Origin of the sequence: Bacillus sp. KICET-1 (genome assembly GCF_027721405.1) — a bacterium.
Taxonomy (GTDB): domain Bacteria; phylum Bacillota; class Bacilli; order Bacillales; family Bacillaceae; genus Bacillus; species Bacillus velezensis.
The window spans coordinates 1,158,358-1,386,529 of the sequence record NZ_CP113515.1 but is presented as its reverse complement, the minus strand read 5'-3'; the positions used below and the strand labels follow the sequence as shown (position 1 = coordinate 1,386,529).

The 228,172-nt window shown below is 47.4% G+C and carries 245 protein-coding genes and 2 pseudogenes (2 of these 247 running past the window's edge); 69 read left to right on the top strand and 178 right to left on the bottom strand.

Annotated features, from left to right (window positions below):
* The 3 genes from OVA33_RS07145 to OVA33_RS07135 form a co-directional block, all read left to right on the top strand.
* On the top strand, positions 1-874 hold the 3' portion of the coding sequence (locus OVA33_RS07145; protein ID WP_014419036.1) for an LCP family protein. 113 nt of this gene lie to the left of the window's left edge; the window shows 874 of its 987 coding nt (coding positions 114-987); its start codon lies beyond the left edge, outside the window; the stop codon is at positions 872-874.
* A gap of 154 nt (positions 875-1,028) precedes the next feature.
* Positions 1,029-1,886 carry a Cof-type HAD-IIB family hydrolase gene (locus OVA33_RS07140; protein WP_053285360.1) on the top strand — a complete coding sequence of 286 codons (858 nt, stop codon included), beginning with the start codon at positions 1,029-1,031 and terminating at the stop codon, positions 1,884-1,886.
* A gap of 105 nt (positions 1,887-1,991) precedes the next feature.
* The gene (locus OVA33_RS07135) at positions 1,992-2,717 is read left to right on the top strand and encodes a sunset domain-containing protein (protein ID WP_063636506.1); all 726 of its coding nucleotides are present in this window, start codon (positions 1,992-1,994) and stop codon (positions 2,715-2,717) included.
* 39 nt (positions 2,718-2,756) lie between these two features.
* Here the strand turns inward: OVA33_RS07135 and OVA33_RS07130 are convergent, their stop codons facing one another.
* From OVA33_RS07130 to pgsB, 5 genes are all read right to left on the bottom strand, one after another.
* The gene (locus OVA33_RS07130) at positions 2,757-3,992 is read right to left on the bottom strand and encodes a C40 family peptidase (protein WP_063636507.1); all 1,236 of its coding nucleotides are present in this window, start codon (positions 3,990-3,992) and stop codon (positions 2,757-2,759) included.
* A gap of 149 nt (positions 3,993-4,141) precedes the next feature.
* A complete protein-coding gene (locus tag OVA33_RS07125) occupies positions 4,142-4,303 on the bottom strand; it encodes an extrachromosomal elements maintenance protein EdmS (RefSeq protein ID WP_003151344.1) in 162 nt (53 codons plus the stop codon).
* A gap of 7 nt (positions 4,304-4,310) precedes the next feature.
* Positions 4,311-5,459: a CapA family protein gene (locus tag OVA33_RS07120; protein WP_017418784.1), complete on the bottom strand. Its 1,149-nt coding sequence runs from the start codon at positions 5,457-5,459 to the stop codon at positions 4,311-4,313.
* An 18-nt stretch (positions 5,460-5,477) separates the two neighbouring features.
* Positions 5,478-5,927 (bottom strand): poly-gamma-glutamate biosynthesis protein PgsC, encoded by a 450-nt coding sequence (pgsC, locus tag OVA33_RS07115; protein WP_003151340.1) that lies wholly within the window; start codon positions 5,925-5,927, stop codon positions 5,478-5,480.
* A gap of 14 nt (positions 5,928-5,941) precedes the next feature.
* Positions 5,942-7,123, bottom strand: coding sequence for a poly-gamma-glutamate synthase PgsB (gene pgsB, locus OVA33_RS07110; RefSeq protein ID WP_003151337.1), 1,182 nt, complete (start codon positions 7,121-7,123; stop codon positions 5,942-5,944).
* A gap of 732 nt (positions 7,124-7,855) precedes the next feature.
* Here pgsB and OVA33_RS07105 point away from each other — a divergent pair.
* The 10 genes from OVA33_RS07105 to OVA33_RS07060 all read left to right on the top strand — a co-directional run bounded on the left by OVA33_RS07105 (position 7,856) and on the right by OVA33_RS07060 (position 17,874).
* Complete coding sequence (locus OVA33_RS07105; RefSeq protein ID WP_017418782.1) at positions 7,856-9,325, top strand: spore germination protein; 1,470 nt, start codon at positions 7,856-7,858, stop codon at positions 9,323-9,325.
* Positions 9,315-10,406: a GerAB/ArcD/ProY family transporter gene (locus tag OVA33_RS07100; protein ID WP_012118599.1), complete on the top strand. Its 1,092-nt coding sequence runs from the start codon at positions 9,315-9,317 to the stop codon at positions 10,404-10,406. The genes OVA33_RS07105 and OVA33_RS07100 overlap by 11 nt, the downstream gene beginning before the upstream one ends.
* Positions 10,396-11,529, top strand: a complete 1,134-nt coding sequence (locus OVA33_RS07095) for a Ger(x)C family spore germination protein (protein WP_017418781.1) — start codon at positions 10,396-10,398, stop codon at positions 11,527-11,529. Before OVA33_RS07100 ends, OVA33_RS07095 begins: the two co-directional genes overlap by 11 nt.
* Positions 11,530-11,622: 93 nt before the next feature.
* Complete coding sequence (locus OVA33_RS07090; protein WP_025649355.1) at positions 11,623-12,612, top strand: LacI family DNA-binding transcriptional regulator; 990 nt, start codon at positions 11,623-11,625, stop codon at positions 12,610-12,612.
* A complete protein-coding gene (rbsK, locus tag OVA33_RS07085; protein ID WP_022553886.1) occupies positions 12,605-13,486 on the top strand; it encodes a ribokinase in 882 nt (293 codons plus the stop codon). Before OVA33_RS07090 ends, rbsK begins: the two co-directional genes overlap by 8 nt.
* Positions 13,483-13,878, top strand: a complete 396-nt coding sequence (rbsD, locus tag OVA33_RS07080) for a D-ribose pyranase (RefSeq protein WP_007407521.1) — start codon at positions 13,483-13,485, stop codon at positions 13,876-13,878. Before rbsK ends, rbsD begins: the two co-directional genes overlap by 4 nt.
* Positions 13,879-13,894: 16 nt before the next feature.
* Positions 13,895-15,388 (top strand): sugar ABC transporter ATP-binding protein, encoded by a 1,494-nt coding sequence (locus OVA33_RS07075; protein WP_063636509.1) that lies wholly within the window; start codon positions 13,895-13,897, stop codon positions 15,386-15,388.
* Positions 15,378-16,349: a ribose ABC transporter permease RbsC gene (gene rbsC / locus OVA33_RS07070; protein WP_012118605.1), complete on the top strand. Its 972-nt coding sequence runs from the start codon at positions 15,378-15,380 to the stop codon at positions 16,347-16,349. Before OVA33_RS07075 ends, rbsC begins: the two co-directional genes overlap by 11 nt.
* Positions 16,350-16,362: 13 nt before the next feature.
* The gene (rbsB, locus tag OVA33_RS07065; RefSeq protein ID WP_021494847.1) at positions 16,363-17,280 is read left to right on the top strand and encodes a ribose ABC transporter substrate-binding protein RbsB; all 918 of its coding nucleotides are present in this window, start codon (positions 16,363-16,365) and stop codon (positions 17,278-17,280) included.
* Between the two features lie 60 nt (positions 17,281-17,340).
* Positions 17,341-17,874 carry an SH3 domain-containing protein gene (locus tag OVA33_RS07060; RefSeq protein ID WP_063636510.1) on the top strand — a complete coding sequence of 178 codons (534 nt, stop codon included), beginning with the start codon at positions 17,341-17,343 and terminating at the stop codon, positions 17,872-17,874.
* Between the two features lie 124 nt (positions 17,875-17,998).
* Here OVA33_RS07060 and OVA33_RS07055 read toward each other — a convergent pair whose 3' ends face one another.
* The 3 genes from OVA33_RS07055 to alsS all read right to left on the bottom strand — a co-directional run bounded on the left by OVA33_RS07055 (position 17,999) and on the right by alsS (position 21,166).
* Positions 17,999-18,523 (bottom strand): NAD(P)H-dependent oxidoreductase, encoded by a 525-nt coding sequence (locus OVA33_RS07055; RefSeq protein WP_017418778.1) that lies wholly within the window; start codon positions 18,521-18,523, stop codon positions 17,999-18,001.
* A 102-nt stretch (positions 18,524-18,625) separates the two neighbouring features.
* On the bottom strand, positions 18,626-19,393 hold the full coding sequence (gene budA / locus OVA33_RS07050; RefSeq protein WP_003151318.1) for an acetolactate decarboxylase: 768 nt from the start codon (positions 19,391-19,393) through the stop codon (positions 18,626-18,628).
* A 60-nt stretch (positions 19,394-19,453) separates the two neighbouring features.
* Positions 19,454-21,166, bottom strand: coding sequence for an acetolactate synthase AlsS (gene alsS, locus OVA33_RS07045; protein WP_063636511.1), 1,713 nt, complete (start codon positions 21,164-21,166; stop codon positions 19,454-19,456).
* Between the two features lie 156 nt (positions 21,167-21,322).
* On the opposite strand from alsS, the gene alsR reads away from it, so the two are divergent.
* A complete protein-coding gene (gene alsR, locus OVA33_RS07040; RefSeq protein ID WP_007407528.1) occupies positions 21,323-22,231 on the top strand; it encodes an acetoin biosynthesis transcriptional regulator AlsR in 909 nt (302 codons plus the stop codon).
* Positions 22,232-22,426: 195 nt separating this feature from the next.
* Positions 22,427-23,758, top strand: a complete 1,332-nt coding sequence (locus OVA33_RS07035) for an arsenic transporter (protein WP_012118610.1) — start codon at positions 22,427-22,429, stop codon at positions 23,756-23,758.
* A 47-nt stretch (positions 23,759-23,805) separates the two neighbouring features.
* Here OVA33_RS07035 and OVA33_RS07030 read toward each other — a convergent pair whose 3' ends face one another.
* The 3 genes from OVA33_RS07030 to OVA33_RS07020 form a co-directional block, all read right to left on the bottom strand.
* Positions 23,806-24,480, bottom strand: a complete 675-nt coding sequence (locus tag OVA33_RS07030) for a hypothetical protein (protein WP_007407530.1) — start codon at positions 24,478-24,480, stop codon at positions 23,806-23,808.
* A gap of 41 nt (positions 24,481-24,521) precedes the next feature.
* Positions 24,522-25,415 carry a hypothetical protein gene (locus tag OVA33_RS07025; protein ID WP_014419049.1) on the bottom strand — a complete coding sequence of 298 codons (894 nt, stop codon included), beginning with the start codon at positions 25,413-25,415 and terminating at the stop codon, positions 24,522-24,524.
* Positions 25,416-25,537: 122 nt separating this feature from the next.
* Positions 25,538-26,632 (bottom strand): CotH kinase family protein, encoded by a 1,095-nt coding sequence (locus OVA33_RS07020; protein ID WP_025285385.1) that lies wholly within the window; start codon positions 26,630-26,632, stop codon positions 25,538-25,540.
* A 140-nt stretch (positions 26,633-26,772) separates the two neighbouring features.
* Between OVA33_RS07020 and cotG the strand changes: the two genes are divergently transcribed.
* The 3 genes from cotG (at position 26,773) to OVA33_RS07005 (ending at position 28,628) form a co-directional block, all read left to right on the top strand.
* On the top strand, positions 26,773-27,342 hold the full coding sequence (gene cotG / locus OVA33_RS07015) for a CotG/ExsB N-terminal domain-containing protein (RefSeq protein WP_117363998.1): 570 nt from the start codon (positions 26,773-26,775) through the stop codon (positions 27,340-27,342).
* A gap of 156 nt (positions 27,343-27,498) precedes the next feature.
* The gene (locus OVA33_RS07010) at positions 27,499-28,119 is read left to right on the top strand and encodes a flavin reductase family protein (RefSeq protein ID WP_014419051.1); all 621 of its coding nucleotides are present in this window, start codon (positions 27,499-27,501) and stop codon (positions 28,117-28,119) included.
* Between the two features lie 164 nt (positions 28,120-28,283).
* On the top strand, positions 28,284-28,628 hold the full coding sequence (locus OVA33_RS07005) for a DUF4181 domain-containing protein (protein WP_071182030.1): 345 nt from the start codon (positions 28,284-28,286) through the stop codon (positions 28,626-28,628).
* Positions 28,629-28,635: 7 nt separating this feature from the next.
* Here the strand turns inward: OVA33_RS07005 and ggt are convergent, their stop codons facing one another.
* A complete protein-coding gene (gene ggt / locus OVA33_RS07000; RefSeq protein ID WP_025649360.1) occupies positions 28,636-30,213 on the bottom strand; it encodes a gamma-glutamyltransferase in 1,578 nt (525 codons plus the stop codon).
* A gap of 207 nt (positions 30,214-30,420) precedes the next feature.
* Here ggt and OVA33_RS06995 point away from each other — a divergent pair, with 207 nt between their 5' ends.
* From OVA33_RS06995 to chrA, 3 genes are read left to right on the top strand one after another with little or no spacing between them, the layout of a single operon-like run.
* Positions 30,421-30,897 (top strand): chromate efflux transcriptional regulator ChrS, encoded by a 477-nt coding sequence (locus OVA33_RS06995; protein WP_007407537.1) that lies wholly within the window; start codon positions 30,421-30,423, stop codon positions 30,895-30,897.
* A 13-nt stretch (positions 30,898-30,910) separates the two neighbouring features.
* The gene (chrB, locus tag OVA33_RS06990) at positions 30,911-31,501 is read left to right on the top strand and encodes a chromate efflux transporter subunit ChrB (RefSeq protein WP_017418772.1); all 591 of its coding nucleotides are present in this window, start codon (positions 30,911-30,913) and stop codon (positions 31,499-31,501) included.
* Positions 31,498-32,034 (top strand): chromate resistance efflux protein ChrA, encoded by a 537-nt coding sequence (chrA, locus tag OVA33_RS06985; protein WP_021494837.1) that lies wholly within the window; start codon positions 31,498-31,500, stop codon positions 32,032-32,034. The genes chrB and chrA overlap by 4 nt, the downstream gene beginning before the upstream one ends.
* A gap of 26 nt (positions 32,035-32,060) precedes the next feature.
* Here the strand turns inward: chrA and OVA33_RS06980 are convergent, their stop codons facing one another.
* The gene (locus OVA33_RS06980) at positions 32,061-32,279 is read right to left on the bottom strand and encodes a hypothetical protein (RefSeq protein WP_017418770.1); all 219 of its coding nucleotides are present in this window, start codon (positions 32,277-32,279) and stop codon (positions 32,061-32,063) included.
* The gene (locus OVA33_RS06975; protein WP_007614245.1) at positions 32,276-32,821 is read right to left on the bottom strand and encodes a flavodoxin family protein; all 546 of its coding nucleotides are present in this window, start codon (positions 32,819-32,821) and stop codon (positions 32,276-32,278) included. Before OVA33_RS06975 ends, OVA33_RS06980 begins: the two co-directional genes overlap by 4 nt.
* Before the next feature lie 122 nt (positions 32,822-32,943).
* Here OVA33_RS06975 and OVA33_RS06970 point away from each other — a divergent pair, with 122 nt between their 5' ends.
* Positions 32,944-33,825, top strand: coding sequence for a LysR family transcriptional regulator (locus tag OVA33_RS06970; RefSeq protein WP_025649361.1), 882 nt, complete (start codon positions 32,944-32,946; stop codon positions 33,823-33,825).
* An 86-nt stretch (positions 33,826-33,911) separates the two neighbouring features.
* Here OVA33_RS06970 and OVA33_RS06965 read toward each other — a convergent pair whose 3' ends face one another.
* The 13 genes from OVA33_RS06965 to OVA33_RS06905 all read right to left on the bottom strand — a co-directional run bounded on the left by OVA33_RS06965 (position 33,912) and on the right by OVA33_RS06905 (position 44,526).
* Positions 33,912-34,628: an endonuclease V gene (locus tag OVA33_RS06965; RefSeq protein WP_025649362.1), complete on the bottom strand. Its 717-nt coding sequence runs from the start codon at positions 34,626-34,628 to the stop codon at positions 33,912-33,914.
* Between the two features lie 40 nt (positions 34,629-34,668).
* Complete coding sequence (locus OVA33_RS06960) at positions 34,669-35,169, bottom strand: hypothetical protein (RefSeq protein WP_025649363.1); 501 nt, start codon at positions 35,167-35,169, stop codon at positions 34,669-34,671.
* 191 nt (positions 35,170-35,360) lie between these two features.
* The gene (locus OVA33_RS06955) at positions 35,361-35,801 is read right to left on the bottom strand and encodes an SMI1/KNR4 family protein (RefSeq protein ID WP_025649364.1); all 441 of its coding nucleotides are present in this window, start codon (positions 35,799-35,801) and stop codon (positions 35,361-35,363) included.
* 170 nt (positions 35,802-35,971) lie between these two features.
* The gene (locus OVA33_RS06950; RefSeq protein WP_025649365.1) at positions 35,972-36,409 is read right to left on the bottom strand and encodes an SMI1/KNR4 family protein; all 438 of its coding nucleotides are present in this window, start codon (positions 36,407-36,409) and stop codon (positions 35,972-35,974) included.
* A gap of 9 nt (positions 36,410-36,418) precedes the next feature.
* A complete protein-coding gene (locus OVA33_RS06945; RefSeq protein WP_079979766.1) occupies positions 36,419-38,566 on the bottom strand; it encodes a ribonuclease YeeF family protein in 2,148 nt (715 codons plus the stop codon).
* A gap of 19 nt (positions 38,567-38,585) precedes the next feature.
* Positions 38,586-38,846, bottom strand: coding sequence for a YwqI/YxiC family protein (locus OVA33_RS06940; RefSeq protein WP_007614257.1), 261 nt, complete (start codon positions 38,844-38,846; stop codon positions 38,586-38,588).
* On the bottom strand, positions 38,846-39,280 hold the full coding sequence (locus tag OVA33_RS06935) for a coiled-coil domain-containing protein (RefSeq protein WP_007407544.1): 435 nt from the start codon (positions 39,278-39,280) through the stop codon (positions 38,846-38,848). The genes OVA33_RS06940 and OVA33_RS06935 overlap by 1 nt, the downstream gene beginning before the upstream one ends.
* Positions 39,281-39,557: 277 nt before the next feature.
* On the bottom strand, positions 39,558-40,346 hold the full coding sequence (locus OVA33_RS06930) for a YwqG family protein (RefSeq protein WP_079979767.1): 789 nt from the start codon (positions 40,344-40,346) through the stop codon (positions 39,558-39,560).
* Positions 40,347-40,409: 63 nt separating this feature from the next.
* Positions 40,410-41,735 (bottom strand): UDP-glucose dehydrogenase family protein, encoded by a 1,326-nt coding sequence (locus OVA33_RS06925; RefSeq protein ID WP_071182032.1) that lies wholly within the window; start codon positions 41,733-41,735, stop codon positions 40,410-40,412.
* 199 nt (positions 41,736-41,934) lie between these two features.
* Positions 41,935-42,699 carry a tyrosine-protein phosphatase gene (locus tag OVA33_RS06920; RefSeq protein ID WP_025649368.1) on the bottom strand — a complete coding sequence of 255 codons (765 nt, stop codon included), beginning with the start codon at positions 42,697-42,699 and terminating at the stop codon, positions 41,935-41,937.
* Between the two features lie 45 nt (positions 42,700-42,744).
* The gene (locus tag OVA33_RS06915; protein ID WP_014305982.1) at positions 42,745-43,434 is read right to left on the bottom strand and encodes a CpsD/CapB family tyrosine-protein kinase; all 690 of its coding nucleotides are present in this window, start codon (positions 43,432-43,434) and stop codon (positions 42,745-42,747) included.
* The gene (locus OVA33_RS06910) at positions 43,421-44,167 is read right to left on the bottom strand and encodes a protein-tyrosine kinase activator TkmA (protein ID WP_017418762.1); all 747 of its coding nucleotides are present in this window, start codon (positions 44,165-44,167) and stop codon (positions 43,421-43,423) included. Before OVA33_RS06910 ends, OVA33_RS06915 begins: the two co-directional genes overlap by 14 nt.
* A 215-nt stretch (positions 44,168-44,382) precedes the next feature.
* Positions 44,383-44,526, bottom strand: a complete 144-nt coding sequence (locus tag OVA33_RS06905) for a YwzD family small protein (RefSeq protein ID WP_003151259.1) — start codon at positions 44,524-44,526, stop codon at positions 44,383-44,385.
* A gap of 203 nt (positions 44,527-44,729) precedes the next feature.
* On the opposite strand from OVA33_RS06905, the gene OVA33_RS06900 reads away from it, so the two are divergent.
* Together OVA33_RS06900 and OVA33_RS06895 are read left to right on the top strand one after the other, a co-directional pair.
* Positions 44,730-46,340: an SWIM zinc finger family protein gene (locus tag OVA33_RS06900; protein WP_015418391.1), complete on the top strand. Its 1,611-nt coding sequence runs from the start codon at positions 44,730-44,732 to the stop codon at positions 46,338-46,340.
* Positions 46,327-49,101, top strand: a complete 2,775-nt coding sequence (locus tag OVA33_RS06895; protein ID WP_025649369.1) for a DEAD/DEAH box helicase — start codon at positions 46,327-46,329, stop codon at positions 49,099-49,101. Before OVA33_RS06900 ends, OVA33_RS06895 begins: the two co-directional genes overlap by 14 nt.
* A gap of 113 nt (positions 49,102-49,214) precedes the next feature.
* Here the strand turns inward: OVA33_RS06895 and OVA33_RS06890 are convergent, their stop codons facing one another.
* From OVA33_RS06890 to OVA33_RS06875, 4 genes are all read right to left on the bottom strand, one after another.
* Positions 49,215-50,072, bottom strand: coding sequence for a Cof-type HAD-IIB family hydrolase (locus OVA33_RS06890; RefSeq protein WP_025649370.1), 858 nt, complete (start codon positions 50,070-50,072; stop codon positions 49,215-49,217).
* Entirely contained in the window at positions 50,069-50,851 is a 783-nt protein-coding gene (locus tag OVA33_RS06885; RefSeq protein ID WP_003151250.1) for a transcriptional regulator GlcR, read from the bottom strand. The genes OVA33_RS06890 and OVA33_RS06885 overlap by 4 nt, the downstream gene beginning before the upstream one ends.
* A gap of 209 nt (positions 50,852-51,060) precedes the next feature.
* Complete coding sequence (locus OVA33_RS06880) at positions 51,061-51,402, bottom strand: single-stranded DNA-binding protein (protein ID WP_003151249.1); 342 nt, start codon at positions 51,400-51,402, stop codon at positions 51,061-51,063.
* Positions 51,403-51,499: 97 nt separating this feature from the next.
* A complete protein-coding gene (locus OVA33_RS06875; RefSeq protein WP_003151247.1) occupies positions 51,500-51,853 on the bottom strand; it encodes a hypothetical protein in 354 nt (117 codons plus the stop codon).
* Positions 51,854-52,025: 172 nt separating this feature from the next.
* Between OVA33_RS06875 and OVA33_RS06870 the strand changes: the two genes are divergently transcribed.
* Positions 52,026-52,436 (top strand): YwpF-like family protein, encoded by a 411-nt coding sequence (locus OVA33_RS06870; RefSeq protein WP_007407558.1) that lies wholly within the window; start codon positions 52,026-52,028, stop codon positions 52,434-52,436.
* A 45-nt stretch (positions 52,437-52,481) separates the two neighbouring features.
* Here the strand turns inward: OVA33_RS06870 and mscL are convergent, their stop codons facing one another.
* Together mscL and fabZ are read right to left on the bottom strand one after the other, a co-directional pair.
* Positions 52,482-52,877: a large conductance mechanosensitive channel protein MscL gene (gene mscL / locus OVA33_RS06865; protein WP_014419073.1), complete on the bottom strand. Its 396-nt coding sequence runs from the start codon at positions 52,875-52,877 to the stop codon at positions 52,482-52,484.
* Between the two features lie 56 nt (positions 52,878-52,933).
* On the bottom strand, positions 52,934-53,359 hold the full coding sequence (gene fabZ, locus OVA33_RS06860; RefSeq protein ID WP_003151242.1) for a 3-hydroxyacyl-ACP dehydratase FabZ: 426 nt from the start codon (positions 53,357-53,359) through the stop codon (positions 52,934-52,936).
* Positions 53,360-53,554: 195 nt separating this feature from the next.
* Here fabZ and OVA33_RS06855 point away from each other — a divergent pair, with 195 nt between their 5' ends.
* Positions 53,555-54,619 (top strand): tetratricopeptide repeat protein, encoded by a 1,065-nt coding sequence (locus tag OVA33_RS06855; protein WP_017418759.1) that lies wholly within the window; start codon positions 53,555-53,557, stop codon positions 54,617-54,619.
* A 17-nt stretch (positions 54,620-54,636) separates the two neighbouring features.
* On the opposite strand, the gene OVA33_RS06850 is transcribed toward OVA33_RS06855, so the two are convergent.
* The 4 genes from OVA33_RS06850 to spoIIID all read right to left on the bottom strand — a co-directional run bounded on the left by OVA33_RS06850 (position 54,637) and on the right by spoIIID (position 57,903).
* Positions 54,637-55,458, bottom strand: coding sequence for a flagellar hook-basal body protein (locus OVA33_RS06850; RefSeq protein ID WP_014419076.1), 822 nt, complete (start codon positions 55,456-55,458; stop codon positions 54,637-54,639).
* Positions 55,459-55,482: 24 nt separating this feature from the next.
* Entirely contained in the window at positions 55,483-56,280 is a 798-nt protein-coding gene (locus OVA33_RS06845; RefSeq protein WP_007614310.1) for a flagellar hook-basal body complex protein FlhO, read from the bottom strand.
* Positions 56,281-56,439: 159 nt separating this feature from the next.
* Positions 56,440-57,441 carry a cell shape-determining protein Mbl gene (mbl, locus tag OVA33_RS06840; RefSeq protein WP_003151237.1) on the bottom strand — a complete coding sequence of 334 codons (1,002 nt, stop codon included), beginning with the start codon at positions 57,439-57,441 and terminating at the stop codon, positions 56,440-56,442.
* A gap of 180 nt (positions 57,442-57,621) precedes the next feature.
* Positions 57,622-57,903: a sporulation transcriptional regulator SpoIIID gene (gene spoIIID / locus OVA33_RS06835; protein ID WP_003151236.1), complete on the bottom strand. Its 282-nt coding sequence runs from the start codon at positions 57,901-57,903 to the stop codon at positions 57,622-57,624.
* A gap of 331 nt (positions 57,904-58,234) precedes the next feature.
* Here spoIIID and OVA33_RS06830 point away from each other — a divergent pair, with 331 nt between their 5' ends.
* Positions 58,235-58,648: a MarR family winged helix-turn-helix transcriptional regulator gene (locus tag OVA33_RS06830; protein ID WP_007407562.1), complete on the top strand. Its 414-nt coding sequence runs from the start codon at positions 58,235-58,237 to the stop codon at positions 58,646-58,648.
* Between the two features lie 24 nt (positions 58,649-58,672).
* Positions 58,673-59,869 carry an MFS transporter gene (locus OVA33_RS06825; RefSeq protein ID WP_014419077.1) on the top strand — a complete coding sequence of 399 codons (1,197 nt, stop codon included), beginning with the start codon at positions 58,673-58,675 and terminating at the stop codon, positions 59,867-59,869.
* A 35-nt stretch (positions 59,870-59,904) separates the two neighbouring features.
* Here OVA33_RS06825 and OVA33_RS06820 read toward each other — a convergent pair whose 3' ends face one another.
* The 3 genes from OVA33_RS06820 to OVA33_RS06810 all read right to left on the bottom strand — a co-directional run bounded on the left by OVA33_RS06820 (position 59,905) and on the right by OVA33_RS06810 (position 63,451).
* Entirely contained in the window at positions 59,905-61,359 is a 1,455-nt protein-coding gene (locus OVA33_RS06820; RefSeq protein WP_021494824.1) for an NCS1 family nucleobase:cation symporter-1, read from the bottom strand.
* A gap of 164 nt (positions 61,360-61,523) precedes the next feature.
* The gene (locus OVA33_RS06815; RefSeq protein ID WP_017418757.1) at positions 61,524-62,888 is read right to left on the bottom strand and encodes an MFS transporter; all 1,365 of its coding nucleotides are present in this window, start codon (positions 62,886-62,888) and stop codon (positions 61,524-61,526) included.
* Positions 62,885-63,451, bottom strand: coding sequence for an isochorismatase family protein (locus OVA33_RS06810; protein WP_017418756.1), 567 nt, complete (start codon positions 63,449-63,451; stop codon positions 62,885-62,887). The genes OVA33_RS06815 and OVA33_RS06810 overlap by 4 nt, the downstream gene beginning before the upstream one ends.
* Before the next feature lie 252 nt (positions 63,452-63,703).
* Between OVA33_RS06810 and OVA33_RS06805 the strand changes: the two genes are divergently transcribed.
* Both OVA33_RS06805 and OVA33_RS06800 read left to right on the top strand, forming a co-directional pair.
* The gene (locus tag OVA33_RS06805) at positions 63,704-64,915 is read left to right on the top strand and encodes an ammonium transporter (protein ID WP_003151223.1); all 1,212 of its coding nucleotides are present in this window, start codon (positions 63,704-63,706) and stop codon (positions 64,913-64,915) included.
* 17 nt (positions 64,916-64,932) lie between these two features.
* Positions 64,933-65,283 (top strand): P-II family nitrogen regulator, encoded by a 351-nt coding sequence (locus OVA33_RS06800; protein ID WP_014419080.1) that lies wholly within the window; start codon positions 64,933-64,935, stop codon positions 65,281-65,283.
* Between the two features lie 55 nt (positions 65,284-65,338).
* Here OVA33_RS06800 and ftsW read toward each other — a convergent pair whose 3' ends face one another.
* On the bottom strand, positions 65,339-66,493 hold the full coding sequence (ftsW, locus tag OVA33_RS06795) for a putative lipid II flippase FtsW (protein WP_017418755.1): 1,155 nt from the start codon (positions 66,491-66,493) through the stop codon (positions 65,339-65,341).
* A 164-nt stretch (positions 66,494-66,657) separates the two neighbouring features.
* On the opposite strand from ftsW, the gene OVA33_RS06790 reads away from it, so the two are divergent.
* Entirely contained in the window at positions 66,658-67,233 is a 576-nt protein-coding gene (locus OVA33_RS06790) for an undecaprenyl-diphosphatase (RefSeq protein WP_017418754.1), read from the top strand.
* 16 nt (positions 67,234-67,249) lie between these two features.
* On the opposite strand, the gene OVA33_RS06785 is transcribed toward OVA33_RS06790, so the two are convergent.
* Complete coding sequence (locus tag OVA33_RS06785) at positions 67,250-67,672, bottom strand: VanZ family protein (protein ID WP_017418753.1); 423 nt, start codon at positions 67,670-67,672, stop codon at positions 67,250-67,252.
* 91 nt (positions 67,673-67,763) lie between these two features.
* Positions 67,764-68,633: a stage II sporulation protein SpoIIQ gene (locus OVA33_RS06780; RefSeq protein WP_017418752.1), complete on the bottom strand. Its 870-nt coding sequence runs from the start codon at positions 68,631-68,633 to the stop codon at positions 67,764-67,766.
* Positions 68,634-68,771: 138 nt separating this feature from the next.
* Here OVA33_RS06780 and OVA33_RS06775 point away from each other — a divergent pair, with 138 nt between their 5' ends.
* Complete coding sequence (locus OVA33_RS06775) at positions 68,772-69,263, top strand: GNAT family N-acetyltransferase (RefSeq protein ID WP_087920810.1); 492 nt, start codon at positions 68,772-68,774, stop codon at positions 69,261-69,263.
* The gene (locus OVA33_RS06770) at positions 69,260-69,709 is read left to right on the top strand and encodes a DUF5362 family protein (RefSeq protein ID WP_003151216.1); all 450 of its coding nucleotides are present in this window, start codon (positions 69,260-69,262) and stop codon (positions 69,707-69,709) included. Before OVA33_RS06775 ends, OVA33_RS06770 begins: the two co-directional genes overlap by 4 nt.
* 31 nt (positions 69,710-69,740) lie before the next feature.
* On the opposite strand, the gene OVA33_RS06765 is transcribed toward OVA33_RS06770, so the two are convergent.
* Positions 69,741-70,178, bottom strand: coding sequence for a DUF5392 family protein (locus OVA33_RS06765; RefSeq protein WP_007614328.1), 438 nt, complete (start codon positions 70,176-70,178; stop codon positions 69,741-69,743).
* A 220-nt stretch (positions 70,179-70,398) separates the two neighbouring features.
* Between OVA33_RS06765 and cls (OVA33_RS06760) the strand changes: the two genes are divergently transcribed.
* From cls (OVA33_RS06760) to xynA, 3 genes are all read left to right on the top strand, one after another.
* Complete coding sequence (gene cls / locus OVA33_RS06760; protein WP_017418751.1) at positions 70,399-71,847, top strand: cardiolipin synthase; 1,449 nt, start codon at positions 70,399-70,401, stop codon at positions 71,845-71,847.
* A gap of 135 nt (positions 71,848-71,982) precedes the next feature.
* On the top strand, positions 71,983-72,369 hold the full coding sequence (locus OVA33_RS06755; RefSeq protein WP_017418750.1) for a DUF5362 family protein: 387 nt from the start codon (positions 71,983-71,985) through the stop codon (positions 72,367-72,369).
* Positions 72,370-72,840: 471 nt separating this feature from the next.
* Positions 72,841-73,482, top strand: coding sequence for an endo-1,4-beta-xylanase XynA (gene xynA, locus OVA33_RS06750; RefSeq protein WP_007407578.1), 642 nt, complete (start codon positions 72,841-72,843; stop codon positions 73,480-73,482).
* A gap of 330 nt (positions 73,483-73,812) precedes the next feature.
* On the opposite strand, the gene OVA33_RS06745 is transcribed toward xynA, so the two are convergent.
* The 16 genes from OVA33_RS06745 to OVA33_RS06670 form a co-directional block, all read right to left on the bottom strand.
* Complete coding sequence (locus tag OVA33_RS06745) at positions 73,813-74,217, bottom strand: Rrf2 family transcriptional regulator (protein WP_014419089.1); 405 nt, start codon at positions 74,215-74,217, stop codon at positions 73,813-73,815.
* A 141-nt stretch (positions 74,218-74,358) separates the two neighbouring features.
* On the bottom strand, positions 74,359-76,068 hold the full coding sequence (gene ureC / locus OVA33_RS06740) for an urease subunit alpha (RefSeq protein ID WP_025649372.1): 1,710 nt from the start codon (positions 76,066-76,068) through the stop codon (positions 74,359-74,361).
* The gene (ureB, locus tag OVA33_RS06735) at positions 76,065-76,439 is read right to left on the bottom strand and encodes an urease subunit beta (protein WP_017418746.1); all 375 of its coding nucleotides are present in this window, start codon (positions 76,437-76,439) and stop codon (positions 76,065-76,067) included. Before ureB ends, ureC begins: the two co-directional genes overlap by 4 nt.
* Entirely contained in the window at positions 76,436-76,753 is a 318-nt protein-coding gene (gene ureA / locus OVA33_RS06730; protein WP_007407581.1) for an urease subunit gamma, read from the bottom strand. The genes ureB and ureA overlap by 4 nt, the downstream gene beginning before the upstream one ends.
* A gap of 352 nt (positions 76,754-77,105) precedes the next feature.
* Entirely contained in the window at positions 77,106-77,294 is a 189-nt protein-coding gene (locus OVA33_RS06725) for a CsbD family protein (protein WP_003151197.1), read from the bottom strand.
* A gap of 74 nt (positions 77,295-77,368) precedes the next feature.
* Entirely contained in the window at positions 77,369-77,848 is a 480-nt protein-coding gene (locus OVA33_RS06720) for a hypothetical protein (RefSeq protein ID WP_007407583.1), read from the bottom strand.
* Positions 77,849-77,968: 120 nt separating this feature from the next.
* Positions 77,969-79,099, bottom strand: a complete 1,131-nt coding sequence (locus tag OVA33_RS06715) for a response regulator aspartate phosphatase (RefSeq protein ID WP_007407584.1) — start codon at positions 79,097-79,099, stop codon at positions 77,969-77,971.
* Positions 79,100-79,289: 190 nt separating this feature from the next.
* Positions 79,290-80,315 (bottom strand): GTP 3',8-cyclase MoaA, encoded by a 1,026-nt coding sequence (gene moaA / locus OVA33_RS06710; protein ID WP_012118655.1) that lies wholly within the window; start codon positions 80,313-80,315, stop codon positions 79,290-79,292.
* Positions 80,316-80,332: 17 nt separating this feature from the next.
* Positions 80,333-81,121: a formate dehydrogenase accessory sulfurtransferase FdhD gene (gene fdhD / locus OVA33_RS06705; RefSeq protein WP_015240754.1), complete on the bottom strand. Its 789-nt coding sequence runs from the start codon at positions 81,119-81,121 to the stop codon at positions 80,333-80,335.
* Between the two features lie 94 nt (positions 81,122-81,215).
* Positions 81,216-81,380 carry a hypothetical protein gene (locus OVA33_RS06700; protein WP_007407587.1) on the bottom strand — a complete coding sequence of 55 codons (165 nt, stop codon included), beginning with the start codon at positions 81,378-81,380 and terminating at the stop codon, positions 81,216-81,218.
* Between the two features lie 86 nt (positions 81,381-81,466).
* On the bottom strand, positions 81,467-82,147 hold the full coding sequence (locus tag OVA33_RS06695) for a VWA domain-containing protein (protein ID WP_012118657.1): 681 nt from the start codon (positions 82,145-82,147) through the stop codon (positions 81,467-81,469).
* Between the two features lie 309 nt (positions 82,148-82,456).
* Positions 82,457-83,143: a VWA domain-containing protein gene (locus OVA33_RS06690; RefSeq protein ID WP_007407590.1), complete on the bottom strand. Its 687-nt coding sequence runs from the start codon at positions 83,141-83,143 to the stop codon at positions 82,457-82,459.
* Between the two features lie 265 nt (positions 83,144-83,408).
* A complete protein-coding gene (gene spoIID / locus OVA33_RS06685) occupies positions 83,409-84,440 on the bottom strand; it encodes a stage II sporulation protein D (protein WP_017418739.1) in 1,032 nt (343 codons plus the stop codon).
* Between the two features lie 199 nt (positions 84,441-84,639).
* Positions 84,640-85,950, bottom strand: coding sequence for a UDP-N-acetylglucosamine 1-carboxyvinyltransferase (gene murA / locus OVA33_RS06680; protein WP_007614362.1), 1,311 nt, complete (start codon positions 85,948-85,950; stop codon positions 84,640-84,642).
* A gap of 33 nt (positions 85,951-85,983) precedes the next feature.
* Positions 85,984-86,724, bottom strand: coding sequence for a YwmB family TATA-box binding protein (locus OVA33_RS06675; RefSeq protein WP_025649373.1), 741 nt, complete (start codon positions 86,722-86,724; stop codon positions 85,984-85,986).
* 141 nt (positions 86,725-86,865) lie between these two features.
* Positions 86,866-87,096, bottom strand: coding sequence for a DUF1146 family protein (locus tag OVA33_RS06670; protein WP_007614366.1), 231 nt, complete (start codon positions 87,094-87,096; stop codon positions 86,866-86,868).
* A 172-nt stretch (positions 87,097-87,268) separates the two neighbouring features.
* Here OVA33_RS06670 and OVA33_RS06665 point away from each other — a divergent pair, with 172 nt between their 5' ends.
* Positions 87,269-87,739 (top strand): hypothetical protein, encoded by a 471-nt coding sequence (locus OVA33_RS06665; protein WP_014419098.1) that lies wholly within the window; start codon positions 87,269-87,271, stop codon positions 87,737-87,739.
* A gap of 44 nt (positions 87,740-87,783) precedes the next feature.
* On the opposite strand, the gene OVA33_RS06660 is transcribed toward OVA33_RS06665, so the two are convergent.
* The 18 genes from OVA33_RS06660 to spoIIR form a co-directional block, all read right to left on the bottom strand.
* A complete protein-coding gene (locus OVA33_RS06660) occupies positions 87,784-88,182 on the bottom strand; it encodes a F0F1 ATP synthase subunit epsilon (RefSeq protein WP_003151176.1) in 399 nt (132 codons plus the stop codon).
* Positions 88,183-88,205: 23 nt separating this feature from the next.
* Positions 88,206-89,627: a F0F1 ATP synthase subunit beta gene (gene atpD / locus OVA33_RS06655; protein ID WP_003151173.1), complete on the bottom strand. Its 1,422-nt coding sequence runs from the start codon at positions 89,625-89,627 to the stop codon at positions 88,206-88,208.
* Between the two features lie 25 nt (positions 89,628-89,652).
* Positions 89,653-90,516 (bottom strand): ATP synthase F1 subunit gamma, encoded by an 864-nt coding sequence (atpG, locus tag OVA33_RS06650; protein WP_003151172.1) that lies wholly within the window; start codon positions 90,514-90,516, stop codon positions 89,653-89,655.
* A gap of 75 nt (positions 90,517-90,591) precedes the next feature.
* Positions 90,592-92,100 carry a F0F1 ATP synthase subunit alpha gene (atpA, locus tag OVA33_RS06645; protein ID WP_017418736.1) on the bottom strand — a complete coding sequence of 503 codons (1,509 nt, stop codon included), beginning with the start codon at positions 92,098-92,100 and terminating at the stop codon, positions 90,592-90,594.
* A 16-nt stretch (positions 92,101-92,116) separates the two neighbouring features.
* Positions 92,117-92,662, bottom strand: a complete 546-nt coding sequence (locus OVA33_RS06640) for a F0F1 ATP synthase subunit delta (RefSeq protein WP_003151169.1) — start codon at positions 92,660-92,662, stop codon at positions 92,117-92,119.
* Positions 92,659-93,171, bottom strand: coding sequence for a F0F1 ATP synthase subunit B (gene atpF, locus OVA33_RS06635; protein ID WP_003151168.1), 513 nt, complete (start codon positions 93,169-93,171; stop codon positions 92,659-92,661). Before atpF ends, OVA33_RS06640 begins: the two co-directional genes overlap by 4 nt.
* Positions 93,172-93,313: 142 nt before the next feature.
* Positions 93,314-93,526 carry a F0F1 ATP synthase subunit C gene (gene atpE, locus OVA33_RS06630; RefSeq protein ID WP_003151167.1) on the bottom strand — a complete coding sequence of 71 codons (213 nt, stop codon included), beginning with the start codon at positions 93,524-93,526 and terminating at the stop codon, positions 93,314-93,316.
* A 45-nt stretch (positions 93,527-93,571) separates the two neighbouring features.
* On the bottom strand, positions 93,572-94,306 hold the full coding sequence (gene atpB / locus OVA33_RS06625; RefSeq protein WP_014419099.1) for a F0F1 ATP synthase subunit A: 735 nt from the start codon (positions 94,304-94,306) through the stop codon (positions 93,572-93,574).
* A 7-nt stretch (positions 94,307-94,313) separates the two neighbouring features.
* Positions 94,314-94,697: an ATP synthase subunit I gene (gene atpI / locus OVA33_RS06620; RefSeq protein ID WP_003151155.1), complete on the bottom strand. Its 384-nt coding sequence runs from the start codon at positions 94,695-94,697 to the stop codon at positions 94,314-94,316.
* 417 nt (positions 94,698-95,114) lie between these two features.
* Positions 95,115-95,744, bottom strand: a complete 630-nt coding sequence (gene upp / locus OVA33_RS06615; protein WP_014419100.1) for a uracil phosphoribosyltransferase — start codon at positions 95,742-95,744, stop codon at positions 95,115-95,117.
* A gap of 134 nt (positions 95,745-95,878) precedes the next feature.
* Entirely contained in the window at positions 95,879-97,126 is a 1,248-nt protein-coding gene (glyA, locus tag OVA33_RS06610; RefSeq protein ID WP_007614376.1) for a serine hydroxymethyltransferase, read from the bottom strand.
* A 147-nt stretch (positions 97,127-97,273) separates the two neighbouring features.
* Positions 97,274-97,816 carry a TIGR01440 family protein gene (locus OVA33_RS06605; protein WP_007407598.1) on the bottom strand — a complete coding sequence of 181 codons (543 nt, stop codon included), beginning with the start codon at positions 97,814-97,816 and terminating at the stop codon, positions 97,274-97,276.
* Between the two features lie 13 nt (positions 97,817-97,829).
* On the bottom strand, positions 97,830-98,279 hold the full coding sequence (gene rpiB / locus OVA33_RS06600) for a ribose 5-phosphate isomerase B (protein ID WP_003151149.1): 450 nt from the start codon (positions 98,277-98,279) through the stop codon (positions 97,830-97,832).
* A gap of 133 nt (positions 98,280-98,412) precedes the next feature.
* Positions 98,413-98,868, bottom strand: coding sequence for a low molecular weight protein arginine phosphatase (locus OVA33_RS06595; RefSeq protein WP_017418735.1), 456 nt, complete (start codon positions 98,866-98,868; stop codon positions 98,413-98,415).
* Between the two features lie 73 nt (positions 98,869-98,941).
* A complete protein-coding gene (locus OVA33_RS06590) occupies positions 98,942-99,499 on the bottom strand; it encodes a manganese efflux pump MntP (protein ID WP_017418734.1) in 558 nt (185 codons plus the stop codon).
* A 68-nt stretch (positions 99,500-99,567) separates the two neighbouring features.
* Positions 99,568-100,608: an L-threonylcarbamoyladenylate synthase gene (locus tag OVA33_RS06585; RefSeq protein WP_017418733.1), complete on the bottom strand. Its 1,041-nt coding sequence runs from the start codon at positions 100,606-100,608 to the stop codon at positions 99,568-99,570.
* Between the two features lie 156 nt (positions 100,609-100,764).
* On the bottom strand, positions 100,765-101,208 hold the full coding sequence (locus OVA33_RS06580) for a GNAT family N-acetyltransferase (RefSeq protein ID WP_014419105.1): 444 nt from the start codon (positions 101,206-101,208) through the stop codon (positions 100,765-100,767).
* A gap of 70 nt (positions 101,209-101,278) precedes the next feature.
* A complete protein-coding gene (gene spoIIR / locus OVA33_RS06575; protein WP_014419106.1) occupies positions 101,279-101,959 on the bottom strand; it encodes a stage II sporulation protein R in 681 nt (226 codons plus the stop codon).
* A 160-nt stretch (positions 101,960-102,119) separates the two neighbouring features.
* On the opposite strand from spoIIR, the gene OVA33_RS06570 reads away from it, so the two are divergent.
* On the top strand, positions 102,120-102,494 hold the full coding sequence (locus OVA33_RS06570; RefSeq protein ID WP_003151143.1) for a UPF0715 family protein: 375 nt from the start codon (positions 102,120-102,122) through the stop codon (positions 102,492-102,494).
* Here the strand turns inward: OVA33_RS06570 and OVA33_RS06565 are convergent.
* The 3 genes from OVA33_RS06565 to prfA form a co-directional block, all read right to left on the bottom strand.
* The gene (locus OVA33_RS06565; protein ID WP_025649375.1) at positions 102,481-102,759 is read right to left on the bottom strand and encodes a DUF5316 family protein; all 279 of its coding nucleotides are present in this window, start codon (positions 102,757-102,759) and stop codon (positions 102,481-102,483) included. The two genes, OVA33_RS06570 and OVA33_RS06565, sit on opposite strands and share 14 nt — an antisense overlap.
* Positions 102,760-102,829: 70 nt before the next feature.
* The gene (prmC, locus tag OVA33_RS06560) at positions 102,830-103,690 is read right to left on the bottom strand and encodes a peptide chain release factor N(5)-glutamine methyltransferase (protein ID WP_025649376.1); all 861 of its coding nucleotides are present in this window, start codon (positions 103,688-103,690) and stop codon (positions 102,830-102,832) included.
* A 1-nt stretch (position 103,691) separates the two neighbouring features.
* Entirely contained in the window at positions 103,692-104,762 is a 1,071-nt protein-coding gene (prfA, locus tag OVA33_RS06555) for a peptide chain release factor 1 (protein ID WP_003151139.1), read from the bottom strand.
* Between the two features lie 111 nt (positions 104,763-104,873).
* On the opposite strand from prfA, the gene gloA2 reads away from it, so the two are divergent.
* On the top strand, positions 104,874-105,257 hold the full coding sequence (gene gloA2, locus OVA33_RS06550) for an SMU1112c/YaeR family gloxylase I-like metalloprotein (protein WP_007614387.1): 384 nt from the start codon (positions 104,874-104,876) through the stop codon (positions 105,255-105,257).
* A gap of 110 nt (positions 105,258-105,367) precedes the next feature.
* The gene (gene racA / locus OVA33_RS06545) at positions 105,368-105,931 is read left to right on the top strand and encodes a chromosome-anchoring protein RacA (protein WP_025649378.1); all 564 of its coding nucleotides are present in this window, start codon (positions 105,368-105,370) and stop codon (positions 105,929-105,931) included.
* A 33-nt stretch (positions 105,932-105,964) separates the two neighbouring features.
* Here the strand turns inward: racA and OVA33_RS06540 are convergent, their stop codons facing one another.
* From OVA33_RS06540 to spo0F, 11 genes and pseudogenes are all read right to left on the bottom strand, one after another.
* Entirely contained in the window at positions 105,965-106,921 is a 957-nt protein-coding gene (locus OVA33_RS06540; RefSeq protein WP_065180298.1) for an AEC family transporter, read from the bottom strand.
* 86 nt (positions 106,922-107,007) lie between these two features.
* Positions 107,008-108,705 (bottom strand): oxaloacetate-decarboxylating malate dehydrogenase, encoded by a 1,698-nt coding sequence (malS, locus tag OVA33_RS06535; protein WP_048367753.1) that lies wholly within the window; start codon positions 108,703-108,705, stop codon positions 107,008-107,010.
* 276 nt (positions 108,706-108,981) lie between these two features.
* Positions 108,982-109,572, bottom strand: a complete 591-nt coding sequence (locus OVA33_RS06530; RefSeq protein ID WP_128974136.1) for a thymidine kinase — start codon at positions 109,570-109,572, stop codon at positions 108,982-108,984.
* A gap of 84 nt (positions 109,573-109,656) precedes the next feature.
* Positions 109,657-109,857 (bottom strand): 50S ribosomal protein L31, encoded by a 201-nt coding sequence (gene rpmE / locus OVA33_RS06525; RefSeq protein ID WP_003151132.1) that lies wholly within the window; start codon positions 109,855-109,857, stop codon positions 109,657-109,659.
* 122 nt (positions 109,858-109,979) lie between these two features.
* Positions 109,980-111,266 carry a transcription termination factor Rho gene (gene rho, locus OVA33_RS06520; protein ID WP_003151107.1) on the bottom strand — a complete coding sequence of 429 codons (1,287 nt, stop codon included), beginning with the start codon at positions 111,264-111,266 and terminating at the stop codon, positions 109,980-109,982.
* Positions 111,263-111,471, bottom strand: a pseudogene (locus OVA33_RS20665) (hypothetical protein). The gene rho and the pseudogene OVA33_RS20665 overlap by 4 nt, the downstream one beginning before the upstream one ends.
* 201 nt (positions 111,472-111,672) lie before the next feature.
* Positions 111,673-112,638: a class II fructose-bisphosphatase gene (glpX, locus tag OVA33_RS06510; protein WP_003151105.1), complete on the bottom strand. Its 966-nt coding sequence runs from the start codon at positions 112,636-112,638 to the stop codon at positions 111,673-111,675.
* Positions 112,639-112,671: 33 nt separating this feature from the next.
* Positions 112,672-113,961 carry a UDP-N-acetylglucosamine 1-carboxyvinyltransferase gene (locus tag OVA33_RS06505; protein ID WP_017418728.1) on the bottom strand — a complete coding sequence of 430 codons (1,290 nt, stop codon included), beginning with the start codon at positions 113,959-113,961 and terminating at the stop codon, positions 112,672-112,674.
* Between the two features lie 311 nt (positions 113,962-114,272).
* On the bottom strand, positions 114,273-114,911 hold the full coding sequence (gene fsa, locus OVA33_RS06500; protein ID WP_007407613.1) for a fructose-6-phosphate aldolase: 639 nt from the start codon (positions 114,909-114,911) through the stop codon (positions 114,273-114,275).
* 118 nt (positions 114,912-115,029) lie between these two features.
* Positions 115,030-115,887 (bottom strand): class II fructose-bisphosphate aldolase, encoded by an 858-nt coding sequence (locus OVA33_RS06495; protein ID WP_003151102.1) that lies wholly within the window; start codon positions 115,885-115,887, stop codon positions 115,030-115,032.
* A gap of 175 nt (positions 115,888-116,062) precedes the next feature.
* Entirely contained in the window at positions 116,063-116,437 is a 375-nt protein-coding gene (gene spo0F, locus OVA33_RS06490) for a sporulation initiation phosphotransferase Spo0F (protein WP_012118670.1), read from the bottom strand.
* A 164-nt stretch (positions 116,438-116,601) separates the two neighbouring features.
* On the opposite strand from spo0F, the gene OVA33_RS06485 reads away from it, so the two are divergent.
* Positions 116,602-117,123 (top strand): DUF2529 domain-containing protein, encoded by a 522-nt coding sequence (locus tag OVA33_RS06485; protein WP_017418727.1) that lies wholly within the window; start codon positions 116,602-116,604, stop codon positions 117,121-117,123.
* A gap of 47 nt (positions 117,124-117,170) precedes the next feature.
* Here the strand turns inward: OVA33_RS06485 and pyrG are convergent, their stop codons facing one another.
* The 3 genes from pyrG to OVA33_RS06470 all read right to left on the bottom strand — a co-directional run bounded on the left by pyrG (position 117,171) and on the right by OVA33_RS06470 (position 121,882).
* A complete protein-coding gene (gene pyrG / locus OVA33_RS06480) occupies positions 117,171-118,778 on the bottom strand; it encodes a glutamine hydrolyzing CTP synthase (RefSeq protein ID WP_014419113.1) in 1,608 nt (535 codons plus the stop codon).
* A gap of 240 nt (positions 118,779-119,018) precedes the next feature.
* The gene (rpoE, locus tag OVA33_RS06475) at positions 119,019-119,546 is read right to left on the bottom strand and encodes a DNA-directed RNA polymerase subunit delta (RefSeq protein WP_017418726.1); all 528 of its coding nucleotides are present in this window, start codon (positions 119,544-119,546) and stop codon (positions 119,019-119,021) included.
* A 227-nt stretch (positions 119,547-119,773) separates the two neighbouring features.
* Positions 119,774-121,882: a (Fe-S)-binding protein gene (locus OVA33_RS06470; protein ID WP_063636516.1), complete on the bottom strand. Its 2,109-nt coding sequence runs from the start codon at positions 121,880-121,882 to the stop codon at positions 119,774-119,776.
* A gap of 138 nt (positions 121,883-122,020) precedes the next feature.
* Here OVA33_RS06470 and cls (OVA33_RS06465) point away from each other — a divergent pair, with 138 nt between their 5' ends.
* From cls (OVA33_RS06465) to OVA33_RS06455, 3 genes are all read left to right on the top strand, one after another.
* A complete protein-coding gene (cls, locus tag OVA33_RS06465) occupies positions 122,021-123,220 on the top strand; it encodes a cardiolipin synthase (protein ID WP_025649381.1) in 1,200 nt (399 codons plus the stop codon).
* A gap of 12 nt (positions 123,221-123,232) precedes the next feature.
* Positions 123,233-124,195, top strand: a complete 963-nt coding sequence (uvsE, locus tag OVA33_RS06460) for a UV DNA damage repair endonuclease UvsE (protein ID WP_017418723.1) — start codon at positions 123,233-123,235, stop codon at positions 124,193-124,195.
* Positions 124,196-124,263: 68 nt separating this feature from the next.
* Entirely contained in the window at positions 124,264-124,536 is a 273-nt protein-coding gene (locus OVA33_RS06455) for a hypothetical protein (RefSeq protein ID WP_003151087.1), read from the top strand.
* Positions 124,537-124,602: 66 nt separating this feature from the next.
* Here OVA33_RS06455 and OVA33_RS06450 read toward each other — a convergent pair whose 3' ends face one another.
* From OVA33_RS06450 to OVA33_RS06415, 8 genes are all read right to left on the bottom strand, one after another.
* A complete protein-coding gene (locus OVA33_RS06450) occupies positions 124,603-126,330 on the bottom strand; it encodes an ABC transporter ATP-binding protein (RefSeq protein ID WP_017418722.1) in 1,728 nt (575 codons plus the stop codon).
* A gap of 80 nt (positions 126,331-126,410) precedes the next feature.
* Complete coding sequence (cls, locus tag OVA33_RS06445) at positions 126,411-127,913, bottom strand: cardiolipin synthase (protein WP_017418721.1); 1,503 nt, start codon at positions 127,911-127,913, stop codon at positions 126,411-126,413.
* Positions 127,914-128,009: 96 nt separating this feature from the next.
* Positions 128,010-128,639: a YitT family protein gene (locus OVA33_RS06440; protein WP_017418720.1), complete on the bottom strand. Its 630-nt coding sequence runs from the start codon at positions 128,637-128,639 to the stop codon at positions 128,010-128,012.
* A gap of 138 nt (positions 128,640-128,777) precedes the next feature.
* Positions 128,778-129,449, bottom strand: a complete 672-nt coding sequence (gene narI, locus OVA33_RS06435) for a respiratory nitrate reductase subunit gamma (protein ID WP_017418719.1) — start codon at positions 129,447-129,449, stop codon at positions 128,778-128,780.
* Positions 129,446-130,003: a nitrate reductase molybdenum cofactor assembly chaperone gene (gene narJ / locus OVA33_RS06430; RefSeq protein WP_017418718.1), complete on the bottom strand. Its 558-nt coding sequence runs from the start codon at positions 130,001-130,003 to the stop codon at positions 129,446-129,448. Before narJ ends, narI begins: the two co-directional genes overlap by 4 nt.
* A gap of 25 nt (positions 130,004-130,028) precedes the next feature.
* The gene (narH, locus tag OVA33_RS06425) at positions 130,029-131,492 is read right to left on the bottom strand and encodes a nitrate reductase subunit beta (RefSeq protein WP_025649383.1); all 1,464 of its coding nucleotides are present in this window, start codon (positions 131,490-131,492) and stop codon (positions 130,029-130,031) included.
* A complete protein-coding gene (locus OVA33_RS06420; RefSeq protein ID WP_025649384.1) occupies positions 131,482-135,168 on the bottom strand; it encodes a nitrate reductase subunit alpha in 3,687 nt (1,228 codons plus the stop codon). Before OVA33_RS06420 ends, narH begins: the two co-directional genes overlap by 11 nt.
* Positions 135,169-135,344: 176 nt before the next feature.
* On the bottom strand, positions 135,345-135,821 hold the full coding sequence (locus OVA33_RS06415) for a cyclic nucleotide-binding domain-containing protein (RefSeq protein ID WP_017418715.1): 477 nt from the start codon (positions 135,819-135,821) through the stop codon (positions 135,345-135,347).
* A gap of 142 nt (positions 135,822-135,963) precedes the next feature.
* Between OVA33_RS06415 and OVA33_RS06410 the strand changes: the two genes are divergently transcribed.
* Positions 135,964-136,683 (top strand): YwiC-like family protein, encoded by a 720-nt coding sequence (locus OVA33_RS06410; protein WP_017418714.1) that lies wholly within the window; start codon positions 135,964-135,966, stop codon positions 136,681-136,683.
* A gap of 30 nt (positions 136,684-136,713) precedes the next feature.
* On the opposite strand, the gene fnr is transcribed toward OVA33_RS06410, so the two are convergent.
* From fnr to OVA33_RS06390, 4 genes are all read right to left on the bottom strand, one after another.
* Entirely contained in the window at positions 136,714-137,430 is a 717-nt protein-coding gene (gene fnr, locus OVA33_RS06405) for a fumarate/nitrate reduction transcriptional regulator Fnr (protein ID WP_017418713.1), read from the bottom strand.
* 97 nt (positions 137,431-137,527) lie between these two features.
* Positions 137,528-138,718, bottom strand: a complete 1,191-nt coding sequence (gene narK, locus OVA33_RS06400; RefSeq protein ID WP_017418712.1) for a nitrate transporter NarK — start codon at positions 138,716-138,718, stop codon at positions 137,528-137,530.
* A gap of 134 nt (positions 138,719-138,852) precedes the next feature.
* Positions 138,853-140,523 (bottom strand): arginine--tRNA ligase, encoded by a 1,671-nt coding sequence (gene argS, locus OVA33_RS06395; RefSeq protein WP_025649385.1) that lies wholly within the window; start codon positions 140,521-140,523, stop codon positions 138,853-138,855.
* Positions 140,520-140,948 (bottom strand): YwiB family protein, encoded by a 429-nt coding sequence (locus OVA33_RS06390; RefSeq protein WP_014419128.1) that lies wholly within the window; start codon positions 140,946-140,948, stop codon positions 140,520-140,522. The genes argS and OVA33_RS06390 overlap by 4 nt, the downstream gene beginning before the upstream one ends.
* A 291-nt stretch (positions 140,949-141,239) precedes the next feature.
* On the opposite strand from OVA33_RS06390, the gene OVA33_RS06385 reads away from it, so the two are divergent.
* Entirely contained in the window at positions 141,240-142,385 is a 1,146-nt protein-coding gene (locus OVA33_RS06385; RefSeq protein WP_017418708.1) for a response regulator aspartate phosphatase, read from the top strand.
* On the top strand, positions 142,369-142,488 hold the full coding sequence (locus OVA33_RS06380) for a PhrC/PhrF family phosphatase-inhibitory pheromone (RefSeq protein ID WP_017418707.1): 120 nt from the start codon (positions 142,369-142,371) through the stop codon (positions 142,486-142,488). The genes OVA33_RS06385 and OVA33_RS06380 overlap by 17 nt, the downstream gene beginning before the upstream one ends.
* 122 nt (positions 142,489-142,610) lie before the next feature.
* On the opposite strand, the gene speB is transcribed toward OVA33_RS06380, so the two are convergent.
* Together speB and speE are read right to left on the bottom strand one after the other, a co-directional pair.
* Entirely contained in the window at positions 142,611-143,483 is an 873-nt protein-coding gene (speB, locus tag OVA33_RS06375; protein WP_003151054.1) for an agmatinase, read from the bottom strand.
* Between the two features lie 59 nt (positions 143,484-143,542).
* Positions 143,543-144,373, bottom strand: coding sequence for a spermidine synthase (gene speE, locus OVA33_RS06370; RefSeq protein WP_003151052.1), 831 nt, complete (start codon positions 144,371-144,373; stop codon positions 143,543-143,545).
* 199 nt (positions 144,374-144,572) lie between these two features.
* Between speE and OVA33_RS06365 the strand changes: the two genes are divergently transcribed.
* The gene (locus OVA33_RS06365; RefSeq protein WP_106067806.1) at positions 144,573-146,645 is read left to right on the top strand and encodes a transglycosylase domain-containing protein; all 2,073 of its coding nucleotides are present in this window, start codon (positions 144,573-144,575) and stop codon (positions 146,643-146,645) included.
* Between the two features lie 24 nt (positions 146,646-146,669).
* On the opposite strand, the gene OVA33_RS06360 is transcribed toward OVA33_RS06365, so the two are convergent.
* The 3 genes from OVA33_RS06360 to OVA33_RS06350 all read right to left on the bottom strand — a co-directional run bounded on the left by OVA33_RS06360 (position 146,670) and on the right by OVA33_RS06350 (position 148,435).
* Positions 146,670-147,101 (bottom strand): hypothetical protein, encoded by a 432-nt coding sequence (locus OVA33_RS06360; RefSeq protein WP_017418704.1) that lies wholly within the window; start codon positions 147,099-147,101, stop codon positions 146,670-146,672.
* 143 nt (positions 147,102-147,244) lie between these two features.
* Complete coding sequence (locus tag OVA33_RS06355) at positions 147,245-147,763, bottom strand: YwhD family protein (protein ID WP_015387555.1); 519 nt, start codon at positions 147,761-147,763, stop codon at positions 147,245-147,247.
* Positions 147,764-147,775: 12 nt separating this feature from the next.
* Positions 147,776-148,435, bottom strand: a complete 660-nt coding sequence (locus OVA33_RS06350; RefSeq protein WP_060562415.1) for a site-2 protease family protein — start codon at positions 148,433-148,435, stop codon at positions 147,776-147,778.
* A 105-nt stretch (positions 148,436-148,540) separates the two neighbouring features.
* Between OVA33_RS06350 and OVA33_RS06345 the strand changes: the two genes are divergently transcribed.
* Complete coding sequence (locus OVA33_RS06345; RefSeq protein ID WP_003151042.1) at positions 148,541-148,729, top strand: 2-hydroxymuconate tautomerase; 189 nt, start codon at positions 148,541-148,543, stop codon at positions 148,727-148,729.
* 37 nt (positions 148,730-148,766) lie between these two features.
* On the opposite strand, the gene OVA33_RS06340 is transcribed toward OVA33_RS06345, so the two are convergent.
* Complete coding sequence (locus OVA33_RS06340; RefSeq protein WP_007407650.1) at positions 148,767-149,186, bottom strand: MarR family winged helix-turn-helix transcriptional regulator; 420 nt, start codon at positions 149,184-149,186, stop codon at positions 148,767-148,769.
* Positions 149,187-149,554: 368 nt separating this feature from the next.
* Here OVA33_RS06340 and OVA33_RS06335 point away from each other — a divergent pair, with 368 nt between their 5' ends.
* On the top strand, positions 149,555-150,949 hold the full coding sequence (locus tag OVA33_RS06335) for an amino acid permease (protein WP_050496158.1): 1,395 nt from the start codon (positions 149,555-149,557) through the stop codon (positions 150,947-150,949).
* Positions 150,950-151,013: 64 nt separating this feature from the next.
* Here the strand turns inward: OVA33_RS06335 and OVA33_RS06330 are convergent, their stop codons facing one another.
* The 3 genes from OVA33_RS06330 to OVA33_RS06320 all read right to left on the bottom strand — a co-directional run bounded on the left by OVA33_RS06330 (position 151,014) and on the right by OVA33_RS06320 (position 153,240).
* Entirely contained in the window at positions 151,014-151,514 is a 501-nt protein-coding gene (locus OVA33_RS06330) for a YwgA family protein (protein WP_007407653.1), read from the bottom strand.
* A 39-nt stretch (positions 151,515-151,553) separates the two neighbouring features.
* Entirely contained in the window at positions 151,554-152,855 is a 1,302-nt protein-coding gene (locus OVA33_RS06325; RefSeq protein ID WP_003151035.1) for an HD domain-containing protein, read from the bottom strand.
* A gap of 160 nt (positions 152,856-153,015) precedes the next feature.
* Entirely contained in the window at positions 153,016-153,240 is a 225-nt protein-coding gene (locus OVA33_RS06320) for a YuzB family protein (RefSeq protein WP_003151034.1), read from the bottom strand.
* 202 nt (positions 153,241-153,442) lie between these two features.
* Between OVA33_RS06320 and OVA33_RS06315 the strand changes: the two genes are divergently transcribed.
* The 5 genes from OVA33_RS06315 (at position 153,443) to OVA33_RS06295 (ending at position 157,314) form a co-directional block, all read left to right on the top strand.
* Positions 153,443-154,216, top strand: coding sequence for an RsfA family transcriptional regulator (locus OVA33_RS06315; protein WP_012118695.1), 774 nt, complete (start codon positions 153,443-153,445; stop codon positions 154,214-154,216).
* Between the two features lie 260 nt (positions 154,217-154,476).
* Positions 154,477-154,791 carry a PadR family transcriptional regulator gene (locus OVA33_RS06310; RefSeq protein WP_026092292.1) on the top strand — a complete coding sequence of 105 codons (315 nt, stop codon included), beginning with the start codon at positions 154,477-154,479 and terminating at the stop codon, positions 154,789-154,791.
* Entirely contained in the window at positions 154,792-155,346 is a 555-nt protein-coding gene (locus OVA33_RS06305) for an HAAS signaling domain-containing protein (protein WP_017418702.1), read from the top strand. It abuts the gene before it with no gap.
* Positions 155,347-155,443: 97 nt separating this feature from the next.
* Complete coding sequence (locus OVA33_RS06300; protein ID WP_017418700.1) at positions 155,444-156,364, top strand: ATP-binding cassette domain-containing protein; 921 nt, start codon at positions 155,444-155,446, stop codon at positions 156,362-156,364.
* A complete protein-coding gene (locus OVA33_RS06295) occupies positions 156,361-157,314 on the top strand; it encodes an ABC transporter permease (protein ID WP_025649389.1) in 954 nt (317 codons plus the stop codon). The genes OVA33_RS06300 and OVA33_RS06295 overlap by 4 nt, the downstream gene beginning before the upstream one ends.
* Here the strand turns inward: OVA33_RS06295 and OVA33_RS06290 are convergent.
* The 6 genes from OVA33_RS06290 to OVA33_RS06265 form a co-directional block, all read right to left on the bottom strand.
* Positions 157,304-158,140: a hypothetical protein gene (locus OVA33_RS06290; protein WP_025649390.1), complete on the bottom strand. Its 837-nt coding sequence runs from the start codon at positions 158,138-158,140 to the stop codon at positions 157,304-157,306. The two genes, OVA33_RS06295 and OVA33_RS06290, sit on opposite strands and share 11 nt — an antisense overlap.
* Complete coding sequence (locus OVA33_RS06285; protein WP_025649391.1) at positions 158,131-158,928, bottom strand: hypothetical protein; 798 nt, start codon at positions 158,926-158,928, stop codon at positions 158,131-158,133. Before OVA33_RS06285 ends, OVA33_RS06290 begins: the two co-directional genes overlap by 10 nt.
* On the bottom strand, positions 158,897-159,820 hold the full coding sequence (locus OVA33_RS06280; protein ID WP_017418697.1) for a DUF6895 family protein: 924 nt from the start codon (positions 159,818-159,820) through the stop codon (positions 158,897-158,899). Before OVA33_RS06280 ends, OVA33_RS06285 begins: the two co-directional genes overlap by 32 nt.
* 48 nt (positions 159,821-159,868) lie before the next feature.
* Complete coding sequence (locus OVA33_RS06275) at positions 159,869-160,048, bottom strand: hypothetical protein (RefSeq protein WP_003151018.1); 180 nt, start codon at positions 160,046-160,048, stop codon at positions 159,869-159,871.
* A 152-nt stretch (positions 160,049-160,200) separates the two neighbouring features.
* Positions 160,201-161,064: an octanoyl-[GcvH]:protein N-octanoyltransferase gene (locus tag OVA33_RS06270; protein WP_063636520.1), complete on the bottom strand. Its 864-nt coding sequence runs from the start codon at positions 161,062-161,064 to the stop codon at positions 160,201-160,203.
* Positions 161,065-161,110: 46 nt separating this feature from the next.
* A complete protein-coding gene (locus tag OVA33_RS06265) occupies positions 161,111-162,010 on the bottom strand; it encodes a cysJI operon transcriptional regulator CysL (RefSeq protein ID WP_007407666.1) in 900 nt (299 codons plus the stop codon).
* 115 nt (positions 162,011-162,125) lie between these two features.
* Here OVA33_RS06265 and OVA33_RS06260 point away from each other — a divergent pair, with 115 nt between their 5' ends.
* Positions 162,126-163,103, top strand: coding sequence for a YeiH family protein (locus OVA33_RS06260; RefSeq protein ID WP_063636521.1), 978 nt, complete (start codon positions 162,126-162,128; stop codon positions 163,101-163,103).
* 36 nt (positions 163,104-163,139) lie between these two features.
* Here the strand turns inward: OVA33_RS06260 and pta are convergent, their stop codons facing one another.
* Positions 163,140-164,111: a phosphate acetyltransferase gene (pta, locus tag OVA33_RS06255; protein WP_003151012.1), complete on the bottom strand. Its 972-nt coding sequence runs from the start codon at positions 164,109-164,111 to the stop codon at positions 163,140-163,142.
* Between the two features lie 262 nt (positions 164,112-164,373).
* Between pta and hemQ the strand changes: the two genes are divergently transcribed.
* Together hemQ and OVA33_RS06245 are read left to right on the top strand one after the other, a co-directional pair.
* Complete coding sequence (gene hemQ, locus OVA33_RS06250; RefSeq protein WP_017418694.1) at positions 164,374-165,138, top strand: hydrogen peroxide-dependent heme synthase; 765 nt, start codon at positions 164,374-164,376, stop codon at positions 165,136-165,138.
* Positions 165,139-165,257: 119 nt separating this feature from the next.
* Positions 165,258-166,037 (top strand): NADPH-dependent reductase BacG, encoded by a 780-nt coding sequence (locus OVA33_RS06245; protein ID WP_025649393.1) that lies wholly within the window; start codon positions 165,258-165,260, stop codon positions 166,035-166,037.
* Between the two features lie 16 nt (positions 166,038-166,053).
* On the opposite strand, the gene OVA33_RS06240 is transcribed toward OVA33_RS06245, so the two are convergent.
* From OVA33_RS06240 to OVA33_RS06210, 7 genes are all read right to left on the bottom strand, one after another.
* On the bottom strand, positions 166,054-167,253 hold the full coding sequence (locus OVA33_RS06240; RefSeq protein WP_053104075.1) for a transaminase BacF: 1,200 nt from the start codon (positions 167,251-167,253) through the stop codon (positions 166,054-166,056).
* Positions 167,254-167,265: 12 nt separating this feature from the next.
* Positions 167,266-168,447: a bacilysin exporter BacE gene (locus tag OVA33_RS06235; protein ID WP_007407671.1), complete on the bottom strand. Its 1,182-nt coding sequence runs from the start codon at positions 168,445-168,447 to the stop codon at positions 167,266-167,268.
* Positions 168,444-169,862, bottom strand: a complete 1,419-nt coding sequence (locus OVA33_RS06230; RefSeq protein WP_063636522.1) for an alanine--anticapsin ligase — start codon at positions 169,860-169,862, stop codon at positions 168,444-168,446. The genes OVA33_RS06235 and OVA33_RS06230 overlap by 4 nt, the downstream gene beginning before the upstream one ends.
* Positions 169,863-169,879: 17 nt before the next feature.
* Positions 169,880-170,641, bottom strand: a complete 762-nt coding sequence (gene bacC, locus OVA33_RS06225) for a dihydroanticapsin 7-dehydrogenase (RefSeq protein ID WP_128974137.1) — start codon at positions 170,639-170,641, stop codon at positions 169,880-169,882.
* On the bottom strand, positions 170,638-171,348 hold the full coding sequence (locus OVA33_RS06220) for a 3-((4R)-4-hydroxycyclohexa-1,5-dien-1-yl)-2-oxopropanoate isomerase (RefSeq protein ID WP_003151000.1): 711 nt from the start codon (positions 171,346-171,348) through the stop codon (positions 170,638-170,640). Before OVA33_RS06220 ends, bacC begins: the two co-directional genes overlap by 4 nt.
* On the bottom strand, positions 171,338-171,952 hold the full coding sequence (locus OVA33_RS06215) for a bacilysin biosynthesis protein BacA (RefSeq protein WP_017418682.1): 615 nt from the start codon (positions 171,950-171,952) through the stop codon (positions 171,338-171,340). Before OVA33_RS06215 ends, OVA33_RS06220 begins: the two co-directional genes overlap by 11 nt.
* A gap of 161 nt (positions 171,953-172,113) precedes the next feature.
* Positions 172,114-173,352 (bottom strand): MFS transporter, encoded by a 1,239-nt coding sequence (locus OVA33_RS06210; RefSeq protein WP_063636524.1) that lies wholly within the window; start codon positions 173,350-173,352, stop codon positions 172,114-172,116.
* A 222-nt stretch (positions 173,353-173,574) separates the two neighbouring features.
* On the opposite strand from OVA33_RS06210, the gene OVA33_RS06205 reads away from it, so the two are divergent.
* Positions 173,575-174,777, top strand: a complete 1,203-nt coding sequence (locus OVA33_RS06205) for a multidrug effflux MFS transporter (protein WP_017418680.1) — start codon at positions 173,575-173,577, stop codon at positions 174,775-174,777.
* Between the two features lie 32 nt (positions 174,778-174,809).
* Here OVA33_RS06205 and OVA33_RS06200 read toward each other — a convergent pair whose 3' ends face one another.
* From OVA33_RS06200 to OVA33_RS06125, 16 genes are all read right to left on the bottom strand, one after another.
* Positions 174,810-176,228, bottom strand: a complete 1,419-nt coding sequence (locus tag OVA33_RS06200; protein WP_017418679.1) for an amino acid permease — start codon at positions 176,226-176,228, stop codon at positions 174,810-174,812.
* Between the two features lie 24 nt (positions 176,229-176,252).
* Positions 176,253-177,935, bottom strand: a complete 1,683-nt coding sequence (locus OVA33_RS06195; protein WP_025649397.1) for a M20 family metallopeptidase — start codon at positions 177,933-177,935, stop codon at positions 176,253-176,255.
* A gap of 71 nt (positions 177,936-178,006) precedes the next feature.
* Entirely contained in the window at positions 178,007-179,554 is a 1,548-nt protein-coding gene (gene pruA / locus OVA33_RS06190; RefSeq protein WP_017418678.1) for an L-glutamate gamma-semialdehyde dehydrogenase, read from the bottom strand.
* A gap of 207 nt (positions 179,555-179,761) precedes the next feature.
* A complete protein-coding gene (locus OVA33_RS06185; protein ID WP_014419156.1) occupies positions 179,762-181,048 on the bottom strand; it encodes a Glu/Leu/Phe/Val family dehydrogenase in 1,287 nt (428 codons plus the stop codon).
* A gap of 185 nt (positions 181,049-181,233) precedes the next feature.
* Positions 181,234-181,695 carry a biofilm surface layer hydrophobin BslB gene (gene bslB / locus OVA33_RS06180; RefSeq protein ID WP_003150988.1) on the bottom strand — a complete coding sequence of 154 codons (462 nt, stop codon included), beginning with the start codon at positions 181,693-181,695 and terminating at the stop codon, positions 181,234-181,236.
* Positions 181,696-181,911: 216 nt separating this feature from the next.
* A complete protein-coding gene (locus OVA33_RS06175; protein ID WP_003150986.1) occupies positions 181,912-182,367 on the bottom strand; it encodes a dTDP-4-dehydrorhamnose 3,5-epimerase family protein in 456 nt (151 codons plus the stop codon).
* The gene (gene rfbD / locus OVA33_RS06170) at positions 182,364-183,212 is read right to left on the bottom strand and encodes a dTDP-4-dehydrorhamnose reductase (protein ID WP_104842926.1); all 849 of its coding nucleotides are present in this window, start codon (positions 183,210-183,212) and stop codon (positions 182,364-182,366) included. The genes OVA33_RS06175 and rfbD overlap by 4 nt, the downstream gene beginning before the upstream one ends.
* A 20-nt stretch (positions 183,213-183,232) precedes the next feature.
* Positions 183,233-184,180, bottom strand: a complete 948-nt coding sequence (rfbB, locus tag OVA33_RS06165; protein WP_025649401.1) for a dTDP-glucose 4,6-dehydratase — start codon at positions 184,178-184,180, stop codon at positions 183,233-183,235.
* A 2-nt stretch (positions 184,181-184,182) separates the two neighbouring features.
* The gene (locus tag OVA33_RS06160) at positions 184,183-184,920 is read right to left on the bottom strand and encodes a sugar phosphate nucleotidyltransferase (protein WP_025649402.1); all 738 of its coding nucleotides are present in this window, start codon (positions 184,918-184,920) and stop codon (positions 184,183-184,185) included.
* A gap of 27 nt (positions 184,921-184,947) precedes the next feature.
* A complete protein-coding gene (locus OVA33_RS06155) occupies positions 184,948-185,952 on the bottom strand; it encodes a PseG/SpsG family protein (RefSeq protein ID WP_025649403.1) in 1,005 nt (334 codons plus the stop codon).
* A gap of 1 nt (position 185,953) precedes the next feature.
* A complete protein-coding gene (locus OVA33_RS06150; protein WP_164967574.1) occupies positions 185,954-186,694 on the bottom strand; it encodes a cytidylyltransferase domain-containing protein in 741 nt (246 codons plus the stop codon).
* The gene (locus tag OVA33_RS06145; RefSeq protein WP_061861643.1) at positions 186,687-187,808 is read right to left on the bottom strand and encodes an N-acetylneuraminate synthase family protein; all 1,122 of its coding nucleotides are present in this window, start codon (positions 187,806-187,808) and stop codon (positions 186,687-186,689) included. Before OVA33_RS06145 ends, OVA33_RS06150 begins: the two co-directional genes overlap by 8 nt.
* Positions 187,808-188,671 carry a GNAT family N-acetyltransferase gene (locus OVA33_RS06140; protein ID WP_017418668.1) on the bottom strand — a complete coding sequence of 288 codons (864 nt, stop codon included), beginning with the start codon at positions 188,669-188,671 and terminating at the stop codon, positions 187,808-187,810. Before OVA33_RS06140 ends, OVA33_RS06145 begins: the two co-directional genes overlap by 1 nt.
* Complete coding sequence (locus tag OVA33_RS06135) at positions 188,672-189,841, bottom strand: DegT/DnrJ/EryC1/StrS family aminotransferase (RefSeq protein WP_063636525.1); 1,170 nt, start codon at positions 189,839-189,841, stop codon at positions 188,672-188,674.
* 22 nt (positions 189,842-189,863) lie between these two features.
* Positions 189,864-191,288 (bottom strand): capsular polysaccharide export protein, LipB/KpsS family, encoded by a 1,425-nt coding sequence (locus tag OVA33_RS06130; RefSeq protein ID WP_128974139.1) that lies wholly within the window; start codon positions 191,286-191,288, stop codon positions 189,864-189,866.
* A gap of 4 nt (positions 191,289-191,292) precedes the next feature.
* Positions 191,293-192,063, bottom strand: coding sequence for a glycosyltransferase family 2 protein (locus tag OVA33_RS06125; protein WP_003150972.1), 771 nt, complete (start codon positions 192,061-192,063; stop codon positions 191,293-191,295).
* A gap of 280 nt (positions 192,064-192,343) precedes the next feature.
* Here OVA33_RS06125 and gerQ point away from each other — a divergent pair, with 280 nt between their 5' ends.
* Positions 192,344-192,940: a spore coat protein GerQ gene (gene gerQ / locus OVA33_RS06120; protein ID WP_014419171.1), complete on the top strand. Its 597-nt coding sequence runs from the start codon at positions 192,344-192,346 to the stop codon at positions 192,938-192,940.
* Between the two features lie 46 nt (positions 192,941-192,986).
* Here gerQ and OVA33_RS06115 read toward each other — a convergent pair whose 3' ends face one another.
* From OVA33_RS06115 to OVA33_RS06080, 8 genes are all read right to left on the bottom strand, one after another.
* Positions 192,987-193,358 carry a DUF423 domain-containing protein gene (locus OVA33_RS06115; protein ID WP_003150969.1) on the bottom strand — a complete coding sequence of 124 codons (372 nt, stop codon included), beginning with the start codon at positions 193,356-193,358 and terminating at the stop codon, positions 192,987-192,989.
* Between the two features lie 63 nt (positions 193,359-193,421).
* Entirely contained in the window at positions 193,422-194,741 is a 1,320-nt protein-coding gene (locus OVA33_RS06110) for a purine/pyrimidine permease (RefSeq protein ID WP_029972904.1), read from the bottom strand.
* A gap of 18 nt (positions 194,742-194,759) precedes the next feature.
* Positions 194,760-195,182 carry a YwdI family protein gene (locus OVA33_RS06105; protein ID WP_025649406.1) on the bottom strand — a complete coding sequence of 141 codons (423 nt, stop codon included), beginning with the start codon at positions 195,180-195,182 and terminating at the stop codon, positions 194,760-194,762.
* A gap of 59 nt (positions 195,183-195,241) precedes the next feature.
* Entirely contained in the window at positions 195,242-195,925 is a 684-nt protein-coding gene (locus OVA33_RS06100; protein ID WP_012118732.1) for a uracil-DNA glycosylase, read from the bottom strand.
* A 15-nt stretch (positions 195,926-195,940) separates the two neighbouring features.
* Complete coding sequence (locus tag OVA33_RS06095; protein ID WP_007407698.1) at positions 195,941-196,747, bottom strand: glycosyltransferase family 2 protein; 807 nt, start codon at positions 196,745-196,747, stop codon at positions 195,941-195,943.
* 85 nt (positions 196,748-196,832) lie between these two features.
* The gene (locus OVA33_RS06090; protein WP_017418661.1) at positions 196,833-197,360 is read right to left on the bottom strand and encodes a hypothetical protein; all 528 of its coding nucleotides are present in this window, start codon (positions 197,358-197,360) and stop codon (positions 196,833-196,835) included.
* Positions 197,361-197,404: 44 nt separating this feature from the next.
* On the bottom strand, positions 197,405-198,040 hold the full coding sequence (locus tag OVA33_RS06085) for a permease prefix domain 1-containing protein (protein ID WP_017418660.1): 636 nt from the start codon (positions 198,038-198,040) through the stop codon (positions 197,405-197,407).
* Positions 198,033-198,371, bottom strand: a complete 339-nt coding sequence (locus OVA33_RS06080; RefSeq protein ID WP_003150960.1) for a PadR family transcriptional regulator — start codon at positions 198,369-198,371, stop codon at positions 198,033-198,035. Before OVA33_RS06080 ends, OVA33_RS06085 begins: the two co-directional genes overlap by 8 nt.
* Positions 198,372-198,520: 149 nt before the next feature.
* Here OVA33_RS06080 and OVA33_RS06075 point away from each other — a divergent pair, with 149 nt between their 5' ends.
* Complete coding sequence (locus OVA33_RS06075) at positions 198,521-199,333, top strand: bifunctional hydroxymethylpyrimidine kinase/phosphomethylpyrimidine kinase (RefSeq protein ID WP_003150959.1); 813 nt, start codon at positions 198,521-198,523, stop codon at positions 199,331-199,333.
* A 30-nt stretch (positions 199,334-199,363) separates the two neighbouring features.
* Here OVA33_RS06075 and OVA33_RS06070 read toward each other — a convergent pair whose 3' ends face one another.
* The 5 genes from OVA33_RS06070 to OVA33_RS06050 all read right to left on the bottom strand — a co-directional run bounded on the left by OVA33_RS06070 (position 199,364) and on the right by OVA33_RS06050 (position 203,909).
* Positions 199,364-199,639, bottom strand: coding sequence for a hypothetical protein (locus OVA33_RS06070; RefSeq protein ID WP_042635591.1), 276 nt, complete (start codon positions 199,637-199,639; stop codon positions 199,364-199,366).
* Between the two features lie 63 nt (positions 199,640-199,702).
* On the bottom strand, positions 199,703-201,142 hold the full coding sequence (locus tag OVA33_RS06065; RefSeq protein ID WP_063636527.1) for a sucrose-6-phosphate hydrolase: 1,440 nt from the start codon (positions 201,140-201,142) through the stop codon (positions 199,703-199,705).
* The gene (locus tag OVA33_RS06060) at positions 201,139-202,521 is read right to left on the bottom strand and encodes a sucrose-specific PTS transporter subunit IIBC (RefSeq protein WP_014419178.1); all 1,383 of its coding nucleotides are present in this window, start codon (positions 202,519-202,521) and stop codon (positions 201,139-201,141) included. The genes OVA33_RS06065 and OVA33_RS06060 overlap by 4 nt, the downstream gene beginning before the upstream one ends.
* A gap of 219 nt (positions 202,522-202,740) precedes the next feature.
* Positions 202,741-203,571: a PRD domain-containing protein gene (locus tag OVA33_RS06055; protein ID WP_014419179.1), complete on the bottom strand. Its 831-nt coding sequence runs from the start codon at positions 203,569-203,571 to the stop codon at positions 202,741-202,743.
* A 23-nt stretch (positions 203,572-203,594) separates the two neighbouring features.
* Positions 203,595-203,909 (bottom strand): hypothetical protein, encoded by a 315-nt coding sequence (locus OVA33_RS06050; protein ID WP_017418658.1) that lies wholly within the window; start codon positions 203,907-203,909, stop codon positions 203,595-203,597.
* A gap of 525 nt (positions 203,910-204,434) precedes the next feature.
* Here OVA33_RS06050 and OVA33_RS06045 point away from each other — a divergent pair.
* Positions 204,435-206,846, top strand: coding sequence for a S8 family peptidase (locus tag OVA33_RS06045; protein WP_025649409.1), 2,412 nt, complete (start codon positions 204,435-204,437; stop codon positions 206,844-206,846).
* A 41-nt stretch (positions 206,847-206,887) separates the two neighbouring features.
* Here the strand turns inward: OVA33_RS06045 and OVA33_RS06040 are convergent, their stop codons facing one another.
* The 4 genes from OVA33_RS06040 to OVA33_RS06025 all read right to left on the bottom strand — a co-directional run bounded on the left by OVA33_RS06040 (position 206,888) and on the right by OVA33_RS06025 (position 210,755).
* Complete coding sequence (locus OVA33_RS06040; RefSeq protein ID WP_017418656.1) at positions 206,888-207,889, bottom strand: LLM class flavin-dependent oxidoreductase; 1,002 nt, start codon at positions 207,887-207,889, stop codon at positions 206,888-206,890.
* Between the two features lie 163 nt (positions 207,890-208,052).
* A complete protein-coding gene (gene nfsA / locus OVA33_RS06035; protein WP_025649410.1) occupies positions 208,053-208,802 on the bottom strand; it encodes an oxygen-insensitive NADPH nitroreductase in 750 nt (249 codons plus the stop codon).
* 102 nt (positions 208,803-208,904) lie between these two features.
* Positions 208,905-210,092, bottom strand: coding sequence for an FtsW/RodA/SpoVE family cell cycle protein (locus OVA33_RS06030; protein ID WP_014419183.1), 1,188 nt, complete (start codon positions 210,090-210,092; stop codon positions 208,905-208,907).
* Between the two features lie 201 nt (positions 210,093-210,293).
* Positions 210,294-210,755 carry a GNAT family N-acetyltransferase gene (locus OVA33_RS06025; RefSeq protein ID WP_128974140.1) on the bottom strand — a complete coding sequence of 154 codons (462 nt, stop codon included), beginning with the start codon at positions 210,753-210,755 and terminating at the stop codon, positions 210,294-210,296.
* A gap of 291 nt (positions 210,756-211,046) precedes the next feature.
* On the opposite strand from OVA33_RS06025, the gene ywcE reads away from it, so the two are divergent.
* Positions 211,047-211,307, top strand: coding sequence for a spore morphogenesis/germination protein YwcE (gene ywcE / locus OVA33_RS06020; protein ID WP_007614574.1), 261 nt, complete (start codon positions 211,047-211,049; stop codon positions 211,305-211,307).
* A 43-nt stretch (positions 211,308-211,350) separates the two neighbouring features.
* Here the strand turns inward: ywcE and qoxD are convergent, their stop codons facing one another.
* Genes qoxD through qoxA form a run of 4 tightly spaced genes read right to left on the bottom strand, consistent with a single transcriptional unit; the run spans position 211,351 to position 215,292 of the window.
* On the bottom strand, positions 211,351-211,719 hold the full coding sequence (gene qoxD, locus OVA33_RS06015; protein WP_014419185.1) for a cytochrome aa3 quinol oxidase subunit IV: 369 nt from the start codon (positions 211,717-211,719) through the stop codon (positions 211,351-211,353).
* Position 211,720: 1 nt separating this feature from the next.
* A complete protein-coding gene (qoxC, locus tag OVA33_RS06010) occupies positions 211,721-212,335 on the bottom strand; it encodes a cytochrome aa3 quinol oxidase subunit III (RefSeq protein ID WP_003150930.1) in 615 nt (204 codons plus the stop codon).
* A 14-nt stretch (positions 212,336-212,349) separates the two neighbouring features.
* Complete coding sequence (gene qoxB / locus OVA33_RS06005; RefSeq protein WP_007614578.1) at positions 212,350-214,299, bottom strand: cytochrome aa3 quinol oxidase subunit I; 1,950 nt, start codon at positions 214,297-214,299, stop codon at positions 212,350-212,352.
* A gap of 27 nt (positions 214,300-214,326) precedes the next feature.
* Entirely contained in the window at positions 214,327-215,292 is a 966-nt protein-coding gene (gene qoxA / locus OVA33_RS06000; RefSeq protein ID WP_012118744.1) for a cytochrome aa3 quinol oxidase subunit II, read from the bottom strand.
* Positions 215,293-215,794: 502 nt separating this feature from the next.
* Between qoxA and OVA33_RS05995 the strand changes: the two genes are divergently transcribed.
* On the top strand, positions 215,795-216,040 hold the full coding sequence (locus OVA33_RS05995; protein WP_003150926.1) for a GlsB/YeaQ/YmgE family stress response membrane protein: 246 nt from the start codon (positions 215,795-215,797) through the stop codon (positions 216,038-216,040).
* 16 nt (positions 216,041-216,056) lie between these two features.
* Here OVA33_RS05995 and galT read toward each other — a convergent pair whose 3' ends face one another.
* From galT to OVA33_RS05975, 4 genes are all read right to left on the bottom strand, one after another.
* Positions 216,057-217,598 (bottom strand): UDP-glucose--hexose-1-phosphate uridylyltransferase, encoded by a 1,542-nt coding sequence (gene galT / locus OVA33_RS05990; RefSeq protein ID WP_065180322.1) that lies wholly within the window; start codon positions 217,596-217,598, stop codon positions 216,057-216,059.
* Complete coding sequence (locus OVA33_RS05985) at positions 217,588-218,772, bottom strand: galactokinase (protein WP_128974141.1); 1,185 nt, start codon at positions 218,770-218,772, stop codon at positions 217,588-217,590. Before OVA33_RS05985 ends, galT begins: the two co-directional genes overlap by 11 nt.
* 51 nt (positions 218,773-218,823) lie before the next feature.
* The gene (locus tag OVA33_RS05980; protein WP_042635745.1) at positions 218,824-219,210 is read right to left on the bottom strand and encodes a GtrA family protein; all 387 of its coding nucleotides are present in this window, start codon (positions 219,208-219,210) and stop codon (positions 218,824-218,826) included.
* 79 nt (positions 219,211-219,289) lie between these two features.
* On the bottom strand, positions 219,290-219,913 hold the full coding sequence (locus tag OVA33_RS05975; RefSeq protein WP_014419191.1) for a TetR/AcrR family transcriptional regulator: 624 nt from the start codon (positions 219,911-219,913) through the stop codon (positions 219,290-219,292).
* 335 nt (positions 219,914-220,248) lie between these two features.
* Between OVA33_RS05975 and OVA33_RS05970 the strand changes: the two genes are divergently transcribed.
* The 3 genes from OVA33_RS05970 to OVA33_RS05960 all read left to right on the top strand — a co-directional run bounded on the left by OVA33_RS05970 (position 220,249) and on the right by OVA33_RS05960 (position 221,982).
* Positions 220,249-220,410, top strand: coding sequence for an anti-repressor SinI family protein (locus OVA33_RS05970; protein WP_003150917.1), 162 nt, complete (start codon positions 220,249-220,251; stop codon positions 220,408-220,410).
* A gap of 217 nt (positions 220,411-220,627) precedes the next feature.
* Positions 220,628-221,308: a class I SAM-dependent methyltransferase gene (locus tag OVA33_RS05965; protein ID WP_014306063.1), complete on the top strand. Its 681-nt coding sequence runs from the start codon at positions 220,628-220,630 to the stop codon at positions 221,306-221,308.
* Entirely contained in the window at positions 221,308-221,982 is a 675-nt protein-coding gene (locus OVA33_RS05960) for a glycosyltransferase family protein (protein ID WP_025649415.1), read from the top strand. Before OVA33_RS05965 ends, OVA33_RS05960 begins: the two co-directional genes overlap by 1 nt.
* Positions 221,983-222,002: 20 nt before the next feature.
* Here OVA33_RS05960 and OVA33_RS05955 read toward each other — a convergent pair whose 3' ends face one another.
* From OVA33_RS05955 to cidR, 6 genes and pseudogenes are all read right to left on the bottom strand, one after another.
* Positions 222,003-222,605 carry a DsbA family oxidoreductase gene (locus OVA33_RS05955; protein WP_128974142.1) on the bottom strand — a complete coding sequence of 201 codons (603 nt, stop codon included), beginning with the start codon at positions 222,603-222,605 and terminating at the stop codon, positions 222,003-222,005.
* 87 nt (positions 222,606-222,692) lie between these two features.
* Positions 222,693-223,949 carry an iron uptake transporter deferrochelatase/peroxidase subunit gene (gene efeB, locus OVA33_RS05950; protein ID WP_128974143.1) on the bottom strand — a complete coding sequence of 419 codons (1,257 nt, stop codon included), beginning with the start codon at positions 223,947-223,949 and terminating at the stop codon, positions 222,693-222,695.
* Between the two features lie 18 nt (positions 223,950-223,967).
* Positions 223,968-224,277 (bottom strand): annotated as a pseudogene (locus tag OVA33_RS20625) (Efem/EfeO family lipoprotein); the annotation flags it as partial.
* A 72-nt stretch (positions 224,278-224,349) separates the two neighbouring features.
* A complete protein-coding gene (gene thiE, locus OVA33_RS05940) occupies positions 224,350-225,024 on the bottom strand; it encodes a thiamine phosphate synthase (protein WP_104842941.1) in 675 nt (224 codons plus the stop codon).
* Positions 225,021-225,839, bottom strand: coding sequence for a hydroxyethylthiazole kinase (gene thiM, locus OVA33_RS05935; RefSeq protein ID WP_063636530.1), 819 nt, complete (start codon positions 225,837-225,839; stop codon positions 225,021-225,023). The genes thiE and thiM overlap by 4 nt, the downstream gene beginning before the upstream one ends.
* 2 nt (positions 225,840-225,841) lie before the next feature.
* The gene (gene cidR / locus OVA33_RS05930) at positions 225,842-226,750 is read right to left on the bottom strand and encodes a cidABC operon transcriptional activator CidR (protein WP_003150908.1); all 909 of its coding nucleotides are present in this window, start codon (positions 226,748-226,750) and stop codon (positions 225,842-225,844) included.
* Between the two features lie 106 nt (positions 226,751-226,856).
* Between cidR and OVA33_RS05925 the strand changes: the two genes are divergently transcribed.
* Both OVA33_RS05925 and OVA33_RS05920 read left to right on the top strand, forming a co-directional pair.
* Positions 226,857-227,243 (top strand): CidA/LrgA family holin-like protein, encoded by a 387-nt coding sequence (locus OVA33_RS05925; protein WP_007407725.1) that lies wholly within the window; start codon positions 226,857-226,859, stop codon positions 227,241-227,243.
* Positions 227,225-227,902, top strand: a complete 678-nt coding sequence (locus OVA33_RS05920) for a CidB/LrgB family autolysis modulator (RefSeq protein WP_017418642.1) — start codon at positions 227,225-227,227, stop codon at positions 227,900-227,902. The genes OVA33_RS05925 and OVA33_RS05920 overlap by 19 nt, the downstream gene beginning before the upstream one ends.
* 85 nt (positions 227,903-227,987) lie before the next feature.
* Here OVA33_RS05920 and OVA33_RS05915 read toward each other — a convergent pair whose 3' ends face one another.
* Positions 227,988-228,172 carry the 3' end of an ATP-binding cassette domain-containing protein gene (locus OVA33_RS05915; RefSeq protein ID WP_017418641.1) on the bottom strand. The gene runs 457 nt beyond the window's last position, so the window shows 185 of its 642 coding nt (coding positions 458-642); its start codon lies off the right edge, out of view — the gene reads right to left on this strand; the stop codon is at positions 227,988-227,990.

The window sequence follows — 228,172 nt, the reverse complement described above, 5'->3', positions numbered from 1 at the left end:
CGCATTTGTGAAATTGAATAATGCGACCAAAGAAGCGCACGTCAGCCTTGACCGCGGCGACCAGTCCGTAAAACGGATCAAAGAATTTGACCCGAAGAAGGATTCTTTCACCGTATTGCTTTTAGGAATAGACGCCCGTGACAGTAAGGGTGAATCAGTAGATGACGCAAGAAGTGACGCCAACGTGCTCGTCACCTTCAACCGGAAAAAGAAAACAGCGACGATGCTCAGCATTCCGCGGGATTCCTATGTCAACATCCCGGGACACGGCTATGACAAATTCGCACACGCACATGCTTACGGCGGTTATAATTTAACTTATAAAACAGTAGAAAACATGCTTGATATTCCGGTAGATTATGTGGTTGAGAGCAACTTCGACGCGTTCCGCGATGTCGTCAATGAGTTGAACGGCGTTACGGTAAATGTGAAAAGCCAGAAAATTGCCGATCGTATTAAGGTCGATACAAAAGGAAAAGTCGTGCTGAAGCCGGGCGTCCAGACGCTTGACGGTGAGCAGGCACTGGCTTATGTAAGAACACGCAAAGCCGACACCGATCTGATGCGCGGACAAAGACAGATGGAAGTGCTGAGCGCCATTATTAAAAAATCTAAATCGTTAAGCTCGATCCCATCTTATGACGATATCGTCGACAGCTTAGGGAAAAACTTAAAAATGAACTTATCTCTTAATGACGCCATCGGTCTGTTCCCGTTTATCACATCGCTGAAATCGGTGGATTCTTTGCAGCTGACAGGTTCAGACAGCTATATTTACACTCCTCAGTACGGCAAAAATATTTATTACTTCAAGCTGAATGAGGAAAACCTTCAAGAAGTGAAAACGAAATTAAAAAATGATTTAAACGCGTAAGATGTCACGGCGGGGTTAGCAAATCCCGCCGTTTTTCTGTTGAAAAAAAGGACATGAAGGTATAGCCTTTTAACTGACGGCTTTCTGCTGATTTCGCACAAAGCTGAACATACTACATGAAGCAGCTTTATTTTTAAGGAGGGCATCCATACATATGAAATTGATAGCCATTGACTTAGACGGCACATTACTGAACTCGGACAGTGTGATTTCTCCGGAAAACAGAGCGGCTTTACAAAGAGCGGATGAAGCGGGCATTCTCGTGGCCATCTGCACGGGCAGAGCCACATTTGATGTAAAAGCGCTCTTAAAGGATTTGGATATTCCGATCATTGCGGCAAACGGCGGGACAGTCCATGACAAAGGATACCGCCTCGTCAGCCGGCTCTTAATGGATCAGCAGGCCGGGAAGGATATCGCCGCTTATTTAACGGACAACAACATTTACTTTGAGGTCTATACAGATGATCATCTGCTGTCCCCGTTTGACGGCGAGTCCAAACTGCAGGCAGAACTGGACATTCTGAAAAGCGCCAATCCCAAGGAAGATATTCGGACATTATGGGAGGGCGCAAAGACGCAGTTCAAACAATTCGGCATTAAACCCGTGCAGGATATACAGGCGATTTTTAACGGAGACGAACATGTTTACAAGCTTCTTTGTTTCTCTTTTGATATGGAAAAACTGAGAAACGCCAAAGAAGAAATTACACATCATCCGAAATTATCCCAGACATCTTCCGGAAAACACATTATCGAAATCCTCCCTGCCGGTTCCGGAAAGGGACGTGCTCTGACGGAGCTTGCCTCACTGTACGGAATTGAAAAACAGGATATTTACGCCATCGGCGACAGCCCGAATGATTTCTCCATGTTTGAAGCGGCGGGAAACCGCATCGCCATGGGCAATGCGATTGATGAACTGAAGGAAAAAAGCACGTATATTACAAAAAGCAACGATGAAAACGGCGTCGCATATTTCATCAACCGGCTTCTCGACAACGAGCAATAAAAGGCAAAAGCCAGGTCTTTCACGGCCTGGTTTTTCATGTTTCCCAAAAAAGGAATTCCCAAAAATGAAAATAAATTGTAAGATAAAGAAAAAAGGAGTTTCATGATGTCGAATGCAATCGCTATTATAGGATGTTTAGCTTTTCTCTGCGCAGTCGGATACGGAATATTCCATCTCATATGCAAAGCGGCAAAAAAAGACAAACATTTTTCAAAAAAGCTGTTTTGGCCCCTTCTCATCGGCGGATTTATCCTGCTTCTGACCGGCGCCTCCCTCGCAGAGCCGGACGCCTCGGCCGTGAAGGCAGAGGAGAAATACAGCACCCTTGATACCGCTTATCAAAAATTGACGAAGGAACACCAGGCGCTTGAGAAAAAATATGAAAACATCAGTGCCGCGGCCGAAAAGGAGAAATCCGAAGCCGAAGCCGGCAATGAAGAAAAACTCAGCAAACTCAGCCAAGAGATAAGCAAGCTGAAAAAAACAAACAAATCACTCAAACAAGACAATGAGAAATTAAAAAATTCACAAAAGAAGCTCGAAAAGACCGCTGAAACGCTTCAGTCAGAAAATAAAACTTTAAAGCGGCAGAAAGCAGAAACAAAAATATCCGAAAATGCGGAAACGGCGCAAAACAACGCCCCTTCCTCCGGCGGACATGCCGAAACGAAAGCAGCCGGCACCTCACAGGGATGCGACATTAAAGGCAGCCGGAACGGCATTTATCACACACCGGGAAGTACATACTACGACCGGACGACAGATCCCGCGGAAATGTTCTGTTCCGTAGAGGATGCGGTAGCGGCCGGATACAGAGCGCCGAAACGGTAAAAGAAAAAGACGTCAGAGACACTCTCTGACGTCTTTTTTTTACGGGAGCCGGATGCTGCCCGCATATTTGTCCTTCCAATAAGCGCTTGTGTTCATATTTGTTATGGTAACGCCTGCGGACACGGTGACATGAATCACTTGTCCGTTCCCGATATAAATGGCCGGATTCAGGCTTTCCGCTTTAAAGAAGACCAGATCGCCGGGCTTCAGATCTTGTTTATCGACCGGAACGCCCGCCTGCATCTGCTTGTCCGCATAACGCGGCAGGCTGATTCCTTTCACTTTTTGATAGATGTATTGAACAAATCCCGCCGTATCAAAGCCGGTTTCCGGTGAAACGCCGCCTTTCAGATAAGAAATTCCGATATGATCGGCCGCTGTGGACACAACGGGATTTTCTTTAGAAATGGCTAAATTGCTGAATCGGCGCACCCCCGTAAAATGTTTTTTCCAATAATCTTCCGACAAGTAAGAAATGGTGACTTTTGCGGAGCGGCTTGCTTGGATGAACCTTCCCTCTCCCGCATAAATGCCCGCATGGGAAATTCCTTTTTTATACGTGTCGCTGAAATAAATCACGTCCCCGGGCTTTATGCCGCTCAGTTTGATTTTCTCACCGACCAGCCACTGCTGTTCCGCAGATCTCGGCAGGTAAATGTGAAGCTTGTTTTCAAAAACATATTGAACCAGCCCCGAACAGTCGAATCCCTCCTCGGGCGTGCTTCCGCCGAATACATACGGAATGTCGAGGTAAAGGGCTGCCTCCTGAACGATCGGATCATCAGCCAGTTCCGGATCTTTTGTAATCCGCTTTGCGCCAAGATATAAATTCATCCAATAACTGCTTTTTTGAAAGCGTGTGACGGTTACGCCTTCAGACGGAGAACTGTGTATCATCTCTCCGTTTCCGATATAAAGACCGTCATGGACGGGCGCGTTTTGTGTTGAATCCGACTTTTTGAAAAACACAAGATCTCCCGGTAAAAGGTCATTTTCTTTGACGGCGGTTCCAATCTTCCATTGATCACTGACCGTTCTCGGCAGATGGATGTTCTGTCTGCTGAAAAGATAATGCATCAATCCGGACGGATCAAAACCGTCCTCAGGCTCTTCGCCTCCGTAAACATATTTATTTCCGACAAGTTTTTGCGCGTCTGAAACCATCAGGACAGAAACTTGAGAATCCGCTTCAGCAATTTCCGTTCTCGTCACTGCGGGTGCCACAAGACAAATCATAAGGCCGGCAAGGATGTACTTCCTCCAGCTTGTGAGCATGTTTTCTATTCACTCTCCTTATTTTTGGTAGTTTTTACATCGGTAACTTTTAACAAATGTTTAGGAGAGTACACAAAAAAGAATGCCCGATATGGGCATTCTTTACTGGATTCGGAACAAACAATATGCCGGCAAGCGGAATCATGCGCTTATTTTGCGCCCGCTGTGTCCTCTTGCTGAATTTTTTGCATTTCCGTGTCAATTTTTTGTTTTTCCTGATCTGTGAGCTGATCATTGTATTTAAACGCTGACATAAACATAAAGACCATAATGATCGCGGCAAACGGCCATCCTGCTTTAATGATTTTCATTTGTTTTTCACTCCGCTTTCTTTTTTAAGATATCGCTGTGATCCACATCAAACGTTAATTTTCCATCCTTGACGCTCCACTTGAAATTCGATTCTTTCGTCAGTTCACGTACGATCGTTTTATGATTGATGCTGCCTTTTTTAACCGGTGCAGGCGTTGCTTCATGAATATTCATCGGCGTGACTTCAAAGCGTCCCGTGCCGTTTTTCTGCAGATGATATTGAACAAGCGCCGTGTCTCTCGTTCTTGTCCACCCCTGGTCGAATACGAAGTTGCCCAGGCTGTAGAAAATAACGGTGCCGTGGTACATTTCGATCGGTTCCAGCACGTGCGGATGGTGTCCGACGATAATATCCGCTCCGGCATCTGACATTGCTCTTGCCAATTGGCGCTGTCTGTCATTCGGATCATTATCGTATTCCTGTCCCCAGTGTGTTTGAACAATGACAAGATCGGCTTTCTTTTTGGCTTTAGAAATCATCGGAATAAACAGCTCTGGATCGGCCGGAAGCACACCCGGCGCATTTCGTTTCGCTGCAAAGCCTTTTCCGGAAACATCGGTGAAACCCAGTGTTGCGATTTTGATTCCGTTTACATCTTGATACGAAATGTTCTGCTCGGCTTCCTTCAGCGTGAGGCCCGCGCCGACAAGTTCAAGATTTTGCTTTGAAAACTCTTCAACCGTATCCCGCATTCCTTGAGGGCCGTAATCCATCGCATGGTTGTTGGCTGCCGTGAGAACGGTGAAATTCATGTCCTTCAATACTTTTACGGCATCTTTGTTTGACTGAAGGTGGATATTTTTTTCTGCTTCTTTGTAGTTCTTTTTATATGTAACCGGGTTTTCAAAGTTCCCCGACACATAGTCGGATGCTTCGAAGAATGGCTTTGCGTAACGGAAGACACTCTCCGTGCCTTTATGCTTTGTCACTTTCTCGACATTCCGGCCCATCATAATATCTCCGACGAATGAGGCTGATACAAGGTCATCGGCATTTCTTTTCACACTCGGCGTTTCCGCCTTCCCTGTCAGGATGCAGACGAACATCAGGCAAAAGACGATCGGCAGCGCGATAAAAACGTGAAGATTGGTCTTCTTTTTCTGCTGTTTGGTCAGCTTCAGCAGTTTTTCTTGAAAGCTTAATTGTTTTTTCATCGTTTGACACACCTTACATTAGATTAAGTAGTAAGCAAACATAATGGCAAAAGTTGCGCCGCTTAAGAACAGCGTGCTGGCAAATGTAATCGTTAATCCCTGTTTCTGAATGGTATTGGCGATCAGACCCGGTACGATGATACCGATTCCGCGGAATTCTGATATCTCAAACGGTACGATCGGGTAAAGGAAATCAAGGGCGATTTTTAAGCAGATTCCCGTTATCAGCATAGCTGCGAACTTTCTGCGTCCGTACAAAATCATAAATCTGGATAAACCGTATTTGACGATCACGTATGTAAGAAGACTCACTAACAATACGAGTAAAATAAAGACCGGCTGGTTAAAAACGAGCCCTAAATAACCCGGCACGACTAAACCGGCAGGTACGATACCTGTTTTTTCCGCGAAAATTAAACTGATTAACACGCCTAAAATAAGTGAGATGTATAAATCTGATCCGAACATTTATCCTTTTCCTCCTAGCTAACGAGCTGTTTCACCTTATACTCTTGAATTTTTTCAATTAATGGTTCCGCTGAACCGTGGATATTGCCGACGCCATATATGACACGGTTTTGCATTCTTGTTTTCAGCACGTCCATGATTTCGTCTGTTGATTTATATTCCAGATCGTGCAATGTATCGGCAGGAATCTTGCCTTCTTCATAAGCTCTGACGATCGGTTCCGTCGTCTCGCCGATGAGTATGAGTTCCTTCGTTTTAATGTACGGAAGCACGTCGTTTGCGAACTGAATCGTTCTGTCCACACGGTCGGCGCGGCAGTTCATGATGACGATCGGTTCATCTGTCGGGTAGCCGATTTCCTTTACACGTTTCCATATATTCAAAGTAGAAGATGCATCATTTGCGGCAAAGCCGTTTACGAAATGACCGGGCTCCTTCGTGCTGAGCAGCGGCAGGATTCTCATGGCGCCAGGATCAGGCGGCGCGTTCAGCATTCCTTTAAACGCCGTTTCTTCATCTATCCCAAGAGCCTGGGCAACGCCGAGCGCAAGGGAAGCGTTATCAGGAAAGACCATATATTCAAATTTACGAAGGTATTCATCTGTAATTTTAGAGTTATCCGCAATAATGACCTCGGTATTCCGCTCTGCGGCTTTTTCTTTAAAGAAGTCTGTGTATTCACTGTCTGTAATGACAAGGTGACCGTTATACGGTATCGTCGCGGTAAAAGCTTCAGCGATTTCATCAAGCGTCGGCCCCATGACGTCCATATGGTCTTCAAGCACATTCACGATGACGCCGATGTTGGCTTGAAGGAGTTCTTCCTGAAAGATAATCTGATAATCCGGGTTTACCGCCATACATTCACTGACAATGGCATTGGCGCCCCGTTCTACGGTTTCCTTCATTACTTCTTTTTGCTCGCCGATATTCGGGCCCTGCGGTTTCCGTTTGATCGGTTTCTCCTCAGGTGTATCCCAATAGATCATCCTTGCATCTGTTCCCGTCGTTTTTCCGACTGTTTTGTAGCCCGCCTCCATCAGTATTCCGGTCGTCAGCCTCGTTACGGTTGACTTTCCGCGGATACCATTAATATTGACGCGTACTGGCAGAGCATCGATATTCTTCTGATGCCGCCTTTTTTCAATGATTCCGATGATTAGTACGGCAGCACAGGCTATAATGAGTAACCACATTGATTTTTGACATCTCCTTCTGTATTGATAAATTCATTCATCAGTATATAGCTTCACTATGAATTCTCAATCGGCATTATGTAACATAATCTTCCCGCTTTCACTGAGCCAAACTTCTCTATTAGTGACGCTATTCTTCCTATTATTGAATTGCTTTTTTTGGGAATAGGCAGGACTTCAACCTTACTTCAATTTTTCAAAAGAAAAATGAATGCGTTTACATTTCCGCACAGAAATTCATTTGGACCAATGGAACTATTCGCGTTCCGGAAGAAAAAGATGTAATGATAATCCATCTTTTCCAGCCCGTTTGTATCAGCGTTTTTCGCACTGCGCATACGTTTCGGGACTCTCTGTCCGCTGTGTGCAGACTGCCTGTTTTGTTAAGGATAAGGTCTTAAAGTCATTCATTTTTCCCCCGTATCCTGCTTTCAGTCCCATTCCAAAATAACTAGCGGAATGACTGGTACATGACAGAAAAAGACGGGTCCGGAGTGTTTACAAGAAATACACATTTTATATGCGGAAAGCCTTTCTCCTTTTAAACCATTTACAGGACGTTTATCACTCTTTTGAAATATTTTTAATAAATCTTTATATTCGTTCAAGAAATATTCATCCATAATTGTGAAGTTCTTGGTAAAACCATCGAGGAACTCCTCTATTTTATAAAATGCATAAAAAAGGAATACCCGCTGAAAACTACAGATAACCGGGAAAGGAGGCGGTCTGATGTCTGCGGATAAACAAAACAAACGGATTCCCGGCGATTTTGAATCGGCTGTACGGGAAATGCAGGAGCTGATGTGTGTTTGCGGTGATTTTAAAATACGAAGGATCAAACTGCAGAACCGTCATACCGCTTTCTTTTATATTGAACAGATGATAGAAGAACAGAAGCTGAATGAGTTTCTGTTAAGCGACACCCTGCAGAACGGCCCGCTTGAGGAAACGATGAATGCCGTCAGCAGTGCGGAAACGGATGAAACCAGAAAACTCATTGACGGGATTTTGGCAGGCCAGGTTGTTTTTCTCAGCGATGCATCGAGGAAAGCGAAGCTGTTTTCCGTCGGCCAGAATCCGCTGCGTTCCATTATGGAACCAGAATCTGAAAGTATCGTCCGCGGCGCCCATGACGGGTTTGTGGAAAGTTTGGAAACGAACATTCATCAGCTGCGGTTTCACATACAGGACCGCCATCTCTCCGTTCATTATATGGATATCGGGGAAAGAGCCAAATCAAAGGTTGCGGTTATCTTTGTTGAGAATATCGCCAATCCGGAGATTGTGGAGGAAGTGAAGCGGCGCCTGTCATACTTGCGTATAGACAGCGTGCTTGCGCCCGGGATTATCGAGGAATCAATAGAAGATAATTCGTTTTCCATTTTTCCGCAGATCATTCATACGGAACGGCCGGATAAAGCAAAAGCATGCGTGATGGAAGGCTGTGTGCTGATCATGATGGATGGGAGCCCGTCGGCTTTGATTGCGCCGATCACATTCTTTTCTTTTTTTCAATCGCCGGATGACTACAGCACGAGATGGATTTCCGCCAGTTTTTTAAGAGTGCTGAGATTTTTCGCCTTTATGATCGCGATTACGCTGCCCGCTTTTTATATCGCGCTGATTGCATTTCATTTTGAAGTCATTCCCAACGATCTGATTATCACCATGAAAAATTCGATTGTTGATATTCCCTTCCCTCCGCTGATAGAAGCCATGATTATGGAGATTACGATTGAACTGATCCGCGAAGCCGGTATCAGGCTGCCGAAACCGATCAGTCAGACGATCGGCATTGTCGGCGGTCTCGTGATCGGTGACGCAGTCGTTCAGGCGGGACTCATTTCTAATATGATGATCATCGTCGTAGCCGTTACGGCCGTTTCTTCTTTTGTGCTTCCTTCATATGAAATGAGCACGTCCATCCGAACGCTCAGATTTCCGCTTATGTTTCTGGCATCTTCGTTCGGTTTTTTCGGCATCGCACTCGGCTTCGGGCTTATTCTGATGAACCTGTGCAAGCTTGAATCACTCGGCGTCCCTTACTTATCATCTCTGACGCCGTTTCATTTCAGCGACTTGAAGGATGCATTTATCCGGCTGCCGGCTTGGTTTATTAAAAGAAGGCCTTTTTATTTGAGACCGCAAGACTCAAAGCAGATAAAACATGTTCGGGGGTGGAGAAAAGATGAAGCCTAAAAAAATCAGCCCGCTTCAAGGCGTGTTTTTCATCAATCAGACGCAGATCAGCATCGGCATTTTGGCGCTGCCCCATTTACTGATGATGAAATCGGGAAGCAGCGGATGGATTTCCATTCTGCTTACCGGATTGCTCGTCCAGCTTACATTCAGCCTGTATATGATATTATTTCACCGGTTTCCGAAGCTGAACCTGTACGAAATGCTGGAGGAGGTATTCGGAACACTTGCCGGCAAAGGGGTGCAGGTGCTGTATATTTTATATTTCGCGTTTCTCTGCACGCTCATTCTTTCTGTATTTACACGGATATTGGATATCTGGGTGCTCCCGCAGACTCCGAATTGGGTGGTCAGCTTAATGCTGATCCTCGGTTCTGTCTATATCGCCCAAGCCCCGCTGAATGCGATCGCCAGGTTCAGCTTTATCTTAACGCCGTTTTTGCTGCTGATCTCTCTGCCGATTTTATACACGCTGGGAAAAGCCGATATCACATACATTATGCCGATTTTTCACGGAACCGCAAAAGACATGCTTACCGGGGTGCAGCAAACACTTGTCAGCATTACCGGCTTTCAGGCGGCGCTCGTGATCGGGCCCCTTATCAACTGCACCGTCAGCCAGCGCTACAAAATACTGACGATTTCAAACATCTTGATTATCCTTTATTACCTGTATATCACCCTTACTTGCTTTGTCACAATCAGCCCCGAAGAAATAAAAATGATCCCGGAGCCTGTGCTGTACCTGTTAAAAACCGTTTCATTCAGAATTATCGAACGGACGGATCTGCTCTTTTTGACGTTTTGGTTCGTGACCGTCTTTTCAACACTGGCCAACGTGTTTTACTTGGCAAGCACCGGCATCGCCAAGCTGTTCAATCAAAAAGACCACAGCCGGTTTGTTTATCCGCTGGCCCTGCTCGTCTTCCTTCTGTCTATTTGGGCCACAAGCACGGATAAAACGATACAGCAGCTTGATCAGTTTTTCCGCATTTCCGATATAGTGTTTGTGTATTTGTTTCCGTTGTTTATGGTATTGATTGTCCTTGTACGCAAAAAGGGTGTCCGCCATGCGCATTAAAAAAGCGGTTCTTATCAGTCTCATGTGCGCAAGCCTGACACTTGCGGGATGCTGGGATCAAAATTTGCTGAAAGATATTTCTCTCGTGCTGACCGCAAGCCTTGATGTTGATCATGACGGTAAAAATAAAATCGGCATCACCTATCGGAAGGTTCAGTCGTCCCAGGCGGAACAGGAAACGGGCGGCTCATTCATTACGACGGTGCTCAGCGCTTCCGGGCACACCATCCGTGAAGCGCGGTTTCAATTGGATAAGCTTGTCGATCAGCGCATTGACACGTCCAAGCAAAGAGTCTTATTAATCGGTGAGAAAATGGCGGAAAAACCGCTTTTTCCTTATCTCGATGTCTTTTACAGAGATCCGAAAAGCCCGCTTCTCGCTCATCCGGCGGTTGTAAAAGACGGCGAGGCGATTGAAGTGCTGAAGCTGCTCGTCCGGCAGAAATTGATCGTCAGCAAGTACTTAACGAATTTATTAACAAGCGCTAATGCGGAATCAAATATCAGCATGGAAAATTTGCAATCCATCCGTTCAAGCATGCTGACGGCTGATAAGGATTTCGCCCTTCCTTATTTATCGATTAACGGACAGACGATAAAGGTAGAGGGTTCTGCCCTGTTCAGCGGCCAGCGGAAAGTGACTGAGGTGCTCGGTCAGGATTCGACCCTCCTGACCCTTTTAAGCGGGCAATTTAATAAATCGGCTAATATTAATCTGAAGCTGTGGGACAAATACAAAATGGATATTGAAAATTATCTTTCTCTCGGCATCACGGATGCCACGCGAAAGATTGTATTTATAGATACAGATCCGCAGCATATAAAAGTGAAAATCCGTTTGAAACTGAATGCACGCGTCTTGGAATATCCGAAGGACAAGCTGAATTCTTATACGGCAATCGACCAAATGAACAAACAAGCCTCAGCAAATCTGAACGGGCAGGCCAGATCGGTGATCAGCCATATTCAGGAGCACAACTCGGATATCCTCGGCATCGGCCGGAACTATCAAACCCATTATTATGAGCGGGGCAAGCGGCTCAATTGGCGTGAGGTCTATCCTTCCATCGAGATCGTCCCTGATATCAAAGTGAATATCTCGCAAATCGGCATCGTGAACTAAAAGAGACCCCGGTCTCTTTTTTTGTTGCCAACCGAAATTATTCGTGTTACTCTTTTTATGTAAACGGTTACATAAATGAAGGAGGAGTGTTTGTTGGCAACGATTAAAGATGTCGCAGGCGCTGCCGGCGTCTCTGTTGCCACGGTTTCGCGTGTCCTCAATGACAACGGCTACGTGCATGAAGATACACGAACGAAGGTCATGCTTGCCATGGAGAAGCTGAATTATTATCCGAATGAAGTTGCCCGCTCTCTTTATAAAAGAGAATCCAGACTGGTCGGGCTTTTGCTTCCGGATATTACGAATCCCTTTTTCCCTCAGCTTGCCCGCGGGGCTGAAGACAAGTTGCAGCGGGAAGGATACCGGCTGATCATCGGCAACAGCGATGAAGAGTTGGAAAAAGAACTCGACTACCTGCAAACATTTAAACAAAATCAAGTTGCCGGTATTTTGGCGGCCACCCATTACCCCGACCTTCCCGAATACAACGGCAGCCTTTACCCGGTCGTATTTCTGGACCGGACAAAAGAAGGCGCCCCATCCGTATTCAGTGACGGGCGGGCAGGCGGAAAACGGGCGGCTGAGGAAATGCTTCGCGGCAAAAGCACAAGCATCACGCTTGTCAAAGGCCCAGCCCACCTTCCGACCGCTCAGGAACGTTTTAACGGCGCACTTGATGTGCTGCAAAAAGCGGGCGCGCAGTTCAATGTCATCTCCGCCGCTTCATTTTCCATCAAGGATGCCGCCATTTTAGCAGAAGAATTGTTTGCAGCATACCCGGAAACCGACGGAGTCATTGCCAGCAACGACATTGCGGCGGCTGCCGTCCTCCATGAGGCGCTGCGGCTCGGCAAAAAAGTTCCGGAGGAGATTCAGATCATCGGATACGACGATATTCCGCAGAGCAGGCTTTTGTTTCCGCCTCTTTCAACCATCCGCCAGCCTGCATATGAGATGGGAAAACAAGCGGCAAACCTGCTGCTGCAATTGATAAAGAAAGAGCCGCCGAAAGAGACGGCCATTCAAATGCCCGTGACTTACATAAGAAGACAAACGACGAGAAAGGATGATCACCATGAGTGAAATTTGTGTTATCGGAAGCTGTTCTATGGATCTGGTCGTCACATCCGATCGGCGCCCGAAAGCCGGAGAAACCGTACTGGGCACAGACTTTCAAACTGTGCCCGGGGGAAAAGGCGCAAATCAGGCCGTAGCCGCTTCCCGCCTGGGCGCAAACGTATATATGGTAGGAAAAGCAGGCAATGACGGCTACGGAAAAGCGATTATTGAAAACCTGAAGGCAAACGGTGTCAATACGGACTACATGGAAACGGTTACACATAAAAAAAGCGGAACGGCTCATATTGTGCTCGCAGAAGGAGACAACAGCATCGTCGTCGTAAAAGGCGCAAACGATGACATCTCCCCCGATTATGCCAAAAGTGCGCTAGCAAAACTTCCCGGCATTGATATCGTGCTGATCCAGCAGGAGATTCCTGAAGAAACCGTTGAAGAAGTGTGTAGCTACTGCCGCGCGCAGCAGATTCCGGTTATCCTGAATCCCGCGCCGGCCCGGCCGCTGAAACAATCGACGATTGAGGATGCCGCATATCTTACGCCGAACGAACATGAAGCATCCATTTTATTTCCTGACCGGACGAAAGAAGAAGCGCTTGCCGGCTATCCCGGCAAGCTGTTCATTACCGAAGGAAAACAAGGCGTACGCTACTCAGACGGCACCAAGGAACGGCTTGTTCCCGCTTTCCCTGCAGAAGCGGTCGACACGACGGGAGCCGGCGATACCTTTAATGCGGCACTTGCCGTCGCACTCGCGGAAGGACGGGACATCGAGCAAGCGCTCCTGTTTGCCAACCGCGCCGCCTCCCTGTCCGTGCAGCACTTCGGCGCCCAAGGCGGGATGCCGGCCAGAAAAGAAGTTGAGGAGCTGCTGTCATGAAAAAACACGGAATGTTAAACAGCCACATTGCCAAAGTATTAGCCGATCTCGGGCATACAGACCTCATCGCGATCGCCGATGCGGGTCTCCCCGTCCCTGACGGCGTCCCTAAAATTGATTTGTCCTTAACGGCGGGCGTTCCCGCCTTTCGGGACGTGACCAGCCTGGTAGCCGGGGAGATGGCAGTCGAAAAGGTGATAGCCGCTTCCGAGATCAAAGACGCAAATCCTGAGAATGCAAGTTTCATAGAAAGCCATTTCTCAGCGCAGACGATCGAGTACATGTCCCACGAGGAATTCAAACGGCTCACTCAGAAAGCAAAAGCCGTCATCCGAACGGGTGAAATGACACCATACGCCAACTGCATCCTGCAGGCGGGTGTGATTTTCTAGAAAGAAGGGATCCAGCATGCACATCGGCATGACAGACATTCATAAAGCATTCGGCAAAAACCAAGTGCTCTCCGGCGTCTCATTTGAGCTTCTGCCGGGAGAAATCCACGCTTTAATGGGAGAAAACGGAGCGGGAAAATCGACGTTAATGAATCTGCTCACCGGGCTCCACCGGCTCGATAAGGGAAACATTACGATAAACGGAACAAATATGAGCTTCTCCAATCCAAAGGAGGCCGAAAAGCACGGAATCGCCTTTATCCATCAGGAACTGAATATATGGCCGGACATGACGGTGCTTGAAAACCTTTTTATCGGCAAAGAGCTGACGACGGCGTTCGGCGTTTTGGAAACGAAGAAAATGAAAGCGCTAGCAAAATCACAGCTTGAAAAACTGGGAGTCTCTCTTCCTCTCAACCGGGAAGCCGGACAATGTTCCGTCGGCCAGCAGCAGATGATTGAGATTGCCAAAGCGCTGATGACAAACGCCGAAGTCATTATTATGGACGAACCGACCGCGGCGCTGACCGAACGGGAAATCAGCAAACTGTTTGACGTAATGACGGCGTTAAAGCGGGACGGCGTATCCATTGTCTATATTTCGCACCGAATGGAAGAGATATTTTCGATTTGCGACCGGATCACCATTATGCGGGACGGCCTCACTGTCGATACGGCGCATATTAAAGACACTAATTTTGATGAAGTGGTCAAAAAAATGGTCGGGCGGGAGCTGACCGATCGGTATCCGACTCGCACGCCGTCACTCGGCGATAAGGTGCTCGAAGTGAAAAACGCCTCAAAAAAAGGAAGCTTTTCACAGATCAGTTTCCATGTGAGCGCCGGAGAAATCCTCGGCGTTTCCGGCTTAATGGGTGCCGGACGGACAGAAATCATGAGAGCGCTGTTCGGAATTGACAGGCTCGATTCCGGAGAGATCTGGATTTCCGGCCGAAAAACCGGCATTCGGGGTCCGTACGATGCCATCCGCAAGGGCCTCGGCCTGATTACGGAGAACCGCAAAGATGAAGGGCTGCTGCTGGATACGTCCATTCGTGAAAATATTTCATTGCCGAACCTGACCAGCTTCTCTCCGAAAGGCATCATTGACCGAAAACGCGAGGCGGAGTTCGTTGAGCTGCTCATCAAGCGTCTGACCATTAAGACCGCATCTCCGGAAACCGCCGCCCGGCATTTATCAGGAGGAAATCAGCAAAAAGTCGTCATCGCCAAATGGATCGGAATCGGCCCGAAAGTTCTCATCCTTGATGAACCGACAAGAGGCGTCGACGTAGGCGCGAAAAGGGAAATCTATTCATTAATGAATGAACTGACCGATCGCGGAGTCGCCATCATCATGGTGTCTTCCGAGCTGCCGGAAATTCTCGGCATGAGTGACAGAATCATCGTCGTCCACGAAGGGCGCATCAGCGGAGAAATCAATGCGGCCGGCGCAACACAAGAACACATCATGACACTTGCCACGGGAGGGCAGCAGAATGAAAACTGAACCAATGACATCAACTGAACAAAAGCGATTTTCCATTCATACCTTCACGCAAAAACTCGGTCCGTTTCTCGGCTTACTGATTCTTGTGCTGATCGTTTCCGTTTTAAACCCGAGTTTTCTTGAACCCCTCAATATTCTCAACCTTCTTCGGCAGGTTGCGATTAACGCTCTGATTGCATTCGGAATGACGTTTGTCATTTTAACGGGAGGCATTGATCTCTCTGTCGGAGCCATCCTCGCCTTATCGAGCGCATTGGTCGCGGGTATGATGGTCTCAGGCATCGATCCGATCTTAGCCGTCATCATCGGCTGCGTGATCGGCGCCGTACTCGGCATGATAAACGGATTATTAATCACAAAAGGAAAAATGGCGCCGTTCATCGCCACTTTGGCGACAATGACCGTCTTTCGCGGACTGACCCTCGTCTATACGGACGGAAATCCGATTACGGGGCTCGGTTCAAATTACGCATTTCAATTATTCGGGCGCGGTTATTTTCTCGGCATTCCCGTACCTGCCATTACGATGCTGATTGCATTTGCGGCCCTGTGGGTTCTTCTGCACAAAACACCGTTCGGCCGCCGGACATACGCCATCGGCGGCAATGAGAAAGCGGCGCTGATATCGGGAATCAAAGTGCCCCGCATCAAGATCATGATCTATTCTCTGACAGGTTTATTATCGGCGCTGGCAGGAGCGATTCTGACATCACGCTTAAATTCCGCACAGCCGACGGCCGGGGAATCATACGAGCTGGACGCCATCGCAGCGGTCGTTCTCGGCGGAACGAGCCTGTCCGGCGGTCGAGGGCGCATCATCGGTACGCTGATCGGGGTTTTGATTATCGGAACGCTGAACAACGGCTTGAACCTTCTCGGCGTATCATCTTTTTATCAGCTCGTCGTCAAAGGAATCGTCATTTTAATCGCGGTGCTGCTGGACCGCAAAAAATCGGCATAGTAGGAGGACCATTATGAAGAAAGCCATCATCACGATCGCGGCATTATCACTGTTTTTGCTGTCCGCCTGTTCACTTGAACCGCCTCAATGGGCAAAACCGTCAAACACAAAACATAAAAAAGAATTCACTATCGGGCTCTCCGTCTCTACATTGAACAATCCGTTCTTCGTTTCATTAAAAGAAGGCGTTGTAAAGGAAGCCAAAAAACGGGGGATGAAGGTCATTATTGTCGATGCCCAAAATGATTCATCTAAACAGTCAAATGACGTAGAAGATTTGATCCAGCAGGGAGTCGATGCGCTGCTGGTCAATCCGACCGATTCATCAGCGATTTCAACAGCCGTCGAATCGGCAAATTCCCTCGGCATTCCCGTCATTGCGCTTGATCGTTCAGCCGAACACGGCAAAGTCGAAACGCTTGTCGCCTCTGACAATGTCAAAGGAGGAGAAATGGCGGCTGACTACCTCGCCGATCAGCTCGGAAAAGGCGCCAAAGTGGCTGAACTGCAAGGGGTGCCGGGCGCATCCGCGACACGGGAACGCGGAACGGGCTTTCATCATATTGCCGACAAAAAGCTGGATGTCGTAACAAAGCAAGCGGCGGATTTTGACCGTACAAAAGGATTGACCGTTATGGAAAACCTTCTACAGGGACATCCGGATATCAAAGCCGTGTTCGCCCATAATGATGAAATGGCACTCGGCGCGCTCGAAGCGATTAACAGCTCGGGCAAACACATTTTGGTCGTCGGTTTCGACGGAAATAAAGATGCGATTTCTTCCATTAAAAACGGGAAGCTGACAGCCACGGTCGCCCAGCAGCCGGAGCTGATCGGAAAACTGGCGGCCGAAGCGGCGGAGCAGGTGCTCAAAGGAGAAAAAGTCAAAAAAACCATTTCCGCTCCATTGAAACTTCAAACGCAAAAATAACCGGCCGATGTTTAGACTTCCGGTAAAACGTGAAAGGATGAAGTAAAAGGAGAGATACAGATGAAGAAAACAGCCAAAGCGGCATCCATTCTGACCCTTGCAACGGGAATATCAGCGGCTTCAGCTGCCGGAATAACGCCTCTTCCCGAGACACACGCGCAAGAAGCGGTCAAAATTGACGATCTGTACAGCTACCCGCTTGACTCTTATCTCGTTTCCGTGGAAGCATTGAACGTCAGAACAAAAGCATCAGCAGCCAGTCCGAGAGCTGATACCCTTCATTTAGGCGACAGCTTAAAGATCGTTTCATTCCAGAACGCTGACTGGGCAAAAGTACATTATAAAAACGGAAAAACAGGATTTGTATCTACTCATTATATTGTTAAAGAAGCAACAACCGTAAAAACGACGGCAAAAACAAAAGTATATACAGACAAACAAGCGGTCAAAGCTTCCCTTGCCAAAAACACGAGCGTTTCTTTCCTCGGATGGAAAAAGACAGCCGGCGGCGGCATTGATTTCGGCTGGGCGCTTGTCGATTACGGGGGCGCAACGGGATATATCAGCACAAAAGATCTGCAAAAACTGACATAATATCAAAACGGATTTCGCAAATTCAGCGCGAAATCCGTTTTTTCTTTCTTGAGCAGTCAGAAACGTCTAAGGTTCGAAATATTTCTCAGGAAATATTGTCGGATGAAGATGAATGCATACAACTCTAAAATGGCTTCTTTATGTAATCCGCCAGGCGTTTGGCATTATCACGGATAGCCGCAGCATCGGCGCTGCTAACCCCGTACATCGCGAAAGCCGGCAAATAGGTCATTCCCGTAAAATTAGCCATTGCCTGAAACGGCCTTAAGAGCTCGCTCAGTGAAAAATGGTTGGACCCGCCTGCCTGATATGCATCCTCTCCGGCACCTACAGAAACAGCCAGCAGCAATTCTTTGCCGTGCAGCGCCTTTCCTTTGGAACCGTAAGCCCAGCCATACGCCAGCACATGATCCATCCATGTTTTTAAAAGCGGAGGCGCACTGTACCAGTACAGCGGGAATTGAAATACGATCCGGTCATACTGTTCACACAGCTGCCGTTCCTTTTCCCCATCTATTTTCCCGTCCGGATATTCTTTATAAAGCTCACGGACCGTGATGTCATCATGATTTTTTAATTCTTCTGCCCACGCCTTATTGACCGCTGAGTTGTCCATGTCAGGATGAACCGCTAATACCAATACTTTCACAGCTACCACACCTTTCCCTTTTGACTGTATTTTACCTAATCTTTGCCGGTTCAGCCAAATAAAAAGAAAGCCCCCGAGAAAAATGAGGCTTTCTTTTTTATTTTATTCCGGGCTTCCTTCGGTTGTTTCGATATCCTTCGCAAAATTCGGATTATCTAAATTTGCGTTGAAAAAGTCCGCCGTATTCGGAAGCTTGAGGTTCATATTCATTTTTTGAGAAATGGTCACTTTACAATCTTTAATGACATAGTCAAACACGTGTCCCCCGGAATTGCGTCCTTCATCAATGAAGTGCAGGTGATATCCGGAAACAGCGATGCCGTTTGCGTAACCCGGCGTCCAGAAGCCGGCGATTGTACCCTGAATGTCGTCAAAGTTGAACACAGGCTGTGTTTTCACCGCTTCGATCATCGGAACGTACGGTTTCTCCTGGCGTTCTACCGTTCTTGTCTGCACCTTTTTAAATACGCCGTCTAAACGGATCGCATAAAATAAGTTTTTACTAGGCAGAAGGCTGGCGATTTCCTGCTCGAATTCTTCACGGGTCATTTCGCCGTCGATCGTATGCGTCATGTCCGGCGTGAAAAATGTGAATGAGCAGAATGGTGACAGGTCTCCGCCTTTAACAGGCGTAGCCGTTCCGTCGCCGCGCAGACGGTAAAATTCGCCGTCAAATCCGATTAATTCGCCGTCCAGTTTGTTGAACGTGCCGATTCCGAAATCACCGAACTTCGGAATGTCAGCCATATCAAAATCTCCGTCATATACTCCGTCCAGCAGAGATGTCATGGTGGATACTTGATAGATCTGATCCTCAGGTGAGCCTTTTTCTCCGCGGCTCATCATATGGATGTCGCTTGCGTTTTTCATATTCCCTTCACTCCTTTTAAATTGGGCTGTTTTAGAAAACAGGTCATGGTGCGCAGAGTGCTAGAGAGCTTTTGCTTTCATTTTTTCTTTGAATTGCTTCGGAAGCATGTCGCTTGATAAATGGACATTGTCACTGTAATCGACAGGAATGTCAATGATGACAGGGCCTTCTGTGTTCAAGCCTTTTTGCAGCACGTCTGCCAGCTGTTCCGGTGACTCAACGCGCAAGCCGGTGGCGCCGAAGCTTTCTGCATATTTTACGATGTCAATGTTTCCGAAATCTACGCATGATGTACGGTTATATTTTTTCATCTGCTGGAATGCGACCATATCATATGTGCTGTCATTCCATACAAGGTGAACGATCGGCGCTTTTAAGCGGACTGCCGTTTCCAATTCCATTGCAGAGAACAGGAATCCTCCGTCTCCTGAAACGGATACGACTTTTTCACCCGGATTCACCAATGTGGCGGCAATCGCCCAAGGAAGCGCTACGCCCAATGTCTGCATGCCGTTGCTGATCAACAGTTTCAGCGGCTCATAAGCGCGGAAGTAGCGGGACATCCAGATCGCGTGAGAACCGATATCGCAAGTGACGGTTACGTCGTCATCAATTGCATTGCGCAGTTCTTGGACGATTTGCAGAGGATGCACTCTGTCGGATTTATGGTCGCTTGGCGCCTTCTCGCTGTCTGAGAGCATCTGTTTTAATTCGCTCAGCACTTCTTTTTCACGGCTGCCCATATCAAATGTCACAGCGTCGTGTTCAATTTGTTTAACCGTAGCGGGGATATCGCCTAATAATTCTAATTCCGGCTGATAGGCATGATCGATATCGGCCTGAATTTCGTCAAGATGGATAATAGCACGGTCACCGTTTACGTTCCAGAACTTCGGATCGTATTCAATCGGATCATAACCGATCGTTAATACGACATCCGCCTGTTCAAGCAGAAGATCGCCCGGCTGGTTGCGGAACAGTCCGATCCGGCCGAAATATTGGTCTTCCAGCTCTCTGGACAATGTGCCGGCCCCTTGGTACGTTTCTACGAAAGGCAGTTTTGTTTTGGCAAGCAGTTTGCGGATTTGTTTTACCGCTTCCGGTCTTCCGCCTTTCATGCCGACTAACAGAACGGGAAGTTTCGCCGTCTGGATTTTCGCGATAGCCGCGCTGACCGCTTCTTCCGGTGCAGGGCCTTGTTTCGGCGCCGGCACGCTGCGTACGTTTTTCACATTTGTGATTTCATTCACAACATCCTGCGGAAAGCTCACAAAAGCCGCGCCTGCCTGACCTGCTGACGCTGCCCTGAAGGCGTTTGTTACCGCTTCTGGTATATTCCCTGTTTCCTGTACTTCTACACTGTATTTTGTAATCGGCTGAAATAGCGCCGCATTGTCCAATGATTGGTGTGTCCGTTTTAACCGGTCTGCGCGAATTACGTTACCCGCCAGCGCCACTACCGGATCACCTTCTGTATTAGCCGTTAACAAGCCGGTCGCCAAGTTGGATGCCCCCGGGCCTGAAGTAACGAGACAAACGCCTGGTTTTCCAGTCAGTCTTCCGACAGCCGCAGCCATAAATGCAGCGTTCTGTTCGTGACGGCATAAAACCAGTTCAGGTCCTTTATCTTTTAACGCATCAAATACTGCATCAATTTTTGCACCCGGAATGCCAAAAACATGTGTGACACCTTGCTCCACTAAGCAATCAACAACAAGCTCCGCCCCCCGATTTTTTCCAGAGGTTTTTAGTTCATTTGTTGCTTTTGCCAACACCCTCACTCCTTATTATGCATATTAAATATAAAATTTTAAGTAATTTGTGATATTATTCACTATACACTCTTTGGAAATTGACCTCCAATATCAATTCGCCGTATGATTAATATGTTTCACGAATAATTAACAAAGAGAAAGGAATGGATAAGGATGGAGCTTCGCCATCTTCAATACTTTATTGCCGTTGCCGAAGAACTTCATTTCGGCAAAGCTGCGCTTCGGTTAAATATGACACAGCCGCCTCTCAGCCAGCAGATCAAACAGCTTGAGAAGGAAGTCGGCGTGACCTTATTAAAGCGCACGAAACGGGTTGTAGAGCTTTCAGCTGCCGGAGAAAGTTTTTTAAAACACAGCAGAAACGCGATCGAAGAAATAGACAAAGCGATTGAAATGGCGCAGAGAACGGCGCGGGGAGAGCTCGGCCGCCTTGTCGTCGGTTTTGTCGGCTCGGCCACATATGAATTTCTGCCGCCGATCATTCGGGAATTCCGCGAAAAATTCCCCTCCGTCAAGCTTGATCTGCGTGAAATTTCTTCTTTCAGACAGCAGGAAGAACTTCTGAAGGGGAACATTGATATCGGCATCCTTCATCCGCCTTTACAGCATTCCGCGTTACATATGGAAAAGGTGCAGAGCAGTCCGTGCATTCTGGCTTTGCCGAAGCAGCACCCGCTTACCGCTAAACAGACAATCGACATTCAGGATTTAAAAAATGAACCGATTATCACACTGTCGAAAGAAACATGGCCGACTTTATACCTAGAGTTTGTAAACTACTGCGAGCAGGCGGGCTTCAAACCGAAAATCGTTCAGGAAGCGACGGAGTATCAAATGGTGATCGGATTGGTTAGTGCCGGCATCGGCGTAACCTTCGTGCCTTCTTCTGCTAAAAAGCTGTTTAATCTCGAAGTCGCCTACCGCGGCATTAATCAGGTGCAGCTCACTGCCGAATGGGTCATTGCCTACCGCAAGGATAATCAAAACCCGATTCTGAAACATTTTCTGGATATTATGAATAAGCGCCAGGCTTTATTGCAGGCGGACAAGGAAAATGCATAAAAAAGAGGGCCGCCGAAAGCAGCCTCTTTTTTTTGTGCTTTTATGGAATTTTACTAAATTGGTAGAAACGCTCAGTACACCTTACGACCTGTACCCGTATACATACAGTACAACTGATCAGGAGGGATAAAAATAACGGGGCGGCAATGACCCATCTAAAAGGAGGCAGAACACATTACACATATTACCGTCATTTTGACCCTGATTTCTTTCTTTGTGACCATTATTTTTATATTTTGGAGACCCGGGGGATTAAATGAAGCCGTTCCGGCGTCGCTGGGCGCCATTCTCGTTTTGTTATGCGGAACCGTTTCCTTTCATGATTTGGGGGATATAGGGTCAAAAGTCACCGGAGCATCAATCACCATTATCTCCACAATGATTATGGCGATCGCGCTGGAAAGCTTCGGTTTTTTTAACTGGGCGGCGGCCAAACTGCTTCACCGCGCCAAGGGATCGGGCATCCGGCTTTTTTGGCTGACCAACCTGCTCTGTTTTTCAATGACGCTCTTTCTGAATAATGACGGCAGCGTCTTAATCACCACTCCTATTTTACTATTGGTCTTACAATATCTCGGACTTAAAAGACATCAGAAAACACCGTATTTAATAAGCGGCGTATTAATTGCGACGGCGGCAAGCACCCCGATCGGCGTCAGTAATATCGTCAATTTAATTTCTCTCAAAATGATAGGCATGGACCTTTATTTGTACACCAATATGATGTTTATCCCCGGCACGCTGGGACTGGTGTTTATGGCCTTTCTGCTGTTTGCCGTTTTTTACCGCCGTTTGCCGAAACAGCTCCCCGATATTCCGGTTCATTTTGATTCGCTGGAACACAAACGATATCACCCGCTTCAGCCTCCGCCAGACCCGACCCAAAACAGCCGTACGAACATCATGTTTTGTGTTTTGGCATTTGTATTGTTCGTCCGGATCAGTCTGTTTGCAGCTTCTTACAACGGCATATCCGTTTCGCTCGTGGCTGTCATCAGTTCAGTCATCCTGCTTGGCTGGAGATGGTTTTATTTAAAAATCGGACCGGCAGACTTATTAAGGAAAGCGCCTTGGCATATCTTTATTTTTGCCTTCACGATGTACATTATCATCTACGGACTGCATAATATCGGACTGACGGCGCTGCTTGTTCAGTCTATTGAACCTTATGTCTCACAAAGCATTGCCCACGCTGCATCTATTATGGGCATTGCTACATCCGTCCTCTCTAATTTGTTCAATAACCATCCCGCCTTAATGATCAGCACTTTGACATTAACTGAAATGTCCATCGACCCATTAACCGTAAAAATCATTTATCTGGCTAATATTATCGGCAGTGATATCGGATCATTGCTTCTGCCGATCGGGACATTAGCCACGCTGATCTGGATGCATATCATCAGACAGCACGGCGAAAAAGTTTCTTGGTCAGAATATATCAAAACGACCATTATCGTTGTCCCTCTCACCGTCGTGTTTACCATTACCGTTTTATATGTTTGGATCAGTTGGATTTACCTTTAGCTCCCATAAAAAAACTGCCTGCTGTATAAGAGAGGCAGTTTTATCATTTATGGCAGGTGCATGGTCTTTAAATGATTCAATTTCCAAAAAACAGTATCGCCGTCTGCATTGGTCAATTCAAGAATATTATCTGAGACATCCTGCAACAGCCCCACTTTATTCGGTATATCTCCTAAATCCAGAATAATCAGCTTCCCGATATATCTTTTTAATTGCTCCTCAAAATTCCGGACAAGGGGCACATTAGCGGGAACAACCGGCAGCTCTGAACTGTTTAATGTATACGGCGTCTGCTCATCGGAATAGGGTGTCAGCCATTTCAAATGATGCATCGAGATGAAAAGAGTCTTATAAACCGGAGAGAAGAAAACAAAATAATCATTTAAAACACTTGTCACATACCCATGAATGGAACGGTCTCCCGTAACAAATATTTCTGTAAATCTGCCTTTTATATGCTGGAGGGTATTCCGGTAAGAAAATGAATGTTCCTGTTTTTCGGGATGCGGACTTTTTTTTCTTGCGTACGGTTCTTTATTCTCTTCGTCCGGGAGCGTCAATGTCATCCGCTGAAGATGCAGCAGCGGAATATAAAGAAACGTCCGGCCGTCATGAATCACAATGATATCCTGACCGATATCCAAAAGAGTTCCTGAAAATGTCGTATTCCCCGATATCTCAATATCGACTTGTTTATCCAGAAATCTGCTTAATCCAGCCATTTCATTCCCCCCTCTCCCGCGTTTACGGACAATCTTTCCAATCATTTACGGCCGCGTTTCCACCGATAATCTATTGTCCTTAATACAGTGGCGTAGCTATAAGAGACCTCTTTCTCCCGTTTTGAGGATCGAACGGATCTTGATGATCTTTTCGACTTTTTAGAGGAAGTACGCTTCTCTTCGCGTGATTCTTCTTCATGCGGCTTTTCTTCTTCGGCGCTCTCTTTCTCACCTTTATTCTCGTCGTCTTTATTCTCCTCTTTTTTAGCTGCGCCTTTTGCCCCTTCGCTGATGCTCTTGATATGAAAAGGATAGATCCGCAGCACTTCTTTATCTTTCACAAGAGTGTAGTGGCCGTCGGAATTATCCACAAGTATACCTTCAACGGCTTCAGGACCTCCGCGGTTGATGGATACCCATTTGTGGATCAGGCGTTTAAATATGCCGTGAAAATCATCAGCCATTTCAAATTCCGGGCGCTCCTCCTCTTGGCCGTCCTCTTCTTGTTCCGCGCTGATGCTTTTGACATGGTCGGCGTTAAAATATACAATTCCGTCATCTTCTGTTTCCAGCACGAGAAAATCATCCCCTGTTTCGTGAAGCTTTCCTCTTTTCGATTCCGGACCTCCCTGATTCAATTGCACCGTGCGATTGGTCATCCGGCTGATCAGGTCTTGAAAATCATCAGCTTTTTCACATTCTGCCGCTTCGGCCGGCGATACGGTTTCACTCGTATTTTCCGTCACACTTTTCACGTGTTTCCATTGATAATAAACGATTTTATTATCAACCTGAAGAGCGATATAATCCGATTGAATGTCTGCTAATCTCCCTGTCTTGGACTCCGGGCCTCCCCGGTAGACAGTAATCACTTTTCCTTCCATTGCATGCAAAAAGTTGTCATCAGACCGCTGCCGCTTCGTATTGCGTTTCATCTATTGTCCTCCTAGTCATTTTTCTCATAATGTAAAAAGCATAATGCATATATACGTATCACGATTATTTTCGGGAACTGATTCACCAGCCTATTTGTAAAAAATCTTTCTTCATTTCCAAATCAGATATTCCACCGCTCTAACTCACTGCTGATGAAGGCTGACCGCTCCTTAATGTATTCGCAAATCACTTCAGGCTCCCGGTCAAAGCAATCCATCTCTTCTTTCTTATATGGATCCTTCGCGACATGCGGCCTGATCTGCTCATACAGTGACATGACCTTCGGCTTCATATGTTCAATGGTAAACCGGGTCTGAAGCGTCTCTTCCAAAAGCCGTTTGTACGCTTTGCGGAAATACGGTTCATCCAGAAGCCTTGCAGTCAAGGTATTAAACCCTTGTATTCTGACATAATCGGCCTCCATCCGATCACCATGAATGTCTCTTCCCCACGTCGCATCGTAATCCCACGGAATGACTTCAAAAAGTCCCGTTTCATGATTCCGGTACAAAGCGTAATTATGGACAAATCCATCGTAGTTTGAGGTAAACACGATGCCCGCAAGCCACCTCAAATACTTATCGGCGTCCAAGTGTTTGACGATCTCCCCCTTGAACTCTGACTTCGGAACGGTATTAATTTTATAGATCATGTCCTGCAAGTATAAATCGTCTTCTTTCGTTCCCGTTTTCTTTTCATAACCAAGTTCGAGCGATGTTTTCGTATCCCGCTCCAGATCACTGACAAGGGAGAAATTGGCGTCGTCATCAACCGCGTAAAAAACAGCCCCGTCCGCCAAATTCCGTTTCGCCAGAAAATATTCATCCACTGACTCCAGCTCAAGATACACCCCCTCATGTCTGCCATTGATTTGCAAGGTTACGAAATTCGCCTTTGGTGACAGCGTCCCAAGCTCCGCGAAGAAATCGAGAGACAGCTTATTCCGCATCATCGACGGATCTTTGTATTCAGCGTTTAAATGTATCTCTTTCGCCCTGCGAAATGTTTTCGGCGAATAAAAAGCGATGTGATACGATTTTTTCTTAAAATCTCTTATATGAGAGCCGCGGTACGCCAGATCAATGTCAAGCCGTTTTTGATTCACTCTCAGCACCGCGGGCACCGGATCATCATCCCAAATGTCTTTTTTCAGCTCCATTAAGTCTTTCGGGTGAATAAACAGCTGGTATAGAGGCAATGTTGATTGGTCTTTCATCAGTAAACCTCCCTGTATTAATTTAGGCTGTGCTTTTTATATAAAACTCAGCGAATCACACATACACTTTTTTCATTCATGCGTACTATGTGGTAGTAAGGATCGCATCCTTAAAACATATATCATGAGGAGGTTTCAAAATGGGCCACTATTCCCATTCTGATATCGAAGAAGCAGTAAAGTCCGCAAGCACCGAGGGATTGGAAGATTATTTGTACCAAGAACCAAAAAGCAGTAAGAAGAGAAAATCTCGCAAGCATAAAAAATCCCGTTCTCACAAAAAATCTCGCAGCCATAAAAAATCGTGCCGCTCTCACAAAAAATCTCGCAGCCATAAAAAATCGTGCCGCTCTCACAAAAAATCTCGCAGCCATAAAAAATCCCGTTCTCACAAAAAATCTCGCAGCCATAAAAAATCCCGTTCTCACAAAAAATCTCGCAGCCATAAAAAATCCCGTTCTCACAAAAAATCTCGCAGCCATAAAAAATCGCGCCGCTCTCACAAAAAATCTCGCAGCCGTAAAAAATCATGCCGGTCTCACAAAAAATCTCGCAGCCACAAGAAATCATGCCGCCGCAAGAAAAAACGCACGCAGAAAAAACCTTATCGTCCTCAGAAAAAAGACCCTTGCAAAAAAGACGATTACTGCAGCAAAACAGAGTACTGGAAAGACGGGAACATCTGGGTTGTAAAGAAAAACTACAAGTAACACCATTCGTAAATAGGCTGCCGGCTAAACGGAAGCCTTTTTCCTCAATCAGATATATGCCACGTGATAAGATATGCAGCCGGTTTTCTTTTGTTGTGTTTCCGAATTTTCTTTCTGTATAATCAGGTCATACGATAAAGAAAGGCGGCCGAAATCATGCATATCTTACGAGCAGACGAACTGAACGCAAAAGACACTTACAAATTGCTTTCGGGCACAGTTGTTCCCCGGCCGATCGCATTTGTCACTACGCGGTCATCCATCAACGGCGCCGTAAACGCGGCGCCCTTCAGTTTCTATAACGTTGTCTCCGCAGAACCGCCGCTTCTGGCCATCTCAGTCAGCCGCGCGGACGGTCGGCAGAAAGACACCGCGAGAAACGCAATCGCTCATCGGGAATTCGTGGTGCACGTCAGTGATGAGTCCATTATTGAAGACATTAACAAAACGGCGGCAAGGCTTGATCCTGATGTCAGCGAACTTGGCATGACAGACCTTTCTGTGACAGACAGCGCTTGCATCAGCGTTCCCGGTATAAAAGAAGCAAAAGTGAGGTTTGAATGTATACTCGAACGCCATCTTCCGTTCCAAAATGACAGCGGAGAAACGACGACAGACCTCATCATCGGCAGAGTCGTTTGTTTTCATTTGAATGACCAAGTATATGACGCCGATAAAGGCTACATACGGACAGATGAGCTGAAGCCTGCGGCAAGGCTCGCGGGGAATGAATACGCCAGACTCGGGAAGACATATACGCTTGTCCGCCCGACCTGAAGCAGGAACCATTATAATAGAAGAAACTAGTCAAAAAGACCCCTTTCAAAAGGGGTCTTTTTGAGTCTTTTACCATGTAACTCAGCCTAATGTCTTGTAGAATGCCGAAACTTACAAGGTCCTCACCCGTATGAAACGAGTGGCACATTTTTAGGAGGCAGACGATGGATTTCACTCAGTTACTGATTTTTTCAGCCGTATTTATTTTGCTCAGCCTTATGTTTCAAGTATTTGCCGTCAAAGTTCTCAATTTGCCAAAGCCTGTTAAAAAGCAGAAGCCGATAAACGGCACACATCGATTAATCGAAATCACACTGCTTATTACGGGCATCGCAGCGGTGAATTTTTTCAATGAAATGTACGTATTTGCGGGAGTTGTTTTCATGCTATTTTGCTGCAGCGGCTTAATGGAATGGCGGTACCGGCTGGAGGAAAAGCAATATGTGTACGATTCGTTTTACGCAGGTCTTTCTGCCGCGCTTGGCGTGCTTATTTTTTTCATCAGTTAGCGCAGCTCTATACTCCTGCGGCCGCTCCGTCGCCGCGCGGGTCGGCCCCGCCTTGGAGAAAGCCTTCTTCATCAATGACGATCGCTGCCGCATGGCCCATAAGCCCGTCAAAATCACCAACGGTCTCGACGCGGTGGCCGCTCTGCCTTAGGGCTTCTCTCGTTTCAGGGCTGATTCTGCTTTCAACCCTCAGCCCTTCATACTCCTCTCCCCATGTCCGTCCCCAGACCCAGCGCGGCTCATTGATCGCCTGCTGGGGGTCCATTTTGTAATCAATGATGCGCGTAATCATCGCTGTCTGAGTTTGCGGCTGGCCTTCTCCTCCCTGGGTTCCGTACAGGATGTGCGGCCTTCCTTCTTTACAGGCCATCGCCGGCATGAGGGTGTGGAACGTCCGCTTGCCGGGTTCAAGTGTATTGATATGGGATTCGTCCAGCGAAAAAAATGACCCGCGGTTTTGCAGCAGAATGCCCGTCTCCCCCGCTGTAACGGCAGATCCGAACTCAAAATAGAGGCTCTGAATAAAGGAAACGGCATTTCCTTCCGCATCGGCGACGGCGGCATAAGCAGTGTCGCTTCCGACCGGCCGGCTTACCGCCGGCGCAGCCACGTTACCGATTTCTTCCGCAAGCTGCTTTGCATACCGTTTATCAAGCAGCCGATCCAGCGGAATATGAGAAAATGCCGGATCAGTCAGCACTTTATTCCGGTGCTGAAAACTCTTCTTCAGCGCCTCGATCAGCAGATGATAATAGTCAAAGGAACCGTGTTCGATCTGAGAAAAATCATAGTTTTCCAATATATTGAGCGTCATTAAGCCTGTAAAGCCCTGTGAATTCGGCGGAGCCTGATAGATTTTGCACCCGCGGTAATCGGAGGATACCGGGTTCGTCCACTCGCCGCGGTGGGCTTTAAAGTCATCAAGTGTCAGACGGCCGCCGTTGTTTTGCAGAAAGGATGTGATGCGTTGAGCGAGGTCTCCTTCATAAAAAGCGCTTCTGCCTTTCTCGGCAAGCTGCTCCAAGCTGGCCGCCAGATCCTTCTGGACAAACCGTTCACCGGGCATGGGCGCTTTTTTGTTTCTCGTAAAAATGGCCGAGGTGTAAGGCATCGAGGCTAAAAGATCGAGATTGCGTTCTGTGTGGGCGCACTGGTCGGCGGACACCGGAAATCCGTTTGCCGCATAATCAAGAGCTGGCTTCAGCACCTCAGCGAGCGAAAGACGCCCGTATGCCGAAAGCACGGCATCCCAGCTGTCCGCCATTCCCGGAACGGTAATGGCGCTTTCTGTCCCGCGCAGAGGGATCGCTTCTCTGCCCCGATACAAGTCTCTCGTCACATGCTTCCCTGAACGGCCGCTCCCGTTATAAGCTTTGATTCGTCCCGTTTCTTTATGGTAAGTGAGCCAAAATGAATCCCCGCCAAGACCCGTCATATGCGGATACACAACTGCCAGACAGGCGCTGACCGCCACTGCCGCGTCAAACGCGTTTCCGCCCTTTTCCAGAATGCCGGCCCCCGCCTGAGAAGCGAGATAATGCGGACTGACGACCATTTGTTTCGTTCCGATGGTTGAAGTATTCATGGCAAGCCCCTTTACAAATTTTCTCAAGTATAAAAAGCGGCTTCGCGGCCATCCACATTCCTGAAAGAAAATCTCACACACTATTTACTTTTCGATAAGAAATAATTCTAAGTTATTACGCATCGAAAACAATAAAAAAATTCTTCCTTCATAACGTAATGTTTCATGATACAATAATGTCTACCAAATGAAGGAAGGTGAAGCGGGTTGGAACATGAATACAGCATTCCGAATCTTGTCCTTGATGAAACGGATAAACAGATTCTTTCGATTTTGCACGAGGAAGGGAGGATTTCCTATACAGACGTAGGAAAGCGGGTTAACCTGTCGCGAGTGGCGGTTCAGCACCGCATTCAGCATTTACTGGATGCCGGTGTGATTGAAAAATTCACCGCTGTCATCAACCCGGCGAAAATCGGCCGTCACGTGTCCGTGTTTTTTAATGTGGAGGTGGAGCCGCAGTATTTGGAGGAAACCGCATTAAAGCTTGAAAAGGAGCCGGCCGTGACAAGCCTTTATCACATGACCGGACCGAGCAAGCTGCATATGCACGGCATTTTCGCAAATGATCAGGAGATGGAAGAGTTTTTGACAAAACGGCTCTATACGCAAAAAGGCGTCGTCAGCGTCGACTGCCAAATGCTGATTAAACGGTATAAAAGCAGAACGGGCATGAAGCTGTAAGGAGGACATAGCCATGAAACATCCCTATTGGGACATTACGGCGGCGATGGTCCGAACGGGCATTCTCGGATTCGGGGGCGGCCCGTCGGTGATCCCGCTCATCCGCCATGAAGCCGTCAATAAATACAAATGGATAGATGATGATGAATTCGGAGAAATATTAGCGATTGCTAATGCGCTTCCCGGACCGATTGCCACAAAAATGGCTGCGTATCTGGGCTTTAAGCTGAAAGGCACATTAGGTGCAATCGCGGCGACCCTCGCCCACATTCTGCCTACATGTCTTGCGATGGCGGGCTTGTTTGCGGCTGTCAATGTCTTAAGCCACTCAGCAATTGTTGCCGGCATGATTGGCGCTGTAACACCGGTGATTGCGGTAATGCTCGGCATCATGGCGTACGAGTTTGGCCAAAAAGCGCTTAAAGGATTCGGCTGGGTCACGGGCATCCTGTTTTTTATCATCGCTTTTATCGGCCTGCAAACGTTACAGATCAATCCCGGCTTTGTCATTATCATTTTCTTGGCGTACGGCGCGTTTCATTTTAAATTAAAGGACAAAATCACAAATAAACGTTCAAAAGATAAAGGAATGTCGGCCTCATGATCATGATTTATATATTTATGGCGTTTTTTGTCGCAAACGTACTCGGATATGGAGGCGGACCGGCGTCGATCCCGCTGATGTTTGAAGAAGTCGTCAACAGATACAGCTGGCTCTCAAACGATCAATTTTCAAATATGCTCGCACTTGCGAACGCATTGCCGGGCCCGATCGCAACCAAAATCGCGGCGTATGTCGGTTACAGCGCAGGCGGGTGGCCCGGGTTCCTGATTGCGCTGATCGCCACTGTCGTACCGTCGGCGCTCGCATTGATCGTCCTCTTGCGCATCATTCAGCGCTTCCGCCAATCCCCCGTCATCAAAGGTATGACGCTGTCCGTCCAGCCTGTCATCGCCGTCATGATGCTCATTCTTACCTGGCAAATCGGCGCAGACGGCATCAAAGCGATCGGCTGGGTTCAAGCGATAGTGATTGCGGGGATTTCCCTCCTTGCCTTGACAAAATTCAAGATGCATCCGGCCTTCCTGATTATCGCGGCGTTTTTGTATGGAGGTCTTGTGGTTCCTCATTTATAAAGAAAAGCACCTGGACAGGTGCTTTTTTATTTTGGCCCAGAAATACCATTTGATATGACAACTGTTTCTTCGCCTGCATCACTCTTGATGATTTGCTTGACTTGCAGCGTTGCGCCTGCCATTCTCACAAATTGCTGAACCTGAGGCGAATTGGTTTCAGCCTGTATCCAAACAGAAGTCGGCGCTTTCCAAGCTAAAAAGAGTGCGAGAATCAACATACCAGAGATAACCAGCAGCAGTTTCATAGAGCATCACTTCTTTTCAATAAGCTGCTCGCCGCGCTCAGCGCCTGATGATCATGAAGAATATCACCGGGACGATTGCCTTCTCCCAGCACATAGCCTTTAAAGGACATCCCCATAAAATGAAAAATATGTTCAAATTGCTGAATCAGCGGCAGCCCTTTTAGTTTAGGATTGTCTCCTCCCACTGCTGTTACATATGCCTGCTTCGCTGACATTTGCTGTTTAAAATCAGGAAATCTCGGATCTCTCAGCGTCTGTGACCAGCGATCAATAAACAGCTTTAATGTCCCTGACATGCCAAACCAATAAATTGGGGTGGCGAATACAAGAATATCGCACGGCAATATCCGCTCAATGATAGAATCGCAGTCATCTTGAACAGGACGAAAGCCGCCTTGAGCGTGACGCAGATCTTCAATTGGCTGGAGCCGATATTTCCGCAAATGAATGTGCTCCGCATCGAATCCTTGAACAGCCTTCTCCGCAAGAATATCCGTATTTCCGCCAGACCTCGTTCCGCCATGAATAACCGCAATTTTCATGATGCATCTGCTCCTTTGTTTACGAATGATTTTCTTCATCATATAATGGATTCATCAATCAATACAGATGATTATTTCGATTATTCCAATCGGTAAAACCGATTTAGAAAGGGCGAGAACATATGGAATTGAAGCAGCTGATCACCTTTATTACCGCAGCAGAACATGTAAACTTCACCCTAACCGCCAAGATGCTTAACTATGCACAATCAAGCGTTACCTCTCAGATCAAATCACTTGAAGAAGAAATCGGGACTCCTTTATTTGAACGGCTCGGCAAGCGGCTCATCCTGACAGAAGCCGGCAAAACATTCAAATCCTATGCGGAGAAGATCATTGCGTTAACAGAAGAAGCAAAAATGGCCGCAAATCAAGTAAGAGAAACAACCGGAACCTTGAAAATCGGCGCGACGGAAAGCCAGTGCACATACCGTCTTCCGCCTATCATAAAAGAATTCAAACAGGCTTTTCCTCAAGTAAAGCTCATATTCAAACCGTATGTTTCCAACGAACAAGCGAAAGAACAGCTCTTACAGGGCCAGCTTGATATCACCTTCATTTTGGATGTGAATCGGACGGAAGACGCACTGCACGTTGAATCTTTGATTCAGGATGAGATCAAAATGGTAGCCGCCAATGACCATCCTTTTCCTGCGGATTTACCAGCAACATTGAAAGACCTTCAAAACGAAACCCTTCTGCTGACAGAGGACGGCTGTTCATACCGCACGCTCTTTGAGAACACTTTACATGACGCCGGAGTCTACCCTAACAAATTAGAATTCGTCAGCATAGAAGCCATCAAACAATGCGTGATGGCCGGACTTGGAATTGGACTATTGCCTGAAATGACAGTAAAAGACGATATTGCCGAAGGACGGATGAAAGAACTCAGCTGGCAGAATGAATGCCCTGTTTTTACTCAATTAGCATGGCATAAGGACAAGTGGATGTCTGCGCCATTAAAGGCTTTTATCGATTTGACGCGAAAAACATTCAAATAAAAACCTATCTGCAAGGACGACAAAGTTTTTAATAAAGCAGACACCAGGCATACAAAAAAACACTTGGTGGCTTAGAGCCCCAAGTGTTACACGTGATTTTTCCGATAAAACGTTCGCAAAACATGCGTTTCAAGGTCAGCCAGACGGACAGGGATCGGCAGCCTGCTTTCTTGATTGATCAAGCTCATCGTGATCTGATAGCTGCTTTCTAAATCAATGTCATGTCCGCAAGACAAAAAGATAGGCTTCACGTCCCGCCGCGTTCGCAGCGCCCGTCCATATACCTCGCCGTCAATGATAATATCGGTGTATGCGCCGACTTCATTTTCAGGCGTCACGAAATCGCAGCCTTTGATTTTGAGATAGGTTTTCGCAATCCCTATCGTCGGCTTACCCAGAAAAAAAGCCGCATGGGTGGCAACGCCCATATGATTGTAATGCAGATACCCGTTGCCATCAAACAAAAACACATCCGGCTCCGCCTCCAGCTTTTCTGCCGCTTCAATGATCAGCGGCAGCTCGCGAAACGCAAGAAAACCGGAAACATACGGCACGCCGATTTTCCCCATGCTGTGCACTTTTTCAATCACTTCTTTTGTATCAGCGTCAATCACGATGATACTGCATACGCCGTACGGTTCCCCGTCCTGCTCCCAATAAGCGAGGTCGACGCCTGCGCATGTGTTGACGGAGTCTGGGGTGATGGAATGAGATAGGTTAATTTTATGTTTAAGGGATTGTTGTGTTCGAACAAAATCCGATTCATCTTTTTGTTCAAAATCGTGAATTTGATGTATTTTCATTTCACTTGTTTTCCTCGTTTTCATTTCTAAAATCGTCTTTTCAATTCAAGTTCTTCATTTCGATATACAACGCAATAAAACTTCCATAAGGATAATCTCCATCCCAGCCCCATGGAAAATTGCCCGCTTTATAAATTTTGAAAAGTTTTTCAAAAAAATTGTCTGTTTTCCCGTTTACTGCTCTATTTATTGCACAATTATTTAGATCTGCTACGATCTCTTCAAGAAAAGTATTAAATTCAGTCGTAGCACTTCTGACATTTTCCGAAAAAATTTTCAGAAGCATGTCTAGGTTTTGTGGTTTTTGATCATCGTTTAGTTCATAAAATTTTCCCCATACCTCACTCATCTCGTTTTCTTTTATATCTTTCCACGCATATTCATCTTCACCAATTACATCTTCGTAAACATAGTACTTAGCTTTTTCTTCATCATTAATAATTTTAGTAAAATAAGAGATTTCATGTGATGCAACTGCTTTAAAGGTTTTGGAAAAATCAATAACTTCTTTTACCTGATTATGATAATGTCCGTATTTCATTACTTTATACACCTTTCCTAAGTACAACCGTAGGGTTACCAACTCTCCGGTAACCGGAACGCAGCCTAAAGCCAAATAAATTATTCGGAATTCACAAAACAGAAAACAACAATTCACCTATGAAAAAACCTTGAAAGGCTTCAGCAGCCATCAAGTTTAATTAATTCTTCTAGCCATTCCCTCTTATAAGTCTAATCCTCAATTAAATCAAGATAATATTTATCATTTTTCATAAGCTCTATTAAAAACTCTTCTAGTGAATCTGCAATTTTTATATCATCGTAATATATTGAATTGTTTTGTTCATTGCCTAATGCAATTAACAATAAAGCACTTTCATTTGCTTCAAAAAAAATCAATTTATCTTCTTCAAGTTCCTCATAAACTTCTATATCTGGATAAAACTCAAAGTCATTAACTTTTAATCTTGCATCTCTAATTGAAGCAGGTCCAAGAATGCGATTAATATTATATTCTGATTTTTTCAGAAAGCCGTAACCAACCTCTAGAAGAAACTGTCTCAAATCATAAGGTAACCTTAAACCTAACTTATTTTCTACTTCTAAGATTTCATTCTCACTTACTTGATAAAATGTATTTTCTTTGTAAGTTTTAATAAAATCATATTTCACAATTATTTACCTCCTTTGAGTGGAGAGTTTTTCTCCTGTGACGGGTTCATAGCCCAACAGACATTTAAGTCATCTTAAACAGAAAATAACAATTCATTTGTAAAAAACCTTGAAAGGCTTCACTAGCCAATCAAGGTCAATTAATTCTTCTAACTATCCCATTTTTAAGTCTAATCCTCAATTAAATCAATATAATATTCATTATCATTGAGGAACTTTTTAAAAAAATCCTCTAAAGATTCAGCTATTTGAGTGTCAAAATAAAATATTGGATTATTTGCCAATCGTAAATCTATAGAAATATAAACACCCTCGTTTACTTCAAAAAAAATAAGTTTATTTTCATCATCATAAAGTTCATCTAAATCTGGGTCAGACTCAAAAATTCCTTCTCTTAGTCTAATGTCGGCTACTGCCCCTGGCCCCAATATCCTATTAATTGCATTATCACTTTCACCTTTAATAAAACCATAACCGACTTCTAAATATAATTGTTTTAAATCATTTGGAATATCTACGTTCATTCTTTGTTCAGCTTTTAATATATCCTCTTCAGGTACCTTATATGTTTTATTTTCTAAATGATTTATAAATTCAAATTCAGCCATGAACTATTTTTACCTCCTTGGAAATAGTTTTCCTGATGGTGCTCCCTTTCCATGTATACCCGCTTGGTGTTCATCCGGATATTTTGCCGGATGAATATTCCACCATTCGTGAGGGCCACCAAAGTTGTTCTCTATGATATGATGGGCATCGTACGGTTGACCAATACTTCGGGCAACTTCTCCATGCTTATCAAAAACCTCTTCTGTATATCTAGGCCACTTTTGATTGGTTTTTTCTTCCCATTCTGCAATCAATCTATCTTTCAAACTTGATGTGAATTTGCTCCTATGCTTAGCTGTTTCTTTTGGTGTTAATTTCTCATAGTTATTATTTCTTAAAGCTTCTTTTATATGGTCGATCTGCTCTTTACAAACCTTTCGTCCAGTTTTGGCTTCTATATCTCTGAGATATGCTTTCGCTAAGTCTTTATTTAGTTCACCAGTAGCTTTAGTGCCTTCACTATGAACGTCTGTTTTTTGCCTCTCAACTTTCAGCACCTTAGGCTCTTCTACATGATCTGCTTTCGGTTTTTTCGCAAATTTTCCATCGCTTGTGCGAAACACTTTCGACGAGGCATCATAGAATACCTTCCCTGTTTGTGTAATATAGTGAATATGGTCTTTAGCAACTTGTTTTAGGTAATTAACTGGATACTGTGCGACTTTCTTGACAGCTTCTTTATTAATCAAACTCTCAGTATAGTGGCTGCTTTTAGCATATGCGTATGCTGGCTGATTTCGGAATGTTCCCATCAGCTGTTTCGCAAAAAGTACGGTTTCACCAGCTGATTCTATCACCGATAAAGATCGTTTTTTAACTGATTGATAGGTTTGATGAGCTACTTTTTTCACATGGGTCGGATTCACGACATGTCGTATATCTGATAGTTTCACTTTAACTGTCGAACCTTTATCCACATTTCGATACATTGATACACTATGATCAACCGATTTGGCCAGACTGCCCGCTCCAACCAAACTCAGCGCAGCTTCCAGCGCCCCTTGCTTCCGCTTCTCCTCAGACACTTTGTTTCCGAACATATCTCTGCCTGTGACGGCTTCTGAGAATCCGTTTGAGGCGACGAGGCCGTATGCGCCCATTTCTGTCATTTTGAGAATGTCTAAGGATTTTCCGGTTTTATAGGCATCTAAAGCATGTTCTGCGGCAATGACGGTTTTTCCGGTTTTGTAAATGGCTTTTCCGCCTTTGAAAGCGCGGCCCGCCCAGCCGACGACCGGTATGAATCCGGCGGCGGCCATCGCTCCTGCTGTGACGCGTTCTGCGGTGGAGAGTTTTTCGCCGGTCACCGGATCAACGCCTTCGGCTGCTCTTTTATAATCATAATAGCCGGTGACTTCGCCGGTAAAGTTGCAGATGCCGTCCCATGTTTTTTCGTACCATGGTTTATTGGCTTCTTCTTCAGCCTTTTCCTGAAGCCGTCTTGCTTCGGCCTGCTGGGCTTTTGCGTCAATATAGTCCGTGCCCTGTTTTTCTGTCGCCATGACGCTTTTGTAGATTTCATTGCTGTGGAAGGCTTTTTTGTCATAGTACATAGGGGAGGCGCTTTTCCCGTTGCTGGTGGCCTGCATGAGAACGGAATATTTGCTGAGCACTGCGTTGTCCAGAGATTCTAAGTTTTGATATTCAGCGGTCAGGGATTCATCAAGCGTATCGACTGCCGTGATCGTGTCACGTCTGGTTTTCTGGGCATCACCCATTTTATCTGCGTAATCATCCAGCGTATATGTATCGAGATGAATAATATCGCTGATGCCAGACAAAATCGAATCGATTTCTGCTTTATGAGCGGAGACAATCTCTGAAGCTTTCAAATCCGCGTTGGGCAGCTCATGCTCCAAAAATGAAGTCTCCACATATGTATCGCTGAGTTCTTGATCTTTAATGTCACCTGAAATGCCATTTAAAAACGCAATTTGAGCAGAGACAAGCGTCAGCCAGCTGTCGGCGATTTCCGCTTGTCCCTGAAAAAAATCTTTTATATTGTCTGCGCCTTTCCCTTTCAAAGCATCACCCAGATCGGCCACGCCTTGAAAGGCTTGTTTGAGCGCACGCAGCTGTTCTTCAAGGGCTTCGTATTGTTTCCTTCTCTTATCTGCTTCGTCCGTTAACGATTGTGATTCAAACACTTTGCTCATCGGCAAGTCCTTTCTTTCGTTATTTTACGGCGATCGCCTCGTCCTGTTCTTTCAAAGAATCTACGTTGTCTTTAACGTCCGCGATATTCTTATGAACGGCCTGCTTGTATTCGCTGATCATCGATACAAGCTTTGCCTCGCGGGATTGGTACTTGGAGGTATAGTCGAGCTTGTTTTTTCCGTTTGAACCGGCGTTCCCGATCGAAACAGCCTCCAAAGCGCTGCTGACGGATTCAAGCTGCTTCATGACGGCTCCGTATTTGAGTTTTATTTCTGCCATTAAAACCAACTCCAGCTTCTTTTGATTGATTGTATTTTTTCTCCGACCGTGTCAAGGGCTTCTTCTCCCAGCGTCAGCAGGTGCTCTGCCTCTCTCGCGATGCTTCTGGCGGCAAGGAGCCCTCCTTTTTCAATTTCAAGCTGTGTCATCTTTAAGCCGATTCGGTAAATATAACCGTCGTATTTGTCTGTAACGATTCTGTATGCTTCTGTATGGGCCTGATCGCGCCGGTCATCAAATTCTTCAGCAAAAGTGCCGGTCCAATGATGGTCCAGGTGCGGCCTGAGGATGTCCCTGATTTCAGACACGCCCTCTTCCTGCAGAGATTCTATCTCTCTTTTCGCTTCTTTTAATTTATCAATTTGGTGTTCAACCTCGCCCAGTTTATGGCTGATTGTGCTGTTAATATGGCTTAATGTGCTTGAATGGCTCATCTTTTTCACCTCGTCTTACGCAAAAAGTCGTACAAAAAGCACAGACTTTTCCATACTATATTTCCATATATTATATTTTAAAATAGACAGAAAGCAGCTTAAATAGGTTAAATGACTTATTTTCAGCAGCCGAGATGCTCATCATTAACGCCAAAAGACTCACATAAACGGCATATCCATTCATTGATCTCCTCTATGTATCCATGATAAATTCCCTAAAAAAGGAGACAGTGATGAACCGTCTCCTTTGCCTTGTATCATGATCATCATACTGTCGTTAACTGCAGTCCCAGTTGTACAAAACGTTTGAGAAATCTTTTTTCTTCAAATCTTCCGGTCTGATAAAGAAATTGGCGATTCCCACATCTCCCCACATCGAATCAATGTCATCATCTGAATCAATTTGCAAAAGCAGAATCGTATGGTTTTGATGGGAGTAAGACCGCGGATCTTCCTGGGTAAAGGACGCATAGCCGCCGATTTTATGGCCGAATGCGTTCGCCGTATATTCGTCATACACCTCATCGTCAAACTGCTCGAAATAGTCAAAGGCATCCATCCCGGCATACCGCCCGAATTGAAAATCAGACGGGAGCACCCATTCAGCAGACAGCTCAGGGGTGATCAGCGCTTCGGATTGAATCGGAAAATCGTACTCCTCTTCAACCTGAACGAAAGAAAAATCATCCATGAGCTCCGCTTCTTCTGCTGTCACATGTTCAAAATATTTGACGCAGAAACCCGTTTGCGCGCACCCGTCGTCAAAATTCAAACCGTATACGTCATCACTGACCGATATGTAAAACTGAAGAATGCCGGTGTCCGGAAAATCAGGAAGTCCGGGCATATCCGCAAAATTGATTTGAGCGAGAAGCTTCATCGGCCTGCTGCTTTCATCTTCAGGATATGGTTCATGTTTCGGAAAATAGGGGTCTCCGGCCATTTTACTGTCATACCGACCCGTTTCAGCTTTTTTGACGTGCAGTTTGATAAAGGGCCGTGCTGACGTTTCCAGCAGACCGCGGGATGATTCCATTTGCTTCGGCAATTTCCATGTGTTTTCCACGATTAATGTCCCCTTCGTCTCTAATGATTGTATGATAAAAGGCCGGCGCGGACCGCCGGCCTTTTAAGTGACAGAATCAGTCTGAGGCACGACGGCTCTTCTTCCGATTGAGATATATTCCACGCCCGCCTGTTCCGCTTCCTCAAGCGAGTGGCAGTTTCTCCCGTCGAAAATAACCGGGGTTTCCATCAGCTCTTTGTACGCTTCAAGCGGGAAGTGTTTAATTTGTTCCCAATCTGTCAGAATCAGGACGGCATCCGCTCCCCTGACGGCTTCTTCTATGGACTCCCGATAGGAAACCGCAGCCGGAAGCAGCTCGGAGGCCCGAAATGAAGCGATCGGATCGTACGCTGTCATCCGGGCGTCAAGAGCCGCCAGACGATCCGCAATGACAATGGACGGGGCATCCCGCATATCATCTGTATTCGGCTTAAAAGACAGTCCTAATAACGCGATGGTTTTCCCCGTCACACCGCCCAGCCTGTTCAGCACTTTATCAACCAGCATGGACTGCTGGTTATTGTTGACTTTAATGACGGACTTCAGCAATTCAAAATCATGCTCCACATGTCCCGCGATCTGCACGAGGGCGTTTGTATCCTTCGGAAAACAGGAACCGCCGTAACCGATGCCGGCTCTTAAGAATTGATTGCCGATCCGTTTATCCAATCCCATTCCGTGTGCGACTGATTCCACATCCGCACCGACTTTTTCACATATATGAGAAATTTCATTAATAAAACTGATTTTTGCCGCTAAAAATGCGTTTGACGCATATTTGATCATCTCAGCGCTTCTGATGTCCGTATGATATACCGGAATTGCAAGCGGCGCGAAAACCCGGTCAAGCGTTTCCCGCGTCTGCCGGTCTTCAGCCCCGATCACGATGCGGTCTCCGTGAAAGGTATCGTGAATCGCCGAACCTTCACGGAGAAATTCCGGATTCGAAGCGATTGAAATGTTCACGTCCGCTCTCAGCCGTGAATGAATAACTTCGCTGATTCTGTCATTCGTTCCCACGGGAACCGTGCTTTTTGTCACGACGATCGCATCTTTAGAAATATGTTCGGCAATCCGTTCGGCGACATTTTCAATATAAGTAAGGTTTGCGTGCCCGTCTTCTTTTTGCGGCGTTCCGACCGCTATAAAAATAACGTCCGCTTCCGCAAGCCCTTTTTCGTAGCTCGTTTCAAATGCCAGCCGATGCCGGCCGATATTTCGTTTCATCATATCTTCAAGGCCCGGTTCAAAGATAGGGGACAATCCCTTTCTCATCTGCTCAACCTTACGTTCGTCAATATCTATGCATGTTACGTCATGGCCGATTTCTGAAAGAGACACTCCTGTCACAAGACCGACGTAGCCTGTTCCGATCACTGTTATTTTCATCGTGTTCCCCCAACCGTTTAGAAATTGCTGCTGGGCAGCTTACCGTTATTATCATATGATCCCGGCGCCGGCGGAATGCCGGAAGCCTGAGGCCATGATAGGAAAAAACGGCGCCGGCCGCTGATAATAGCATAAGCATAAACGAATCATCTTGCAAAACAGCCGCTTACGCTTCATTTAAACGGGATGGAGACGACGATTAAAAAAGACCCCAGCGCTTACGGCGGGCCACAGGCAGCGGAGGTTCCTTATAAATGGCTTTGTTTTCAGCGAGAAGCGCCGCATTTTCCGCGAGCATGTAAATCAGCTCCGCCCCTGCTTCTTTTTTCAGAACGCCGAGCGCCTCCTGATAATAAAAATTCCTCGGTCCGAGATTATGGGCGTCAGATGCGAGAAAGTGGATCAAATTCGCTTCCATCAGCTGCAGCGAAAAGGATTTCGCTTTCCGCCCGAATGCTCCGGCAATGCAGCCGGCCGTCACTTGGGCGGCCGCCCCTTTCTTCACAAGACTGTAAAGGACGGAAGGGTTTTCGCGAATTTCCCTGTTCCGCTCCGGATGGGCGATGACGGGGACATATCCGTTCAGCTGCAGTTCATAAAACAGCCTTTCAGCGTAGGCCGGGACATGATCCGCCGGAAATTCCGCCAGCACATACTTTGTATTATGGAGCGGGACAAGCGAGCCGCTTTGAAGACCTGCCAGCAGATCTCCGTCTATTCTGATTTCCTGGCCGGGCAGGACAGTCAGCGGAATGCCTTCCTTATTCAAACGTTTGTTTAACAGGCTGACCGCTTCGTTGACCGTATGCCGATCCGTGTCATAGCGGTATTTCACATGATGCGGCGTCGCGATGATCGTATCAATCCCCTGTCTGACCGCTTCTCTCGCCATCTTCAGGCTTTCTGTATCATCCGCCGCGCCGTCGTCTATGGAAGGAAGGATGTGACAATGGATATCTATCATATTTCAATCCCTCCTTAAAAAGAATGGACCGCGCCCATTGTGACATTATTGTCCGTAATAGGCGTAGTCCGAATGTTTCGTTTGTTTCTTCCCGTTCATAACGGCCCCAAGGAGCTTGCACGGGCAGTAATCGAGCGCTTCTTTCGCCTTGGCTGCTTTTTCCTTGTCCGTTTTCCCGCTTGAGATCACCATAATGGCCCCGTCAGTGTAGCTGCCTAATATTTTCGTATCGGCTACGGCCAAAACGGGAGGCGTGTCCAAAATCACCTTATCATAAACTGCGGCTGCTTCTGATAGAAGATCTTTCATGGCGCCCGTCGATAAAAGCTCCGCCGGATTGGGCGGGATCGGCCCGCTCGTTAAAATATCCAGGTTTGCTTCATCAGCCGGCAGGACGGCTTTCTGAAACGGCAGCTGTTTTAACAGCAGCGACGTTAATCCGGTTCCGTTATCCAATTTGAAGGTGAAATGAACCGTCGGTTTGCGCAAATCCGCATCAATTAAAAGCACTTTTTTCCCCTGCTGTGCAAATACGACGGCAAGGTTGGCCGCGGTTGTCGATTTTCCTTCTTCCGGACCGGCGGATGTGATCAAAAGGGACTTCACCTCCGTATCAACGGAAGAAAATTCAATGTTTGTGCGGATCGTGCGATATTGTTCTGAGTTGATGGATTTCGGCTCAGACATCGCAATCACGCTTCGTTTTCCGGGTTTGTCTTTTTTACGCGTCAACATGTCCGCCTCCCGCTTGTTTGGTTTCCGCCATCCTCACATTTTTGGCAACGCTGTCTTTTGTACTGATTGAAGTAACCGTTCCCAGGATCGGGATGCCGAGCAGCGCTTCCAGCTGTTCTTCCGATTTGATCGTATTATCCAGATGTTCCAGCAAAAAGGCGAGACCGATTCCGCCCAAAAGTCCGGCGGCAAACGCAATCGCGATGTTCAGCTTACGGTTAGGCTCTGCCGGTGACTGGCTGTCCGACGCTTCGGCCTTTGAAAGGATGCTGACATTATCAACGTTCATGATGGCGGTGATCTTGTCCTGAAAAACGGATGCAACCGCATTTGCCATAACGGCCGCCCGCTTAGCATCCGTATCCCGAACGGCAATCGTCACGACTTGTGAATCCTGCTCGCTGGATACCGTGATTTTCGATTCCAGCTCTTTCGAAGTCATGGACAGATGCAGCTGTTTAATCACTTCGTCGAGGATGACCGGGCTTTTGATGATGACATTATACGTGTTGATTAATTGGAGGTTGGTTTGAACGTCATTGAATTGGACTTCTTTTTGATTGTTTTTGGATTGGCTGACCAAAATTTGAGTTGAGTTTTCATAGACCGGCGTAAGAGCGAAGAAACTGATGAGTCCGCCTGCGGCAGATGCCGCCGCGGTAATAATAAGTATAAACAGCAGACGCTTTCTCAGTATTGCGAATATTTCCTTTATGCTTGTAGATTCTCCCATATAACCTCCATATCACTTTCCGCGTATTCCCATTCCCTCCAATGATCTTTTCCAATTACGATTATACAGCTTTAAACTGTCATTTCTAACCTTTTCAAATGACAAAATTCGACAAAAATAGACAATCACTTCAATCTGTTTTATTTTTGTAAGCGCTTTAAATACTGGTGTTACAGGAAGATTAAAAAATCCCGCGGCCAAGAGCCTGCGGGATTTTATGTTGCATATCCATTTTTAATATAAGAAATCAAATTCTCAAGCATTTCTTTTGTGGTCATCTCAGAGGACTGCTCACCAATGTCGTGCGCATGCATTAAAATCTTCAGAAACTCCTCTTGATCTAACTTCGTTTTCTTCATCATTCGTTTCCTTTCGGCTTCCATTAAATTGAAAACAAGATTATTATATGCTGTCGGGTGCTGTTTTGCAATCTCTAATACATCATTCGACACATTCGGGTTTTTATGTCCTTTTTTAGGAAAAACTTTTTCCGGGCCATGTGTTGCGATATAATAGAGGAATTGGAATCTTTTTATTTTGTGACTCGTTAGGAGCGATAATCATGCTTCAGGATATGATTGCTAAAGAAGATGTGCTCGCAGCGGCTGAACAGCTTAAAGAACTTCTTCCTTACAATGAAGACAATGTTCAGCTGATGAAGAAAGCACTCATTTTATATCGGCAGGATTCCGTCTATCGTATACAGGTTCAAACCCCGACAGAGATTTCCGCATATGTGCAGGATGTTGTGCCTGTAAGGGTCACGCTGAACTTATTTTTCATGGTGAAAAGCGGCTGCGCATGCCCGTCTGAGGCGATCTGCCGCCACGTACTGGCCGTTTTTCTTTACGTATATGCCCAATTCGAGCGGGTCGGTACCTTTACCGAACATTGGCTGGAAAGAGAAAAGCTTGAGGAAAGCAGGGAGCTTGTCCGCCGGCAGTTTCAGGAAAAAGTGCTGCCGAATGAAGAGTCGCTGTCAAGCTGGCTCGCTTTTTTTGATTCGGAATTCTCGCTGTGGGAGGCGCGGACGCCGGCCGGAAGCCAGACGATGCAGGGCCTTTATTACGGCTATCTGTCAGCGCTCAAAAAACACGCCCCGAAAAAACCCGAGCTTAAAAGCTTATATCAGATTCATTCGGCGCTTGCCGTCTGGCTTCACATGTTCACTTTGATTGAGTCAGGCAGATTGGATGCCGAAAAAGATTATTACAGCATCAATCCATACGTGGAACAGCTGATGGATACGATTTATTCCTCCATTGACAGACTGAAAACGTACGCCTTGTCTTTTTCACTCGATCCTTTTTTAGACCGGACGCCCCCGGTGCTGCGCAGACTGCTTGTGAAAGAAGAGCTTTTTCAATACGAACGCCTCCGGGTATTCGGTGAAATGTGGAGCGCCCTTTTGAACCGGCCGAAATGGGTCGCGCGCGAACAGGAGATTCTCGCACAGGAAAGCGGGCGCCGTTTTTCACCGGAAGTGCGGTTCGGACGGCTTCATCTGGCCTTTTTGCAAAAAGATGATGAAGCGGTCTTCCAAGATATGTCCCGCTTCCCTCCTGAAGCGCTGCCGTATACCTTTCAATGGCTCGGTGAACTCACCGCGAAAAAAGACTGGAAACGGCTGAAAGCATGGTATGGCCGGATCGAACCGCTTGCCGTCAACTATACGAAGCTTGATAAGCCGTTTAAAGAAATGCGCGACATCATCGGAGAGCTGTTTGCGCTATTGGCGGATTATGCGCGGCACTCACGGGATGATCAGCTGTTTGAACGGTTTGCTTCCGGCTGCCTTCCCTATACCTTTACCGAATACAGCCAGTACCTGTACGAAAAACGGCGGTACGCGGAGTGGGTGGAGATTCACAGCCTCGTCGGTTTTTCCGTCTGGGAAATCGAAAAGGACATCCTGAAGGAAATTGCCGCCAGTGATCCGGAAGCGCTCATCCCCTCCTATCACCGGGCGGCGGCCTTTTTTATCGATCAAAAAAACCGCAGCGCCTATAAAGAGGCTGCGCGCCATCTGAAAAAACTGCGGACGCTTTATAAAAAGGCAAAAAAACAGCAGGTATGGGAACGGTATATCAGCCGGCTGAGCGCAAGTTACAAGAGGCTGCGCGCCCTTCAAGAAGAATTGCAGAAAGGAAAGTTGATTGATGGCGAGTCTTAAGGAAATTTTCATTCATGTAGAACAAATGGAAGATTGGACATTTACGCTGTCAAGCCATGATGAGAAGGAGCAGCCGCTTACTCTCAGTCAGATGAAGACTCATTTGTTCCAATGGCATGAGTCCACCTTTTACGGAACGTTTCTTGAAGACGTCAGCTTCATAGGCACTCCGGCCGTTCTGCTCAGCCCGTGGATGACCGTCGAGCTGCTCGGAAAAAACTCGTTCAATTCATTCAGCACCGTGCAGCTGACAAAGGAAACGGAACCATTAATCGAAGCGGCTTCGACGATATACGAATTTATTGCCGACGGCGATTTTCTTCCGGACTATGAGGCTTGGCAAAATGGCGTCCTGCGCTTCAAAGACCGTGAGCTTTTGCTGGAAGGCTTTACGGCAGACTGGTTCTCAGCCGCGGTCCAGGACTACATTCAGTACAATGATGACCTGCTGGAAAAATGGCGGCGGATCGAAACCCGCTCGCCGGCCGTTCATACGTTTAAAGGCTCCTTTTTGGATGAAGATGATTTTCTCGAGGGAATCGGCTGGCATGACGATCTGACGCCGTTTACCGTCGGGCTCCGATTAAACGAGCCTGATTTCGACGGTGACGACTGGAAAATCGAAATGTTTTTACGTGAGAAAAAAACCGGCTCCATCACCTTTTTTGACGGACTGAAGGGACTGAAAAAAGCGTGGCAGGCATACAGCGGAAAAATCGCGCGCGAACAGGACCGCTTCCGCAGAACGGTTCCCTGGCTTTCGTTTGATTCAGGAACGACGCTGATTTCTGAAGAAGAGGCTTGGATCTTCTTATCGGAAGCGAGTGAGACGCTTGTCGATATGGGTGTGGAGATTCTTCTCCCATCATGGTGGCAGATTGTCCGGGACAGCAATATGATGCTCAAGGCGAAAGTGTCATCCTCCCCGCGGGGCGAGTCCTTCGTCGGCATGAACGCTCTGCTTGATTTCAACTGGAGATTCGCCACTAACGGAATTGAGCTGACAGAGGATGAATTCAATGAGCTTGTCGCAAACAACAGACGACTCGTCAACATCCGCGGCCAATGGGTGAAAATTGATCCTCAATTCATTAAACAAATGAAAAAACTGATGGAAAAAGCGGAATCTGAGGGCCTCCACATGTCCGACGTGCTGGCGCGCGAACTGATGGATCACGGGGAAAACGGAGCCGAGGACACGGACATCATTGACTCATCGGCATTTGCCGGGATCAAGATCGAATTATCAAAGCATCTCAGAAGCCTGATCCGCAAACTGACGGAAGCCCGGGATCTGCCGGAACATGAAGTCAGCGCCGCGTTTCAGGGCCAGCTCCGCCCTTATCAGATGTACGGCATGAACTGGCTTCTGTTTTTACGGGAAAACGGCTTCGGCGCCTGTCTCGCAGATGACATGGGACTTGGAAAGACGATTCAGATGATCGCTTATTTTCTCCATGTGAAGGAAAGCGACCGGCAAAAAGCGCCTGCCTTAATCATTGCGCCGACATCGGTGCTCGGCAACTGGCAGCGTGAGCTCCGGACCTTCGCGCCGCAGCTGAAGGCCGTGCTTCATTACGGCCCCCGCCGGCCGAAGGGGGAAGCATTTGTCCCGTCCTATCAGGACGCGGACGTCGTTCTTACTTCTTACGGCCTGTCGCACGCCGATCAGGAAGAGCTTTCTTCCGTGACATGGAGCACCATCTGCCTTGATGAAGCGCAAAATATTAAAAACGCGCATACGAAGCAGTCCCGCGCGATCAGAAAGCTGAAAGGCGTCCATCATATCGCGCTGAGCGGAACACCGATGGAAAACCGCCTGACAGAGCTTTGGTCGATCTTTGATTTTATGAACAAAGGCTATCTCGGCAGTCTGACCGGCTTTCATAAACGCTATGTGCTGCCGATTGAGAAAGACCGTGACGAAAAAAGAATCAACCAGCTTCAGCAGTTAATCCGGCCGTTTTTACTGCGCCGGACAAAACGGGATGAAGAAGTGGCGCTTAATCTTCCTGACAAGCTGGAACAAAAAGAGTTTATCCCGCTCTCAGCCGAACAGGCATCCCTTTATGAACAGCTTGTCAAAGATACATTTGAACATATGGCTTCTCTGACCGGGATGCAGCGGAAAGCGCTGATTCTGAGCATGCTCGGCCGCTTGAAGCAAATATGCGACCATCCTGCGCTCTATTTGAAGGAAGAACAGACAGAGCTGTTAAACGGGAGATCCGTCAAACTGGAAAAGCTGCTTGATTTAATGGCGGCGATCCGCGGACAGGGGGAAAGCTGCCTCATTTTCACCCAATACATTCAGATGGGCAACATGATGAAGCGCCTCCTGGAAAAAGCATTCGGAGAACCGGTTCAGTTTTTAAACGGAAGCCTGTCCAAGCAGGAACGCGATTCTCTCGTCGAACGGTTCCAGAAGAAAGAATACCCGACGCTGATTTTGTCACTGAAAGCGGGCGGAACCGGCCTGAATCTGACGGCTGCCAATCATGTCATTCACTATGACAGGTGGTGGAATCCGGCGGTGGAAAACCAGGCGACCGACCGCGCCTACCGAATCGGCCAGGAACGGTTCGTCCACGTTCACAAACTCATTACGACGGGAACGATTGAAGAAAAAATTGATGCCATGCTCGAAACGAAACAAACGCTGAACGATCAGATTATCCAAAGTGAAAATTGGATTACCGAGCTGTCATCCGATGAGCTTGAAGAATTATTCACCCTCAGCGCATCGGCGCAATCACATTAAACGCAAAAAGACCGGCTCTCTCGGGAAGAGCCGGTCTTTTATGTCGTCCTTACTGTTACGCCGCATTTGCCATGAATGCGTCACGCCAGTCATGAACAGTATCGCCATACCTTTCACAGTAAATTCCTGATCATATACGCAACGCCGTTTTGATCATTTGTCAATGTAACGGCATCAGCGATCTCTTTAATATCTTCTCTCGCATTCCCCATCGCTATGCCTTTTCCGGCCGCCTGAAGCATTGAATAGTCATTTAAGCTGTCACCGACCGCGGCGGTTTCAGCCATCGGAATGCCGAGCTTTTGCGCCAGCCGTTTGAGCGCCTGCCCTTTAGAGGCGTTTCGAGACGCCAGTTCGAAGTTGTGATCGGCAGAGCTGACAAGGGTGAGATCTTTCTGACCGCTGAATCGGTCCCAGCCCGCTTTCAGCTTCCGCTCATCAAACGAAAATCCGAGAATATTATAAAAATCCAGATGCTCTTCTTTCTCAAAGAGCTCACGGTATGAATGAATGTAAGCAAAGCCGGACTGGCTGTATTGCACTGAAGCCGCCTGTTCCAAAACAGAAAGATCGGTTTCCGGATTGGCGCTTTTCACCCGGTCCATTTCGATATCGAGCAGCTGCCTGCCGGTTTCAGGCGTATAGATGGCTTTGTTTGTAAACACCTCATAATAATATTGATTCTCTTCAAGCCATGACAAAATGCCGCGGGCTCTTGATTCTTCAATCGCTTCACAATGGTACAGGCTGCCGTCAGGAGCATGAATGGCGGCTCCGTTTGCGCTGATAATCCATGTTTTTATGCCGAGCGGTTCGAATATGGAGTGCACATCAAAATGCGCGCGTCCAGTGGAAACCACGATTTCAATTCCCGCTTGCCGGGCTTCCCTTAAAGCCCGCTTGTTTTCATCGCTTACTTGATGACTGCTGTTCAGCAGTGTGCCGTCCAGATCTATGGCAATCAGTTTCACATGTCCTCATCCTCTTCTTCAGATTCAGTTACAAGCAATTCTACGCCGTGCCGGTCGAGCAGATCGCAAAAATCCTGATCAGGCAGCCGATCGGTAATCAGCAGGTCAACCTCGTGCAGGTCTGCATACTGATAAAAACTCGTACGGCCAAGCTTCGAGTGATCACTCAGCGCAATCACCTGTTCAGCCTGTCGGATCATTTTACGCTTTACCATGCCGTCTTCTTCATGCGGAATCGTCAGGCCGTTTTCCGAGATGCCGACAACGCCGATCAGCACCTTATCAGCGTGATAATCCCCCAGTTTTTCTACAACGGAAGCCCCGTATAAAAACCGGTGTTCCTTCTGGAGCTTTCCGCCGAGCAGGTGAATATCAATTCCCTCTTTTGCGGAAAGGATATCGGCCTGATTGATCGAATTTGTAATAACAGTGCAGCCGGTGACATTTAAATGCTCCGCGCAGGCCTGCACGGTTGTCGAGGTGTCCAGGATGATCCGGTCCCCTTTATGGATCAGGGATGCGGCCAGCTTGCCGATTTTGTTTTTCTCTTCAGAAACGGTTTTCAGCCGGCCCGAATAGCCTGGAACTTCCTGATTCACTGACGGCAGAATCGCGCCGCCCCGTGTTCTGATAATGGCCCCTCGCTCTTTCAGCTTTACAAGGTCCCTTCTTGCGGTATCTCTTGAAATATGAAGCAGCGAACATATCTGTTCTGCGGTGATCCGCCGGTGCTGTTTCAAATATTCCATTATCGCAATCAGTCTTTCTTCTTGATACACGTCCTCATTCCCTTTTTTCGTCACTTATCTGTAAGTAATTATAAGTTTTTATCCCAATATATTCAATGTTTTTAAGTATTTATAAGCAAAATCACTTCTTTTTAACCATTTTTCAGCTTCCGCACAAAAAAACCAGTCTTTCGACTGGCGAGTGGGAAGGAGGTATTGCGGGGCCCGCTGAAAGGCGGGAAATCGAGGAAAAAAGCATGCTATTCAGCCAGCGGCTCTTTCCGTTTCTGATCCATAAACCGAACGGTATCAGCCATGACCTCGGTCACATAAACTTTTACGCCGTCTGTCTTTTCATAGCTTCTCGTCTGGATTCTGCCGCTTACACCGACCATTGACCCTTTTTGGCAGTACAATGCCGTGTTTTCAGCGTTTTTTCTCCAGATGGTGCAGTTGACGAAGTCGGTTCCGGTTTCACCCGACGCGCTTTTAAAATTGCGGTTTACCGCCAACGTAATATGCGCGACGGGAATGCCCGCTGATGTAAAACGGAGCTCCGGATCTTTCGTCAGCCGGCCGACAAGCATAACGTGGTTAAACAAGCCGTATCCTCCTCTCTTTTTCGAGGCTGGCTTCATTGTAGTACAAGGGCTCGTGAAAGCAAAAAGCGGAAAAAGCCGTTATCCGTTTAGGCTGCTCTTATGTTTTCGTTTTTCTTTCTGATAAAAAAAACTTTTGTTTTTGACCGCTTATGTAATATGTATTTTTGAGCAGCCGCGAGAAAAGTTTCGTTTTGAGCCAGTCTTTCTCAAACATGCGGACAAACTTTCCGCCGTCCCATGCGAACCAGTAAAAACTCAGCTTTTTATCAGTCAGTGAAAGCTGAATTTTATACTGTTCCATGCGGTCTTTTGTTTCATATAAAAAGACGACATTTCCCCTTCTGTTAAGATGCACCTCACAATCTTCCTTTTTGCATACCAAGTAGGAATGATCGTCTTTTCGCCTTGAACCGTCTTCTATATAGATTTCCTTCAGGCGCAATTGATTCATAAGCATCTCTCCATGACCATATTCTTTTACATTATAATGAAAAAATAGAAATGATTAAATGTTGACCGCCTACAAAAATGATGAAGCATGCCTTACAGCATTTTCCCGGGAAAAATGATATGTGTTATAATAAATGAACGAAAAACATGGACAACAGGGGTGAAAATAAGAGATGAAAACCTTTAAACTGGTTGATCTGAATGTGGAACGTTTAGATAAAGACGATCAGCCGATTGAGCAGTTTCCCCTTTTAGACGGATTGATTATTAACAAAGAGGACGGAGAAAATCACTGGTTAATTGAAGCACTGGTCCCGGCCGAACACTTTTCTTTTTTTGACATGCTGATGAAAAGCCAGAAAGAAGCGAAGGTGTTTGTAACGATTACGAAAAAAAGCAACCGTCCCGCCCAGCTGACGGGAAGCATCAAAAATATCGTCGAGCTGGAAAGAAGTATACAAGTTTTAATTTACGGTCAAATGGTGTCAAGAAACCACCCCGGATCAGAAAGCATTCTGGAGTCGCTCGTGAAAGAAGGCTACTCGGGCAGCCGGCTGATTGAAGCGTTTAAACAAAAATTATAATCATGAAAAAGGCCGGACGTTAATCATCCAGCCTTTTTTTGTGCCTTAGTCATTGTGAGGAGCCCGCTGTTTCAGCAGATCTCTGATTTCAGTCAGCAGTTCTGTCTGCTGATCTGTTTCCTCGGCTTCTTCAGCCTCTTCTTCTGCTTCTTTTTTACGTCTCAGCTTGCCTATTGTGCGGATCACGATAAAAATAGAAAATGAAATAATGAAGAAGTTCACAATCGTTTGAATGAAGCTTCCGTACTTGATATGAGCCTCGCCGAATGTCACGGCCAGCCCTGAAAAGTCAAGACCGCCAAGAAGCAGGCCGACAAGCGGCATGATGATGTCTTCAACGAGCGACGTCACGATTTTGCCGAAAGCGCCGCCGATGACGACACCGATTGCCAGATCCATGATATTGCCCCGCATCGCAAAGCTTTTAAATTCTGACCACATTAGATTCACCCCTTTCTATACAAAATGGGCTTTTTTATAAGCCCATTTGTTTGTTTTTATTCTCCGAGCGCAAAAGTTAATTCAGCTTCACACACGAGCTCGCCGTCAACTTTGGCAACGCCTTTGCCGCGTCCGATCGTACCGCGCGCGCGGGTAATATCAACCTCAAGCTCCAGCTTGTCACCCGGTTTTACCTGCTTTTTGAAACGGCAGTTATCAATCCCCGCAAAAAATGCAAGTCTGCCCCGGTTTTCTTCTTTAATCAGCATCGCAACCGCTCCGACCTGCGCCAAAGCCTCTACGATTAATACGCCCGGCATAACAGGGTATTCAGGAAAATGGCCGTTGAAAAAATCTTCATTCGCCGTCACATTTTTATATCCCGCCGCCCGTTTTCCTTCTTCGACTTCCGTAATTCTGTCTACCAGAAGAAACGGATAGCGATGGGGAATAATTTCTTTAATTTGCTGAGTATCAAGCATTCTCTTGACATCTCCTTCATCGACAATAGTATGTATAGAAGGTATATGTGGCAACCAATCTGTACATTTGGAAGTATATTATGAATCAATTTCTTTTTCAACCGCGCTGTAAACTGTAACCAGCTGGCAATGAGCCTCGTCCATTAATGTGTTATGATAAATAAAGATTTTTACCCTATGCAAAGAGGTTGGAAGATGATTGCTAAGTTTACTGAAAAACGTACGCGGGTGATGCTGAATGAGTGGTATGACGCCATGGGAAAACGCCAATTCGATCTAGCCCGTTCCCTTCACGAACAAATCAATCAGCATCTCCCCAAATTACAAAAGAATGCAAAGCTCAAACTCAGATATCAGCTGTTTTTCGCACGGTTTCAGCTGCTGTTTGAGAAAAAAGACGGTCTGAATAAACTGTTCTGCGAGCTGAAGCGGCGCAAAGATGAGATGGATCATGAATTAACTTATTATTTCTATTTTTTCAAAGGGTTATTCCATATGGTGAATGGCGCTCCGAACCGTGCTGTCTGCCGCTTTAAAGAAGCTGAACAGTACCTGCCGGCCATACAGGACCGTTTCGAAGCCGCTGAATTTTATTATAAAACAGCGGGTGCATATTACATGATGAAGTCGCCTGCGCTCTCCATTCAATATGTCAATAAAGCGCTGGAAATCTATCAAGATGAAGCCGGCTACATCAAAAAAACGCTCAGCTGCCGGCTGCTTCTCGCCGTGAATTATATAGACGAGGCACGCTATGAAGACGCGGAACAGCTCTTTAATGAATCCATAAAGATAACGGACCGGATCAATGACAATAACCTGCTGTGCCACGCCTATTATAATTTTGGTTTTTTAAAGACCGCCCAGAAAAAAGATAAAGAGGCCCTCCCTTTTTACAAAAAGGTATTGGGCAATCAGCGTTTCGAGAAAGAGTCTCCCGTTTCCTACCTTCATTGTGTATACGAAGCGGTCAGAGCACTTTTTAAAACCGGTTCTGCCGCCGAAGGACAAACCGTGCTGCAGAAAGGTTTATACATATCTGAAAAAGTGCAGAACAAGATTATGAAATTGAAGCTGACCGCGCTCAACATACTGTACACCGCTCAGGAGGACCCGTACGACCGATTGCAGAAGCTTGTGCTGGAGCTGCAGAAAATTGAAGCGTGGGTGGATTTGGAAGTGCTGCTTCAGGATATTACTGATTACTACAAAAAAAAGGGCGATTTTGAGAAAGCCGCATTTTTTATCATGCGCGGCTGATCAAAACGCCCCTTCTTTTATCTGACTGAGTTGATTAAGCCCAGCATTTGGTCTCCCAATGTAATCGTGCGGCTGTTCAGCTGATAGGAACGCTGAGACACGATTAAGTCGGTCATTTCTTTTGACATATCGACATTTGAACTTTCAAGCGCGCCCTGCTCCATGCCGATTGCCTGCCGGTTTGCGCCGGTAAGCTCTTCAATCGCTGAAGCTCCCGCGCCGTTTACGGAAAACAGATTATCCCCTTCCGCATGAAGCGCCTGCGGATTATTGACATTGACGATGCCGAGATTAAACGTCTGCGAACGGGTTCCCGCCTGGTCTGAAGCAGTCAGCGTTCCGGTTTTGCTGATTTTCAGCTGAGTCAGCGAACTGTCAATTTGTATGGGCTGACCGTTCTCATCGAGAATGGGATTGCCTCCCGCTGTCATCAGCTGAAGCAGCCGGTCATTTCCGCCTGCCGGCTTGAGGGAAAGTGAGCCGTCCCTTGTATACACCCGCCGTCCGTCCGCTTCTGCCTGAAGATATTGATAAGGTGATGTGAACGCGATATCAAGGTCACGGTCGGTTTTTTTGATGCTTCCCTGCCCTGAGTCCAGCTGCGGAGTCATGACCGTTCCGGCGCCGAGACGCAGGCCGGGCGGCGTTTTCCGCATGTCCGGCGAATTTTCCTTTTTGTCATCTATATGGTCATACTGCTGTCTGATCAGCTCGGAAAAGCGGGAGTCCCTCGCTTTATAGCCTGTCGTATCACTGTTTGAAAGGTTGCTGCTGACTGTATCCATCTGCTGCTGAAGCTGATTTAAGGCTGTTGAAGCCGTCAGCATTGATCTGAGCATCATAATTGAACGTCCCCCATTTTGTTACACTTTGCCGATTTCATTTGCGGCTTTATCCATGCTTTTATCGTAAGCCTGAATGACTTTCTGATTGGCTTCAAATGATCTGTATGCTTCCGTCATTTCTGTATACGTGCTCGTCACGTCCACGTTCGAAAGCTCCGAGACGCCTTGCTTTAATGAATACGAGACTTGGGGATTCGCCGCCGCGCTCGGCAGTTCAGAGCCGTCGGCCGTGCTGTATAGGTCATTGCCGTCCCGTTTCAGATTGCGCACGTCTTCTTCCATTCTGATATCAATCTGCCCCGCCGGCCGGCCGTTTGTCGTGACCGTTCCGTTTTCTGATACGGTGAATTTTTCATTGTCGACTGTAATCGGCTGTCCGTTTGTTGATAACACAAGGTTTCCGTTTATCGTAAGCTGATTGTTTTCATTTAATGAGAAAGTGCTGCTTTTTGAATAGCGGACGCCTCCCGCGGTCTGCACGGGATAAAACAGCTCGGCGTTTTCATTCGTTTCGGCATTCTTGGGAACCTGATTCTCCATCAGCGCGATATCCGTCGGCTGATCGGTCGTTTTCAGGCTTCCCTGCGTAAACAACGGTTTCAGCTCCTGCATGTATACGCCTGTGTTGACGGAGCCGATTTTCGTTTTTTTATCGCCTTCTATTCGGCTCAGAAGCATCTCGGGAAAGGCGCGGATTGAACCTTGATCCTCTTTGTACCCTGATGTATTCGCGTTTGCGATGTTATTTGACAGCATTTCCGTTCTTCTCTGCTGTGTAATCATTGCGGACGTTGCGGTATATAATCCTTTTAACAAGTCTTCCACCTCTGAAATAGCATTATTTCCAGTTGCCTCACCGGAACATTTGTTCTATAATGAAAATCAGCATTTTTTCTTATTATCGGATTTACATTCCCGTTCGTGAAGGGTTTGACAGAAAAAAACCCCATTCTTTTTCAGAATGAGGTTTTATCATCAGCTCAGTTTGCGTTTTGGAAGCTTGTCCATGTTATCCAGCATGACGCCGGTTCCGACCGCAACACAATCCATCGGGTTCTCAGCGACAAGAACAGGCACCCTCAGCTCTTCGGCAAGAAGCTGGTCAAGCCCGTTTAACAGCGCTCCCCCGCCGGTAATGATAACGCCGCGGTCGATGATGTCAGCGGACAATTCAGGCGGTGTTCTTTCAAGAACCTGCTTGGCGGCCTGCACAATGACGGCAACTGATTCACGAAGGGCTTCTTCTACTTCTTTGCTGTTTACTGTAATCGTTCTCGGCAGACCGGAAACCATGTCACGGCCGCGGATGGTGATTTCTTCATGACGTGCGTCTGGGAAAACCGTTGCGACCTTCACCTTAATATCTTCAGCGGTACGTTCACCGATCAGCAGCTTATACTCGCGTTTGATATAATTTAAGATTTCCATGTCAAACTTGTCCCCAGCCATCTTAATAGAAGAGGAGGTGACAATATCGCCCATAGAAATAACTGCGATATCTGTCGTACCGCCTCCGATGTCAACAACCATGTTACCGCTCGGCTGGAAGATTTCCATACCCGCGCCGATAGCGGCAACTTTCGGTTCTTCTTCAAGGTACACATGCTTTCCGCCGCTTTTTTCAGCTGCTTCTTTAATCGCTTTTTGCTCAACGGATGTAATATTCGTCGGGCAGCAGATCAGCATGCGCGGTTTTGAGAAAAGTCCTTTTACATTCAGCTTATTAATGAAATGTTTCAGCATGGCTTCTGTTACTTCGAAGTCTGCGATTACGCCGTCTTTCAGCGGACGGATCGCAACAATATTCCCAGGTGTACGTCCAACCATTCGTCTGGCTTCTTCACCGACAGCCAGCACTTTGCCGCTGTTTTTATCAAGTGCCACAACGGAAGGCTCATTCAGAACAATTCCTTTTCCTTTTACATGGATCAGTACATTTGCAGTACCGAGGTCAATTCCAATATCCCTTGCAAACATCTATTTATATCCTCCTTGATATCTGTTTCACAGTAAAATATCCACATTGTGCCCTAATTATATATATTATCATAATTTATCAAAAAAAAGCTGCTGAACGATATAAGTTCTTGACAAAATTTTGCGGATATTCGCGAAACCGCCCGGGAGGAGAAAAAAGGGCCCGGCAGACGTCAGGCGCTACGGCTGCTGAACGGGCTCCCCTTCAAGAATTTCATCCTTCTTGTACTTTAATTTCGTCGCCTCTCCCCCTCTTAAATGTCTGATGGATTTATGATAATCGAGTATTTCTTTTACTTCATTCGCCAAGTCAGGATTAATTTCAGGCAGGCGCTCCGTCAGATCTTTGTGTACGGTACTTTTGGAAACACCAAACTCTTTCGCAATGACACGAACGGTTTTTTTCGTCTCCACGATATACTTACCAATCTTGATTGTTCGCTCTTTGATGTAATCGTGCACACCACTCGACCTCCCCAGTTGGATGTGAGAAGTGTGAAATGAGATCCGTATTCTGTAACAAATTCACTGATGATGCAGCTTCTTCGTTGTCCGATTATATAAGAAGGTTTTAGAAATATGCCCACGATCCCTCACCTCAAACACTCTCTTTGATAGGTTTGTAACAGTGTATTAGCAATGAATTGGGAATATGCTAAAAACTCAATAAGGACAAGGGGCGGGTCATAATTTTCTGCTTTTTGAACGGGGGGTTTACATCCGCGCGATCCTGCTGTAGAATGAAACAGCACAATTAGTTACTTAGGTAAGTTTTTTGAAAAGGAGAACGGAAATGATCCACGTCAACAGACGCCTCATTCATCAAATCAATCAATGCGCCCGCCTGATTACGAAGAAAGCCAATGAACGGCTGGAACCATTCGGCCTGTACTCCTCTCAATGGTCAATCCTATATTGCTTAAAAACGATCGGACCGATGACCCAAAAAGAAATCTGGTCCTATCTGAACGTAGAGGCGCCGACCGTTACCAGAACGATCAAACGCCTTGAAGAAAACGGCTGGATTCAGCGGGAACAGGGAGAAGACAAGCGGGAAAAGCTCGTCGTCCTGACGAAGGAAGCTGAATTGAAATACGACAGCATCAATCAAGAGATGCTGAAGTTCGAGGAAGACATGCTTGCGGATTTCCAGGATGGAGATAAGGAAGCTTTTTCTGAGTTTCTGAATGTGTTTTTAACGAAATAATAAAGAAAGGGAAGTGCTGTACTTTTGAGTAAATCTGACTCGATCTGGACCAAAGATTTTATTATGGTCGTACTCGTGAATTTATTTGTCTTTGTGTTCTTTTATACATTTTTGGCCGTGCTGCCTATCTATATGATTCAGGAGCTTGGCGGCAGTGAATCGCAAGGAGGGCTTTTGATCAGCCTGTTCCTGTTATCTGCTATTATCACCCGTCCTTTTTCAGGGGCGATTATTGAACGGTTCGGCAAGAAAAGAATGACGATTGTATCTCTGGCGCTGTTCGCCCTGTCTTCTTATCTGTATTTGCCGATACACAATTTCTATCTGCTGCTCGGACTGCGTTTTTTCCAAGGCATCTGGTTCAGCATTTTAACGACGGTCACGGGCGCAATTGCCGCTGACATTATTCCCGCCAAGCGGCGCGGCGAAGGGCTCGGTTATTTCGCGATGTCTATGAACCTTGCCATGGCGATCGGTCCTTTTCTCGGGCTGAGCCTTGTGAAAGTCATATCGTTCCCGGTTTTCTTTACGATTTTTGCCGTATTTGTTTCTTTAGGCTTGCTGATTGCTTTTATGATTCGTGTGCCGGATCAAAACAACAGCGGAACGACTGTCTTCCGTTTTTCTTTCTCCGACATGTTTGAAAAAGGCGCGCTTAAAATCGCGATTGTCGGGTTGTCCATTTCTTTCTGTTATTCAAGTGTGACTTCATATTTATCCGTTTATGCAAAGACGATCCACCTGTTGGATGTCAGCGGCTATTTCTTCGTCTGTTTCGCAGTGACGATGATGGCCGCCCGTCCTTTCACAGGAAAGCTGTTTGACAGAGTGGGGCCGGGAATCGTCATCTATCCGTCGATTATCGTGTTCTCCGCGGGGCTTTGCATGCTGGCGATGACAAACAGCGCCCTCATGCTTCTCTTGTCCGGTGCCGTAATCGGTCTCGGATACGGCTCGATCGTACCGTGTATGCAGACGCTGGCGATTCAGAACTCGCCCGGACACCGTTCAGGCTTTGCGACGGCTACCTTCTTCACTTTCTTTGACAGCGGGATTGCCGGCGGGTCATATGTATTCGGCCTCTTCGTCGCTTCGGCCGGATTCCATTCGATTTATCTGGCCGCGGGGCTGTTCGTCCTGATTGCATTGCTCCTGTATGGCTGGAGCCAGAAAAAAAGAACGCCGCTTGAAGCGGACGGAAACGTTTCAATCGCAGACTGATATGACAAAAAGCCGGGGACAGCCCCCGGCTTTTTTTATTCGGCCGCTCTTTCCCGCACGATTCGTCCCTCCGCTTTTGCATAAGGAGGATGAATGTACATAAGCGCCGTATAACCGAGACATGACAAAATGACACCCGCAAACCAGGAAATATCATAGATGCCGGCGAACGCCGGGACGTACATCCCGATTAAAGAAATAAACGCGCCGAGAAAGGTTGCGGCAAAGGCCCGGTAATTATAGCCTTTGTAATAAGTGTACTGTCCGGTTTCCGAATAAAGGTCTTCAACTGAGAGCTGCCTTTTTCTGATGATAAAATAATCAGCCATCATCACCCCGGCCACCGGTCCGAGCATCCCGCCGATGAGTCCGAGAAACGCATAAACATTCGTGGCGCTCTCCATCAGCTTCCACGGTATTGTGAACAGAGCCAAAACGGCGGTCAAATACCCTCCCCTCCTGAATGTAATATACTTCGGCAGGACATTCGCCAAGTCATAGGCCGGTGACACGATGTTTGCCGCCACGTTAACCGAGACGGCGGCGATGCAAAGTGTGATGACCGAAAGAGCAATAACGAAAGGATTATCAAACCGGGCCAAAATCTCCACCACATCCCAAATCGGTTCTCCGAATGCTACCTGTGATCCGGATGTCACTGTAATGCTCGCAAACGCAAACAGCGCAAACGTTCCCGGCAGGCCGTAAAACTGGCCGCGAATCTGTTCTTTTTGCGACGCGGCGAACCGGGTGAAGTCAGGGATATTCAGAATCAGCGTCGCCCATATTCCGATAATGCCCGTCACTCCGGCGGCAAACGGCCAAAACGTTTCAGAAAATGTATGGAACTTTCCCGGCTGTGAGTAAATCGGTCCGAGCCCGCCGGCAATATCTATCGCCCACCAGACCATGCCGCCGAAGACGAGATAAACAAGCGGGCCCGCCCACACTTCAAATTTTTTGATTGATTCCATGCCGTGCCGCAGCACAAGCAGATGAATGCCCCAAAAGAAAATGAACGACAGAAAGCCCGGCAGATGAAGCCCGAATATATTCCAATCTCCGCCGAGACTCCCCCAGCCAGGCCATATGTTCAAAAGCAGAATGTGTAAAGCCGTACTCCCGGCAAATGTTTGAATTCCGAGCCACATGATGGCTGTAAACGCCCTGAGAAGCGCCGGAATGTTAGCGCCGTATATTCCGTAAGAAGCCCTGATAATGACCGGAAAAGGCAGGCCGTATTTCGTTCCGGCATGGCCGTTCAAGGCCAAAGCGGCGAACAAAATCAGTGACGCCGTCACGATAATGGCGAGCACCTGCCACGGAGAAAGGCCGATCGCAATGAGCCCGCCCACAGTCGCGTAGGTCGGGATATTATGAATACACCCCATCCAGATGGATGCAAAATTCACTGCTTTCCATGTCCGTTCGCCGTCTTCTAAAGGCAGTAAATCTTTGTTGCTTAGCCGATCACTCGTTGTTTTTGTCATTTTCTCCCTCCCGCATGTACGTTTTCCTTACATCACATGTGAAAAAATATAACTGGAAATTCCGTAAATAACATTGGTCGCTGTCGACAATAATCGTTTTGATTTTTGAGCACATTACACAACAAAAAGAGACGGGGAGAGCCCGTCTCTTTTTGTTGCGCCTGTTAAGAGGCTTTTTTGAGGAGAACCGAAAACCGGAATGCCATCAAAAGGCTTACAGCGCCGACAACGATAAGAATCGTGCCGAGCATATGAAAATGGCCGGCGGTAATTTCTTTTCCGAAAAGAATGCCCAAAATGACAGAAGACAAAATCGAACCGAGATACCGGCAGGTCTGAAACAGGCCGGACGTTGTTCCGACCATGTCGGCGGGGCTCGTTTTCAGCATGGCCGCCTGAAACGTGACATTTCCGAAGCCGTAGCCGACACCCAGCACGGACAGGATCAGCCCTTTTCCTATCATAGGCGCCTGAAGAAAGAAAAACGTTAACAGCACCGCCCCGATCGCTGTCAGGCAGGTTCCGGCAACAATCGGCTGAAGAAGCCCTTTCTTATCTATCCATTTTCCGGTCAGAGGCGACACCAGAATACTCATGCCCGACATAAACAGCATAATCAATCCGCTTGTCTGAACGGACAAATGCATTTCATCCTGAAAATAGCTCGGAAGCCCGAAAAAGATGCAGTAAAAGAATATATTCAGCAAAATAAATTGAATATACACCGACGATAGTTTCCGATGCGTTTTAAACAGCCTGACATCAATAAACGGCTTCTCTGTTTTCAGCTCGCGCCAGATAAACAGCCCGACAAACAAAAGCCCGAATACACCTTCTGTATAATGAGGCTTCGTACTGAAGGACAATAAAAACGACAGGAGAAGGATAATCGCCCCGGCAAACAGGAGTATCCCGATCGTATCAAGCTGGCGGAGCACGCCTTTCAAGCGGCCGATCTCGCGTTTTTCATCTTTCGGAAACATATACATTCCGAGAAAAAAGCTGAGAATGATAAACGGCAGATTGACGAAAAAGATCGCCGGCCACCCTCCCCAAACGATCAGAAAACCGCCGAGAGTCGGACCGAGCGCCGTCATGGCAGATGCAAAGATTGACAGGACGGCCAGCGCCGAAGCCTGCTTCTCCCGTATATTTGAACGGATCAATCCGACGCCGGACGGATATATCGCACTGCTACCGATCGATTGAAAAAGCCGCATGATCAGCAAAGTCATGAAAGTCGGCGCAAACGGCGCGCCGACCGCCGAGACGGCAACAAGCAGAAGCCCGATCAAAAACAGCTTCTTCCTGCCGAGCATATCACCGAGCTTCCCGGTAACAGGCTGCGCCACCGCACTGGCAAGATAAAAGGACGATATCAGCCAGGACACCGTTGTAAACGACAGGTGAAATTCATGCTGAATACTGTGAAGCGCAAGAGAAATCATCGACGAGTTCAATGGGTTCAGCATCGTCCCCGAAGCCACGGCCGTCAAGAACAGGACGCGGCTTTTTTTGGAGATTGTCATTTTGTCTGTGCGATAAATTCTTCCGTCGTCCGGCTTCTGCCGATTTTCGGGAAGATAAACTTGAGTGTCGCTTCATGCTGTTCATCACTGAATGTCGCCATCGCGTCAGTTACGAAAACTTGCTGATATCCGAGCTGAAAAGCTTCCCGCGCCGTGCTTTCCACACCGATGTTTGTCGCAATCCCGCATAACACAATCGTGTCGATTCCCCGTCTTCTGAGCTGAAGGTCCAGGTCCGTGCCGAAAAACGCGCCCCACTGCCGTTTTGTTACCTTATAATCGTTTTCTTTCACTCCGATTTCAGGCACAAATTCAGCCCAATCCGCCGGCGGAGCCGAATGGCCCGCCGCCTCTTCATCCGTCAGCGGCTTCAGCGCATCCGCTCCGTCATGAAAATCCACGTTCACAAAGCTGATAAATCCGCCTTTTTCCCGGAACACATCAATTAATTTTTTCGCGTTCGGCACAACGGTACCGCTTTTATCCATCGGCACAATACCTTTTTGTAAATCAATAATGACCAAAGCCGTTTTTTCAAATTGCAGATTCAATGATGTTGTCATAATGATTCCTCCTGATGCAGTTAGTGTTTCTCACCCCGTTTATTTTACTCTTTCCCGGACAGGATTTCTTCCGCCATGCTCCGGCGCTCTTTTTATGGATATAAAGTCGCATGACACCCCTTTGAAAAAGCGACATTATGAACGCAAAAAACCATGTTAGATAACCTTACACGAAAATGTTTTATCGTTCTTTTTTCTCTATAATAATGAATTAATCACGATTACATTTTGAATGAGACGGAGGAATACAACATGCAGATGGGCGATACAGTATTTATGTTCTTTTGCGCTTTACTCGTGTGGCTGATGACCCCCGGGCTGGCTTTGTTTTACGGCGGAATGGTAAAAAGCAAAAACGTGCTCAGCACGGCGATGCACAGTTTTTCTTCCCTCGCCATCGTATCCGTCGTTTGGGTTTTGTACGGATATTCACTTGCTTTTGCCCCCGGGAATACATGGCTTGGCGGGATTGAATGGGCCGGGCTGAAGGGGGTCGGCTTTGAACCCGGAAGTTACAGTGATACGATCCCGCATTCATTATTCATGATGTTCCAAATGACGTTTGCCGTACTGACGACGGCCATTATTTCCGGAGCATTTGCTGAACGCATGAGATTCAGTGCTTTTCTTGTATTTTCCTTTTTGTGGGCTTCCCTCGTATATACGCCCGTTGCGCATTGGGTATGGGGCGGCGGCTGGATCGGCCAAATGGGCGCTCTTGACTTCGCAGGCGGAAACGTCGTCCACATTTCTTCCGGGGTCGCCGGGCTCGTGCTGGCGATTGTGCTCGGGAAACGCAAGGACGGCACGGCGGCTTCGCCTCACAACTTAATTTACACGTTCTTGGGCGGGGCGCTCATTTGGTTCGGATGGTTCGGCTTCAATGTCGGCAGCGCCCTCACGCTTGACAGTATCGCGATGTTTGCCTTCATTAACACAAACACCGCGGCTGCGGCCGGAATTATCGGCTGGATTTTAATCGAATGGATGCTGAACAAAAAACCGACCATGCTGGGCGCTGTATCAGGCGCTATTGCCGGGCTTGTCGCCATTACGCCGGCTGCCGGGTTCGTTACGCCGTTCTCTTCCATCGTAATCGGCTTCATCGGCGGGCTTGTCTGCTTCTGGGGCGTTTATTGGCTCAAAAAGACTTTCGGTTATGATGATGCGCTTGACGCTTTCGGCCTGCATGGAATCGGGGGGACATGGGGCGGCATCGCGACCGGTTTATTCGCCACCACTTCCGTCAATGACGGCGGGGCAAACGGGCTGTTTTACGGCGATCCGGGACTGCTCTGGAAGCAGATTGCGGCCATTGCGGCGACCTATGTATTTGTATTTATTGTCACTTTCGTTATCATTAAAATTGTAGGTCTGTTCATTCCCCTGCGCGCCAGTGAAGAAGAAGAGTCACTCGGGCTTGATTTAACGATGCACGGGGAAAAAGCATATCAGGACTTATAAAGTGAGGAGTGGCTTAGATGAGCGGTCAAATGTTCAAGGTAGAAATCGTTACGCGTCCGGCTAAGTTTGAAACATTAAAACAGGAACTCGGTAAAATCGGAGTCACATCGCTGACCTTCTCCAACGTACACGGCTGCGGCCTTCAAAAAGCCCACACCGAACTATACCGCGGAGTCAAAATTGAAAGCAATGTATATGAACGGCTGAAAGTGGAAATCGTTGTCAGCAAGGTCCCCGTTGATCAAGTGGTGGAAACGGCGAAAAAAGTGCTGAAAACGGGAGAGCCCGGAGACGGAAAAATATTCGTCTATGAAATCGGAAACACGATTAATATCCGCACCGGAGAAGAAGGACCAGAAGCTTTATAAACAGACAGAACGCCCGGAGACAGCATATCCCGGGCGTTTTTTTTTTCGGACTCCATTAAAAAGAAGAAACCTTTTTTTCATGCGGGACAGGCCGCTTATGCCGTACGGGTTGTTTTTTCGCATATGTACTGATATTGACCAGTATGCCGCACAAAAACAGCGTCATAATCAATGAAGAACCGCCGTAGCTGATAAACGGAAGCGGCACACCGGTAACCGGGAGGAGTCCACTCATCGCTCCCAAATTCAATACAACCTGAAACATTAATTGAAACGTAATTCCGATGGCAAGAAGCTTCCCGAACGGGTCATCAGCCCGCACGGCCGTTTTTACGCCGAGAAGCATTAACGCAAAATATAATCCCAAAACGATCAGAACACCGAATATCCCCAGCTCTTCGCTGATCACGGCCATAATGAAATCAGTATGCGCCTCAGGCAGATAGTTCATTTTTTCAACACTGTTTCCAAGCCCTCTTCCGAAAAACCCGCCTCCGGAAATAGCAAAATAGGATTGAATCAGCTGATAGCCGTCCCCGTTCGTGTCACCAAACGGATTGGTAAAGGAAACGAGGCGCTTCACACGATAGGAAGCGGAAAATGCGAGATAAACAACCCCGGACACCGCCGTCGCGCCGAGCACGAACAGATGGCGCTTTTTCAAGCCGGCACATAATAAAATCGACCCGCACGCCGCCAGGATTAAGGAAGCCGTCCCTAAATCAGGCTCCGCCAATGTCAGCAGAAAAGCGGTCCCCAAAATCACTAAAGGCGGCAGAACCCCTTTCACAAATTGATGAATGTACGGCTGCTTTTTCGTATAAATCGAAGCGAAATACAAAATCATCGCGATCTTCGCCAATTCAGACGGCTGTACGACAACCGGGCCCGCTCCCAGCCACCTGCGGGAAAAATTCCGCTCCAGCCCGATTCCCGGTATCAATACGAGCAGCAGCAATACCAGCGAACCGACCACAAACAGCGGTACAAGCCGCGCATACCGCTTATACGGCAGACAGGCGGCAAATAGAAATAAGCATAATCCGATCAGTAAAGAGGTACTTTGTTTATGGAAGAAATAGGATGGATCTCCGTACCGCTGAGACCCCATCACATCACTGGCGCTGTACACCATTAACAAGCCGAATCCGCAAAGCAGCATAATGACAAACACAAGCGGCAGATCGGCATTTTTCAAACGTTTCAGCAACGGACAAAACTCCTTCGGCTATTCTTTTCCCGCATACTTGACGCACAGTAATACAGTCACGTTTCATTCTGTTTACTTTTTTATGATTATTTTTAATACCAATTGTGTCTCATAGAAAAAAGCATTACACTGTTCATATAAAATAAAGATAAAAGGTGATATTTGTGAATTACGAACTGTTTAAAGCGATCAATGGTTTGTCGCACCATAGCGCCATTCTCGACTCTATCATGGTATTTATAACGGAATACGCCATTTACGCCTACGCCCTTTTCCTGCTTGCCATGTGGCTGTTCGGAAGCACAAAAGGCAGACAAAACGCCCTGTACGCGGGCTTCACGGGTGTTGCGGCGCTTATCGTCAACTACCTCATCACGAAGATCTATATCGAGCCGCGCCCCTTTGTCGAGCATACGGTTCATACACTGATCCCTCATGCCGCGGATGCTTCATTTCCGAGTGACCATACGACAGGCGCTTTGGCGATTTCAATTGCGATTCTGTTCCGCAACAAAAAACTCGGCTGGCCGCTTGTGATTTTCGGCCTTTTGACCGGCTTCTCAAGAATTTGGGTCGGCCACCACTATCCGATCGATGTGCTCGGAAGCATTATCGTTTCCCTCATTGTCGGATTCCTGCTGTTCAGATTTTCAAATGTGCTTCGTCCGATTGTCGATCTGATCGTGCGAATCTATGAAAGTATCGTTCATAAAAACAAATCGACAAACCATAATATATAAAAAAAGCCGGCGTCTGTCACAGACTGCCGGTTTTTGTATGTTTGGCTGTATGCTTTTTCCTTTGTAAAGCACAGAATGCGGCAATGCCGAGACTGTCAATCAGCACATCGCGGAGGCATCCGTTTCTGCCGAAAAAGAGCTGGACGATTTCTGTCAGGAAAGCGGCGGCCAATGCATACAGCACCGCCCTCTTCATGCGCCTGCGCTCCCTGAAAAACAAATAGGCGAGCACAAAAAATGAAAACGCGTGCCCAAGCTTTTGAATCGCCGCTTCCGGTATGGCGAGCTCCGCCATATTGAACACAAAGAAACCGGACACATCCGGATGGGACGTGAAACGGAAGGACACCGTCTGCGACACAATCATATCGTGAAAGCTTTCAGTCAAAGCAGAAACGAAAACAAAGACGAGCCACCCGGCCGCCAGACATTTATTCATTCAGCATCTCCTTCGTTTTCTACTAGTATAAAGGCACATGCGGCAATATGAAAAGCGCCTATCAGAGCTGATAGACGCTTTGGGATCAAGATTACTTGCCCGAATCTTTCATTGAGCCGTCATCTTTACCATCTGTCTTGTCTTTTGTGCCGTCTTCTTTGTCACCTGGTTTTTCTTCGGTTTCTTTTTTAGGCGTCACATCTTTTTTCTCGGAAGACTGCTGAATTGACCCTTCCGTTTCTTCTGTTACAGCGTTTTTCTCTTCAGCCGCCGCTTTTTCAATTGATGTTACCGGCTTGTCCATAAAATTGAGCGGGTTCATCGCTACGCCGTCCTTGCGGATTTCAAAGTGCACGTGATTTCCGCTTTCTTCACTGTAAAGATTTTTTCCGGATTTACCGATGACCTGGTTCTGCTTTACTTTGTCGCCCTGGTCCACGCTGACTTCAGATAAAGACTGATAGACAGTAGACAGGCCGTCTGAGTGTTCAATTTCAACCACATACCCCAGTACAGGGTCTTTAGCAGCTTTAACAACCGTACCGCTCAGAGAAGCAGAAACATCAAATGATTTTCCGTCTTTCTCAGCTAAGTCAATTCCTTTACTGAGGCTGTACGTGTTATTATAGTTAACAAGTGCTGCTTCTTTCTCTTTTTTTGCGGCATCAGATTCGTAAAACTTTTTCACAACAGAAACATTTTCAGAATGAGCAGCCGGCATTGCGACGTTTTCCATTGACTTGCCTACTTCGACGGCATCGTCTTTGCCGCTGTCATACGCGGAGTTTCCGCCGTTGTTCGTCAGATTGTCCTTCACATCATTCGAAACGGATTGATACCAAAGGACAGCTGTTAAAATGACGGCCGCACTGACTAAGTAGATTGCAGGGAATATCCAGCGTTTGCGAAAAAACCGCTGAAGTTTTTTGACTTGAGAAGTTTTCTTTTCTTCCTCTCTCATTTGTTCATCACCTCAGCAACATTCTGAACACTTTTCTGAAAATATATACACATCCATAAAAAACTTTTTTGGAAATAGTATGTGCAGATTGCACTTATTTATGTAATGAAATGTGAAGGGAGATCCCGGAATATGAATTTGACCCTGCGCAAAGCCGTATTGGAGGATTTAGATGCGGTGGTGGCCATTTACAACTCGACGATTGCCTCACGAATGGTAACGGCTGATACGGAAGAAGTAACGCCCGCAGACCGGATGGATTGGTTTCTGCGGCACACGGACCGGCGCCCGCTGATGGTCGCGGAAGATGAAACCGGCAAAGTGGCGGCCTGGATCAGCTTTGAAACGTTTTACGGCCGTCCGGCCTATGACAAAACGGCGGAGATCAGCATCTATCTGCATCAGGATTGCCGCGGCAAAGGAGCAGGAAGCTTTCTGCTGAAAGAAGCCCTGGCACTCGCTCCGGCAATCGGCATCCGCAGCCTGATGGCTTTTATCTTCGGACATAATGTGCCGAGCATTAAGCTGTTTGAAAAATTCGGTTTTACCGAATGGGGCGTATTCCCGGGTATCGCCGAAATGGACGGAAAACGATATGACTTGAACATTTTAGGGAGAGAACTGTCATGATCACCATCGATAAAGACAAAGACGAAAACCAGCCGCTCAATAAAAAAGCCCGTTCCCTTGCCGACATCGCCAAATGGGGAAAGATCACCGCCGTGTTTCTGATCATCACGGGCTCTCTTTCCGCTCTGTCAGCCATTGTGACGCTGCTCGGAGCCATTCCAGGTGTTCTGCTCATCATTTCCGGCGTCATGCTGATGCGCTCGGCAAAAGCGGCTGCCGCCCTTCAGGAAGGACTAGAAGAAAACGCGGAAGAAAATATGCTTGCACATTACGCGTCATTTATCAAAATGCAGTTTTTTTACGCGGCATCCAGTGTGGTACTGGGCATTCTCGCTTTTATTTTAGTCGTCATCTTCGCTGTCATCGGAATTATGGCTTATTACAGCACTGATACGTATGACACGCCTGATTCATATTACTATGAGAACGACCCTGTGTTTGAATGACAAAAAGAGCTGATCGCGCGTCAGCTCTTTTTTAATAAAGCATTTCTTTTTTCCGGTCTTCTTCCGTTAAAAATTCAATAAAGCTCTTCATCGCAGACGGCTCCTCGGCAATCAGCCGGGTATAGGCGCTTTTCCGTTCCTCAGACAGAATATCGCTTTTTCTGATCCTGTTCAGCATATAAAGGCGGATCGTTTTTTGCACCTGTTTCCGCTGATAGCCGGCTTCCTTAAAAAACGCAAGACCCAGAGCCGCAAGGAGGGCAAAAATGCCGGCCGATACGAGAGCTCCTCTCCCGGAAGGGGCCTGAATTAAAAGCGATGCCAGATGAAACAGACTAAAAGCGGCGAGCGGGAAAGCAAGAAAACGGTAAATGATGCTTTTTTTCATCAGCGGCGCGATGGCGATTTGTATTTTCTGAATTTCTTTTTTTATGAATCCCGGCAATTGTTCCGCATGCTCCAGCTTCATGCCCTCTCCCCTTTGCTGTCATTTTTGTCTTCTTTTTCATATATGCATATTTTACCGCACCCGGAACTTTCTTTGAAAGAAAACTGCATTCATCTTTGATTCCGGCTCTTTATTCTTTCAAAATGTCAATGTTATAATTTGAAATGGGAATCAGATTGCTGCACTTGTCGGAATACTAATGGGCACAGTCTTGATAAATATGATATAGCGGGGTTGCAAAGTGAGCATTTCATTTATTTTATTCGGATTTTTTTTCGTTTTAAATATACTTTTGGCCGTCATCATGATTTTCAAAGAAAGACGCGATGCCAGCGCTTCATGGGCTTGGCTCTTGGTTCTTTTTTTTATTCCCATTTTAGGGTTTATTTTATACCTGTTATTCGGCCATAACCTGAGACGCAAGCATCTGTTTCAATGGGAAGACCGTAAAAAAATCGGGATAGAAAAGCTGCTGAAGTCTCAGCTGAAAGACCTGAAGTCGAGGCAATTCCAATTTAACAACAGGGCGACTGTGGATAATAAAGACCTCATCTATATGCTTGTCATGAACAACCACGCAGTCTTTACAGAGGATAATTCGGTGGAGATTTTAACGGACGGGCGCGATAAGTTCAAACGCTTAATGAAGGACATTTCCAACGCAAAAGATCACATTCACCTTCAATACTATATTTATAAAGGTGATGAACTGGGAAAAAAATTGCGCAATGCCTTAGTGAAAAAAGCACGGGAAGGCGTAAAGGTCAGAGTGTTATATGATGAACTCGGTTCAAGATCACTCAGAAAAAAATTCTTCAAACCGCTGCGGGACGCCGGCGGCCATGTGGAAGTCTTTTTTCCTTCCAGGCTTCGTCCGATTAATTTGCGGCTCAATTATCGGAATCACCGCAAGCTCGTCATCATTGACGGCGAAACCGGCTATGTCGGCGGCTTTAACGTCGGAGATGAATATCTCGGCCTGAATCCGAAATTCGGCTACTGGCGCGATACGCACCTCAGGCTTCAAGGCACGGCGGTACACGCCATTCAGACACGGTTTATCCTCGATTGGAACCAAGCCTCCCATCATCATACGCTCACATACGTTCCGAATCATTTTCCGGAATGCGAGCCGAAGGGCAATGTCGGGATGCAGATTGTCACGAGCGGACCGGACTCAGAATGGGAACAAATTAAAAACGGCTATATCAAGATGATCTCAACGGCCAAACGGTCGATCCTGATTCAGACGCCTTACTTTATTCCTGACTCAAGTCTTTTAGATGCCCTCAGGATCGCCTGTCTGTCAGGCATCGACGTCAAAATCATGATTCCGAACAAGCCGGATCACGCTTTCGTTTACTGGGCGACTTTATCTTACATCGGCGATCTTTTGAAAGCCGGAGCCTCAGTCTACATTTACGATAACGGCTTTATTCATGCAAAAACGATTGTCGTTGATGATGAGACGGCTTCCGTCGGTACGGCGAATATCGACGTCAGAAGCTTCAGACTTAATTTTGAAGTCAACGCCTTTATTTATGACGTCACCATCGCGAAAAAACTCATTTCCTCATTTAAAGAAGATCTGCTCGTCTCCAGAAAATATACGTATGAAGAATATCAGGAGCGTTCGCTGCAGATCCGCATTAAAGAATCGATTTCAAGACTTCTTTCGCCGATTTTGTAATTCCCGGGGTGTTTCTCGGGAATTTTCTGATACAAAAACGGACACGGCATGAAAAAACACATTTTATATTCAAAAGAATGACCGAATAGTGTATAAATGAAAAGTGAGTATTTTTTTGTAAAGGAGTGCCATAGTTTGAAACCTGAATCAGTGAATCGTTCGCTTATTTCTATTTCGAAGTGGGGAAAAGCGACAGGTATTTTATTTATTATTATAGGCGCGTTTGCGGCGCTTTCGGGCGCGTTTTTCTTTTTAATCGGAGCCATTCCCGGCGTTTTGCAGATCATTGCCGGCATTTTTCTGATGCGCTCGGCAAATGAAGCGGGACAGATGGCGGAGCAGTTCAATGAACTGACAGAGGAACATATGCTGGAGAATTATGCAAAGTTCGTGAAAATGCAGGGGATCTACCTGATTGTGACGGTCGGCTTGTCCGTTCTCGGTATCGTTCTCTTCATTGTCCTCATGACGCTCGGCATCGTGGACGACGCGTTTAATAATATTGATGCCAATACATATTAAAAAGAAAATCCCGGCGCATCCGCCCGGGATTTTTTCTTATTCCGCTTCTTCGGTAACGGTAAAGTTTTTCTGCTTTGGATTTGCCAATACGGCGAACAGCATTGACGCTGTATGCTCCAGCGCGCTTTCCGTTCGGGTCATGGACTCCGTGCTCTCAAGGTCTTGTAAATTCTCGCCTGCTGAAGCGCTGTATGCAGATATTCTTTCGGCAAAAAAGTTTTTTCAAATAAAACTTTTCCTCAGAGTTTCAACTGAAATCACTCAGTTCTGCGAAATAAGGCTATGGCGGTACAAGACCACTCATCATACAGTTTTTTGGGTCTTTGTAATTAAATAACAATTGTTCTTAATATTCACTCATGTATTCATGCTATTATATTGAAAGGAACGATCAAAAGCGTTGGCGTTTGTTAAATATTTACGAGTGCTGCCTCATGTCAAAGTCAGAAAAAATAGTATAGGAGGTAACATATGTTTAAGTTTAAAAAGAAATTCTTAGTGGGATTAACGGCAGCTTTCATGAGTATCAGCATGTTTTCGGCAACCGCCTCTGCAGCTGGCACAGATTACTGGCAAAATTGGACTGACGGGGGCGGAACAGTAAACGCAGTCAATGGCTCTGGCGGGAATTACAGTGTTAATTGGTCTAATACCGGGAATTTCGTTGTTGGTAAAGGCTGGACTACAGGCTCGCCATTTAGAACAATAAACTATAATGCCGGTGTTTGGGCGCCGAATGGCAATGGATATTTGACTTTATATGGCTGGACGAGAGCACCTCTCATCGAATATTATGTGGTGGATTCATGGGGTACTTACAGACCTACCGGAACGTATAAAGGTACTGTAAAGAGTGATGGAGGTACATATGACATATATACAACGACACGTTATAATGCACCTTCCATTGATGGCGATAACACTACTTTTACGCAGTACTGGAGTGTCCGCCAGTCGAAGAGACCGACAGGAAGCAACGCTGCAATCACTTTCAGCAATCATGTTAACGCATGGAAGAGCCATGGAATGAATCTGGGCAGTAATTGGGCTTATCAAGTCTTAGCGACAGAAGGATATAAAAGCAGCGGAAGTTCTAATGTAACAGTGTGGTAACAGCTCATCTTTAATTAGGGGCAGCTAACGGGCTGCTGATCGTTCCTTGAGACATTTTATAATGATTATTAAGAGGCGAACGGTTTTGGCATTGCTGGAAGCAGGATATCATTTTTTGTTTAACTTGCTCACAGCTGACACCTTCACATAAGCCTTAAGCAAAATAAAAATATCCCGGTAACCGCCTCCTTTAGTTTCGGAGGATTTTTTCATTAAACAGATCGCAATCCCGCATCCAGGCTTGTCTGAATATGGAGCCAATACCGTGATTTCCTCATTACCTCTTGTAACCATTTTTGTTACACCGATAGCGGGATGAACCATCTCTTTTTAACAAAAGAGATGATTCATTACATCATAAAGGGACTTGCTCGCAAGTTCATTCTCCATTGCCCGCTGTACGCTTCCGAACGTCTCATCAAGCGCACGCTGCATATTTTTGCCGACCGGACAGTCGGGGTTCGGATTGTCGTGAACCGCAAAAAGCTCTTCCTTATTCTGCACAGCCCTGTAAACCTCTAAGAGGGTGATCTCCGACGGATCTTTTTTCAGGCTGGCTCCCGGAACACCCGCCCGGGATGTCAGAATACCCGCTTTTTTCAGCTGGCTGATCGTTCTCCGCACGACGACGGGATTGGTGTTTACGCTGCCCGCAATCATGTCCGATGACGCCCGTTCATCCGTTGAGATCAGCGATAGAATGTGAATGGCCACAGCAAGACGGCTGTTAATCATGTTTTTCACCACCGTTGTAACCGTAATAGTTACATTTCATTTGTTTGTCAACTACTAATATACACTAAAACGGGCGGCAGGATGAAATCAAGTTGGCAATAGAGGTGTAAACAGGCCGGCGGGAAACCGGCCGGAGAGGGATTAAAATAAGAAATAACGCTGTCCGAGCGGAACATAGCTGACAGGCTGGCATGCCAGCTCTTCTCCGTCGGCGAACACCTGATAGGTTTTCGGATCGACTTGTATATTCGGCATCGCGTCATTCAGCTTCATGTCGAGCTTACTCAGCTTACGGATATTCCGTACGGGAGAAATCATTTTTTCAAGGCCGAGCTTTTCCGGCACACCGTTTGCGATACCGGCCTGGGACATAAATGTAATAGAGGTATTTCGGTTTGCTTTACCGTATGATGCGTACATCTGCCGCATAAACACGGGCTTAGGCGTCGGAATGGAAGCATTCGGATCTCCCATCTGGGCGCGGGCGATCATGCCGCCTTTGAGCACAAGTTCAGGTTTGACGCCGAAGAAAACCGGGTCCCATAGTACGAGGTCGGCGAGCTTCCCTTTTTCAACGGAACCGACTTCATGGCTCAGGCCGTGAGTGACGGCCGGGTTGATCGTGTATTTGGCGATATAGCGTTTGGCGCGCACATTGTCATTGCCGTTTTCTCCTGATAGAGCGCCGCGCTGCTTTTTCATTTTATCGGCAACCTGCCATGTCCGGATAATCACTTCTCCCACCCTGCCCATCGCCTGCGAGTCAGATGACGTCATGCTGATCGCGCCGATATCGTGCAGAATATCCTCCGCCGCAATGGTGGCCGCTCTGATGCGTGAATGACTGAACGCCACGTCTTCAGGCACTTTTGAATCTAAATGATGGCAGACCATCATCATATCAAGATGCTCGTCCATTGTGTTGACGGTATACGGAATCGTCGGCGTCGTAGAGGACGGCAGGATATTGGCGTAAGATGCGAGTTTCATAATATCCGGTGCGTGGCCTCCGCCGGCTCCCTCTATGTGATATGTATGGATAACCCGGTCGCCGATCGCATCAAGCGTATTTTCTAAAAAGCCCGCTTCATTTATCGTGTCTGTATGGATCGCCACCTGAATGTCCGCCTCATCCGCTGCTTCCATGCAAGCTTTAATGGCGCTTGGCGTTGATCCCCAATCTTCATGCAGCTTCAGGCCGATCGCGCCTGCTTCCACCTGCTCGATCAGCGGCGCTTTATCGGATGCATTCCCTTTTCCTAAGAAACCGACGTTGATCGGAAACTCCTCGGCCGCTTCCAGCATTCTCGACATGTACCATGCACCGGATGTACAAGTCGTCGCTTTACTTCCCGTCGCAGGACCCGTTCCGCCGCCGAGAAGCGTGGTCACGCCTGAAGAAAGCGCGACTTCCATCTGCTGCGGGCAGATAAAGTGGATATGCGTATCCACCCCGCCGGCCGTTACGATTTTCCCTTCGCCGGAAATGACTTCTGTTCCGGCACCGATAATCATGTACGGGTCCACCCCATCCATGATATCAGGATTGCCGCTTTTTCCGACGCCGACAATCCGGCCGTCCTTCACCCCGATATCCGCCTTGACGATTCCGGTATAATCCAGGATAACGGCGTTTGTAATGACCAGATCAAGCGCTCCGTCTTTCCCGGTGATACGCCCGTTCTGCCCCATGCCGTCCCGGATTGTTTTCCCTCCGCCGAAAATCATTTCTTCACCGTAATTCGTGAAATCTTTTTCGACTTCAATCCATAAATCCGTATCTCCGAGTCTGACTTTGTCTCCCGTTGTCGGTCCGAACAGTTCTGCGTATTGCTCACGTGACATTTTCATCGGATCGCCTCCTCCATCCATCCGGCTTTTTTAAGATTTGACAGAGTCTTCTCTTTTCCCCGCTCATCCATATACGTATCGGCCATGCCGTTCAGACCTCTGACCGTTTTTCGCCCTCCGATTTCCACGAGCGTGACGGTTTTCTCTTCTCCCGGTTCAAAACGGACAGATGTGCCTGACGGGATATCAAGGCGCATGCCGATTGCTTTGTCCCGATTGAAGGAAAGGGCGCCGTTGGCTTCGGCAAAATGAAAATGCGATCCTATCTGCACTGACCGTGTTCCGTTATTGGTGACTGACACCTCCAGCGTCTTCCGGCCTTCATTAATGGTGATGGTCCCCTTTGCGACTTGAATCGCTCCCGGCTTCATGACTTCACCTCCGCTTTGATCGGCTGATGAACGGTGACAAGCTTAACCCCGTCCGGGAACGTCGCTTCCACCTGAATGCTGTCCAGCATTTCCGGAACGCCTTCCATAACGTCTTTTTCCGTCAATACATTGCGGCCGGATTCCATCAGCTCAGCAACGCTTTTTCCGTCTCTCGCGCCTTCCATCAGATAACAGGTCAAATATGCGGCGGCTTCGGGATAATTCAGCAGAACGCCGCGCGCCTTCCGCTGCTTAGCGAGCTCTCCCGCCGTAAAAATAAGCAATTTTTCTTGTTCAACCGGTGTCAGTTTCATCTGTATTCCCCCTTAGTGATAGTCAAACACAATCCGCATGTCATACCGAAACGATGCAGGCGGCCGTCACCCCCTTCACCTCATGAAATGTTAAGTGATAAAAGTTATTCGACGGTGAACGGCCCGATTCCTTTTGCAGAAATTACCGATTTCTCATTTTTTTCTTCAACAAACGTTTAATCAAATGTGAAGAAAGGTTACATTCTATGTGAATATTATAAAGAAATTGCCGGGGAATTTATAGAATATTTCAAAATTTAGTGAATATTAACCAAATGAACTGGAATTTTTGTCATTTCTCATAACAAAAAGCCCAAAATATTTTGGGCTTTTGCTGTGTTTCACTATCAAATTAATCATCACTGAGTTTATCTTTCGTTTTGCCGACACCCTTTTGCAGGCTGCCTTTCGCTTTGTCTTTTTTACCTTCCGCTTTTAAGTCGGACTTGTTTGCCATGTCGCCTGCTTTGTCCTTTGCTTCCCCTTTCATTTTGTTCATGCCGCCTTTTACTTTGTCTTTTAAACCGTTATCTTCACTCATGATCTCTTCAGCTCCTTTTTTGTTCTGTGTACTTGTTTTCTTCCCTTTCAGCCCGAACACAAACATGTAAACTCTCAATTATTGATTTCACAGCGTTCCCCGTAGCGGAGCACTTTGTAAACAGCCAATCCGTCTGACAGCTTATTATCCCCGTATTGCACCGGCAGAAGAGCAAAGAAAACATAATAAGTTGAAAAATAGACAAATTGGTAAAAAAATAAGTTTGGCTCGAGGACATCTTTTATGATCAGCAGATTTATTAAAAAGATAGAAGCGAGATTAAACAGACAGCCTCCGGAATAGACGAGCGCGCTCGTCAGGCGGTTATCTATCCGCAATTCGCCGAACTTGCAGAAAGAATCTATGAAGTAGATACGCCGAACCTGAATCGGCCCTACTTTTAGAAGACGTTTCCCCATTCCGATATCCAATGACGCCTTGCCTCCGAACAGCATGGCCATAAAGCTGTGCCCCGACACATGGATGACAGACACCATCGGCAGAATGATGAGAAAAGAAACGAAAAACTTTATCATATCATTGAATCCGAACAACAAATCCCCCCCTCGCATATGCTTTTTTCTCTCTTTTGCGATTTTTCCGTTTTTTTCTATGATCAAACGTTATAATGTGCATAAAAAAATAACCATCTGCTGATCAGATGGTTAAGAAAATTATATATCGTATAAACACTGTTCTTTTTGAATGTTTTCTCTCATGCGAATCGCTTTTTCATAAAAATACGCCGCTTCTTTATATTGCTCATGTGCGCTTGTGTAAACGGCGGCCTCCAAGGCGAAATCTTCAATATACACATACAGCGATTTTTCATTCATATAGTCAAACACTTCATGGATTAAATCCATATTGAGTGACTCCAAATAAAGCGCTTGTAAAAACTTATACTTCTCTAAACTGAATCGATCGCCCCGTTCTTTCGCGATCATGACCCCTCTTTCATAATAGGTAAGGGCCGCTTGGTCATCATGCAGCCTGAAAAGGGTGTGCGTTAAGCTGAACAGCGCCTTCGGAAGCTGTTCAAGCTGATGCTCTTCAAAAACGGGAACCGCTTTTCTAAAGTACCGGGCCGCTTCATCCAGATCTCGCTTTTCAGAATAACAATTCCCCAGATTGTAAAGCGAAGACCCGATCAGGCGGGGCTGTCCTTCAAGCAAAGAAAGGCGGAGGGCTTCGTCTAAATGCTCAAGCGCTTTGTCGTAGTTTTTGCAGTCGATGTAGTTTCCTGAGATGACGAAATGGCATTGAATTCTCCGCACTCTGTAGAAATCGTGTTTCATATACGTATCCAGCGCCTGAATCCCGTGATTCATGGAAAAATGAGTCTGCTTCATGACATAAAACACTTCAGACATCTTGAAATGGAATTCCGCCCTCTCTATATCATCCTCGACAAATGAAAGGAGTTTTTCCGCTTTCCGGTAAAAAGAAATAGCCGCAACATAGTTATTGTGATCGAATTCATACATCCCTCTGAACAAATGGAAATAATACTCAGACAGTCCCGATATGCTGTCCGTGCTTTCGATCGTCTTTTGCAGCTCGCTGTACTGAATCTGTGATTGTTCGGTGCATTCCGGCTTGACGTAATCAAGCATAATATGATGGCGGTAGCTGATCAGCTGATAATATAACAGCAGCAGCTGGTCTTCCTCCATACGTTGTATATCCTCATCAATTTCCTCTTTCAGCTTTATGGCATCAGCCGCTTGAAACGCTAAAATGTGCTTGTACCATTTGTTGATCTTGACTCCAACTTGAGATGACGGAATCTCGTATGCGGTCATGCCCCTTTCACAACCTTTTCTAATTTCTATTGGTTATATTTTAACATATTGTATGGCTTTGGAATTGCATAACTTGATTGTCCTGCATCAAAATTCCTATCATATATTTCGGCTGTCACCGGTATTTTTTGAACAGACCGCTCTCATATTGTGAATAAAAAAGCCTGCCCTTGTCCGGGCAAGCTTTTCTTCATCCGCCTATATAAGACATTTCCACTTTCTTTTTCCCATCCGTTTTAGAAAGCGCGCGGTCAATTGAATACTGATCCGTGCGATTTCTCCAGACAGAAGCGATGGATTCCGTCAATTCATCATCGGTCAGACCGCCGCGCACGAGTTTCCGAACATCATAGCCGCTTGACGCAAACAGGCACGTAAACAGCTCGCCTCTCGCCGACAGGCGCGCTCTGTTGCAGGAGGCGCAGAATGCATCCGAGACGGAGGAAATCACGCCGATTTCGCCGGAACCGTCAAGATAGCGGAACCTGGAAGCGACCTCTCCTTTATAATTCGCTTCTATCGGCTCCGTCGGCATGTGCTGGTTGATCAGATCAATAATCTCTGCCTTCGTGATCACGTCTTTTTTATTCCATTGATTCGTATTGCCTACATCCATAAATTCAATAAACCGGAGAATATGACCCTTTTCTTTAAAATAGCGGGCCATCGGCAGGATATCTTTTTCATTGACGCCCTTTTGAACAACCATATTGATTTTCACACCGAGTCCGGCCGCTTTTGCCGCCTCAATGCCCTCAAGCACCTTGTTCACCGAAACCCCGCGGCCGTTAATGGCCTTAAACCGCTCATCCTCTAAAGAATCGAGGCTGACTGTCACGCGATGCAGCCCCGCCTGCTTCAGTTTTTCCGCATACACGGGAAGCAGAGAGCCGTTTGTCGTCATCGCGATATCTTTAAGTCCGGGGATGCGCGCAAGTTTTTTGATCAATTCAGGCATATCTTTTCTCATGAGCGGCTCTCCGCCCGTCAGCCTGATTTTTTCAACGCCGAAGCGGCCGACAAACAGCTTCGCAAGCCGCTCAAGCTCCTCGAAGGAGAGCAATTCCGTCTTTTGTAAAAATGGATAATCCGGTCCGAATAATTCGGCTGGCATACAGTACGTGCATCTGAAGTTGCAGCGGTCGGTTACAGAGATACGAAGATCCCTGAGCGGCCTTTCCCTTTTGTCTGTCACCCGGCGCGTTTCTGTATTCATAAGCCCAAGACCCCTTTCTATTGTTCAACCCGTTCAGGATGTGTGTATACGTTAAATGATCCGTTTCTGACAAAACCTATCGCGGTTATGTTCAGCTCTTCCGCCATTTGCAGCGCGAGCTCCGTCGGCGCCGATTTTGAAATGACAATCGACACGCCGATTTTTGCGGCTTTTAATAAAACCTCCGAGGAAATCCGGCCGCTGAAGACGATCAGCTTGTCACGGACCGGCATTCCGTTTTTCAAACAGCAGCCGTACAGCTTATCCAGCGCGTTGTGGCGCCCGATATCCGTCCTCATAAAGAGCAGCTTTTCCGTATCGCACAGCGCCGCATTATGGACGCCGCCCGTTTCCTGAAAGGTGCCGCTCCCGCTTTGCATCTCCTTCATCAGGCGAAGGCACGTCTCAGGAGTTATAGTGATACGGCTGACGGCGGTTTTGGCCGTTTTCACATCCTGCTGAAAGTAAAAATGGCGGCCTTTCCCGCAGCATGAACCGATGACCCTCTTCGTATAGTCTTTTTGCTCAAGCACTCCGGGATTCGTCAGTTCAACATATGCAAACCCGAGACTTTCATCTATAGTAAAGCTTTTGATTTCTTTTTCAAAACGAATGACGCCTTCTGATGCGAGAAATCCGATGACGAGTTCCTCTAAATGGTCAGGCGTGCAGACGAGCGTAACAAATTCCTGCCCGTTCACCATGACGGTCAGCGGATACTCTGAAACCATCCGATCTGCCGTCTTTGTTAATACCCCTTTTTCATAGCGGTATATGTCTCTTACCGCTGTTGTTTTTTCATCCACTGTTTTCCCCTCCGCAGTATCCTTCTCTTTTATTCTTCCACAATCCCTGTATTTTGTCGAATTTGCGGTTTAAAAAAAGAGCCCTCTTAGGACTCTAAGTTTCATTGCGATGATGTCTGCTCAGAATGGTGAATAAAATAACTGCGGCGATAATGGCCAATATACTGACGAATATGAAGGCGGCAAGCTTCAGAAAAATTCCCATCAGAACAAAAACGACTGCCGCCAGCACTAATATAATGCCTGCTCCTTTTAACAACAGCGTTCATCTCCTTTTATCCGTATCATTCCCGCGGTTTTTGTTTTCTAAACAAAAAAGACGCCGCGCGGGCGTCCTTTTTTAACCTATTCTTTTGCTAAATCCTTTGCAGCGTCTTCCCAAGCCTGTTTGAACTCGTCCGCGCTGTCAGCTGAGACATATGTGCCGCCTCCCGCTTCCGCCGCTTTTTCAAGGCTTTCGCTTCCTTTCATGCCGAAGTTGAAGCCGATGATATTGACGATCGTGTTGACGTTCGCTTTACGGAGCTTTTGAATTTCGGCCTGAGGATTACCGCCGCATGTTTCTTCACCGTCTGTGATCAGATATACGACGTTTTTCCCTGTGGCGCCGGCCCGCTCAAATTCTTCACGCGTATCAGAAAGCGCTTTCGCAATCGGTGTCCAGCCGGTCGGTTTAATCTTGCTGAGTGATTGCTCAAATGGAGTCACGGCGTACGGCTGAAGGCCGTATAACGTTTCTGTCGCATTACATGATACGGCTTTGCCTGAGTTTTTATTATTGCCCTTATGCCCGAATACCCGAAGCATCAGATTCGTGTCTTCAGGAAGAACTTCCGCAAAAGAAGTGACAGACTCTTTCGCAACATCTATTTTACGCTCTCCCCCTGTTTTTTGTATCATGCTTCCGCTTGCGTCAAACAGCACGGCAACGTTTGTTTCTTCGTGCTTTTTCTCAGCTGCAAAAACAGGTGATCCGAGTGAAAGCGTCAAAAGTCCGACAATCCCCGCAGTGAACATTTTTTTCATTTCCTTCATTCCTCTCCGTTTGTTTTTGGCCGATGGGCCCCCGGCTCTTCTCTATGCTAGATGACGAGTATGCAAAAAGATATAGGGCGGGATTCCTTTTGTATAAGCGGCTGTACGCCGTTAAAAATGAACAGAATTATGCGCATCATCCTAAAAAGATTGCATAAATGATGACAGATTTAATGCCTTTTTCGCCCTTTTTGTAATATAAGTCCGGAATCTGATTCTTTTTACAGTTTTCTCTTCATCTTTTCTTGAAATTTTTGTTAAATAAAAATAAAAAAAAGGGCCGATAAACGGCACCTTTTCTTATTCCGCTAATGAACTCGCTGCCATTGTAAAGATGCGGTTCATATCCTTTTGGCTGTGAGCTTCGTAATATTTTCCTCCGCCCGCTTTGGCAATCTCGTGAAGCTGGCCGTTGAAGCCTTCCTTAAAGTCAAAGCCGATCACGTTGACTTTAATATGCTGTTTGCGAAGTTCTTTCGCTGTCTTAACAGGATCTCCTCCGCATGTCTCCTCGCCGTCCGTCAACAGGAAAACGGATTTACTGCCAAGTTTGTGCAAACCGGTAAAGGAAGCCTTCGCATCCTCTAATGCTTTTGCAATCGGTGTCCAGCCCGTAGGCCCGATTCCGTTAAGAGAGTTAAGGAAGCTCTGTCTGTCAAACCTTTGGAATCCGTACACACCGCGAATGGATTCACAAGATTGAACCTTTCCGGAGTTTTTATTATTGCCTTCCGAACCGAAAACCGTCATTCTGACCTGTGATTTAGATTTAATTTGATCCGCAAAACGGACAATTTCTTCTTTTGCCATGTTGTATTTAGAAACACCGTCAATCCGTTTTGCCATACTGCCGCTCGCATCAAGTAAAATGGCGGTATTGTTTTTAAATGAAAGAGTCTTCTCGTTTGCATTCTCGGCAGCAAAAGCAGGAGATGCAGCAGTCAGCATCAATCCGAGCATGAGTATGAGTGAAAATGTTTTTTTCATTGCTTTTTCCCCTTTTCAATAGATTTACGTTCAACGCCGAACAATATTTATCGTAAATGAGATGAAAAGGGAAATAAATAGGACGGCGTTCCTCATTATTTTTGCGCATATTCACATAGAAGCGGCATTTTTATCAGTGATTTACACCCGGCGCTCAGCCTTCAATCGGCATTTGTCAGCCTTTAGGCTTTCGTTATATGAGTCTGTTGGTTGCTTTACCGTTTATGGAATAGTTTTCAAAAAAAACAGACGCTCATGAAAGCGTCTATTTTTTCGCCATATATTTGTTTAAAAATGAATCTGCTTCGGAAATGTCCACTCCCTGATAATAATGCTTGACGATGTCCGCCACGGATTTCCCCTGCTGCGCCATGTAATTGGCCCCGTACTGGCTCATGCCGACGCCGTGGCCGAATCCTTTTGTCGTAATGGTGATGCTGCCGCCGTTCCGTTTCCATTCAAAGTCGGCAGAACGGAGTCCGAGTTTTTCCCGGATGTCTCTTCCTTTCAGCTTTTTACCGTTTATGACGGCCGTCGCCACTTGATGGCCCGGCGTTCTGGCTGTAATCTGTCCCACCGTGTTTTGTCCCGAGAGCTGTACGCCGAGCTTTTGCTGAAACTCCGGCACACTGAAGGTCTGGGTGGCGAGATATTTCGGCGATTGTTTATCCCACGGACTTTTCACGCTCTTTAAATAAGGAATGGCGCTTGTCCAATAGGCTTCCGCATTTTCCGTATACCCGTTGCTCGTAGAGAAGAAAGATGCCTCAATCGGCTTGTTGTCGTACGTTAAAATCTTTCCTTGCGTGCCGGCGACCGCGTTTGTGATTTTCTTGAGGTTGTGTGCGTACTTAGAACCCCATTCTTTTTTCAGCTGGCTTTTGCTTTGATAGACTTGGAACATTTGCGTATCATCCACCAGTGATCCTTTCGGCGCCTGAACGGCTGAGTCAGCGACCATCAGTCTGACGATGAATGTCCGGGCGGCGAGCGCCTGGGCTTTTAAGGCCTCCGGTTTAAAGTTTGCGGGCATTTCGGAAGCCACGACACCGACCACGTACTCTTCAAGCGGAATGTTTTCTACAGAATGATTGGATGTCCGATAAACCGGAATGGATACAGGTGATTCTTTCAATGTTTCTGCTCCTTTTGTTTCTCGTGTGGTGTGTGCTGTTTTGTGTCCGGGCTCTCTGTTTACGGCTGCGCCTTTTTCTGCCTGAAACGGAAGGACGAGAATGGTGGGGACTAGAAGAATAAGTATACACAGCCCGGATAGTAGAAATACAATCGGTTTCATATATCAGCTGCCTCCTGCTTGGGATTCGACTCTACTTCATCTTATGGGCAGGGACAAGCTAATATGACTTCCTTTTGGACAGAATCTTTATTCCATTTTTCACGCGAAAAACGTATTCTTTTTTGGAAATCAGAGCATAATAATGATGATAAACCATAAAAAAACAGTATGCCAGATTGACATACTGTTTTTACAGCCATTATGCGTTTAGGTCAGTTACGACTTCTTTGCTTTCTTGTTCAGCGGCCGTTTCATCAACGACACGCTCGATGTCAGCGCCGAGAGCCGCAAGTTTTTGATGGAAATTCACATAACCGCGATCCAAGTGCTTCAGTTCCGTGACCCGTGTATGACCTTCAGCCACTAATCCCGCAAGAATCAGCGCCGCGCCCGCACGCAGGTCCGTAGCGGCAACTTCTGCGCCTTGCAGCTGTACAGGACCGTTAATGATCACAGAACGTCCTTCAATTTTAATGTCGCCATTCATCCGGCGGAATTCTTCAGCATGCATAAAACGGTTTTCAAACACAGTTTCAGTAATCATGCTTGTTCCGCTCGCACGGAGAAGCAGCGCCATCATTTGCGACTGCATATCAGTCGGGAATCCTGGGTGAGGCATCGTTTTAATGTCGATCGGCTTCAGCTGGGCAGGACCGATGACACGAAGGCCTTCTCCTTCATCCGTAATTTTGACTCCCATTTCTTCCATCTTCGCAATTAAAGACGTAAGATGCTCAGGAACCGCACCTTTGACTAATACATTTCCTTCCGTGATAGCCGCAGCCACCATGAAAGTACCCGCTTCAATACGGTCAGGAATGATGTTGTGTCTTACGCCGTGAAGCTTCTCGACACCTTCAATTTTAATGGTGCCTGTGCCGGCTCCGCGGATTTTTCCGCCCATCGCATTGATATAGTTCGCTAAGTCAACGATTTCAGGCTCTTTTGCCACGTTTTCAAGCGTTGTTGTTCCTTCAGCTAAAGCAGCTGCCATAATCAAGTTTTCTGTCGCACCCACACTTGGGAAATCTAAATAGATTTTTGCGCCCTGCAGACGGCCTTCCACTTCTGCTTCAATAAAGCCGTTGCCTACTTTGATTTTTGCACCCATTGCTTCAAAGCCTTTTAAATGCTGATCAATCGGTCTTGAGCCGATTGCGCAGCCGCCCGGAAGCGCTACTCTTGAATGACCCGTACGGGCTAACAGAGGGCCCATAACAAGCACTGACGCGCGCATTTTACGCACATATTCAAAAGGTGCTTCTGTTTCTAAAGCGTAAGAAGCGTTTACGGTAACTTCATTATTCTCAAAATGCACATCTGCTCCTAAATGACGCAACACTTCGTTGATTGTATATACATCGGAGAGCGTAGGTACATCACATATTACGCTTTTTTCTTCACTTGCTAATAAAGATGCAGCGATAACTGGTAAAACGGCATTTTTTGCTCCTTCAACTTTCACTGTGCCGTTTAACTTCTGACCGCCGCGGACGATGATTTTTTCCAAGGTATTCCCCTCCGCGTCCCTATATTCTCTATATTAATATTCAGTCGTCACGATTGGTGTGCCAACCGTAACGGTATGTTTTTCGCCCATTCCCGCACTTCTAAGCGCAACTTGCACATTCATCTTATGTTTCGATGTCATGATGTAATCTGTCCACTTATATGTAAATGCAGAAACAGAAACGAAATGAGGCTCAACTACATGTTCAACTGGACTTGCTTCAAATTCTTTCATGAGCTGTTCTGCTTTTTTTTGCAAAACAATACTCATATTATCATTTAAATGACCCTTTAGACAAGTAAAAATAAATACTTTATTTTGAAATATGTCATGTGCCTGCCGTTCAAACTGTTCATATGTATCATTCCAGTTTTCCGGTTGCTCCGGGCTCATTTGCTCATATAATAAATACGAAGTTGGGTTCTGGTTTTTGAGGGGAGTGACGAGCTGCAGTTTAAAAGTTGTGTGATTTTTTTTGTCAGAATACGTGCCGACGGCCTTTACGATTTTATCTTCCCGCGCAGATTCCCAATGATATTGCGGATACTGTGTCTTCAGTTCTTTTACCTTGTCATCAAATTCACTCAGTGACAGGTTCAGATTTTCTTTCGCATGAAGCGTCCATTCATCTACAGTGACCTGCTGCCGCTCCATTCCTTCGGCAATCTGGGCAAGCGGAGACAGCTCACTTGCATGAATGGAATGAAATACCGCTATTAAGGCGCTTAAAAAAACAAAAAATAAGATGATGCGGCCTGCTCTTTTTTTCTTCATATCGATCTCTCCCCCTTACTCCCATTTTTGCCGGAGCCGGGGAAAGCAATACATGGAAAACTTCGTCAAAACTCGCCAAGCGGGTGAAGAAAAATTGGTTTCTCACCCAGCGATTCCCTTCATTTTAACAAACGAAACATCTTAAAATAAGTATGGAAGCTGTTTCGAATAGGTAAGATAATCTAAAAAGAAGTCAGCGACTGCCGTACCGATCGCAATGGTAAGAAGAATGATCAGCAGCCTCGCCTGCACTATTTTTCCTTTTCGGATCAGCGGATCAAAGTTGACGGCCTGAAGCGCCCACCATGTCACCGCAATGCATACCAGGTGAACCAGGATGCTGATTGCGGCCTGCTGCCCCAATACATTCACAAATCCCATCTCCTTTCATTTTTTCCGCCCCTCATATCCTCTCTTATTATATAAGAAGAAGAGAGAAAGATGATCATTTTTACATCAGAATTTTTATCCAAAATTAGGGGCAATCCCCGCTTAAATGTCCGTTCTCCGGCATGATATACTTTTTTGGAAAGGAGATGGGAATATGAATCATTCCTTTTTTCATCCGGAAAAGCAGTATGGAGAAACTCTTCCCGTATTTGACCACGAGTGGGAAGCGATAGCATTCTACTATGATTATAGACAGTCTCAAACAGAGGAACTGAAAGAATTATGTCAGTTTTTCAATATTTCTCTTGATTATTCACGCGGCAGCCTGCTGGAAGTGGAAGCTCTTTACTTCCGCAGCATAAAAGAGCTGCTTTTGGCGGATTGGAACCTGCCGATTGACGAATTTGAGAAAATGCTCAGCGTGTATGTCATCGATTGCGCCATCAGACACCATGACGATGCCGAATGGGTCGTCAAACCTTATCCGTATACGGACGGCGCTTATACGACGGGTGTGCGGAGAGGAAACAAAACGTGGCACACCGACAACTGCTGCGAACATTTATATCTGCAAAAAGAAGAGGATCATCCGCTTATCGGCGTCTATGAATCTCTTATGCGTTAATATAGAAAAAGAATCCTTCTCAGACAGCCGAGAAGGATTCTTTTTTAGTTTCCTGCAACATCCAATCTGTTTACAGCCCGCTGTAACGCAAGCTCAGCCCGACGAATGTCAGTATCATCTGATCGTTTGTTCAAACGGTCTTCCGCCCGCTTTTTCGCAGCAAGGGCGCGCTCTTTATCAATGCTTTCCGCTGTTTCAGCGGCTTGTGCAAGGATAGTGACCTGATCAGGACGGACTTCTAAAAATCCGCCGCTGACAGCCGCCAATTCGGTCTGCCCGTCTTTTTTAAGGCGGACAGCGCCGATTTTAAGCGGAGCCACGGTCGGAATATGGCCAGGCAAGATACCGAGATCACCGCTCTCGGCTCTTACACTTACCATTTCAATATCAGCATCATATACTGGGCCGTCGGGAGTAACGATATTGACTTTAACGGTCTTCATGCTTTTACCCTCCTAGGACCAGATTAAACTTCTACACCCATCTCTTTCGCATTCTCAATGACTTCTTCAATGCGTCCCACAAGACGGAATGCATCTTCCGGAAGATGGTCATATTTACCGGAAAGGATTTCTTTAAAGCCTCGTACCGTTTCTTTAACAGGCACGTAAGAACCCTTTTGTCCCGTAAACTGCTCAGCTACGTGGAAGTTTTGAGAAAGGAAGAACTGGATACGGCGGGCGCGGTGAACGACAAGCTTGTCTTCTTCACCTAATTCGTCCATACCGAGAATCGCGATAATATCCTGAAGTTCTTTGTAACGCTGAAGCGTTGACTGGACTTCACGCGCCACCGCATAATGCTCTTCTCCGACAATTTCCGGAGCAAGCGCGCGGGAAGTGGAAGCCAGCGGATCAACCGCAGGGTAGATACCCATTTCAGTTAATTTACGCTCAAGGTTAGTCGTTGCATCCAAGTGAGCGAACGTTGTCGCCGGAGCCGGGTCAGTGTAGTCATCGGCAGGCACGTAGATCGCCTGGATAGATGTAACTGAACCAACGTTTGTAGACGTAATACGCTCTTGAAGCTGACCCATTTCTGTCGCAAGCGTCGGCTGATAACCAACCGCAGAAGGCATACGGCCGAGAAGCGCGGAAACCTCTGAACCCGCTTGTGTGAAACGGAAAATGTTATCGATAAAGAACAGTACGTCCTGTCCTTGTTTATCACGGAAATGCTCAGCCATTGTAAGACCCGTCAGTGCTACACGCATACGTGCGCCCGGCGGCTCGTTCATTTGTCCGAAGACCATGGCTGTTTTCTTGATAACGCCTGAATCGCTCATTTCGTAGAAAAGGTCGTTCCCTTCACGAGTACGCTCTCCTACACCGGCGAATACGGAAATACCGCCGTGCTCTTGCGCGATGTTGTTGATTAATTCCTGGATTAATACGGTTTTACCTACGCCGGCGCCGCCGAACAATCCGATTTTACCGCCCTTGATGTAAGGAGCGAGCAGGTCAACAACCTTAATTCCCGTTTCAAGAATTTCAACCTCAGTTGAAAGCTCATCGAATGAAGGAGCTGATCTGTGGATCGGGTCCTTTTGAGCATCCGCAGGCAGCGGTTCATTTAAATCAATTTTATCTCCCAGTACGTTAAATACGCGTCCGAGAGTCACATCACCGACAGGAACAGAAATCGGCGCACCTGTATCAACAGCTTCCATTCCGCGCTGAATTCCGTCCGTAGATGCCATGGCAATTGTACGGACTGTATCGTCACCTAAATGAAGAGCAACCTCTAGCGTTAGGTCGATGCCTACTTCATTTTCGCCTGTAGCTGGCTGTGAAACTTTAATCGCATTATAAATCGCAGGCAAGTGGCCGTCCTCGAAACGTACGTCGACAACCGGTCCAAGCACCTGACTTACGCGTCCTTTCTTCATCGCTATCCCTCCTGACAAAATCTTTCTATTCTAAAGCGGCTGCACCGCCGACAATTTCGGTAATTTCTTGTGTAATCGCTGCTTGACGCGCGCGGTTATATGAAAGCGAAAGTGAATCAATGAGTTCTTTCGCATTATCCGTCGCATTTTTCATTGCTGTCATTCTCGCAGCGTGTTCACTTGCTTTACTGTCAAGAAGCGCGCCGTAAATTAAGCTTTCCGCATATTGAGGAAGCAGCACTTCGAGCACCTCTTCTTCATCCGGTTCGAACTCGTAAGAAGCCGTGCGCTTCCCGCCGCTCGTTCCGAAATCCGTTAAAGGCAGCACTTTTTTCTCCGTCACTTCCTGTGAAATCGCACTGACGAAATGGTTATACACCAAATGCAGTTCATCAAAAGCGCCGTCGATAAACATTTGAACCGTCTGACGGGTCAAATCTTTAATCTGAGCAAAAGTGACCTCGTCGCCAAGCCCCACTAACTCAGACAAAATCGGCATTTCTCGTTTTTTGAAGAAATCGCGGCCGACTCTGCCGATTGCAATCACCGTGTATTCATCTTTAGACTGATGGCGTTCTTGAATGGTGCGGTAAGCGTTTCGCAAAACCGAACTGTTAAACGCACCCGCAAGCCCGCGGTCAGACGTAATGACGAGATACGCCGTCTTTTTCACTTCTCTTGAGACAAGCATCGGGTGTTTCGCGTTTTTCGCGCCTTTTCCGACGTTAAACACAACCTCCTGGATCTTATCCATATACGGAGCAAATGACTTCGCGTTGGTTTCCGCACGGTTCAGCTTCGCAGCGGATACCATCTGCATGGCTTTTGTAATCTGGCTTGTTTTTTTCGTTGACGTGATCCTTGACTTAATATCGCGTAATGAGGCCAAAGATTTCACCACCTTTATTCTTCATTTGCGTAAAAAGAGAGAAAAAGAGAACCTTTTTCTCTCATCTTCTAAGGGTTAGTTGCTTGGTGCAAATGTGCGTTTGAAGCCTTCGATTGCAGCTTTGAAGTCTTCATCAGCAGGAAGGTTTCCTGTTTTCGCAATGCCGTCAAGCAGATCTTTATGGTTTTGATCAAGGTACATGTAGTACTCTTCTTCAAAACGTCTGATATCCGCAACCGGAATATCATCAAGATATCCTTTTGTCAGCGCATAAAGAATGGCTACCTGTTTTTCAACCGGAAGCGGTTTATTCAAGTCTTGCTTCAGCACTTCAACTGTACGCGCACCGCGGTTCAGTTTCGCCTGAGTCGCCTGGTCAAGATCAGATCCGAATTGGGCGAACGCTTCAAGTTCACGGTATGAAGCCAGGTCAAGACGCAATGTTCCCGCTACCTTTTTCATCGCTTTGATTTGGGCTGATCCGCCGACACGGGATACGGATAATCCGGCATTGATCGCAGGACGCACGCCTGAGAAGAATAGGTCGGATTGAAGGAAAATCTGTCCGTCAGTAATGGAAATGACGTTTGTCGGGATATAAGCGGAGATATCTCCTGCTTGTGTTTCGACGAACGGCAGCGCCGTAATTGATCCTGCGCCTTTTGCGTCACTCAGTTTGGCTGCGCGCTCAAGCAGACGGGAGTGAAGATAGAATACATCCCCAGGGAATGCTTCACGGCCCGGCGGACGGCGAAGAAGCAATGACAGCTCACGGTAAGCGGCCGCTTGTTTAGATAAATCATCATATACGACGAGAACGTGCTTGCCGTTGTACATGAATTCTTCACCCATTGTCACCCCTGCATACGGTGCAAGGTACAGAAGCGGAGCCGGCTGTGAAGCGGACGCTGTCACGACAATCGTGTAATCAAGCGCGCCATGCTTACGAAGTGTTTCCACTACGCCGCGCACTGTAGATTCTTTTTGGCCGATCGCTACGTACACACAGATCATGTCTTGATCTTTTTGGTTTAAGATTGTATCAATCGCAACAGATGTTTTACCTGTCTGACGGTCCCCGATAATCAGCTCACGCTGTCCGCGGCCGATCGGAATTAACGCGTCGATCGCTTTGATACCCGTTTGCAGCGGCTCATGTACTGATTTACGGTCCATTACGCCTGGAGCCGGGCTTTCGATCGGACGTGTTTTGCTTGTCAGAATCGGACCCAGTCCGTCTACCGGCTGTCCGAGCGGGTTGACGATACGTCCGATTAATTCTTCACCTACAGGAACTTCCATGATACGGCCTGTTCTTTTGACCTCATCACCTTCACGGATATCTCTGTAAGGTCCTAAGATAACGATACCTACGTTGGATTCTTCAAGGTTTTGAGCCATACCCAAAACGCCGTTTGAAAACTCAACAAGTTCACCGGCCATACAATTGTCAAGGCCGTGCACACGCGCAATACCGTCTCCGACTTGGATGACTGTACCTACGTCATGAACTTCAATTTCAGATTGGTAATTTTGAATTTGCTGCTTTATCAGCGTGCTAATCTCTTCAGCTTTGATGCTCACTTAGGTTTCACCCCTTCTATCGATTTCCTCCGGCAAGTTGACGTTCCATGCGCTCAAGCTTTCCGCTCACGCTTCCGTCATAAATCCGGTTTCCAATGCGGACTTTAATGCCGCCTATTAAATCCGTCTGCACTTCATTTCTGATTCTGAGCGAAGCGATTCCGGCTTTTTTTGCAAACACTTGAGACAATGATAACATTTCCGCTTCTGACAGCGGTTTTACTGAATAAACAACCGCGTCCTCTGTCTGACGGGCCTGATTGGCAAGTTTGATAAACTCGTCTGTGAGATCAGGCACAATCGAAGACCGGCGGCGGTCAATCAGAAGAAAAATCGTATGCAGCACAGACTCAGACAGTGCGCCGAACGATTGCTGAATCAGCTCTTTTTTCTTAGCGGCCGATACCTTCGGATGGCTTAACACTTCCTGTAATCCGGCTTCGTTCCGGAACACTTCTTTTAGTACGGTAAGCTCTTCTTCGATTTCATTGATTTGAGAAGTCTCAACGGCAATGTCGAAAAGCGCTGACGCGTATCGTTTAGAGACAGCAGATCCACTCATCGGCTTTCTCCTACCTCTTTAAGATAGTCCTGAATCAGTTGTTCCTGGGCTTGTTCATCAAGCTCTTTTTCAATCACTTTCGATGCGATTAAGACAGAAAGTGATGCGACTTGCTCGCGAAGTGCGGAAACCGCTTGTTCTTTTTCTTTGACAATTTCGGTTCTCGCCGCTTCTTTCAATCTTTCAGACTCGGCGCGTGCAGCCTGGATAATGTCTTCCTTCTGCTTTTCACCCAGTTTTTTCGCATTTTCAATGAGTGATTGTGATTCCTGTTTCGCTTCTTTTAAAAGAACGCGCTGCTCTTCAATCAGCTTCTGCGCTTCTTTATTTCTTTCTTCAGCGGACGTAATTTCGCCGGCGATATGATCTTCACGCTGTTTCATTATATTTAATAGCGGTCCAAGAGCGAATTTCTTGAGAAGCGCTAATAAAACTAACATAGCTAACAATTGGAATAGGATATCTCCGCCGTTAAACGACAGTCCTAATTCAAGAGGTAATTGAGACATCTACTACGGCAACTCCCTTCTGCAGGTTTTCTCTGCTGATAAAAAGCCGTTTCGGGACGGCCTGCTTATCAGACATAAAGCAATGGCGAAGGTTCTCTTAGAGTGATCTTCGCCATTTTTAGTTCATATAAGGCTTTTTTGCTTAGCCAAAGAACGCTAAGAACGCGATAACGACAGCGATAATCGGAAGGGCCTCAACCAATGCGATACCCATGAACATAAGAGTTCTAAGTTCTTTTCCTGCTTCCGGCTGACGGGCGATTCCCTCTACCGTACGTGAAACGATCAGACCGTTACCAATACCTGCACCAAGTGCGCCTAAACCGATTGCAATTGCAGCTGCTATTAAATTCATGAAAAAGTTCCTCCTTTAAAATGTTATCCGAATGGATATATGATTTTAATGATCATGACTGATTTTGTGTGACATGTACACCATCGTCAGCATCGTAAAGATAAATGCCTGGATGGTCCCGATGAACAAGCTGAACGCCTGCCATGCAAGCATCGGAAGAATGGCTCCGACTGTGCCGACCAAACCGAGAAAGAAGCTGTTTGAGTAGAAATTCGTCGCCAGATTCGCAAGCAGGCCAAGAAGAATTTCCCCGGCGAAAATGTTACCGTAAAGACGAAGTCCGAGTGTCAGCGTATTCGCAAACTCCTCAATAATCTTCATCGGGAACATAAGCGGAACCGGTCTGAGGTAATCCTTAGAGTATTCCTTCAAACCTTTCATCTTCACGCCGTAATAGTGCGTTAACGACACAACCATAACGGCTAGAGTCAGAGTAATAGCCGGATCGGCCGTCGGTGATTTCCACCAAAGCTCGTGTCCGACCGTTACAGAAAACGGCAGCCCCAGCATATTTGATACAAATATGTACATCAGCAAGGTTACACCAAGCGCCAAGAAGTTAGCCCCTGTTTTTAAATCCATTGTACTGCCTATAATATTGCGGACAAAATCAACAATCCATTCCATGAAGTTCTGGGCTTTTCCCGGACGGATAGACAGCGTTCTCGTAGTGAGAATCGCAATCAGCAGCACAATCACACTTGCCACAGTAATCATCAGAATGTTTGTCAGATTAAAAGTAAGACCAAACAAATCAATAGTTCTGTAATCGTGATTCAATGGGTTTTCACCTCTCTTCCATTGATGAACGTTTGAGCTGAATAATGGAATCTATCATAATGACGGGATAAATTGTCATTAATCCAATAATCACACTTGCCACACTGACTTTATCGGGATATTTAAAGGCGACAGCCATCGCAAGTATCGCATTGCACCAACGCGCTGCGCTCCCGAGTGATCGTATGGACTTTCCTTTCGCCACGGCCTTGTCAAAAGCATTCATTCTTCTGGTCAAGAGCCACAAATTAAACAAACTGAAAACAGTTCCCAAAAAGAGGCCTAAAAAAACAGTTTTATACGCCGTAAGACCATATCCCAGCAAATAGATTGCTAAGATTACAAATACATATCTCCGTTGTCTGCTGAATGTAAGATTGGGATCGTCCATCAACTATCTGTCTCCTGATGAAAATGTAATATAATTCCTGGATACGGCAAAACATGCGGTTAACCCTTGCAGAAGGCCTTTTTTGTCCGCAAAACGGCCTGTTCGAAAAAACCACTCATCCTCCTGATGCCACGGGATGCTGTTTCATTCGCTTAGATAAATCCTCATATAACGGGTTTTTTGGAGGATTTAAAATGAGGATGGATACTAGAAATGAAAGGAATGAAAACCTTCTCATAATACCCTCGTTTAGCATACAATAGCCCCTAACATGTGTCAATCTGTTTAAAGTTAAAAAACTTTTTATACCGGAAGCATACACAGAATGTTCACAAATTCACCTATAAATGTATGAACTCTGCCCATTCAGCAAATATCTGGATAAAAAAAGAAAACCCCTGAATGAGGTTTTCCGATTTATTTGGTTCCGTACAGTCTGTCACCCGCGTCCCCGAGGCCCGGAACGATATAGCCTTTTTCATTCAGTTTTTCATCAAGGGCGGCGATATAAATATCAACGTCAGAATGATGTTTCATAAGCTCTTCCACGCCTTCCGGAGCCGCTACAAGACACATAAAACGAATGTTTCTCGCGCCGCGCTTTTTCAGGCTGTTTATCGCTTCCACCGCAGAGCCTCCCGTAGCAAGCATCGGATCCACGACAATAAATTCGCGTTCTTCTACATCAGAAGGAAGCTTGACATAGTATTCCACCGGTTTTAAGGTTTCCGGATCACGGTATAATCCGACATGTCCCACTTTAGCGGCCGGGATTAATTTCAGCATGCCGTCAACCATTCCGAGACCCGCTCTCAGGATCGGCACGATACCGAGTTTCTTCCCTGAAATCACTTTGGATGTCGCTGTTTGAACAGGTGTTTTCACTTCCACTTCTTTAAGAGGAAGATCACGTGTAATTTCAAACGCCATCAGTGATGCGACTTCGTCCACCAGGTCTCTGAAATCCTTTGTGCCTGTATTTTCATTCCGAATATATGTCAGCTTATGCTGGATTAAAGGATGATCAAATACGTAAACCTTTCCCATACTGTGTTCAGCTCCTTTTTTGTTGTCCGAGTGACTTTTTCACACTTCTATTGATTCTACAGAAAAAGACAAACAGTTTCAAGAAAATCATAAAAAAACCCGCCGGATTAAGGTTCCGGCGGGTTTCTTCCTTATTAATAGTCCAGTTCTTTATATAAAGGAAACTTTTCAGTCAAGGCAGATACGCGCTGTCTCGCTTCTTCAAGTTTTGCTTCGTCTTCATGATTTTTCAGCGCGAGGCCGATGATGGCGCCGACTTCTTCAAGCGCGTCACCGTCAAAGCCGCGGCTTGTCACAGCTGCCGTACCGAGACGGATTCCGCTTGTGACGAACGGTTTTTCCGGATCGTAAGGGATCGCGTTTTTATTAGATGTAATGCCGATTTCATCAAGAACGTGTTCAGCGACTTTTCCGGTCAGACCGAGAGAACGGAGGTCGACAAGCACAAGGTGGTTATCCGTTCCGCCTGATACGAGCTGAATGCCCTCTTTGTTCAGAGACTCAGCCAGGCGCTTCGCGTTCGAGATGACGTTTTGCGCATATGTTTTGAAATCATCTTCAAGCACTTCTCCGAAAGAAACGGCTTTGGCCGCGATGACATGCATAAGCGGTCCGCCTTGGATTCCCGGGAAAATGGATTTATCAATCTTTTTGCCGAACTCTTCACGGCAAAGGATCATTCCTCCGCGGGGTCCGCGAAGTGTTTTGTGAGTCGTTGTCGTTACAAAGTCAGCGTAAGGAACCGGATTCGGATGAAGACCGGCTGCGACAAGACCCGCGATATGCGCCATGTCTACCATGAAGTAAGCGCCGACTTCATCAGCGATTTCGCGGAATTTTTTAAAGTCGATCGTGCGGGGGTACGCGCTCGCTCCGGCAACGATGAGTTTCGGCTTATGCGCCAGCGCTTTTTCACGCACATCTTCATAATCTATATATTGCGTGTCTTTATCGACACCGTATTCTACAAAGTTGTATTGAACGCCGCTGAAATTAACCGGGCTTCCGTGTGTTAAGTGGCCGCCGTGGGAGAGGTTCATCCCGAGCACCGTGTCGCCGTGCTCTAAAATCGTGAAGTAAACAGCCATGTTCGCTTGAGCGCCTGAGTGCGGCTGAACGTTTACATGCTCAGCTCCGAAAATCTCTTTCGCGCGGTCGCGGGCGATGTCCTCAACGACATCAACATGCTCACAGCCGCCGTAGTAGCGTTTGCCGGGGTAGCCTTCAGCATATTTGTTTGTTAAAACAGAGCCTTGCGCTTCCATTACCGCTTCCGTCACGAAGTTTTCAGAAGCAATTAATTCGATCTTAGTCTGTTGACGCTTACGCTCATCTTTGATGGCGTTAAACACTTGTTTGTCTTGTACAGGTAAATGTTTCATCAGCGAGATCCTCTCCTATCCGTTTCCTGTTCTTTATTTTTACCACCCTTATTGTACATGGTTTTTCAGGTGAATGTAACAGCTTATTTAAAAAAATCACAAAATTTAATTAGAAAACACGAACATTATACAGGAAAAGTATTTTCATCATTCGCATTCATAAACGGCGCGAATTCCGCCTATCAGCTTCGGCCTTGTCCGGGCCATCGTCACATGTGCTTCTCCAAGCTCACGGCTTGATATCCGGACAGGGACGGCAACGGGTTTCAGATGCATGCCGATGAACGTATCACCGATGTCAATCCCGGCGTCAGCCTGAATCGATTCAGCGAGCACGGGAGAACGCATCTGCCGGTATGCATAAGAGGCCATCGCTCCGCCCGCTTTCGGGACGGGGACGGCTGAAACAATGGGGAGCCTGAACCGCTCGGCCGTTTCCGCTTCAATGACAAGCGCCCTGTTTAAATGCTCGCAGCATTGAAAAGCAAGATGCACACCCGTTTTTTCCTTAAACCGGTTAAGTCCGCCGTATATCAATTCAGCCCAATCCCCGCTTCCGGCGGTGCCGATCCGGCTTCCGGCGGCTTCACTTGTACTGCACCCGATCACCAGCAGACTGCCGTCCGTCAGTCCTGCCTGCTCTTGAAACTCAGTCAGCATGTCCGTCCATTTTTGCTTCATCTCTTCCATTGTCCAGCACCTCTTACAGATTTTTTTCTTCGTAATCTGCGATTTTGCCGATCCGCCGTTCGTGGCGGCCGCCCGTAAATTCAGTCGTCAGCCAGACTTTTGCGATTTCGCGCGCCAGCCCCGGGCCGATGACGCGTTCGCCCATCGCAAGAACATTCGTGTCATTGTGTTCACGCGTCGCTTTTGCGCTGAAGGTGTCATGGGCAAGCGCACAGCGTATGCCCTTTACCTTATTTGCGGAGATGCTCATGCCGATGCCTGTGCCGCAAATTAAAATTCCCCTGTCAGCTTCGCCGTTCACCACTTTTTCCGCTACCGGAAAAGCGTAGTCTGAATAATCGACAGAGCCGGCGCCGCATTCACAGCCCATATCAATGTATTCAATCTGCAATTCATCCAAAAGACTTTTTATTTCTTCGCGGATATGGACGCCGCCGTGATCTGACGCAATAGCTACTTTCATTCATTTACCTCCTAGGTGTGGCTGGGCGAAGACAGCCCAGTGTGCTTGTCCTTTTTATTACGAAATCCGTTGATTTCATTCTACTCTTTCACATTCGTTTTGCAAATGACCTGTTTGCAGATTTTCTGACAGATTACTTGCTTTTTCTGTCAAGCAATTGATCAGCCAAAAGGGTCAGCAGCTCCTCCAGTTCGTCCCGCGTCTGTTTATAAACATCAAGCGGACCGCCGAACGGGTCAGAGATATCGCCGTTTTCCCCCGTTACGTATTCTTTAATGGTAAAGACTTTGCCCTGACTGTTTTGATATCGGCCTTCAATCAGCTGTTTGTGCTGTTCAGTCATCGCCAGCACCAGATCAGCCGTCTCGATATGTTCTTCCGATAGGGGAGATGAACTGTGATTGAGAGCGATCCGTTTTTCAAACAGCGCTTCTACGGCATGGGCCGACGCTTTTCCGTGCGGAGACGCGAATACGCCGGCCGAGCTTACGCTGACATCCAGCCCTTTCGTTTCTGCAATGGATTTAAAAAGAGCCTCAGCCATAGGACTGCGGCACGTATTGCCTGTACATACAAAGATTATTTTCATGTCCGTCACCTCTTACTGCCTATTATAAATGAAGAAAAAAGAAACGGCATCTTCGTTTCTTTTTTTACGTATCTTATATCGGTAAAAGCAGTTTCAGCCCGAATCCGATCAAAATGGCTCCGCCAAGCGCTTCGCTGTAGGAGCCGAGCCACGACTGCACCTTTCTTCCAGCCAAAAGGCCCGCCCATGTTAAAACGGTGCTGAAGACACCGAACAGCGTAACGGCCAGAAACGGATTGGAGCCGTTCATCCCGAGACTGAGCCCGACAGAAAAGCTGTCCAGACTGACGCCGACCGCAAACAGCAACAGTCCCGAGCCTGCCGGAGATATGAGCGGCCCGTCTGATTGTTTAAACGCGGCAATGATCATCTGCACCCCTAAAATGAAGAGAAGAGATCCGCCGATGTAAACGGCGAGCATCCCCAGAAAACCGGACAGCAGATGCCCGGCCGCCATTCCCGTAAGCGGCATCATGACATGAAACAGCCCGATGACAACCCCTATATGAAAAATCTGTTTTTTCTTCAGCTGAATCATTCCCATCCCGAGCCCGACGGAAAAGGCATCCGTCCCCAAAGCAAATGCCATGATGCTTAAGGAGACAAGTTCCCCGATGAATAGATTCGACATGAAATAAAAACCCCCTTGGACGTGCCCGCTTGTTTAGCTTATGCATGTCCGATAAGGGGTAGAACAAGTTAATGGATAACGGTGCCGCCTGCGGCTTTCATCAGCCTGTTCATAATGGCGAGCCCCACTCCGGTATCCGGAAAGGACTCAGAAATAATCATGTCCACTTCCGCTTCATCAAAGCTGCGGAGCGCATCGTATAAGGCGGACGCCACTGTTTCAAGGTCGGCGCGTCTGCCGCAGACCTTGATATAATCAGCCTGGTAACTATCGGCGTTCTCTTCTGTTGTCAGAATGCCGATTCGTTTCCCCCGGCTTTTATATGTGTCTGCCAGTTCTTGAATTCTCCGGGCGCCGCCGTCGGCAATAGCCATCGGCGCAGAAGGCGCGTAATGTGTATATTTCATACCCGGAGAAATAGGAACCTCATCTTCTTCGGTCAGCCCTTTATCCACAAGAACCGGACCGGCGGCGGATTCAATCTGCTCTTTTGTCACGCCGCCCGGACGAAGCAGCACGGGCTGTTTCCCCGTACAGGACAGAACGGTTGATTCCACTCCGATTCCCGTCGCGCCGCCGTCCACAATACCGGCAATGCGGCCGTTTAAATCATGAGCTACATGCTCGGCCTTCGTCGGGCTCGGTTTTCCTGATAAATTGGCGCTCGGCGCTGCGATCGGCAGTCCGGCCGAGCTGATGAGGGCTAATGCTGCCGGATGATCAGGCATTCTGACAGCTACCGTCTCAAGTCCCGCGGTGACACGGGGTGACAGCACACCGGGCTTACACGGCAAGACAAGGGTCAGCGCCCCCGGCCAGAATAGCTCCATAAGCTTTTTCGCCGTCTCAGGAATATGGCTGATAAAACGATCAAGCTGGCTGATGTGGGATATATGCACAATCAGCGGATTATCGCTCGGCCTTCCTTTCGCCTCATATATTTTCGTTACGGCTTCCGTATTTTCAGCGTTAGCGCCCAGTCCGTAAACGGTTTCTGTCGGAAAAGCCACAACCTCATTCTGCCGGAGCAATTCCGCGGCTTGTGTAATCTGGGGATCGGTTGTGGATAATTCTGCGGAACAATCCACAAACCATCTTCTTGTTTTCATGTATAACCAAACTCCTTATTTTAAAGCGGTAAAACTTTATTTTCTCTCGTGTATTCCTTTTGAAAGTATAAAAGATGTCCTTTAATAAAACAAGTGTTATCCACAAACTGTGGACAACACTTTTTAATAAGTGGATAACCTTGTGTATAAGTTAGATCAGGCAGAGGTTTTCACCATTAAAAACGAACCTTCTGTGCATAACGAATTGCGGAAATGTTCGGACGTATACAGTTCATCAGGCGCATTGGCGCACGCTTCAAATCCCATCACATTCAGAAACTCAGCGGATGAGGGCTGATTGGCGACTAAGTAGACATCTTGAATCTCATGTTTTTTGCACAGCACATCCATACTTTGAAACAGTGTAACGATATGGCTTTGATTCAGCCTGTCCGACATGACGAGTGAACGGAGAAGCCCTTTTCCGCCGCTGAATTTTTCGATCCCGAGACAGGCGGCAATCTTTTTTTCACTGTCTTCCAGCACGATAAAACGGCTGATCTGCTGATCGATTTCCGCATGTGCCGTATCAGCCTTTTTCAAAAAGGCCTCCAGCGCCTCCGTATCTTGATCTCTTGCCACTCTCAGCTGATAAAACATATATTTCCCTCCGTTTCGATCAACTCTTTCTTCCAATCTATGAATCGAATCCGGATTTATGCCTTTTGCTTCAGGAAAATAGATCTGAAATCCAATCGACGAGGAAAAACTTCACTTCCGTATCATCGTCATCTTTCTTTTCTTTCTTCGCTTTATCAGCCTTTGCTTTTACGTCATCCAGCACTTTTTTAGTCTGTTTCTGCGTTTCTTCCTGCTTCTGTCCGCCGTCTTCCTGATCTTTCACCGCTTCGCCGTTTGAGAAATCAAGGAAGCACAGCGGCGGAAACAAGACGCACCACCAGTTGGCGCCCTCGCCATTGCCGAGTGTAATTAAAATCGCTTCATATTTTCCGGCCGGATAGACCATATTGCCGTACAGCTTTGTCGGAAACGAGATTTTATTGAATTGAACTGAAACGGATTGATGCGCACCCTTTTCTTTCATCGTTTGTTTGGCGATTTCTTTAATTTCAGGAAGCTTCGAACGAATGAGCCGCCGCGCTTCTTCAATGGAAGTGATATCTTTCACCCAGTCCGTGATTTGCTTGTTTACAGCATCTCTGATCTGGCGCTTGAGCTTTTGATCCTCATCGTTATCACTGTTGGCCAAAATCCTGAGCCGGATCGCTTCATCCGGTATGACGACGGGCTCATCGGCTGATGCCCGCGCTGTTTCTTCTTTTGTCAAACCCGCAAGCGCTCCTGATAATAAAAGAAAAATATATATGCAGATCATCATCGTCTGTTTCATCGGTCCCCACCGTTCCTCTCCGTGCTTTTTTTATCTAGTCCCATTATGGACATGACGGAAAAGGTTTAAACCGGCGGGAAGAAAAAAATCTAGCAAGCTGATAATCTGCATTGACAGATTCAAAATATGGTACGATATTATTTTGATAGGAGGTTTTCAGATGAAATATAATTACACCGTGCTGCTGTCGGCGGCATGTATGTCTGTCATTTATTCTATTTTGTATGTTCATCAATTCATTATCGCGGCTTTCATTTCGATGGCGTTTTATTTTTTGTTTCCTTATTTGATTTTTGCGCTGCCGCTTCAATACTTTCTGAATAAAAAGCCGAAGAGATTTCATCCGCTGTATTTTCTTTATTATTTAGGGGTGTCATTCATTGCAAACGGGATCATCTTCGGTCTTTTGCAGCCGTCAGGCCAATCTCTGTTTTCTAATTCAGCCTTTTATATCTTTGCGGTTTTAACAGCCGTCGTCTATTGGGTATGGGATTCCGTATTGCTGCAAAGACAAAATCCGGCTACAGAAGCGTAATCAGCAGACAGCCGGCTGAAGGGAGAGCGGCGCAAAAGAAAACGGCGGCCATCTTTAAACGGGCGTGCCGTCCTTCTTCTGTTTCAGAATGATAATTGGCCCGCTGCTCCGCTCCGCTTACGGCCAACCCGGAAACGATGATCGCTGTGACGATAAGAACAGCCGTAACGGCGCCGAAAATGATGCCAAAGCCAAACGGCAGAACAAACCCCGCCGCATAAGCTGCGGCGGCGAGTATACATCCGAAGGCGAACGCTTTTTTCAAGGCGGATGCCCCTTTCATTTTCTTTCCATTGTAACAAAAGCCCGCCGTGTGCGTCACCGGCGGGCTTTTTTCATGATGTGATGACCGCGGATACGGTTCTGTCTTTTCCGTTGATGTCCTGTACGACTTCCACTTCCGCATTCGGAAAGGAATGACGGAACAGGTCTTTCACGGCTTTTCCCTGATTATATCCGATTTCAAAGACGACAAGCGCTTTATCTTTCATGACAAGAGGCAGCTCCTCCATAAACCGCTTGTAGAATTTCAAACCGTCACCGCCGTCCGTAAGAGCATGAAGCGGCTCATGGAAACGGACGATATCCGACAAATCCGCCATTTCTTCTTCAGAAATATACGGCGGATTGGAAACAATAATATCCGCTTTTTTTCCTGATGAAATAAAAGGAGTTAACAGATCTCCCTGCAAAAAACACACGCCCGCTCCGAGGTTTTGCGCATTTCTTTCCGCCACCTGCAGCGCTTCTTTTGAAATATCCGAAGCCGATACTGAAAAATGTCCGCATTCAAGGGCGAGCGTCACCGCAATGGCTCCGCTCCCCGTACCGATATCAATGACGTTCAGGCGTTCTGCCTCGGAAAATGCCCGCTTCTGTCTGTCCAGCAGATGAAAGACGACTTCTTCCGTCTCCGGACGCGGAATGAGAACATCGTCATTCACAAAAAATTCCCTGCCGTAAAACTGTTCTTTCCCGATAATATATTGAATCGGAATACCTTCTTTATGCATCTCCACGTGCCGTCTGAATCGATAAAGCTCGTCCTCGCCGACGGGCTCCTGCAGACTTGCGAGAAGTTTGCTCCGATCCATTCCGGTATCATTTAACAGCAGCAGCTCGGCCGCGTTTTTTTCTCTTCCCGCTTCGGTTAAATAAGAAGAAGCCCAGCTTAGGGCTTCAAAAACGGTCTTCATCTTAATTTTCCGCCTGCTGGAGCTTGCTTGACTGGTCTTCTACGATTAACGCTTCAACCACTTCATCAAGCTTGCCTTCCAGGATTTGATCCAGCTTTTGAATCGTCAGGCCGATGCGGTGATCCGTCACACGGTTTTGCGGGAAATTGTATGTGCGGATACGCTCGGAACGGTCGCCTGAACCGACGGCTGATTTGCGGGTCTGATCATATTCAGCCTGAGCTTCCTGCTGGAATTTGTCATAGATTCTGGCGCGGAGCACCTTCATCGCTTTTTCTTTGTTTTTAATCTGAGATTTTTCATCCTGACAGGATACGACGACACCGGTCGGTAAATGCGTCAGGCGTACGGCCGACATCGTCGTGTTTACGCTTTGTCCGCCCGGTCCGCTTGATGCGAATGTATCGACGCGGATGTCTTTTTCGTGGATGTCCACTTCTACTTCTTCCGCTTCAGGAAGACACGCCACCGTCGCCGTGGATGTATGAATACGGCCGCCTGATTCCGTTTCCGGAACACGCTGTACGCGGTGCGCGCCATTTTCATACTTCAGCTTGGAGTATGCGCCTTTTCCCGTAATCATAAAGATGATTTCTTTGTAACCGCCCGTTCCGGTCACGTTTGCTTCCATGACTTCAGTCTTCCAGCCTTGGATTTCGGCATAACGGGAGTACATTCTGTAGAGATTTCCCGCAAACAGCGCGGCTTCTTCTCCTCCCGCTGCTCCGCGGATCTCCATGATTACGTTTTTGTCATCGTTCGGGTCTTTCGGGATGAGGAGCACTTTCAAACGCTCTGATAAGGTTTCCGTCTCTCCCTGCAGTTCGGAGATTTCTTCCTTCACCATTTCTCTCATATCGGCATCAAGCTTTTCCTCAAGCATCGCTTTCGCATCGGCAAGCTGTTCTGATGCGTCTCTGTATTGTCTATAGACTTCAACGGTTTCTTGTATATCAGATTGCTCTTTCGAATATTCTCTAAGCTTTTTCGGATCGTTGACCACTTCCGGATCACTTAAAAGCTCATTTAATTTTTCGTATCGTTGTTCAATTGACTGTAAACGGTCTAACACGGTCTTCACCTCTGTTTTCCTGTGCGTAACATTCTCATTATAGTATAGGGCTTATCGCCAGTCAAAAGCAATTCGCCTCTGTTATACTGAAGCAAAAAAGGAGGGGCGGATATGCTGAAATCCATCCACCATATAGCAATCATATGCTCTGATTATGAAAAGTCGAAAGCTTTTTACACCGAGATTCTCGGTTTCGGCATTATAAAAGAAACATACCGAAAGGATCGCGGATCTTATAAACTTGATCTGGCGCTGGACGGCGCGTACGCGATTGAATTGTTTTCCTTTCCCGATCCGCCCGAACGGCCGACCAGACCGGAAGCCGCGGGTCTCCGGCATCTCGCCTTCACCGTAAACGATCTTGAAGCAGCCGTCAGGGAGTTAAAGGAAAAGGGCGTCGGCACAGAACCGATCAGAACCGATCCGCTGACGGGGAAACGGTTTACCTTTTTCTTCGATCCCGACAAGCTTCCGCTTGAATTGTATGAAGCGTAACGTTTTTTGAAGAAATGCCGCTTTCTTTGGCGAATTCCTTCTTGTTTTGTCTAACGTGAAGGGAACGCCGCCTCATGGTCGAATACCTAGCAAAAAGGAGGTATGTGATCATGAATACAAACATGGCCGCGAAAGAGCTCGGCGTCTCCGCAAAAACGGTGCAAAGGTGGGTCAAGCAGCTGAATCTTCCGGCTGAACGGAATGAGCTCGGACATTATTCCTTTACACCTGAGGATCTTGATGTGCTGAAATCGGTCAAACGGCAAATTTCTGAAGGCACTGCCCTTCTGGACGTTCAAGTGCCCCGGCAGCCGAAAAAACGGACGGGCTTCATTTTGCAGCGTCCGAAAATCACTGGCGGCGCTGAACAAAGGTTGGCAGAGCTGGAGCGCAAACTGGATGTTCTCACGAAAGAGAAACAGGACGGGAACCATCTGCTTTCAAGAATAGAAGAGCTGGAACGCCAGCTGAAACAAAAAGCGGATGAAGGGGTCTCATATCAGCTTCTTCAGCACAGGCGGGAAATCGACGACCTCAATGCCGAATTGCAGACATTGGCCTCCCGCATCCAGGAACTTGCCCAGACAGCTCCCCTCTCAGAAACAGCCGCTTCTTCAGAACATAAGAAATCCAGAAAAAAAACCAGATTTTCACCTTTTAAATTTCAATTCTAATCAAAAAAGCTCCCTGAAACAGGGAGCTTTTTATTATGCGGTCAGCGCAATGATGATCGGCAGTGAGATCAAAGATAAAATCGCACTGATTACGAACGCAGACGCAGTTTCTTCCTCTTGTTTTTCGAAACGTGTGGCAATCATCGCCGCTACCGCAGATCCAGGGAATGCAACAAGCAATACCGCTTTTGTGATCTGGTCAGCCGGAAGTCCGACTGCAAGAGCGATCAGGTACATCAGTGCAGGCTGAACGGCAACTTTTAACAAAGCGATACCGAAAGCCGGCAGACTGAGCTTAATGTTGCGGATACCGACAGTTACACCGACGGCGAAGAGCGCAACACCTGATGTTGTGCTGCCGAGCTGTTCAAGCATTTTGTCGCCCAGCTCAGGAAGACTTACACCGAAAAGCACAAGAATGATACTGATAAGCGGTGCAGCCGCAAGCGGTTCGGAAAGACCGTGAAGAATAGACTTACCAGTCATTTTCCAGAAGTTCTCGTTTTCGCTGTCTTGTTTCTTAGATGACTCTCCGACAGTAGCGATAATGATCGCAAGCGGGTCAAGGATGGCATTAACCACGATACCCGTAACGGCGATAGGAATCGCTACTTCGTTTGCTCCGAATAAGCTTCCGAGTACCGGAATACCCATAAATGCAAATGTCGGCTGTGCAGAGTTTAAAGAAAATACAGATGAATTCGTTAAATCATACTTGAAGATAAATTTGCAAACCAACAGAATGACGATAAAGAATCCGACAATCCCAATGATCAAAGCGATCATCAAAGGAACCTGTGATAAAAACGCACTTCTTGAAGTGGTTAAAATACTTGCGATAAAATGCGCCGGAAGCGCGTACTTCGTAACTAAGGTGCTTACCCCTTTTGCTGACTTCGCGTCATAACTTCCGAAGCGACCTGCGAACCATCCCAGCACGATCACGAAAAAGATCGGCGCCAGGAGGATTAAAATATCTAAGAAGCTCAAAATATTCTCCTCCAAATCCTTAATGTCCGTATACTTTAGCCTTTACATAAAAGCTTTCCCTCGGACTGTAAAATTAATCGTAAAAATTATTTAGCGATAACTTGTTTATATTGCGGTTTCCACATTGCATCAAGAACGGCATGTTCTACATTCTCAGGAATGCGGTTTGCCACGCCTTCTTTAATGGCAGTTTCCGCTACGGCGATCGCAACTTTAATTGAAACTTCTTGTAAGTCGCTCATGCTCGGCAGAAGGCCTGCACCCGGTGTTTCAAAATCAACGCTTTCTGCGATTGCGTCAGCAGTTGCCGCAAACATTGCAGGAGTAATCACTTTCGCTTCTACAACGATTGAACCGAGACCAAGTCCAGGGAACGCGAATGCGTTGTTAGATTGTCCGATTTCATGAGAAACGCCATTGTACTCTACATTGTCAAACGGGCTTCCTGTCGCCACAAGCACTTTGCCGTCAGTCCATTTGAATAGATCGCTAGGAACGGCTTCAGCAAGCGGTGTCGGGTTAGACATCGGCATGATGACCGGACGCTCAACGTGTTTTGCCATTTCTTTGACGATTTCTTCACTGAACGCGCCGCTTTGGCCTGATGTACCGATTAAGATTGTCGGTTTCGCTTGACGGATCACTTCAATGAAAGGAATTTGTCCGTTTTCATCGCGTTTCCAATCTTTAATTTCTTCAGCTGTGCGCAGGTACGGCTCTTGGAAATCAAGAATGTTTTCCATACCTTCAATTAACAAGCCTCTGTAGTCCATTGTGTAGAACGCTTTGTTGGCTTCTTCTTCAGAAAGACCGGCAAGCACCATAGTGTCGCGGATTTGGTCAGCGATTCCGATTCCGGCAGATCCCGCACCGAAGACAACCACACGCTGGTCTTTAATAGACGCGCCTGTTTTCTTCATAGCCGCAAGCACACCTGCAAGCGTAATCGCGCCTGTTCCTTGAATGTCGTCGTTGAATGTAAGAATTTCATGGTTGTATTTCTTCATGATATTGCGCGCGTTTTTGTTTCCAAGGTCTTCCCAGTGAAGAAGAGCTTTAGGGAAATATTTAAGCGCAGCTTTTACATAAGCGTCAATGAAAGCTTCATAACGTTCGCCTTGGATACGTTCATGGCGGTTACCGATGTATAAAGGATCGTTCAGAAGTTTTTCGTTGTTCGTACCGACGTCAAGAACGACAGGAATAACACGGCTTGGGTCAATACCGGCAGCCGCTGTGTATACGGCTAATTTACCGATGGCGATGTTGATACCGCCTACACCCCAGTCACCGATTCCGAGGATGCTTTCTGAGTCTGTCGCAACGATCAGATCAATATCTCCGGCAGTGGCATGAAGGTTTTCAAATGCCTCTTCGATTCCTTCCACGTTGTCGATAGAAAGGTAAATCCCTTGAGGTCTTCTGTACTCATGGCTGTATTCTTGAATCGCTTCACCGACAGTCGGTGTGTAAACAACCGGCAGCATTTCACGAAGATGGTTTTGAAGCAATTTAAAGAAAAGAACTTCGTTACGGTTTTGCAAATCATTCAAATACACGTTTTGGCGAAGGCGGTCCGGCTGAGCTTGAAACTGCTCGTATGCGCGTTTTGCCTGCTCATCAAGAGACAGAATGGTCGGAGGAAGCAGCCCGTCTAATCCAAGGCTTTTTCTTTCTTCTGCTGAAAACGCAACACCTTTATTTAAAGTAGGGATAGATAGAACTTCTTTTCCTCTTAAAGTAGTTTCTAAGTTGCCTTCCTTCGTTACTTTAATATTATTCAAGAAAATCTCCTTCTTTCTTCAAATAGTTAACAAAGTTAAGTAATTACCCATTTTGGCTAGTGTGATCGCGATCTGCTATATCTTTTTTTGACAATTATTCGAACAATGTCTCATAACTATTTACATTACTTAGTCATTTTATGTCTGTAAAAATGAAAATTCAAGAGATGAAAATTACTTAATTTTTTCATACTCTTTTTTAAGTTAATTAACTACAATTTTTGAAAAACCGTCAAAAAAACACCGGATTTTTTACCGATGTTTTCATGAAAAGGGTTATTTATCAGTCTGTTTTTTCGGCACTTCGTGATGATGTCTGCATCTCGCTTCGTATGACTCCGACGCGCCGACTAAAATGACCGGATCATCATAGGAAGCGGGCTTCCCGTCAATCAAACGCTGCGTACGGCTTGCCGGCGACCCGCAAACGGAGCAGACCGCCTGCAGCTTCATCACTGATTCGGCAACCGCCATCAGATTCGGCACCACGCCGAACGGCTCTCCCCGGAAATCCATATCAAGTCCGGCCGCGATGACACGATAGCCTTTATCCGCAAGCGAGGATAAGTCGCCGATGATCGATTCGCCGAAAAACTGCACTTCATCTACCGCGATGACGTCCGTGCTTTCACTGATATGATCCCATATTTCAGCCGAAGACGAGATGACGTGGCTTGTCATGGATGTGCCGTTGTGAGAAACGACGGCCTCCTCACTGTAGCGATTATCAATGGCAGGTTTGAACACCTTGACCTCCTGCTTCGCATAAGTCGCTCTTTTCACTCTGCGGATCAGCTCTTCTGATTTCCCAGAGAACATGCTGCCGCATATCAGCTCAAGCCATCCGCTTTGCTTCATTATGTACATAGGCTATCCGCTCCCCTTTTTTTCCTGTTTATGGACATAAAAAACAGGCAAGAAGCAATTCTTGCCTGCCTGTAAAATCTATTATTACTTAAGACCGTATTTTTTGTTAAAGCGATCAACACGACCATCAGCAGAAGCGAATTTTTGACGTCCAGTGTAGAATGGGTGGCATTCAGAGCAAATCTCAACGCGTACCTCTTCTTTTACTGAGCCTGTTTCAAATTCATTTCCGCAAGCGCATTTAACTGTTGCTTTTTTGAAATTAGGATGAATTCCTGCTTTCATTGTATCCATCTCCTTCCGCCCTGAATCCCGTGTGGAAACAGAGTTATTATTCCGGAGCGAATCCGGAACGCATATGAGAGAATTATATCAGTCATTTACTGCATTTGCAAATACATTTTTTATCAGCGGCGGGCTGATGATGAAAGGTTTGCCTGCTTCCATTCTTGGTTGATCAGATCGAAGAATTCCTGATTCGTTTTTGTTTTTTTCATTTTTCTCATAAACTTCTCTGCGAAGTCCGGAGAATCAGACATCGATTTGCGGATTGCCCATAGACGGTCAAGATGCTCTTTCGGCACGAGCAGCTCTTCCTTCCGCGTGCCGGAGCGGCGGATATCGATCGCCGGGAAAATCCGTCTTTCCGCAAGAGAACGGTCAAGGTGAAGCTCCATGTTGCCCGTTCCTTTAAACTCTTCGTAGATGACGTCATCCATCCGGGAGCCCGTGTCAACGAGCGCCGTCGCCAAAATGGTCAGGCTGCCGCCCTCTTCAATGTTTCTCGCGGCACCGAAAAAGCGCTTCGGACGATGGAACGCAGCCGGGTCAATCCCGCCGGAAAGCGTACGTCCGCTTGGCGGGATAACGAGGTTGTAGGCCCGTGCCAGGCGGGTAATGCTGTCCATCAGAATGATAACGTCTTTTTTGTGTTCAACGAGACGCATCGCCCGTTCAAGCACAAGCTCCGCTACCTTAATGTGATTTTCCGGCACTTCATCGAACGTCGAGCTGACGACATCGCCCGCTACGGAACGTTCAATATCCGTTACTTCTTCCGGTCTTTCATCAATTAAGAGAACGATCAATTCAGCGTCAGGCTGATTTGTCGTAATGCTGTTAGCGATTTCTTTTAACAGCATGGTTTTACCGGCTTTCGGCGGCGCCACGATCAGACCGCGCTGGCCGAAACCGACGGGAGCCATCATATCGAGAATTCTTGTTGAGAGATAATTCGGTTTCGTCTCAAGCACCATTTGGCGGTCCGGATAAAGCGGTGTCAGCGCGGGAAAATGAACGCGCTCTTTCGCAGATTCCGGATCGTCTCCATTTACCGCTTCAACGTGCAAAAGTCCGTAATAGCGTTCGTTTTCTTTCGGCGGACGCACCTTGCCGGATACTTTGTCACCGTTTCTTAAATCAAAGCGGCGGATCTGGGAAGCAGAAATGTAGATGTCTTCTGAGCTCGGCGAGTAATTAATCGGTCTGAGGAAGCCGAATCCTTCCGATTGGATGATTTCGAGCACGCCTTCCATAAACAGAAGATCCTCCTGCTCGGCGTTGGCTTTCAGAATGGCAAAGATTAATTCTTTTTTAGTCAGTTTGCTGTAGTAGGAGATTTTATAATGTCTGGCCAGTTCATATAGTTCTTTTAATTTCATATTTTCCAAAGAGGAAATAGATACGTCTTTCATAAAAACACCACGCTTTTCATAGTCAATGTATTGCTGTTTTCATTCAAATCGGCTGCTTCGCATGATTCCGCCAAAGCACATTCTTTTATAAAACGTTCAGGAACTTCTATCGGTAACACTTCCACCCATGATCGGCGCTTTTTTAAAAAAGGAATGTCTTAATGAGTTTTGAAGGAAGCGAGGACAAAAACTTGAGAAGATCAATATTTATATCGTCTGTATGCGGTAGAATTTGAAAATTTCCCAGTACTCAAAAGAAGGAATGACACAGAAAAATCGCAGCACTCTTTATTTTTACCTCATTTCAAAAAATTATTCAACTTAAATAATGCTTTGACATATAAATGATAGGGTTGACTCTTTTTTGCAAAAGAAAAGCGGGACTTTCCGTCCCGCTTTTCTCTATTTATGGCCGGATCACAAGATTTGGTTTTTTCTTCAGGCTGTGTCTTCCGTCAACGAATCGGACCGTTCCTGATTTCGCCCGGATGACCAGGCTTTCAGTCGTGCCGACGGAGCCTTTGAACTGAACGCCTTTCAGCAGCTCTCCGTCCGTGACGCCCGTTGCGGCAAAAATGGCGTCATCCCCTCTCACAAGGTCCTCCATCCGGAGAACTTTGGATACATCAAGGCCCATTCTCTCACAGCGCGCCTGCTCTTCCGCACTTTGCGGCAGAAGCCTGCCGATGATTTCGCCGCCTAGCGCTTTTAACGCAACGGCAGACAGTACGCCTTCAGGAGCCCCGCCTGAACCGAAAAGAATATCTACTCCCGTATGGTCAAAGGCCGTATTGATGGCGCCCGCGACATCACCGTCGTTGATCAGTTTGATTCTGGCGCCCGCCTCACGCAATTCAGAGATGATTTTTTCATGTCTGTCACGATTTAAAATGGTTGCCACGACATCTTCAATGTCTTTGTTTTTCGCTTTCGCAACGGCTTTTAAGTTATCAATGACAGGCGCTTCGATATCGATGCAGCCTACCGCTTCGGGACCGACCGCGATTTTTTCCATATACATATCCGGGGCGTTCAGCAGTGTTCCATGGTCGGCGACCGCGATCACCGTCAGAGCATTCCAGCCGCCGCTCGCTACGATGTTTGTGCCTTCAAGAGGATCGACGGCGACATCGACGCGCGGGCCGTATCCGTTTCCGAGCTTTTCGCCGATGTAAAGCATCGGCGCTTCATCCATCTCGCCTTCCCCGATCACGACCGTGCCTTTCATCGGCACCGTGTCAAACACGTCACGCATTGCGCTTGTCGCCGCATCATCAGCTTCATCTTTTTTCCCGCGGCCCATCCATCTGGCAGATGCTAAAGCCGCCGCTTCAGTGACTCGAACCAATTCCATCGATAAGCTTCTTTCCATTTCAACACGATCTCCTCTCAAAAGTCCGCATTTCTATGAATTTTGGAGCTGTTCTATCTCTTCGTCCGTCAGCCTTTGCCGCCAGATTGTGGCGCCCAGACCTTCGAGTTTTTTCTCAAGATTGCTGTAGCCGCGGTCTAAATGCTCGAGACCGGTAATTTCGGTTACGCCGTCAGCCATGAGCCCGGCGACGACCAGACAAGCGCCTGCACGCAGATCGCTCGCCTTTACTTTTGCGCCCTGAAGTTCGGCCGGACCGGTGATAATGGCCGACCTGCCTTCCACTTTCATGTTGGCCCCCATCCGTCTCAGCTCATCTATATGTTTAAATCGGGCCGAGTAGATGGTGTCGGTTACGACGCTCGTGCCGCTGGCTCTCGTCAACAGAGATGTCATCGGCTGCTGAAGATCAGTCGGAAATCCCGGGTAAACAAGCGTTTTTACGTCGACCGGTTTTATCTGCTTCTGCCCGCCGAGCATAAGAAGCTGATCGTCACTCGTCTCAATGCGAAAACCCATTTCCCTGAGCTTCGCCGTTAAAGACTCCAGGTGAGTCGGTATGACATTATCAATAATGACTTCTTTCCCCATCGCGGCGCCGGCGATCATAAAGGTGCCCGCCTCAATTCTGTCCGGAATGATCGTATGCCTGCATCCGTGCAGCTCTTTTACGCCGTCGATTCTGATTACATTGGTTCCCGCGCCTTTGATCTTTGCGCCCATGCTGGTGAGCAATGTGGCAACATCAATAATCTCAGGTTCCTTGGCGGCGTTTTCTATCACGGTTTTACCTTCAGCCAGTACAGCGGCAAGCATGATATTGATCGTCGCTCCGACGCTGACGACATCTAAATAAATCCGTGCGCCTCTCAGCCTTTCGGCGCGCAGATAAATCGCGCCTTGTTCATTGGTGACTTCCGCCCCAAGCGCTTCAAACCCTTTGATGTGCTGGTCAATCGGCCGCGGCCCGAGATGGCACCCGCCCGGCAGTCCGATGACCGCCTGTTTGAAGCGGCCCAGCATCGCGCCCATTAAGTAATAGGAAGCGCGGAGTTTTTTCACTTTGCCGTTGGGAAGCGGCATGCTGATCATCGGGGAAGGGTCGACGACCATTTCTCCTTTTTCAAAATGGACGTTTCCGCCGATTTCTTTCAGCAGGTCACGCAGCGTTTCAATATCTGAGATCTCCGGAAGCCCTTCGATCGTTACTTCGGAATTTGCCAGAATGGTTGCGGGTATCAATGCGACGGCGCTGTTTTTCGCACCGCTGATATGTACGGTTCCGTTTAACGGATCGCCGCCGGCAATATTCAACTTTTCCATGATAGTCTCCTTCCATAAGAAGATAGCTGCGGAGCCCTAAATAAAATGGCATTTTATTCTGTCTCTGCAAATAAAGCTCTTGTCCAAAATGTAGCCAATTCGAAGAGAAAGAATACAAGGACATTATAAAATAACAGGAAGAAAATAGCGAAGCTTTGCGGGGCATTTTTAACACAGGATGCACAGAGGCCCGCCGGGTTCACATTCCGGGGGAAACACACTCTTCACTTTGATACTGAAGGCCCGCTGCCAAACAGGAAAACATAAGGGTGCGGCAAACGGATGCAACCGGTTTGCCGCCCTATTTATCTTTATTTATTCCAGTCTGCCAAGAATTGCTCGATGCCTTTATCCGTTAACGGATGTTTCGCCAGCTGGTGAATGACTTTCAGCGGCATCGTACCGATATGCGCACCGCGTAAAGCGGCTTCAGTCACGTGCTGCGCATGACGGATGGAAGCTGCGATGATTTGTGTATCAATGTCATGAATGTCAAAAATCTGTCTTATTTCTGAAATCAGTTCAAGACCGTTATGGCCGATATCATCCAGACGGCCTAAGAACGGAGATACATAAGTCGCTCCGGCTCTTGCCGCCAAAAGCGCCTGGTTGGCGCTGAAGATGAGCGTTACGTTTGTTTTAATGTTCAGATCGCTCAGCGCTTTTACGGCTTTTAACCCTTCAGACGTCATCGGGATTTTCACCGTGATATTCGGTGCGATTTTCGCAAGTTCTTTACCTTCTTCAATCATTTCTTCAGCATTCAGGGAAATGACTTCCGCGCTTACTGATCCGCTCACGACTTCCGTAATCTCACGAAGTCTGTCATGGAAAGACACGTCAGCTTCTTTCGCCACTAAACTAGGGTTTGTCGTAACTCCGGCAAGAACGCCAAGTTCATAAGCTTCTTTAATCTCGTCAATGTTTGCTGTATCAATGAAAAATAACATAAGGAAAGCCTCCCCAGTAATAAATTTTCAGAACTGTAAAACATGATTGCGCTTTCTAAAGGTAAGACATAAAACCGCCTGTCAATGCTGTCAGGCGGTTTATGGATGTTACATTGGATTAAGCTTGGTTTGAAGAACCGAACTCACGCATTTTGCCGATAACCGTTTCTTTGATCGCTTCACGAGCAGGTCCAAGATATTTACGAGGATCGTATTCGTTCGGCTTAGCTGCCAATGTTTCGCGGACAGCTTTTGCAGAAGAAATTTGGTTTTCAGTGTTTACGTTGATTTTAGCCGTACCAAGTGAGATTGATTTTTTAATGTCGGCAGTCGGAATTCCTGTACCGCCGTGAAGTACTAATGGAAGGCCGGTTGATTTGCCGATATCTTCCATTTCTTTGAAGCCGAGGTTCGGTTCGCCTTTGTAAGGGCCGTGAACAGAACCCAGTGCAGGTGCAAGGCAGTCGATGCCAGTGCGCTCTACAAGTTCTTGACACTCTTTAGGGTCAGCATAGATTACGCCTTCAGCGATCACGTCATCTTCCTGTCCGCCTACAGTTCCAAGCTCAGCTTCAACTGAAACGCCGTGGAAATGAGCAAGCTCAACCACTTTAGCTGTAGTTGCTACGTTTTCCTCAAACGGGTGGTGAGATGCGTCGATCATTACAGAAGTGAAGCCTGCATGAATCGCTTTCGCACAAGATTCAAAGCTTGAACCGTGGTCTAAGTGAATGGCGACAGGAACTGTCACTTTGTATTCTTCCATAAGAGCTTTAACCATGGCAACCACTGTTTTGAAGCCGCCCATGTAGCGTCCCGCGCCTTCTGAAACACCAAGAATAACCGGGGATTTTTCCTCTTCTGCTGCTTGTAAAATAGCTTGAGTGAACTCAAGGTTATTTAAGTTAAATTGTCCAACAGCATATCCTTTTTCTTTAGCTGTATTCAACATTTCCGTCATTGAAACTAAAGGCATGTCGAAAGTCCTCCTTATGTAGCCTGATTTGCTTCTTCTCGAAAAAAGCTTTCCACCTATAGCATGACCATAAAAACCTGTCATATGTAAAACAACAGATCGCTTTTTCTCCATCTCTAGGATACCAACTTTTCGACAAATCGGCAACACAATGACATAATTGTTTCTAATTTTATTAATTCGATTTTAGAGGTAAATACTTTTTCACCGCGTCTCTGATCTCATCAATGTCAAAAGGTTTCGCAAAATGGGTCAGCGCTCCGAGCTCTTTTGATTCCTTAATCATATCGAGTTCTCCGTAAGCGGTCATGATAATGACGCGGATGGATTCGTCAATCATCTTCATGCGCTTGAGAATTTCGATTCCGTCCATGCCGGGGATTTTCATATCTAAAAGCACGAGATCGGGCCGTTCTTTCGTTACGATGTCCAGCGCCTGTATGCCGTTGGCGGCCTGAAACGTCTGGTACCCTTCTTTATGAAACACTTCATTGAGCAATATGCGTATACCGTATTGGTCATCTACGATTAAAATCTTTTCATTCATCATTTTACACCCCAATATTATCATTTTCGTCAAAAGGAAGCAGTTGTTTATGTATTCTGTTTGATTTTCACATTTCCTTTAATTATAATAGTCTACTTTCCGACATTTTCTGAGCATTTTCTCTTTTGTTGTATACTGTTCTTGTATGTGTAAAGGAGGTTTCACTCATGTTAAAGATATTTACGACCCAGCTTGCAGGCATTTTTTCCCGCATTCAGGATAAGGAATCCGAAGCAATAGAAGACGGCGCGCGCCTGCTGGCGCAGGCAGCCGTCAGCGGTCATACCATTTATTTATACGGCGCAAATGAGATGCAGGGCATTTTGTGCGAGGCGGAACTCGGCTCAGAACCGATGCCTTCCGTCAAAGCGTTTCCGGATACAGCTGATTCGGTTACAGAAAGCGACAGGGTGCTGATGTTTTGTTCAGGTCCGGGCACAGCTGAAGAACAGACGCTGGCTCAAAAGCTTTATGAAAAAGGGGTCGGCCTCGTTTGCGTATCTCCTGTCATCAAAGATCAAACCGGGATTGAGGAATTTTGTGATGTTCATATTGACAGCAAATTAAAAATGCCGCTTCTGCCTGATGAAGACGGGACAAGATACGGCTTTCCTTCATTAATGACAGGCCTGTATGTCTATCACGCACTGTCCTTTACGTTAAAGGAAATGATGCAGGAATATGCCTGATGCAGAAAAAAGACTTGCCGCTTTTAAAGGAGGCAAGTCTTTTTTTATTACTTCTGTTCTGCAGCTTGTACGGAAGCGCCGATAAAGTCTTTGAATAAAGGCTGAGGTCTTGTCGGTCTTGATTTGAACTCAGGGTGGAACTGGCAAGCGACATACCAAGGATGGTCTTTCAGCTCGATGATTTCCACAAGACGGCCGTCAGGGCTTGTGCCTGAGAACACAAAACCGTTCTCTTCCATTTGCTGTCTGTATTCGTTGTTGAATTCATAACGGTGGCGGTGGCGTTCGTATACCACTTCATCCGCATACGCTTCGAAGGCTTTCGTGTCTTCCTGAAGCTTACAAGGGTACAGTCCGAGACGAAGCGTTCCTCCAAGATCCTCGACATCTTTTTGTTCTGGCAGAAGGTCGATGATCGGATAAGGAGTGGACGGATCGATCTCCGCAGAGTGAGCCCCTTCCAGACCTAATACGTTTCGCGCATATTCAATGGATGCAATCTGCATACCGAGGCAGATGCCGAAGAACGGAATTTTATTCTCACGCGCATACTTGGCGGCGATGATTTTCCCTTCTACGCCGCGGTCTCCGAAACCGCCGGGCACGATGATTCCGTCTGTGCCGCCAGTCAGCTCTTGAATATTGCTTTCTGTCACTTGTTCGGCGTTAATCCATTTGATCTTCACATCAGCGTCAAACGCATAGCCGGCGTGGCGCAGTGATTCAACGACTGAAATGTAAGCGTCCTGAAGCTCGACGTATTTACCGACGAGGCTGATTGTAATGGTTTTAGACAAGTTTTTCACTTTCGTGACAAGGTCTTTCCATTCCGTCATATCCGGGTCTTTGCATTCTAATTTCATATGATCGCAGACAAGCTTATCGAGTCCCTGCTCCTGAAGGTTAAGCGGGATGGAGTAAAGGTTGTCCGCATCTTCGCACTCGATGACCGCTTTCGTGTCAATATCGCAGAAGAGCGCGATTTTATCTTTCATATCTTGAGAAATCGGCATTTCCGTGCGCACGACGATGATATTAGGCTGAATACCGAGGCTTCTCAGCTCTTTTACGCTGTGCTGCGTCGGTTTTGTTTTCAGCTCGCCCGCCGCTTTGATGTACGGAACAAGCGTACAGTGAATGTACATCACGTTTTCATGGCCGATGTCGCTTTTCATTTGACGGATGGCTTCAAGGAACGGAAGGGATTCGATGTCTCCCACTGTTCCGCCGATCTCAGTAATGACTACATCTGCGTTTGTTTCTTTGCCTGCACGGTACACGCGGTCTTTCAGTTCATTTGTGATGTGCGGAATGACCTGAACCGTTCCGCCGAGGTAGTCCCCGCGGCGCTCTTTTTTCAATACGGCAGAATAGATTTTACCGGTCGTCACGTTGCTGAATCTGTTCAGATTAATGTCAATGAACCGCTCATAATGCCCTAAGTCAAGGTCAGTCTCGGCGCCGTCATCGGTAACGAATACCTCACCGTGCTGGTACGGGCTCATCGTTCCCGGGTCAACGTTGATATAAGGGTCAAATTTTTGGATGGTGACGCTCATGCCTCTGTTTTTCAAAAGGCGGCCGAGTGACGCAGCCACAATTCCTTTTCCGAGTGATGATACAACTCCCCCGGTTACAAAAATATATTTCGTCATTTCGTTTGCTCCTCTCTTCGGTCTGCGCTACATTCCTTAAAATGTGCCGTTTTATAGAAAATCATTTCACTAAAAACAAATGATGTGTAAAAGAATTTGGGAGATGAAAATAAGAAAGCTCCCTTTCAATTTCTTGAAAGGGAGCGTAGCACTCTTATGAATTCTCTTCTTTTTGAAGAGCCCAAAATACATACTACATAGTTCGACAATGAAAGTCAAGATCGTTTTGCTGATATAAAATCAGTCTTTGCGATCCTCTTCCTCATCATCATAATCTTCCTCATCTTCTTCAATCATCTCGTCTTCGATCTCAAGCTCGTCGTCATCTTCTTCATCGATATCTTCGTCGTCAAAGCTGTCTGCTTCAAGGTCAATATCTTCTTCTATTTCATCGAGATCGATGTCATCTTCGTCAACTTCCTCGAATTCATCAAGGTCGAGATCTTCCTCAACGGCTTTTTTCGCTTTTTTCTTTTTCGCTTTTACAGTCGGCTGTGTTTCTTCGTCCAGCTGATCGTACGGATACCAGCTGCGAAGCCCCCACGTCTGGTCTGACAGAGCAATAAAGCGGCCGTCAATGTTCAGGTCTGTATAAAATTGGGCGATACGGTCGCCCAGTTCCTCTTTCGTAACACCGAGCAAGGAGATCATTTCATTCAGCAGCTCCTGGAACGGAACCGGTTTTTTATGTTCTGAGAAAATTTCGTGAGCGATTTCAACTAAAGCCATCTGCTTCAGCTGTTCCTGAGAATATTGTTTGATACTCAAGGTCGGACACTCCCTTTCTATTACTTATATGTATCTGTTTCTATCCTATAATAAGAACGAATTTGTATTGTTTTGTTCATAAACCATACCTCTCATTATAAACAAATTAAAACAGAATATGCTACCCTTAACAGCGTAATTTAAGAAATTTTAGAGCCGTCCCTTCATAAATCGGCTGATGTGCGAAAACAAAGCCGCCGGCATATGCGCCGGCGGCCCGCTTCTTTCTATAAAGACTCTTGTTTTTCAGCGCCGAATACAGACATGGCGAGCAATTCACTGACATCATAAGTGCCGATCGCGTCTTCGGCTTCTTTCGCTTTCGTACCGTCGCCGAGCATGGTCAGACAGTAAGGACATCCGGAACTGATGACCGTCGGACTGACAGAAAGCGCCTGCTCAGTCCGGGCCGTGTTGATTCTCGCTCCCGTTTCTTCTTCCATCCACATGAGCCCTCCCCCGGCGCCGCAGCACATCCCGTTTTCGCGGCTGCGCTCCATTTCCTTCAATTGAACGCCCGGAATGGCTTTTAAGATCGCTCTCGGCGGCTCATACACTTCATTGTATCTTCCTAAATAGCACGAGTCATGGAAGGTAATCGTTTCATTCACCGGGTGAAGCGGTTTTAGTTTCCCCTGTGACACAAGCTCGGCTAATAATTCAGTATGATGATAGACTTCGGCCCGGAATCCGAAATCAGGATATTCATTTTTGAACATATTATAGGCGTGCGGATCAATCGTGACGATTTTTTTGATTCCGTGTTTTTCAAATTCGCCGATGTTGTGTTCCGCCAGCTCTTGGAACAGAAACTCGTTGCCCAAACGGCGCGGCGTATCGCCTGAGTTTTTTTCCTTATTGCCGAGAATCGCAAAGGATACGCCCGCTTCATTAAGCAGCTTTGCAAATGAGACGGCAATCTTTTGGCTCCTGTTGTCGTAGGAACCCATTGAGCCGACCCAAAACAAATAGTCGAACTCTTTGTCTTGTTTTTTCATTTCTTTCACTGTCGGAATCTCTGTATCGGCCTGCTCCCGCCAGTTCTCCCGCTCTTTCCGGTTTAAGCCCCACGGGTTTCCCTGTCTTTCAATGCTTGTCATGGCCCGCTGCGCGTCGCTGTCCATCTTCCCTTCCGTAAGCACAAGATAGCGGCGCAGATCGATAATTTTATCAACGTGTTCATTCATGACCGGACATTGATCTTCACAGTTGCGGCAAGTGGTGCACGCCCAAATCTCCTCTTCCGTGATGACCTCGCCGATTAAGCTCGGGTTGTAATCAATGGCTGCGGCCGCTTCACGCGATCCTCCCCCTGAGGAAGCCGCGGCGAGCTGATTCGCCTTCGTGTGCTGAAAAACGGGCGCGGGCACCCACGGAGATTTTGACGTCACGGCAGCGCCTTTTTCCGTCAAATGGTCTCTGAGCTTTAAAATGAGGTCCATCGGCGAGAGCATCTTGCCCGTACCGGAGGCCGGACACATATTTGTACAGCGGCCGCATTCGACGCAGGCGTAAAGGTCGACAAGCTGAGAGCGGCGGAAGTCTTCAATCTTTCCGACGCCGTAGCTTTCTTTCGTCTCATCGGTAAAATCGATTTTTTCCAGCTTACCTTTTGAATCCAGCCTGCTGAGGAACACATTCGCCGGACCCGCAATTAAGTGCGCATGCTTTGATTGCGGCACGTACACTAAAAAGCTGAGCAAAAACAACAGATGAAGCCACCATGAAACATAAAACATGGCGGCGGCCGCCGGCGCTGAAAGACCGCCGAGCACAAACGCAATGGAGGAAGCGATCGGTTCCGTCCAAGACAGAGAATGATCGTGCCATAAAAGGTTCATGGCGTTCCCGAGAAGCACCGTCACCATCAGTCCGCCGATAAACAGCAGGACAAGCCCCGCTTTAAACCCGCGTTTCAGTCTGACGAGTTTTTCAATGTAGCGCCGGTAAAACGCCCAGACTACGGCGATTAAAATCAGAAACGTGACGATTTCCTGAAAAAAAGTAAACGCCGGATAAAGCGGACCGAGCGGCAGATGACGGTCAGGTAGCAACCCTTTCAGAATAAAATCAATTGCGCCGAACTGAACGAGTATAAAACCGTAAAAAAACAGAACGTGGATGATTCCGCTCTTTTTATCTTTCAGCAATTTTTTCTGTCCGAACACATTCACCCATATCTTCTGAAGACGTTCTTTCAGGCGTTTATCAAATTCTTCCCTTTGGCCGAGCTTAATATAAGCGATCCTCGTTCTGATCAGGTAAACGAATAAATAAACGGCGTAAGCGGTTACAGCTGAAAACAGCAGCGCGTTTACCATGAGAAATGCGTTCATCTTGTCTCCCCCTTTGTTCTGATACCCCTCTTCATTGTCATATCTTTACTTTATCATAAATAATGAATGAGTGTTCAGTCAATAATTAAATTCACATTCTCAGGGCACACTACGGATACTTCGGAAAGGAGCGTCGGTATGAAGGTCATTTTTGTGTTGCTTGTCATTTTTATCATATTGATCGCACTTATGCTGTTTGATATGCTGCTTGGCCGGGCGGCGTACAAAAAACAGGCGTATGAGCCCGTTTTTGACCCGAAAAAGAGTAATATCACACTCATTCACTGCGGAAGCGAGCTTGTGCAGCAGATGACGGCTGATATCCGCCAAGCCGTCTCTTCTATTCATATGATGTTTTTTATTATGAAGAACGACCAAGTCAGCCATGAGATGTTTGATTTATTGAAAGAAAAGGCCCGGGCCGGCGTCTCCGTATATCTGCTGCTCGATTGGGCAGGCAGCCGCCAAGTGAAAAAGCCTTCCATTCAAACGATGAAAAAAGCCGGCGTTCACGTTCATTTTCTAAATAAACCGGCATTTCCGTTTCTTTTTTTCAGGCTGCAAAAACGGAATCACCGGAAAGTGACCGTCATTGACGGCAAAATCGGCTATGTCGGCGGCTTTAATATCGCTGAAGAGTACCTCGGCAAAAAAGCGAAGTTCGGAAACTGGGAGGATTATCACCTGCGGATGACCGGCGAAGGCACGGCGGATCTTCAGACGCTTTTTGTAAGCGACCTGAAACGAAACACCGGAAAAACACCCGAATCACCCGGGGTTTATCCGGCATTATCCGAAGGGAATATCTCTCATAGGACATATGCATCTGACGGTTTTTCGCTTGAATCGCATTATGAAAGCTGCATCCGTAAGGCGGAGAAAAAAATCATCATCGGCACGCCTTATTATGTACCGAGCAAAAAGCTTCAGGAAGCGCTTATTTCAGCCTGCCGAAAAGGCGTCAAAGTCATCTTGATCGTTCCGATGAAATCAGATCACCCGCTCGTTCGGGAAACAGCTTTAGCCTATTATCCCGAGCTTCTGAAGGCCGGCTGCCTCATCTATCGGTATTATCAAGGCTTTTATCATGTTAAAGCCTTCATTATAGATGACCGCATCAGCATTATCGGCACGCCGAATTTTGATAAACGGAGCCTGTTCTGGAATGAAGAGGTGAATGTCATCATTCATGATGAAGCCTTTACAAAGGAAGTGCTTTCAACCATAAAGCAGGACATCGAAAAATCCGAGCTTCTCACATTAGAAAAAGTGAAACAGCGCTCCGTCAGACAGCTTCCTGCAGAATGGCTGGGAAAGGCCATATCTTACTTTTTATAAAGGAGAAACCATATGCTGTTCAGATTCGGATTCGTCGCAAACGCCATGTGCCTTTGGGACGCGTCCCCCGCCAAAACCTTAACATATGCGCGCTATACCAAGCTTTCCCGCAGTGAGCGGAAAGACGCCCTGCTTTCTGTGACGAAAGCAAATCTTACCAATACGCTGCGCACCCTCCACTATGTGGTCGGCCACGGCATCCCTTTATACAGGTTCTCAAGCTCAATTGTGCCGCTCGCCACGCACCCGGATGTACTGTGGGATTTTGTCACGCCGTTTCGCCAGGAGTTTCGTGAGATCGGCGGGCTGGTCAGAAAATATGACCTCAGAACGAGCTTTCATCCGAACCAATTCACGCTTTTTACAAGCCCGAAACGGGAGATTACCGCAAATGCGGTCAAGGATATGGCCTATCATTATGACATGCTGGACGCAATGGGCATCGCGGACCGTTCCGTCATCAACATCCATGTCGGAGGCGCTTACGGTGACAAACAAAGCGCGCTTGGCCGTTTCCGCGTGAATCTGAAAGAACTTCCCGATGTCATCAAACAGCGGATGACTTTAGAAAACGATGATAAAACATATACGTCCGAGGAAACACTCAGTGTATGTGAGCAAGAAGGCATTCCGTTTGTGTTTGATTATCACCATTTTTACGCCAATCCGGCCGATGACGCTGATTTAGATGACATTCTTCCGCGGATGATCAAAACATGGCAGCGGATCGGCTTAAAGCCGAAGGTCCATCTCTCCTCGCCAAAATCAGAATCAGCCGTACGCAGTCATGCGGACTATGTGGATGCTAATTTTATTCTGCCGGTGCTGGAGCGGTTCAGACAATGGGATGCGGACATCGATTTTATGATTGAGGCGAAAGAGAAAGACCGGGCGCTGCTCCGGCTCGTCGAAGAATTAAGCGCCATCCGCGGAGTTAAACGCCTGGCGGGCGGAGTGCTGAGGTGGAAGGCATAACCAGGTTTATCACCCGTTCATATGGGGAATTTCCGAAATAACAGACCATCAGACGGAGGAGAAAATACATGAAAAACATTACATCTTTGAAAATAGCCGCTAAGAAGTTCACTTTAAGAAACATGCTTCAGCTTTATCAGCTTTGCCACACGGGAGGCCACGAGCTGTATATCTACTCTAAAAAAACAATGTGCAAAATCAAAGATATCATTGAGCTGGAAACGTTCAGAATGGCTCATAAAGAACAAGAATATTTAATTGTAGTGGAAGGAAAGAAAGCGGTGCAGCTTGTTGACCGTTTCAAACATATCATCGAACCTGCGCAAAAAGAAGCCCATTAAATACGGACTACATAAAAAAGGATAGACAGGAGGCTGCCCGGCCCCCGCTCGTCTATCCTTTTTCCATTATTCATGTATCAGCTCGCCGAATTGGGCCTGATGGAGTCTCTGGTACATGCCGCCGGATGCCAGCAGTTCCTTATGATGACCTTGTTCAGCGATGCCTTCTTTCGTGACGACGACGATCCTGTCCGCATCCTTAATCGTAGCCAGCCGATGGGCGATCACAAGCGTTGTGCGTCCTTCAGACAGCTCTTGCAGCGATTTTTGAATGGCGGCTTCCGTTTCTGTATCGAGGGCTGATGTAGCCTCGTCTAAAATTAAGATCGACGGGTTTTTCAAAAACATTCTGGCGATGGAAAGCCGTTGCTTCTGCCCGCCTGACAGCTTCACGCCGCGCTCGCCGATCACCGTGTTTAAACCGTCGGGATACCCGTTTACCAAATCCTCTAAATGTGCCTGGCGGACGGCCTGCCGGATTTCTTCCTCAGACGCATCGAGCCGCCCGTAAGCAATGTTTTCCCGCAATGTGCCGGAAAACAGAAAGACATCCTGCTGGACGACGCCGATTTGTCCGCGCAGAGATGACAGCGTCATGTCCTTAATATCGATTCCGTCGATGGAAATCACGCCTTCAGACGGCTCATAAAAGCGCGGCAGCAGACTTGTCAGCGTTGATTTTCCCGCTCCCGAAGGCCCGACGAATGCGACTGTCTCCCCGGCATGAATGGACAAATTGATTCCCGACAGAACCGGACTGTTTTCTTCGTAACCGAATGACACACCATCATAACGGATATTCCCTTTTAAACCGGACACATGTCTCGCGTTCGGGGCGTCCTTGATATCAGGCTCCGTTTCCATTATTTCTATAAAGCTTTTAAAACCGGCTATGCCTCTCGGATACAGCTCAATAATCGCGTTGATTTTATCAATCGGACGGAACAGAACGTTCGTCAGCAGCACAAAAGCGACGAATTCTCCGTAAGATAACGATCCGCGGATCACGAACCATGTCCCGCACAACAGGACGAACAGCGTGACGAATCTTGTCAGCATGTAACTGATCGAGCCGTTTTTCGCCATGATTTTATATGACGTCAGCTTTGTTTTGCGGAAACGCTGATTGTTCACGTCAAACCGCTGCGTTTCAAACGCTTCATTGCTGAAAGCCTGAACAAGACGAATGCCGCCGATATTGTTTTCGACCCTCGCGCTGAAGTCTCCGACGTCTTTGTTCAGTTTTGTAAACGCAGAGGTCATTTTTTTATTAAAATACAAAGCAAGCCAAATGACGACCGGCATAATAATAAAGGTCAACAGCGCGAGCTGCCAGTTAATGAACAGCATCACACCGAACGCGCCCAAAATCGTCATGACCGCGATAAACAGGTCTTCAGGCCCGTGGTGGGCGGTTTCTCCGATATACATCAAATCATTGGTGAGCTTGGACATTAAACTGCCCGTTTTGTTGTTATCGTAAAATTTGAACGAAAGCTTTTGCAGATGGTCAAAAAGCTTTTTCCGCATATCGGTTTCAATGTTAATGCCGAGCATATGGCCCCAATACGTCACAACATACTGAAGCGCCGAGCTGAGGGCGTAGACTCCGAATAAAGCAGCGGAAGTCAAAATAATCAGACGCCAATCCCGCCCCGGGAGCAATGTATCGATAAAGTAATTAACAATCAGAGGAAAACTCAGCTCCATCAATCCGCCGGCGATGGCAGAAAAGAAGTCGAGAAAAAACAGCTTTTTGTACGGTTTATAATAAGAAAAAAATTGTCGCAGCACGATTCCGTCCTCCTTGTGCCTCGTTCCTAATGATAATATTTCTCAATTATACTATACACAAGGAGTTTTAAAAGCGTTTTTTATAAAACGCCGGAAAATAACCGCGCGAAGGATTCCTTCGTTCTTTCCCATAATGTGCGCTTATAGAAACGGACGGGGCTGATTTTCTCAGACTCTCTCATATCCTCCAGATAATGCGCTTCAAGATCTTTGATCGCCTTTTGATCTGTAAAAAAGACATTAACCTCAAAGTTCAGCTGAAAGCTTCTCATGTCCATGTTCGCCGTCCCGACAGAGGCGAGGTTTCCGTCAGTGATGAGCACCTTTTGATGCATAAAGCCTTTTTGATAGGAATAGACTTCGATTCCTTCGCGAAGAAGCTCGGGGAAATACGATCTCGTCGCGTACTGGGTTAAAAATCCGTCATTGGTTTCCGGCACCATGACTCGCACCCGGACGCCTCTGGCAGCAGCCTCCTTTAGCGCTGTGCGGATCGGCTCATTCGGCACGAAATAAGGCGTCGCGATCCATACAGATGATTCGGCCGCCGCTATCATGGCATAATACAGATCGCTCATCCGTTCCTTCATATCGGGGCCCGTCGGAACGACTTGATAGACGCCGCCGCTTTCTGCAGGGACCGGGCAGCTGTATGCTTTCTGATCAATCAGCACCTCATCCGAAATGTATTCCCAATCAAGCATAAAAATGCTGTGGAGCGTCTGAACGATTTCTCCTTCGACTTTCATATGGGTGTCCCGCCAAAAACCGACACTTTGGTCTTTGCCGATATACTCCTTGCCGACATTCAGCCCGCCGACAAAACCGGTTTTCCCGTCAACGATGACGATCTTGCGGTGATTTCTGAAATTGAGTTTTTGGTTGAAAAAACCGTATTTCAGCGGCAGAAACGGGACGATGTTCACGCCCGCGCGTTTCAGTTTTTTAATGTCTTTTCCGGCCAGCTTCAGGCTGCCGGCCGCGTCGAACAAAAACCGCACTTCAACACCTTGACGCGCTTTTTCAATCATAATCTCCATCATCTTGTGCCCGAGCATGTCTGATTTGAACATGTAATACTCAATATGTATAAATGATGCTGCCGACCTGAGCGCTTCAAACAGCTCCGGAAATGTTTCGTCCCCGTTTTTGAGCACCTTCAGCCTGCTTTTTGTATTGATATTCATATGGGACGCCTTGATTGAATATTGAAAGAAACGCTTCTGATTTCCTTTCAGCCCGGACAGATCGGGAGTCTGTTCCATATCAAATATCGTTCTCAGCTTTTCCCGGTTGTATGTCCGTTTCGACCTGAACAGCTTGCCTTTTTCATAAAGCTGGCCGGAAAAAAGGTAAAATAAGTACCCGGCGATCGGAAAAAACACAAGAATATGAATCCATAACAGCGTGTGCTGCGAGGTGCGGTTTTCAAGAATTAACGAATAGATGCTGAACAAAATAATGCTTGCATAGCAAAGCAATCCTCCGTAAAACTCAAGCCTGGAAACCGGAAAAAACCATATGACATATGCTCCGATAAGCATCATATATAAAAAGCAAAATTCCAGTCTCCTTTTCAGCATCCCGACTCTCTCCCATCTGATCCGATAACTCTGTATACCCTCTGTCTTCCGGCCTGTAAACATATGAAAAAGCCTCTCCGCACGAGCCGGAAAGGCTTATGATGACACTTCCTGTGACTGGCCGGGTGTGATGTTCTGAAGCAATGCCGGATTGAGCGAGCAGCTGCCTTTGATTTTATTTTTGAAGATGCCGATGATCAGACCGGTGACCGCAATCGACACTAAGGAGAAGAGCCCTTTCAGCAATCCGACGGAAAAAATGCCGGCCAGCACGACGCCAAAATCGAAGAGGAAATTAACGGCACCCGGATTCCATCCGCAGCGCTTTTGCAGAAATAAAGCGAGGATATTGGCGCCGCCGAGCGATGCCTGATGATAAAACATGAGCGACAGGCCGAACCCGATCAGCGCCCCGCCGCAAACCGCCCCGGCAAGCGGTGAAACAGAGACCGGCGGCAGCCAGTGATCCGCGCCGGTAAACAGAGTCAGCACTGTGACTGCAAAAACGGTGGATAGAGTGAATTTGATTCCCATTCTGATGAGAGAAAATATATAAAACGGGATATTGATCAGAAAGAAGATAATCGCAAACGAGGAATGAAACAAGTACGACAGGCTTAGTGACAGTCCCGCTGTGCCGCCGGTTAATACATGAGAATGTCTGAGTGTCAGGACGCCGGCGCTTGTCATCAGACAGGCGGCTAAAATGAGGAAAATCCGCTTCATTCTTCACTCTCCTTTTGTTGAGGTTATTTCCAAATAAAACATAACAGGAATCCCCGCCGCCCAGCCATTACCTTGGCAGAAAATATCTTATGTTTTTATTTTCTCACCATAAAAAATCCCCCTCTTGCAGGGGGATTTTTACGTGCGTTTCCGATAGACAACATAGCTGCGGGTCAAATACTTGAGGGGCAGGCTGAACACGTGAACCAATCTTGTAAACGGCCAGAGGATAAAAAAGACGTATCCTATGATGATATGAAACTTAAACCATAGCGGGACACTTTCCATCAAAGAAGCGTCAGGCCGGAACAAAACAATTTCCCTGAACCACGGCCCGACTGTTGCCCTGTAATCAAATCCTTTCGAATCAATGTTGAGAAACGTGGCCGCAACGCCTGACAGCATCATGAACAGCAGCAGGATGAGCGTCAGGATATCCGATGGCGAGCTGGTTTTGCGGATTCTTTTGTCAAACAGCCTTCTGTACGTCAGGATCACTAGTCCGGCACAAGCCGCGATCCCCGCCGGCAGGCCAGCGCCGATCGCCATTTTGTGATACGTATGCTCTGAAATGCCAAGTGCAGTATACACGCCTTCCGGGATCAGAATTCCCATGACATGTCCGCCGACAACGCACAGCAGTCCCCAATGAAAAAGTGTGCTGCCCGCCGCGAGTTTTTTCTTTTCTAACAGCTCGCTTGATTTCGCCGTCCAGCCGAATTGGTCATGCTGATAGCGGTAAATATGCCCGCCGATAAAGATCGTCAATACAATGTACGGCATAATCCCCCACAGGATCTGCCCGCTCATGCCTGAACAGCCCCTTCTTCAGTGCTTTCACGTACACCGATGTTTTCCAGCGCGGCCTGCAGCACGTGCAGCAGCTCAGCATAGATGCTGTCATTTTTTTCGAGGCGGGAAGCCAGCTCCCTCACATTGGACAGGTATTTCTCAAACACGCTTCTCACCGCTTCAATCTCCGCAACTGCGGCGAATTCCAGCATCAGCGGCAGGTAATCAGGCAGTTCTTTCTCTGTCGGCAGGAAACCGGATTGCTGGTAGGTGTTTTTTAAATGCAGCAATTCGATGCCGCGTTCCCTTTGTTCGCCTGAGTTAAAGTAGGTGACGTACATATTCGTTTTTTTTCCGAAATCGAACGTATACACATAGTGTTCAATCAGCGCTTCTCGAGAAAACCTGGCTGCCGCCTCGAAAAATTGCAGCAGTTTCTCACGGATTTGCTGATTGGTGATGTCATGGATAAGAGCCTTCCAATCGGGAAGCCCGGCTCTCCACTCTTCATCCGGATAAGACAGGAGACAGGAAAGAGCGGAGAATGTGATTTGCCGGTCTGTGGTGTTCATGTTATTACACCTCATTTATAAAAAATTAGAAACAGGACCCGGGGCCGCCTGAAAATGATAAGCCGCAGCTCCCTTGTTCAGCATATAAATCTGACACTTCTTCTCGATGGCTGCTCGGGATCACAAAGCGGTCATCATATTTGGCGATCGCAAGCAGCCGATACATGTCTTCAATTTGCTGTTCTGTTAAACCGACACCGGAGATCAGTGCCGCGTCGATGGATTTATTCGTCTGAACCGCCCTCATATACTGGCGCATGACAGACATTTTCTTTAACGTTGACCGAATATGATCCGTATCACCGGCCGTTAATAGCTGGGCCAAATAGTCAATCGGAATTCTCATTTGGTCGATAGCCGGAAAAATAGCTTCCGCCGTTTGCCGGCTGCCTTTTCCTTCAAAGAGATTCATAATCGGGCTGAGCGGCGGAATGTACCAAACCATCGGCAGCGTACGGTACTCAGGGTGAAGCGGAAGCGCAATCTTCCAATCGATGATCATTTTATAGATCGGCGATTGCTGCGCGGCCTCTATCCATTCAGCCGGGATGCCTTGTTCTTTTGCCAGTTTGGCAATCTCAGGATCATTCGGATCAAGAAAAACGTCCAGTTGAGAATGGTAGAGATCCTTTTCATTTTCAACGGAGGCCGCTTCCTCCACTTTGTCCGCGTCGTACAGCATGACGCCGAGATAGCGGATTCTGCCCACACACGTTTCGGAGCAGATGGTCGGCATCCCCGCCTCCAAGCGCGGAAAGCAGAGTGTGCATTTTTCCGCTTTGTTCGTCTGCCAGTTAAAATAGACTTTTTTATAAGGACAGGATGAGACGCAATATCTCCATGAACGGCACGCGTTTTGATCAACGAGTACGATGCCGTCTTCCTCACGTTTGTACATGGCGCCGGACGGGCAGGATGACACGCATGCCGGATTGATGCAGTGCTCACAAATACGGGGCAGATACATCATAAAGACCTCATCGAATTCTGTTTTGATCGATTCCTCCATTTTTTGAACGTTTGGATCTTCAAGCCCTGTAATATGGCCGCCCGCGAGATCATCCTCCCAGTTCGGGCCCCATTCGATATTCATAAAATCGCCCGTCAAGGACGATTTCGGCCGCGCCACCGGCTGGTGCTTTTTCTGCGGACTGTTTGTTAATGTTTCATAATCATAGTTCCAAGGTTCATAGTAATCATCAATCGTCGGCTGGTTCGGGTTATAGAAAAGGCCTGCAAGCCGATTCGTTTTCGGGCCTGATTTCAGTTCAAGCTTTCCTTTTTTCAACGTCCAGCCGCCTTTATATTTGTCCTGGTCCTCCCATTGCTTCGGGTAGCCGATGCCGGGCTTTGTTTCTACATTATTGAAGTACATATATTCCGCACCGGAACGGTTTGTCCACGTGTTTTTGCAGGTGACGCTGCACGTGTGGCAGCCGATGCATTTATCCAAATTCATGACCATCCCGATTTGCGCTTTAATCTTCAAGCCAATCGACCTCCTTCAGCTTGCGGATGACGACATTCAGGTCGCGCTGGTTCCCTGTCGGACCGTAATAGTTAAAGCCGTAGCTGAGCTGGGCATAGCCCCCGATCATCTGGGTCGGCTTGACGTGAATCCTTGTCGGGCTGTTATGGGTGCCTCCGCGGTTATTCGTCAGTTTTGTGCCGGGCACGTTGATGTGGCGGTCCTGGGCATGGTGCATAAACGCCATTCCTTTAGGAATCCGGTGAGACAAAACCGCTCTCGCCACGACAACGCCGTTTCGGTTGAAGCATTCAATCCAATCGTTGTCTTTGATATCCGTGTCCTCTGCGTCATCTTTATTCATCCACACGGTCGGCCCGCCCCGGAACAGCGTCAGCATCGGCAGGGAATCAAAATACATGCTGTGAACGGACCATTTATTATGCGGCGTCAAATAATTAAGAACGATCTCTTTGCCCTCTTGATCAGGCCGCTTGCTTAGGAACGGACGGTGCTGGAGGATCGGTTTAAATGTCGCCATCGTTTCACCGAATTCCATCATCAGTTCATGATCGACATAATAGGATTGTCTGCCTGTCAGCGTCCGCCACGGGATTAATTTTTCCACATTCGTCGTAAACGGCGAGTATCTGCGCCCTCCTTTTTCTGAGCCGGTAAAAGCCGGAGACGTGATGACCGTTTTCGGCTGGGCTGTAATTTGCTCGAACGTAAAGCATTCTTCCTCGCGTTCTTCCGCCAGGTCTTTCAGCTTCAGGTTTGTGATGTTTTCAAGCGATTCCCATGCTTTTACGGCGACCTTTCCATTTGAGGTGGACGACAGGGTTAAAATCGCTTCTGCCGCCTGCTTTGCTTCACTTATATTCGGGCATCCTTTGGCAACGCCGTCTGAATCGGTTTCTCCCAGTCTCTTTTTGAGCGATTCATATTCATCGGCGATCGACCAGCTCATCCCTTTTGTTCCGCTCGGTTTTAAAGCCGTATGAGGGCCGAGCGCGGTCATTTTATGAAAAATGTGTTTGTAATCCCGTTCAGCGACATGGATGTTCGGCATCGTTTTTCCCGGAATGGCTTCACATTCGCCCTTGCTCCAGTCATTGATTTTTCCGAACGGCTGGGCCAATTCCTGCATCGTGTCGTGGAGGAGCGGCGTCGCGACTACCTCTTTCACCGGCTCCATCTCGACTTCTTCCGCCAGGTCGGAAACGGCTTTTGACAGTGCTTTGAAAATATCCCAGTCTGACCTCGATTCCCACGGCGCCGAGATCGCCGGAGCAAAAGGATGAATAAACGGGTGCATATCCGTGCTGCTGAGATCGTGTTTTTCATACCATGTCGCCGCCGGCAGCACGATATCGGAATACAGCGCCGTACCGGCCATTCGAAAGTCGAGATTGATTAACAAGTCAAGCTTGCCTTCCGGCGCCTGTTCCCGCCATTTGATTTCTTCAGGGCGGATGCTGTCGCTGTCGTCATTCATCAGACCGTTCGTAGTCCCCAGCAGATGCTTGAGAAAATATTCATGCCCTTTTCCTGAGCTTGAGATCAGATTAGCCCGCCATACGAAGAGATTCCTTGGGAAATTCACTTCATTGTCCGGGTCTTCAATCGCGAATTTCAATTTTTTCTCTTGAAGCCGTGAGGCCACGTACGCACCTACGTCTTCAGGTGTCGCCGCCCCCGCCTTCTCAGCTTCTTGATACAGATTGATGCCGTTTTGATTGAATGTCGGATAGGACGGCAGCCACCCTAATCGCGCTGCCAGCACATTGTAATCGGCGTGATGCTTGTAGCGGGATGACGCGGCGATCGGTGAAGCCAAGTCACTGATCGGCTGGTCTTCATAACGCCACTGGTCTGTCGCAAAGTAAAAAAATGAGGTGCCGTTTTGCAGTTTAGGCACGCCTTCCCAGTCCTTTGCGGTTGCGATCGTCTGCCACCCTTCAGCCGGACGGAGCTTTTCCTGCCCGACATAATGGGCCCAGCCTCCGCCGTTTACGCCTTGGGCGCCGACGAGTAAAACAAGATTTAACACCGCACGGTAAATCGTGTCGGAGTTGAACCAGTGGTTGATTCCCGCCCCTACGATAATCATCGATCTGCCGTCTGTATCGATCGCATTTTGAGCAAACTCCCTGGCAATCTGTATAACGGCTTCTCTTTTAATTCCCGTGATCTGTTCCTGCCAGGCAGGTGTGAACGGACGGGGATCATCATAAGATGCGGCTGATTGTCCGCCGATGCCCCGGTTCACGCCGTAGTTTGCCAATATCAAGTCAAACACGGTCGTGACGTACGTCTCTTCACCATTCAGATCCAATTTTTTAATAGGAAGATCCCGCTCAAGCACTTTGTTTCCGTCATTTGAAAAATACGGAATGCGCACCGAGCCGATTTCGTCCTCTATTCCGAGCACGGAGAGACGGGGTTCAATCGGTTCCCCAGTGTCTTCATCGATCATATGCAGGTTCCATTTTTGCTGTCCGTCCCAGCGGGAGCCCATTGTTCCTTGCGGTATAGCAAATTCGTTTGTTTGTTCATTCCAGACCGCAGGCTTCCATTGATCATGCTTTGTCTGCCGCCCGATGTCCTTCGCATGCAGAAACCGTCCCGCTGTGTATACGCCATTTTCTTTTGACAGGGTGACGAGGAATGGAAAATCCGTGTATTGCTTTGCGTATTCAATGAAACGTTCCGTCTCTTGATTCACGTAAAATTCCTGCAAAATGACGTGACCCATCGCCATCGCCAGGGCTCCGTCAGTCCCTTGGCGGATACTGAGCCAGTCATCCGCGAACTTTGAGGACTCCGCAAAATCGGGACTGATTGAAATCACCTTGGCGCCTTTATAGCGGGCCTCCGCCAAAAAGTGCGCGTCAGGCGTTCTCGTTAACGGAACGTTGGAACCCCATGTGATGATATAGCCTGAATTGTACCAATCACTGCTTTCCGGAACGTCCGTCTGGTCGCCCCAAATTTGCGGGGACGCCGGCGGAAGATCCGCATACCAGTCATAAAAACTGAGCATTGGGCCGCCGATTAAAGACATGAATCGCGAACCTGATGCATGGCTGATCATGGACATGGCGGGAATCGGAGAAAAACCGACATTCCGGTCAGGCCCGTATTTCATCACTGTATACAGCAGAGAGGCTGAAATCAGCTTCAGCACTTCCGGCCATTCCGCGCGGACAAAGCCGCCTTTCCCTCTTGCCTGTTTATAAGACTTCGCTTTTTCAGGGTTTTCAACGATCGCTTTCCAGGCATCCAGCGGATTTTGATGCGCCTGCAACGCTTCCCGCCACAAATTGATCAGCACACCTCGCACATATGGATATTTCACACGGAGCGGGCTGTAGATGTACCATGAAAAACTGGCCCCCCGCGGACAGCCTCTCGGTTCGAAATCAGGCATATCCGGGCCTGTTGATGGATAATTCAAGTTTTGTCCTTCCCACGTGACAATTCCGTTTTTCACATAAATATTCCAGCTGCAAGAACCCGTGCAGTTGACGCCGTGGGTGGAGCGAACGACTTTGTCGTACTGCCATCTGTTTCTGTATACATTCTCCCAATCACGATCTTCGCTTGTCGTTTGGCTATGATGATTTGAATGATGTTCGATAGGAGAAAAATAGTTTAATCTCCTGAGCAACGGACTCATTTTCTTTTTCTTCATGATCGTTCACTCCTTCCGAGTCAGGTGATGCTATGTACACTATAAACAGAGACGGCGCATCACCTTGTGAACTATGTCACACACTCTGCTTTTTTCACAAAACGTTCACACAGAGCAGCAGGAAGGATTTTCAAACGATATAGGGACGCCCGCGTCATCAAAAAAACCGGTTCTGTTTAAGAACCGGGTTCGGCGTTTTCATCCCGTGATGTATGCAGATACCGCAAAAACAACTGATAGGAACAGAAGACATTTTGCTGAAGCATCGCCAAAAAGTTCATTTGCAGCCGCGGATGGTAAGACATCATTTGCTTAAATACGGAATATGGAATATGGAGTACCAGAATATCCGGTGAGGCATTGACTGAGATAAAAGGCGATAAAGAGAGCCCGCCTTTTTCATCAATCGGAAACACATCGCCTTTTTCCCACAGCGCAACGGTTTGTGACCCTTCAGGGAGCCTGCTGTCCGTAAAACGGATATTGCCTTTTAATACAATATAAACGGATTGTGAGTGAAGAAAGGATGGAGATTGGTCAGATGAGCCGCAGATAAACGTCCCGTTTTTCAGCAAGGTTTCGACAATGGACAGAGGCACTTCATTAAACATAGGAAGTTGTTTCAGAAATAATAAATAGTCACACTGATTCATAGGAAAGCCTCCTGTGCTATTGATAGCTTTAGTGTAGCCCGATTGAGCCCGCGCGGCAGTGATGTATTTCACAGCTTGTATGATAAAGGTCACTTATCAGGAGAGTGTTTGCACTTATAATGAAATAAAAAGGAGGGTTTCGATGAAAGCGATGATTCCGAAGCAGCACGGCGCATGGGCGATGCTGCTGATTCCATTTTTACTCGGCATGGTCAAGGGAGGCCCGGTTTTCTGGCATATTCCGCTCTTTTTGGGCTGGCTGTTCCTTTACTTGACGGTTTATCCCGTTTCGCTCGCTTTGAAAAAGAAACAGCTTCAGCCCTATCAAAAGTGGATATGGTATTACGGTTTTCCGGCCTGCTGCTTTTTGATCATTTCTGTCTTTCATAAGCCGCAGCTCGTCTGGATCGGCGTTTTTTTATTGCCGCTGTTTCTCATACATACGCATTATGCCCGCCGAAAAAACGAACGGGCGCTTACGAATGATATTGCGGGTGTTCTGTTCTTTTGTTCGGGCGGGCTTGCGAGCTGCTGGCTGGGAACGGGAATCCTTGACGGCTGGGCTTGGTTTCTATTCTTGCAATCCGCTTTATTTTTTGTCGGGAGTTCTTTTTATGTGAAATCGGTCATAAGGGAGAGAAAAAACAGAAGGTTTGCTTACTGGTCGTGGGGATATCACCTCTTGCTCCCCTTTTTATCGGCCCTTCTCGGGGCAGGCTGGGCGTTTCTCGCTTTTATCCCAAGCAGTCTGCGGGCCTGGTTTTTTCATGGAAGAGACTGGCCGGTGAAAACGATCGGCATTCTGGAAATCGTAAATGCCGGCTTCTTTTTCGCCGTCATGTGTATATGTATCACAAGCTGAAAAACAAGGACATCGGCTGCCCTTGTTTTTTCAGTCAATATTGCAGATCTCAAGCGGACAATTTTCACACTCGATCTCACATCGTAAATAGTCCCGTTTGTGCAAAATAATTTTTCCGGTTTCGTCTATCGAAATAACCCCTTGTTTGCGGAGGTCTCCCAGCATGCGGTTGACGCTCTCCCTTGCCGCCGCGCAAAACTTAGCCAAATCCTGATTTGTCAGCACAATGTTAATCAGAATCCCGTCGCTTCGTTCCACCCCGTAGCTGTTTGATAAGCGGATAAGGGTGGAATAGAGCGCCCCCTTTTTGCCGTGAAGAAGCAGATCCCTGATCTTAGACTGGATTTTTCGCAGATGGGTGCTCATCCATTTCATAAATTCAAACGTTAAAACACCGTTTTGGATCAATTCCTTTTCCAGCTTGTTTTTATTAATGACGAGCACCTCCCCGTCCTCTAACACTTTCGCACTGAGCATATATCTCGGCTCATCTGTGAATAGCGTCAATTCCCCGACAATATCGTGTTTCTGGCAGATTCTAAGTGTCAGGTCTTTTCCGTCAGACGTCAGCTTGCCGATTTCAATGAGTCCTGATTGAATCAGATAAAGCTCTTCTGCATCCATTCCTTCTTGAAACAAATACGTGTGTTTTTTCATTTTCCTTTTCGTACTGATCGATTCCAGCAATTCATGCAGTTCGCGGGAAAGAAGTTCTTTATCAGATTTTCGGACAGAGAGAATATTCATGAGCTCACCTCGAAGAAAGTCACGTTGCGTATGTATATTGTAACGTGACTTGATTTGCACTCACCCAGAAAAAATTAACAATCTTGTGAATGGATCATTATGAATCAAGGCTATGACTGTTTCTCTCCGTATGTGTTTTCATTCTTTCCTGCCAATACATCCAGATCACAAGGACAAAGCTGGCTAACGCAACCTCTGAAAGCGCCATAAACCCGATCGCGTATTGGCCTGTCGCCTGAAATACACTTGCCAGAATCAGCGGAGGGAAAAAACCGCCCAGTCCGCCCATGGCAGACACAATACCGTTGGCAATCCCCGCTTGCTTCGAAAAATAGAAAGGCACCAGTTTAAATACCGTCCCGTTTCCAATCCCTGAGCAGACTGCCACCGTCAGCGATCCGAACGCATAAAGGCCGATCGCCGGGGAGAATGACAGCATGACGCCTGACAGCGTAAGCCCTGCGAAAACAAACATCAGAATGCGGAGCGGGCTCAGTTTATCTGCCAGAAACCCTCCCACAGGCCTGAGCAGCGTAGAGACCGCTATAAAGCCGGCCGTCCGCAGACCGGCGTCCGCAGGGCTCAGCCCAAAATGCTCAACCAAAAAATTCGGAAGATAGATGGTAAAGGCGACAAAGGAGCCGAACGTAATAAAATAAAACAGGCTCAACATCCACAGCACATGATTTCGGTAAACGGCTTTCATTTGTGTCTTTATGGAAACTTTGACTTTCTTCTCATGCCGGTCGCCGAACAAAACGTGCAGTAATGCGAAAACAGCCAGCAAAACAAGATACATCTGCACGGTTGCATTCCATCCCGCGGCTTGAGCGATAACTGGCGCGGCAAAGGTAGTAACGGCGGTCCCGATGTTTCCGGCACCGTAAATCCCATTGACGACACCGTGCTTTTCTTTCGGATAATATTTCGGGAGGGACGTCACTCCGATGGAGAATACCGCTCCCCCGATCCCTAAGAAAAAGCCGCCCGCAATTAAATCAAATAAAGAATCCGCGATACTGATCCAAAATACGGGAAACAAAAGCAGGATGAAGCTGATCATAAACATCAGCCGCGCGCCATACCTGTTCGTTAAATATCCTAAAGGAATACGGAGAAGCGATCCGAGAATAACGGGAATCGCCGTCACCAATGAAATCTCGCCTTTGCTTAAATGAATATCTGATGTCATTTGAGAAATGAGCGATGAAATCAGCACCCACACCATAAACCCTGCCACTAAGCTTAATGACTGCAACGATAATTGAATATGTTGACGATTGATCATTCGGCTTGCCCCTTTCACTGATTCAATATCAGTCTTATCATACAAAAACTCAGTGTGCGGGATTGTGAATTACATCACACGCTTTATATGCAAAAAAAAGAACAAAGCCCGAAGACTTTGTCCTTTGATCATCATTACATTTTTTCCGGAGCGGATACGCCGATCAGCTGAAGCGCATTGTTCAGCGTAATTTGCGTCGCCTTCATTAAAGCGAGACGCGCGCGGCTCTTCTCTTTATTTTCCGGATCGATGACTTTCTCTGCATTGTAGAAGCTGTGCAGAGCGGAAGCCAGATCATAAATATAGTTTGTGACACGGTGAGGAATGCGTTTTTCCGCCGCTTCTGCCACTGCCTCAGGGAAGCCGCCGATTGTTTTCAGCAGGTCATATTCTTTTTCTGATTGAATATGGCCGAAATCAAGATCTGCCGCCGGTTTAAGTCCCTGCTCCTCCCCTTGGCGAAGCATGCTGCAAATACGTGCATGTGCGTATTGCGCATAATACACAGGGTTTTCGTTAGATGTGGATACGGCAAGATCCAAGTCAAAATCCATGTGCGTATCAGCGCTGCGCATCGCGAAGAAATAACGGACCGCGTCAAGGCCGACCTCTTCAATCAGGTCGCGCATCGTTACGGCTTTCCCCGTACGTTTGCTCATCTTCATTTTTTCGCCGTTTTTGTATAAATGAACGAGCTGAATGATCTCAACTTCCAATGTGCCTTTCTTGTAACCGAGCGCTTCAATCGCCGCTTTCATACGCGGAATATACCCGTGGTGATCCGCGCCCCATACATTGATGAGCTTGTCGAATCCGCGGTCAAGTTTGTCTTTATGGTATGCGATATCCGGCAGCAGATAAGTGTATGAGCCGTCTTTTTTGATCAGCACACGGTCTTTATCGTCGCCGAACGTTGTGGAGCGGAACCATGTCGCGCCGTCCTCTTCGTATACATGGCCCTTTTCGCGAAGCGCCTCGAGCGCCTGATCAATTTTTCCGTTTTCGTACAGTGACGTTTCAGAATACCATACGTCAAACGGCACGCGGAAATTTTCCAGGTCGGAGCGAAGTTTATCAAGCTCGTACTTTAAGCCGTATTCACGGAAAAACGCCTGACGTTCGCTCTCCTCTTCATGTACGAAACGATCGCCGAAATCTTCGGCAAGCTTTTTCCCGATGGCGATAATATCCTCGCCGCGGTAACCGTCTTCCGGCATCGGTTTCTCGAGGCCGAGCGCTTCAAAATAACGGACTTCAACGGAAAGCGCCAGGTTGTTAATCTGGTTGCCCGCATCATTAATATAGTATTCACGGCTCACATCATAGCCCGCTTTAGAAAGCACGCTGCACAGCGCGTCACCTACCGCCGCGCCGCGCGCATGGCCTAAGTGAAGATCTCCCGTCGGGTTGGCCGATACGAATTCGACCTGAATCTTTTCGCCTTGTCCGATGTTTGTCTCTCCGTAATGTTCACCCGCTTCAAGCACGGACGGAATCAGTTTTGTTAAGTAGCTGTTGTTCATGTAAAAGTTGATAAAGCCGGGCCCCGCAATATCCATCTTTTCAATGGAAGCTTTGCCTTTATCAAATGACGCCACGAGCTCCTCAGCGATTTGGCGCGGCGCTTTTTTTGCGATTCTCGCCAGCTGCATCGCCATGTTTGTGGAATAATCACCGTGTGTTTTGTCTTTCGGCGTTTCTAACAGTACGCTTGGAATCTGGCTTTCGTCCGCCAGGCCCGCTTTCAGAACGGCCGCTTTGATCTCTTCCTTCAGCACGTCCTTCATTTGTTCCGCAATATTCATGCCTTTGTTTCCTCCTTATATTGGATCGTCATGTTATGTACATGTTCTTGGTTTTCGCCTACAGTCATGTTATATGTCATTTTGACGGAGCCTTCCGAACCGCCGACATCAGCTTGTATGTTTTTTGTTTCCGTACGGAGCTCCATTTGTCCGAACGGCAGTTTATATTGAGTGAGTGTCGATGCCCCCGGAATGAACCGCTGTTTCATTTGGATGGCGCCCGATCTCATCACGAGAATCTCTTTTTCTGTAATCTTGACGACCGTTTTAATCTTGCCCAAATCATGCTCTTCGTGATAGGAAAGATACGTTTTGCCGTTTCTCACGTAATAGAATCCACTCGATGTAAATTCAACCGACTCTTCTTCTGAGCCGTTGTGTATGAATGATTGCACATGAATGGCTACTGGTGTCTCCTGTCTCATGCTGACACTTCCTTTTCATCATCCCGCTTAACCTGAATAGTATAAGTTTTCAAGGGAAAAAGTTCAACCGCTTCCTCCTATCTTACCATCTTTGCTGATTGGTTTTGAAGATAAACATGATTTTTAAGGAAAATGAAAAAACCGGAAATCCCGGGCTGCGGGAAAAATGCGGTTCCTTCGGCGGACGGCTTTGTCAAAGGGGAAAAGTTTGCGGTATTTTTGCGCTATCCTTCCGAATGAAAATGATAAAATATGTCATATACATAACGTGGAAGGGAGGGATTCGGAATAGTGGCGAGTGTTTTATCGTCTTCAGCGGTTGGAGAAAAAATCAACGAATGGTATATGTACATTCGAAGGTTCAGCATCCCGGACGCCGAGTACTTGCGGAGAGAAATCAAAGAAGAGCTTGCAGGCCTGGAAGAAGATCAGGATCTTCATCTGTACTATTCTCTCATGGAATTCCGCCACAATCTGATGCTCGAATACCTCGAACCGCTGGAATCGCAGCGGATAGAAGAACAGCCGAGACTATCGGATCTGCTCGCGGATATTGATAAAAAGCAGGCCCGGCTGACCGGACGGCTTGATTATTATTTTAATTTTTTCCGGGGGATGTATGAGCTGGAATGCCGTGAATATCTTTCAGCGATTCAGTTTTTTAAGAAAGCTGAAAGCAAACTGACGTACGTTAAAGATCATATAGAAAAAGCTGAATTTTACTTTAAAATGTCAGAAGTCTATTATTATATGAAACAAACTTATGTATCGATGGATTATGCGCGGCAGGCTTATTTAATTTATAAAGATGAAAAAAAATACAATATTAGATTAACCCAGTGCCATTCTTTATTTGGGGCTAATTATCTTGATGTAAAGCAATACGATCACGCGATTTCCCACTTTCAAAAGGCATATACGATGGCTGAATTGGAGCAGCAGCCGCAATTAATGGGGAGAACACTTTTTAACATCGCTTTATGCCATAATAATCAAAACAATAAAGTCGAGGCTATTCCCCATTTAAAAGAAGCCATAGCTGTTTTTGAAAAAGCTCAAATGAGCCATTCACTTCCGCAGCCCTACTTCTTACTTACACAGATTTATTTTAAGTTAGAAAATATAGATAATGCGTACGATTATCATAAAAAAGGTATCTCAATATGTAAGGAAATAGATGATATAATTTACGAGGAAAAATTTAAATTTTTGGAATATTTATATATGCCGGATCCAAGAGATACATTAATAAACGATTGTCTGCATTTTCTTGAAAGTAAACTGATGTATGCTGATATTGAGGAATTAGCCCTTGATGTAGCTAAATATTATTACACAAAAGAAGAATATAAAAAAGCTTCTGTCTACTTTTTAAAAGTTGAAGAAGCCAGACAGCAGATCGAAGGAGGAGTGAATTTATATGAAATTGAAGTATAAATTACTTATAGTCTGTTTTGCTGTGAGTACGATATTAGTATCAGCAGGGATAATGAATAGCTTAACTCCTCATTATTATGTTTCTGAACGCGCCATGATTTGAATTTATTATGAAAGATTTCATTTTAGGTTTGCGGGGACAATCCCCTCGAGTGTTTTAATATCTATTACAAAAAACCCGGAACAAAGGCTGCTTCTGCCCTGTTATTCCGGGTTTTCTTCTTTCTATTTCACAAACCCAAGCAGCATTTCACGGATCATCTTGCTTGCCGTGTTTGCGGTTTGTTCTGAGTGGTCATAGACCGGTGCCACTTCTACGAGGTCGGCGCCTTTTACGCTGACCTCTGAGCGCGCGATTTCATGGATGGACGCGAGCAATTCTTTAGACGTGATGCCTCCCGCGTCAACCGTGCCCGTTCCCGGCGCATGAGCGGGGTCAAGAACGTCGATATCGATCGTGACATAAACCGGGCGTCCCGCAAGCTGCGGCAGCACTTTTTTCAACGGCTCAAGCACTTCAAACTTAGAAATGTGCATGCCGTTTTCTTTCGCCCATTCAAATTCTTCCTTCATTCCGGAGCGGATGCCGAATGAAAATACGTTTTGCGGCCCGATGAGCTCGGCCGCTTTGCGGATCGGAGTAGAGTGGGAAAGCGGTTCGCCTTCATAATCCGTGCGCAGGTCGGTGTGCGCGTCAAAATGAATGATGGCAAGGTCCGGAAACTTCTTATACATGGCTTTTATGACAGGCCATGATACAAGGTGCTCCCCTCCCATGCCGAGCGGGAACTTGCCTTTTTCTAAGATGCCGTCCACGTATTCTTCAATCATATCAAGGCTTCTTTGCGGATTGCCGAACGGAAGCGGAATGTCTCCGGCGTCAAAGAAATTCAAATCAGCCAAGTCACGGTCGAGGTACGGGCTGTATTCTTCAAGACCGATAGACACCTCGCGGATTCTCCCCGGGCCGAACCGTGAACCCGGACGGTAGCTGACCGTCCAATCCATCGGCATGCCGTAAAGGATGGCGTCCGCCTCTTTCCAGTCGGGGCGGCTCGCGATAAATACTTTTCCTGAATAAGCTTCATCAAATCTCATCAATAATACCCTCGCTTTCCTGTAAAAAAGCGCAAGATTCGCTCCTGCGCCGTACGTTTTTATTTGATTAAGTCGCTCACAAATTTCGGAAGAACAAATGCCGCTTTGTGAAGCTCTTTCGTGTAATATTTCGTGTCGATGTCAAAGAAACGGCTGTCCTCCACTTCAAGCGGATCGTACTTTTTAGAACCGATCGTAAATGTCCACAGGCCGCTCGGGTACGTCGGGATATTAGCCGTATACAGACGGGTGATCGGGAAGATTTCTTTCACGTCACGCTGTACGTTTGTAATCAGTTCCGGTGTAAACCACGGGTTGTCCGTCTGCGCGACGAAGATGCCGTCTTCTTTTAACGCCTTGGAAATTCCGGCATAGAAGCCTTTTGAGAACAAATTGACGGCCGGTCCGACCGGTTCTGTTGAATCAACCATGATGACGTCATACTCATTTTCTGATTTCGCGATGTGCATGAAACCGTCATCGACTCTCACGTCGACGCGCGGATCATCAAGCTTGCCCGCAATGGACGGAAGGAATTTTTTAGAGTATTCAATAACCTTGCCGTCAATGTCGACAAGCGTTGCTTTTTTTACGCTTGGGTGCTTCAGAATCTCTCTGATGACACCGCCGTCTCCGCCGCCGACAACGAGAACGTTTTCCGGATTCGGGTGCGTAAATAACGGGACGTGCGCAACCATTTCATGATAGACGAATTCGTCTTTTTCAGAAGTCATGACCATTCCGTCTAAGAACAGCATGTTGCCGAATTCTTCTGTCTCCACCATTTCCAGATGCTGAAATTCCGTCTGTTCCGTATGTAATGTTTGTTTCACCTTTAATGTAATGCCGAAATTCTTCGTCTGCTTCTCCGTATACCAAAGCTCGCTCAATTGTCATCTCCCTTTCAAGGCTTATTTCATTTATTGTAAGCGTCTGTATCGCTTTTATTCCGGTTAAAATCTCATTTTCACCTAAGGAAAAAGTATAGAGGATGGAGGGGAAAAAGTAAAGAAGTGTCCGGTTGGATATGTTTAAAAAACCCCCTTTTTTCACATAATAATAGAATCATGAAAAAGGGGGTTCCCAAAAGTGGATAAAGTATCTGGAAAACAGCTCAGAATCACGCTCAAAATCATCCGCGCCTGCATCTTTCTGACACTGATCGGCGGAATGCTGGCCGGCGTCTGCTTCACATCCGTTCTTCTTGCAGCGAAATGGCAGGGCGCCCCCTCCGTCCGGGTTCCTCAGTCTACGATTCTTTATGCAAATGACGGCTCAAAGCTAGGTGAGACCGATTTCGGGGAAAAGCGCTACTGGGTCCGGTTAAAAGATATCAATCCGATAGCAGTGCAGGCCGCGATTGCGGTGGAGGATCAAAACTTTTACAATCACCACGGTTTTGATTACCGGCGGATGGCCGCCGCCGCGCTGGCTGACATAAAGGCAATGGCCAAGGTTCAGGGCGCCAGCACCATCACCCAGCAATACGCGAGAAATCTCTACCTTGAGCATGATAAAACATGGAAACGAAAATGGAACGAAGCATTTTACACGATCCGCCTTGAACAGAACTATTCTAAAAACGAGATTTTAGAAGGTTATGTAAATACGATATATTACGGCCACGGCGCATACGGAATTGAAGCCGCCTCCCGCCTGTATTTCGGCAAACACGCCAAAGATCTGAACGATGCGGAAGCCGTGCTTTTGGCGGGCATACCGAAAGGCCCGTCCGGCTATTCGCCATATGTCAGCGAAAAGAAGGCCAAACAGCGCCAGGAAACCATTCTCCGTCTGATGGCCGGACAAAAAATGATCTCAAAAGAAAAGGCGGAAAGGCTTAAGAAAACGCCGCTTGCCTATCAGCCGCTGAAAAACAGAACCGCAGCGAAAACGGCGCCTTATTTTTACGACGATGCGATGAAAGAACTCGAGAAAAAGCTCGGCATGACGCGTGAACAGCTCGCAACGAGCGGGTTGCGTGTTTATACAACGCTTGATAAGCGCATGCAGCGGATCGCGGAAAACACTGTGGCACATACGATCCGTACCGGCTCTGACATTCAGGTCGGCTTTTCCGCGATTGATCCGGCAACAGGGCGCGTGCTTGCGCTTCTCGGCGGACGTGACTACGAAAAAAGCCCGTTTGACCGGGCGACACAGGCGAAACGGCAGCCGGCTTCCACGATCAAGCCGCTTTTGTACTACAAAGCGATTCAAAGCGGCTTTACACCGGTCACGCTGATGAAAAGCGAAGCCACTGAGTTCCAGATTGACGAAAACGGAGATACCTATTCTCCAAGCAATTACAACGGCTACTACGCCAATAAACCGATTACGCTGCTTCAGGCGCTTGCGTTATCAGACAACATCTATGCCGTGAAGACCCATCTCTTTCTCGGCATGAATAAGCTCGTGTCGGCGGCAAAGGAATTCGGCATCAGCGAACATTTAAAGCCCCTTCCGTCTCTGGCACTCGGAACTGAACCCGTGCGCCCGATTGAGATGGTTAATGCCTATGCGATGCTCGCAAACGGGGGAAAACAAATCTCCCCTTCCTTTATCACAAAAGTGACGGATACCGCCGGCAACGTCTTGTATGAACAGCCGCGCGGACATCAGCAGACGCTTGATAAAAAAGCCGCTTTTGTGACGGCGAGCATGATGACGGGCATGTTTGATCAGGATTTAAACGGCTATACTTCCGTCACGGGACGCACCATTTCTGACCGGCTGACCCGAACCTATGGCGGTAAATCAGGCACGACCAGCGCAGACAGCTGGATGATCGGCTTTAATCCCGCTCTTGCCGCCGGTGTGTGGACAGGCTATGACAAAAGCAGCACGATTGATTCAGTAGAAGAAAAAAGCTATGCGAAGACGATTTGGGCGGACTTTATGGAGAAGGCGCTCGAAGGAGAACCGGAAATAGCGCTTAAACCGCCGAAGGGCGTCACGGGCGTCTATATCGATCCCGCTTCCGGCTACACTTCCGGACCCGGATGCGCCGCAAAGCATTATACGTATTTCATCGCAGGCACAGAGCCCGCGGATGTGTGCTACGGACCGGAACCGTCTAAAAAAGAAAAGGAACACGTCCCCGCCCGTAAAGAAGCTCCGCGCAAAAAGTGGTGGGATAAGTGGCTCGGCAAAAAAGACTGAGCCCGGTGCATTGCGCGCCGGGCTTTACTCCGCGTCTTCCTCAAGCACCCATGGGAGCAAGAGTGAAAAGTCGAGATGGATAATAGGGTCAGGAAAACCCTTCGGTATAAAAAATGTTGTACTCGCCAATGAAAACGAAAAGCGGATATCTCCCGCCCTCTCGATATGAAACTTTGGCCAGCCTTCCCTAAGCCTGCCGACAATCGGATAGCTGCCCGCATAATGATGCAGGCCGTTTTCCTTTCCATGCTCCCCCAAATCGTGACAGACAGCCGGACGAATCCCAAACTGCCTAAACAATCTTGTTTTCTCGGCGGGAAGGAGATTCACCGCCTCGGAAAAGTTCCGGCAGCTCCCGCAATCGCAGGGATCAGCCCATGATTTTTCATATTGTTTTCTCGTTTCCGCCGTATCTGCTTCAATGACCCAAGGCCCGATGTCAAAGACGGTGAACATGATGAAACCTCCGCGTAAACATGAAAAACCCCGAGTCTTGGTTCGGCTCGGGACTTTCCATGTCCTGATTCTGTATCAACAGTTTACTCAGTACAATTGCGAAATAGTGCAAATATTTATAAAGTTCACAAAAAGTTCACAAATTATTTTTCGCCCGGAAGCAGACCCGTTTTCAATTCATCGGATGAACGTTCCCAGAGCCCTTGGTCATGCTTCTGCAGAAATTCAGCAAGCACCTGCTTTGAGCTGGCGTCCATTTTGTCCACGATAATGCGGCGCTTCATTGATTTATCCATTAAATTCACATGCTCCGGCAATGACTTATAGCCTCTGCGGATACTTCTGTCCACGGTCATTTCACAAGCCGTCACACCCGCGTAATAAGGGCCTTCTTCTTTTCTGTCGATGGTGACCCACACGAGCCAGTACGGTTTTCCGTTCGGCACTTCATCTTTGTTCGGCAGGAATTTGATGCCTTTTTCAACGACACTGCGGGCATGCATTGCGCCGATGTCAACGAAAGCTTCCTTCTCTTCCACATCGACAAATACCGGAGAAATATTGTCAAGGCTCAGCGACCCGGCGCCGAAACCGCCATGTCCGTCGGTCGGATCACTTTTAATAATATTAAATCCGATTGTTTTCTTCTTTTTTTCTTCCATGAAAATACCCTCCTACAAAAGCGGTTGAAATATAATGGCAAATACCTTAAGAATCCAGTCTCTCCCCTCGCTTAACAGCGGCCACACGACATAGGAGCCGACCGGTGTTACAAACAGCACGAGAAACACGATAATCCCGTAGCTCTCAAACTGAGTCATTTTGGCGCGCACCCGCGGCGGCACGAGATCCTCAATAATCCGGTAGCCGTCAAGCGGAGGAAGCGGCAGCAGGTTGAATAAACACAGCGCGAGATTCAGCTGAATCCAAATAGAGAAAAAGCGGTCAAGCCCCATGCTGAATGCAGAAAGCAGCTCCATTCCGTAAGCATGCATCAACACTAGCAAAAAGAAACCGATAAAGGCAAGAAACAGGTTGCTTACGGGCCCGGCGACGGAAACCAGCACTCCCGCCAGCCGCGGTCTTTTAAAGGCGCGGCGGTTCACCGGCACCGGACGGGCCCAGCCGAAACCCGCGACCAAAATTAGAATCGTTCCGAAAACATCAAGATGTTTAATCGGATTGAGCGTTAATCTGCCCTGTCTCGCCGCGGTATCGTCTCCGAACCGATACGCGACATACGCGTGCGCCAGTTCATGCATCGTAAATGCCACGATCAGCGTAATCACGACATAGGGCATAAGCTCCAGCGGATAATATAAAAATCTGTCCAAATGTAAAAATCCCCTTTTTTAAAAAATGCAAGATTGTCCTTCATTCAGTATACTATAAGTGACCTCTCTTCCAAAGAGAGGAAACGATAAAGGAGGATCAGCACCATGCCGCTCGTAACCGTTAAAATGCTTGAAGGCCGCACAGATGAACAAAAACGGAATCTGGTTGAAAAAGTGACAGAAGCCGTAAAAGAAACGACAGGCGCAGCCGAAGAAAAGATCATTGTCATGATTGAAGAAATGAGAAAGGATCATTACGCCGTCGCCGGCAAACGGATCAGCGATACGGAGTAATCCTTGATAACTGCCGGCGCTGCTATGTCAGGCCGGCTTATTTCATTACTTTTTCAACGAGGCTGAAAAAGGTGTTCTTTTCTTCCTCTGTCAATGCTTCGAACAGCTCGTCAATGAGCATCTGCCGGTTTTCAATCATTTGCATGGCCGCCATTTTTCCCGATTCGGAAAGCGTCATCCATACCGTGCGCCGGTCTTCGTTATTTCTCGACCTTTCCACGAAACCTTCTTTTTCTAAATGATTCAGAGCGGTTGTCGTGGCTGAAGGCGATAATGTGACTTCCTGCAATATATCTTTAATCGTGCACGTGCCGTGCCGGTAAATAATCCTGAGAATAAATCCTCTGATATTGTTTATACTCTTCGGAATTGTCGCCTCATCAAGCTTTTTCGTGCTCTTTAAATATTTCGTGAGCGCGTAATCCAGTACATTTGCTTGCAATATATCGTGCTCCATGCAGAAACTCCCCATTTCAAGATGCATCCATCATCATTTGATTGTTTTTTATTACATTTTACTGATACCTCGCGGGGAAAGTCAAAATTTCGGCCGGAAAGCCCGCAACTTTTATCCTGCCCTATACAGACTATTATCTCCTACTTTTTCACCCATCCCTTTTATGCAATGCTGGTTTTATAGACATGATTCAGGTAAAATCATTAAGGGTGACTGCGTTTGACAGAAAGGATAATCTGATCGGATGCGGCAGACAATATGACTGGAAAAGAAACGGAACAGACGGGGAAACAGAACACAGGATTGTCGATTACACAGAATGTGACACGGGTAAAAGCCAAAGAGTCCCTCTTGGCTTTTGCTTTTGGATGGAGGGATGCGTGTTGCGGAATATCCTACAAAAAAAAGACATCACCCAGCTGCTTGAACAAAGCAGAAACAGGCAGACTGCCAAAACGATGGGTGGATTTGATTTAACATTACTGGGCATCGGCGCCGTCATCGGGACGGGCGTCATGGTTCTTACAGGCATTACGGCCGCGAAAAACGCCGGACCTTCCGTAATCTTTTCTTTTATCATTGCAGCCGTTGTCTGCAGCCTTGCAGCATTATGTTACGCCGAAATCGCTTCTGTTCTCCCGGTTTACGGAAGCGCCTATATTTACTCTTATACCACCATGGGAGAAATTGTCGGCCATTTAATGGGCTGGACGCTCTTATCCGTTTATATGGTGACGGCGTCGGCGGTGGCAAGCGGCTGGTCAAGTTATTTTAATAATCTGTTAGCCGAAATCGGCATGCCTTTGCCGGACAGTCTGCTGCACGTGCCGAGCCAGGGGGGCATCGTCAACCTTCCTGCCATCATCATTACTCTATTAATTGCCGTCGTTCTGTCACGCGGCTCCAAGGAGAGCAAAACCTTTAATAATGTAATGGTTCTCGTAAAAATCGGAATTGTTTTGCTGTTTATCATCACAGGAAGCTTTTTTGTAAAGCCGGGCAATTGGCATCCTTTTATGCCTTTTGGAATCAAAGGCGTCATTACAGGGGCTTCTGCCGTCTTTTTTGCGTTTCTCGGGTTTGACGCGATTTCCGCTTCGGCTGAAGAAGTCAAAAAACCGCAGCGCAACCTGCCGATCGGTATTATCGGTTCACTGGTGATCTGTACATTGGTGTACGTCATCGTCTGTCTCGTCATGACGGGTATGGTTCCGTATTCACAGCTTAATGTGCCGGAAGCCATGTCTTATGTGCTGCAGACTGTCGGACAAAACGCGGTGGCGGGCGTTATCGCTGCCGGTGCGGTGATCGGACTGATGGCCGTCGTTCTCGCCCATACATATGCGGCGACCCGTATATCTTTTGCGATGGCAAGAGACGGAATGCTGCCGAAAGTCTTTACCATTGTCGGAAAGAAATCGGGAGCGCCGATCTTTAATACATGGCTGATCGGACTGATCAGCGCCTGCATCGCGGGTTTTGTTGATCTGAAAGAGCTGTCGGATCTCTCAAACATCGGCGCGCTATTGACATTTGCCATGGTCAGTCTGTCCGTGCTGATTCTGCGCCGCACCCATAAGGATCTGCCGCGGGGATTTAAAGTGCCTTTTGTACCAGTACTGCCGATTTTGGCCATTATCTGCTGTTTGTTTTTAATGGTCAATCTGCCGCTGAAAACGTGGCTTTATTTTGCCGTCTGGCTGATCATCGGCGTCATCGTTTACTTTTTATATTCGTACAAGCACAGCAAATTGAGACAATAAACAAAACCAGGCCCGCTTTATCGCGGCCTGGTTTTTTCATCAAAAAAGACGAAAGCCATCGCCTTTAACAAATATGTTTCAGCTCTTCTATGTAGTGAAGCGCCTCATCATATTCTTCATCTGTATATTTCTGTTTGCTTTTTATCGTAAACACTTTCTCTTTCTTTTCCTCAGCTTCAAGGCCGTCAAAATACAAAATCGTAGACACCAGCTCCAGAAACCGGGATGAGCGGCTGTTGACGCTGTCGATGTACTTCTTCATATCCGGCATCGTAAGCTCCGCATGATGTAAAAACTCGGCTCCCGTCTCCGTCAGCGAGTACCGGTATTGAAAGTAGCCGCCCTTTTTTTCCTTCACCTCATCCAGAAACCCAAGATTGCACAGCTCTTCAATTCGAAGCGTCAGTTCTTCGGAATACGGGCCGTAAAAATGAAAATCATATTTTTCGTAGAAAGGATACTGCATTTTCTTCGCGATATAAATGATTTTCTGCAGCTTTTTCCGCCCGATGATTTCTCCAGAATCCGAGAACACCTTCATCAGTTTTGCATGTTCTTTCAACAAATTCCCGACATCTCCTTTTCCTTCTTTACCAAAATCCTTCTATGTCAGTCCCAGCAGCTGCCGGATTTTTAATTTTGCTTCAGGGTTTTCTGAATCGTCACAAATGAGGTCCATCGGATAGTAGAGCTTATGGTCCGTCCGGCGTTTGCCCGAAATGGATTCGACAATGGCGGACTGCCTGGACAGCTCTTTGATCTGGCCGTTCTGCGTTAACAGGTGAATCGGCAGACGCTCCTCCTCTTCACCCGGCCGGTAAAAATCATACGGCAGATCCGATGAAGAATCGACCACTAAATAATAATTGGGATCAATTCCCGCCTCTTTAAACAGAGCGGTCAGTTCAAAATAAGCCGACATTTCCTCATTGGGGTTAAATTCGGCATATTGAAACAGCTGGCGGTTAATGAAGCGGCGGCACAAGTCGGACAGAATCGGGTCCTCTTCTTCCTCCCAAGCCTGGAAATAATATAAAATGATGGCTTCATCAAGCTTCAGATAATCCGCAAGCGTCAGCTTCCCTTCAAAAATGGAATAAAAATGAACGGGAGCATGCGTGAATATATACCCTTCTTCATGGAGCTGCTTCGCACGGTGGAGAATTTTCGTCAAAATGACTTCAGCGCTTCTCGTCACTGGATGAAAATACACCTGCCAGTACATTTGATAGCGGCTCATAATATAGTCTTCGACGGCGTGCATGCCGCTTTGCTTAATGACGATCTGGTCCTCTCGCGGACGCATCACCCTTAAAATCCGTTCCATATCAAAATGTCCGTAGCTGACGCCCGTATAGTATGCGTCCCGCTGAAGGTAATCCATCCTGTCGGCGTCAATCTGGCTCGAAATCAGGCTGACCACCTGCTTGTTTTTGTATGTTTTGGCAATGACTTCAGCAACATCCTGCGGAAATCCCGGTCCCGCCTTTCTGAGAACCTGATTCACCTCGGTGTCGCCGAGAATGATTTCCCTCGTATAGTCTTCATGATCCAGATGAAAAACCTTTTCAAAGGAATGCGAAAACGGCCCATGTCCCAAATCGTGCAAAAGCGCGGCGCTGAGACAGAGTTCGCGTTCATTGTCATCCCATTCAGGACGCCCTTTAAAAACATCATCAACCATTCGTCTGACAATCTCATAGACGCCGAGAGAATGGTTAAAACGGCTGTGTTCCGCGCCGTGAAACGTCAAATACGTCGTACCGAGCTGTTTGATCCGGCGCAGCCGCTGAAATTCACGGGTGCCGATCAAATCCCAGATCAGCTTGTCCCGCACATGAACATAGCGGTGAACGGGATCTTTAAACACTTTTTCTTCTGATAATTTTCCGTTTGGATACGCCATCGTCATTCCCTCTTTTTTTTAGCCGTGATTCTATTATATCGGCTCTGTAATTTGAAAACATCCTTGAATTTGTCCGGCGTTTTGTTCCAGTTTTCCGTCATTGATTTTTTGAAGCAAAAAAGCCTGACCCATCGGGCGAGGCTGTCATAAAAATACACATTTACTTTTTGATCTTCTTTTTCACTTTCTCAATCAGCTCGTCCTCAGTCGGCGCCGACAGCGGGCGGTTGTTTACGAAAGCAAACGATTTTTTGCGTCCGGGCCCGCAATATGACTGACATCCGACCTCCACTTTTGCATCCGGGTCAGCTTCTTTCAAACGCGGCAGCAAAGTCTTAATATTGGTGGCCTGGCAATCATCACACACTCGGAATTCATTAGCCATGATGTACGCTTCCCTTCATTCAATGTTCCTCTATGTTAAATCTTAATTTTAAAAACGAAAAAAATCACATCACATCTCATTGTACAAGGATTCATCTTATCCTGCAAGGCTCTGCGTATCTCTCATTCTTTCAGCCAATTTGTATAAATATTTTCCAATCTGGACATTCTAATACCATCAAAGATATTGGGGGTTGAGAACATTGACAAAACAAAGACAGGACGCCTGGTCGGAGGAAAATGACCTGCTGCTTGCGGAAACCGTGCTCCGTCACGTTCGGGAAGGAAGCACGCAGCTGAATGCCTTTGAAGAGGTAGGCGATAAATTAAACAGAACGTCGGCAGCGTGCGGATTCAGGTGGAATGCTGTCGTCCGCCATCAATATGAAAAAGCGCTTCAGCTTGCCAAAAAACAGCGGAAACAGCGGATGCGCGCGCTCGGAAACGGCCAGCCGGCCAAGAAGAAACTATTATACCAGCCGCCTGCACCGGATGCGGACATCATGCAGGAAACCGCAGCCGAAGAGACGGTTCAAACGGAAGCGCCAAAAGAAGATCGGCAAGCCGTCATGTCCGGCGAACATATGCCTTATGTCGATGAAAGCTTCAAGGAAGAGTTAGCTAGTTTATCACATTTGCTGGCGCCTCAGCAGCCGAGCCAAAAGGCGGAGCTCACAATGGCAGACGTCATTCAATTTCTGCAGAGCTATGAAGGCAGCGGAAAGCAAACTTCCGCCCTGCAAATGGAAAATGACCGTTTAAAACGGGAAAACCAAGAACTTCAGTCTAAAACCGAGCAGCTGGAAGCGGCCGTCGAAAAGCTTGAAAAAGATCAAAAAACCATTCAGGAAGACTACGAAACCTTGGTGAAAATTATGAACAGAGCCAGAAAACTAGTTTTATTTGAAGACGACGAGCATGCCTCTCCGTCCTTTAAAATGGACCGGAACGGCAATTTAGAAAAAATGGCCGAATAACGGAAAAACCCCTTTCCTTGTCATGGAAAAAGGGGTTTTTGCCATTTGTCAATGACGCGCATCCTGATCTATATTAATGTAAACATTGTTCAGGAGGCCTTCTTCCCGCAAGGGCTGCGCATCTCGGTCCCCGCCCGCACATAAGCATAAAGATTCAATTCCTCATCCCAAATGGTTCTTGGGAATTATTGATCGATTAGCTACTGTGCAATACACTGTATAGAGAATACAATTATTAGATATGATGGGAATGATAGTAAATGAGTAGCCAATTACGAAAAGGAGCGTTGGAACTTTGTGTGTTGTCCCTGCTTCTTTATGAAGATTTATATGGTTATGAATTAATCAAGATCATAAGTGAAACGTTCCCTGTATCGGAGGGCACCATCTACCCCATATTACGAAGACTCACAAAAAATAACTGCCTAAAAACGTATACAGCAGCTTCCGATCAAGGCCCATCACGCAAATATTACAAAGTAACAGAAGAAGGCGCCTTTTATCATCAAACATTAAAATCGGAATGGCTTGACCTGTCCGAAAAAGTGAACAGCATCATTAAGGAGGGAAAATGAATGTGTAAAGACCAATATTTAAAACATCTCCGGCGGGAAATAAAAGATCTGCCGGAACTTGAGCAAAAAGAGATACTCGCCGATATCGGCGAAATATTCCAAATGGGCGGCGCTGAAGGAAAAAGCGATGAACAAATCGCCGGCAATTTAGGAAACCCCAAAACACTTGCGCGCGCCTTAAAAGCGGATATTTTCATCAATGATGCCGAGGAGCAGAAAACATGGCGCTCCTTTTTCAAAGCATTCGGCCTGATGCTGGGTATGGGCATGTTCAACTTCATGTTTATGCTGACACCGTTTCTTTTTGCCTCTGTTGCGGTGTTAAGTTTGATGGCGATCGGCCTGATGCTGATGACCGGATCATTCTTTCTCCTTGTAAAAGTGCCGATTGTAACAGCCATTTTTAACGGATGTATGGTTCTTGGAGCGGGTATGGCGGTGTTTATGGCCGGATTTGATCTTTCGAAACTGATATTCCGCATCTTTTTGCGCTATTTCAAATGGAATGTCAGCGTTGTAAGGAGGGAAACCATTGAATCGAAAAATGTGGTATAGCATTGCTCTCATTTTAATCGTTGCCGGCCTGATCGGAAGCATGTTCTTCGGTTTTGACGGCTTTTACCCTAAATCATAAGGAAGGTGTGCAAATATCATGACTGAACCAGCCCTGATATTAAAAGATGTCTCTAAAACAATCAATCATACCCCTATTGTACAGTCAATTTCTTTCGATGTAAGAAAAGGCGAGATATTCGGCCTTTTAGGGCCGAACGGCTCAGGAAAAACCACTATTTTCAGAATGATCGTACAGCTTATTAAAAAAACAGAAGGAGCCATTTCATTCAGAGGCAGACCGGACAGCGACTTTGAATATTTTATGAGACATATCGGGGTTATCATTGAAGGCCCGGATATGTATCCGAATATGACCGCTTTGCAAAACCTGAAATATTTCACCAGACTGCGGAGCACCTCGCTGAAAACGGATGACCTTATGAATACCCTTGCAAAAGTCGGACTAGATCAGGCTGCCCGCAAAAAAGTGAAACATTTCTCATTAGGCATGAAACAGCGCTTGGGGCTCGCTTATTCTCTTCTTCACAATCCCGGGTTATTAATTCTGGATGAACCGATGAACGGCCTCGATCCTAAAGGTATGAAAGAATTGCGCACCATTCTTTCTGATTTAGCGAAGCAAGGGGTTTCTATTTTATTATCAAGCCATTTATTGTCGGAAATGGAAGAGATTTGCGATAGGGTTGCCTACATTAAAAAGGGACGGATTTTAGGAATTGAAGACATGAAGAACAGACATAATCTTGGTCAGAAAAAGCTGTTTACCGTCACGGTCGATCATCCGGCAAGGGCGAAAGAAATATTAGAGCGGGAAGGTATTCTTCAAGTACAGCAAAAAGACAGCCGCGTCATTGAATTGGAAGCGGAAGAAGATACCATCCCGTATGTCATTAAATCTTTGGCAGAGAAAGAGATTCTGATTTCCCGCGTTTCTGCAAGAACTTTGTCATTGGAAGAGAAATACATGATGATTACAGATCAGGAGGACGCGGTATGAGCATATTTCATCTGGCGCAGAACGAATTCATAAAAATAACCCGAAAAAAAGGCACACTTTTATCTCTTTTCTTCCTGTTTCTCATCGTTTTGCTGGCCGGCCTTATTATGAATCATGAGTTAGATGCTTCCTCGGATAACAATTGGAAAGAACGGCTTCTCGCCGAAAAAAAGCAGGAAGAAATTGATAAACCGGCTGAAACGACAGGCGTTTATTATTCTGCTGATGTTAAGAATAAAGACTATTATTTGGAGCATAACATCAACCCTTATGAATGGAACGGCTGGAGGTTTTTCGGCACGGTTACTTCAAACGGGCTTGAGATTTTCGTAAGCTTAACCGCGATTTTAACCGTCAGCGGGGTTGTTTCTAAAGAGTTTGCCCTTGGGACGATTAAGTTTATCGCTACAAGCCCGAATCGAAGATGGCGGATTTTAACATCGAAATTTCTGGCCTCCCTTCTGTTTACCGGTATGATTTACTTATTTTACTGTGTGAGCTGTTTGCTGATCGGCGGCGTGTTATTCGGTTTTTCCAATGCTTCATATCCGCTCGTCTATACTCATTTAAATGACAGTCTGTATACCATCAGTTCAATCAAAGCATCCGGAATCATTCTGCTTTTGCGTTTCATATCAATTATAAGCATTGTCACCATTGCGTTCACTTTGTCAGTATTGTGCAAAAGCCAGGCGCTCTCCCTCTGCTTATCGATTTTACTGCTGTTTGCCGGCAGTATATTGGGCGGAACTGATTTGCTTGCCCAATATACGTGGTATAAATTTACGCTCTTTCCGCATTTAAACCTCGTTGCTTATGTAAATAAAAGCGCGGGTGATGCGATTTCAACGTTAAACATCCCCTATTCCGTGACGGTTATAGCGATCTACTTTCTTATTTGTTTATTGATTTCTTTTTCCGTCTTTCAAAAGAGAGACATTACAGCATAGACAGAGAGGCGGCGGCATAATGAGCGGACGGCAGGAAATACTGACGGTCCAGCAATTTGCCGCTGACCGCCCCTTGGTCCATCGCTAATGGATTCAAATAACCGAAGCTCCCGCTGCTTCGCTGCTGAAAGCGTAGAAATTCCCGCCCTTCCCGTATAAAAAGCGCCTCATCGAATCGGAGAAATTTCATAATGGCTGTGTATTTTGCAACGGCGTCAATGTGATACTTTCTGCACTCGGCTAACATTAAACCTGAAAAAGCAAAGTCTGATGTTTTGTACCATTCCGTGAGAAAAGGCTGCAATTCTTTCATTTGCAAATAAGTGACGGCATAAAGGGCATCCGCCTGTTCTTCCTGGATGCCGCCCGGTGCCATGAGCAAATCGGCCTCACGTTTCATTACGGTTTCTAAGAACACGATCAGTTCTTCCGGAGTCATCGCCCCAAAATAAGCCCCTAACACCATGAGGATCATAGAGGAAGGCTCTGATTTCAGTTCCTCTTGTAAACCGCGGACCATTTGTTCAAGTCCGTTATGAAAAAAGATGCTTTTTGCGGCATCCATCCTGCGGTATATATGATACGCATACGCGAACAGGACCGGATGGCATTCGTGCGTTTTTTCTCCAAAATAACGGTCTAAGAATAGAATGACTTCTTCTGTATCCTTTCTTTTTTCAAAGTGATGACATGCCGCTAAACCGCAAAACAGGTGCATGAGATCATCTGCTTCCATTTCTTCCGGCTGCAGCTGAATGTTCTTCCAAAAACCCAGCAGCCATTCTTCTGTTTTTTTTATATTAAAATGTTCCTTGACTATCCGCATGTTCCACACTCCAGATTCAGAATCTCAATCGCCGGCAGAAGAGCCGGAGCACAATGAATGGATGGATTCTCGTTATTTATATGATGAAGAGCCGCTTGACAGCCATAAAAAAATGGATCGATACACGATTGGATAAATAACATATTGCACAGCTGTTTCATTTTTCGGCTGCCGAGACAAAACACAAGCCATTTTTGAATGGACGCCTTCAAGCCGGGATGAAGCAGATGCTCTCCCTCATTCAAATGAAGAAGACAGTACTCGACAAACTCCAGCTCGTTTTCAGCTGTTCTTTTCCATGCGTCATGGAGCAAAGGCTGAAACATCGAATTCTTGTAAAAGCGCACTTTTTCATGGTCAGTTGACATTCCCAGCTCGCTCAGCAAACCAGCGAATTCGGCGTATTTAAAATAAGGCCATTCTTTTTTTATAAGATAGCCGTTTTGCAATCCGTGACGTATGACCTGATCATCCGAATCCATTCCCTGCTTCTTTTTATAAGCTTTTGCCGTTAAATAGATATGAATCAACTCATTGACAATGGCCGTGTTACAGTGAAACAGATCTTCCCAGCATGACTTATCAACGAAAGCGGAGGCAATCCTTTCAGTATGTTCTTTTACAGCGGAAGAATGGCTCGTCTTCCTGTAGTATTTGCAGAAGCCGGCAAACAGCTGAATGCTCTTTTGATCCGGAAGCGATTGTTCAGCAAAAGATAATAAAAATTGATCCGCCTCTTCAGCTAATCTGTTCAAGCTAATCGTTCCTTTCTGCTCTAAGACAGGCATGCGCGGCACCCGCGGCGACAAGTGTTGTATGATAGCAATGTTTGAATATATCTTCTCTTCGCTGTTCACCTTTCAAACCGGGTTTATGTTGATAGGTGATGCTCGGGATATTCCCCTCTTTCATTCGGCCCTGATAGATTTTATTCCAGGCTGCTTCATAGAGCGGTTTATGGTTGTCCTTATCCATGTCGATATGTAAAAAAGAGCTGCACATCAATAATTCACTAGTAATATCTAAATTCTCAAGACAGATATAGATCCCGAGAAATTTCAGGACCTTTTCTTTTAAGGACGGCAGATGATACTCTTTATCCGTAAGCGAAGAACATCCCATGTCTGTTATATAAAAAATCGTATGAGTGATGCTGTACGCATCATGATCCGTCATATATGTATTTGGGATATCCTGACCAGCTGCTGTGTAGTGATATAAGTCAGAAAAATCCGTTATTTCCGAGGTTACGCCTGCTCTTTGCAGACTGTACTTCAGATCCATTTTCCGAAAGGGAATTTTAGCAAGGCTGCAATCAAAACGCGCTGCCGTGAATTTTTCCAGCTCCCATATCACCGAAGCCCGTGACGGATGATCAGTCAAGGTAAGAAATTCACCCGCAATAGCCAATCCGGCGAGACCGTCCGGATCAAAATGAATAAATTCTTCAAGCTGATCATTACGGAGCCTTTCTGTAATAAACTCCGTTAAAACAGCAACTTCCTTATCATCTGCCTGATTTCTGATCAGGTAATTGGTAAGAAAAATGAGTTCTATAAATGTTTTAAGGCGCCACCTGAAATCATTCGCTACTTTATGATTCATATCAAAGTAATGGATATTTTCAACAATCCATGACAGTGCTCCCCGCTTAATTTCTCTTATATACTCTTGTGTCATACTCTCACCGCCTCGTCTCAGATGTGTAGGCTCCAAACAGTGATTATCCTACTTTTGAGCGGCTAAATCAGAGAAATTCAAATTCGGGTTTTGATTGTCTTCTTGGCTCGGCACTACAAGCACCCAGCCGCTCCAAGCGAAAGAATTGCCTGATTGTTCCGCATCTCCGGCTAACAAATGCGTCGGGATCGTGATTCTTTTTTCTTCTTTTATTTTTTTAAAGTTCATATCTCCATCTCCTTCAGTTTATAGAATTATTTGGAACCTACATAAATATATTAATCAAATAAGGTATATAATGTAAACTAGTTTTCATACAACACTTCTTTTTTCACTATAACTAAATAGTATATAATTACCAAAAACAAAAAAGCCCGGACTTAGTCCAAGCTTTCCTGCGTGCCGAACACCTTCTCATTCCGTTCCAGCATTCGGGTCAGATTTTTTTCAAATACCATTTCCTCTTCCGGCGATAATCCGGCTGCATACAGGCGTCCGCTGAGTTCCTTCAGTTCAGTCAAAAGCATCAGCATTAAGTCTTGCACGGTAATGTCCGTTAGCAGCAATTCGCTTAATGAAGCCATCGTTTCGGGCCGGATATCGGGATATACGCCTTTTGTATCGTTGCTTTTGTCTTTTAAAGCGGCTTGATAGAAACGTCTGATCAGATCGGCGCGTTCGCTTCCGCTTTTATCGGCGCAGAGATAAATCTGAACCGCGGTTCCGCCCCGCAGGCGCCTTTGTGAGATTCCCGCGAATTTTCGGCCGCCGATGCTGAGATCGTAGCTGCCCGGACAGTACGATCCTTTAATTTCATATGCTTCAATTTCAGCATTGTGCGGACGCAGCATCCGCCGCACCAGCTCTGTCATCGCCTCGTAGCCTCTGTCAATGTCGATGCCTTTTTTCTCATCTTCAAAAATAAGCGAGATATTCAATACGCCTTCATCGAGAACGACCGCTAGGCCTCCTGAATTGCGGACAATGACACGGTAGCCTTCGTCCTCCAGCAATTTCACGCCGTCCTCTAAAAACGGCAGGCGTGTGTCCTGAATGCCGAGCACGATCGTCCGGTGGTGCACCCAAGAGCGTGCCGTCGCAGGCGATTCCCCTTTGCCTACGGAGGCGCACAGCGTATCATCCATTGCGAATGACTGCTTCGCATCAAAATAAGGGCCGAGGCTGGATTGGTCAATGATTCTCCAGCTCGGCTGCATCAGTAAATCAATCGGTTGCTTTCCCATCTATATTAAATCCCTTTCGTCATAGGCTTTCCATGCATTTATTATATCACTCCGCTTGAGATGATTGAAATTGGCTTTTCAAAAGAGCGATGAAGATTTCTTTGTTTTTTGTGTTCTCCATAATGGAAGATTGGATGATAGACAGCTTCCGTTTTAAGGAGAATCCTTTTATCTCAAGCACGGAAATGCTGCCGTGAAGCAGATCCTTTTGCAGCACGCTTTTTGACAGAACGGAAAGACCCATTCCGCTGATCACGGCTTCTTTGACGCCCTGGTTGCTGCTGATCGTCATCATGGATTTCGGCCGCAGTCCGTTTGATTGAAGGACATGGTCTAAATATTCCCTCGTTCCCGAACCCTTCTCCCTTGTCACCCACGCTTGATTTTGCAATTCGGCAGCCGGGATGTTTTTTCTGCCGGCGAGCGGGTGTCCGTTCGGTGCGGCAATGCACAATTCATCCTCCATAAACGGCTGAATGTCGAGCTCGTTTTTCCCCGTATGCCCTTCAATTAATCCGATATCGGCTTGAAGCATCCGAACCGCTTCGCTGACCTCCTCCGTGTTTCCGATCATGACGTCCAGGTTCAGTTCGGGATACTCGTTATGAAGCTTTGCGAGAAGCGGCGGCAGAATATATTCGCCGATGGTAAAGCTCGCGGCGATTTTGAGCTTCCCTTTGACATAATGATGATGGGCGTAAATTTCGGATTTGGCCTGTTCGTACAAAAAGACCATCTGCTTGGCGCGCTGATAGAGAATGTCCCCCGTCGGTGTAGTCGTAAAGTGCTTCGGAGAGCGGTTCAGCAAGGCGGTTTGAAATTCTTTCTCCAGGTTTTTAATGTGAAGGCTGACGCTCGGCTGAGAAATCATCAGCTTCTGCGCCGCCTTTGTAAAGTTTTTTTCTTCCACGACGGCAATGAATGTTTTCAGTTCCCCATAATACAAAAAGCATCGCCCCTAATCATTATTTTTCCTAATCGTTTAGATCATATAAATATATTTTACTAATGATTAAGACCGCAGTAAAGTGGAGTTATCAAGATAATGGGAGGTGACTGAGATGAAGATGGTAAAAGGTGTTTCAGTTACCGCAGGAATTGCGTTTGCGGCTTTCTATGTCAGCCGCCTGCCGTTTTTGCATATGTTCGGAATGCTTGTCCTTGCCATGCTGATCGGCATGCTTTGGCGCGCCGTATTCGGACAGCGGGCGGCATTAGAGCCGGGGATCGCGTTCTCAAGCAAATACTTGCTGAAAGCAGGCATCATCCTGCTTGGTATGAGACTGAATCTGGCGGATATCTATCATGCGGGCTGGCACGTATTTGCAATTGCCGTCTGCTGTATGATGTTTGCGGGTGCCGTTGTATACGGACTGTCCCGGCTGTTCCGTATAGATCAGACACTCAGCACGCTGACAGCCTGCGGCACAGCGATCTGCGGAGCGGCTGCCATTGCCGCGATCGCGCCGCAGATCAGATCAAATGAAAATGCAGCCGCCATCAGCGCGGCCGCCGTTTCGTTATTAGGAACCGTTTTTACTGTTGTATATTCTCTTTCTTATCATGGATTGGGCTTTTCTCCTGCGGCTTACGGAGCCTTTTGCGGGGCAACGCTTCACGAGGTGGCGCATGCGGCGGCGGCCGGCAGCGCCGGAGGAAAAGCAGCCGTCGAGATGGCGGTGATCGTCAAACTGACCCGGGTCGCGCTGCTCGTCCCGGCCGCATTCATGCTCGGAATGCGGGCGCGCCGCAGCGGAAAGTCAAAGACGGCTTCTGCCGCTTCGCTCCCCATCCCTTGGTTTATCTTCGGATTTCTCGGAATGAGCGCCATCCATACATCAGGCGTTATTTCAGCTTCGTTTTCCGCGTTTCTTGTTCAAGTGTCTTATGTTTTAATCGGTATGGCGATGGCGGGTCTCGGTTTGAAAGTCCATATATCGGCGTTTCGTCATAGCGGCTGGCGGGCGCTCGCAGCAGGCTTGATCGGTTCTCTCTGTTTGTCCCTGTTCGGCTGGGCCGCAGTGACGTTCTTTCTATAAAAAAAGCCGGACCTCGTAAAGGCCGGCTTTTGCGGATTACAGCGCTTGAGCAGCCGTAATTAACGCAAGATTGTAGACGTCTTCCGCATTACATCCTCTGGAAAGATCGTTTACAGGCATATTCAATCCTTGCAGAATCGGTCCGACCGCTTCAAAGCCGCCTAAGCGCTGAGCGATTTTGTAGCCGATGTTTCCTGCTTCAAGGCTTGGGAATACAAATACATTCGCGTCTCCTTTAATGTCGGAGTCCGGCGCTTTTTTCTCCGCGACAGACGGCACAAATGCAGCGTCGAATTGGAATTCGCCGTCAAGCGTAAGCTCAGGCGCTTTTTCCTTCGCAATTTTCACGGCTTCAGCCACTTTGTCCGTCTCGTCTGATTTCGCCGATCCTTTTGTAGAGAAACTGAGCATGGCAACGCGCGGGTCAATGTCAAACATTTGAGCCGTATTGGCGCTTTCAATGGCGATTTCGGCAAGGTCCTGGCTGTCAGGAGCAATGTTGATCGCACAATCAGCGAACACATACTGCTCGTCACCGCGGGCCATGATGAAGACGCCTGATGTTTTTTTCACGCCTTCTTTTGTTTTAATGATTTGCAGTGCAGGGCGCACCGTATCGGCTGTAGAATGTGCAGCTCCGCTGACAAGTCCGTCTGCGAGACCTTTGTACACAAGCATCGTGCCGAAATAGTTTTCGTCCAGCAAAGCTTTGCGGGCCTGTTCTTCCGTCGCTTTGCCTTTGCGGCGTTCTACGAAAGCCTGAACGAGTTCTTCCATGCCTTCATATGTATGCGGGTCAAAAATGTCCACGCCGTCAAGCGTAAGATTTAATTCTTTCGCTTTTGCTTGAATGTCTTCTTTATTGCCGACCACGATCGGCTTTAATACCTTGTTGCCCGCCAAGTTGTTGACCGCAACCAGGATACGTTCGTCCAACCCTTCAGGAAATACGATTTTCACATCTTTTCCTGCGACTTTTTCTTGTACTTTTGTAAATAAATCTGCCACGATATTCCCTCCTCTATGTTGACAAAAAACGCTTACTTTTACAGCATACTCTTCTTCCAGCTAAATTCAAATAACCAACTTCTATTATAGCGCTTTCAAAAAGAAATCTTATTTTTCTAACTAATTTAATTGACGGTTTGTTTCACGGCTTAGTTTCTGACACAAGGCTTCGGATTATTCAAGGTTTCTCCACAGCCGAAACGGTTAAACTGTGATATAGTGAAGGCATCAATGTAATGAAAAGATATAGGAGTGAAGATACATGAGTGAGCAGCAAAAAACGAACGAAGCCGCCCAAACGCTTGACGGCTGGTACGCGCTTCACGATTTCCGCACAATGGACTGGACGTCATGGAAGATGTTATCCAGCGATGAGCGCCTGTCGATTATTCACGAATTTACGGGACTGCTTGAAAAATGGGGTGTCGCCGAAAAAGAAGGAAAAGGCTCGCAAACGATCTACAGCATCGTCGGACAGAAAGCTGATTTCATGCTGATGATTCTTCGCCCGACAATGGAAGAGCTGAACGAAATCGAGCTTGAATTTAACAAATCAAAGCTTGCTGAATTTACAATCCCGGCTTATTCTTACGTGTCCGTGGTTGAGCTGAGCAACTACCTGGCAAGCGGAGAAGGCGATCCGTATGAAAATCCGCATGTCCGCGCCCGCCTGTATCCTGAGCTGCCCGAAGCGAAATACGTCTGCTTCTATCCGATGGATAAAAGAAGAAGCGGCAATGACAACTGGTACATGCTTTCTATGGATGAACGCAGAAACCTGATGAGAAGCCACGGCTTGATCGGACGGAGCTATGCCGGCAAAGTCAAACAGATTATCACGGGATCTGTCGGTTTTGACGATTACGAATGGGGCGTCACGCTCTTCAGCGATGATGTGCTTCAGTTCAAAAAGCTTGTTTATGAAATGCGCTTTGATGAAGTCAGCGCGCGCTACGGCGAATTCGGTTCATTTTTTGTCGGAAACCGCTTGTCTCTCGACACGCTTCCGAAGTTTTTGCACGTGTAACACCCACCCGCCTGTCCGGCGGGTTTTTTCTTTGTCAGAATTTAAATAAAATTTGCTATTTTTATCATTTTTTTTTACGATGTAAAGGAGATTCCATTTTGGTAAAGGGGTGCAGACAGTTGTCAAAACGAACCGCATTTATTATGGGAGCCAGTCAGGGGATCGGCAAAGCGATCGCTCTGAAACTGGCGGACAATGGCTTTCATACCGTCATTAATTCACGAGTTCCCGAAAATATCGAATCGGTAAAAGAAGAGATCCTCGCCAAACATCCGGATGCGGGCGTCACCGTTCTGGCCGGCGATATGTCGGACCAGAAGGCGAGAGCCGGCATTTTTGAAGAGATCAGATCACAATGCGGACGGCTTGATGTATTGATCAACAACATTCCGGGCGGCTCGCCGGATACCTTTGAAAACTGCGATATAGAGGATATGACAAATACCTTTACGAATAAAACGATCGCCTATATCGACTCTATGAAAACGGCCGCAGCAATCATGAAACAGCACGAATTCGGCAGAATCATTAATATCGTCGGAAACCTATGGAAAGAACCCGGCGCCAATATGTTTACCAACAGCATGATGAACGCCGCTTTAATTAATGCCAGCAAAAACATCGCCATTCAGCTTGCGCCTTTTCACATTACTGTCAACTGTCTGAATCCCGGGTTTATCGCCACAGACCGTTATCACCAATTCGTGAAGAATGTCATGAAGCAAAACGGCATTTCTAAAGCGGAAGCGGAAGAACGGATTGCCTCAGGCGTCCCGATGAAGCGTGTCGGAACTGCGGAAGAAACCGCGGCGCTGGCTGCCTTTCTTGCCTCTGAAGAAGCCTCCTATATTACCGGACAGCAAGTATCAGCCGACGGCGGCAGCATGAAAAGCATATAATAAAAACATCCCGCTCTCAGCGGGATGTTTCTTGTAATGAAGGAAAGGACAAACCGAGCTTTTGAATCCGCAGCACGAATTCCCTCAAATCGCCCTTCTTGGCCACCATTGATATTCTGACATAACGCTTTCCGCCGTTGCCGAAAATCTCGCCGGGCGTCACGACAACATGGGCATGCTCCAGCAGATAGTCCGAAAACTGGTGTGAAGACTCGAATTCATTCGGAATTTCAGCCCAGACATAAAAAGTCCCTTTCGGTTTTTCAATGCTCCAGCCTAATTCCTTTTCACATAACGCCGTGAAAAAGTCAATCCGTTCTTTATATGTGCGCTTCAGACGCTCGGTATGCTCAGGATTTCCTGACAGCGCCGCCGCTGCCGCCTGCTGAAGACCGCCGAACATGCCGACGAAGACGTGATCCTGAAACTCATTGACCGCCTGAATGATTTTCTCATTCCCCACGGCAAATGCCATTCTCCAGCCTGCCATATTGAAGGTTTTCGAAAATGAATAAAGCTCCGCGCCGACCGTTTTCGCTTCTTTCGCCTGAAGAAAGCTGGCCGGGTTCTGATCAAATTCGAACGCGCCGTATGCAAAATCGTGAATAAGGTGGATGTCATGTTTTTTTGCAAACGCTGCCGCTTTTTCATAAAACGCCTGATCCGCAGTCGCGCCAGTCGGGTTATTCGGGTAATTCAAAAACATCAGCTTGGCTTTTTTCAGGACGGCGGGATCAATCCGCTCAAAATCCGGCAGATAGCCGTTTTCCGGATGAAGCGGCATCTCATGCAGCTCCGCTCTGGCCATTGTAATGCCCGATAAATACTCAGGGTAGCCGGGGTTCGGGACTAAGGCGATATCGCCGGGATTCAGCAGGCATTGCGTCAAAACGTACAAACCAGCTTTCCCTCCGCCGAACAGCGCGACTTCTGTCTCCGGATTGACCGATACCCCGTACTCTCTCTCATAAAATTCCGCGATGGCTTCTTTCAGAAACGGATAGCCTCTGAACGGGCCGTATCCGTGATACGAAGGATTCAGCGCAGCCTCCCGCAAAGTTTCAACGATATGCGGCGGAGTGGGGAGATCAGGATTCCCCTGCCCGAGGTTAATGATCTGAGCTCCCGTTTTCTCCATCTCTTTTACCTTTTGAAAAACGAGCGAAAATTCCTGTTTCGGAAGTGTCTTGATGACGTCGGACGGTATGATTTCCATCTGAAAGGCTCCTTATAAATGAATTTGCTCTGATTCGTTATTCCGTTCTGAAAAGGATTTATTGACCAGTTTTGTATGCAGAAACAGCCCGCTGACCAAAAGGACGATAAACGCCATGATGACTGCCGCGTCTACAATGTTGATCAGCATGGAACCGACGGCGATGCACAATCCGATGGACGCCTCCGCCACCGAAAAAATCCGGCCCTGAATCTGGTTCGCCGCGTTCTCCTGAACTTTGACCTTTGCCAGCACTTCACCGTATTCCATTGCGATAAAGAAAAGAATGGCGGCAATGACTGACACGGCGAAAATCGGGGTAAACAAAAACAGCGCAAGCGAGACGATCGATAACACTGTAAAATACATCAGCCCTTTATTGTTGTTAAAGCCCCATTTGCTGACAAGAGCGGCGCCGATAAAGCCGCCGAAGCCGATACAGAACGTCAGGATGAAATTGCCGATTTCCCCGTCGCCTAAAAAGCGGCTGACAATCGGGAAATAGCTGTAGACGACACCCCACAAAAGCGCCATCGTAATCATCGTGAACATGGCGTTTAACACAAAAGCATTTGTTTTGATTTCCTTCAGGCCTTCTTTAAACGACTGAAAAGCTTCTCTCACGTTTTCTGACTGAATCGGCACGTATTGAAGCTTAATGCGGCTGATGAAAAACGCGGAGACAAGATAGGTCACCCCGTTAAACGCGACGGCAAGCTCCACAGAACCGCCCAACAGAAAAAGTCCGCCGGCTGCAGCGCCGACAATAATCGAAATCGTCGTGGCTTTTGCAAACAAAGTGTTGATATTTTTAATATCCGCTTCTAAAGACGACATGACCGCGAGACGTGCCGGGTTAAAAAACACGCCGCTTCCGTAAGAAACAAACAGCAGCGCCAGAAAAAGCAGCGGATATTCGCCTTTCGGGAGAAATGTCAGCCCCAAAAAGATGACGCCTCTGATCACATCCGTCCACAGCATGATTTTCACCCTGTCGAGCCGGTCCACGAGCACGCCTAAAAACGGCTGAAACACCATCGGAATACTGCGGACCGCGATGACGCCAGACGTCACCCAGTAGTCGTGATAGTATGTAGACAAAATGAGCAGGGCCGGGAGAACGCAATAGTCTCCCATAAACGAAAGCGCCTGCCCGAAAAGCAAATACTTAGAGTTCGGTTTCAGCTGTTTCATACCGGTAACGCATACTTTGCAGTCAGCTTCGCCTGCTGCTGAATTTGTTTGATTGATTCGGCCACGTCACCCGAATTGCTTCCTTTCAGCTCAAACGCCGCAATGCTGTTGAACGCTTCGAACAGCCGCAGATCCACGGATGTACCCGCCTCGGCCGCTGAGAAAGAAACGATTTCGGTGTCTCCCTTTAAGACGCCGGCGGGAATGTCAATGCTTTCAATGACGAAATCGAAGGCCGTCTCAGGCAGCTGGCCGTTCTCTTTGAAATGCTGAGGATACAAGTGGCAGTCGGCGACATAGCATGGCTCCTGCTCCAATAACCCTTTCGGCAGATCGGCTTCTTTTCCGAAACAGAGAACATCCAATAACAGCTGCGCCATATCGACGCCGAAGACCTTTTTAATATTCGGAATCATGTTCCAGCCCGCAAATCGTGCCGCTGATTCAATCAGTCCGGCTTCCCGGTTTTTCATTAATTTAATCTCTGTATGTGTTGCGCAGTTTTCGAGGCCGAGTCCTTCATTCGCCTTTTTGGCTGCTTCGACGATTTTCCGCTTCGCGTCATCATCCAAGATGGACGGCGTAATATGCGATGTCTCCGTGAATCCGATTTGCGGTGTTTTATCATGAATCGCGACGGGGAAGTATTCCCCGTCGGCCATGATGCCTTCTATGCTGATATAGTCGGAATAACCGCTTGTTTCGTACCAGTCGTCATACTCGCCCTGCAAAAATTCTTCCGCGATAAACGGCGCTTCAAACGTGACCGCTTTCGGTACGTTGATCGACTTCAGGTATTCATTGACTCTGTTAAATTCGGCTTCGGCCGTTTCCATCTCTTTGATAAGCGTCACGCCGATGGAGCTCGCCAGATATGTAGGCTTCAGAATGAGCGGCGTTCCGATTTCCTGAAGCGCGGCGCGGAAATCTTCCAGCGTCGTCACCCGTTTGTTTTTGATGGATTTGACGCCGGCCCGGTTGAAGGCGGCTCTCATTTTGTTTTTATCTCTGGCATTTTCAGCGGCCTGTACGCCCGCTCCCCGCAGGCCGAGACGTTCACACGCTTTTGCCATCGGAGCGATAAACAGTTCATTGTTGGTCGTAATGGCGTCAACCGCGAACATGCCGGCCACCTTGACGATTTCTTCGACTACTTCTTCCTCAGGTTTGTCATGATCTTCATGAGCCCAGTAAATCGAATCGGGATGCTCAAAATCAGCCAGACTCTTAAAATAGTCTTTATCTTTAATGACCGCGACCGAGTATTTTTCAATCAAAGCTGCATGAGAGGCTGTAATTGCAAAAGGCCTTGGAATAAAGCTGACCAGGTTATATTTTTCAGCAGCGCTTTTATAAAACATGTGCGGCGGGCAGCCTCCAAGATCAGCAATGACCAATACTGTTTTTCTCTCCATATGTAAACACTCCTTCTCTATTGTGCGGTGTATCCACCGTCTGCGGTGATCGCGCTTCCGGTCATATAGCTTGATAAATCCGAAGCGAGAAACAGCATGACGTTCGCTATTTCTTCAGGCTTGCCGAGTCTCAGCAGCGGATTGACTTTCGCTTTTTCTTTTTTGATTTCTTCAAGCGTGCCTTCGTTGTTTTCAAGGAACGACTTTTCATTCAAAGGTGTGTCAATGATTCCCGGGCACACGCAATTGACACGGATGTTGTGTTTGGCGTAATCGACGGCCATCGAACGCGTCAGCTGCAATACGCCGCCTTTAGAAGCGTTATATGCGGGAATGTCGGGCCATGCGACGACTCCTCCGACGGAGCACGTGTTAATGATATTGCCCTTGCCGCTTTTGAGCATATACTTGAGCGCGTGCTTGCTCATAAGAAACATGCCCGTCAGATTGACGTTGAGCACTTTGTCCCAATCGCTCAGCTCCATCTCATGAATCGGGGCGACAATTTCGATGCCGGCGTTATTGATTAACACATCCAATCCGCCGAACTTATCAACCGCTGACCGGATGGCGTTTTGACATGCCGGTTCATCTGTAATATCCGTCCGGACAAAATGCAGCCTGTCATTGTTTTCTTTCCGGATCATCGCTTCTCCCTGCGTCTCATCAATATCCGCGACGACCACATTTGCCTCTTGATTCAGAAACGCCTGAACCGCGGCATAACCGATGCCTGATGCGCCCCCTGTGATGAGGACGGTTTTATCCGTCAGGTTCATGACTCTTTCGCCTCTAATTTTTTCGCTTTTGCTCTGTTATAGCGCGGAGGGAAAAAGATATTGACTGATTTTGAATCTTTTTCAAATCTGTTGATGGCGCCGTGATCTTCTCTCGGATCGCAGAAATAAGCTGTACCGAATGTCATATCCACTTTGCAGCCTTCAATGGTCATATCATAGCCGCCGCCGATGCAGATGCCGATCTGTTCATTGCGGTGTTTATGAAACGGCATTTCTCCTCCATTGCCCGGAATGTTGGCAAGCATGATTTCCACCCAGTCTTCCACGAAGAACGTGACTTCCATCCCAGGCAATAAGTCTCTCGTTTTAAAAATATTCAAAAAATAGTCCTCGGGGCTTGTGTAGGTTTCACCGGCTTTCAGGCGTTTAATATCAATGGCGATCACTTCTTGATCCGTCTCATTTCTTGCGCCGTGAGGCACGTTAGGAGGCGCGATATAGGCTGATTCCAGCGCGGTCATCTTTCTTGTGACATCTCCGACAGTCATGGACAGCTCGCCGGAAACGACAAGGCCGATTTGGACTTCCTTATGCTGATGCGGTTCCACGTTTGTATGCGGCGGAACGTAAGAAAGCAGAACTTCCGTATCGCCTCTGACGGACGAATATTGTCTTACTCCGTTATCCCATTCTATTAATTTAGGCGTCGGGAAATAAAGTTCCTGCAAATCTTGTTCAGTTTTCATCATGAATCTCTCCTTTTCCGAATAATGACCAGCTCATGGGAATGCTTTTAAATGTTTTGACAAAGTGAAGGCCGTACTTTTGTCTGGCCAGCTCATTTGTCAGCGCGATGTCGGACAAACCGTCCTTCACTCTTTTCGCGGCTGCGCTCGTTGAGTTCACCAGATCAAACGTGACATCTTTACGGGTAAAATACTTAATCAAATTGATAGGAGACGGGTGGGATACGATGACAGCCTTATCAAGCATGTCATCCGTATATTCAAAACCGGGCCGGACAGCCAGGCCGTACATCGGGGTGTCGCACCTGAAAATTTGCAGAAGCTGCAGATCCGGTCTCATGTAGAAGTGCTTAATGCCGTCATACGCGTGAGGCACAATTGTGTATTCCAGCGGACTTTGAAGCGTTTTTTCAATGCACGATTCAAATGTATCATGCAGTGATAATTTACTGTTCACCCCTTGGAGAAGGGTAAAATTGGTGATGAAGTTTTTTGCTGCGTACTCACTGCTTGTCCCTTCAGGACCGAGCGTGTTGATCGTAATCAGTTTAGATATTGAATAAGCCTTGCTTTTTGTTTGAATGCTATTATCCAATATAATCATGAGCACCAACCAATCTGTTAAATTTTAAGTAAATATTATCCATAGACGTTCAAGCTGTCAATATTATTTGAAAATATTGATAATTATTCCTATATATTAAAAAACACCTTAAGATATAAGGTGTTAAAAATTAACATTTACAAAATTATAGAAACTTTATTTTACCGATACAATGATTGGTCGGCCTGATGCTCATATTTCCCATACCTTCTGTATGCGAAAACGCTGAGGACAAAGCCGATGAGGGTGACGGCCGCACAGATAAATCCGACAGCTGCATATCCGTATCCGACATAGACCGGACCCATGACAGCAGAACCCAAGGTGACGGCCAAATTGGACGCCAGGCTGTAAAATGCCATGATTTTGCCCCGGCGGCTCTGTGAGCAATCACTTAAAATGGTGCTGAGCAAGGTCACCGTCAGGCTTTGCATCAATCCCCAGACGAATAACCCGATGACCAAAAACGGCATTGATGACGGCGCATAGGCGAGACAGGAAAGCCATATGCTGATCACGGCCAATGCCGCGATCAAAGAGCGCATTTTCCCCGCCTTATCTGCGATTTTTCCGGTGAACACGCTCATGGAAAAACCGATTCCGTACACCATGATCAGCAGCCCTGAAGCTGTATTTCCCCCCGGGAGCATGCGGTGAAGATAGGTGCCGAGAAAGGAATACATGCCGTAAAAACCGATCATGTTGCAAAAAGTGATCGTGAGGTATACAGGGACACGGGGCACCTTCAGCGCATCCCGGAAAGTGCCTGCCTGCCGTCCGTTTTCCTCTTCTGTTTTATCCCCATCCTCCGTACTGCGGCGCGCCTCAATGAAAATGAGCGAAGCAACGAGGACAGACATGAGGGCGAAAATCCAAAACGTCCACCGCCAATTCAAAACGCCGCCGATAAAAGAGCCGATCGGAACGCCGAAAATCAAAGCGAGCGACCAGCTTGACACGATCAGACCCATCACCTTGCCGCGGTACGCATAAGGCACACGGTCGCCGACCACCGCATAAGCTGTCGGCACAAACGCACCCGCCGCAAGCCCGGAAAGCGCCCTGCCCAGAAAGAAGAAAAAGAGATTGTGCGCCAGCGCGCAGATCACCGTGCCGGCCGTAAATATAAGCAGCCCCGCCAGCAGGCTGAGCTCCCGGGAATATTTATCTCCCAGCGGAACGAGAAGCGGCGCGCCGATAAAAATCATCACTCCGTAAATACTGATGGAAAGCGCCAGCACACTGACATCCGAGCTGAAAGCCCGCGCTAAATCCGGAAGCAGCGGAGAAATCACCAGCTCTTCAGAACCCGCGGCAAATACGCCTAATGTCAAAGCAAGCGCGAGACAGATCGGAAATCGGCGTTTCGTTTCGATGTGATCGGTTTGTTTGCTGTTCATGCTCTGTGAACACCTCTTCCGTAAAACTTTTCTACCTTTTGTTGTTTTATAGTTTAGCATCCTTATGTTTCATTTTACATTTCACATGAAAACCAATTCTGATTTTTTATTTACATTCAGATTTTAAATAAAATATTTAGTTTATATTCAACAAATAATATAAAATACGCCGTCCGGTTATGCTATAGTGATAGAATCATTTGTTAAGGTGGGGGTCATGGAATGAATAACGCTGATTCAAAGGCCGCCCGCGCAGGCCTCGGCATGGTACTGATTCTCGGGACGCTCGCTTCATTCGGGCCGCTTTCGCTCGATATGTATCTGCCCGCTTTGCCTGAAGTGGCGGCCGATCTTCATACGACAGCGTCACTTGCGCAGCTGAGCCTGACGTTCTGTCTTTTGGGGCTGGCGGTCGGGCAGATCGTTGTCGGGCCGCTCAGTGATATGATCGGGCGCCGGAAGCCGCTGATTCTGTCATTGCTGCTTTATACGCTGTCTTCTTTATTATGCGCCTTCAGCCCTTCTGTTTCGTTTTTAATTGTCATGAGGTTTATTCAAGGATTCACCGGGGCGGCCGGAATCGTCATCGCACGGGCTTCCGCACGCGATATGTATTCCGGAAAAGAATTGACAGCTTTTTTCTCATTACTGATGCTCGTCAATGGGGCGGCGCCGATTTTAGCGCCGATTACAGGGGGATTTATCCTTCAGTTCGCCGGCTGGAAAATCGTATTTATCGTGCTGGCGGTGATCGGCTGTATCATTTCTGCCGCCGTGCTTACGGCGTTGCCTGAATCACTCCCGCCGGAAAAGCGGACAAGCGGCGGACTCCGGGAGACGCTGATGACGTTTCGCGGCCTGCTTGGCGACCGGATGTTTATGGGATTTGCGCTCAGCCAGGCATTTGTGATGATCGGCATGTTCGCATACATTGCCGGGTCGCCGTTTGTACTGCAAAACATCTACGGCGTATCAGCGCAAATGTTCAGCCTGCTGTTCGCCGTAAACGGTGCGGGAATCATATGCGCCACCCAAATCACCGGACGGATGGCTAAAACACATGATGAACGGAAGCTGTTTGTCTCCGGGCTGTTGATCGCCGTCATCGGAAGCATCGCTTTGCTTTTATCACTTGCGTTTGGTTTAGGCCTGACGGCGGTCTGCATTTCTTTATTCATCATTGTTTCTTCTGTCGGGATCGTCACGACGACGGGGTTTTCTCTGGCTATGCAGAAACAGGAGAAAGGCGCGGGAAGCGCTGCGGCTCTTCTCGGACTCCTGCCCTTTATCGGGGGTGCGGCTGCCGCTCCCCTTGTCGGTATTGCCGGAGAAGAAAATGCCTGGCCGATGGCTGTCAGCATTTTCGGTTTTGAGTTCTGTGCCGTTCTATCCTATGTGCTGTCGGCCAAACGGAAAACAAAGTAAAGCCCGCCGCTTTAAGCGAAGGGCTTTTTTTCTTATCCGGCAGCGCCTTTTTCCGAAGAAGCCGGCTCACGCTTCAGGCGTTTTTTGATACCGAAGTGATAATACGCGTAACAGATGATCATCAGCGGGACGCCGCAGTACAGACCGATACGCTGGTCGGGAATAAAGATGAGACTGATTAAGATAAGACCGTAAACCGAAAATCCGAGAATCGGCACGATCGGATAAAGAGGCGTTTTAAATGCCAGGTCTTTCAGATTTCCTCCTTCAGCGAGAAAGCGTCTCCGGAAAACGAATTGAGAAGCGCAGATTGACATCCACGCGACGACGGTAATCATACCGGAGATGGAAATGAGCCACACATACACCGTTACAGCCGCGAATACACTTGTCAGCAGGGATAAACCGGAGATAGCGATGGTGATGGAAAGAGCTTTCAGAGGCACGCCTTTTTTCGTCAGTTTCGTTAAGGAAGCGGGGCCCATCTTAGTTTTTGACAGGGACCACATCATTCTGGACGAAGCGTACAGCCCGGAATTCGCCACCGACAGCATGGCGGTCAGAATGACAAAGTTCATGATATCAGCCGCATAGGGAACGCCGATTTTATCCAGCACAGCCACAAACGGGCTTTCGATGACGCCTGCCGTTTGGTACGGCAAAATGGACACGAGAACAAACATCGCCAGCACGAAGAAAAACAGCGTCCGCCATATGACGTTTCGGATGGAGCGGGGAAGCGTCTTTTCCGGATTTTCGCTTTCTCCCGAGGCGATTCCGACCAGCTCGGTGCCCTGGAATGAAAAATTCACCATGACAAGGGTAAACAGCACGGCTTGGGCGCCGTTCGGGAAAAGCCCTTTGTCCGTCGTAAAGTTTGACAGATACGGAGCCGTCTGCCCGCCGTTAAAACCGACAAAGCCGAATACCGCAGCGCAGCCGAGAATAATAAACAATACAATGGCCATGACCTTAATGCTGGAAAACCAAAATTCCATTTCCGCAAAACTCCGCGCAGACAGGGCGTTAATGGAAAAAATGACGACGCCGAATACAAGGCACCACACCCAAATCGGAACGGCCGGAAACCACCGCTGCATTAAAATCCCCGCCGACGTCAGTTCAAGCCCCACTGTATTGGCCCAGCTGAATGCGTACATCCATCCGATCGTAAAACCCGTCGACGGCCCGAGAAACTTTGCGGCATACGCCTGAAATGATCCTGCGACCGGCATGGCGACCGCGAGCTCCCCCAAACAAAGCATCACCAGATACATTAAAAATCCGCCGATCACATAAGCCAATATCGCGCCGATCGGCCCCGCTTCACTGATCGTAAAACCGGAGCCCAGAAAAAGCCCCGTCCCGATCACGCCGCCGAGGGCGATCATAAACAAATGCCGGCCCTTCATCGTGCGCTGCAATTCAGTTTGATTGGTATCTCCCTGCATATACATCCCCCTTATTCCGTTATGTCAGCCATTTGTGCGTATGTCTAATCGGTAGCTGTGCAAAAGGTGCATTGTCGTCTGCTGAATGAGCTCCGGCAGCACATGGAATGTGTACGGCTTGTACACGCGTTCCGTCCATTTATGGCCGTCCTTTCCGTATACCCCTATATTGACCGACGGAATATTCAATTCCCTGATTTCTTTAAAAGGAATCGTCCCGATGACATCCCAGCCCGGAAAATTATCGGTAAAGGCGGAGACCTCCTCGTCTGTTTCATGCAGCGATAAAAAGCTTCCGTCCGCTAAATATGGGAAAAACTTTTTAAAGGCGAAGGTTTCTCCGGTTGATGCCGCTGTTTTATCGACGGCTTCTTGAATGACATGTTGCAAAAGCCGGTCCCGTGTGCTCTCTTCCTTCAGATAATTGTGCGGAAGGTAAGGCGGCGCATAGAAAATAATGACCTTGGCTCCCTGCTCAGGATCGAGTTTTTGCAGTTCCTCGACGGCTTTAAAACATCTCATCCGCAGTTCAAGATGTTCATATGTTTTAAATGCCTGCTCGATACACTGCGCCGGGTCTATCCCGCGGCTTCTCAGCCTTTTCAGATAATCTTCCAGACTGTACACTTGAACGTTCCATGACATCTCTTTTTTCGGCAGGCTCGTTCTCTCACAGTATTCGTCGTAATAATCAGATAATTTTCGTTCTGTCTCTTTGCAGGCTTCGTCAGCCACCGCAGTCAGCTGATCCATGACTTCTTTGGCGGTTTTCTCGTAAATAAAATAATTAAAATAGACATAGCTGCTGACGGCGGTCTGCACGTTATACGCTTCCTTGTTGTCACGCTGGTAGAGGCAGGTCGGCGGAAGCACAAGCTCTCCCTCAATGTTTTCCGCCATATGAATATTGTTATGAACTCTTCTGGTGATTTCTGACGCGATCAAATTCGGATCGATGCCGGACAGCGTATCTCCGACATGCACCTCCCGCCCGTAAATCGCAAAGCAAGGCAAAAGCTTCCCTGCCGCGCCCGTGTAGATGTACCTTGTCGTGTCACCCTCATACAGCGGCGTGATGAAGTCGTTATTAATCGCTGCTAAATAACGAAGCTGCTTTTCTTGTTTCAGCCGTTTTAATTCAGAAATGCTGGTTAAAATGCCGGAATGCTGGCTTTCTTCATCCGGGTTTGCCATGAACAGAATATGGCCCGGCAGCTGATCGCGCCGTTCAGAAAAGTGAAGCAGATTGGCGAGATGAACGGCAATACCGCTCTGCATATCAACCGAACCCCTTCCGAACATCCACTCGCCTGAGCGGGCGTCCCGCTGCACATCACGATCAAATTCATAGTTTGAGAAATACTCCGCGAGACGGTCGGAATCAAAAGCGATATCTTTTAAAGGGCCGAAATCCTCGATGCCGACCGTATCAAGATGAGCGTGATAAATGACCGTATTCAGGCTGTCGCCGTTTCCCTCAATAAATGCGAAAATATTTTTGCGGCCGTAAGGGTCCTCAGGAATCGCCTGCTCCCACACATGTGACGGGTTCTCCTGAAAGTAGGGAAAGCTCTTGATCATATCTTTGATATAGTCGGCTTTTTTTCCTTCTCCCAATGTGCCGTTAATGCTGTTTAACGCCACCAGTGATTTCGTAATAGCTTCTATTTTCTCCTCCGGAAGCATTTTGCTGAGCTGCTGATACATGTTCCATCCTCCTTACCCTCATATAGAGAAAATAGCGCGACTCTCTTTTTCATCGCGCTATTTCCGAAAGATTAATAGGCTTCAGACGTTGTTTTTGCCTGCATATGAAGAATCAGATAGTCAGGTCCTCCGGCTTTTGAATCGGTTCCTGACATATTAAAGCCGCCGAACGGCTGGTATCCGACAATCGCTCCCGTACAGCCGCGGTTGAAGTATAGATTCCCGACGTGAAAATCTTCGCGGGCGCGTTCAATGTGCGCGCGGGTTTTCGATAACAGAGCGCCCGTCAGTCCGTAATCGGTATTATTGGCAATCTCAAGCATATGGTCGAAATCACGGGCTTTTGAGATCGCGACGACCGGCCCGAAAATTTCCTCCTGCATCAGGCGGGCGTTTTCATCAACATCCGCAAAAATGGTCGGCTGAATAAAGTATCCTTTTGAGTCATCACCTTCGCCTCCCGTCAGGAGTTTTCCTTCTGTTTTGCCGATTTCGATATACCTCATGACTTTATTATAAGATGCTTCGTGGATGACTGGCCCCATGTATGTATCAAAATCTTCCGGACTTCCGACGGTGAGTGATTTTGTTAAAGCGACGGCTTTTTCAACAACTTCATCATAGACGTCCTGATGAATGACCGCACGGGAACCGGCTGAACATTTTTGGCCTGAGAATCCGAAGGCGGAATACACGATTGAGGAAGCGGCAAGATCAAGATCAGCATCTCTGTCTACAAGCACCGTATCTTTCCCTCCCATTTCGGCAATGACCCGTTTCAGCCACTTTTGGCCCGGCTGTACTTTTGCGGCGCGTTCATAGATGCGGCATCCGACCGCGCGGGAGCCTGTAAACGACACAAATCTCGTCTTTGGATGCTCAACCAGATAGTCGCCGATTTCTCCTCCGTCGCCCGGTATGAATTGGAGCACGCCGTCCGGCAGGCCCGCTTCTTTCATCACTTCAACAAATTTCGCCGCCACGACAGGCGCCGCATCCGCCGGTTTCAGCAGTATCGTGTTGCCTGTTACGATGGCTGCCGCCGCCGTTCCCGCCATGATCGCAAGCGGGAAGTTGAATGGAGAAATGACGATTCCCACCCCAAGCGGCTCATAGTGATACTGATTATATTCTCCGTCACGGCTCTTTACAGGGGAACCGTCTTTCAGTTTCAGCATCTGACGGGCGTAATACTCTAAAAAGTCGATCGCTTCCGCCGTATCAGCATCCGCTTCCTTCCACGGTTTTCCGGCTTCTTTCACTAGATACGCGGAGAATTCGTGCTTTCTTCTGCGGATGATCGCCGCCGCTTTAAACAGCACATTCGCGCGGTGTTCCGGCCGTACTTTTTTCCATGTTTGAAATGCCTGCAGCGCAGCCAGCATGGCCTTTTCCGCAAGTTCTTTTCCGGCTGCCGATACAGAACCGATCACTTCTTTTTTATCTGCCGGATTGACGGAAATGATCTTTTTATCCGTTTCAATCGCTTCACCGTTGATGATAAGCGGATAATGCTTGCCGAGCTGTGAATTCACATAAGCCAGCGCTTCCTGAAACGATTGTTTATTTGTCTCTTCCTGAAAATTTGTAAATGGTTCGTGTGCGTATGAAACTGTCATTAGAATTCCTCCCCGTATTTTGTAATGTGTGCTCACGCTTTATGAAGATGCAAGAAGCATACCAGCATAGCAATTTGTGATAAAAATAAGAAAATCTTTGCCGAAAGCGGACGAAGCTTGTCCGAATCTGTCAGCTGCAATCTGAAAACGCAAAGAAATTTTGCGATCTGCTATATAACTGACGCAAAATCTCTTTGCGGGTAACACTTATACCCAGCCGCGGAACCGGGCCGCTTCAGCCGACTTTCTGATGCCCGTCATATAGGCGGCCAAACGCATATCGACTTTGTGGGTATGCGCTGTCTGATAAATGGATTCAAACGAATTCACCATGACGCTGCGCAGTTTTCCGGCGACTTCCTCCTCAGACCAGTAAAAGCCTTGATTATTTTGCACCCATTCAAAATAAGACACCGTCACGCCGCCGGCGCTTGCCAAAATATCCGGCACGAGAAGCACGCCTCTTTCATTCAGGATTTTCGTGGCGTCTATCGTTGTCGGCCCGTTCGCCGCCTCCACAATGATTGAGGCTTTAATGTGATGGGCGTTTTCAGCCGTAATCTGATTGGAGATTGCGGCAGGCACGAGAATATCACAGTCCTTTTCCAGCAGCTCCCTGTTCGTTATGACATCCGAGAAGAGATTCGTCACCGTGCCGAAGCTGTCCCGCTTATCCAGCAGGTAATCAATGTCAAGGCCGTCAGGGTCATACAAAGCGCCGTGGGCGTCTGAGATGCCGATCACCTTGGCGCCGGCGTCATGCATAAATTTAGCGAGAAAGCTCCCCGCATTTCCGAACCCCTGAATGATGATCCGCGCATTTTCCAATGGAATCCCTTTTTTCTTAACGGCTTCCTCAATACAAATCGTGACGCCTTGCGCGGTCGCCGTCTCCCGCCCCTGTGAACCGCCGAGAACGATCGGTTTGCCCGTAATGAATCCCGGTGAATCAAATTCTCTCAGGCGGCTGTATTCGTCCATCATCCATGCCATAATCTGCGAGTTGGTATATACGTCGGGAGCCGGAATATCCTTTGTCGGACCGACGATCTGGCTGATCGCGCGCACATATCCGCGGCTCAGCCGTTCCAGCTCTCCGAATGACATCGTCCGCGGATCACAGATGATGCCGCCTTTTCCGCCCCCGTAAGGAAGATTTGTGATGCCGCATTTTAAAGTCATCCAGACCGAAAGCGCCTTAACCTCTTCTTCACTGACTTCCGGATGAAACCGCACGCCTCCTTTTGTCGGGCCGACTGCGTCATTATGCTGTGAGCGGTAGCCCGTGAAAACCTGTACTGAGCCATTGTCCATTTTGACGGGAATGCGTACGGTCAAAAGCCGCATCGGCTCTTTCATCAGTTCATACATATTGTCAGGATAGCCCAGTTTGCGCAGGGCCTCTTTTATGATCGATTGTGTGGACAAGAACAAATTAAGAACTTCTTTTTCTTCATCTTTCTGATTGCTTTTAGAAAGCGGGTTGGCTGACATGTTTTATCACCTCATCGTATTTTACGTGTAAGCTTCAATTACCGGCAGAACAAAATGTAAGCGCTTTTACACCAAAACCCATCAATCCCTTTCACATTGTCGTTACGCCCCTTTTTATATGCAAGATTCATGCCAGGTTTTTGTGTGTAAAAAAAGAGGCTGTTGTCAGCCTCTTTCATCCCGGATTAACGCGGGTCAATAACCAGCTTTGTTTCGGCATAGAGACTGCCGGCCCCCAAACCGTTTACGTAATCGCCTTTAATTGTATACGTGCCCGCGCGCGGAAGGTTTTTACGCACCAGGACGAGATTGTATTCAGACGCGCCCAATAAGTCAAGGGTAAGCGGAAGTCTGACCGTTTTTCCGTAGTTGAGAATTTGCGTTTCTTTCAGTGTTCTTCCGTTTACAGAGTCCCTCACAGTGGCGTTGAACCCGTCAGGAAATTGAAATTCAACGGCCCCGACGGCAAGCAGCGCATTCGGCTTGTATGTGACTTCAATATCAGACGTCGCGTATTCTTTCGTACTATTGACGGTTTTCGCTTCAATAACGGCAGATTGGGCGTTCGCATGAAAAGATGGCAAGAACACAGCTGAAAATACCGCAGCACTGATGAGAAAGGCAGAAAATGATTTTCTTTTTAACATCATGAATTCCTCCAGATCATATAGGATTCAGAGCGTCCTCTGCCGGAAAAGCGTGTCTGATGATTCCATTCGCGAATTGGGTTTCTCTTTTCCTGAGAATAATCTACCACCTTTATCCATGGAAGTAAATTATTTTTTAGAATATTCAATCATTTATTTTTCGCGAGATGAATCAGCACAAAAAAACGAAGACATCCGCTGTCTTCGTCTTGTGCGCTACCGGTGAGCCGTCTGCCAGTCAAATCCGATGGTGTCATCATTCCACGGGATTCTTTTTTCGTCAGGCTGATCCGGATTGTAGGACATCGTCGTGAAATAAATAATGGTCAGCGGGGTTTCGCCCAGCACTCTGTACCCGTGTGCGACGCCTTTGGGAATGAGAAGGAGCATCGGATTGTCTTCTCCCATGTAGTAGACATCCGTTTCTCCCTTGGTTGCCGACTCTTCGCGAAGGTCATGGAGCACGACCTGGGCGTGACCCGTCGGAAAAAACCACAGGTCATCCTGTTTCTCATGATAGTGAAATGCTTTAATGACGCCGGGATAGCTTTTGGACCAGGAAGCCTGCCCGAAACGCTCTAAGAGATGTTCATCGTCACGGACGAGTTCTGAGAAAAAACCCCGGTCATCGCTGTGTTTGATCAGCTTTTTGATTTTTACGCCTTCGATCACTTGCACTGTCCCTCCCTTTGTAAATAATCATGCAGCGCTTCCCGCCAATGCCTCATGCCGAGCCCCTGCCGTTCAATCGACTCAAGACTCAACACCGAATAAGCGGGGCGCGGCGTCTCATTTCCGTATTCCTCCGTCGTGACGGGCAGCACGGCGGCGGTTCTGCCGCTTTCTTCAAAAATAGCCTTGGCAAATTCATACCAGCTGCACACTCCGCTGTTTGCGGCGTGGTATAAGCCCGGCGGCCTGTCAAACAGACCGATCACCGTTTCGGCTAAATCCTTTGTGTACGTCGGCGCCCCGATTTGATCGTTAACGACACGCACCTGATCATGTGTATCCGCAAGTTTCAGCATCGTATTGACAAAGTTGTGCCCGCCGCTGCCGTACACCCACGATGTTCTGATAATGGTGTGGTTTTTTCCAGTCAACCGGATCAGTTCTTCGCCGAGTTTTTTGCTTTTTCCGTAAATCGTGCCCGGATCTGCGGGATCGTCGGTCTGGTATGGCCGTGTTCCTTTGCCGCTGAAGACGTAATCGGTGCTGATGTGAATGAATTTCGCGCCGGTGTTTTCAGCCTCAAGCGCGGCATAATAAGCGCCGATTCCGTTTATTAAATACGCTTTGTCGAGCTCCGTTTCACATTTGTCAACGGAGGTGTATGCCGCCGTATTGACGACGATATCCGGCTTGTAATGGCTGAACGAGTGCCGCACCGAACGCTGGTCGGATATGTTCATCATCGCTTTTGTCAAGGCGATCACTTCATACCCTTCCCGCTTCAGCTGGCGGCATAACTCCCGCCCCAGCTGGCCGGCCGCTCCGGTTACTAATACCTTCGTCAATCGGATCCCCTTCTTTCCGATTAGTCTTGGCTGTCTGTATACCAGCGAATGGTTCTTCTCATTCCTTCTTCAAATGTGACGTCCTGCCGCCATCCCAGCTCATTTTTCAGCTTTGAAGCATTGATGGCGTAACGGCGGTCATGCCCTTTTCTGTCTTCGACATGAGCAAACCGTTCCTCGACACCGAGCTCCTTCATGATAAATGACGCAAGCTCTTTATTCGTCCGTTCATTTCCGCCGCCGATATTGTAAATGTCACCGAGTGTTCCTTTTTCCAGCACAAGCTTAATGGCGCGGCAATGATCTTCGGCAAACAGCCAGTCTCTGATCTGCATCCCGTCGCCGTACAGCGGAACCGGCGTGCCGTTTACGGCATGCCTGATAATGGTCGGAATCATTTTTTCGTGATGCTGGTACGGCCCGTAATTGTTGCTGCATCTTGTAATGATGGCTGGAAGCTTATGAGTTTTCACATAAGACATGACGAGCAGGTCTGAGCTTGCCTTGCTGGCGGAATACGGATTGTTCGGAGAAAGCGGCGTCGTCTCTGTAAAAGCGGGATCATCCGGCGCCAAATCTCCGTACACCTCATCTGTGGAAATGTGAATCAGCCTGCCGGCTTTTCCCTGTAACACTGCGTCGGCCAGTCGGTATGTGCCCATCACATTTGTTGTGATGAACGGCTCTGCCTGATTTATGCTTCTGTCCACATGGGATTCAGCCGCAAAATGAATGACAGCGTCATACATTTGGGAAAAGACTTTGTCAATGTCCTCTTTTTTAGAAATGTCACCTTTGATAAAACGGAAACGGCCGTTCTTTTTTAAAGCTTCTATTTCAAGCGGCCTGCTTGCATACGTGAGATTATCCAGGACGGTAATCTGCGCGTCCGTTTCTTTCAGCATCATCTTTGTGAAGGTAAGGCCGATAAATCCGGCGCCCCCTGTAATTAAATATGATTTTGTCATGATTAATGCTCCTGTTCTTTCTGTAATGCCTGATGCGCCAGGCTTCCGGCGAGGTAGAGCGATTCATGCGTGCCCGCATCCACCCACCAGCCCGTTAACACATCATACGTCAGCTCACTGTGTTCAATGTATAAATTATTGACATCCGTAATTTCCAGTTCGCCGCGTTTTGAAGGGGAAATTTGTTCAATATAAGAAAACACTTCTGCGTCGTACATGTAGATCCCTGTGACGCATAGTCTGGTCGGCGGCTGCTCCGGCTTCTCAATGATCGACTTGATCCGTTTGTTTTCCTCATCAATCTCGGCGATGCCGAAGCGCTCCGGATCGTCCACTTCTTTCAGCAGCACTTTCGCTCCTTTTCCCTGCTTTGCGAAACGCTCCGTATAAGGTTTTAAAGAATCTTCAAAAATATTATCTCCCAAAAGCAGGACAAACGGGTCGCGCCCGGTAAACCGCTTTGCGTATGATAAACCGTCGGAAATGCCGGATGCGGCTGGCTGAACCTGATATGTGATTGAGACGCCGAGTTCTTCTCCGGTTTCGAGAAGTTTATGAAATTGCGGAATATATTCTTTTTGCGTAATCAGCAAGATATCCGTAATCCCCGCTTCTTCCAGCTTCATGATCGACCAGTAAATCATCGGATATGGACCGACAGGGAGTAAATGCTTATTGACCGCTTTTGTCAGCGGCATAAGGCGTGAGCCGGTGCCTCCGGCTAAGATAACACCTTTCACATGAACACTTCCTTACGTGTGGTTTTATCACAAATCATAAAGAATCGCCGCCGCCCGTTTGATGCCCCTGCCGTCAACCAGCGGCTTTCCGTTTTGATGAAGTCCGGACCGCATCGGATAATCAGCGGCCATGTCAGACATATGCCGTGCGAGAACGTCCGCTGATATGCATTCACCAAGGCCGAGATGAACGGCGGCCCCCCGTGCGGCGAATTTTTCCGCCGTCTCAGTTTGATGCTCCACTTGAGAAAGAACGATGCAGGGCACACCCGTACAAATGGTCTCATATAAAGTGATCCCGCCGGACACGACGGCCATATCAGCCCTCGAAAGAAGCGCGGCCATGTCATTTGTCTGCCTTACCATCTCGGCATAAGGCATTTGTGTAAGATGCGCGCGCACGTCATCAGCATGAGGCGCGGCGCCGCCCATGACGATGATCACTCGTTTTCGCTGAATATCGGGGATGCGGCGGCATGCTTCCATCACTTTAAAGACAAGCTTCTTCGGGTCGCTTCCTCCTAATGAAACCAATATGGTCCGGCATTCTTTTCTCAGCTGATAGAGCTGCTTTGCTTTTTCAAAACCCGGATGAAGAATGATATATTCCGGGCCTTCATATACAACGGCGCCGCCCATTTGAACCGTCCGGCTTTTCAGCCCTCCGTAAATGCCGTTTATAACGGCATCGCATAAATGAATGACATGTTCCCGTTTTTCTTCAAATAAAACGATACGTGCCGATGAATGCTTTTTGATTTCCTCTAACCAGTCACACGGCATATCGAGCAGATCGAATATGAGAAGGTCAGGAGCCTGCCTGTTTATTTCCCGGACAATAAATTCCTTCTGTCCCTTGACAGGCTTGATGATCACTTCCCATTGATCAGATGACAGATAAGAAAAAGCCTCTTTATTTGTGTAGAACGTTATTGAGCAATTGTTCTTAATGGCACCGGCAAGCAGCTTCATCCGGACCGCGTGCCCCATGCCGATGTCACGGCCCCCGTCCGCGAAAATCAAAACCCGCATGCTAATCAGCCTCTTTTTGCCGGATCATTTGATTAATGGCCCTGAGCTCCGGATCACTATTCAGCAGATGGATCAATTCTCTTGCCGGAATATCAGGACGCGAGCCCGCTTTTACGTACAGCTCGCGGGCCAGCCTGTAGTCCTCTTCTGTATCGACGGTCATCCGCAAGTGAGGAGCCCGGAGTTCCTGCGGGGGCTCAGGAAAGAGAAGCCGGTACTTCTCAGCAGATTCTCTTATTAAAAGCGTGACATGCTCCTGATATTTGTCCGCCAGCGTTTTGTCGGCATTGATCTCCGTTAAAAGGCGCGCGTTTACCGCCTCGCCGCCGATGCCGAGCGGTGTACCGCAGATATACGTGTAGTCTGCGTGCTGATCTAAATGCGATTGAATCAGAAAATCAAGCAGCGAAGGGTCGACAAACGGGTTATCCCCCGTCAGTCTGACTGCGATGTCCGGTTTTACTCGTTCGATGACTTGTGCAAAACGGTCAAGCACGCGCTGCTCGCTGCCGCGGTGCACACGGTAGTTCTTGCTGAGGCAGTGCGCAGACAGAATGTCGTCGGTCTTGCTGTCAGACGAGGCGACGATCAGATTATCCCGCGATTGATCATAATACTCGCTTTGCCGAACCCTTTTGACAATCATATCGAGGATCGTATACCCGCCGATCGGTTTCAGCACTTTACCGGGAAGACGCCCGCTTCCCATCCGCGCCTGAATGATAAACAAAATGTCAGTCATCATATGGGCTGCCTTTCGTCAAAAGGTCATCCCAAGTGATGCCCGTGTCGGCGGGGATATCCCTGACCGCACGCGCCCCGTCAGTTAAAAGCTCAAAATATCTCGGGTGAAGCCCCTGCGGTTTTTGGCCGGGACGAAGGACGGCAAGGTTTTCCGCCGTAAAATATTCGCCTTTTTGAATCGGCGCTGTTGAAAAAATGCCTCTGTAAGCGAACCTTCTGATATCCCCTTCAATCGGTGTCGTCGTTTTATGAGAACTTCCCGACAGCACTTCCGGCACCGGAGCGTGATGCCCCTGCCGCAGCTCCGCTTCAACTGAGCGGATCGCCGCAACCATTTCTTTTAATTCATCCGGATTGAGAGCGAAGGAGTGATCAGCACCGGGCAGGTTTTTATCGATCGTAAAATGCTTTTCAATCAGTTTCGCTCCGAGCCTGACAGCCGCGCACGGCACATCATACGGATGGGCGCTGTGATCGGAGAAACCGATCACTGCATCCGGGAATGCGGCGGCAAGCATGGGAATGACGCTCAGATTGCTGTATTCAGGCGGCGCGGGATATTTCGCCACACAATGCATGATCGCAATTTCTGTGTTCCCCTCGCCGGTAATGGTTTGATAAGCCTCCTGAATATCTGAAATATCAGCGCCCGCGGTGGAAAAAATAATCGGGGTCTTCAGCCCCGCGACATATTTCAATAACGGCAGATGATTCAGCTCGTAGGAGGCGATTTTAAAGGCTGAAGGGGAAGTCGCATACAGTAAGTCGGCAGAGCCTTCGTCACATACCGTACTTAAAAACAGCACGCCTTTTTTCTTACAATATTCAAGCAGCGGTTCGATCCACTCGGCGGGCATTTCCATGGATTGCACCAAAGAAAAAATAGAGACGTTTTTTCCCGCAGCGGTTTTGTACAAGCCCGGGTCTTTCTGATACATTTTGTCAGCCTGAAACATTTGAAACTTGACCGCGTCCGCGCCGGCCTCACTGGCCGCATCTATCAATTCAAACGCCTGGCTCAGTTTTCCGTCATGATTAATTCCGGCTTCGGCGATGATGAATACGGGCGAACCTTCGCCGATTGACTTCGTTCCGATTTTGCATGATGCCATCAGTCCGCCTCCTTCCCGGGCCACACATGATAGTAGTAATAGGACGCATCCGCTTTAAATCCCATTCTTTCATACAGGCGGATGGCTCTTACATTGTGGAGCTGCGTTCCCGCTGATACAGTCTTATGCTGAAAGCGCAATGATTGTTCAATCACGTGCGCCGCTAAATGGAATCCCGCTCCTTTTCCTTCAAAGCCCGGCTTTACCGCCATCAGATCAAGGACGAATTCATCGCCTTTAGACAGCCCCTGAACAAAGCCCACGGTCTCTCCCTTATATGTGGCGGCGAATTGTAACGAAGCTCTGCCTTCCGCGTTATTCCGCGCCCACTCTTCAAACAGGCGGTTTGCACTTTCATAGCTGAGGCGGGGATCTTGGTAATACCTGCTTTTTGTAAAGGCGTCGCGGGCCAGCCGGCTGATCGCTTCCGTGTCGCCGGGTCCGGCTTCTGTAATCTCAAATGGCGGCGTGCTGTTATAAACACGCACCGGGCTGACGAGCTTGAGCAGACTCCCTACAAAATAAGCGTTCGGAAGCTGCTGAACGACCTGCATCGCGCCGATATCTTCAGCCGGTATTTTAATAAATATAAAATCAGTGCCTGCCGCCCGCCTTGCCGCGTAAAATTCCTGAAACAGCCTTTTGAGCTGTCCGGTGCTGTTTGCGGCTGCAAGCTTCACATTGATGATATTTTTTCGGAACAATTGACTTTCCCACGAAGAGTTTTCATATAAAATCACGCCTTGAAGGCTGTTTTCCTCCAATAAACAGAGCGACGATTCATAGGCTTCCGGCTGGATGCCCTTCTGATGCAGGAAGGCATGAATCATGTCCTGAGCAAGATTTTCCCTCAGTCTGTACACCTAATCAGCCCCTTTGACGATATCCGTAACGGCTGCAATGACGTATTCAACGTCGTCATCTGTCATTGACGGATAAAGAGGGAGTGACACGGTGCGGTGATAATACGCTGCCGCGGCCGGAAAGTCAGTTTCCTTATATCCGTACGTTTTTTGATAATACGGATGGAACGGAACCGGAATAAAATGAACACTTGTGCCGATATGATATTGGTCTTTTAAAGCGGAAATCAGATCGTTCCGGCTGACCCCGGCCTCCTGCTCCTCTATTTGAAGAACATACAGATGCCATGCATGCCGTCCGTCATCACTGACATGCGGGATGGTCAGCCCTTTCATGTGTCTGAAGGCGTCCTGGTAGCGGCTCGCAATGTCGGCTCTTCTTTGCTGCATGCTGTCAATCCGTTTCAGCTGATGAAGCCCAAGCGCTGCCTGAAGATCAAACATATTCATTTTATAGCCGGGCGTTTCGACCTCGTAGTACCAGCTTCCGTTTGAAGAATAGCGGTTCCACGCGCCTTTGCTCATGCCGTGAAGGCTGAGCACCCTGATCTGATCGGCAAGCCCGTCATCGTCCGTCGTCAGCATGCCGCCTTCACCGGTTGCCAGGTTTTTTGTCGCGTAGAAGCTGAATGCCGTCGCATCACCGATTGATCCGATCATTTTCTGTTTATAAGTGGTATACACGGCATGTGCGGCATCCTCTAAGACAAATAACTGATGCTTTTCGGCAATGGCCAGAATCTCATCCATATCACACGACTGGCCGGCGAAATGAACGGGTACAATCGCCTTTGTCCGCGGGGTGACGGCCGCCTCAATGTTTTTAGGGTCCGCATTCAGCGTAAGCGGATCGATGTCAACAAACACCGGAACGGCGCCTGTGTGCACGATTGTATTGGCTGTTGAACTGAATGTCACGGCAGACGTGATGACCTCGTCGCCGGGACCGATTCCTTTCGCTTTCAGGGCCAAAAACAAAGCGGCGGTACATGAGTTCAGCGCGATCGCGTGCTTTGCCCCCGTCCAGGCGGCAAAGGCTTTTTCAAACGCCTCTACTTTCGGTCCCTTTGAAAGCCAGCCCGATTCAAGCGTATCAATAACCTCCTGAATTTCGTCCTTCCCGATCATGGGCAATGAATAAGGAAGAAAAGCTGATCTTTTTTGCACCATTTTCTTTGCGCTCCTATCTTTTTTATGAAGGGTCAACCCGTCTGAAGCTGACTCCGGTTTTTTCCTGAAGCACTTGGCATAAAGCGGCAAGCGAATCCTGAACCGGGTAGTTCGCGGCGACAAAAGCACGGCGCGCCTGTTCCGCTTTTTGATATTCCGCGGGGCTTTCGCATATCCGGATTAATTCCTGAGCAAGTGCCTGCGGGTCCTCAAAAACAAATTCTCCAAGTGAATGATAATAAGGGTATCGGCGGGTTCCCGCTGATTTTCCGATCAGCACGGGCTTTTGAAACAGCATCGCTTCAAGACCGACCGTTGATGTCTGTGTCACCGCAGCGTCAACATACGGTAGAATATCATACAGCTCCATCTCTTTTTTGATGATTTTGCCTGCTTTATATTTCCGCAGCACCTGATTGTAAGCATCCAGCTTGTTTTTGCCGATTTCCCACGGATGCGGTTTAATAATGAGCTGCATGTTCTTTTGGCCGGCAAGCTCTTCAAGCACGCCCGTATAAAATTCATCAGAAAACGGCTGCGTGGCGATCAGCACCGTCCGCTGTGACGGGAGAAAAGAAAGTTTGCGGTAAAACGTGTCTTGATCTATCGGCTCTCTTGAGAAAATCTCGTCGAAACGGGGATGCCCCGTGATGATGATTTGTTCATCCCTGCAGCCTTTTGCTTTATACCACTCCGCTTCATAAGCCCCGAATACTGCCTGATAGTCCGTAAATACGGGCAGAAACGCTTCATCTCCCATGAGCGCTCCGTGCTGCAGACAGATGCTGACGGCGTTTTTTTTCGCGGACATCAGCGCCAGCACACGGCTGTAAATATCCTCCGTCGTGCCGACTACAACGGCGGAAATCTTCTCGGCCGTAAACAAAATATCAACGGCGTCAATCGCTTCAATAAATAATGGAATGTCTTTATACAAACGTTCCTGAAATTCTCTGTTTCCGAAAGCGGGATGGCTGTGAAGCTCTTTCAAAATGGAATGGGCTTTTTCAATATAAGGGACGGGGTTCCCTTTTTGCCCCATTCCCGTCAGCTCCAATTTGCAGATAACGGGCAGCCCGTAATGGTCAGGCAGACTCCATCTGGCCAGTACCGCTGTTTTTGCCGGATCAAACTGCCGGTAGTTTCTCTCGGTGAACCGAATATGATCGAAATGCAGAATGACTTTTCCGTTTACCGGTTTCTCATCTGTTTTCTTAATGTTTTGCCTTTTTTGATCATAATATGGCTGTATACCGGCTTCAGGAATATGCTGATCAGCCGGACCGAAAAGCTCTGGGTTCTGCTCCATGCTCTCCCGAAGCGCCGGACTGATATATTGATAAAAATTACTGATCAATGTGAGCGGGATGTCTTTGTAGCGAAGTGACTGAAAAAGGTCAATATACTGCCGGTACAGCACCCAATAATTCGCTAAGTATGCCGACAAGCCCTCACCCCTTTCCAAGCTTTTTTAATGATTCCCTCAGCTCCCGGCACGTGGTCTGCTGCGGAAGGCTGTTCACAAACTCGTTTTTCTCCGCCGCGAAAAGCTGATAATGGATGGATTGATCGGTAATATAATTGATATCAAGCTCCTCAGAAATCGGGTAAAACGGATAAAAATGATTCACTCTCCAGAAGAAACGGGCGTCACCGATCCGGTAAAACGCGGGGCTTTCATCCCAATAGGAACCGAATGCCGATTTGACCTGTTCCAGCACGGAAAACCGGTGCATGACAGAACAATGGTCAATGGCGCACGGCGCGTTCCACACGATCCGTTCGGCGGGCCTGGCCGTCTCCTTCACCGTCTCTTTCCGCTGATTCAGATGATAGGTTTTGGAACTTGAATACACGACGGCTTTTTCCGGGTCTTCATCAAGCTCTTTCACCATTTTCTCAAGCCGTTCCGGCACATACGTGTTGTCGTCGGTCGCATACGTCACGTACTCGCCCTCCGCCATTTCTATTGCCTGATTAATCAAGGCGGCGTAGCGTGTTTTTTCCGTTCTTTCTTTGACGCCCGATACATCGCTTTGATAAAACCGGACGCGGTCATCCGTGAGAAAAGGACGTATTTCCGCCAATGTCGCTTCATTTGAGTTGTCATCCATAATGAACAGCTCAAAGTCCGTAAACGTCTGAGACAGAATACTTTTAATAGAGCGGGCCACATAGTCACTTTTGTTATAGCTCGTCATGATCACTGACACTTTAGGCAACTCGTCACCCCCTTTTCGCACCTGAAACTACCGCTATCATATGTTCCTTATGCGGAAGATGCGATAGGAATACAGACTATTATGTGAAAAGTCAGCATTGCGCGCACAAAAAAAACCGGCTCTGATGTCCGGACTCATTGGAGCGTATTTTCTTTTTTCGCATAAATCTTTCTGCGGGCTCATATGGTGGAATAGATAAAAACAGCAGCTTCTCTGTCGGCTGTCTGATACTTGTCAGGAGGTTTCAGCATGAAGAGGTTTTCATCAAAGGAGGAACAATATGAAACCGAAAAAGAATCAATATCAGCAAATGCAAGGGATGGGGATGGGAATGGATATGCAAGGATACCAGCCGCAGCTCGGGCCTAATCCTTATCCGCAGCCTCAGGGCGGCCAAGGATCGCAAATGATGCCGATGCAGCAGCAAATGACAATGCCGATGCAGCAAGGCCAGCAGGGCTTCGGCGGGGGGTTTCCCGGCCAGCCGCAGCAGCAGGGCCAGCAGGGCTTCGGCGGGGGGTTCCCCGGCCAGCCGCAGCAGCAGGGCGGCGGCAGCTTTCAGATTCCGTCAGGTCCATCATCGTCACAAAACGTTCCCGGCATGCTGCCGATTGAAGAGTCATACATTGAAAATATTCTGCGGTTGAACCGGGGCAAAACGGCGACGATTTATATGACATTTGAAAACAGCAAAGAATGGAATTCAAAGATTTTCCGCGGTGTGATTCAGGCGGCGGGACGTGACCATATCATCATCAGCGATCCGAAAACGGGCACCCGCTATCTGCTTCTGACCATTTACCTTGATTACATCACGTTTGATGAGGAAATCGCTTATACTTATCCGTACTCCATGTCTTCTTATTCTCCGAGATAAATCAAAAAGCCAATCGCTCACTTGACAGAGGATTGGCTTTTTTTCTTTATAAATATTTGACGGCCGCGACGATAATCATAATCCAAGAGATGATAAACGCCACGCCGCCGAGCGGTGTAATCGCGCCGAGAATAGAAATCTGCGTCACGCTCAATACGTACAGGCTTCCTGAAAACAGAACGATGCCCGCAAACATCAGCCAGCCCGCAACAGAAACACTGCCTGCGCCAGAGAGCTTTTCGGCCAAAAACGCGACAGCCAGAAGACCGAGCGCGTGATACATATGATATTGCACGCCTGTGTGCCACACCTGCAAATATTTATCGGGGATTTTCCCTTCAAGCCCATGCGCGCCGAAAGCGCCCAGCGCCACGGCCAATAAAGCGTTAATCGCACCAAGAATAATAAACACTTTCATCTATTTTTCTCCCGCCTTTTCGTTAAAGTTTCCAATTCAATCATAACCCAACATCGGCAAAATTCAACGTCCGTCATCCGATGACACGAGATTGTCGGATTTTTTCTTTTTGATAAGCTGGATTCGGTCAATCGCTATCGCCAGCAGCGTCCCGAGCACAAGGCCGTTGCTTAAGAGCGAAATCAGGATCGGGTGCATCCCTGATAACGCGCTCTCCGGCACAAACATTACGCCGACCCCCGTCAGGAGCGCCAGACCGATAATGGAGCGGATTCGTTTTTGCTCCGCTTTCTCATAAGAGTCAAACTCCGTAAAGGCAAGACCCGCCATCGTGGAGAAAACGACGAAGTTTACCGCAAAGCCGACCGGTGAGGGCAGACTCGCAAACGCATTCATAAATAGCGGGATCATACTGATGATCATGACAAATACACTTCCCAAAAGAAACGGCTTTTTCGAAGGAAGCTTCGTCGTCTCAATAAAACCGGCCGCCCCTGAAATCGGTACAGGCGCAATGCCCCCTGACAGCCCGCTCAAAAGGTGGCTGATCGAAGCCGCAAACCCTGCCGGACGCTCACGCCGCTTCCCAACGGTGCCGCCGAATTTTTTCACCGCCGCTTCTACAACCCGGATGCTCGCGAGCATGTTGACAATCAAAAGAACGGTAATGAAGAGTGACGTAATGATCAGGCCGCTGTCAAACACGGGTTTTCCAAACGGAAAAAGAGCCGGCAGCTGAATTATGCGGTCCGGTATTTGAATCGGTTTGGCTGCGCCAAAGACGGCGAATAAGATCCATCCGCCGGCAAGCGAAAGGAGAATCGCATACTGTCTTAAGAACGTAACATTCGATCGGGACATGATGAACATCGCCGCCGTCACAACCATGGCGAGCCCGAATACAAGGCCGTCGACGCTGTTTTTTAAATAGCCGATGCCCAAAAGGCCTTTCACAATCGGCTGACTCAGCTGCATGACCAACAGCAGCAGATACACACCGGTCACAACCGGCGTAAACAGCACGGCCAGCCGTTCAATCACTTTAAAAAGGCTGAACAAAAAGAAAAAGACAGCGCTTAATAACAGCGCCCCCTGCAGCGCCCGCAGCGTCTCGCCGAATGTCGCGAACACCGTGCCCGTCAGTCCGCCGTAAATCGTGTATACGCCCCACCATAAGCCTGCCGGGCTTTCATTAATCGGCAGACGATGTCCCTGGAGACATTGGATGACCGCGGCGACGCCAAGCACAAAAAATGTGCTCTGAATCAATGCGGCAGAATCGGCATGGTTCAAGTGAAATGATTGTGCGATGGCGACAGGAACTACAATCGCAGCCGCAATCATAAATGCCGTCCATTGCAAACCCCCGAGTATCAGTTTCAAGTCAATCAACCTCTCCTGTTAAAAATCGAAAATGGAATCCCCGTTTCCGTCTTCCTCACGTTCGTCTTTCGCTTTTTTCTGATATTGGTTCAGCCCGGCGCTGCCCATCATTTTTTCAAGCAGCAGCGGGTCTGTCGAAGGAGACGCTGAAGGTTTCGGCGCCGCTTTCGGAATCGGATTCTGCACAGGAGCCGGATCGGTGTGCGTCTGAGTGCCGAGCACGACATCACACAGAGAGCGGATGGCGGCCGCGTGCATTTTGACCTCCTCGGTGCGGGCCGCTGTTTTCGCCTGCCTCAGTTCTTCTTCCATCTTCTGAATCAGAGCAGAGATATGTATGTTCATGAGTAAATCCTCCAGCAGTAATTTGTCTTCTTCCTGCATTTTATCAAATTTCTGAGTGAATCGCAGAATTGAGTTTGTTATTTTTTCTGGCGGCATACCGCCCGGAACGCCAAAAAAGACGCTTCCGCCGGGCGGAAGCGCCTCAAAAAAAACGTTTATTGCGGCAGGTCGGGGATGCACCAATCGATCGGCTGCTCCCCCATTTTTTCAAGGGCGGCGTTTGTACGGGAAAACGGTCTGCTCCCGAAAAAACCGTTCCTTGCCGAAAACGGGCTCGGATGAGTCGATTCAATAATAATGTGTTTCGATGTGTCAATGCGCTCTTTTTTCATCTGCGCGTGACGCCCCCACAGGATAAAGACAATCGGTTTCTCTCTTTCATTCACCACATCAATGATGCGGTCAGTGAGCCGCTCCCATCCCTTGCCTTTGTGGGAATTGGCCTGACCGCGGCGAACCGTAAGCACTGTGTTTAACAAAAGCACTCCCTGCTTCGCCCAGCTGACGAGTGATCCGTGGTTCGGTACGGAGCAGCCGATATCGTCCTGAAGCTCTATGAAAATATTTTTCAAAGACGGCGGCTGTCTGACCCCGGGCTGAACGGAAAAACTAAGCCCGTGCGCCTGTCCTGGCCCGTGATAAGGGTCCTGTCCGAGAATGACCGCTTTTACATCCTCATAGGGCGTATAATGCAAGGCGTTAAAAATATCATGGCTGTCAGGATAAATCGTTTGGCTGCTGTATTCTTGTTTCAGCATTTCTCTCAGCTCTTGATAATACGGTTTGTCAAATTCATCTTTCAGCTGATTCCACCAGCTGTCCTTTAAAAGCTGTTTCAAACTGTCCGTCCCCCCTTATGAACTGTGCAGTCTTGAATGGACGGGCTTTCCGTCCCACACAATGTCAGTCGGCGCCTCCCGCCTCTTCATGTCCGGCTCTTCAAGAAGAACCGCGAAGTTTTTCGTCGGGAGCTCCCCAAGCCCGTGCTTTTCGCTTAACCGGTCTAAGTACCGCTTCCGTTTGCCGCCGAGATCCGCGGACTGATTGCCGCCTCCCTCAAAAAACGCATATATGACGCTCGCGCAAGGAACACGCTTCACACGGTGCTGTTTCGCGGCGCGCAAATAAAAGTCCCAGTCCCAATAATTATGGACATCCGGATCAAAATACCCTAACGTGTCATGCAGAGAACGCCTGTACATGCTGCCTGACGGAACGTACGTGGAAAAAACCCGCATATCCGCATAATCCGCCGTATAAGCGAACGGCTTTCGTGACACCGGGTATCTCGTGCCGCCCCGTTCTTCAAATGACACAATTTCCGCGTCAGAATGGACAAAATCCGCATCAGCAAGTGCAGCCGCCATTCTTTCCAAATGGCCCGGCGTAATGAAATCATCATCATCGCACAGCATGATACAATCACCCGACGCTTTTTTCACACCTGCGTTCCGCGCTTCCACATGTCCGGCATTCTGTTCTAAATCAATAATCTGAATCGGCAGATCGCTGTACAGCTGCTTCGCTTGTTCGACCGATTCCCCGGCATCATTTACGATGATGACTTCATAAGGCTTTATGGTCTGCATGGAAATCGACTCCAGCAGCTCACACAAAGCCGGAATCCGGTTATACGTGACTATGACAATTGATATATTCATGACCCGCTCCTTCTGCTTTTTTCTCATGTTCTATTAAAACATAAAGCGGCGGAGAGATCAGGGGGGATTTTTGATTTCGGCCCATTCAGAAACAAATCCAGGTCATGCCCGCCAGCAAAACGAGAATGATCAGAAGGTCTCCCCAAACAGTGCATACCGCCTTGGCATTAAGTCTGCCCGCCTCCATGGCGTTCCAAAGTTTTGATTGATAAACAGGCACCAACACCATCGCATAGCATGTGCACAAGCAGACAAAAGCCGGCGGGACAAGCGCACATCCATCCTCATGCCAATCATGAATCAGTTCCGGTATACTCACCCCGCTGTCAATGTACAAGTATAATATACCCGCCAGCGGAATGAGCGAACTGATCTGCAGCTCGAAAAGTTTCACCTTCCACTCACGCGCAAACGAAACGGCCCAAATCCATCCCAGCGCATAAAACAATAGAAGAAGCAAAATACTGAAAACAACAAAAATAGCGTCTTGCATCCCATTCAGAACCATAATAAAAAGACTCACAACGGGCAATGCAAGAACCAAGCCGCAGACGGTAAATACGGTAACGGTTATTTGGGCGCACGCGCCGTACATCCACGAACCTAATCTCATTTTAACACCCCTATATAGATTCCCTATGTATATAGTGAAAAAGATCAGGCAAGTCTCTGCCTGCCTGCGTAAAAACCTATTTTGCCGCAAAACGGAAAACATACCGTCACAACGGCGCATACTGCCGCAAAACTCGGTGTGACCGCCGAAGGAAACAGCCCAGCCGGAACCAGATTGAACAAAAAGACAAACATAAAACATAGATTCGGCACCATTGAAGCCCATACCGTCCGCTCAGCAAGCTTTTTGCCGCCAGCCCCGAACTCCTTGCCAGCTTGATAGCCGATTTGGAACCAATACAGCACATAACCGATCATAATCAGCCATACTGACACGGAAATTCCTTTCCACAGCGCGTCAACAGCGGGATGAATCCTCCACGCGTGCATCACCGTAATCATCGCCCCCATCACAAAAAGACCGCAGTTGCAGAACAGATAAAAGAACATAAAAGTCCGCGCGGGCACCGCCGAAGCTTTTTGAAAAGCAGAGATAATCTCAGACGGAGTCCCCACTTCCCGCAGAATAAGCGCCATCGCTTCGCTTTCGGTTTTGCCTTTTTCCAGATGATCACATATGGCATGATGAATATGGCTTTCGATTTCTTTTAATAATTCACGGCTTCCGGCCTTGCCTTCCAGCCCTTTTCTGATTTCCTGCACATAAAGGTCTTTATCCATTCTGCCCGCCCCGCTTCAGCATCCGGTCCATCAGAGCAGAGAACAGATTCCATTCCTTCGTCCGTTCGGCTAGAATGTTTTTTCCTTCATCGGTGATCCGGTAATATTTTCGGTCCGGCCCTTTGGTCTGCTTTTCCCAGTAAGAAGAAATATAGCTTTGGCGTTCAAGCTTATGAAGCGATGGGTACAGCGTGCCTTCCTTCATTTGCAGTTCATTCCCGCTTCTTTTCTCCATTTCTTTCACTAGTTCATACCCGTACATGGGCCGTTCATTCAGCAGCGTCAGCACCAGAATGACCGTGCTTCCCTTTACAAGCTCCCTGTTGAGCATTTATTTTCTCACCCTTACCTAGTAATCTTATGTAGGTATTGTACGCACATCCCCCGCGGCTGTCAAATCATTCCTCCAAGCCTTCCGTATTGTGATCGGGAGAAAATCTAACTATAATGAGATATAAAACACTGATGGAGGCCATTGATATGTCAATGCACAAAGCACTTACTATTGCCGGTTCTGATTCCAGCGGCGGCGCGGGAATTCAGGCCGATTTAAAAACATTTCAAGAAAAAAACGTATACGGAATGACGGCTTTGACCGTGATCGTAGCGATGGACCCGGAGAACAGCTGGGATCATCAAGTATTTCCGATCGATGCTGATACGATTCGCGCACAGCTGGCGACGATTGTTGACGGAATCGGCGTAGACGCCATGAAAACGGGAATGCTCCCTACCGTGGAGATCATAGAGCTTGCGGCGAAAACGATTAAAGAAAAACAGCTGAAGAATGTCGTTATCGATCCTGTCATGGTCTGCAAAGGAGCGAACGAAGTGCTGTATCCGGAGCATGCCGAAGCGCTTCGCACCCAATTGGCGCCTCTGGCAACCGTCATCACGCCCAACCTGTTTGAAGCAAGCCAGCTGAGCGGTATGGATGAATTAAAAACGGTGGAAGACATGAAAGAAGCGGCCAAGAAAATTCACGAACTCGGCGCGAAATATGTATTGATTACAGGCGGAGGCAAATTGAAACATGAAAAAGCGATCGACGTGCTGTATGACGGAGAAACCGCGGAAGTATTAGAAAGCGAAATGATTGATACACCTTACACGCACGGAGCCGGATGCACATTCTCCGCCGCCGTGACGGCAGAACTGGCCAAAGGCGCTGAAGTGAAGGAAGCCATCTATGCGGCGAAAGAATTTATCACCGCGGCAATCAAAGAATCCTTCCCGCTGAACCAATACATCGGACCGACTAAACATTCGGCGATGCGTCTTAGCGGAAAATAAAATAAATATCCCCCTCATGATCGAGGGGGATTATTTCATTTTTTTCGCGGATGACCGTAAAAACATCTCAATCGATTGCACAAACAGCGCATATTCCTTCATCTGTTCATATGTATGCATCAGCCGATCACTCCATTCATTGTGCGGCTCAGCCCTCTTGAGCATGCGATTCAGCTGAAGCAATACTTCTTTATATTCTTCCCGCTTATCTTCCACTTGCTCTGCGGCTTTGACAAGTAAACATTTCGGCGTCATCTTCTGATTTTTCAAAACTGAGAAAACAACTCCTTTTATTCCTGGAATCATAGTCTTTCGTTTGAAGAATAGCACAGATGGCATAGGTTTCACATAAGAAAAAAGAACGATTTTCTACAAAAGTGTCCAAATTGAGCCATTTATTTCCGTTTTTCCTACCGAAGTGACGGTTACGTCATCATTTCCCGGGAAAGGAAAATATCTGGCGCTGAAAACCTCTTCTCCATCATTCAAAAACAATTCGATCGAGGATGCATCCAGAAAGAGCTGCACGGAATCCACCTCGCTGATGGCGCAGCTTCTCTTTTCTTTTTCTTCTCCGCTGAAAGCGGTGCGCTCCAGCACAGCCAGCCCCTCTTCCTGATGAAATATAAACCGGGCCGCGCCCCGAATTGAGATTTCAAAACCGGATTCGCAAGTGATGTCTTCCAGCAGCACTTCAGCCCGGGACGCATCTTTCACCGGCAGGCTTACAGACGAGCACTCCAATTGAAGACGGCGCTTTTGCTCATCCGTGCGGCGTAATTTCATTTCCGGAAGCGGACGCTGTATGATTCTGCCGTTGGACAGTGACAGCTGTCTCGGCATCGTTAAGCAGTGAATCCAGTGATACGCATGTGTCGGATGTTTGTCCTCATGCTGATCCGGAACGCCCATCCACGCGAACAGAATTCTCCGTCCCTTATCATCTTCCAGCGTCTGCGCCGCGTAAAAATCAAATCCTCTGTCAAGCTCCGTAAATTCACCGTGCTTAAATTCTGGCGGCTCTGTATGCAGCCTGCCGAGGAAATAGCCCGCCTGGTGACTGTTATGATATTTTATCCCGTCGGCTTCAAGCCCCTGCGGACATACGAGCAGCACGTCGGTTCCGTCAAGGGAAAACAGGTCGGGACATTCCCACATATAGCCGAATGACCCGAGACCGCCGGAGTCCGCCCCCGCAATCGCACCGAGAAACGTCCAATCCGTCAAATTCTCCGATGTGAACAATACAGCGCTTCCGGTGAGCTTTTCCGTCTGCGCGCCGAGCACCATGTAATACGCTCCGTCTTTCTTCCAAACCTTCGGATCACGGAAATGAGCGGTATAGCCTTCCGGGAGACGCGCGACGACTCCTTTTTTTTCAAATACGATCCCGTCTTCGGATACGGCGAGGCATTGATACGTTTCCCGATTGCCTTCTCCGTCACGGACATTGCCTGTGTACATCAGGCAGAGCCGCCCGTCTTTTTCGATGGCGCTTCCGGAATAACAGCCGTTTTTGTCATACCACTCACCCGGCGCAAGCGCGATTTCTTCCTCTTTCCACTCAACGAAATCCTTCGTCGTCACATGCGCCCAAAATTTCGCGCCGTGCCCCGTATGAAATGGCTGCCATTGAAAAAACAAGTGATATACGCCGTTCCATTGGATCACGCCGTTCGGATCATTTAAAAGCCCGACCGGCGGCATAATATGATAGTTCTGGCGGTATGGATCTGATGCGGCTGTTTCTCCCCGCTTCTTTTTCGCTTCCTCAGCCTGCAGGCGCAGCTCTTGATCCGGTGTCCTCATTTGACGGCCTCCTTTTCTTTAGCTCCCATAATGTAAGCGGCAATAAACGCTGAGACAGAGGCGATGCCCATTCCGATCAGATAGTTTATAAGATTTCCTAAACCGAGCGGAGCCGTGATGGCAATCATCGGAATTCCGGTCAGACCGTAGGCATTGGCGGCGACACCGGTCACCACGACATAGGCTCCGCCCAGCGCTCCGCCGATCATTCCCGCGATAAACGGCTTGCGGTATCTTAGGTTCACACCGAAAATGACTGGTTCGGTTACGCCGAGAAAAGCGGAAAATGCGGCAGGCAAAGCGATTTCTTTCATTTTCGCTTTTTTCGTCAGGAAAAATACAGCCAGTCCCGCCGCGCCCTGAGCGACATTCGCCATCGACCAGATAGGAAGGATATAGTTTCTGCCCAAATCAGCGATGAGGCCGGCCTCAATCGCATGAAAGCTGTGATGCACACCGGTAAGCACAATAAGCGGATAAAGACCTCCGAAAAGCAGTCCGGCAACAATGCCCGCATGATCATACACATACGTCAGCGAGACGGTAATGCCTGATCCGATCGCCCTGCCAAGCGGACCGATTGCGATAAAGGTGATAAATCCTGTGACAATCACCGTGACAAACGGCGTGACCAATAAATCGAATGCGTGAGGCACAATTTTTCGCGTGCCCTTTTCCACTTTGCTCATAATGTAAACGGCTAACAGTACGGGGATGACCGTCCCTTGGTAGCCGAGCAGCGCAATGTCGAAGCCGAAGAGCTGCATAAAATCAGGCGGTACATCCGCAAGCCCCCACGGATTCAAAAGCGCCGGATGGATCATAATTCCCCCGAGCACGGCACCGAGAAAGGCATTACCGCCAAATTCTTTCGCCGCGCTGAACCCGATGAATACGGGCAGAAAGATAAACGCCGCGCTTGAAAACATGTCTAGAAGCTTAAACAGCGATGATTGTTCAGACACCCAGTGAAAAGCCTTCATCATGCCGAGCAGCCCCATTAAAAGTCCGCTTGCCACGATAGCCGGAATGATGGGAACGAATATGTTAGACAGTGTTTTCGCAAATCTTGCGGCCGGATTCAGCTTTTTTTTCGCTGCGTCCTGATGTGTCTCACGATCCTCCCGCTCCAAATCGGCTTCTTTTGAAAAAGCGTCATACACTTTATTCACGAGGCCGGTGCCGAATATAATCTGATATTGCCCCGAGCTGCTGAAAGCCCCTTTTACTCCTTCTGTCTCTTCAATGCCGGCCTGGCTGATCTTCTGTTCATCTTGAATGACGAGCCTGAGCCGTGTGGCGCAATGTGTCGCGCTGATGATATTTGATTTCCCTCCGATGTGTTTGATAAGCTGTTTTGCCGTTTCTTGATAATTCATTATGTATCCCCCTTTCTAAAATCAAAAAAGACCTAAAATTCGCCAACGAAAAAGGTCAGCATGATCCCTTTTTCATGTACGCAAATTTTAGGTCTTGCCTGCATTACCAGTCACAATCCCGCCGGATTCAGTTTTTTTAATGCGCTTTCATTCTATTCCATGATAGCGCTTTCGTCAATATGTTTTCAAAAAAAAAGTCTGTTTCTCGAAACAGACGCGTTATTCCGGGTTTTTTTGCAGACGCTGGACATGCAGCGTGATATAGCCGGCCTCGGATTCCGGCAGTTCCAAATCATATTCAGTTTTTAAAAACGCCGCCAGTTCAAGCGCACACCGATAAGCAAACGGATACTTTTTTTGGATGAAATAAAGCATCTCCTCGTCCATGGAATGGAGTGCTTCATTTGAATCCAACCGGCTGACCGCATACCGCAAGTGCGTGACGAGGCGCTGATAGGAAATACTGTCTTCATCCACCTTCTGTTCGAAAAAGGATTCGATCTTTTCGATCATTTCTTTGATCATGGTTGTATGCTTCATCGCCGAATACATGCTTTTGGCATCCGCCTTGGCAGTGTGGATATGAAGCGCGATATACCCCGCCTCATCATCAGGCAATGATATACCGAGGGTTTGTTTCACGTGCTCAACCGCCCAGCGGCCGATCTCATATTCTTTTTTATAAAGCGCCTTAATTTCATGAAGCAATCGGTTATGCACCTGAAGGCCGTTTTGAATCCTTTCGATCGCAAAGGATAAATGGTCCGCCAGCGCAATGTGGATGTGATCGTTCAAAGGTGCCGCAAGCTCTCCCTCCGCATGGCTGATGATATCTTCAGCCGCCTCTATATGCTCTTCGGGAAGCGTTTCTAACACTTGTTTGAACTTTTCATTTTCGTCGTGCACGACAAATATTTTTTCAATTTTATGCTTTTGAATCACATCATTTTTTCTCTTTTGAAAAGCGATTCCGGGACCCATTACGATCTTTTCCCGTCCGTCTTCTTTTATTAACGCCGCATTGTTGTTTAATACTTTGTCTATTCTCAAGAGGTTCGCTCCCGTTCATATGTTTAGTGGGATTGTACCCTCTTTTTCATATGATGTAAAGGTGCCGGACCCGCGCGCTCCCGTTTCGGCAATTCTTTGCGGACAGGCATCCATCGGTTTTTATCCAGCCTGCCGCGGGCCGATTTCGTTTCATCGGTCAAATCCGCCGATCGGACACGGCTCACAAACGAAAAAGCCCCAGCCGTCCGCTTCGCTTTCTTATGACAAGCCGCTTGGTTTCCGTACACGGCGGCTAATGGATATCTTCCGTTACCCGGCGCCATCCAATTCATCAGAAAGACCATCCACACCCGTAAAGATACTAGCAAACGTTTCATTGCAAATCATCCCTCCGCTTCTTTTTGACAGACAGCTTGTTCGCAGGCCTGTTTTTCTCTCCGCTTTAACGGAAAAGGCGGCCGATCCTTCTCCGCTAAAAACTAGCGGGTCTAGCAACCCTATGACTCTATGATAGACGCGGCCGGGCGAATTGTTTGTCACAATATGAGTGAAAAAACAAACTAGTTTTCAGAAGTTTTGTTGAAAGCTGATGGAAATGACCTGAAAAATGGAAAAGCCGATAAAAAAAGTTATACACACCTTATCCCTTGGTTAAGCACAGCTTAAACACAGTGTATATCCACATATCCACAAACTCGATCTATATTTTGTATAGGAACATTCGTTCCCAACAATATATATACACAAATTTATTCAGTTATACACAGAATTCTGTGTATAACTCCCTCCTTATTCACAGACCAATTTCCATAAATGAGTCATATGTCACAAGGATTATTTTGAATTTTCAAGAAATATATACTAGATTTCTAATTTAGATAAAGAAAAAGGGGGAAACACGATTGAAAAAAGGAATCATCCGTTATCTGCTTCCGGCTTTTGTCTTATCCTTTACCTTATCCACAAGTTCACAGGCTGCGCCGGCTTCAAAACCGCAAACTCCTGATCTTGAGAAGGCTGAGGTGTTCGGTGACATTGATATGACCACCGGCAAACAAACGACAGTCATCGTGGAGCTGAAGGAAAAGTCACTGGCGGAAGCAAAGGAACTCGGCAAAGCACAGACAAAAAGCAAGCTGAAAAGCGAACGCTCAAAAGTGAAAAAGAAAGCGCTCAAAACCATTAAACACGGAAAAATCAACAGGGAATATGAGCAAGTGTTTTCCGGCTTCTCCATGAAACTCCCGGCAAATGAAATCCCCAAACTGCTGAGTGATCAGGATGTCAAAGCGGTTTATCCGAATGTCACCTATCATACCGATCAGCTCAAAGATAAAGACATCACCCTATCTAAGGATGCCGTGTCTCCGCAGATGGATGACAGCGCGCCTTATATAGGGGCAAATGACGCGTGGAAGCTCGGCTATACGGGTAAAGGCGTCAAGGTTGCCATTATTGATACCGGTGTCGAATATAAACACCCTGACTTAAAGAAAAATTTCGGACAATATAAAGGATACGATTTTGTGGATAACGATTACGATCCTGAAGAAACGCCGTCCGGTGATCCGAGAGGCGCGTCGACTGACCACGGAACCCATGTCGCGGGCACGGTAGCGGCAAACGGAACGATTAAAGGCGTCGCGCCGGATGCTACACTCCTTGCCTACCGTGTGCTCGGTCCGGGCGGAAGCGGAACAACGGAGAACGTCATCGCCGGCATCGAACGCGCCGTACAGGACGGAGCGGATGTCATGAACCTTTCTCTCGGCAATTCTGTGAATAACCCAGACTGGGCGACAAGCACGGCGCTTGACTGGGCGATGTCAGAAGGCGTCACGGCCGTTACATCAAACGGAAACAGCGGGCCGAACAATTGGACCGTCGGCTCTCCGGGAACGTCCAGAGAAGCCATCTCCGTCGGAGCGACCCAGCTGCCGCTGAACGAGTACGCCGTCTCCTTCGGTTCCTATTCCTCAGCGAAAGTAATGGGCTACAACAAAGAAGATGACATAAAAGCACTGAATAAAAAAGAAACAGAGCTCATAGAGGCGGGTATCGGCGAGCAAAAGGATTTTGAAGGCAAAGATCTGAAAGGAAAAGTCGCTGTCGTCAAACGGGGCAGCATCGCCTTTGTCGATAAAGCCGACAACGCCAAAAAAGCGGGCGCGATCGGTATGGTTGTGTATAACAATGCCCCGGGAGAAATTGAAGCCAACGTACCGGGCATGTCAGTGCCGACGATTAAGCTTTCATCAGAAGACGGCGAAAAACTCGTCAGCCAATTAAAAGCGGGCGGCACAAAAGCGACATTCAATTTATCCGTGGCTAAATCGCTCACTGAACAAATGGCAGACTTTTCGTCACGCGGTCCGGTTATGGACACGTGGATGATTAAACCTGACGTCTCCGCTCCCGGCGTAAACATCGTCAGCACCATTCCGACCCATGATCCGGCCGACCCGTACGGCTACGGATCGAAGCAGGGAACGAGTATGGCTTCCCCGCATGTAGCCGGCGCAGCTGCCGTCATCAAGCAGGCCAAACCGAAATGGAGCCCGGAACAAATAAAAGCCGCTCTCATGAACACCGCGGAAACCTTAACGGACGCGGACGGTGACGTATACCCGCATAATGCGCAAGGCGCCGGAAGCATCAGAATCATGAAGGCGATCAAAGCAGACTCCCTTGTCGCCCCGGGAAGTTATTCTTACGGAACGTTTATGAAAGACAAAGGCAATGAAACGAAAAAAGAAACCTTTACGATTGAAAACCAATCGTCCATCAGAAAATCATATCAGCTCGAGTACTCTTTCAACGGCACGGGCATTACCGTTTCGGGCACAGACCGGGTCGTGATCCCCGCTCATCAAACCGGAAAGGTCAATGCGAAAGTAAAGGTCAATGCCAAAAAAGTAAAGGCAGGCACCTATGAGGGAACCGTCACAGTGCGTGAAGGCGGAAAAACAGTCGCAAAAGTGCCGACGCTGCTGATTGTAAAAGAGCCGGACTATCCGCGCGTGACGTCAATCGACGTGCACGACGGCACAACGCAGGGAACCTACCAAATTGAAACCTATCTTCCGGCGGGAGCTGAAGAGCTTGCCTTCCTTGTATATGACAGTAATCTTGACTTTGTCGGCCAAGCCGGCATTTATAAAAAGCAGGATAAAGGCTATCAATATTTCGACTGGAACGGCAAAGTCAATGGTGACACCGCACTGCCGGCAGGAGAATATTATATGCTGGCCTATGCCGCGAACAAAGGGAAATCAAGCCAGGTGCTGACTGAAAAACCTTTTATCATTGAATAACCGAACAACCCTGCTGGAGCATCAGCAGGGTTTCTTTCTGATCATTCGGCAAAAGCTTCTCGAAGCAGGCGGTATGACTGAAGTTTATCTTCAAAATGATGAGTAATGGTTACAGCCATCACTTCTTCTGTTCCGTATGCTTTACTGAGAGCCAGAATCTGTTCTTTCACTTGCAGCTTCGTTCCGATGATCATTCGATTCCGATTATCGGCAATTCGTCTTTGTTCATACGGTGTATACGTATTTCCGCGGACGGTTTCGTAAGACGGTACGCCGTGAAGCGGAATCCCCTGTTCACCCGCAAGCAGTGTATAATCCATGACAGCCGCGAGTTCCTCCGCTTTCTCCTCCGTATCCGCGCACAGCACAAACACCGCCACGGCCGTTTTTGGTTCTTTTCCTAATGCAGAAGGTTTAAATCTGCGCTTATATTGTGCCGTCGTGCTTTCTCCGCCTTCTCCATTAATAAAGTGGGCAAACATATAGCCTGCTCCCGTTTCTGCGCTCAGAAGCGCGCTTTCCCCCGATGAACCGAGAAGCCAGACTTCCGGCGCCGTCTTAATAAGGGGTGATGCGGTCAGATTCGGAAAACGGTGATTGTCATCGGCTGCATCATGCAAATACATCGCCAGCTCACGAATCTGCTGCGGATATTGATCAGCATTCCGCTTCCCGCCGTCATTCAGCGCCCATGATGCGATCGGCATTCCGCCCGGCGCCCGTCCCAATCCGAGATCGATTCTGCCCGGCGTCAAACCTTCAAGCACGCGGAAATTCTCCGCCACCTTATATGCGCTGTAATGCGGAAGCATGACACCGCCCGATCCTACACGAATCTCATTCGTTTTCGCCGCAATATGGCTGATCAGCACTTCAGGGCTTGAACCCGCCAACCGCTCTGAAAAATGATGCTCTGACACCCAAAACCTCTTATATCCGAGCTTTTCCGCCTCCTGCGCCAGTCTTACTGTATTCCGCAGCGCGCTTTCCGCGGAACTCCCTTCTGATACAGGAGATTGATCTAATATGCTTAATGAAATCATCACTGTCACCTCATCAACATCGTACCACTGCTAAGCCGTTTTTTCTTTCTGTATGCTTATAAGCATCCCTGATGATAAACATTTATATACCTTGTTCCATTTTGTCGAAATATGTTACACGTGAAACATAAAAAAACCTCTCCCGGTCAGGAGAGGTTTTTTCTTAATTCTTTTGAAAACCTTTATCTTTTACATATTGATTCAAATAGGTTCTCGGTTTTTGTTTCATGAACTGCAGGATTTGATCAGACCACGTTTCAATCCGCTTGCCGTTTGTCCGATTATCATAATAAGCGGAAATGGTTTCATCATATTCCTTCATATAACTGCGGAAGTGTTCTTCATTCGTATCGTATGTGTTTTCATGATATACGGCTTGTTTCGGCAGGCGCGGCTTTTGACCGGACGGATGAGCGGGATGACCGACTACCAAGCCGAACAGCGGCAGCACATGGTCAGGCGTTCCAAGCACTTCCGTCACCTGATCAAGTTCATTTCGAATGCCTCCGATATAACAAATGCCAAGTCCCATTGATTCCGCGGCAACACTTACGTTTTGTGCGGCAAGTGCGGCATCAATGACGCTGACCATAAACATTTCCGTATTCTCAAGAAGCTCGGTAATGTTTTCGCCTTTTTCCTCAGCAAGTTTTTTATGGCGGTACAAATCAGCGCAGAACACAAACAAGTGCCCGTTATTTTCGACGTAAGGCTGGTTTCCGGCCAGTGCCGCCAGCTTCCGCTTTTTCTCTTTATCGGTTACACCGATGATGGAGTAAGCCTGCACGTAACTGGACGTTGACGCCGCCTGGGCGCTTTTCACTAATGTATCTATCTCTTCTGCTGTCAGAAGCTCGTCAGTAAATGATCGGATCGACCGATGATTAAGTATAGTTTCGATGGTATTGTTCATATAAAAGCCTCCTTCTTTATATATCATATCCGAAAGGGAATCATGTCAAAAGCGAAATGCTCTAAACAAAAAAAGACAGCCCGAAAAACGAGCCGTCTCACATTAAGAATTGAACAAGTAGCTTTTATATTTCGTCAGCTGCACACTTGCGTTATATACGATCCCGAAGCTGATTAATGTAGAAAGCACCGAGCTCCCCCCATAACTGACAAACAGCAGCGGAATACCGGTAACCGGCATAATGCCGATATTCATCCCGATATTCTGGAAGGTGTGAATCACGATAAGTGCAGTAAATCCTACGCAAAAAAACGCGCCAAATCGGTTAAACGCATGCAAGCGGTCAATCAGCACCACAAGTCTGTAAATTAAAAAGAAAAACATGACAACCGCAATGGCGCAGCCTAAAAATCCAAAACTTTCACCCAAAATCGCAAAGATAAAGTCGGTCTGTCCCTCAGGTACGTACACCTTCAGATTATGAACGCCGTTTCCGGTAATGCCGCCCGATCCGATCGCCATAACGGCCTGATCCACCTGCCAGCTTTTATCGCTCTCTGCCTGAGTCGTTGCCGCACTGGAGTCAGACATCCACGATGTAATCCGGTTAATTTGATAATCCGCAATGCCGATTGAATTCGCCACATGGGGAAATTCAATCACGAGAACTAAGAAAAGGCCAAGCACAAGCGCGGCCGAACCGCCGATGATGGTGATCAGCTTCCAGTTTACACCCGACATAAACACCATCACCATAACGATAAACAGACAGATCGCACCCGTTCCGGCATCCTGCAAAACGATCAGCCCGAGCGGAATGACCGTCCATGCCGCAATTTTCAAGAGCAGATTCACATCTTCCCGAAGTGATCTTTGATCCTTCGGGCCCGCCTTCGATATAATGGACGCGACCATCATCATAATTCCTATTTTCGTAAACTCAGAGGGCTGGAGGGTAAAGTTTCCGATTTGAAACCAGCTCTTCGCTCCGTTTTTAATCGGCGCGATGGATTCCGGCGCCACACGCAAAAGGAGCAGCGACAGCACGCCGGCAATCAATACGTACAGACTCAGTTTTTCAAGCTGCTCTAAATCAAAGTACAGCAATAATCCGATGAATCCCGCACCTATAACATAGAAGACAATCTGTTTCATCCAGGCACTGCCTCCGTACTGCCCGAACTGTCCGGCCGCATAAATCGCCGCAACACTAATTATTAAAAACACACCAAATATAAAAATCAAATCCCCCTGATAATAGGGATTTTGCTGTTTCTTATATCGACTCATTCTATCCCGCCTTACATTTTCATCGGAAGTCACTATTGTTTATTATACATGAACACCGTTCAAGAAAACATGATGAGGTTGCTTCCTTTTTATTTTTTACGGTTTGGGGACTACACGACATATGACGTGTCAGAAAAGGAAATGTTTCGGTCATGATGAAACTTTTCCGATAAAAAACCCCTTCTCGTCAGAAAAGGGGTTTCAGCTTATGTTTAACGTCATAACCAAGCTGTTCGGGTTCTCTTTATAATGTGCAAACGGATCACAATATTGAAACAACCCGGCTTTTTCATACAGGCGTCTGGCGGGGAGAAAAGCCTCCATAGAACCGGTTTCCAAGCTGATCCGCTGATAGCCCCGCCGCCTTGCTTCTTCAAGCATATGGCGGAGGATCCGGTTGGCTGCGCCTTTTCTGACATGATGCGGAGAGGTTTTCATTGATTTGATCTCACCGTGCCGGCTGTTTAGCTTCTTTAAGGCACCGCAGCCGAGCAGAATGCCGTTTTCCCTCGCACTCCAAAACGTAACGTCAGGCTGACGCAGCCGGTCCGCATTGAGCGCATGTATACTTTCCGGAGAAGAATGCATGGTCATGCTCTTCAGATGATCCTGCAAAAGCGCAATGACATCCGGCGCTGTGACATCTTCTTTCCTTACGTCCACTTCAAACCACCCTTGCTGTGCATGTTTCTTTGACCATAGCAAAGGTTCACAGCCTGCGCCATTCCATTGTCCGGAAATGTGACAGGGTATTTGGCCTTTCCGGTTTCTTGTACCTATCCAAAAATGAAGCAATAGTTGCAATACATTTCTCGAAAAAGCGGTATCAAAAATTGGAAAACATGGTATAATAATTGTAACAAAATGTTCAAAAAACGACCACAAAACAGACACATTTTATTCTCTGTATTTCATTTTGGAAACGCTCCCATAAAATGAAAGGAGACACGTAAGATGGACATGTTTTTTGCTTATTTACTGGTCGCAAGCGCAACACCCCTCTTTATCTGGCTGGATAACAAAAAAGTGGCTCTTTCGGCCATACCGCCAATTATTCTCATGTGGGTTTTCTTCTACTTTTACGCAACCAGCAGCCTATCCCCTCTCGGCCATACACTCATGATCATCCTGTTTGCCGCCAACGTCATCGTTGCCCATATCGCCGCCTTTATCATTTACGGCCTTCCGCGCCTGCGCCGGAGAAGAAGCCAATAAAGGCACAAAAAACCCTCTTCGCATAAACGAAGAGGGTTTCTTTTTATTCCTGATGTTCGGAATGTTGCTTCGCACCGCCAGGAGGGTTTCCATCCATATGGTCACCGTGATGGTAGTGCGCCGCAAAGATCCAGATGGAACCAAGGATGATAACAATCGCTCCGAAAAATCCGAAGAGCGTGTTTCCGACTTGAATTCCGCCGTTTTCGCTTTCTGTCATGTGCATGAACATGAGAAGCTGAAGACCGGCTTGGATAAATGCGAATCCGAAAATGATCCAGAGTTTTGCTGATGGGCTTAATTCCGTATATACCGCAACCCAAAGGGCCAGCAGGGTCAGAATAATAGACAACGCAAAACCTACGATATGCTTCCACGGAAAGTGGCTGTGTTCAGCAGATTTGTTTGCCATATTATAGTCCCCCCAATCCGATGAGATAGACGCCTGTAAAGATGAAGATCCAAACAACGTCTAAGAAGTGCCAGTATAAACTTGAGATAAAGATTTTTGAAGACGTCTGCGGCGTTAATCCGCGTTTCTTCAATTGCAGTAAGATGCCGGCAATCCAGAAGATACCGATCGTTACGTGCGTTCCGTGCGTTCCCAGAAGGACGAAGAATCCAGACCAGAAAGCACTTGTACCGAGAGATGCTCCTTCATGTACATAGTGGATGAACTCGTTAAGCTCACATCCGACGAAGCCCGCGCCGAGAAGAAGCGTAATGATCGTCCAAATGACGACGCCTTTTAAACTTCCGCGACGCATTTCATGAACAGCGATCCCGCAGGTGAAACTGCTGATCAGAAGCAGGAATGTCATGATCATGACAAGCTTCACTTCAAATAATTCAGCCGGTAAGACTCCTCCTGCTGTTCTTCTTTGAAGAACGAAGAAGGTTGCAAATAGTGTTGAGAACAACACAATCTCTGCCCCTAAAAAGATCCAAAACCCGAGAATATTGAGTCTGCCGGTTTCAGATTGATATTCCATAGGCGCGTTAGAATTGCCGTGTTCTGCATGTTCCATAAATCACGCCTCCTTTATTCGGAAATCTTTCTTTCCGTCTCTTTTATTTCTTCAACAGGTATATAGTAGCCATTGTCATATTCAAATGAACGAAGCACCATGCAAAGCAGAATGCCGATCAAGCCGACAATGCCCATCCAGAACCATTCAAATACAAGTCCGAAGCCTGCAATACCGAACGCCACTGACATAATAAGCGGTCTTCCGGAGTTGTGCGGCATATGGATTTTCTTGAACTTGCTTTCCGGATGAATATCCGTTTTGTCTTCTTTCAATTGCAGTAACGCATCTTGAGATTTCACTTCAGGAAGCACCGCAAAGTTGTAATGCGGCGGAATCGCAGATGAAGTCGCCCACTCAAGCGTACGTCCCACGCCCCATGAATCTCCGCTGATCTCGCGAGTAGAGTAGCGGAAGCTGTAGTAGATGTTGTAGCAAAGGATTAAGAATCCGACACCCATCATGAAGGCTCCGACAGTTGAAATAAAGTTCAATGCAGTCCATCCGTCATTCGGTCCGTAAGTGTAAATACGGCGAGGCATACCTTGCAGCCCCAAGAAGTATTGAGGGAAGAAACATACATTAAATCCGATCATAAAGATCCAGAAGAACCATTTTCCGATTCTTTCGTTCAGCTTGTGGCCGAACATTTTCGGATACCAGAAAATAAATCCTGCGAAACATGCAAATACCGTACCCGCGATCAGCACATAGTGGAAGTGAGATACGAGGAAGTACGTATTATGGTATTGATAATCCGCTGCAGCCATCGCAAGCATAACCCCTGTTACCCCGCCGACAACGAAGTTCGGGATGAACGCAAGCGCCCACAGCATCGGTGTTGTAAAACTGATTCGGCCTTTATACATCGTAAAGAGCCAGTTAAAGATTTTAACCCCGGTCGGAACCGAAATCGCCATCGTTGTAATCGAGAAGAAAGAGTTAACAGACGCACTGTTCCCCATTGTGAAGAAGTGGTGAGTCCATACAAGGAAACTCAGGACGGAAATGGCGATAATTGAGCCGACCATCGCTTTGTAACCGAATAACTGCTTTCTTGCAAACGCTGAAATAATTTCAGAGAAAATACCGAATGCCGGTAAGATAACGATATATACTTCAGGGTGTCCCCAAATCCAGAACAAGTTAGCCCAAAGCATCGGCATACCGCCGGCTTCCAGCGTGAAAAAGTGAGCGCCGAACAAACGGTCAAATGATAACAGCGCCAATGCCACTGTCAAAACAGGGAAGGCGAATACGATAATAACCATTGTAATCAGCGTCGTCCATGTGAACATCGGCATACGCATCAGCGTCATGCCTTTCGTACGCATTTTCAGGATCGTCACCATAAAGTTGATACCCGTCATCAGCGTACCGATACCGGCAATCTGAAGACCGAGCAGGTAGAAGTTCTCACCAGGCCCGGGACTCATGTCGTTGCTTGCCAGCGGCATGTAACTCGTCCAGCCTGCGTTCGGAGAACCTCCGATAACGAAAGAAATATTGAAAAGCATCGCACCTACGAAGAACGTCCAGAAACTCAGGTTGTTCAAGTAAGGGAATGCTACGTCGCGCGCACCGATCTGCAAAGGTACGACAACGTTGATCAGACCGATTAAAAACGGCATCGCCATGAAGATAATCATGATCGTACCGTGAGTCGTAAAGATCTCATTATAGTGGTTTGAGTCTAAAAAACTGTTATTAGGAAGCGCTAACTGGGCGCGCATCATCAAGCCGTCGACCCCGCCGCGGAACAGCATGATAACAGCAGAGATAATGTACATGATTCCAAGTTTCTTATGGTCTACAGACGTAAGCCATTCAGACCAGAGCCACTTCCACTTTTTGAAGTATGTGAGTACAACGATGATAGCAATAGTGGAAAGCGCAATGGAAACTTGTGCGCCCAGAATTAATGGGTCACCTGTTACAAAAAATTCATCCCATCTCAATTTCATTCGGGCTTCCTCCTTTCTTGTTCAATTTCAATCTTGTTTATCGTCGGATACTTTAAATTCGTTTTTCTTTACATTTTCCCACGGATCTGTTTTAGAGTGCGGTGATACGGCTTTGTAGCCAAGGCGTTTGCGCGCCTCCATCGCATATTCGGCATCTTGGCCGTGGTCAACGTATTTTAAGTGTGTAGAAGAGAACGTTAATTTTCCGACATTCTCCGGAAGCATCAGTTCGTCATACTTCTCTTTCGTCAGCTTTGGAGAATCGCTTTGGGCTTTTTTCACCCAGCTGTTAAAGTCTTTTTGCGTAACAGCTTTTACGTTGAATTTCTGGTCGGCAAAGTGTTCGCCGGTGAAGTTCGCGTTGCGGCCTTCATATGTTCCCACTTTGTCAGCCTGTAAGTATTGATCCATCAGCATTCCCGCCATCGCGTATTTTTGTCCCCCAAGCTGAGGAATCCATAGCGATGCCATTGAATCGGCTGAAGAAATTTTAAATAAAACCGGACGGTCTACAGGAATGTTCAGGTAGTTAACCGTCTCAATATCCTGCTCTGGGTAGCTGAATACCCATTTCCAGTCTACCGAAGTAGCATAAACAACAAGAGGCTCTTTATCCTTTGTCGCTTCAGGCGCTTTTTCTAACGAATATATCGTCTGTACGGTAGGCACAGAAAGTGCAATAACAATTAAAATTGGGATCACTGTCCAGACTACTTCTAAGAACGTGTTGCCGTGCATCTCGGGCTTGTAATTTCCGCTGTCTTTGCCTTTGCGGTCGCGGTATTTCACTAAAATGATTGTAAATAGTACGAATACGACGCCGACAATGAACAGCATAAATCCGATTGACAAGAGAATCAGATCTTTCTGCTGGTCTGCTACAGGTCCTTTCGGATCTAAAACGGAAATGTCGCTGCATCCGCCCAGTACGAAAACAACAGCCAACATCGCTAATAAAAGTAACGGTTTAAATGCTCTGAACAAGAAGATCACCATCCTTCCTATTGATGTAGTGAATCTGAAATGTACTTTCTCAAAATCTTTTCTCTATCTACCTTGTTATGCTATCAAAATCTGCCCTTATTAGCTTTATTTTTTTCTAAAGTTCATCTTTTTTTCGACCTAATGTCACAAAATCGTCAAAAAATGCATGAACTTTTTCCACTTGCGCAAATCAAACATAAAAAGTTTTAGATCATTTAGCATATATAGAGAAAAAAGATAGTGAGAACGAATAATACCAAATAAAGGTTTACCATAATAAAAATCGCTGGTCAACAAAAAGTTTCATTTTGTTAAACATTCTACAAAAGAAATATTTTTTCCTTTGCTCACACCTTTTCACACGGTTTCCATTTTAACGCAACGCATTGTGAAAAAAAAGACCGGAACGCGCCTTGATATGTTCATTATAAAAAACGCATTCATATGTTTAATATGGACAAAACGAAGGAAACATATAGGCATAAATAATAAAAAATAGGAAGTGATATTTATGGGTTTTATCGTATCTCTGATTGTCGCTATTATTATCGGCTGGATCGGAAGTTTATTTGTAAAAGGCAGTATGCCCGGGGGAATCATCGGGTCAATGATCGCCGGTCTGATCGGCGCATGGATCGGGCACGGACTGCTCGGCACATGGGGTCCTCACCTTGCCGGCTTTGCCATCATTCCGGCAATCATCGGAGCTGCGATCGTGGTATTCTTATTCAGCCTGATCGCCAGAAGCAGAGGATAAAAAAAAGCCTCGTCCCTTATGGGATGAGGCTTTTTTCCGGTAGAGCGCCCAAATGGCGGATAAACCGCCGGAAAGCCGCTCTGCCTTCTTCTGTCTGTTTAAAGACACCGGCATGCTCCAGTATCCGCGCAAAGGCATGGCCGATTTCCTCTTTCAGAATCTGTTCCGCGTTTTCTTTCGTTATCTTCCGCTTATGCAGCACACTGAGCGCCCAATCTTTATGCTTTGCCGCAGAAGGGCCTGCCGTTAAGACCGCTTCCGGGTCCGGTGAGCACAGCGCTTCAGCCGTGTATTTCATTTCTTGTTCAAGGCGGCCCGGCAGAATCGCAAGCCCCATTACCTCAATCAGTCCGATATTTTCTTTTTTCAGGTGATGAACTTCCTGATGGGGATGAAAAATTCCCAGCGGATGCTCATCAGAGGTGCGGTTATTTCTGAGGACGAGATCTAATTCGAATAAACCGTTTCTCCGCCGGGCAATCGGCGTAATTGTATTGTGCGGTGTTTCTCCTGAAAAGGCGAGGAGATCAGCCGCCTCATCGGAATAACCGCGCCACGCCCGCAGGATGGCATCCGCCGCGCCGGAAAGCTCAGACGCGCTCTCGCTCTGCAGGCGGATGACCGACATCGGCCACTTCACAATTCCCAGCACCGTTTTCGGATAGTCAGGCAGCCTGTACCGGCTTTCTGTCTCCGCCCGCGCCATCGGGAATTCATAATGGCCTCCCTGAAAATGGTCGTGGCTTAAAATACTGCCGCCGACAATCGGCAGATCAGCATTGGAACCGAGAAAATAATGAGGATACTGGCTGACAAACGACAGCAGCCTGTCAAACGTTTTTTTGCTGATCTTCATCGGTTCGTGCCGGTCTTTCAAAACGATGCAATGCTCCCGGTAATACACATACGGAGAAAATTGCAGAAACCACTGCTCATCGCCGAGAATGACCGGAATGACACGAAGGTTTTGACGCGCCGGGTGATCCGGTCTCCCCTCGTACCCGACATTTTCTTTACAAAGAACACATCTCGGATAATCGGATTGAGGCTGCTCTTTGGCAGCGGCAATTGCTTTCGGATCTTTTTCCGGTTTTGAAAGGTTGATCGTGATGTCCAGCTTTCCGTAAGCCGTCTCAGCCGTCCACCCGACATTCCGCTGTATTCTGTCCGAACGGATATAATACACATCCTCTAAAAATTGGTAAAACGCCTTTGTCGCCTGCTCCGGCCCGTGCACCGCCTTTGTTTCTTCAAAACGACGGACAATCTCGGACGGCTGCGGGGCAAAACAGCCCATGATCTTCGCGCTCAGCAGGTCGCGATAGGTGTCTGTATCGGCTGCCATCCGGCCCGTTTCTGCCGCCCATTCATAAATCGGGGCCAATATGTCCGGCAATGATGCCGCCGATTCATTTTCTTTCTGTTCTGAAGCCTCCGGATGGGTAATATGCAAAGTTTCGTATAAACGGTTTCTTGTATATTCAATATCAAGAAATGAAATCAGCTCTTTTTGCAATCCGTACCGGATTAAACGTTCCACGTGCCGCTCAATTGCCATCGTCATCCCCCTTTAGTTCTCTCGCTCCGGCTCCGACACCCGCCGTGTAAAAGTCAGCTTTTCTCCCTGTCTTTTCCTCATAGCGGGCCCCTGCCGTTTCAATAAAATCCGAAACCGCATCGTCCTTGACGATACTGACTGTACAGCCGCCGAAACCGGCTCCCGTCATCCTTGATCCGATCACCCCGCCGTGGCGCCAGGCCGCTTCAGCCAGTGTATCCAGCTCATGACTCGTCACCTCGCAGTCATCGCGTAAAGAGAGATGCGAATCCCTCATTAATTCACCGATATGATGAAGCTGATTGTTACTGAACATGTCGGCGGCCTCTATTGTGCGGTGATTTTCATAGACGGCGTGTTTTGCCCGGCGTCTGTTCACTTCATTCTGAATCAGCTCCGCATGGGCGTCAAAAGCGGAAGGGGTCAGTTCTCCCAGTGATTGAACGGAAAGATGCTTCTGAAGATCACAAAGCGCTTCCCCGCACTCCTTGAGCCTCGTATTATAGCCTGAGTCTGCAAGCGTTCGTTTTTTATTGGTATTTGCAATAACGATCGACAGCCCCGACAGCCCGAGTTTTGTATATTCAAAACTGAGCGTCCCGCAATTCAGCAGAATCGCATGATGTTTCTTTCCCATTCCGATGGTGAATTGATCCATCATTCCGCAGCTGACGCCGATAAAGGAATTTTCCGCCGACTGAGCGAGCTTCACCAAGTCGAGCATATCCGCCTCAAGCTCATGGCATTCCTTGAGAATGACCGCCGTAACAAGTTCAATGGAAGCCGAAGATGACAGCCCCGCGCCGTTCGGGATGTTTCCCCAGAACACAATATCGAAGCCGTGCGGAAGGGAAAAACCGCTGCCGAGACATTCCGCCATGACCCCTTTCGGATAATTGGCCCACCCGTCCTCTTTTTGATAGCGGATATCATCGAGACTGCATTCCTTTATGCCCGCTTCTTTAAAATTATGAGAGTACATTCTGACGAGCCTGTCCCCTCTCTCCCGGACAGCTGCATATGTACCGATTGTCAGCGCGCACGGAAAGACGTGGCCCCCGTTATAATCCGTATGCTCTCCGATGAGATTCACTCTGCCGGGCGCAAAGAAAATGCGCAGGTCCTCCGATTCCCCGAATACATCAGCAAACGCTTTCTTTATTTTGTGCTTCATACGCATCCCCTTTCACCATTACACTTTCCCCCGGGGCGCGGAAAGAAACCGTTATGACACGCCCTCTTCTTTCGCTTTTCTGAAGACAATCCACTTGCTGGCCGCATAGTTGACGACTACGATAATGACGTTATCGGCGATTTTCGCCAGCGTTTCGTTCATATGAAATTGACTGACCAGAAGAATCATCATGGCGAGATCGATGGCGAGAGACAATACCCGCACGCTGAAAAAGGCCGTCAATTCTTTCATCAGACTCCGCATCCCCGCGGTCTTTTGCTGAAATACATACAGTTTATTCGTGACATATGCAAATAGAACGGACAGAACCCAAGCAGCGACAGTCGCCGCCTTGTAATCCATCTCAAATGCCGACGTCAGAAAGTAAAAACTGACGATATTCACGATGGTCGTGAATATCCCCATAATGATATACATCATAATTTCTCTGTAACGCATGGCAGTTCCTCGCTTTCTGAAAGACTTTTCTAAACCTTTTGTCAAATCAAGAAGAACGTTACCCTGATTTTCTGCCGCTGACAAAAACATAAAGCGCGTCAAACATGCTGCGGAAAGTAACCGGCCTTCCCAGCACATTGGATTGCTTAATCATCCCGTCGATGAGCGCGCACATCATTTTAGCGGTATGCTCGGTATCTATATGGTCTTCTATTAAATTTCTCGATTTGAGCCAATTTATGTACATGGTGCTTTCTTCTATCCATAACTTATAAAGACGGATATAAGCTTCATATTCACTGACGACTTTGTAAGTAGGCATATGAACGGCAAAAGACACAACATTCCAGGCAGGCTTGCTGTTTACAAACCGCATCAACAGGCTGGCCGCGCTTGCCGCAGCTTCACAAAGCGTCAACGGCCGCGCGGTTTGCTTTTCTAATTCGTCGAGATAGCCGGTGATGATCCTTTTTTTAATCTGACGCCTGTCTAATAAATGCTTCAGAAAATCTTCCTTGCTTTCAAAATGAACGTAAAACGCGCCTTTGCTGAAACCCGCCGCTTTACTGATGTCATCGATTGAGACTGAATCGTAAGCTCTTTCAATCAGGAGATGAAGGCCTGCGTCAATAAAACTTTCAAATGTTTCTTCTCTCTTAATTTGAAATTTGTTTTTTTTCATTTTTTACCCCAGCTGTTTGATCATTCACTTTATCTTACACCGAATCATTCTTTTGCGGTATTTTTTATGCAAAAAGAATATGCTAGTCGACGCTTTGAGGGTATATGTTAATAGGTCATATGATTTATTTTTATTTGCATACTATCCAGTCAGTATTTATTTGTTTATTATTATATGTAAGAATTCTTGAAGGATTTTGGTTATTTCAGTCATTTTCTTAGGGAATAGGTAGGTGAATTCATCTTCAATTTGGGATTACCGGCCAACTATGTGTGATATTTGTTATACATTGGCTGCTGTAGCTGGGCAAATCAATTTTTCAATTGGAGGTTCTTATGAAAACTCATGTAATGAAAGATATAGATCAAGATTGGCAATTGTTAATTCAAGAGGCTAGAATCATGGGTTTGCACATTGACGATGTGAGGCGCTTCTTAAATACTGAAAAAGCGGTGAAGAAAAAAACACCAATGAAAAACACCATCCGCCAGCGGTAAGATTTACAGGCGGATCCTTTTACTATATGACCTGCCACAGTCCGCCCGCACCCGAGTTTTCAAAGGAACATCCGCAATAAGAGGGGAATCAGAGAACAAACCGTATACCGGACAACCATTCCCGTCCGTATTCCGCAATTGAACAGCCAAACATGGTGATATGAGATCCCCCCGCTGCATATCTTGTGTATATGCCCATTTATGAGGTGATACACAGATGGATACGAATCCCTATTATGATGAAAAACAACAGAACTACTACGAAGGCCTGAATCCTTATTTATTGAACAAAATAGACGAAAACTGGCGGACAGTGCTTGATGTCGGCTGCGGCACAGGCAATTTAGGAGCGGCGATCGAAGACCGCGGAATAACGGTTTACGGCATTGAAGCGTATCCCGAAGCCGCAAAAAAGGCGGAAAGCAAATTGAGCCACGTGCTTTGCGGCGACATTGAATCCGCCATTCTTCCGTACGAATCAGAGCAATTCGACTGCATGCTGTTCGGAGACGTTCTGGAGCATCTTGTCGACCCGTGGTCAGTGCTGAAAAAGCTTCGTCCTTATGTAAAAAAAGACGGCACGGTGCTTGCATGCATACCGAATGTCGGCCACATCTCAGTCGTGCTGGAGCTTTTAGCCGGCAAATGGACTTACAGTGACGCCGGATTAATGGATCAGACCCACCTGCGTTTTTTTACCCGGGAAGAGACGCTTTCATTATTTAAAGCCGCCGGCTATGAGGTGAAACGCATTGAGGCGATCCGCGTTGATCACCCTTCTTACCACAAAGCCATCGCATCATTGCACGAAGTATGCGTACAGCTTGGCATAAGGCATGACTTTATGACAGAAGCATCGGCCTATCAATATGTGATTGAGGCCGAGAGGAGCATGTAATGGATTCACATTCATTTCTGTTTGTCGTCTGTGTGAATGATGAGTCGCTGTACTCCCGGTGCAAGAGCCATATCATGCAGCTTACCGTCCCCCCTTCATACTCCGTTGATATCATGCCGATATACGATTCAGCAAGCATGGCCTCGTCCTACAACAAAGCGCTGAAACACCCCTCCAAATATAAAATTTATCTGCATCAGGATACTTTTATCATTCATCAGCATATCCTTCATGACATGCTTCATATCTTTCAATCTCATCAGGAGCTCGGCCTTCTCGGTGTCGCCGGCTGCAAAACCTTGCCGCCGAACGGCATTTGGTGGGAAAGCGGACAGCGGATGGGAAAAGTGATTGAATACCGGGGGAATGCTTATCACCCGCTGGATTTTGAGCACGGTGATGAAGACGGCCTGTTTACGCCCGCTGACGCCATTGACGGCTTGTTAATGGCGGCTCAATATGACGTGGAGTGGCGGGAGGATTTGTTTCGCGGCTTTCATTTTTACGACACATCACAGTCGCTCGAATTTCAAAAACACGGCTATCAAGTCGGCGTCGCCTGCCAGAAAGACCCTTGGTGCCTTCATTTTTGCGGCGACTCCTTTGACGCCGCGGCATATGAAGCGGACAGACAAACATTTGTCAAACACTATATGGCAAAACCCTCTCGCTGATCGAGAGGGCTTTTTTCGGGTTAACGTTTATTCAGTTCCCGCTCAATGATTTGTTCAAAGGTTTCCTTTCCCGCCGCGCCAGGGATTCTCTCATCGCCGATGATAAACGTCGGCACTGCCGTAATGCCGGCTTCCTCATAAGCATGGCGGAGCGCTTCCTGCTGTACGTGTCTGTACGCTCTTGTCTCAAGCGCCTCTTTGAAGGCAGCACCGTCAAGTCCTGCTTCTTCCGCAAGCTTTGTCAGCACGCCAACGTCACCGATATTTTGTTCTTCCTGAAAGAACGCCTGAAAAACGCGTGTATGGTATTCGCTTCCTTTCCCATGTTCCTTTGCGAAATGAAAGCCTTCAAATGCCAAATCCGTGTAAGGATGCGGTGACACGCGGGGGAACGTGATTTCAACGCCTAACGACTGCGCCATCGGCTCAATGGAGTTTTTCCACATCTGCCGCTTGGCGGGATCATTCACCGGATCAAGTTTCGGCGAGGGGCTCGGACGCAATTCAAACGGCATCCATTCCACCTGTACGTCCTTGTCTTTGATAGCTTCTTCAAACGCCGTTTTGCCGACATAGCAAAACGGACATACATAATCCGAATATACTTTAATCTGCAGTGTCATTGTAAGTCTCCTTTCCTTATCATTTTAAGTTGTAACTTTTATAGTTACAAGTGTTTTTTTAAAAAAACACCCTCCATATGGAAGGTGTCACGATTCCAGCAGCCTTTGGGCGATATATTCTCCTTTTTTACAGCCGCCGGGACAGGCGAATAAGGAAGAGCCGATCGTTTGTGTGTATTCATTCAGCGCATCCTTTGCCGCCAAAGCCTTCAGCATCGGGACAAATTGGCGGTCCGGGTCTTTTTGAAAGCAGATAAACAGCAGGCCTGCGTCAACATAGCCTGTCTTCGGATCAATTCCGTCCGTATAGGAAAATGCCCGGCGCAGGATCTGTCTGCCGGTTGATTTTGCCACGCTGACATGCGAGTCGGCGGGAATTTGATTCAGCTTCACGGGATCGGTTTCCTTTTTTTGTCCGAAAGGCGCGCCCGAGCTTTTCACCCGCCCGAACGTGTCCTCTTGTTCCTTCAAGGATGAACGGTCCCATATATCTAAAAACATCTTAATTTTCCTAAACGCCATGTACGTGCCGCCCGTCATCCAGTCCGGCTCTCCTGATTGAACCCAAACGATCGAATTCATCAGGTTTTCATCCTTCGTGCTTTGGTTGCCGGTGCCGTCTTTGAATCCGAAGAGGTTGCGCGGTGTTTCTCCGTTTTTTCCGCCGCTTAAGAAACCTTTATTAAGAAAGCGGACTTCACACACACCCGATGCCTGTTTCATCAGGTTGCGCACCGCGTGAAACGCCGTTTGTTCATTATCCGCGCAGACCTGTATGACGATATCACCGCCGCCTTGTTTCTTATCGAGCTTGTCGTTAGGCATCGGCGGAATATCGGCGAGGTGCTTCGGTTTTTTATCTTTCAGTCCGAAGCGGTCCTTCCCGTCTTTCTCGAAAAACCCGGGGCCGAAGCCGAAGGTAACGGTCAAATTCGCCGGTGCCAGATCCTGCGACTCCCCGGTATCCTGCGGAGGCATATATTTATTTTTCTGTTCGCCTGACGGGACGGCGCCTGAAGTCAGCAGCTGTGTCAGGCTTGTCCATTGTTTGAAAAGGGAGATGACATCGGCTTTGTCGCTTGACATGACATCAAGCGCCGCAAAATACACATACGTCTGATGCGCCGTTGTGATTCCTGCTTGGTGCTTTCCGTAAAAAGGAACGATTTGATCACGATCATGTTTTTCATCATTCTTCTTTGAAGCGGTGGCCGCCGGTTTGAAGAGCGGCGCGAGTCCCCCGAGGCCGCTCGCTCCGATAGCGACGGCTGCGCCCGCGACGGCGCCCCACTTCAGGACATCCCGTCTGTGGATCTGTTTTTCCTTGTTATGTTCATCGCTCATGCTGTGTCTTAACTCCTTTTAAAGCACATCGGCAATCTTCGACATGGTTTCAGAAAGAGCCGTCAGCTTCGTGCTTATCTCTCTGATTTGATCTGTACTTAATGTATCACAAGACGTATACGATTGATCGCACGTTTTGTATTTCGACATCAAAACTTCAAATTCGCTGAATTCCGCATTAAGTTTTCCGTGACTCTCACTGCGCGCTATTCACTGTTTTATAGAGGGCTTTTGAGCCTTCGGCGCCGGCGGTGATTGGTTCAGGCGTCACTTTGAGAGAAGCGATAGAGCCGTCAAACGCTTCGGTCGATATTGCAAGCTGATTGCTCTGTTCTTGACATACGGCTTATATTCTCCAAGTCCGTCACTGCCTTTTTGCGCACACAGAAAAAGGGCCGCCCTATCGGGACAGCCCTGCTTTGGAGCGCCGAATTCCCTCTGAAAACTTCCGCGCCGCCGCTTTTGGATCTTCGGCTTGGCTGATGGCGCTGATCATGCTGACGCCGTCTGCACCCGCTTCAATGACGGGCGCCGCGTTGTCAGCCGTAATGCCGCCGATTCCTACAATCGGAATGGTGATGCCCTGACGCCGTACCTCTTCAATCAATGTAACGCCCTGCACGGCTTCAGCATCTTTTTTTGTTTCGGTCGGATAGACCGGGCCCATTCCGACGTAATCGGCTCCGGCTTCTTCCGCCCGCTTCACCTCGGAGACGTTATGTGCTGACACACCGAGAATCATATCGCCGATTGCCGCTCTCGTTTCTTCGGCGTCTGCGTCATCCTGTCCGATATGCACTCCGTCCGCCTCAAGGCGCAAGGCCAATTCGACATCATCATTAATGATGAAAGGAATCCCGGCCTGCCTGCAGACATCCTGCACCCGCTTCGCGAACAGGACACGTTCATCCCCTGTTAAAGAACCGCTCCCCTTTTCCCGAAATTGAAAAAGCGTAGCGCCGCCCTCAATTGCTTTTTTCACCACGGAAACCGGGTCTGCGCTTGTATTGTTTGATCCCATAATAAAATAAACCGATAACATATCCTTCATCATTTCCCGAGAAATACGCGTCATTTTTCTATCACCCTTTCAATTGCGGCAAGCTCGGCCGCTTCTTGTTCTGAGATGCTTGCCAGCTTGTTTAAAAGCTCAATCTGGAAGCTGCCCGGCCCCTTATGGGAGGTGTCCAAAGCGGCAAGCTGAGCGGCGCTTCCGTATACAGAAACGGCTGAAACGGCCGCTTGCAGAACGTCCTGCCCCGCTGCGCAGAAGGCTCCGATTACAGACGTCAGCAGGCATCCCGCCCCCGTCACCTTCGTCAGCAGTTTATCACCGTTATGTACGGCGTATGTGTCGGTGCCGTCGGAGATGACGTCGGTTTTTCCGGTAATCGCAATGACCGTCTTCAGCCTGCTTGCAGCCGTCTTAGCGAGCTGAACCGCATCTCCTCCGGCTTCCCCCGCATCCACGCCTTTTATCTTCCAATCAGGGGCGCCGGCAATATTGGCGATTTCCGCGGCATTTCCGCGAATGACGGACAAGCGGACCTCCTGTATGATCTTGCGGGCTGATGCCGTCCGAAACGGCGTGGCGCCGGCGCCTACCGGATCAAAAATGACCGGAACACCGTTTTCATTGGCCGATTTTCCGGCTGCGATCATAGCTTCAACCGACGCCGAACTGAGGGTGCCTATATTCAGGACGAGCGCTCCTGCGATTTTCGCCATGTCGGCGGCCTCCTCAATTGCATAAGCCATAACGGGCGATGCGCCGAGCGCGAGCAGTCCGTTAGCGGTGAAGTTCGTGACGACATTATTGGTGATACTGTGAACGAGCGGGTTTTGATCCCGCACTTTACTCAAGTGTTGAGCTGCGGTTTGTGCGTCCATGCTTAATCATCCTTTTTTCTCTTTTTCGGATTCCATAAATACGATTTCGTATGCTCCAGCCAGGCTCTGGCGGCAAAGGACATATAGCGGTCTTTCCGCCAAATGATTGCTAAATGCCACGGAATGACCGGATGAACGAGCGGAATGGTTCTGACTTTGTCAGGATCAAGACCGCGGCAGATTCTTTCCGGCAAAAGGCCGATACCGAGATTGGCCGATACCATTTCGCTGATAAAGTCCCACTGTGACGTTTCATAAATGACGTGCGGCCTGAATCCGGCTTTCACGCATTCCGTCATAATTCGATTATGAAGGACAAAATCCTCCCTGAAAAATATGAACGGCTCTTCTTTCAATTCGTGAAGACTGCATTCTTTCTCGTCAGCGAGCCGATGTGACGGATGGACGACGAGCATAAGGGTTTCCTTGACGATTGTGAACGTATGAAAAATTTCTTCATTCGCGGGAAGCACGACGACCCCGATATCAAGCGAGCCGTCCTCCACCCCTTGCTGCACTTTAATAGAGCCGTCCTCAACAAGCTGAAACGTCACATCGGGATATGTGACGCGGAAGTCACCGAGCACTCTCGGGAAAAAGCCGGACCCGATCATCGGCGGAAGACCGATGCGGACGTGCCCTTTCTTCACTTCCATAATATCATTCAGCTCTGAAGTCAGGTTTTGGAATGACTTTGTGATTTCCTGCGCCTGCACATACATGCTCTGCCCGGCGTCAGTCAGTTCAACTTGCCGGCCATTGCGGTAAAACAGCTTAATGCCGAGCTCCGTCTCCAGGTTTTTAATCATTTTTGAGATTGTCGGCTGTGAAACATACAGCGACTGTGAAGCCTTCGTAAAGCTTTTCAAACGGGCCACTTCCAAAAAATACGTTAAGTGCCGGATATCCATTACATTTCATCCTTTCTATAGACAAAAGGAATACACATTATTCTTTATATGTATTTTACCTATAGGAAAACCTTCTGTACAATATAAATATAAGGGAGGCATCATTATGAAAAAATTGCTGCTTACCGTTATTCAAATCGCTCTGCTGTTTATATTTGCGCGTCTGATCAATTGGGTCACGGCGGCTCTTCATATAAATATTCCCGGCAGTATAATCGGGATTGTGATTCTTTTCACATTATTGCATTTCAAGATTATCAAACTTGAATGGATTGAGCTTGGCGCAGCATGGCTCCTCGGTGAGCTGCTGCTGTTTTTCATCCCGTCTGCCGTCGGAGTGATTGAATACGGAGATATTATGTCTAAATTCGGCGTAAGCATTTTACTTGTCGTCGTCATCAGCACATTTGTCGTGATGGTTTCAACAGGTACGCTTACACAGCTGATAGCAAAAAGAAAGGAGAAAAAACAAACGTGTTCATCGGAATCATAAGTTTATTCTTAACTGTCTTAGTATATTTGGGCGCGAAAAAACTCTACACTCGTTTTCCGCGGGTGTATACGTCGCCGCTTCTGATTACGCCCGCTGTTTTGGTCGTACTGCTGCTTCTTGTCAATGTCCCGTATCAGACATACAATCTCGGCGGCGGACTGCTGACCGATATGCTTCAGCCGGCAACAGTGGCGTTCGCCATCCCGCTTTATAAATATTTCCCGATTTTAAAGAAATACGCCGTGGAAATTATTTTGAACGTAGCGGTCGGTTCATGTATCGCCATTCTGTCAACGGCCTTTATCGCCAAATGGTTCCATCTCGGCAGCAGCTTAGTCGACAGTCTCGTGCCGCGATCCGTGACGACGCCGATTGCCATGAACGTTTCAGAAATGATCGGCGGGATGCCGGCCGTTACAGCGGTTTTCGTCATTTTAACGGCTTTATTGGGAACGATCATCGGGCCGATGGTCATCCGCTATTTCCGCATTGATAACGAAATTGCCCGGGGCGTGCTGCTCGGAACCAGCGCGCACGGAGCGGGAACATCTAAAGCATTTGAGCTCAGCTCCGTATCAGGAACGATCTCAAGCGTGTCCATGATTCTCGCCGCGATTATGACACTGTGCGCGGCCCCGATTTTGCTTTCGTTTTTTTAACCCTCATTAACTTCACTATATTTAAATTAAAAACACCATTTCTCTTAAGAAATGGTGTTTTTAGTAAACTCAATTTTAATAGCTATTACATTGAAACAATTACACCTCCATCCTTCACTTCAAATATTTCATCACTAATTGATTCAAGAAAGTTTTTATCGTGACTTGAAATAAGAATTAACTTGTTTCTTTTTTTATAGTCGATCAAAAAAGTCTTTATTTTATGAAGTGTTTCTTCATCCAATGCATTAGTTGGCTCATCAAGGATTA

What these genes read in the sequence shown, in the direction of transcription:
- OVA33_RS07140 (WP_053285360.1), top strand. Translation starts at nt 1,029, where the DNA reads ATGAAATTGATAGCCATTGACTTAGACGGCACATTACTGAACTCGGAC.
- OVA33_RS07135 (WP_063636506.1), top strand. Translation starts at nt 1,992, where the DNA reads ATGTCGAATGCAATCGCTATTATAGGATGTTTAGCTTTTCTCTGCGCA.
- OVA33_RS07130 (WP_063636507.1), bottom strand. Translation starts at nt 3,992, where the DNA reads ATGCTCACAAGCTGGAGGAAGTACATCCTTGCCGGCCTTATGATTTGT.
- OVA33_RS07125 (WP_003151344.1), bottom strand. Translation starts at nt 4,303, where the DNA reads ATGAAAATCATTAAAGCAGGATGGCCGTTTGCCGCGATCATTATGGTC.
- OVA33_RS07120 (WP_017418784.1), bottom strand. Translation starts at nt 5,459, where the DNA reads ATGAAAAAACAATTAAGCTTTCAAGAAAAACTGCTGAAGCTGACCAAA.
- pgsC (WP_003151340.1), bottom strand. Translation starts at nt 5,927, where the DNA reads ATGTTCGGATCAGATTTATACATCTCACTTATTTTAGGCGTGTTAATC.
- pgsB (WP_003151337.1), bottom strand. Translation starts at nt 7,123, where the DNA reads ATGTGGTTACTCATTATAGCCTGTGCTGCCGTACTAATCATCGGAATC.
- OVA33_RS07105 (WP_017418782.1), top strand. Translation starts at nt 7,856, where the DNA reads ATGTCTGCGGATAAACAAAACAAACGGATTCCCGGCGATTTTGAATCG.
- OVA33_RS07100 (WP_012118599.1), top strand. Translation starts at nt 9,315, where the DNA reads ATGAAGCCTAAAAAAATCAGCCCGCTTCAAGGCGTGTTTTTCATCAAT.
- OVA33_RS07095 (WP_017418781.1), top strand. Translation starts at nt 10,396, where the DNA reads ATGCGCATTAAAAAAGCGGTTCTTATCAGTCTCATGTGCGCAAGCCTG.
- rbsK (WP_022553886.1), top strand. Translation starts at nt 12,605, where the DNA reads ATGAGTGAAATTTGTGTTATCGGAAGCTGTTCTATGGATCTGGTCGTC.
- rbsD (WP_007407521.1), top strand. Translation starts at nt 13,483, where the DNA reads ATGAAAAAACACGGAATGTTAAACAGCCACATTGCCAAAGTATTAGCC.
- OVA33_RS07075 (WP_063636509.1), top strand. Translation starts at nt 13,895, where the DNA reads ATGCACATCGGCATGACAGACATTCATAAAGCATTCGGCAAAAACCAA.
- rbsC (WP_012118605.1), top strand. Translation starts at nt 15,378, where the DNA reads ATGAAAACTGAACCAATGACATCAACTGAACAAAAGCGATTTTCCATT.
- rbsB (WP_021494847.1), top strand. Translation starts at nt 16,363, where the DNA reads ATGAAGAAAGCCATCATCACGATCGCGGCATTATCACTGTTTTTGCTG.
- OVA33_RS07060 (WP_063636510.1), top strand. Translation starts at nt 17,341, where the DNA reads ATGAAGAAAACAGCCAAAGCGGCATCCATTCTGACCCTTGCAACGGGA.
- budA (WP_003151318.1), bottom strand. Translation starts at nt 19,393, where the DNA reads ATGAAAAACGCAAGCGACATCCATATGATGAGCCGCGGAGAAAAAGGC.
- alsR (WP_007407528.1), top strand. Translation starts at nt 21,323, where the DNA reads ATGGAGCTTCGCCATCTTCAATACTTTATTGCCGTTGCCGAAGAACTT.
- OVA33_RS07030 (WP_007407530.1), bottom strand. Translation starts at nt 24,480, where the DNA reads ATGGCTGGATTAAGCAGATTTCTGGATAAACAAGTCGATATTGAGATA.
- OVA33_RS07025 (WP_014419049.1), bottom strand. Translation starts at nt 25,415, where the DNA reads ATGAAACGCAATACGAAGCGGCAGCGGTCTGATGACAACTTTTTGCAT.
- OVA33_RS07020 (WP_025285385.1), bottom strand. Translation starts at nt 26,632, where the DNA reads ATGAAAGACCAATCAACATTGCCTCTATACCAGCTGTTTATTCACCCG.
- cotG (WP_117363998.1), top strand. Translation starts at nt 26,773, where the DNA reads ATGGGCCACTATTCCCATTCTGATATCGAAGAAGCAGTAAAGTCCGCA.
- OVA33_RS07010 (WP_014419051.1), top strand. Translation starts at nt 27,499, where the DNA reads ATGCATATCTTACGAGCAGACGAACTGAACGCAAAAGACACTTACAAA.
- OVA33_RS07005 (WP_071182030.1), top strand. Translation starts at nt 28,284, where the DNA reads ATGGATTTCACTCAGTTACTGATTTTTTCAGCCGTATTTATTTTGCTC.
- ggt (WP_025649360.1), bottom strand. Translation starts at nt 30,213, where the DNA reads ATGAATACTTCAACCATCGGAACGAAACAAATGGTCGTCAGTCCGCAT.
- chrB (WP_017418772.1), top strand. Translation starts at nt 30,911, where the DNA reads ATGAAACATCCCTATTGGGACATTACGGCGGCGATGGTCCGAACGGGC.
- chrA (WP_021494837.1), top strand. Translation starts at nt 31,498, where the DNA reads ATGATCATGATTTATATATTTATGGCGTTTTTTGTCGCAAACGTACTC.
- OVA33_RS06980 (WP_017418770.1), bottom strand. Translation starts at nt 32,279, where the DNA reads ATGAAACTGCTGCTGGTTATCTCTGGTATGTTGATTCTCGCACTCTTT.
- OVA33_RS06975 (WP_007614245.1), bottom strand. Translation starts at nt 32,821, where the DNA reads ATGAAAATTGCGGTTATTCATGGCGGAACGAGGTCTGGCGGAAATACG.
- OVA33_RS06970 (WP_025649361.1), top strand. Translation starts at nt 32,944, where the DNA reads ATGGAATTGAAGCAGCTGATCACCTTTATTACCGCAGCAGAACATGTA.
- OVA33_RS06965 (WP_025649362.1), bottom strand. Translation starts at nt 34,628, where the DNA reads ATGAAAATACATCAAATTCACGATTTTGAACAAAAAGATGAATCGGAT.
- OVA33_RS06960 (WP_025649363.1), bottom strand. Translation starts at nt 35,169, where the DNA reads ATGAAATACGGACATTATCATAATCAGGTAAAAGAAGTTATTGATTTT.
- OVA33_RS06950 (WP_025649365.1), bottom strand. Translation starts at nt 36,409, where the DNA reads ATGGCTGAATTTGAATTTATAAATCATTTAGAAAATAAAACATATAAG.
- OVA33_RS06945 (WP_079979766.1), bottom strand. Translation starts at nt 38,566, where the DNA reads ATGAGCAAAGTGTTTGAATCACAATCGTTAACGGACGAAGCAGATAAG.
- OVA33_RS06940 (WP_007614257.1), bottom strand. Translation starts at nt 38,846, where the DNA reads ATGGCAGAAATAAAACTCAAATACGGAGCCGTCATGAAGCAGCTTGAA.
- OVA33_RS06935 (WP_007407544.1), bottom strand. Translation starts at nt 39,280, where the DNA reads ATGAGCCATTCAAGCACATTAAGCCATATTAACAGCACAATCAGCCAT.
- OVA33_RS06925 (WP_071182032.1), bottom strand. Translation starts at nt 41,735, where the DNA reads ATGAAAATAACAGTGATCGGAACAGGCTACGTCGGTCTTGTGACAGGA.
- OVA33_RS06920 (WP_025649368.1), bottom strand. Translation starts at nt 42,699, where the DNA reads ATGATAGATATCCATTGTCACATCCTTCCTTCCATAGACGACGGCGCG.
- OVA33_RS06915 (WP_014305982.1), bottom strand. Translation starts at nt 43,434, where the DNA reads ATGTTGACGCGTAAAAAAGACAAACCCGGAAAACGAAGCGTGATTGCG.
- OVA33_RS06910 (WP_017418762.1), bottom strand. Translation starts at nt 44,167, where the DNA reads ATGGGAGAATCTACAAGCATAAAGGAAATATTCGCAATACTGAGAAAG.
- OVA33_RS06905 (WP_003151259.1), bottom strand. Translation starts at nt 44,526, where the DNA reads ATGAAGAAAACGAAGTTAGATCAAGAGGAGTTTCTGAAGATTTTAATG.
- OVA33_RS06900 (WP_015418391.1), top strand. Translation starts at nt 44,730, where the DNA reads ATGCTTCAGGATATGATTGCTAAAGAAGATGTGCTCGCAGCGGCTGAA.
- OVA33_RS06895 (WP_025649369.1), top strand. Translation starts at nt 46,327, where the DNA reads ATGGCGAGTCTTAAGGAAATTTTCATTCATGTAGAACAAATGGAAGAT.
- OVA33_RS06875 (WP_003151247.1), bottom strand. Translation starts at nt 51,853, where the DNA reads ATGAATCAATTGCGCCTGAAGGAAATCTATATAGAAGACGGTTCAAGG.
- OVA33_RS06870 (WP_007407558.1), top strand. Translation starts at nt 52,026, where the DNA reads ATGAAAACCTTTAAACTGGTTGATCTGAATGTGGAACGTTTAGATAAA.
- mscL (WP_014419073.1), bottom strand. Translation starts at nt 52,877, where the DNA reads ATGTGGTCAGAATTTAAAAGCTTTGCGATGCGGGGCAATATCATGGAT.
- fabZ (WP_003151242.1), bottom strand. Translation starts at nt 53,359, where the DNA reads ATGCTTGATACTCAGCAAATTAAAGAAATTATTCCCCATCGCTATCCG.
- OVA33_RS06855 (WP_017418759.1), top strand. Translation starts at nt 53,555, where the DNA reads ATGATTGCTAAGTTTACTGAAAAACGTACGCGGGTGATGCTGAATGAG.
- OVA33_RS06850 (WP_014419076.1), bottom strand. Translation starts at nt 55,458, where the DNA reads ATGCTCAGATCAATGCTGACGGCTTCAACAGCCTTAAATCAGCTTCAG.
- mbl (WP_003151237.1), bottom strand. Translation starts at nt 57,441, where the DNA reads ATGTTTGCAAGGGATATTGGAATTGACCTCGGTACTGCAAATGTACTG.
- OVA33_RS06830 (WP_007407562.1), top strand. Translation starts at nt 58,235, where the DNA reads ATGATCCACGTCAACAGACGCCTCATTCATCAAATCAATCAATGCGCC.
- OVA33_RS06820 (WP_021494824.1), bottom strand. Translation starts at nt 61,359, where the DNA reads ATGACAAAAACAACGAGTGATCGGCTAAGCAACAAAGATTTACTGCCT.
- OVA33_RS06815 (WP_017418757.1), bottom strand. Translation starts at nt 62,888, where the DNA reads ATGACAATCTCCAAAAAAAGCCGCGTCCTGTTCTTGACGGCCGTGGCT.
- OVA33_RS06810 (WP_017418756.1), bottom strand. Translation starts at nt 63,451, where the DNA reads ATGACAACATCATTGAATCTGCAATTTGAAAAAACGGCTTTGGTCATT.
- OVA33_RS06805 (WP_003151223.1), top strand. Translation starts at nt 63,704, where the DNA reads ATGCAGATGGGCGATACAGTATTTATGTTCTTTTGCGCTTTACTCGTG.
- OVA33_RS06800 (WP_014419080.1), top strand. Translation starts at nt 64,933, where the DNA reads ATGAGCGGTCAAATGTTCAAGGTAGAAATCGTTACGCGTCCGGCTAAG.
- OVA33_RS06785 (WP_017418753.1), bottom strand. Translation starts at nt 67,672, where the DNA reads ATGAATAAATGTCTGGCGGCCGGGTGGCTCGTCTTTGTTTTCGTTTCT.
- OVA33_RS06780 (WP_017418752.1), bottom strand. Translation starts at nt 68,633, where the DNA reads ATGAGAGAGGAAGAAAAGAAAACTTCTCAAGTCAAAAAACTTCAGCGG.
- OVA33_RS06770 (WP_003151216.1), top strand. Translation starts at nt 69,260, where the DNA reads ATGATCACCATCGATAAAGACAAAGACGAAAACCAGCCGCTCAATAAA.
- OVA33_RS06765 (WP_007614328.1), bottom strand. Translation starts at nt 70,178, where the DNA reads ATGAAGCTGGAGCATGCGGAACAATTGCCGGGATTCATAAAAAAAGAA.
- xynA (WP_007407578.1), top strand. Translation starts at nt 72,841, where the DNA reads ATGTTTAAGTTTAAAAAGAAATTCTTAGTGGGATTAACGGCAGCTTTC.
- OVA33_RS06745 (WP_014419089.1), bottom strand. Translation starts at nt 74,217, where the DNA reads ATGATTAACAGCCGTCTTGCTGTGGCCATTCACATTCTATCGCTGATC.
- ureC (WP_025649372.1), bottom strand. Translation starts at nt 76,068, where the DNA reads ATGAAAATGTCACGTGAGCAATACGCAGAACTGTTCGGACCGACAACG.
- ureB (WP_017418746.1), bottom strand. Translation starts at nt 76,439, where the DNA reads ATGAAGCCGGGAGCGATTCAAGTCGCAAAGGGGACCATCACCATTAAT.
- ureA (WP_007407581.1), bottom strand. Translation starts at nt 76,753, where the DNA reads ATGAAACTGACACCGGTTGAACAAGAAAAATTGCTTATTTTTACGGCG.
- OVA33_RS06725 (WP_003151197.1), bottom strand. Translation starts at nt 77,294, where the DNA reads ATGAGTGAAGATAACGGTTTAAAAGACAAAGTAAAAGGCGGCATGAAC.
- OVA33_RS06715 (WP_007407584.1), bottom strand. Translation starts at nt 79,099, where the DNA reads ATGACCGCATACGAGATTCCGTCATCTCAAGTTGGAGTCAAGATCAAC.
- moaA (WP_012118655.1), bottom strand. Translation starts at nt 80,315, where the DNA reads ATGAATACAGAAACGCGCCGGGTGACAGACAAAAGGGAAAGGCCGCTC.
- OVA33_RS06695 (WP_012118657.1), bottom strand. Translation starts at nt 82,147, where the DNA reads ATGAAAAAAATGTTCACTGCGGGGATTGTCGGACTTTTGACGCTTTCA.
- OVA33_RS06690 (WP_007407590.1), bottom strand. Translation starts at nt 83,143, where the DNA reads ATGAAAAAAACATTTTCACTCATACTCATGCTCGGATTGATGCTGACT.
- spoIID (WP_017418739.1), bottom strand. Translation starts at nt 84,440, where the DNA reads ATGAAACCGATTGTATTTCTACTATCCGGGCTGTGTATACTTATTCTT.
- OVA33_RS06675 (WP_025649373.1), bottom strand. Translation starts at nt 86,724, where the DNA reads ATGAAGAAAAAAAGAGCAGGCCGCATCATCTTATTTTTTGTTTTTTTA.
- OVA33_RS06665 (WP_014419098.1), top strand. Translation starts at nt 87,269, where the DNA reads ATGAATCATTCCTTTTTTCATCCGGAAAAGCAGTATGGAGAAACTCTT.
- OVA33_RS06660 (WP_003151176.1), bottom strand. Translation starts at nt 88,182, where the DNA reads ATGAAGACCGTTAAAGTCAATATCGTTACTCCCGACGGCCCAGTATAT.
- atpD (WP_003151173.1), bottom strand. Translation starts at nt 89,627, where the DNA reads ATGAAGAAAGGACGCGTAAGTCAGGTGCTTGGACCGGTTGTCGACGTA.
- OVA33_RS06640 (WP_003151169.1), bottom strand. Translation starts at nt 92,662, where the DNA reads ATGAGTGGATCTGCTGTCTCTAAACGATACGCGTCAGCGCTTTTCGAC.
- atpF (WP_003151168.1), bottom strand. Translation starts at nt 93,171, where the DNA reads ATGTCTCAATTACCTCTTGAATTAGGACTGTCGTTTAACGGCGGAGAT.
- atpE (WP_003151167.1), bottom strand. Translation starts at nt 93,526, where the DNA reads ATGAATTTAATAGCAGCTGCAATTGCAATCGGTTTAGGCGCACTTGGT.
- atpI (WP_003151155.1), bottom strand. Translation starts at nt 94,697, where the DNA reads ATGGACGATCCCAATCTTACATTCAGCAGACAACGGAGATATGTATTT.
- upp (WP_014419100.1), bottom strand. Translation starts at nt 95,744, where the DNA reads ATGGGAAAGGTTTACGTATTTGATCATCCTTTAATCCAGCATAAGCTG.
- glyA (WP_007614376.1), bottom strand. Translation starts at nt 97,126, where the DNA reads ATGAAACATTTACCTGTACAAGACAAACAAGTGTTTAACGCCATCAAA.
- OVA33_RS06605 (WP_007407598.1), bottom strand. Translation starts at nt 97,816, where the DNA reads ATGGAAGAGATGAAGCAAAAATGGACGGACATGCTGACTGAGTTTCAA.
- rpiB (WP_003151149.1), bottom strand. Translation starts at nt 98,279, where the DNA reads ATGAAAGTAGCTATTGCGTCAGATCACGGCGGCGTCCATATCCGCGAA.
- OVA33_RS06595 (WP_017418735.1), bottom strand. Translation starts at nt 98,868, where the DNA reads ATGAAAATAATCTTTGTATGTACAGGCAATACGTGCCGCAGTCCTATG.
- OVA33_RS06590 (WP_017418734.1), bottom strand. Translation starts at nt 99,499, where the DNA reads ATGTCGAATCTATTCATCGGGGAACTTGTCTCCTTAAGCATCATGGCA.
- OVA33_RS06585 (WP_017418733.1), bottom strand. Translation starts at nt 100,608, where the DNA reads ATGAAAACAAGAAGATGGTTTGTGGATTGTTCCGCAGAATTATCCACA.
- OVA33_RS06580 (WP_014419105.1), bottom strand. Translation starts at nt 101,208, where the DNA reads ATGTTTTATCAGCTGAGAGTGGCAAGAGATCAAGATACGGAGGCGCTG.
- spoIIR (WP_014419106.1), bottom strand. Translation starts at nt 101,959, where the DNA reads ATGAAACAGACGATGATGATCTGCATATATATTTTTCTTTTATTATCA.
- OVA33_RS06570 (WP_003151143.1), top strand. Translation starts at nt 102,120, where the DNA reads ATGAAATATAATTACACCGTGCTGCTGTCGGCGGCATGTATGTCTGTC.
- prmC (WP_025649376.1), bottom strand. Translation starts at nt 103,690, where the DNA reads ATGAAGACCGTTTTTGAAGCCCTAAGCTGGGCTTCTTCTTATTTAACC.
- gloA2 (WP_007614387.1), top strand. Translation starts at nt 104,874, where the DNA reads ATGCTGAAATCCATCCACCATATAGCAATCATATGCTCTGATTATGAA.
- racA (WP_025649378.1), top strand. Translation starts at nt 105,368, where the DNA reads ATGAATACAAACATGGCCGCGAAAGAGCTCGGCGTCTCCGCAAAAACG.
- OVA33_RS06530 (WP_128974136.1), bottom strand. Translation starts at nt 109,572, where the DNA reads ATGTACATAATGAAGCAAAGCGGATGGCTTGAGCTGATATGCGGCAGC.
- rpmE (WP_003151132.1), bottom strand. Translation starts at nt 109,857, where the DNA reads ATGAAAGCAGGAATTCATCCTAATTTCAAAAAAGCAACAGTTAAATGC.
- rho (WP_003151107.1), bottom strand. Translation starts at nt 111,266, where the DNA reads ATGAAAGACGTATCTATTTCCTCTTTGGAAAATATGAAATTAAAAGAA.
- glpX (WP_003151105.1), bottom strand. Translation starts at nt 112,638, where the DNA reads ATGGAAAGAAGCTTATCGATGGAATTGGTTCGAGTCACTGAAGCGGCG.
- OVA33_RS06505 (WP_017418728.1), bottom strand. Translation starts at nt 113,961, where the DNA reads ATGGAAAAGTTGAATATTGCCGGCGGCGATCCGTTAAACGGAACCGTA.
- fsa (WP_007407613.1), bottom strand. Translation starts at nt 114,911, where the DNA reads ATGTTATTTTTCATTGATACAGCAAACATTGACGAGATTAAAGAAGCT.
- OVA33_RS06495 (WP_003151102.1), bottom strand. Translation starts at nt 115,887, where the DNA reads ATGCCTTTAGTTTCAATGACGGAAATGTTGAATACAGCTAAAGAAAAA.
- spo0F (WP_012118670.1), bottom strand. Translation starts at nt 116,437, where the DNA reads ATGATGAATGAAAAGATTTTAATCGTAGATGACCAATACGGTATACGC.
- OVA33_RS06485 (WP_017418727.1), top strand. Translation starts at nt 116,602, where the DNA reads ATGTTAAAGATATTTACGACCCAGCTTGCAGGCATTTTTTCCCGCATT.
- pyrG (WP_014419113.1), bottom strand. Translation starts at nt 118,778, where the DNA reads ATGACGAAATATATTTTTGTAACCGGGGGAGTTGTATCATCACTCGGA.
- OVA33_RS06470 (WP_063636516.1), bottom strand. Translation starts at nt 121,882, where the DNA reads ATGAACGCATTTCTCATGGTAAACGCGCTGCTGTTTTCAGCTGTAACC.
- cls (WP_025649381.1), top strand. Translation starts at nt 122,021, where the DNA reads ATGAAGGTCATTTTTGTGTTGCTTGTCATTTTTATCATATTGATCGCA.
- uvsE (WP_017418723.1), top strand. Translation starts at nt 123,233, where the DNA reads ATGCTGTTCAGATTCGGATTCGTCGCAAACGCCATGTGCCTTTGGGAC.
- OVA33_RS06455 (WP_003151087.1), top strand. Translation starts at nt 124,264, where the DNA reads ATGAAAAACATTACATCTTTGAAAATAGCCGCTAAGAAGTTCACTTTA.
- cls (WP_017418721.1), bottom strand. Translation starts at nt 127,913, where the DNA reads ATGCTGAAAAGGAGACTGGAATTTTGCTTTTTATATATGATGCTTATC.
- OVA33_RS06440 (WP_017418720.1), bottom strand. Translation starts at nt 128,639, where the DNA reads ATGAAGCGGATTTTCCTCATTTTAGCCGCCTGTCTGATGACAAGCGCC.
- narI (WP_017418719.1), bottom strand. Translation starts at nt 129,449, where the DNA reads ATGAGCGGGCAGATCCTGTGGGGGATTATGCCGTACATTGTATTGACG.
- narJ (WP_017418718.1), bottom strand. Translation starts at nt 130,003, where the DNA reads ATGAACACCACAGACCGGCAAATCACATTCTCCGCTCTTTCCTGTCTC.
- OVA33_RS06420 (WP_025649384.1), bottom strand. Translation starts at nt 135,168, where the DNA reads ATGAAGAAAAAGAAAATGAGTCCGTTGCTCAGGAGATTAAACTATTTT.
- OVA33_RS06415 (WP_017418715.1), bottom strand. Translation starts at nt 135,821, where the DNA reads ATGAATCAGTGTGACTATTTATTATTTCTGAAACAACTTCCTATGTTT.
- OVA33_RS06410 (WP_017418714.1), top strand. Translation starts at nt 135,964, where the DNA reads ATGAAAGCGATGATTCCGAAGCAGCACGGCGCATGGGCGATGCTGCTG.
- fnr (WP_017418713.1), bottom strand. Translation starts at nt 137,430, where the DNA reads ATGAATATTCTCTCTGTCCGAAAATCTGATAAAGAACTTCTTTCCCGC.
- narK (WP_017418712.1), bottom strand. Translation starts at nt 138,718, where the DNA reads ATGATCAATCGTCAACATATTCAATTATCGTTGCAGTCATTAAGCTTA.
- argS (WP_025649385.1), bottom strand. Translation starts at nt 140,523, where the DNA reads ATGAATATTGCGGAACAAATGAAGGACGTGCTGAAGGAAGAGATCAAA.
- OVA33_RS06390 (WP_014419128.1), bottom strand. Translation starts at nt 140,948, where the DNA reads ATGAGACAGGAGACACCAGTAGCCATTCATGTGCAATCATTCATACAC.
- OVA33_RS06380 (WP_017418707.1), top strand. Translation starts at nt 142,369, where the DNA reads ATGAAATTGAAGTATAAATTACTTATAGTCTGTTTTGCTGTGAGTACG.
- speB (WP_003151054.1), bottom strand. Translation starts at nt 143,483, where the DNA reads ATGAGATTTGATGAAGCTTATTCAGGAAAAGTATTTATCGCGAGCCGC.
- OVA33_RS06360 (WP_017418704.1), bottom strand. Translation starts at nt 147,101, where the DNA reads ATGTTCACCGTCTTTGACATCGGGCCTTGGGTCATTGAAGCAGATACG.
- OVA33_RS06355 (WP_015387555.1), bottom strand. Translation starts at nt 147,763, where the DNA reads ATGGAAGAAAAAAAGAAGAAAACAATCGGATTTAATATTATTAAAAGT.
- OVA33_RS06345 (WP_003151042.1), top strand. Translation starts at nt 148,541, where the DNA reads ATGCCGCTCGTAACCGTTAAAATGCTTGAAGGCCGCACAGATGAACAA.
- OVA33_RS06340 (WP_007407650.1), bottom strand. Translation starts at nt 149,186, where the DNA reads ATGGAGCACGATATATTGCAAGCAAATGTACTGGATTACGCGCTCACG.
- OVA33_RS06335 (WP_050496158.1), top strand. Translation starts at nt 149,555, where the DNA reads ATGGAGGGATGCGTGTTGCGGAATATCCTACAAAAAAAAGACATCACC.
- OVA33_RS06325 (WP_003151035.1), bottom strand. Translation starts at nt 152,855, where the DNA reads ATGGCGTATCCAAACGGAAAATTATCAGAAGAAAAAGTGTTTAAAGAT.
- OVA33_RS06320 (WP_003151034.1), bottom strand. Translation starts at nt 153,240, where the DNA reads ATGGCTAATGAATTCCGAGTGTGTGATGATTGCCAGGCCACCAATATT.
- OVA33_RS06310 (WP_026092292.1), top strand. Translation starts at nt 154,477, where the DNA reads ATGAGTAGCCAATTACGAAAAGGAGCGTTGGAACTTTGTGTGTTGTCC.
- OVA33_RS06305 (WP_017418702.1), top strand. Translation starts at nt 154,792, where the DNA reads ATGTGTAAAGACCAATATTTAAAACATCTCCGGCGGGAAATAAAAGAT.
- OVA33_RS06300 (WP_017418700.1), top strand. Translation starts at nt 155,444, where the DNA reads ATGACTGAACCAGCCCTGATATTAAAAGATGTCTCTAAAACAATCAAT.
- OVA33_RS06295 (WP_025649389.1), top strand. Translation starts at nt 156,361, where the DNA reads ATGAGCATATTTCATCTGGCGCAGAACGAATTCATAAAAATAACCCGA.
- OVA33_RS06290 (WP_025649390.1), bottom strand. Translation starts at nt 158,140, where the DNA reads ATGCGGATAGTCAAGGAACATTTTAATATAAAAAAAACAGAAGAATGG.
- OVA33_RS06285 (WP_025649391.1), bottom strand. Translation starts at nt 158,928, where the DNA reads ATGCCTGTCTTAGAGCAGAAAGGAACGATTAGCTTGAACAGATTAGCT.
- OVA33_RS06280 (WP_017418697.1), bottom strand. Translation starts at nt 159,820, where the DNA reads ATGACACAAGAGTATATAAGAGAAATTAAGCGGGGAGCACTGTCATGG.
- OVA33_RS06275 (WP_003151018.1), bottom strand. Translation starts at nt 160,048, where the DNA reads ATGAACTTTAAAAAAATAAAAGAAGAAAAAAGAATCACGATCCCGACG.
- OVA33_RS06270 (WP_063636520.1), bottom strand. Translation starts at nt 161,064, where the DNA reads ATGGGAAAGCAACCGATTGATTTACTGATGCAGCCGAGCTGGAGAATC.
- OVA33_RS06260 (WP_063636521.1), top strand. Translation starts at nt 162,126, where the DNA reads ATGAAGATGGTAAAAGGTGTTTCAGTTACCGCAGGAATTGCGTTTGCG.
- hemQ (WP_017418694.1), top strand. Translation starts at nt 164,374, where the DNA reads ATGAGTGAGCAGCAAAAAACGAACGAAGCCGCCCAAACGCTTGACGGC.
- OVA33_RS06240 (WP_053104075.1), bottom strand. Translation starts at nt 167,253, where the DNA reads ATGGAAATCATACCGTCCGACGTCATCAAGACACTTCCGAAACAGGAA.
- OVA33_RS06235 (WP_007407671.1), bottom strand. Translation starts at nt 168,447, where the DNA reads ATGAAACAGCTGAAACCGAACTCTAAGTATTTGCTTTTCGGGCAGGCG.
- OVA33_RS06230 (WP_063636522.1), bottom strand. Translation starts at nt 169,862, where the DNA reads ATGGAGAGAAAAACAGTATTGGTCATTGCTGATCTTGGAGGCTGCCCG.
- bacC (WP_128974137.1), bottom strand. Translation starts at nt 170,641, where the DNA reads ATGAACCTGACGGATAAAACCGTCCTCATCACAGGGGGCGCATCAGGC.
- OVA33_RS06220 (WP_003151000.1), bottom strand. Translation starts at nt 171,348, where the DNA reads ATGAAAACTGAACAAGATTTGCAGGAACTTTATTTCCCGACGCCTAAA.
- OVA33_RS06215 (WP_017418682.1), bottom strand. Translation starts at nt 171,952, where the DNA reads ATGATTATATTGGATAATAGCATTCAAACAAAAAGCAAGGCTTATTCA.
- OVA33_RS06210 (WP_063636524.1), bottom strand. Translation starts at nt 173,352, where the DNA reads ATGAACAGCAAACAAACCGATCACATCGAAACGAAACGCCGATTTCCG.
- OVA33_RS06205 (WP_017418680.1), top strand. Translation starts at nt 173,575, where the DNA reads ATGAATAACGCTGATTCAAAGGCCGCCCGCGCAGGCCTCGGCATGGTA.
- OVA33_RS06200 (WP_017418679.1), bottom strand. Translation starts at nt 176,228, where the DNA reads ATGCAGGGAGATACCAATCAAACTGAATTGCAGCGCACGATGAAGGGC.
- OVA33_RS06195 (WP_025649397.1), bottom strand. Translation starts at nt 177,935, where the DNA reads ATGTATCAGCAGCTCAGCAAAATGCTTCCGGAGGAGAAAATAGAAGCT.
- pruA (WP_017418678.1), bottom strand. Translation starts at nt 179,554, where the DNA reads ATGACAGTTTCATACGCACACGAACCATTTACAAATTTTCAGGAAGAG.
- OVA33_RS06185 (WP_014419156.1), bottom strand. Translation starts at nt 181,048, where the DNA reads ATGTCAGCCAACCCGCTTTCTAAAAGCAATCAGAAAGATGAAGAAAAA.
- bslB (WP_003150988.1), bottom strand. Translation starts at nt 181,695, where the DNA reads ATGTTAAAAAGAAAATCATTTTCTGCCTTTCTCATCAGTGCTGCGGTA.
- rfbB (WP_025649401.1), bottom strand. Translation starts at nt 184,180, where the DNA reads ATGACAAAATCATATTTAATTACAGGGGGCGCCGGATTTATCGGCCTT.
- OVA33_RS06155 (WP_025649403.1), bottom strand. Translation starts at nt 185,952, where the DNA reads ATGCGGGTTTTGATTTTCGCGGACGGGGGCCGTGACATCGGCATGGGG.
- OVA33_RS06150 (WP_164967574.1), bottom strand. Translation starts at nt 186,694, where the DNA reads ATGACTGACATTTTGTTTATCATTCAGGCGCGGATGGGAAGCGGGCGT.
- OVA33_RS06145 (WP_061861643.1), bottom strand. Translation starts at nt 187,808, where the DNA reads ATGGCATCATGCAAAATCGGAACGAAGTCAATCGGCGAAGGTTCGCCC.
- OVA33_RS06135 (WP_063636525.1), bottom strand. Translation starts at nt 189,841, where the DNA reads ATGGTGCAAAAAAGATCAGCTTTTCTTCCTTATTCATTGCCCATGATC.
- gerQ (WP_014419171.1), top strand. Translation starts at nt 192,344, where the DNA reads ATGAAACCGAAAAAGAATCAATATCAGCAAATGCAAGGGATGGGGATG.
- OVA33_RS06115 (WP_003150969.1), bottom strand. Translation starts at nt 193,358, where the DNA reads ATGAAAGTGTTTATTATTCTTGGTGCGATTAACGCTTTATTGGCCGTG.
- OVA33_RS06105 (WP_025649406.1), bottom strand. Translation starts at nt 195,182, where the DNA reads ATGCCGCCAGAAAAAATAACAAACTCAATTCTGCGATTCACTCAGAAA.
- OVA33_RS06095 (WP_007407698.1), bottom strand. Translation starts at nt 196,747, where the DNA reads ATGAATATATCAATTGTCATAGTCACGTATAACCGGATTCCGGCTTTG.
- OVA33_RS06090 (WP_017418661.1), bottom strand. Translation starts at nt 197,360, where the DNA reads ATGAGATTAGGTTCGTGGATGTACGGCGCGTGCGCCCAAATAACCGTT.
- OVA33_RS06085 (WP_017418660.1), bottom strand. Translation starts at nt 198,040, where the DNA reads ATGGATAAAGACCTTTATGTGCAGGAAATCAGAAAAGGGCTGGAAGGC.
- OVA33_RS06080 (WP_003150960.1), bottom strand. Translation starts at nt 198,371, where the DNA reads ATGCTCAACAGGGAGCTTGTAAAGGGAAGCACGGTCATTCTGGTGCTG.
- OVA33_RS06075 (WP_003150959.1), top strand. Translation starts at nt 198,521, where the DNA reads ATGTCAATGCACAAAGCACTTACTATTGCCGGTTCTGATTCCAGCGGC.
- OVA33_RS06070 (WP_042635591.1), bottom strand. Translation starts at nt 199,639, where the DNA reads ATGATTCCAGGAATAAAAGGAGTTGTTTTCTCAGTTTTGAAAAATCAG.
- OVA33_RS06065 (WP_063636527.1), bottom strand. Translation starts at nt 201,142, where the DNA reads ATGAGGACACCGGATCAAGAGCTGCGCCTGCAGGCTGAGGAAGCGAAA.
- OVA33_RS06060 (WP_014419178.1), bottom strand. Translation starts at nt 202,521, where the DNA reads ATGAATTATCAAGAAACGGCAAAACAGCTTATCAAACACATCGGAGGG.
- OVA33_RS06050 (WP_017418658.1), bottom strand. Translation starts at nt 203,909, where the DNA reads ATGAAACGTTTGCTAGTATCTTTACGGGTGTGGATGGTCTTTCTGATG.
- OVA33_RS06040 (WP_017418656.1), bottom strand. Translation starts at nt 207,889, where the DNA reads ATGATTTCATTAAGCATATTAGATCAATCTCCTGTATCAGAAGGGAGT.
- nfsA (WP_025649410.1), bottom strand. Translation starts at nt 208,802, where the DNA reads ATGAACAATACCATCGAAACTATACTTAATCATCGGTCGATCCGATCA.
- OVA33_RS06030 (WP_014419183.1), bottom strand. Translation starts at nt 210,092, where the DNA reads ATGAGTCGATATAAGAAACAGCAAAATCCCTATTATCAGGGGGATTTG.
- ywcE (WP_007614574.1), top strand. Translation starts at nt 211,047, where the DNA reads ATGGACATGTTTTTTGCTTATTTACTGGTCGCAAGCGCAACACCCCTC.
- qoxD (WP_014419185.1), bottom strand. Translation starts at nt 211,719, where the DNA reads ATGGCAAACAAATCTGCTGAACACAGCCACTTTCCGTGGAAGCATATC.
- qoxC (WP_003150930.1), bottom strand. Translation starts at nt 212,335, where the DNA reads ATGGAACATGCAGAACACGGCAATTCTAACGCGCCTATGGAATATCAA.
- qoxB (WP_007614578.1), bottom strand. Translation starts at nt 214,299, where the DNA reads ATGAAATTGAGATGGGATGAATTTTTTGTAACAGGTGACCCATTAATT.
- OVA33_RS05995 (WP_003150926.1), top strand. Translation starts at nt 215,795, where the DNA reads ATGGGTTTTATCGTATCTCTGATTGTCGCTATTATTATCGGCTGGATC.
- galT (WP_065180322.1), bottom strand. Translation starts at nt 217,598, where the DNA reads ATGGCAATTGAGCGGCACGTGGAACGTTTAATCCGGTACGGATTGCAA.
- OVA33_RS05985 (WP_128974141.1), bottom strand. Translation starts at nt 218,772, where the DNA reads ATGAAGCACAAAATAAAGAAAGCGTTTGCTGATGTATTCGGGGAATCG.
- OVA33_RS05980 (WP_042635745.1), bottom strand. Translation starts at nt 219,210, where the DNA reads ATGTATATCATTATGGGGATATTCACGACCATCGTGAATATCGTCAGT.
- OVA33_RS05975 (WP_014419191.1), bottom strand. Translation starts at nt 219,913, where the DNA reads ATGAAAAAAAACAAATTTCAAATTAAGAGAGAAGAAACATTTGAAAGT.
- OVA33_RS05970 (WP_003150917.1), top strand. Translation starts at nt 220,249, where the DNA reads ATGAAAACTCATGTAATGAAAGATATAGATCAAGATTGGCAATTGTTA.
- OVA33_RS05965 (WP_014306063.1), top strand. Translation starts at nt 220,628, where the DNA reads ATGGATACGAATCCCTATTATGATGAAAAACAACAGAACTACTACGAA.
- OVA33_RS05960 (WP_025649415.1), top strand. Translation starts at nt 221,308, where the DNA reads ATGGATTCACATTCATTTCTGTTTGTCGTCTGTGTGAATGATGAGTCG.
- OVA33_RS05955 (WP_128974142.1), bottom strand. Translation starts at nt 222,605, where the DNA reads ATGACACTGCAGATTAAAGTATATTCGGATTATGTATGTCCGTTTTGC.
- efeB (WP_128974143.1), bottom strand. Translation starts at nt 223,949, where the DNA reads ATGAGCGATGAACATAACAAGGAAAAACAGATCCACAGACGGGATGTC.
- thiE (WP_104842941.1), bottom strand. Translation starts at nt 225,024, where the DNA reads ATGACGCGTATTTCTCGGGAAATGATGAAGGATATGTTATCGGTTTAT.
- thiM (WP_063636530.1), bottom strand. Translation starts at nt 225,839, where the DNA reads ATGGACGCACAAACCGCAGCTCAACACTTGAGTAAAGTGCGGGATCAA.
- cidR (WP_003150908.1), bottom strand. Translation starts at nt 226,750, where the DNA reads ATGGATATCCGGCACTTAACGTATTTTTTGGAAGTGGCCCGTTTGAAA.
- OVA33_RS05925 (WP_007407725.1), top strand. Translation starts at nt 226,857, where the DNA reads ATGAAAAAATTGCTGCTTACCGTTATTCAAATCGCTCTGCTGTTTATA.